This is a genomic window from Ectobacillus sp. OTK, assembly GCF_059698935.1.
The window spans coordinates 4,311,321-4,542,006 of the sequence record NZ_AP048547.1 but is presented as its reverse complement, the minus strand read 5'-3'; the positions used below and the strand labels follow the sequence as shown (position 1 = coordinate 4,542,006).

Annotated in this window: 214 protein-coding genes, 8 pseudogenes and 2 other annotated features (1 of these 224 running past the window's edge); of the genes and pseudogenes, 187 read left to right on the top strand and 35 right to left on the bottom strand. The window is 40.6% G+C overall.

Annotation, left to right across the window (positions count from 1 at the left end; translation table 11 throughout):
• From safA to yajC, 11 genes are all read left to right on the top strand, one after another.
• Positions 1-2,257 carry the 3' portion of a SafA/ExsA family spore coat assembly protein gene (gene safA, locus AC6HZ4_RS22515; RefSeq protein ID WP_497492038.1) on the top strand. The gene continues 53 nt to the left of window position 1, outside the view, so the window shows 2,257 of its 2,310 coding nt (coding positions 54-2,310); the start codon falls outside the window, past its left edge; its stop codon occupies positions 2,255-2,257.
• A 64-nt stretch (positions 2,258-2,321) separates the two neighbouring features.
• Entirely contained in the window at positions 2,322-3,212 is an 891-nt protein-coding gene (locus AC6HZ4_RS22510) for a phosphotransferase (RefSeq protein WP_497492036.1), read from the top strand.
• Positions 3,213-3,249: 37 nt separating this feature from the next.
• The gene (gene nadE, locus AC6HZ4_RS22505; RefSeq protein ID WP_497492035.1) at positions 3,250-3,990 is read left to right on the top strand and encodes an NAD(+) synthase; all 741 of its coding nucleotides are present in this window, start codon (positions 3,250-3,252) and stop codon (positions 3,988-3,990) included.
• Positions 3,991-4,085: 95 nt separating this feature from the next.
• Entirely contained in the window at positions 4,086-5,225 is a 1,140-nt protein-coding gene (locus AC6HZ4_RS22500) for a YhcN/YlaJ family sporulation lipoprotein (RefSeq protein ID WP_497492034.1), read from the top strand.
• Positions 5,226-5,502: 277 nt separating this feature from the next.
• A complete protein-coding gene (locus tag AC6HZ4_RS22495; RefSeq protein ID WP_497492033.1) occupies positions 5,503-6,036 on the top strand; it encodes a BofC C-terminal domain-containing protein in 534 nt (177 codons plus the stop codon).
• A 123-nt stretch (positions 6,037-6,159) separates the two neighbouring features.
• The gene (ruvA, locus tag AC6HZ4_RS22490) at positions 6,160-6,774 is read left to right on the top strand and encodes a Holliday junction branch migration protein RuvA (protein ID WP_497492031.1); all 615 of its coding nucleotides are present in this window, start codon (positions 6,160-6,162) and stop codon (positions 6,772-6,774) included.
• Between the two features lie 5 nt (positions 6,775-6,779).
• Positions 6,780-7,781, top strand: a complete 1,002-nt coding sequence (gene ruvB, locus AC6HZ4_RS22485) for a Holliday junction branch migration DNA helicase RuvB (protein WP_497492029.1) — start codon at positions 6,780-6,782, stop codon at positions 7,779-7,781.
• Entirely contained in the window at positions 7,778-7,978 is a 201-nt protein-coding gene (locus AC6HZ4_RS22480; protein WP_497492028.1) for a DUF2905 domain-containing protein, read from the top strand. The genes ruvB and AC6HZ4_RS22480 overlap by 4 nt, the downstream gene beginning before the upstream one ends.
• Positions 7,979-7,992: 14 nt before the next feature.
• Entirely contained in the window at positions 7,993-9,018 is a 1,026-nt protein-coding gene (gene queA, locus AC6HZ4_RS22475; RefSeq protein ID WP_497492027.1) for a tRNA preQ1(34) S-adenosylmethionine ribosyltransferase-isomerase QueA, read from the top strand.
• 98 nt (positions 9,019-9,116) lie between these two features.
• Positions 9,117-10,253 (top strand): tRNA guanosine(34) transglycosylase Tgt, encoded by a 1,137-nt coding sequence (gene tgt, locus AC6HZ4_RS22470; RefSeq protein WP_497492025.1) that lies wholly within the window; start codon positions 9,117-9,119, stop codon positions 10,251-10,253.
• A gap of 35 nt (positions 10,254-10,288) precedes the next feature.
• Entirely contained in the window at positions 10,289-10,561 is a 273-nt protein-coding gene (gene yajC / locus AC6HZ4_RS22465) for a preprotein translocase subunit YajC (RefSeq protein WP_497492024.1), read from the top strand.
• Between the two features lie 294 nt (positions 10,562-10,855).
• On the opposite strand, the gene AC6HZ4_RS22460 is transcribed toward yajC, so the two are convergent.
• Positions 10,856-11,236, bottom strand: coding sequence for a TIGR04086 family membrane protein (locus AC6HZ4_RS22460; RefSeq protein WP_497492023.1), 381 nt, complete (start codon positions 11,234-11,236; stop codon positions 10,856-10,858).
• A 151-nt stretch (positions 11,237-11,387) separates the two neighbouring features.
• On the opposite strand from AC6HZ4_RS22460, the gene AC6HZ4_RS22455 reads away from it, so the two are divergent.
• A complete protein-coding gene (locus AC6HZ4_RS22455; RefSeq protein ID WP_497492022.1) occupies positions 11,388-12,050 on the top strand; it encodes a DUF421 domain-containing protein in 663 nt (220 codons plus the stop codon).
• Positions 12,051-12,076: 26 nt separating this feature from the next.
• Here the strand turns inward: AC6HZ4_RS22455 and spoVB are convergent, their stop codons facing one another.
• Positions 12,077-13,636 carry a stage V sporulation protein B gene (gene spoVB, locus AC6HZ4_RS22450; protein ID WP_497492021.1) on the bottom strand — a complete coding sequence of 520 codons (1,560 nt, stop codon included), beginning with the start codon at positions 13,634-13,636 and terminating at the stop codon, positions 12,077-12,079.
• Positions 13,637-14,089: 453 nt separating this feature from the next.
• Here spoVB and AC6HZ4_RS22445 point away from each other — a divergent pair, with 453 nt between their 5' ends.
• The 10 genes from AC6HZ4_RS22445 to AC6HZ4_RS22400 all read left to right on the top strand — a co-directional run bounded on the left by AC6HZ4_RS22445 (position 14,090) and on the right by AC6HZ4_RS22400 (position 27,727).
• The gene (locus tag AC6HZ4_RS22445; protein ID WP_497495810.1) at positions 14,090-14,374 is read left to right on the top strand and encodes a post-transcriptional regulator; all 285 of its coding nucleotides are present in this window, start codon (positions 14,090-14,092) and stop codon (positions 14,372-14,374) included.
• A 73-nt stretch (positions 14,375-14,447) separates the two neighbouring features.
• On the top strand, positions 14,448-16,694 hold the full coding sequence (secDF, locus tag AC6HZ4_RS22440; RefSeq protein WP_497492020.1) for a protein translocase subunit SecDF: 2,247 nt from the start codon (positions 14,448-14,450) through the stop codon (positions 16,692-16,694).
• Between the two features lie 304 nt (positions 16,695-16,998).
• On the top strand, positions 16,999-19,359 hold the full coding sequence (gene recJ / locus AC6HZ4_RS22435) for a single-stranded-DNA-specific exonuclease RecJ (protein WP_497492019.1): 2,361 nt from the start codon (positions 16,999-17,001) through the stop codon (positions 19,357-19,359).
• Entirely contained in the window at positions 19,349-19,861 is a 513-nt protein-coding gene (locus AC6HZ4_RS22430; protein ID WP_497492018.1) for an adenine phosphoribosyltransferase, read from the top strand. Before recJ ends, AC6HZ4_RS22430 begins: the two co-directional genes overlap by 11 nt.
• Positions 19,862-20,450: 589 nt before the next feature.
• Positions 20,451-22,646: a RelA/SpoT family protein gene (locus AC6HZ4_RS22425; protein WP_497492017.1), complete on the top strand. Its 2,196-nt coding sequence runs from the start codon at positions 20,451-20,453 to the stop codon at positions 22,644-22,646.
• Between the two features lie 13 nt (positions 22,647-22,659).
• Positions 22,660-23,100, top strand: coding sequence for a D-aminoacyl-tRNA deacylase (dtd, locus tag AC6HZ4_RS22420; protein WP_497492016.1), 441 nt, complete (start codon positions 22,660-22,662; stop codon positions 23,098-23,100).
• Positions 23,101-23,243: 143 nt separating this feature from the next.
• On the top strand, positions 23,244-23,420 hold the full coding sequence (locus AC6HZ4_RS22415; RefSeq protein ID WP_497492015.1) for a hypothetical protein: 177 nt from the start codon (positions 23,244-23,246) through the stop codon (positions 23,418-23,420).
• Positions 23,421-23,489: 69 nt separating this feature from the next.
• Positions 23,490-23,716 (top strand) — a binding site (T-box leader).
• Between the two features lie 51 nt (positions 23,717-23,767).
• Complete coding sequence (gene hisS, locus AC6HZ4_RS22410) at positions 23,768-25,039, top strand: histidine--tRNA ligase (protein ID WP_497492014.1); 1,272 nt, start codon at positions 23,768-23,770, stop codon at positions 25,037-25,039.
• A 12-nt stretch (positions 25,040-25,051) separates the two neighbouring features.
• Positions 25,052-26,818, top strand: coding sequence for an aspartate--tRNA ligase (gene aspS / locus AC6HZ4_RS22405; RefSeq protein ID WP_497492013.1), 1,767 nt, complete (start codon positions 25,052-25,054; stop codon positions 26,816-26,818).
• 141 nt (positions 26,819-26,959) lie between these two features.
• Complete coding sequence (locus AC6HZ4_RS22400; protein WP_497492012.1) at positions 26,960-27,727, top strand: tRNA threonylcarbamoyladenosine dehydratase; 768 nt, start codon at positions 26,960-26,962, stop codon at positions 27,725-27,727.
• Positions 27,728-27,789: 62 nt separating this feature from the next.
• Here AC6HZ4_RS22400 and AC6HZ4_RS22395 read toward each other — a convergent pair whose 3' ends face one another.
• Positions 27,790-28,437, bottom strand: coding sequence for an RsfA family transcriptional regulator (locus tag AC6HZ4_RS22395; RefSeq protein ID WP_497492011.1), 648 nt, complete (start codon positions 28,435-28,437; stop codon positions 27,790-27,792).
• Positions 28,438-28,692: 255 nt separating this feature from the next.
• Here AC6HZ4_RS22395 and AC6HZ4_RS22390 point away from each other — a divergent pair, with 255 nt between their 5' ends.
• The 24 genes from AC6HZ4_RS22390 (at position 28,693) to AC6HZ4_RS22275 (ending at position 52,087) form a co-directional block, all read left to right on the top strand.
• Positions 28,693-29,370: a DUF421 domain-containing protein gene (locus tag AC6HZ4_RS22390; RefSeq protein WP_497492009.1), complete on the top strand. Its 678-nt coding sequence runs from the start codon at positions 28,693-28,695 to the stop codon at positions 29,368-29,370.
• A gap of 151 nt (positions 29,371-29,521) precedes the next feature.
• Positions 29,522-30,778: a replication-associated recombination protein A gene (locus AC6HZ4_RS22385; protein WP_497495809.1), complete on the top strand. Its 1,257-nt coding sequence runs from the start codon at positions 29,522-29,524 to the stop codon at positions 30,776-30,778.
• Between the two features lie 36 nt (positions 30,779-30,814).
• Complete coding sequence (locus AC6HZ4_RS22380) at positions 30,815-31,354, top strand: HD-GYP domain-containing protein (protein WP_497492008.1); 540 nt, start codon at positions 30,815-30,817, stop codon at positions 31,352-31,354.
• A gap of 32 nt (positions 31,355-31,386) precedes the next feature.
• Complete coding sequence (locus tag AC6HZ4_RS22375; RefSeq protein WP_497492007.1) at positions 31,387-31,542, top strand: hypothetical protein; 156 nt, start codon at positions 31,387-31,389, stop codon at positions 31,540-31,542.
• Between the two features lie 255 nt (positions 31,543-31,797).
• Positions 31,798-32,214 carry a cysteine metabolism transcriptional regulator CymR gene (gene cymR, locus AC6HZ4_RS22370; protein WP_497492006.1) on the top strand — a complete coding sequence of 139 codons (417 nt, stop codon included), beginning with the start codon at positions 31,798-31,800 and terminating at the stop codon, positions 32,212-32,214.
• Between the two features lie 34 nt (positions 32,215-32,248).
• Positions 32,249-33,394: a cysteine desulfurase family protein gene (locus AC6HZ4_RS22365; protein ID WP_497492005.1), complete on the top strand. Its 1,146-nt coding sequence runs from the start codon at positions 32,249-32,251 to the stop codon at positions 33,392-33,394.
• An 18-nt stretch (positions 33,395-33,412) separates the two neighbouring features.
• Complete coding sequence (gene mnmA / locus AC6HZ4_RS22360; protein WP_497492003.1) at positions 33,413-34,528, top strand: tRNA 2-thiouridine(34) synthase MnmA; 1,116 nt, start codon at positions 33,413-33,415, stop codon at positions 34,526-34,528.
• Positions 34,529-34,610: 82 nt separating this feature from the next.
• The gene (locus AC6HZ4_RS22355; protein WP_497492001.1) at positions 34,611-35,264 is read left to right on the top strand and encodes a tetratricopeptide repeat protein; all 654 of its coding nucleotides are present in this window, start codon (positions 34,611-34,613) and stop codon (positions 35,262-35,264) included.
• Positions 35,265-35,292: 28 nt separating this feature from the next.
• Positions 35,293-37,602 (top strand): SF1B family DNA helicase RecD2, encoded by a 2,310-nt coding sequence (gene recD2, locus AC6HZ4_RS22350; protein ID WP_497495807.1) that lies wholly within the window; start codon positions 35,293-35,295, stop codon positions 37,600-37,602.
• A gap of 130 nt (positions 37,603-37,732) precedes the next feature.
• Positions 37,733-37,921, top strand: a complete 189-nt coding sequence (locus tag AC6HZ4_RS22345) for a YrzR-like zinc ribbon domain (RefSeq protein ID WP_129731181.1) — start codon at positions 37,733-37,735, stop codon at positions 37,919-37,921.
• Between the two features lie 14 nt (positions 37,922-37,935).
• On the top strand, positions 37,936-38,064 hold the full coding sequence (locus AC6HZ4_RS22340) for a DUF3918 family protein (protein WP_497492000.1): 129 nt from the start codon (positions 37,936-37,938) through the stop codon (positions 38,062-38,064).
• Between the two features lie 158 nt (positions 38,065-38,222).
• Complete coding sequence (locus AC6HZ4_RS22335) at positions 38,223-39,269, top strand: AI-2E family transporter (protein ID WP_497495806.1); 1,047 nt, start codon at positions 38,223-38,225, stop codon at positions 39,267-39,269.
• 42 nt (positions 39,270-39,311) lie between these two features.
• Positions 39,312-39,518: a binding site (T-box leader), on the top strand.
• Positions 39,519-39,566: 48 nt separating this feature from the next.
• Complete coding sequence (gene alaS, locus AC6HZ4_RS22330; RefSeq protein ID WP_497491999.1) at positions 39,567-42,209, top strand: alanine--tRNA ligase; 2,643 nt, start codon at positions 39,567-39,569, stop codon at positions 42,207-42,209.
• Between the two features lie 71 nt (positions 42,210-42,280).
• Entirely contained in the window at positions 42,281-42,547 is a 267-nt protein-coding gene (locus tag AC6HZ4_RS22325) for an IreB family regulatory phosphoprotein (RefSeq protein ID WP_497491997.1), read from the top strand.
• A 2-nt stretch (positions 42,548-42,549) separates the two neighbouring features.
• Positions 42,550-42,966 (top strand): Holliday junction resolvase RuvX, encoded by a 417-nt coding sequence (ruvX, locus tag AC6HZ4_RS22320; RefSeq protein ID WP_497491996.1) that lies wholly within the window; start codon positions 42,550-42,552, stop codon positions 42,964-42,966.
• A gap of 13 nt (positions 42,967-42,979) precedes the next feature.
• Positions 42,980-43,267: a DUF1292 domain-containing protein gene (locus AC6HZ4_RS22315; protein ID WP_497495805.1), complete on the top strand. Its 288-nt coding sequence runs from the start codon at positions 42,980-42,982 to the stop codon at positions 43,265-43,267.
• A 278-nt stretch (positions 43,268-43,545) separates the two neighbouring features.
• Positions 43,546-44,631, top strand: coding sequence for an endolytic transglycosylase MltG (mltG, locus tag AC6HZ4_RS22310; RefSeq protein ID WP_497491995.1), 1,086 nt, complete (start codon positions 43,546-43,548; stop codon positions 44,629-44,631).
• Positions 44,632-44,828: 197 nt separating this feature from the next.
• Positions 44,829-45,470 (top strand): O-methyltransferase, encoded by a 642-nt coding sequence (locus tag AC6HZ4_RS22305; RefSeq protein ID WP_497491993.1) that lies wholly within the window; start codon positions 44,829-44,831, stop codon positions 45,468-45,470.
• Between the two features lie 6 nt (positions 45,471-45,476).
• Entirely contained in the window at positions 45,477-46,406 is a 930-nt protein-coding gene (locus AC6HZ4_RS22300; RefSeq protein WP_497491991.1) for a peptidase U32 family protein, read from the top strand.
• 243 nt (positions 46,407-46,649) lie between these two features.
• Positions 46,650-47,918, top strand: a complete 1,269-nt coding sequence (locus AC6HZ4_RS22295) for a peptidase U32 family protein (protein WP_497491989.1) — start codon at positions 46,650-46,652, stop codon at positions 47,916-47,918.
• Between the two features lie 33 nt (positions 47,919-47,951).
• Positions 47,952-48,590, top strand: a complete 639-nt coding sequence (gene udk, locus AC6HZ4_RS22290; RefSeq protein ID WP_497491988.1) for a uridine kinase — start codon at positions 47,952-47,954, stop codon at positions 48,588-48,590.
• 397 nt (positions 48,591-48,987) lie between these two features.
• On the top strand, positions 48,988-49,464 hold the full coding sequence (gene greA, locus AC6HZ4_RS22285) for a transcription elongation factor GreA (RefSeq protein ID WP_497491987.1): 477 nt from the start codon (positions 48,988-48,990) through the stop codon (positions 49,462-49,464).
• A gap of 84 nt (positions 49,465-49,548) precedes the next feature.
• Positions 49,549-51,330, top strand: a complete 1,782-nt coding sequence (locus AC6HZ4_RS22280) for a peptidoglycan D,D-transpeptidase FtsI family protein (RefSeq protein WP_497491985.1) — start codon at positions 49,549-49,551, stop codon at positions 51,328-51,330.
• 109 nt (positions 51,331-51,439) lie between these two features.
• Positions 51,440-52,087 carry a YrrS family protein gene (locus tag AC6HZ4_RS22275; protein ID WP_497491984.1) on the top strand — a complete coding sequence of 216 codons (648 nt, stop codon included), beginning with the start codon at positions 51,440-51,442 and terminating at the stop codon, positions 52,085-52,087.
• 373 nt (positions 52,088-52,460) lie between these two features.
• Here the strand turns inward: AC6HZ4_RS22275 and AC6HZ4_RS22270 are convergent, their stop codons facing one another.
• The gene (locus tag AC6HZ4_RS22270) at positions 52,461-52,676 is read right to left on the bottom strand and encodes a YrzA family protein (RefSeq protein ID WP_497491983.1); all 216 of its coding nucleotides are present in this window, start codon (positions 52,674-52,676) and stop codon (positions 52,461-52,463) included.
• Between the two features lie 144 nt (positions 52,677-52,820).
• Between AC6HZ4_RS22270 and AC6HZ4_RS22265 the strand changes: the two genes are divergently transcribed.
• The 8 genes from AC6HZ4_RS22265 (at position 52,821) to cheB (ending at position 59,441) form a co-directional block, all read left to right on the top strand.
• The gene (locus AC6HZ4_RS22265; protein WP_497491982.1) at positions 52,821-53,459 is read left to right on the top strand and encodes a class I SAM-dependent DNA methyltransferase; all 639 of its coding nucleotides are present in this window, start codon (positions 52,821-52,823) and stop codon (positions 53,457-53,459) included.
• A 15-nt stretch (positions 53,460-53,474) separates the two neighbouring features.
• The gene (mtnN, locus tag AC6HZ4_RS22260; protein WP_497491980.1) at positions 53,475-54,170 is read left to right on the top strand and encodes a 5'-methylthioadenosine/S-adenosylhomocysteine nucleosidase; all 696 of its coding nucleotides are present in this window, start codon (positions 53,475-53,477) and stop codon (positions 54,168-54,170) included.
• 113 nt (positions 54,171-54,283) lie between these two features.
• Entirely contained in the window at positions 54,284-55,207 is a 924-nt protein-coding gene (locus AC6HZ4_RS22255) for a PLP-dependent cysteine synthase family protein (protein WP_497491978.1), read from the top strand.
• Position 55,208: 1 nt separating this feature from the next.
• Positions 55,209-56,342 carry a bifunctional cystathionine gamma-lyase/homocysteine desulfhydrase gene (locus tag AC6HZ4_RS22250; protein WP_497491977.1) on the top strand — a complete coding sequence of 378 codons (1,134 nt, stop codon included), beginning with the start codon at positions 55,209-55,211 and terminating at the stop codon, positions 56,340-56,342.
• An 88-nt stretch (positions 56,343-56,430) separates the two neighbouring features.
• Positions 56,431-56,667 carry a YrhC family protein gene (locus AC6HZ4_RS22245; protein ID WP_497491976.1) on the top strand — a complete coding sequence of 79 codons (237 nt, stop codon included), beginning with the start codon at positions 56,431-56,433 and terminating at the stop codon, positions 56,665-56,667.
• Between the two features lie 494 nt (positions 56,668-57,161).
• Entirely contained in the window at positions 57,162-57,839 is a 678-nt protein-coding gene (locus AC6HZ4_RS22240) for an RAD55 family ATPase (RefSeq protein ID WP_497491975.1), read from the top strand.
• 26 nt (positions 57,840-57,865) lie between these two features.
• Positions 57,866-58,351 carry a helix-turn-helix domain-containing protein gene (locus AC6HZ4_RS22235; RefSeq protein WP_497491974.1) on the top strand — a complete coding sequence of 162 codons (486 nt, stop codon included), beginning with the start codon at positions 57,866-57,868 and terminating at the stop codon, positions 58,349-58,351.
• Between the two features lie 61 nt (positions 58,352-58,412).
• Positions 58,413-59,441, top strand: a complete 1,029-nt coding sequence (cheB, locus tag AC6HZ4_RS22230; protein WP_497491973.1) for a chemotaxis-specific protein-glutamate methyltransferase CheB — start codon at positions 58,413-58,415, stop codon at positions 59,439-59,441.
• Between the two features lie 487 nt (positions 59,442-59,928).
• Here cheB and AC6HZ4_RS22225 read toward each other — a convergent pair whose 3' ends face one another.
• Positions 59,929-60,507: a class I SAM-dependent methyltransferase gene (locus AC6HZ4_RS22225; RefSeq protein ID WP_497491972.1), complete on the bottom strand. Its 579-nt coding sequence runs from the start codon at positions 60,505-60,507 to the stop codon at positions 59,929-59,931.
• A 278-nt stretch (positions 60,508-60,785) separates the two neighbouring features.
• Between AC6HZ4_RS22225 and AC6HZ4_RS22220 the strand changes: the two genes are divergently transcribed.
• The 6 genes from AC6HZ4_RS22220 to AC6HZ4_RS22195 all read left to right on the top strand — a co-directional run bounded on the left by AC6HZ4_RS22220 (position 60,786) and on the right by AC6HZ4_RS22195 (position 69,023).
• Entirely contained in the window at positions 60,786-61,646 is an 861-nt protein-coding gene (locus AC6HZ4_RS22220) for a metallophosphoesterase (RefSeq protein ID WP_497491970.1), read from the top strand.
• Between the two features lie 421 nt (positions 61,647-62,067).
• Positions 62,068-63,804 (top strand): sensor histidine kinase, encoded by a 1,737-nt coding sequence (locus AC6HZ4_RS22215; protein WP_497491968.1) that lies wholly within the window; start codon positions 62,068-62,070, stop codon positions 63,802-63,804.
• 11 nt (positions 63,805-63,815) lie between these two features.
• Positions 63,816-65,420: a response regulator transcription factor gene (locus AC6HZ4_RS22210; protein WP_497491967.1), complete on the top strand. Its 1,605-nt coding sequence runs from the start codon at positions 63,816-63,818 to the stop codon at positions 65,418-65,420.
• Positions 65,421-65,817: 397 nt separating this feature from the next.
• On the top strand, positions 65,818-66,699 hold the full coding sequence (locus AC6HZ4_RS22205) for a sugar phosphate isomerase/epimerase family protein (protein ID WP_497491965.1): 882 nt from the start codon (positions 65,818-65,820) through the stop codon (positions 66,697-66,699).
• A 20-nt stretch (positions 66,700-66,719) separates the two neighbouring features.
• Positions 66,720-67,841, top strand: coding sequence for a Gfo/Idh/MocA family protein (locus AC6HZ4_RS22200; protein WP_497491964.1), 1,122 nt, complete (start codon positions 66,720-66,722; stop codon positions 67,839-67,841).
• Between the two features lie 72 nt (positions 67,842-67,913).
• On the top strand, positions 67,914-69,023 hold the full coding sequence (locus AC6HZ4_RS22195) for a Gfo/Idh/MocA family protein (RefSeq protein WP_497495804.1): 1,110 nt from the start codon (positions 67,914-67,916) through the stop codon (positions 69,021-69,023).
• A gap of 62 nt (positions 69,024-69,085) precedes the next feature.
• Here the strand turns inward: AC6HZ4_RS22195 and AC6HZ4_RS22190 are convergent, their stop codons facing one another.
• Entirely contained in the window at positions 69,086-70,060 is a 975-nt protein-coding gene (locus tag AC6HZ4_RS22190) for a ring-cleaving dioxygenase (RefSeq protein ID WP_497491962.1), read from the bottom strand.
• A gap of 478 nt (positions 70,061-70,538) precedes the next feature.
• Here AC6HZ4_RS22190 and AC6HZ4_RS22185 point away from each other — a divergent pair, with 478 nt between their 5' ends.
• The 10 genes and pseudogenes from AC6HZ4_RS22185 to AC6HZ4_RS22140 form a co-directional block, all read left to right on the top strand.
• Positions 70,539-71,408, top strand: coding sequence for an ABC transporter permease (locus AC6HZ4_RS22185; RefSeq protein ID WP_497495803.1), 870 nt, complete (start codon positions 70,539-70,541; stop codon positions 71,406-71,408).
• A 16-nt stretch (positions 71,409-71,424) separates the two neighbouring features.
• The gene (locus AC6HZ4_RS22180; RefSeq protein WP_497491961.1) at positions 71,425-72,309 is read left to right on the top strand and encodes a carbohydrate ABC transporter permease; all 885 of its coding nucleotides are present in this window, start codon (positions 71,425-71,427) and stop codon (positions 72,307-72,309) included.
• A 54-nt stretch (positions 72,310-72,363) separates the two neighbouring features.
• Entirely contained in the window at positions 72,364-73,872 is a 1,509-nt protein-coding gene (locus AC6HZ4_RS22175) for an ABC transporter substrate-binding protein (protein ID WP_497491960.1), read from the top strand.
• 77 nt (positions 73,873-73,949) lie between these two features.
• Complete coding sequence (locus AC6HZ4_RS22170; RefSeq protein WP_497491959.1) at positions 73,950-74,600, top strand: YesL family protein; 651 nt, start codon at positions 73,950-73,952, stop codon at positions 74,598-74,600.
• Between the two features lie 229 nt (positions 74,601-74,829).
• A complete protein-coding gene (locus AC6HZ4_RS22165; protein WP_497491958.1) occupies positions 74,830-75,456 on the top strand; it encodes a chromate transporter in 627 nt (208 codons plus the stop codon).
• A gap of 23 nt (positions 75,457-75,479) precedes the next feature.
• Positions 75,480-76,019: a chromate transporter gene (locus AC6HZ4_RS22160; protein ID WP_497491957.1), complete on the top strand. Its 540-nt coding sequence runs from the start codon at positions 75,480-75,482 to the stop codon at positions 76,017-76,019.
• 36 nt (positions 76,020-76,055) lie between these two features.
• A complete protein-coding gene (locus AC6HZ4_RS22155; RefSeq protein ID WP_497491955.1) occupies positions 76,056-77,219 on the top strand; it encodes an ROK family protein in 1,164 nt (387 codons plus the stop codon).
• A gap of 171 nt (positions 77,220-77,390) precedes the next feature.
• Complete coding sequence (locus AC6HZ4_RS22150) at positions 77,391-77,780, top strand: hypothetical protein (protein WP_497491954.1); 390 nt, start codon at positions 77,391-77,393, stop codon at positions 77,778-77,780.
• Between the two features lie 59 nt (positions 77,781-77,839).
• Positions 77,840-79,081: a multidrug effflux MFS transporter gene (locus AC6HZ4_RS22145; RefSeq protein WP_497491953.1), complete on the top strand. Its 1,242-nt coding sequence runs from the start codon at positions 77,840-77,842 to the stop codon at positions 79,079-79,081.
• Positions 79,082-79,151: 70 nt separating this feature from the next.
• Positions 79,152-79,289: pseudogene (locus tag AC6HZ4_RS22140) on the top strand (aldehyde dehydrogenase family protein); the annotation flags it as partial.
• A gap of 196 nt (positions 79,290-79,485) precedes the next feature.
• Here AC6HZ4_RS22140 and AC6HZ4_RS22135 read toward each other — a convergent pair.
• Positions 79,486-79,728 (bottom strand): spore germination protein, encoded by a 243-nt coding sequence (locus AC6HZ4_RS22135; protein WP_497491952.1) that lies wholly within the window; start codon positions 79,726-79,728, stop codon positions 79,486-79,488.
• Positions 79,729-79,761: 33 nt separating this feature from the next.
• Complete coding sequence (locus tag AC6HZ4_RS22130; RefSeq protein ID WP_497491951.1) at positions 79,762-79,995, bottom strand: spore germination protein; 234 nt, start codon at positions 79,993-79,995, stop codon at positions 79,762-79,764.
• A 160-nt stretch (positions 79,996-80,155) separates the two neighbouring features.
• On the opposite strand from AC6HZ4_RS22130, the gene AC6HZ4_RS22125 reads away from it, so the two are divergent.
• The 12 genes from AC6HZ4_RS22125 (at position 80,156) to AC6HZ4_RS22070 (ending at position 91,319) form a co-directional block, all read left to right on the top strand.
• Positions 80,156-80,476: a hypothetical protein gene (locus AC6HZ4_RS22125; RefSeq protein ID WP_497491949.1), complete on the top strand. Its 321-nt coding sequence runs from the start codon at positions 80,156-80,158 to the stop codon at positions 80,474-80,476.
• A complete protein-coding gene (locus AC6HZ4_RS22120; RefSeq protein ID WP_497491947.1) occupies positions 80,439-80,891 on the top strand; it encodes an XdhC family protein in 453 nt (150 codons plus the stop codon). Before AC6HZ4_RS22125 ends, AC6HZ4_RS22120 begins: the two co-directional genes overlap by 38 nt.
• On the top strand, positions 80,827-81,429 hold the full coding sequence (locus AC6HZ4_RS22115; RefSeq protein ID WP_497491946.1) for a nucleotidyltransferase family protein: 603 nt from the start codon (positions 80,827-80,829) through the stop codon (positions 81,427-81,429). Before AC6HZ4_RS22120 ends, AC6HZ4_RS22115 begins: the two co-directional genes overlap by 65 nt.
• 216 nt (positions 81,430-81,645) lie before the next feature.
• A complete protein-coding gene (locus AC6HZ4_RS22110) occupies positions 81,646-81,810 on the top strand; it encodes a hypothetical protein (RefSeq protein ID WP_497491945.1) in 165 nt (54 codons plus the stop codon).
• A gap of 65 nt (positions 81,811-81,875) precedes the next feature.
• A complete protein-coding gene (locus AC6HZ4_RS22105; RefSeq protein ID WP_497491943.1) occupies positions 81,876-83,945 on the top strand; it encodes a bifunctional aldolase/short-chain dehydrogenase in 2,070 nt (689 codons plus the stop codon).
• A gap of 345 nt (positions 83,946-84,290) precedes the next feature.
• Entirely contained in the window at positions 84,291-84,575 is a 285-nt protein-coding gene (locus AC6HZ4_RS22100) for a hypothetical protein (protein ID WP_497491942.1), read from the top strand.
• Between the two features lie 24 nt (positions 84,576-84,599).
• Complete coding sequence (gene yidC / locus AC6HZ4_RS22095) at positions 84,600-85,358, top strand: membrane protein insertase YidC (RefSeq protein WP_497491941.1); 759 nt, start codon at positions 84,600-84,602, stop codon at positions 85,356-85,358.
• Positions 85,359-85,429: 71 nt separating this feature from the next.
• The gene (locus AC6HZ4_RS22090) at positions 85,430-86,398 is read left to right on the top strand and encodes an AraC family transcriptional regulator (RefSeq protein ID WP_497491940.1); all 969 of its coding nucleotides are present in this window, start codon (positions 85,430-85,432) and stop codon (positions 86,396-86,398) included.
• An 89-nt stretch (positions 86,399-86,487) separates the two neighbouring features.
• Positions 86,488-87,336: a GGDEF domain-containing protein gene (locus tag AC6HZ4_RS22085; RefSeq protein ID WP_497491938.1), complete on the top strand. Its 849-nt coding sequence runs from the start codon at positions 86,488-86,490 to the stop codon at positions 87,334-87,336.
• Between the two features lie 143 nt (positions 87,337-87,479).
• Positions 87,480-88,898, top strand: coding sequence for a rhamnulokinase (rhaB, locus tag AC6HZ4_RS22080; RefSeq protein ID WP_497491937.1), 1,419 nt, complete (start codon positions 87,480-87,482; stop codon positions 88,896-88,898).
• 23 nt (positions 88,899-88,921) lie between these two features.
• On the top strand, positions 88,922-90,178 hold the full coding sequence (gene rhaA, locus AC6HZ4_RS22075) for an L-rhamnose isomerase (RefSeq protein WP_497491935.1): 1,257 nt from the start codon (positions 88,922-88,924) through the stop codon (positions 90,176-90,178).
• Between the two features lie 289 nt (positions 90,179-90,467).
• Positions 90,468-91,319, top strand: a complete 852-nt coding sequence (locus AC6HZ4_RS22070; protein ID WP_497491933.1) for an alpha/beta hydrolase — start codon at positions 90,468-90,470, stop codon at positions 91,317-91,319.
• Between the two features lie 152 nt (positions 91,320-91,471).
• On the opposite strand, the gene AC6HZ4_RS22065 is transcribed toward AC6HZ4_RS22070, so the two are convergent.
• Positions 91,472-92,254, bottom strand: coding sequence for a DeoR/GlpR family DNA-binding transcription regulator (locus AC6HZ4_RS22065; protein WP_497491932.1), 783 nt, complete (start codon positions 92,252-92,254; stop codon positions 91,472-91,474).
• A gap of 303 nt (positions 92,255-92,557) precedes the next feature.
• On the opposite strand from AC6HZ4_RS22065, the gene AC6HZ4_RS22060 reads away from it, so the two are divergent.
• The 5 genes from AC6HZ4_RS22060 (at position 92,558) to AC6HZ4_RS22040 (ending at position 98,867) form a co-directional block, all read left to right on the top strand.
• A complete protein-coding gene (locus AC6HZ4_RS22060) occupies positions 92,558-93,871 on the top strand; it encodes an MFS transporter (RefSeq protein WP_497491931.1) in 1,314 nt (437 codons plus the stop codon).
• 26 nt (positions 93,872-93,897) lie between these two features.
• Positions 93,898-94,266 carry a sensory rhodopsin transducer gene (locus tag AC6HZ4_RS22055; protein ID WP_497491930.1) on the top strand — a complete coding sequence of 123 codons (369 nt, stop codon included), beginning with the start codon at positions 93,898-93,900 and terminating at the stop codon, positions 94,264-94,266.
• A gap of 123 nt (positions 94,267-94,389) precedes the next feature.
• The gene (locus AC6HZ4_RS22050; protein ID WP_497491929.1) at positions 94,390-95,439 is read left to right on the top strand and encodes an autoinducer 2 ABC transporter substrate-binding protein; all 1,050 of its coding nucleotides are present in this window, start codon (positions 94,390-94,392) and stop codon (positions 95,437-95,439) included.
• The gene (locus tag AC6HZ4_RS22045) at positions 95,399-97,264 is read left to right on the top strand and encodes a cache domain-containing sensor histidine kinase (RefSeq protein ID WP_497491928.1); all 1,866 of its coding nucleotides are present in this window, start codon (positions 95,399-95,401) and stop codon (positions 97,262-97,264) included. The genes AC6HZ4_RS22050 and AC6HZ4_RS22045 overlap by 41 nt, the downstream gene beginning before the upstream one ends.
• Positions 97,251-98,867, top strand: coding sequence for a response regulator (locus tag AC6HZ4_RS22040; protein ID WP_497491926.1), 1,617 nt, complete (start codon positions 97,251-97,253; stop codon positions 98,865-98,867). The genes AC6HZ4_RS22045 and AC6HZ4_RS22040 overlap by 14 nt, the downstream gene beginning before the upstream one ends.
• A 193-nt stretch (positions 98,868-99,060) precedes the next feature.
• On the opposite strand, the gene AC6HZ4_RS22035 is transcribed toward AC6HZ4_RS22040, so the two are convergent.
• Positions 99,061-99,738, bottom strand: a complete 678-nt coding sequence (locus tag AC6HZ4_RS22035) for a hypothetical protein (protein WP_497491925.1) — start codon at positions 99,736-99,738, stop codon at positions 99,061-99,063.
• Between the two features lie 135 nt (positions 99,739-99,873).
• On the opposite strand from AC6HZ4_RS22035, the gene AC6HZ4_RS22030 reads away from it, so the two are divergent.
• The 4 genes from AC6HZ4_RS22030 (at position 99,874) to AC6HZ4_RS22015 (ending at position 105,516) form a co-directional block, all read left to right on the top strand.
• A complete protein-coding gene (locus AC6HZ4_RS22030) occupies positions 99,874-100,074 on the top strand; it encodes a hypothetical protein (RefSeq protein WP_497491924.1) in 201 nt (66 codons plus the stop codon).
• Positions 100,075-100,469: 395 nt separating this feature from the next.
• The gene (locus AC6HZ4_RS22025; protein WP_497491923.1) at positions 100,470-102,725 is read left to right on the top strand and encodes a glycoside hydrolase family 3 protein; all 2,256 of its coding nucleotides are present in this window, start codon (positions 100,470-100,472) and stop codon (positions 102,723-102,725) included.
• Positions 102,726-102,840: 115 nt separating this feature from the next.
• The gene (locus AC6HZ4_RS22020) at positions 102,841-104,034 is read left to right on the top strand and encodes an MFS transporter (RefSeq protein WP_497491921.1); all 1,194 of its coding nucleotides are present in this window, start codon (positions 102,841-102,843) and stop codon (positions 104,032-104,034) included.
• A gap of 39 nt (positions 104,035-104,073) precedes the next feature.
• The gene (locus AC6HZ4_RS22015) at positions 104,074-105,516 is read left to right on the top strand and encodes an MDR family MFS transporter (protein ID WP_497491919.1); all 1,443 of its coding nucleotides are present in this window, start codon (positions 104,074-104,076) and stop codon (positions 105,514-105,516) included.
• Between the two features lie 371 nt (positions 105,517-105,887).
• Here AC6HZ4_RS22015 and AC6HZ4_RS22010 read toward each other — a convergent pair whose 3' ends face one another.
• Positions 105,888-106,652, bottom strand: coding sequence for a DeoR/GlpR family DNA-binding transcription regulator (locus AC6HZ4_RS22010; protein ID WP_497491917.1), 765 nt, complete (start codon positions 106,650-106,652; stop codon positions 105,888-105,890).
• A gap of 983 nt (positions 106,653-107,635) precedes the next feature.
• Here AC6HZ4_RS22010 and AC6HZ4_RS22005 point away from each other — a divergent pair.
• The 18 genes from AC6HZ4_RS22005 (at position 107,636) to AC6HZ4_RS21920 (ending at position 125,582) form a co-directional block, all read left to right on the top strand.
• Positions 107,636-108,025: a tautomerase family protein gene (locus AC6HZ4_RS22005; RefSeq protein ID WP_497491916.1), complete on the top strand. Its 390-nt coding sequence runs from the start codon at positions 107,636-107,638 to the stop codon at positions 108,023-108,025.
• 119 nt (positions 108,026-108,144) lie between these two features.
• Complete coding sequence (gene iolA / locus AC6HZ4_RS22000; protein WP_497491915.1) at positions 108,145-109,617, top strand: methylmalonate-semialdehyde dehydrogenase; 1,473 nt, start codon at positions 108,145-108,147, stop codon at positions 109,615-109,617.
• 164 nt (positions 109,618-109,781) lie between these two features.
• A complete protein-coding gene (gene iolB / locus AC6HZ4_RS21995; protein ID WP_497491914.1) occupies positions 109,782-110,597 on the top strand; it encodes a 5-deoxy-glucuronate isomerase in 816 nt (271 codons plus the stop codon).
• Positions 110,598-110,624: 27 nt separating this feature from the next.
• Positions 110,625-111,626 carry a 5-dehydro-2-deoxygluconokinase gene (iolC, locus tag AC6HZ4_RS21990; protein WP_497491913.1) on the top strand — a complete coding sequence of 334 codons (1,002 nt, stop codon included), beginning with the start codon at positions 110,625-110,627 and terminating at the stop codon, positions 111,624-111,626.
• Complete coding sequence (iolD, locus tag AC6HZ4_RS21985) at positions 111,626-113,539, top strand: 3D-(3,5/4)-trihydroxycyclohexane-1,2-dione acylhydrolase (decyclizing) (RefSeq protein ID WP_497491912.1); 1,914 nt, start codon at positions 111,626-111,628, stop codon at positions 113,537-113,539. The genes iolC and iolD overlap by 1 nt, the downstream gene beginning before the upstream one ends.
• A gap of 24 nt (positions 113,540-113,563) precedes the next feature.
• Entirely contained in the window at positions 113,564-114,442 is an 879-nt protein-coding gene (locus AC6HZ4_RS21980) for a sugar phosphate isomerase/epimerase family protein (protein ID WP_497491911.1), read from the top strand.
• Positions 114,443-114,490: 48 nt separating this feature from the next.
• Positions 114,491-115,375 (top strand): class II fructose-1,6-bisphosphate aldolase, encoded by an 885-nt coding sequence (fba, locus tag AC6HZ4_RS21975; RefSeq protein ID WP_497491910.1) that lies wholly within the window; start codon positions 114,491-114,493, stop codon positions 115,373-115,375.
• 227 nt (positions 115,376-115,602) lie between these two features.
• Positions 115,603-115,929, top strand: a complete 327-nt coding sequence (locus AC6HZ4_RS21970) for a hypothetical protein (RefSeq protein ID WP_497491909.1) — start codon at positions 115,603-115,605, stop codon at positions 115,927-115,929.
• A 197-nt stretch (positions 115,930-116,126) separates the two neighbouring features.
• Positions 116,127-116,387 (top strand): HPr family phosphocarrier protein, encoded by a 261-nt coding sequence (locus AC6HZ4_RS21965; RefSeq protein WP_497491908.1) that lies wholly within the window; start codon positions 116,127-116,129, stop codon positions 116,385-116,387.
• 68 nt (positions 116,388-116,455) lie between these two features.
• Positions 116,456-117,424 carry a class II fructose-bisphosphatase gene (glpX, locus tag AC6HZ4_RS21960; RefSeq protein WP_497490642.1) on the top strand — a complete coding sequence of 323 codons (969 nt, stop codon included), beginning with the start codon at positions 116,456-116,458 and terminating at the stop codon, positions 117,422-117,424.
• Positions 117,425-117,493: 69 nt separating this feature from the next.
• Complete coding sequence (locus tag AC6HZ4_RS21955; protein WP_497491907.1) at positions 117,494-118,006, top strand: hypothetical protein; 513 nt, start codon at positions 117,494-117,496, stop codon at positions 118,004-118,006.
• A gap of 159 nt (positions 118,007-118,165) precedes the next feature.
• Positions 118,166-119,098 (top strand): aldo/keto reductase, encoded by a 933-nt coding sequence (locus AC6HZ4_RS21950; protein ID WP_497491906.1) that lies wholly within the window; start codon positions 118,166-118,168, stop codon positions 119,096-119,098.
• A 770-nt stretch (positions 119,099-119,868) separates the two neighbouring features.
• Complete coding sequence (locus AC6HZ4_RS21945; protein ID WP_497491905.1) at positions 119,869-120,063, top strand: hypothetical protein; 195 nt, start codon at positions 119,869-119,871, stop codon at positions 120,061-120,063.
• Positions 120,064-120,212: 149 nt separating this feature from the next.
• Positions 120,213-120,407 carry a hypothetical protein gene (locus AC6HZ4_RS21940; protein ID WP_497491904.1) on the top strand — a complete coding sequence of 65 codons (195 nt, stop codon included), beginning with the start codon at positions 120,213-120,215 and terminating at the stop codon, positions 120,405-120,407.
• Positions 120,408-121,303: 896 nt separating this feature from the next.
• Complete coding sequence (locus AC6HZ4_RS21935) at positions 121,304-122,320, top strand: LacI family DNA-binding transcriptional regulator (RefSeq protein ID WP_497491903.1); 1,017 nt, start codon at positions 121,304-121,306, stop codon at positions 122,318-122,320.
• Positions 122,321-122,359: 39 nt separating this feature from the next.
• On the top strand, positions 122,360-123,283 hold the full coding sequence (locus AC6HZ4_RS21930; RefSeq protein WP_497491902.1) for a sugar phosphate isomerase/epimerase family protein: 924 nt from the start codon (positions 122,360-122,362) through the stop codon (positions 123,281-123,283).
• Positions 123,284-123,317: 34 nt separating this feature from the next.
• Complete coding sequence (locus AC6HZ4_RS21925; protein ID WP_497491900.1) at positions 123,318-124,484, top strand: Gfo/Idh/MocA family protein; 1,167 nt, start codon at positions 123,318-123,320, stop codon at positions 124,482-124,484.
• A gap of 222 nt (positions 124,485-124,706) precedes the next feature.
• Positions 124,707-125,582: an AraC family transcriptional regulator gene (locus AC6HZ4_RS21920; RefSeq protein ID WP_497491898.1), complete on the top strand. Its 876-nt coding sequence runs from the start codon at positions 124,707-124,709 to the stop codon at positions 125,580-125,582.
• Between the two features lie 157 nt (positions 125,583-125,739).
• Here the strand turns inward: AC6HZ4_RS21920 and AC6HZ4_RS21915 are convergent, their stop codons facing one another.
• A complete protein-coding gene (locus tag AC6HZ4_RS21915) occupies positions 125,740-126,168 on the bottom strand; it encodes a cell wall hydrolase (RefSeq protein ID WP_497491897.1) in 429 nt (142 codons plus the stop codon).
• A 186-nt stretch (positions 126,169-126,354) separates the two neighbouring features.
• Between AC6HZ4_RS21915 and AC6HZ4_RS21910 the strand changes: the two genes are divergently transcribed.
• The 6 genes from AC6HZ4_RS21910 (at position 126,355) to AC6HZ4_RS21885 (ending at position 130,574) form a co-directional block, all read left to right on the top strand.
• Positions 126,355-126,594 (top strand): spore germination protein, encoded by a 240-nt coding sequence (locus AC6HZ4_RS21910; protein WP_497491896.1) that lies wholly within the window; start codon positions 126,355-126,357, stop codon positions 126,592-126,594.
• Between the two features lie 151 nt (positions 126,595-126,745).
• Positions 126,746-127,195, top strand: a complete 450-nt coding sequence (locus AC6HZ4_RS21905) for a YozF family protein (protein WP_497491895.1) — start codon at positions 126,746-126,748, stop codon at positions 127,193-127,195.
• A 238-nt stretch (positions 127,196-127,433) separates the two neighbouring features.
• Positions 127,434-128,057 (top strand): TetR/AcrR family transcriptional regulator, encoded by a 624-nt coding sequence (locus AC6HZ4_RS21900; protein WP_497491894.1) that lies wholly within the window; start codon positions 127,434-127,436, stop codon positions 128,055-128,057.
• 15 nt (positions 128,058-128,072) lie between these two features.
• On the top strand, positions 128,073-128,957 hold the full coding sequence (locus AC6HZ4_RS21895; protein WP_497491893.1) for an ABC transporter ATP-binding protein: 885 nt from the start codon (positions 128,073-128,075) through the stop codon (positions 128,955-128,957).
• A 4-nt stretch (positions 128,958-128,961) separates the two neighbouring features.
• The gene (locus AC6HZ4_RS21890) at positions 128,962-129,759 is read left to right on the top strand and encodes an ABC transporter permease subunit (RefSeq protein ID WP_497491892.1); all 798 of its coding nucleotides are present in this window, start codon (positions 128,962-128,964) and stop codon (positions 129,757-129,759) included.
• Between the two features lie 17 nt (positions 129,760-129,776).
• Positions 129,777-130,574 carry an ABC transporter permease subunit gene (locus tag AC6HZ4_RS21885; RefSeq protein WP_497491891.1) on the top strand — a complete coding sequence of 266 codons (798 nt, stop codon included), beginning with the start codon at positions 129,777-129,779 and terminating at the stop codon, positions 130,572-130,574.
• 45 nt (positions 130,575-130,619) lie between these two features.
• Here AC6HZ4_RS21885 and AC6HZ4_RS21880 read toward each other — a convergent pair whose 3' ends face one another.
• A complete protein-coding gene (locus AC6HZ4_RS21880) occupies positions 130,620-130,946 on the bottom strand; it encodes an AzlD domain-containing protein (RefSeq protein ID WP_497491890.1) in 327 nt (108 codons plus the stop codon).
• Positions 130,937-131,665, bottom strand: a complete 729-nt coding sequence (locus tag AC6HZ4_RS21875; RefSeq protein ID WP_497491889.1) for an AzlC family ABC transporter permease — start codon at positions 131,663-131,665, stop codon at positions 130,937-130,939. Before AC6HZ4_RS21875 ends, AC6HZ4_RS21880 begins: the two co-directional genes overlap by 10 nt.
• 238 nt (positions 131,666-131,903) lie before the next feature.
• On the opposite strand from AC6HZ4_RS21875, the gene fliB reads away from it, so the two are divergent.
• The 8 genes from fliB to AC6HZ4_RS21835 all read left to right on the top strand — a co-directional run bounded on the left by fliB (position 131,904) and on the right by AC6HZ4_RS21835 (position 141,879).
• Positions 131,904-133,010, top strand: a complete 1,107-nt coding sequence (fliB, locus tag AC6HZ4_RS21870; protein WP_497491888.1) for a flagellin lysine-N-methylase — start codon at positions 131,904-131,906, stop codon at positions 133,008-133,010.
• 220 nt (positions 133,011-133,230) lie between these two features.
• Entirely contained in the window at positions 133,231-134,454 is a 1,224-nt protein-coding gene (locus tag AC6HZ4_RS21865; RefSeq protein ID WP_497491887.1) for a phospholipase D-like domain-containing protein, read from the top strand.
• A gap of 425 nt (positions 134,455-134,879) precedes the next feature.
• Positions 134,880-135,365, top strand: coding sequence for a hypothetical protein (locus AC6HZ4_RS21860; RefSeq protein WP_497491886.1), 486 nt, complete (start codon positions 134,880-134,882; stop codon positions 135,363-135,365).
• A 344-nt stretch (positions 135,366-135,709) separates the two neighbouring features.
• A complete protein-coding gene (gene dcuS, locus AC6HZ4_RS21855; RefSeq protein ID WP_497491884.1) occupies positions 135,710-137,305 on the top strand; it encodes a DcuS/MalK family sensor histidine kinase in 1,596 nt (531 codons plus the stop codon).
• Entirely contained in the window at positions 137,302-138,009 is a 708-nt protein-coding gene (locus tag AC6HZ4_RS21850; RefSeq protein WP_497491883.1) for a response regulator, read from the top strand. The genes dcuS and AC6HZ4_RS21850 overlap by 4 nt, the downstream gene beginning before the upstream one ends.
• A gap of 119 nt (positions 138,010-138,128) precedes the next feature.
• Positions 138,129-139,463 carry a 2-hydroxycarboxylate transporter family protein gene (locus AC6HZ4_RS21845; protein WP_497491882.1) on the top strand — a complete coding sequence of 445 codons (1,335 nt, stop codon included), beginning with the start codon at positions 138,129-138,131 and terminating at the stop codon, positions 139,461-139,463.
• A 261-nt stretch (positions 139,464-139,724) separates the two neighbouring features.
• Positions 139,725-140,918 carry an NAD(P)-dependent malic enzyme gene (locus AC6HZ4_RS21840; protein ID WP_497491881.1) on the top strand — a complete coding sequence of 398 codons (1,194 nt, stop codon included), beginning with the start codon at positions 139,725-139,727 and terminating at the stop codon, positions 140,916-140,918.
• Positions 140,919-141,126: 208 nt separating this feature from the next.
• Positions 141,127-141,879 (top strand): sulfite exporter TauE/SafE family protein, encoded by a 753-nt coding sequence (locus tag AC6HZ4_RS21835; RefSeq protein ID WP_497491880.1) that lies wholly within the window; start codon positions 141,127-141,129, stop codon positions 141,877-141,879.
• A 95-nt stretch (positions 141,880-141,974) separates the two neighbouring features.
• Here the strand turns inward: AC6HZ4_RS21835 and AC6HZ4_RS21830 are convergent, their stop codons facing one another.
• Both AC6HZ4_RS21830 and AC6HZ4_RS21825 read right to left on the bottom strand, forming a co-directional pair.
• A complete protein-coding gene (locus AC6HZ4_RS21830) occupies positions 141,975-142,601 on the bottom strand; it encodes an FMN-dependent NADH-azoreductase (RefSeq protein WP_497491879.1) in 627 nt (208 codons plus the stop codon).
• A 134-nt stretch (positions 142,602-142,735) separates the two neighbouring features.
• Positions 142,736-143,161 carry a MarR family winged helix-turn-helix transcriptional regulator gene (locus tag AC6HZ4_RS21825; protein WP_497491878.1) on the bottom strand — a complete coding sequence of 142 codons (426 nt, stop codon included), beginning with the start codon at positions 143,159-143,161 and terminating at the stop codon, positions 142,736-142,738.
• A gap of 224 nt (positions 143,162-143,385) precedes the next feature.
• On the opposite strand from AC6HZ4_RS21825, the gene AC6HZ4_RS21820 reads away from it, so the two are divergent.
• Together AC6HZ4_RS21820 and AC6HZ4_RS21815 are read left to right on the top strand one after the other, a co-directional pair.
• The gene (locus AC6HZ4_RS21820) at positions 143,386-144,243 is read left to right on the top strand and encodes a manganese catalase family protein (RefSeq protein ID WP_497491877.1); all 858 of its coding nucleotides are present in this window, start codon (positions 143,386-143,388) and stop codon (positions 144,241-144,243) included.
• A 328-nt stretch (positions 144,244-144,571) separates the two neighbouring features.
• Complete coding sequence (locus AC6HZ4_RS21815) at positions 144,572-145,177, top strand: DUF2238 domain-containing protein (protein ID WP_497491876.1); 606 nt, start codon at positions 144,572-144,574, stop codon at positions 145,175-145,177.
• Positions 145,178-145,252: 75 nt separating this feature from the next.
• Here the strand turns inward: AC6HZ4_RS21815 and AC6HZ4_RS21810 are convergent, their stop codons facing one another.
• From AC6HZ4_RS21810 to AC6HZ4_RS21800, 3 genes are all read right to left on the bottom strand, one after another.
• The gene (locus tag AC6HZ4_RS21810; protein WP_497491875.1) at positions 145,253-146,548 is read right to left on the bottom strand and encodes a hemolysin family protein; all 1,296 of its coding nucleotides are present in this window, start codon (positions 146,546-146,548) and stop codon (positions 145,253-145,255) included.
• 234 nt (positions 146,549-146,782) lie between these two features.
• A complete protein-coding gene (locus AC6HZ4_RS21805; protein ID WP_497491873.1) occupies positions 146,783-147,616 on the bottom strand; it encodes an undecaprenyl-diphosphate phosphatase in 834 nt (277 codons plus the stop codon).
• 489 nt (positions 147,617-148,105) lie between these two features.
• Positions 148,106-149,440 (bottom strand): amino acid permease, encoded by a 1,335-nt coding sequence (locus AC6HZ4_RS21800; RefSeq protein WP_497491871.1) that lies wholly within the window; start codon positions 149,438-149,440, stop codon positions 148,106-148,108.
• A 354-nt stretch (positions 149,441-149,794) separates the two neighbouring features.
• Between AC6HZ4_RS21800 and AC6HZ4_RS21795 the strand changes: the two genes are divergently transcribed.
• Both AC6HZ4_RS21795 and AC6HZ4_RS21790 read left to right on the top strand, forming a co-directional pair.
• Positions 149,795-150,457: a YwrJ family protein gene (locus tag AC6HZ4_RS21795; RefSeq protein ID WP_497491869.1), complete on the top strand. Its 663-nt coding sequence runs from the start codon at positions 149,795-149,797 to the stop codon at positions 150,455-150,457.
• Positions 150,458-150,697: 240 nt separating this feature from the next.
• Positions 150,698-152,053: an arsenic transporter gene (locus AC6HZ4_RS21790; RefSeq protein ID WP_497491867.1), complete on the top strand. Its 1,356-nt coding sequence runs from the start codon at positions 150,698-150,700 to the stop codon at positions 152,051-152,053.
• Positions 152,054-153,073: 1,020 nt separating this feature from the next.
• On the opposite strand, the gene AC6HZ4_RS21785 is transcribed toward AC6HZ4_RS21790, so the two are convergent.
• The gene (locus AC6HZ4_RS21785; protein WP_497491865.1) at positions 153,074-153,361 is read right to left on the bottom strand and encodes a hypothetical protein; all 288 of its coding nucleotides are present in this window, start codon (positions 153,359-153,361) and stop codon (positions 153,074-153,076) included.
• 283 nt (positions 153,362-153,644) lie between these two features.
• Between AC6HZ4_RS21785 and AC6HZ4_RS21780 the strand changes: the two genes are divergently transcribed.
• The 11 genes from AC6HZ4_RS21780 (at position 153,645) to AC6HZ4_RS21730 (ending at position 167,616) form a co-directional block, all read left to right on the top strand.
• Entirely contained in the window at positions 153,645-154,745 is a 1,101-nt protein-coding gene (locus AC6HZ4_RS21780) for a CotH kinase family protein (RefSeq protein WP_497491864.1), read from the top strand.
• A 22-nt stretch (positions 154,746-154,767) separates the two neighbouring features.
• Positions 154,768-155,124: an SET domain-containing protein gene (locus tag AC6HZ4_RS21775; RefSeq protein ID WP_497495802.1), complete on the top strand. Its 357-nt coding sequence runs from the start codon at positions 154,768-154,770 to the stop codon at positions 155,122-155,124.
• A gap of 404 nt (positions 155,125-155,528) precedes the next feature.
• Complete coding sequence (locus tag AC6HZ4_RS21770) at positions 155,529-156,128, top strand: dienelactone hydrolase family protein (protein WP_497491863.1); 600 nt, start codon at positions 155,529-155,531, stop codon at positions 156,126-156,128.
• An 867-nt stretch (positions 156,129-156,995) separates the two neighbouring features.
• Positions 156,996-157,886 (top strand): YitT family protein, encoded by an 891-nt coding sequence (locus AC6HZ4_RS21765; RefSeq protein WP_497491862.1) that lies wholly within the window; start codon positions 156,996-156,998, stop codon positions 157,884-157,886.
• A gap of 737 nt (positions 157,887-158,623) precedes the next feature.
• The gene (helD, locus tag AC6HZ4_RS21760) at positions 158,624-160,966 is read left to right on the top strand and encodes an RNA polymerase recycling motor HelD (RefSeq protein ID WP_497491861.1); all 2,343 of its coding nucleotides are present in this window, start codon (positions 158,624-158,626) and stop codon (positions 160,964-160,966) included.
• A 118-nt stretch (positions 160,967-161,084) separates the two neighbouring features.
• Positions 161,085-162,572 carry a DHA2 family efflux MFS transporter permease subunit gene (locus AC6HZ4_RS21755; RefSeq protein WP_497491860.1) on the top strand — a complete coding sequence of 496 codons (1,488 nt, stop codon included), beginning with the start codon at positions 161,085-161,087 and terminating at the stop codon, positions 162,570-162,572.
• Positions 162,573-163,303: 731 nt separating this feature from the next.
• Complete coding sequence (locus tag AC6HZ4_RS21750) at positions 163,304-164,281, top strand: ring-cleaving dioxygenase (protein ID WP_497491859.1); 978 nt, start codon at positions 163,304-163,306, stop codon at positions 164,279-164,281.
• Positions 164,282-164,558: 277 nt separating this feature from the next.
• Positions 164,559-165,431 (top strand): LysR family transcriptional regulator, encoded by an 873-nt coding sequence (locus AC6HZ4_RS21745; protein ID WP_497491858.1) that lies wholly within the window; start codon positions 164,559-164,561, stop codon positions 165,429-165,431.
• Between the two features lie 133 nt (positions 165,432-165,564).
• The gene (locus AC6HZ4_RS21740; RefSeq protein ID WP_497491857.1) at positions 165,565-165,876 is read left to right on the top strand and encodes a hypothetical protein; all 312 of its coding nucleotides are present in this window, start codon (positions 165,565-165,567) and stop codon (positions 165,874-165,876) included.
• An 80-nt stretch (positions 165,877-165,956) separates the two neighbouring features.
• Positions 165,957-166,880, top strand: a complete 924-nt coding sequence (locus tag AC6HZ4_RS21735; protein ID WP_497491856.1) for an AEC family transporter — start codon at positions 165,957-165,959, stop codon at positions 166,878-166,880.
• Between the two features lie 208 nt (positions 166,881-167,088).
• Complete coding sequence (locus AC6HZ4_RS21730) at positions 167,089-167,616, top strand: hypothetical protein (protein ID WP_497491855.1); 528 nt, start codon at positions 167,089-167,091, stop codon at positions 167,614-167,616.
• Positions 167,617-167,772: 156 nt separating this feature from the next.
• Here the strand turns inward: AC6HZ4_RS21730 and AC6HZ4_RS21725 are convergent, their stop codons facing one another.
• Positions 167,773-168,135, bottom strand: a complete 363-nt coding sequence (locus AC6HZ4_RS21725; RefSeq protein WP_497491854.1) for a VOC family protein — start codon at positions 168,133-168,135, stop codon at positions 167,773-167,775.
• Between the two features lie 483 nt (positions 168,136-168,618).
• Here AC6HZ4_RS21725 and AC6HZ4_RS21720 point away from each other — a divergent pair, with 483 nt between their 5' ends.
• The 12 genes and pseudogenes from AC6HZ4_RS21720 to tatC all read left to right on the top strand — a co-directional run bounded on the left by AC6HZ4_RS21720 (position 168,619) and on the right by tatC (position 183,906).
• Entirely contained in the window at positions 168,619-170,241 is a 1,623-nt protein-coding gene (locus AC6HZ4_RS21720) for a copper resistance protein CopC (RefSeq protein WP_497495801.1), read from the top strand.
• A gap of 23 nt (positions 170,242-170,264) precedes the next feature.
• Complete coding sequence (locus AC6HZ4_RS21715; protein WP_497491853.1) at positions 170,265-170,888, top strand: YcnI family copper-binding membrane protein; 624 nt, start codon at positions 170,265-170,267, stop codon at positions 170,886-170,888.
• A gap of 186 nt (positions 170,889-171,074) precedes the next feature.
• Complete coding sequence (locus AC6HZ4_RS21710) at positions 171,075-171,224, top strand: hypothetical protein (protein ID WP_497491852.1); 150 nt, start codon at positions 171,075-171,077, stop codon at positions 171,222-171,224.
• A 144-nt stretch (positions 171,225-171,368) separates the two neighbouring features.
• Positions 171,369-171,497, top strand: a pseudogene (locus AC6HZ4_RS21705) (opine metallophore biosynthesis dehydrogenase); the annotation flags it as partial.
• A gap of 169 nt (positions 171,498-171,666) precedes the next feature.
• Positions 171,667-172,536 (top strand): DMT family transporter, encoded by an 870-nt coding sequence (locus AC6HZ4_RS21700; RefSeq protein WP_497491851.1) that lies wholly within the window; start codon positions 171,667-171,669, stop codon positions 172,534-172,536.
• An 896-nt stretch (positions 172,537-173,432) separates the two neighbouring features.
• The gene (locus AC6HZ4_RS21695) at positions 173,433-174,401 is read left to right on the top strand and encodes an ABC transporter substrate-binding protein (RefSeq protein WP_497491850.1); all 969 of its coding nucleotides are present in this window, start codon (positions 173,433-173,435) and stop codon (positions 174,399-174,401) included.
• A gap of 64 nt (positions 174,402-174,465) precedes the next feature.
• Positions 174,466-176,013 carry a sugar ABC transporter ATP-binding protein gene (locus AC6HZ4_RS21690; protein ID WP_497491848.1) on the top strand — a complete coding sequence of 516 codons (1,548 nt, stop codon included), beginning with the start codon at positions 174,466-174,468 and terminating at the stop codon, positions 176,011-176,013.
• A complete protein-coding gene (locus AC6HZ4_RS21685; protein ID WP_497491847.1) occupies positions 176,010-176,984 on the top strand; it encodes an ABC transporter permease in 975 nt (324 codons plus the stop codon). Before AC6HZ4_RS21690 ends, AC6HZ4_RS21685 begins: the two co-directional genes overlap by 4 nt.
• Before the next feature lie 318 nt (positions 176,985-177,302).
• Positions 177,303-180,890: a GH32 C-terminal domain-containing protein gene (locus AC6HZ4_RS21680; RefSeq protein WP_497495800.1), complete on the top strand. Its 3,588-nt coding sequence runs from the start codon at positions 177,303-177,305 to the stop codon at positions 180,888-180,890.
• 203 nt (positions 180,891-181,093) lie between these two features.
• Complete coding sequence (locus AC6HZ4_RS21675) at positions 181,094-182,317, top strand: NosD domain-containing protein (protein ID WP_497491846.1); 1,224 nt, start codon at positions 181,094-181,096, stop codon at positions 182,315-182,317.
• A 593-nt stretch (positions 182,318-182,910) separates the two neighbouring features.
• Positions 182,911-183,099, top strand: a complete 189-nt coding sequence (tatA, locus tag AC6HZ4_RS21670; RefSeq protein WP_497491845.1) for a twin-arginine translocase TatA/TatE family subunit — start codon at positions 182,911-182,913, stop codon at positions 183,097-183,099.
• 78 nt (positions 183,100-183,177) lie between these two features.
• Entirely contained in the window at positions 183,178-183,906 is a 729-nt protein-coding gene (gene tatC / locus AC6HZ4_RS21665) for a twin-arginine translocase subunit TatC (protein ID WP_497491844.1), read from the top strand.
• A gap of 126 nt (positions 183,907-184,032) precedes the next feature.
• Here tatC and AC6HZ4_RS21660 read toward each other — a convergent pair.
• A pseudogene (locus tag AC6HZ4_RS21660) lies at positions 184,033-184,223 on the bottom strand (IS6 family transposase); the annotation flags it as partial.
• Between the two features lie 102 nt (positions 184,224-184,325).
• Here AC6HZ4_RS21660 and AC6HZ4_RS21655 point away from each other — a divergent pair.
• The 8 genes and pseudogenes from AC6HZ4_RS21655 to AC6HZ4_RS21620 form a co-directional block, all read left to right on the top strand.
• A complete protein-coding gene (locus AC6HZ4_RS21655) occupies positions 184,326-185,324 on the top strand; it encodes a LacI family DNA-binding transcriptional regulator (RefSeq protein WP_497491843.1) in 999 nt (332 codons plus the stop codon).
• Positions 185,325-185,539: 215 nt separating this feature from the next.
• Entirely contained in the window at positions 185,540-186,883 is a 1,344-nt protein-coding gene (locus tag AC6HZ4_RS21650) for a NosD domain-containing protein (protein WP_497491842.1), read from the top strand.
• A gap of 95 nt (positions 186,884-186,978) precedes the next feature.
• Positions 186,979-187,686: an IS6 family transposase gene (locus tag AC6HZ4_RS21645; protein WP_497491841.1), complete on the top strand. Its 708-nt coding sequence runs from the start codon at positions 186,979-186,981 to the stop codon at positions 187,684-187,686.
• Positions 187,687-188,103: 417 nt separating this feature from the next.
• Entirely contained in the window at positions 188,104-188,808 is a 705-nt protein-coding gene (cuyB, locus tag AC6HZ4_RS21640; RefSeq protein ID WP_497491840.1) for a cysteate racemase, read from the top strand.
• Positions 188,809-189,065: 257 nt separating this feature from the next.
• Positions 189,066-189,950: a LysR family transcriptional regulator gene (locus AC6HZ4_RS21635; protein ID WP_497491839.1), complete on the top strand. Its 885-nt coding sequence runs from the start codon at positions 189,066-189,068 to the stop codon at positions 189,948-189,950.
• A 422-nt stretch (positions 189,951-190,372) separates the two neighbouring features.
• Positions 190,373-191,644, top strand: coding sequence for a cation:dicarboxylate symporter family transporter (locus tag AC6HZ4_RS21630; protein WP_497491838.1), 1,272 nt, complete (start codon positions 190,373-190,375; stop codon positions 191,642-191,644).
• A gap of 34 nt (positions 191,645-191,678) precedes the next feature.
• Positions 191,679-193,121 carry an aspartate ammonia-lyase gene (aspA, locus tag AC6HZ4_RS21625; RefSeq protein WP_497495799.1) on the top strand — a complete coding sequence of 481 codons (1,443 nt, stop codon included), beginning with the start codon at positions 191,679-191,681 and terminating at the stop codon, positions 193,119-193,121.
• A gap of 225 nt (positions 193,122-193,346) precedes the next feature.
• Positions 193,347-193,838: pseudogene (locus AC6HZ4_RS21620) on the top strand (NAD-dependent malic enzyme); the annotation flags it as partial.
• Between the two features lie 332 nt (positions 193,839-194,170).
• Here the strand turns inward: AC6HZ4_RS21620 and AC6HZ4_RS21615 are convergent.
• From AC6HZ4_RS21615 to AC6HZ4_RS21605, 3 genes are all read right to left on the bottom strand, one after another.
• Entirely contained in the window at positions 194,171-194,878 is a 708-nt protein-coding gene (locus tag AC6HZ4_RS21615) for an SDR family oxidoreductase (RefSeq protein ID WP_497491837.1), read from the bottom strand.
• A gap of 153 nt (positions 194,879-195,031) precedes the next feature.
• Positions 195,032-196,222 (bottom strand): MFS transporter, encoded by a 1,191-nt coding sequence (locus AC6HZ4_RS21610; protein WP_497491835.1) that lies wholly within the window; start codon positions 196,220-196,222, stop codon positions 195,032-195,034.
• A 271-nt stretch (positions 196,223-196,493) separates the two neighbouring features.
• On the bottom strand, positions 196,494-197,438 hold the full coding sequence (locus tag AC6HZ4_RS21605; RefSeq protein WP_497491834.1) for an alpha/beta hydrolase: 945 nt from the start codon (positions 197,436-197,438) through the stop codon (positions 196,494-196,496).
• A gap of 186 nt (positions 197,439-197,624) precedes the next feature.
• On the opposite strand from AC6HZ4_RS21605, the gene AC6HZ4_RS21600 reads away from it, so the two are divergent.
• The 3 genes from AC6HZ4_RS21600 to AC6HZ4_RS21590 all read left to right on the top strand — a co-directional run bounded on the left by AC6HZ4_RS21600 (position 197,625) and on the right by AC6HZ4_RS21590 (position 199,205).
• A complete protein-coding gene (locus AC6HZ4_RS21600) occupies positions 197,625-198,170 on the top strand; it encodes a TetR-like C-terminal domain-containing protein (protein ID WP_497491833.1) in 546 nt (181 codons plus the stop codon).
• 269 nt (positions 198,171-198,439) lie between these two features.
• Positions 198,440-198,718 (top strand): ArsR/SmtB family transcription factor, encoded by a 279-nt coding sequence (locus tag AC6HZ4_RS21595; RefSeq protein ID WP_497491832.1) that lies wholly within the window; start codon positions 198,440-198,442, stop codon positions 198,716-198,718.
• 103 nt (positions 198,719-198,821) lie between these two features.
• Positions 198,822-199,205 carry a VOC family protein gene (locus AC6HZ4_RS21590; RefSeq protein WP_497491831.1) on the top strand — a complete coding sequence of 128 codons (384 nt, stop codon included), beginning with the start codon at positions 198,822-198,824 and terminating at the stop codon, positions 199,203-199,205.
• A gap of 310 nt (positions 199,206-199,515) precedes the next feature.
• Here the strand turns inward: AC6HZ4_RS21590 and AC6HZ4_RS21585 are convergent.
• Positions 199,516-200,245: pseudogene (locus tag AC6HZ4_RS21585) on the bottom strand (tyrosine-type recombinase/integrase).
• 155 nt (positions 200,246-200,400) lie between these two features.
• Here AC6HZ4_RS21585 and AC6HZ4_RS21580 point away from each other — a divergent pair.
• The 13 genes from AC6HZ4_RS21580 (at position 200,401) to AC6HZ4_RS21520 (ending at position 213,171) form a co-directional block, all read left to right on the top strand.
• Entirely contained in the window at positions 200,401-201,123 is a 723-nt protein-coding gene (locus AC6HZ4_RS21580; RefSeq protein ID WP_497491830.1) for an SDR family NAD(P)-dependent oxidoreductase, read from the top strand.
• A 276-nt stretch (positions 201,124-201,399) separates the two neighbouring features.
• Entirely contained in the window at positions 201,400-202,587 is a 1,188-nt protein-coding gene (locus AC6HZ4_RS21575) for an MFS transporter (RefSeq protein ID WP_497491829.1), read from the top strand.
• Between the two features lie 153 nt (positions 202,588-202,740).
• Positions 202,741-202,887: an SDR family NAD(P)-dependent oxidoreductase gene (locus tag AC6HZ4_RS21570; protein ID WP_497491828.1), complete on the top strand. Its 147-nt coding sequence runs from the start codon at positions 202,741-202,743 to the stop codon at positions 202,885-202,887.
• 193 nt (positions 202,888-203,080) lie between these two features.
• The gene (locus tag AC6HZ4_RS21565) at positions 203,081-203,929 is read left to right on the top strand and encodes an aldo/keto reductase (RefSeq protein ID WP_497491827.1); all 849 of its coding nucleotides are present in this window, start codon (positions 203,081-203,083) and stop codon (positions 203,927-203,929) included.
• A 254-nt stretch (positions 203,930-204,183) separates the two neighbouring features.
• Positions 204,184-205,044, top strand: coding sequence for an MBL fold metallo-hydrolase (locus AC6HZ4_RS21560; protein ID WP_497491826.1), 861 nt, complete (start codon positions 204,184-204,186; stop codon positions 205,042-205,044).
• Between the two features lie 1,064 nt (positions 205,045-206,108).
• Positions 206,109-207,725, top strand: a complete 1,617-nt coding sequence (locus tag AC6HZ4_RS21555) for an FAD-dependent monooxygenase (RefSeq protein ID WP_497491825.1) — start codon at positions 206,109-206,111, stop codon at positions 207,723-207,725.
• Positions 207,726-209,294: 1,569 nt separating this feature from the next.
• Positions 209,295-209,498, top strand: coding sequence for a DUF1657 domain-containing protein (locus AC6HZ4_RS21550; protein WP_497491824.1), 204 nt, complete (start codon positions 209,295-209,297; stop codon positions 209,496-209,498).
• 134 nt (positions 209,499-209,632) lie between these two features.
• On the top strand, positions 209,633-210,094 hold the full coding sequence (locus AC6HZ4_RS21545) for a YhcN/YlaJ family sporulation lipoprotein (protein WP_497491823.1): 462 nt from the start codon (positions 209,633-209,635) through the stop codon (positions 210,092-210,094).
• Positions 210,095-210,226: 132 nt separating this feature from the next.
• Positions 210,227-210,703, top strand: a complete 477-nt coding sequence (gene spoVAC, locus AC6HZ4_RS21540) for a stage V sporulation protein AC (RefSeq protein WP_497491822.1) — start codon at positions 210,227-210,229, stop codon at positions 210,701-210,703.
• Positions 210,704-211,717 carry a stage V sporulation protein AD gene (gene spoVAD / locus AC6HZ4_RS21535; RefSeq protein ID WP_497491821.1) on the top strand — a complete coding sequence of 338 codons (1,014 nt, stop codon included), beginning with the start codon at positions 210,704-210,706 and terminating at the stop codon, positions 211,715-211,717.
• A gap of 1 nt (position 211,718) precedes the next feature.
• A complete protein-coding gene (gene spoVAE / locus AC6HZ4_RS21530) occupies positions 211,719-212,069 on the top strand; it encodes a stage V sporulation protein AE (protein WP_497491820.1) in 351 nt (116 codons plus the stop codon).
• Positions 212,070-212,080: 11 nt separating this feature from the next.
• Positions 212,081-212,287, top strand: a complete 207-nt coding sequence (locus AC6HZ4_RS21525) for a DUF1657 domain-containing protein (protein WP_497491819.1) — start codon at positions 212,081-212,083, stop codon at positions 212,285-212,287.
• A gap of 14 nt (positions 212,288-212,301) precedes the next feature.
• Entirely contained in the window at positions 212,302-213,171 is an 870-nt protein-coding gene (locus AC6HZ4_RS21520) for a DUF421 domain-containing protein (protein ID WP_497491818.1), read from the top strand.
• 171 nt (positions 213,172-213,342) lie between these two features.
• Here AC6HZ4_RS21520 and AC6HZ4_RS21515 read toward each other — a convergent pair.
• Positions 213,343-213,456: pseudogene (locus AC6HZ4_RS21515) on the bottom strand (IS6 family transposase); the annotation flags it as partial.
• A 630-nt stretch (positions 213,457-214,086) separates the two neighbouring features.
• Here AC6HZ4_RS21515 and AC6HZ4_RS21510 point away from each other — a divergent pair.
• Positions 214,087-214,275, top strand: a pseudogene (locus AC6HZ4_RS21510) (hypothetical protein); the annotation flags it as partial.
• Positions 214,276-214,384: 109 nt separating this feature from the next.
• On the opposite strand, the gene AC6HZ4_RS21505 reads toward AC6HZ4_RS21510, so the two are convergent.
• Together AC6HZ4_RS21505 and AC6HZ4_RS21500 are read right to left on the bottom strand one after the other, a co-directional pair.
• Entirely contained in the window at positions 214,385-215,155 is a 771-nt protein-coding gene (locus tag AC6HZ4_RS21505; RefSeq protein WP_497491817.1) for an MBL fold metallo-hydrolase, read from the bottom strand.
• An 82-nt stretch (positions 215,156-215,237) separates the two neighbouring features.
• Entirely contained in the window at positions 215,238-215,675 is a 438-nt protein-coding gene (locus AC6HZ4_RS21500) for a MarR family winged helix-turn-helix transcriptional regulator (RefSeq protein ID WP_497491816.1), read from the bottom strand.
• A 296-nt stretch (positions 215,676-215,971) separates the two neighbouring features.
• On the opposite strand from AC6HZ4_RS21500, the gene AC6HZ4_RS21495 reads away from it, so the two are divergent.
• Positions 215,972-216,469, top strand: coding sequence for a recombinase family protein (locus tag AC6HZ4_RS21495; protein WP_497495798.1), 498 nt, complete (start codon positions 215,972-215,974; stop codon positions 216,467-216,469).
• Positions 216,463-216,846, top strand: coding sequence for an MFS transporter (locus AC6HZ4_RS21490; RefSeq protein ID WP_497491815.1), 384 nt, complete (start codon positions 216,463-216,465; stop codon positions 216,844-216,846). The genes AC6HZ4_RS21495 and AC6HZ4_RS21490 overlap by 7 nt, the downstream gene beginning before the upstream one ends.
• Here AC6HZ4_RS21490 and AC6HZ4_RS21485 read toward each other — a convergent pair.
• Positions 216,803-217,444 carry a YczE/YyaS/YitT family protein gene (locus AC6HZ4_RS21485; protein WP_497491814.1) on the bottom strand — a complete coding sequence of 214 codons (642 nt, stop codon included), beginning with the start codon at positions 217,442-217,444 and terminating at the stop codon, positions 216,803-216,805. The two genes, AC6HZ4_RS21490 and AC6HZ4_RS21485, sit on opposite strands and share 44 nt — an antisense overlap.
• Positions 217,445-217,558: 114 nt before the next feature.
• Between AC6HZ4_RS21485 and AC6HZ4_RS21480 the strand changes: the two genes are divergently transcribed.
• The 3 genes from AC6HZ4_RS21480 to AC6HZ4_RS21470 all read left to right on the top strand — a co-directional run bounded on the left by AC6HZ4_RS21480 (position 217,559) and on the right by AC6HZ4_RS21470 (position 219,423).
• Positions 217,559-218,011, top strand: a complete 453-nt coding sequence (locus AC6HZ4_RS21480; protein ID WP_497491813.1) for a MarR family winged helix-turn-helix transcriptional regulator — start codon at positions 217,559-217,561, stop codon at positions 218,009-218,011.
• A gap of 211 nt (positions 218,012-218,222) precedes the next feature.
• Positions 218,223-218,753, top strand: coding sequence for a spermidine/spermine N(1)-acetyltransferase (gene paiA / locus AC6HZ4_RS21475; protein ID WP_497491812.1), 531 nt, complete (start codon positions 218,223-218,225; stop codon positions 218,751-218,753).
• 55 nt (positions 218,754-218,808) lie between these two features.
• Entirely contained in the window at positions 218,809-219,423 is a 615-nt protein-coding gene (locus tag AC6HZ4_RS21470; RefSeq protein WP_497491811.1) for an FMN-binding negative transcriptional regulator, read from the top strand.
• A gap of 418 nt (positions 219,424-219,841) precedes the next feature.
• Here the strand turns inward: AC6HZ4_RS21470 and AC6HZ4_RS21465 are convergent, their stop codons facing one another.
• Genes AC6HZ4_RS21465 through AC6HZ4_RS21455 form a run of 3 tightly spaced genes read right to left on the bottom strand, consistent with a single transcriptional unit; the run spans position 219,842 to position 221,493 of the window.
• Positions 219,842-221,074, bottom strand: coding sequence for an MFS transporter (locus tag AC6HZ4_RS21465; RefSeq protein ID WP_497495797.1), 1,233 nt, complete (start codon positions 221,072-221,074; stop codon positions 219,842-219,844).
• Complete coding sequence (locus tag AC6HZ4_RS21460; RefSeq protein ID WP_497491810.1) at positions 221,046-221,174, bottom strand: hypothetical protein; 129 nt, start codon at positions 221,172-221,174, stop codon at positions 221,046-221,048. The genes AC6HZ4_RS21465 and AC6HZ4_RS21460 overlap by 29 nt, the downstream gene beginning before the upstream one ends.
• 40 nt (positions 221,175-221,214) lie before the next feature.
• Positions 221,215-221,493 (bottom strand): DUF2325 domain-containing protein, encoded by a 279-nt coding sequence (locus AC6HZ4_RS21455; protein ID WP_497491809.1) that lies wholly within the window; start codon positions 221,491-221,493, stop codon positions 221,215-221,217.
• Positions 221,494-222,002: 509 nt separating this feature from the next.
• Here AC6HZ4_RS21455 and AC6HZ4_RS21450 point away from each other — a divergent pair.
• Positions 222,003-222,190, top strand: a pseudogene (locus AC6HZ4_RS21450) (ArsI/CadI family heavy metal resistance metalloenzyme); the annotation flags it as partial.
• A gap of 297 nt (positions 222,191-222,487) precedes the next feature.
• A complete protein-coding gene (locus AC6HZ4_RS21445) occupies positions 222,488-223,003 on the top strand; it encodes a type 1 glutamine amidotransferase domain-containing protein (protein ID WP_497491808.1) in 516 nt (171 codons plus the stop codon).
• Between the two features lie 102 nt (positions 223,004-223,105).
• Here the strand turns inward: AC6HZ4_RS21445 and AC6HZ4_RS21440 are convergent, their stop codons facing one another.
• Positions 223,106-225,055, bottom strand: a complete 1,950-nt coding sequence (locus AC6HZ4_RS21440) for a hypothetical protein (RefSeq protein WP_497491806.1) — start codon at positions 225,053-225,055, stop codon at positions 223,106-223,108.
• A gap of 408 nt (positions 225,056-225,463) precedes the next feature.
• On the opposite strand from AC6HZ4_RS21440, the gene AC6HZ4_RS21435 reads away from it, so the two are divergent.
• Positions 225,464-225,817, top strand: a complete 354-nt coding sequence (locus AC6HZ4_RS21435) for a winged helix-turn-helix transcriptional regulator (protein ID WP_497491805.1) — start codon at positions 225,464-225,466, stop codon at positions 225,815-225,817.
• A gap of 760 nt (positions 225,818-226,577) precedes the next feature.
• On the opposite strand, the gene AC6HZ4_RS21430 is transcribed toward AC6HZ4_RS21435, so the two are convergent.
• On the bottom strand, positions 226,578-226,940 hold the full coding sequence (locus AC6HZ4_RS21430) for a winged helix-turn-helix transcriptional regulator (RefSeq protein WP_497491804.1): 363 nt from the start codon (positions 226,938-226,940) through the stop codon (positions 226,578-226,580).
• 149 nt (positions 226,941-227,089) lie between these two features.
• Here AC6HZ4_RS21430 and AC6HZ4_RS21425 point away from each other — a divergent pair, with 149 nt between their 5' ends.
• The 4 genes from AC6HZ4_RS21425 to AC6HZ4_RS21410 all read left to right on the top strand — a co-directional run bounded on the left by AC6HZ4_RS21425 (position 227,090) and on the right by AC6HZ4_RS21410 (position 230,431).
• Positions 227,090-228,109, top strand: coding sequence for a zinc-binding alcohol dehydrogenase family protein (locus AC6HZ4_RS21425; protein ID WP_497491803.1), 1,020 nt, complete (start codon positions 227,090-227,092; stop codon positions 228,107-228,109).
• A gap of 81 nt (positions 228,110-228,190) precedes the next feature.
• Positions 228,191-228,481 carry a putative quinol monooxygenase gene (locus AC6HZ4_RS21420; RefSeq protein ID WP_497491802.1) on the top strand — a complete coding sequence of 97 codons (291 nt, stop codon included), beginning with the start codon at positions 228,191-228,193 and terminating at the stop codon, positions 228,479-228,481.
• Positions 228,482-228,656: 175 nt separating this feature from the next.
• The gene (locus AC6HZ4_RS21415) at positions 228,657-229,337 is read left to right on the top strand and encodes an NAD(P)H-dependent oxidoreductase (protein ID WP_497491801.1); all 681 of its coding nucleotides are present in this window, start codon (positions 228,657-228,659) and stop codon (positions 229,335-229,337) included.
• Between the two features lie 116 nt (positions 229,338-229,453).
• Positions 229,454-230,431, top strand: coding sequence for a DMT family transporter (locus AC6HZ4_RS21410; RefSeq protein ID WP_497491800.1), 978 nt, complete (start codon positions 229,454-229,456; stop codon positions 230,429-230,431).
• Positions 230,432-230,686: the final 255 nt, after the last annotated feature.

Below are 230,686 nucleotides of genomic sequence, written 5' to 3'. Positions count from 1 at the left end.
GTATGGAGTAGATTTTAATGCATTAAAAAATGCAAACGCCCAGCTTAGCAATCCAGAATTGATTATGCCGGGCATGAAGATTAAAATACCGTCTGCCAGCGCGGCGGTTAAGAAAAATACTGGGGCAGGATCAGTGTCTCCGAAAGAGTATGTTAAAGAGGTGCAAATGAAGCAGCCTGCTTCAGAAGTTAAGACGCTTTCGATCGAAGAGGAAGAAGAGGTTACACTAGAAGTAGGTCCAGCTACAGAGCAGCCCGCGATGCAGCCAGAGACTATGCAGCAGCAAAAGGAATATCCGTTGCCTACAATGACGCAAAAGGAAATGCCAATCCAAAAAGAAGCGCCAATCCAAAAAGAAGCGCCAATCCAAAAAGAAATGCCAATCCAAAAGGAAATGCCAGTCCAAAAAGAGGCGCCAATCCAAAAAGAAGCGCCGATCCAAAAGGAAATGCCAGTCCAAAAAGAAGCGCCGATCCAAAAGGAAATGCCAGTCCAAAAAGAAGCGCCGATCCAAAAGGAAATGCCAGTCCAAAAAGAAGCGCCGATTCAAAAGGAAATGCCAGTCCAAAAAGAAGCGCCGATTCAAAAGGAAATGCCAATCCAAAAAGAAGCGCCGATTCAAAAGGAAATGCCAATCCAAAAAGAGGCCCTTGTTCAGAAGGAAGCGCCTCTCAAACCAGCGCCGGTTACAAAAGCAGCAGCTCCGCAAAAAGAAGCAACGAAGTTTTCAGTCAATATCTTACCGCAGCCGCCGCAGCCGCCAACAAAGAATTTTCATATTGCCAATGAGTTCAAGGTTGGAGGGGCGGAAAAGAAAGCAGAAAAGCCCATCGTTGTCTCGGGAGCTAACAAGTCCAACGCAGAAGCTGTTTCACCGATAGCAAGTAAGGGAAGCAATAGCTTCCAGTTCACTGCACCTGATGCTGAAAAAGCGAACACGAATATGTTTGTATCCCCAGCTGCAGGAAAAACGAATGTGAATCCTGCTGCTGATAAAGCAAATGTAAATCCAATTCTTCCTGAAGCACCGGCGCCAAGCTTTACAGCACCATCGGCAGAGAAAACAAGTATGAATACATTCGTCTCTCCCGCCGCTGATAAAGGAACCACTGGAGCACCTTCCCAGACTGTAAGTATACCGGGGTTAAGTCCTGTGCAGGCAGAAATACCAAATCTAATCCTTCCTGCTGCGGATAAAAGTGCAGGGAGCTTCCCGAAACTGCCTCTAACGGGTTTTATGCCTCAAATGACAGGTATACCGAATGTTGGTGCAATGACTGCACCGAATCCGGGAGCGGTGTTACCGTCAGCAGATATGCCAAATCCGCCAAATCCAGGAATGATTTCACCACTGGGAGACATGCCAAATCCGCCAAATCCAGGAATGGTGTCGCCACTGGGAGACATGCCAAATCCGTCGAATCCAGGAATGGTATCGCCGCTAGGGGACATGCCGAATACATCGAATCCAGGGATGGTATCGCCGCTAGGAGACATACCGAATATATCGAATCCAGGGATGGTATCGCCGCTAGGAGACATGCCGAACATGATGAATCTGCCAAATGAAGGGATGGTATCACCTTTAGCAATTGCGCCATATGAGAATGCAGTACCAGGCAATATGGCAGCAATGCCGAGCCAGCCATATATGCCGTCATACAATCCGTACTCCGCTCCAGTCGTTTCTCCAGCATATGAAATGAATCCGTACGGAGCAATGCCGATGCCAGCTTATGTTCAGCCGCCGCAATATATGCCATATCCGCCGTATCCGCAATATGTACCATCATATCCGCCGCAGGCACCATATTATGGGGGAATACCGTACCAGCAGCCATATCCGCCTGCGTATCCTGGATATGTACAGGGAGCTTATACGCAGCCTGAATCATCTTCCTTCATGCAGCCGAGTCATCATGCTCCTTACGAATCGTCTTCTTTACAAATGCCAAAGTATGATCCGAATGCATCTGCAATTAGTCCTGCTTACGATAATAATATGCCGCCGGTTATGAATCCTTACGCTCCGCAAGAGGATTGTGGCTGCAGCGAGCCGCAGCCATCCTATCCATACGCGCCGCAGCCTGGCGGGCCGTACGGATCGCCATACTATCCATCTTATCAGCAAGCGCCGTATTATCAGCCAACGCCGTATACACCATACGCGCCGCAGCCTGGCATGCCGTATTATCGTCCTGCACAAACATCGATGTTTGGTACACTGGACATTGATCATGAAGATGAAAAGGAATAGGGACCAAGTGGAAAAAGGCGATGCATTAACAGCTCGCCTTTTTTTCTTCTTAAAGAGGCATCGGATGAACGTACGGTATATTGTACAATTGCGGCCGATTGTTTTTTTTATTCAATGTGAAACAGGAGCTTATATATTAAAAGGGTACGATACGTATGAGAAGGTAAGGAAGCAAATGGTATTTCTGCAGCATCTGCAGCAAACTGGTTTTCAGCTTACCTCTTATATGCAGCCATTCCCGTCTGGATTGCATTACGGCTTTTTTCAAGGGAAATATTGGTTGTTATTTCAGTATATCAGGCATATAGGGATGTTTAGCTTTGATACGGAGCAAAACAGACAGCAAGCTGCAGCGGTGCTTGATGAATATCACCGCTATGCCTCTAGACTGCCGCACTACTTACTGGCATATGTGCCATCTCTTGAATGGACTGCAAAATGGCAGAGGCGCACAGTCAAGTTTCAGCACCATGCATCGTTGATTTCATCTTTCATTGGCAGTGAAATGACAAGCCAACTGATCCGTTGGGCAGAGTTTTCTTTGTGTGGGTTAGCCTCTTTTGATTGGTCTTCGCTGCCGCATGGATTAATTCACGGCGATATTATTGAACATAACTTTGTCAAAGGAGAGCACACCTATATCATTGATTTTGATTGTGTTAGCTTCGGGCCTGTTTTGTATGATTATGTGAAATATTGCTACGGGATTCTTCCTTTTCTCAATTGGTCATTTGCCGCCTTAACTCAGTATGAGGAACTCCGGCCATTTTTTTTAAATCAGGCATTCCTGTTATCTCTTATGTTTCCAGGCGATATCATGAGGGAATGGGATTATTTTTTAGCGCTTCCTTCCTGTTTGCAGGAGAAATTTCACAGAGAGCTTATTTTATTTACGAAAAATAACTATGAATTGCGCTTCGCATTTGTTGAGAAATTATATAATGTGATAACATAGCTACAGGTAACAAGTCTAAGAAAAGGGGTAGCAGGAAATGGAAAACAAAATTGCGAAGCTAGTAGAATGGCTCCAACAAAAAGTAAAGGAGGCAAATGCAAACGGTGCGATTGTCGGCATTAGCGGCGGGATTGATTCCGCAGTTGTGACGCACTTAATTAAACGTGCGTTTCCAGATCAATCACTCGGTTTAATTATGCCTTGCAAAAGCAATCCAAAGGATCAAGAGGATGCATTACGCGTTGTAGAGAGTTCTGGGATTGACCATTATGTAATCAATTTGACAGAGACGCACCAAGCGTTGTTTGGCGAAGTTGAAAAGCAGCTTCAAGCGGCTGGCGAATGGAATGAGGAAAAGGCCCGTCTTGGAGATGGCAATACAAGGGCACGTTTGCGCATGACTACTTTATATGCAGTTGCGAACAATTTCAATTATTTAGTTGTTGGTACAGATAATGCCGCAGAATGGCATACAGGTTATTTCACAAAATACGGCGATGGCGGTGTTGACCTAGTACCGCTTGTGCACTTTACAAAGGGAGAGGTACGCGAAATGGCTCGTATCCTCGGAGTACCGGATGAGGTGATACATAAGGCGCCGACTGCTGGTCTTTGGGAAGGCCAAACGGATGAAAATGAAATGGGTACAACGTACAACATGATTGATAAGTATCTGAAGGGAGAAGAAATCCCTGAGAAGGATCGTGTGATTATTGAAAGAATGCATGCACGTTCTGAGCATAAGCGTCATTTAGCAGCAGCCCCGCCAAAATTCTAAGTTAAATACTTACAGTTTAAAAACCCTCCCTGCTTGTCATGATAAGAATGAGCATTGTATTGATGATGCTCATTCAGCAGAGGGGGGTCTTTGTATTGAACAACAAGTGGAAGCTGCTTACAACATCATTGTTCGTCGTCGGTGCTTTAACTGCTTGTAATACAGATAGAGATACAGCTATGGATAATCGTAATACACATAAAGTATCAACCCGTGAGTATCAGCGGAATGTTGCATACCGCAATAACAAGGTTGACGTTCCAGACGGTACAGCTGATGGGACAGCAATGCGCAGGCATGTAAGAAACCAATTTGCAGGGCTTGGCGATAATAATATTACAAATCATCTTGATAACAATATTACAAATCATCTCAGAAGAACAGGAACAAACGAATCTAATCGTAATAGGGAACGTACAGGTATGACGGGAACAGGCACATATCCTGGTGCGGGCATAACAAATGTTGGGACAACACGTTCAGGTGCTGGTGCTACAGGAACGGGTGCAGGTATGACCGGTACAGGTGCTGGAGTGGGCAGAACTGGCCCGGTTGAAGGCACATATCCTAGTGTTACCAATATTGGCATGACGCCTTCCAATCAGATTTACGGCGGGACAGGAACACGCGATTACAATATGAATCGTGTGACAAACCGTTATAGCAATCCGGATATGGCGGAGTATAATCGCGCTTATGATGCAAACCTCGTCACAAACCGTGGGACAAAAACGGACGATTACGGAAATGTAAAATATTCCAAAGTCAATCAAAAAATGAAACAAATTTGGAATAACGATCCTAACTACAATTATTATGGTTCCCGCAACTATCACGGACATTTAACAAACGATGGGTATCCGGCGCGCAATATAACAATCAGCGATTACAATGTCGATGGGGGAGGCGCAGCAGCGGAAAAGATTCGAAATCGCGTGAAGAATTTACGTGATGTAGACCGCGTTGCAGCTGTCACATATGGAGATGATATTCTTGTTGCGGTTAAGCCGCGTAATGCCGCAGCAATCGGAACATTAGAGAGTGATGTACAACGCGCTGCCCAACCGTATGCGAAGGGGCGTACCGTCCATGTTACAGTAACCAATACAATGTACGACCGTGTTCGTGATATGAGCAACAGAATGAGAAATGGTGCCATGACAAATGAAATGAATCGTGACATGGCTGATTTATTCCGTTCGATTCGCGCGGATTATCGCCGAGCAGTTGATTAATTCGAGCAAAGAGGAAATGGCAGATCTGTCATTTCCTCTTTTTGCTAAGAAAGCATTCCTTTTTGGATATTTTCTAGCTCCCGCAGCCTGCTTCCCGTCCACAGAATAACTTCGTTAAAGCTGTGCGTTTTGTGCACGGGTTATTCTTTTGCAGGAGGCCGTGTCCGCTTTCTTAATAAGAAAAGGAAATAATTATAGAAGGGATAAAACAACTTATTTCGGTAAAACTACAAATGTATTTGCGCTATTCTTGATTCCCTTCAAAGAGGTGATTCGTATGGATATCATAATGAAGGCTGTATTCACAATGATAATCGCCTGTTTCATTATGTTAAATGAGGGAAATGTGGTGGCTGCGCCAATAGAGCCGATTATCCCCAAGCGCCCGGATGCTTCTCATGAAGAGCCGCGCATAACTGTTATTTTGCAGCGTACATATTTAGATGGAGAAGTGAGTGAAGAGGTTTTTACAGAGAAAATGGAGCAGCTGGAACAAGTACTGCGTCAATACAGAGACTGGCAGATTATCGACCGTGATGATGTAGAAATTGTTTTACAAAAGCGTATCAATGATATATCTCCCTTACTAAAAACGAGTGGTTATTTCGGTGTTTCAAAGGAAGGAATATTGCAAATTTTTAGAGGGGCACCAAACAGTGAAAATGTTATTCACTCGTTTTTTCAAATTGATACGAAAAAGCTGAAAACCGATCGCCGCCATCAGCTTGAGAAGGGAATTCGTATTCAGTCAAAGGAACGCTTCGCAGAAGTACTGGAGGAAATGAAAAGCTACTCCAATTCGCAAGACTAGCCAGCCGCTAGTCTCTTTCTTATTTTTACAAACTAAGAGCGCCTCTCCTGTTGCTGTGTTTGTACTTTTTTCGGCAACTTATGATACAATGAAATTCATGACTAAAAAGGGAGAGGTCGTACCTTGTTTGAATATATTACAGGAAGCGTGGAATATACGGGGCCGGAATATGTTGTGATTGATCATAACGGAATCGGGTACCAAATTTTGACGCCCAATCCGTATGCGTTCCGGCCAAGTAAGGAGCCCGTTCGCGTTTATACATATCAGTATGTTCGAGAGGATGTATTGGCTTTATACGGCTTTCAAACGAGGCAGGAGCGTTCCTTGTTTGTGAAGCTGCTGGGTGTTTCTGGTATCGGACCAAAGGGAGGGCTGGCTATTTTGGCAGCCGGTCAAATTGAGCAGGTTGTGCAGGCGATTGAGCAGGAAAATGAGGCATTCCTTGTAAAGTTTCCGGGAGTCGGTAAAAAAACGGCCCGGCAAATGATTCTTGATTTAAAGGGGAAGCTTGGAGAGGTGTTGGCTGATTTTATGCCAGATTTATTCTCTGCTCCGTCCCGTTTTGACGAGGAGGGGAATACTCGCGAGCTGGAGGAGGCATTGGAGGCGCTGAAGGCGCTTGGCTATGCGGAACGCGAAATCAATCGTGTTGTGCCCGATCTGCAAAAAGAGTCTCTTTCAACCGAGCAATATATTAAAAAGGCACTTCGTCTTCTATTAAACGGTAAGAGGTGAGGATCGTGGACGAACGTCTCGTTTCTGGGGAAGCGGTATTTGAGGATACTGAATTGGAATACTCGCTCAGGCCGCAAACGTTAAAGCAATATATCGGTCAGGAAAAAGTAAAGCATAATCTAGAAATTTTCATCGAAGCTGCAAAATTGCGTGAGGAAACACTCGATCATGTTTTGCTGTATGGTCCGCCAGGTTTAGGAAAAACAACTTTAGCAAATATTATAGCGGTGGAGATGGGGGTTCATATACGAACAACATCAGGACCGGCAATTGAGCGTCCGGGTGATCTGGCAGCGGTGCTGACGGCTCTTGAGCCGGGTGACGTTTTGTTTATTGATGAAATTCATCGTTTGCCGCGCGCAGTCGAGGAGGTGCTTTATCCGGCGATGGAGGACTTTTGTCTTGATATCGTGATCGGAAAAGGTCCTTCTGCCCGATCTGTTCGCTTGGATTTGCCTCCATTTACTCTCGTTGGCGCAACTACACGTGCCGGTGCACTCAGCGCACCTCTTCGTGACCGTTTTGGTGTGTTAAGCCGCTTAGAGTATTACGATGTGAATCAGTTGTCTCACATCGTTGAACGAACAGCGGACGTGTTTATGATTGAAATCGAATCATCCGCGGCATATGAAATCGGAAGACGCTCACGCGGAACTCCGCGTATCGCTAACCGCCTGCTTCGCCGCGTGCGGGATTTTGCTCAGGTACGAGGAAATGGCATTATTACCTTTGAGATTACCCAAACAGCGCTAGAGCTGCTCCAGGTTGACAAACTCGGTTTGGATCATATTGATCATAAGCTATTGCTTGGTATTATTGATAAATTTCGGGGCGGTCCGGTGGGCTTAGATACGGTAGCAGCGACAATCGGCGAAGAGGCGCATACAATTGAGGATGTATACGAGCCGTATTTATTACAAATCGGCTTTCTGCAGCGTACGCCGCGCGGACGCATTGCTACTCCTTTGGCGTATGAGCATTTTCAGCGGGAGGCACCGGAGCAATGATGGATTTTTCAAAATTATTTTTGACGCTCGGTGTTTTGTTTATTGTGATCGGCCTTATTTGGAGGTTCATTGGCAAGCTTCCGGGTGATATCTTGATTAAAAAAGGGAATGTTACCTTTTATTTTCCCATTGTGACATCAATTCTAATTAGTGTTTTGCTGTCGCTTATTTTTTATGTAATAGGAAGATTTAAATAGGAATAGGTGGAATTATGGATATTCGTTTATTTGATTTTGAATTGCCGGAGGAGCTTATTGCCCAAACACCGCTAGAGAAACGTGAAAGCTCCCGCCTGATGGTACTGCATCGGCAAAGCGGCGACATTGAGCATAAGCGCTTTGCTGATGTTCTTTCATATTTAAATCCGGGCGATTGTCTTGTACTAAATGAAACAAAAGTAATGCCTGCAAGGCTTTACGGCGTGAAAGAGGACACAGGCGCGCATATTGAAGTGCTGCTTCTAAAGCAGGAGGAGAATGATTGCTGGGAAACGCTTGTCAAGCCGGCAAAACGTGTGAAGGAAGGAACTGTGCTATCGTTTGGCGAGGGCAGACTGAAGGCGACATGCGTTGGCATAGGGGAGCAAGGCGGACGTTTGCTGCAGTTTTCGTATGACGGTATTTTCTATGAAATTTTAGATGAGCTTGGCGAAATGCCGCTTCCTCCTTATATAAAAGAACGCCTAGAGGATCGGGATCGTTACCAAACAGTGTTTGCGCGCGAGGTTGGCTCAGCGGCAGCTCCGACCGCGGGCCTTCATTTCACCGAAGAGCTTTTGCAGCTAATTCGCGACCGCGGTGTGCATATCGCATTTATCACGCTCCATGTCGGACTTGGAACATTTCGTCCGGTAGCAGCTGAGACGATAGAGGAGCATGAGATGCACTCGGAATATTATCATATGTCTGAAGAGACGGCTGCACTTTTAAATCGTGTGAAGCAAGGCGGCGGACGCATTATTACGGTCGGGACGACGTCCACGCGTACGCTTGAAACGATTGCATCTCAATTTGGAGAATTCCGCGCTGCCTCTGGCTGGACGGATATTTTCATTTACCCAGGTTATCAGTTTAAGGCGATCGATGGATTAATTACAAACTTTCATTTGCCGAAATCAACGCTTATTATGCTTGTCAGTGCGTTTGCAGGGAGAGAGCATGTTATTCATGCGTATGAAGAAGCGGTAAAGGAGAGATATCGCTTTTTCAGCTTTGGAGATGCGATGCTTTTGATTTAAAGGGAATTCAGGCAATGTAGTGGTTAAACGATTTTGTTAACCACTATTATGGTAAGGGCTGTTTTTTCTTTTGTATGTGAATAGGAAGGAGCTATTTTATGGCAGTAAAGTATGAACTCATCAAGAAATGTAAGCAAACAGGTGCACGGCTGGGCCGTGTGCATACACCGCACGGCTCATTTGAAACGCCAATTTTTATGCCTGTTGGTACATTAGCTACTGTAAAAACGATGTCGCCTGAAGAGTTGAAGGAAATGCAGGCAGGTATCATTTTGAGCAATACGTATCACCTATGGCTTCGCCCAGGGCATGAAATTGTACGTGAGGCAGGCGGATTGCATAAGTTTATGAACTGGGACCGCGCAATTCTAACGGATTCCGGCGGCTTTCAAGTGTTCAGTTTGAGCGAGTTTCGTAAAATTGAAGAAGAGGGCGTACATTTTCGCAATCACTTAAACGGAGATAAATTGTTTTTGTCTCCAGAAAAAGCGATGCAAATCCAAAATGCACTTGGTGCGGACATTATGATGGCATTTGATGAATGTCCGCCGTATCCAGCTGAATATGAATATATGAAGCGTTCTGTAGAGCGAACAAGCCGTTGGGCAGAACGATGCTTAGCAGCGCATGAGCGTCCGCATGACCAAGCATTGTTTGGTATTGTACAAGGTGGAGAGTACGAGGAGCTGCGCCGCCAAAGCGCGCAGGATTTAATTTCACTCGACTTCCCGGGCTATGCAATTGGAGGATTGTCTGTTGGAGAGCCAAAAGATGTGATGAATCGCGTGCTTGATTTTACAGCGCCGCTTCTTCCGGAAAACAAACCGCGTTACTTAATGGGAGTGGGGTCGCCGGATTCATTAATTGACGGTGCGATTCGCGGCATTGATATGTTCGATTGTGTACTGCCGACACGGATTGCCCGAAACGGAACATGTATGACAAGCGAAGGCCGTCTCGTTATTAAAAATGCAAAGTTTGCAAGAGACTTTGGACCGCTCGATCCAAAATGCGACTGCTATACGTGCCGCAACTATTCACGTGCGTATATTCGTCATTTAATTCGATGCGATGAAACCTTTGGAATTCGTTTAACATCTTATCATAATCTTCATTTTCTGTTAAAATTAATGGAGCAGGTGAGACAAGCCATTCGAGAAGACCGTCTTGGCGATTTCCGTGAAGCGTTCTTTGAGCAATACGGCTTTAACAAACCGAATGCAAAAAATTTCTAAGTCATACATATGAGACTTAAAAGGAGGAACAGGGCATGAATGGTTTAGTAACACAGGTGTTGCCACTCGTATTAATGTTTGCGGTGTTTTATTTCTTGCTAATCCGTCCGCAGCAAAAACGTCAAAAAGCAGTAGCGCAAATGCAAAGCAGCTTGCAAAAGGGTGATCACATTATCACAATCGGCGGGCTGCATGGTATTGTTGACTCTGTTTCAGACACAACACTTGTTCTAATAGGGAGCGATGGATCCCGTTTAACGTTTGACCGCAGTGCGGTACGTGAAGTGAAAAAACAGCAGCAAGCATAAAAGCAGAAAAAACTTGGCATACAGAGTGCCAAGTTTTTTTGTTTACACGTTAGAAAAGGATAAATTTCCAGCTAGAAGCTAATTCGACGTAGTAGGAAATTTAGGAATAAAGTGTAAGTGCCAACTACGCCTCTGTCTTCGCCTAACAGCTCGCCAATCGGCGAGTTTTCTTTAGAAGTATAAGTTTGCGGATGCTGTCTAGCTCCCATGACCTGCTTGCTGTCGGGAAAGATCTCCGCCCGCCCGGCAGCGAACTGTCCCCTTCGCAAGCAAACTGGGTCATGTCCGTGTTCCTCATTCTTTCTTTGCTACGTTTACCCCGAAAATACCCCCGATCATGCTTGCAGCGATGAGACCGAGGTGATACAGCATATTATCATTGGAAAGCCCTTGTGAATGCCCTAGATAGTTGAAGAGAAAAACGAGGACAGAGTAGGCAATCCCTGTTGCTCCCCCGGCAAACCATCCTCTTATTTTTGCCTTTAATCCTGAGACGAAGCCGGCAATAATCATAGAAATAATTGCGAGAATCATAATAACAATTGCTAAATTAGCCTCATCCACCTCCGTCATTTTCAGCAGCATGGCTACAATCATACTTGTGAGCGCAGCTAAAGCAAGAAGTGTTCCTAAACCAAACAGGACAGCTGCTCCTAATCGTTTTGTTGATGACATATGATCCCCTCCTTATAATACAAGCATATTGAGCAATCGGGCGAGATAGACTAGTTTCTATCGATCAAAAAGTGAAAAATATGGGTGATAGTTCTGCAGGCAACGGGAAAGCTAAGCATGGAATATGTGCAGGAGAAGGGGAATTGAGAGTATGGGATGGCATGAGCTAGAGATTGTATGGCGAACAATTATACTGTACGGCGTTATTTTAGTAATCTTCCGTCTGATGGGTAAACGGGAAATTGGTGAACTAAGCGTGCTGGACTTAGTTGTCTTCATTATGCTCGGTGAGATTGCGATCATCGCGATTGAGGATAGGGAGAAACCGCTTGTGGATCAAATTATTCCGATGGTAACCCTGATGCTCATTCAAATTATTCTTGCGTTTGTGTCATTAAAAAGCCAAAAAGCGCGCAGGATGCTTGACGGAGAGCCTGTTATTGTAATTCGAGACGGAAAAGTGGATGAACGGCAAATGCGTAAGCAGCGCTATAATTTTGATGATTTGCTCATTCAGCTTCGCGAAAAAGATATTGGAGATCTGCGCAATATTGAATACGCCATTTTGGAACCATCAGGCCGTTTGTCAGTATTTCAAAAGCAGCCGGATCCAATAAGCAAAAATCAACATCCAACCTTTACCTTTCCGCTTATCTTAGATGGACTTGTTCAGCATGCGTATTTGCAGCAAATGAACAAAACGGAGGTATGGCTTCGGCAAAAGCTGCAGGAGCTTGGTTATACAGATATTACGAAAATTTCGTATTGCAGCTTTCAGGATGGACAGTTTTTTGTGGACTTAATAGATAAATAAAATAGCCTCCATGCGCGGAGGCTATTTTACTTTAGAAAGGACATATTGCGAAGCACTGGAATCCGGCGCAGCTCATCTTTTCGAATTAAACGAAATATCATGAGCAGTACAATATATGCGGCTGTCGTGACAACAATAGAGCACAATGTCTGCATACCAAGCGAGTTGGAAAAGCTCAATCGCTCATTGCAGTAAAACCCGGCAAATCCGGTTAAGAAAATCGCAAACATACCATAGATATAATCCCGTGCGTAGATGGTAAATGTAATACGTTTTAGAACAGTTGCGTAGTGTAGAATCGTTACGGTTGTAAGTCCGGCTACAATTGCTAACGCGAAACCCATAATTTGAAAATCAGGGCGCGAGGCGAGCACAAAGATGACGATGATTTTTACAACTGAGCCGATCAGGCTGTTGATCATTGCTGTTTTTGCCATGTCCAATGCTTGTAAAACAGAAGCAAGCGGTCCTTGAAAGTAGTAAAAGATAAAGCAAGGAGCGAGCACCTTTACAAACACAGCCGCATGGTCGGAATGATACATAAGCGTCATAATGGGAGAAGCAAATACGTACAGAATAACAACTGCCCAGCCGCCTGAGATAAATGACAAGCGGAGCGCTTGCTGCAGCCGATATTCGACGAGCTGGTGCTGTTTTTTTGCCGCCGCCTCGCTAATGGAGGGGACAAGCGATGTAGACAGGGCGTACGTAATAAAGGACGGCAAAAATAAAAGCGGCAGCGCATAGCCGTTTAATTCCCCGTACTGCCTTGTCGCCACTTCTGCGGTGACGCCTGCAATCGCCAAGCTTCGAGCGACAACAATGGGCTCTAAAAAATAGGAAACAGAACCGATGAAGCGGCTTCCAGTTGTCGGGAGGGCAATGGACATAAGTGAGCCAAGTGTATCCTTGCTGTTTTTCACTGTATGGAAAAAGCGAGAACGAACGGCAACGTGTTTTTCATGGTGGAACATAAGAAGCATATACAAAAGAGAAGCTAGCTCGCCAATTACAGCTGAAATCATTGCTCCAGCCGCTGCATATTCTACACCAAGATGCAAGAAGGCGCGTGTACAAACGGCAATTAATGTAATGCGAACAACCTGTTCAATTACTTGTGCAAGCGCACCCGGCTTCATATTCTGTTTTCCTTGGAAATAGCCGCGCAGCACGGAGGATACGGCGATAATTGGTACAACAGGCAAAATGGCCATAAGCGGATAGTAGGTCCGAGAATCAGTCAGAACGGTCCTAGAAAGAATCGGTGCCGCGATCATGAGCGCTGCTGTAATGATGACGCTTAAGGTGAGCGTCACTGCAAGCGATACGGTCAACACCTTTTTAACCTTTTGCTGGTCTCCTATTGCTTCAGCCTCGGCGACGAGCTTGGCAATTGCGATAGGCAGTCCAATCTGCGTGACGGTGATAGCTAAAATAAAAGTTGGAACGGCCATCATATATAGTCCGACGCCTTCTTCTCCTAAGATCCTTGCCATTACAATCCGATTTACGAAGCCGAGCACCCTCGTTATCAGACCAGCAAGAATTAAGATTAATGTTCCGCGTAAAAAGCTTTGCTTCGTCATTTGTTTCCCACCTTCTCAAAAGCCATAGAATGATTTACAATAATTTATATGCACTCGATAGGGTCAAGCATGACAAGGTGTATATGTACAAGCTTTTTTATTGCCTTTTGCACGCTAGAACATAACTGCCTGCATATATGGCGTTGAGTGTCCAAAAAGGAGCTATGAACAGCTGTTAATAGCATAATCAACCATTTCAATCGTGACCTGTAGGTTAGGGGTTTTCCGTTGCTTTCTAGCTCAAATAAGTGCAGAGAAGAGAAGCTTTCTTAGCACGATGGACTCCATTGACCAATCAGGTGAAGACACACCGTCGGGTCCTGCTCTAGCCCGCCGCTTTGTGAGTGATGTGTTACGACTGTTCCCTAGGTTATGGGGACCAACAGGCGCATGACATATCCCTTTGGTTGACATGAGCGAAGGGAACCATATCCGAAAGGAGGACTATTGATGATGACTGATAAGGAATTTGTAATTGATGCTTATCGGAAGGATCTTGGCATTGTGCTGCAAAGTAAGGTGGAGGAATTTCAATTGCTCGGGTATGACCGCGTTACGGAGCAGGAAATATGGGAATGCTTGAAAAGCAAGAAGTGGAAGCGTTTACCTGAAGAGATCAAGCTTCATCAGCTCGTCAATGATGTTTTAACGCTCTCTACAAACGACTACATGACGTATTTGACGATGCAGGCCTATAAGGCGCCGCTTTGGTCGTTTGAGGAGTATGAAAACAAATAACCATTAATTTGACAGGCGTTTAGACTTCTTTCTATAATGGTTTCGTATGAGAATGAGGAGGCAATCGACAGAAATGGCAAAACAAAGCAGAATTGTAGCTTTCTTTTTAATTGTGCTGCTAATTGGCGGCATAATTGGAGCGACAACAAAGAATATTACACAGGGTATTAATCTTGGACTGGATTTGCGGGGCGGCTTTGAAGTTTTATATGAGGTCAAGCCGGCGAAGGAAGGCGAGAAGCTTACACGCAAGACGCTTTTAAGTACAGTAGAGGCGCTTGAGAAGCGTGTTAACGTTCTTGGGGTGAGCGAGCCAAACATCCAAATTGAAGGGAATGACCGCATCCGCGTACAGCTTGCTGGTGTAAAGGACCAAGCGAAGGCGAGATCAATTCTGGCAACGCAAGCAAAGCTGACATTCCGTGACGTAAATGACAAGGTATTGATGGACGGAGCCGATTTGAAGGCAGGCGGTGCGAGCCAAACATTTGATGAGCAAGGAAAGCCGAGCGTAGCCCTTACTCTGAAGGATGCGGACAAGTTTAGAAGTGTAACAGAGCAAGTACTTGCAATGAAGCCGAATAATTTAATGGTCATTTGGCTTGACTTTGAGGAAGGAAAGGATTCCTATAAAGCAGAAGCGGCAAAGGTAAAGCCGAAATACTTATCTGCTGCATCTGTTAATCAAGTATTTAACCAAACGGATGTATCAATCGTCGGAAACTTTACGGCGGATGAAGCAAAGGAGCTTGCAAACCTGTTAAATGCAGGGGCGCTGCCAGTTGAATTGAAGGAATTGTATTCTACGTCTGTTGGGGCAAAATACGGAGAAACTGCGCTGCAAAAAACAATCTTTGCCGGTGCAATTGGGATTGCTCTTATTTTCTTATTTATGATTGTGTATTACCGTCTTCCGGGATTGGTTGCAGTGATTATGCTCACATTGTATACATATATTACGCTCGTTATCTTTCATTGGATGCATGCAGTCTTGACGCTTCCAGGCATTGCAGCCCTTGTGCTCGGTGTTGGTATTGCCGTTGATGCGAACGTTATTACGGATGAACGCTTTAAAGAAGAGTTAAAAATCGGAAAGTCAGTGATGGCTGCGTATCGATCTGGAAATAAGCATTCCTTTCTTACGATTTTGGATGCGCACGTTACAACTTTGCTAGCTGCTATTGTTCTGTTCATATACGGCAATAGTTCGGTAAAAGGCTTTGCAACAAGTTTAATTGTCAGCCTTATCGTCGGCTTCCTTACAAATGTTGGCGGAACGCGTTTATTATTAGGTCTTCTTGTAAAGAGCCGTTTATTTGATAAGAAGGTAGAGTATTTTGGCGTAAAACGACGTGATATCCTCCCTCTTTCGAAAGGTGTAGAGCATGCGCCGACAAGATTTGATCGCGTTGACTTTGTAAAAGTGGGCAATCGCTTTTTGATTTTTTCAATCGCAGCAGTCGTCGTAGGTATTATTGTAGTATCATTGTTCCGTTTAAACCTTAGCATTGACTTTTCAAGTGGAACGCGCATTGATGTAACAAGCAACAAAACAATTGTCGTTTCTGAGCTAAAAAACGATTTGAAAAAGCTGAATATTAAGCCTGAGGATATTGTATTAACAGGAACTGATAATAAAGGGGCAGCTGTGCGAACGCTTGGTGTTCTTTCGAAGGAAGAGATTGCCGGATTGAAGGATGCAATCAAAAGCAAGTATGGAAATGAACCGAATGTAAGTACTGTTTCACCAACAATCGGGAAAGAGCTGGCGCGCAATGCGCTCATCTCCGTACTCATTGCATCGGTCGGTATCATTTTATATGTGAGCCTCCGTTTCCGTTTTACGTATGCGATATCTGCTGTGTTAGCACTCTTACATGATGCTTTTTTCATCATTATGGTGTTCAGCATGCTGCGCTTGGAAGTGGATGTACCGTTTATTGCGGCTGTATTAACAATCGTAGGTTATTCCATTAACGACTCGATCGTAACATTTGACCGAAACCGTCAGCTTTATAAAGAGAAGAAAAAAATCCGATCTGCGAACGATCTAGAGGATATTGTAAATATGAGTATCCGTCAGACGCTTGGTCGTTCGGTCAATACGGTGTTAACGGTTCTTTTACCGGTTATCGCGCTGTTGATTTTCGGAAGCGAATCGCTTCGTAATTTCTCATTAGCCCTGTTAATCGGATTAATTGTAGGAACGTATTCCTCGGTATTCGTTGCTTCGCAAATTTGGCTTCTTCTTGAGAAGAACCGTCTGAAAAAAGGGAAAACAAAACGGGAGCCGGAGCCGACATCAGACTTACTAGTATAACAAGAAAAGCAAAAATGGCTGTTACAGCCATTTCAAAAAGGCGATGTATATCTACAATACGTAGGAAGCATCGTCTTTTTCTTCTTTAAGAAAGCATAAATTCCTTAGCTGGACAGCCATTCAACGCAGTAGGAAATTTTAGGGGTAAAGTGCAGCTACGTCTCTGTCTTCGCCTAATGGCTCGCCAATCGGCGGGTTTTCTTTATTACAACCAGAATCAATCTGCATCAGGAAACGCTGCGTGACATTTCGTTGTCACCTTATAGCGCGTTTAGTATAATGAATGAATTGAGGGGTGATTTCGTTGTTACAACCGAAAACGCGTTGGAAGCACATGAGAGGGAACGAGGAGCTAGCTCAGCAGCTATCGCATACACTGCAGCTATCGCCAATTGTTACCTCTTTATTAGTTCATAGAGGACTTCATACAGAAGAAGAGATTACAAACTTTCTACATAGTGAGCGGCATTCATTTTACGACCCATTCCTGCTCAAAGATATGGATCGGGCTGTAATGAGAATTCACACAGCCATTCAAAACGGGGAGCAAATTCTTGTATATGGCGATTATGATGCTGACGGTGTTAGCAGCACAACAGTTTTAATGCTTGCGCTCCTTGAGTTGGGCGCTGATGTGGAGTTTTATATTCCAAACCGATTTACAGAAGGGTACGGACCAAATGAGGGGGCGTTTCGTTGGGCGCAGCAAGCTGGCTTCTCGTTAATTATTACAGTTGATACGGGTATTTCCGCTGTGAATGAGGCAAAGCTTGCAAAGGAGCTTGGTATAGATTTAATTATTACTGATCACCATGAGCCGCCGCCGGAGATTCCGGATGCGTACGCAATTATTCATCCAAGACTTAAGGGAAGTGCGTATCCGTTCGGGGAATTGGCTGGTGTTGGGGTTGCATTTAAGGTAGCGCATGCCTTGCTTGGGAAGGTGCCTGAGCATTTGCTGGACATTGTGGTGATTGGCACAATTGCCGATCTTGTTCCGCTTCATGATGAAAACCGTTTGCTTGCGATTCGCGGTTTGGAAAAACTGCAGCAAACGAAACGTCCTGGCTTGCTTGCTTTATTTCGGGTGTCCAATGTGCAGCAGCATGCGGCGAATGAAGAAAGCGTTGGGTTCTCAATCGCTCCTCGCATTAATGCAGTCGGCCGGCTAGAGGACGCAGCTCCGGCGGTTCACCTTCTCCTATCAGAGGATATGGAGGAAGCGTTGGAGCTCGCGCAAGAGATTGATAGCTTAAATAAGCTTCGTCAGGATATCGTGCAGGAAATTGCAGCAGAGGCCATTCAGATGGTAGAGGAGCACTATCCTCCTGAAACAAACCGTGTACTTGTTCTAGCAAAAGAAGGATGGAATGTTGGCGTCATCGGTATTGTCGCCTCCCGGCTTGTAGAACGCTTTTACCGGCCGACCATTATTCTTGGCATCGACAGCGTGAAGAAAATTGCAAAAGGATCAGCTCGCAGCATTGAAGGCTTTGATTTGTTCGCCAACTTATCTGATTGCCGTGACATTTTGCCGCACTTTGGCGGACATACAATGGCGGCGGGGATGACGCTCCATATGGATGATGTAGACGAGTTAAGAAAACGGCTCAATGAACTGGCGGCGAAGCAGCTTTCAAAGCAGGATTTGATTCCGATTAAGACTGTTGATGCGGTGTGTCGCCTTGAGGATATTACGTTACCTGCAATAGAGGAGATGCAGCAGCTTGCACCGTTTGGGGTCGGCAATCCGAAGCCGCGTATCCAACTGGAGAATGTAGCGCTTGAGAGCGTGAAACCGATCGGTTCGGACGGTTCTCATTTAAAGGTCATGTTTACAAATGGCCAAACTTGCCTGGATGGTATTGGCTTCGGCTTAGGTGCGTTGGCGGAACAAATTTCGCCTACGGCACGCGTTTCTGTTATTGGAGAGCTGTCTATTAATGAATGGAATAATTTTCGAAAGCCGCAAGTCATGATTCAAGATATTGCGATTACAGAGTGGCAATTATTCGACTGGCGCAGCCTGCGCGGGTTTGAGAAGCAGCTTGCAACGCTGCCTCGCAAGCGTCTTAAAATCGTGTACTTTAATGAAGCGGTCTTGGAAAAGCTGCCGCAGGAATATGCGCGCTATGCTATATATGCTCATGCACCTGACATTCAGTCAGGCATTTTACAAGAGCAATATGTTGTTCTCTTAGATTTACCGTCCTCGCTTGAGCAGCTGCGTGATGTGCTGGCCTGTGGTTTTCCGGCCCGTATTTATGCAGTGCTGCTCAGTGAGGCGGATCATACGTTTAGCACGGTTCCAACCCGCGACCATTTTAAGTGGTTCTACGCTTTTCTGCGGCAAAAGTCTCCATTTTCTCTTGCGCAGCATGGGGAGGAGCTATGCCGCTACAAAGGCTGGTCAAAAGATACAGTAAATTTTATGGCACAGGTGTTTTTTGAGCTGGAATTTGTTAAAATAAAAGATGGTGTCATTTTTCTATCTCATTTGACCGGGAAACGTGACTTAACAGAGTCTAAAACATATCGCAAGAAATTTGAACAATTACAAGTGGAAAAAGAATTGGTGTATTCTGCTTATCAGCAGTTAAAAGAAGTGCTGGAAACGATTCGAAACGGTTCTTTTGTACACAAGGAGGCTTACTATGGATCTTAAGAAGTATATCGCAATCGTCCCTGACTATCCGAAGGAAGGGATTGTGTTTAAGGACATTTCCCCTTTAATGAATGATGGTGAAGCGTACAAGGCAGCAACAGATGCGATTGTTGCATTTGCGAAGGAAAAGGAAATCGACCTAATCGTCGGACCGGAGGCACGCGGCTTTATCATCGGCTGCCCTGTTGCTTATGCCCTTGGAATTGGTTTTGCGCCAGTTCGTAAGGAAGGCAAGCTTCCGCGTGAAGTGGTAAAGGTAGAATACGGAAAAGAATATGGCAAAGACGTATTAACCATTCATAAAGATGCAATTCAGCCTGGGCAGCGCGTTCTCATCACAGATGATTTACTTGCGACAGGCGGAACAATTGAAGCAACGATTAAGCTTGTTGAAGAGCTGGGCGGCGTAGTAGCCGGAATCGCGTTCCTTGTCGAGCTTACGTACTTAGATGGCCGCAATAAACTAGAAGGCTACGACGTATTGGCATTGATGCAATATTAATTGGATAGCGGTTTGTGTCTGCTTCTATAAATAGAGAGAAGGAAATGCGAGGAGAACCGTTACAAAAGTCCTTGCTTGTACCACGCAGTATGAAAGTTCCTTTCGCGAGGTGGCTTAACAGGGGATAGGTTCCCCCTTTTAGGTCACCTCCTTTTTCTATATAAGAAGGTGTAGGAAGGATTTACTATCCTCTTGATTTTCACATGTTTCAACAAGTGAGTTATAATGTTACAATATAGAATAATTCTTTTTAGTAGATTAGAGCTGAGAAGCTTTTCCAAGATATCTGGCTTCTACCCGCAAAATACTTCTTCCTATGCAAAGGAAAAAGCGCCTTCCATGGTGAGGAACACATAGTCTGCTGCGGTGAATAGCCTTCGCTAAAGCCGCGCATGTTGTATGCGGGTTGTTTGTCTGTCAGGATAAGCAGGGCGCTTGCGCTTTTCCTTAGAAACAAGAAAGTATAACTTTTTGGGGCGTTGTCTAGCTTCATCGGCCTGCTTCGCTATGGAGGAAAGACCTTCGCGAGCAAATCAGGCCGATTCCGCTTTTGTTAAAAATAATAATCTATATTTATAAAGGTGATTCCATGGCGAATGAACAAGTGCTAACGGCTGAACAAGTGCTGCACAAGGCTGCTCAATATTTAAGCGGTCAGGATTTGGGAATCGTGGAGCGCGCATATGAGTTTGCTCGGGAAGCTCATCGTGAGCAATATCGTAAATCAGGGGAGCCGTACATTATTCATCCTATTCAGGTGGCAGGCATTCTCGTAGATTTAAGGATGGACCCGGCAACTGTATCTGCAGGCTTTTTGCACGATGTTGTAGAGGATACAAATGTAACATTGGAGGATATGGAACGTGCGTTTACAAAAGAGATTGCGATGCTTGTAGACGGCGTTACCAAGCTCGGTAAAATTAAATATAAGTCACAGGAGGAGCAGCAGGCAGAAAATCACCGCAAAATGTTCGTTGCCATGGCGCAAGATATGCGTGTAATTTTAATTAAACTGGCTGACCGCTTGCATAATATGCGCACGCTGAAGCATTTACCGCAGGAGAAGCAGCAGCGTATCGCTAACGAAACATTAGAGATTTTCGCGCCGCTCGCACACCGCCTTGGGATCAGTACGATTAAATGGGAGCTTGAGGATACATCCCTTCGTTACTTAAACCCACAGCAGTATTACCGGATCGTTAATTTAATGAAGCGCAAGCGAGCTGAACGAGAAGAGTATTTAGGCGAGGTTATGGATGAAATCCGCGAAAAGCTCCGCGATGTTACGATTATCGCGGAAATCTCTGGACGCCCAAAGCATATTTACAGCATCTATCGCAAGATGGTTATGCAGAATAAGCAGTTTAATGAGATTTATGATTTGCTTGCGGTTCGTGTAATTGTAAATAGCATTAAAGATTGCTATGCAGTGCTGGGGATTATTCATACGTGCTGGAAGCCGATGCCCGGAAGGTTTAAGGATTATATTGCGATGCCAAAGGCAAACTTCTATCAATCACTTCATACGACAGTTATCGGGCCGAAGGGTGATCCGCTTGAGGTGCAAATCCGGACAAAGGAAATGCATGAAATAGCGGAATTCGGAATTGCAGCACATTGGGCATACAAGGAAGGAAAAACGCTTCAGGCTGATCATGAGACGCTTGGGAAAAAGCTGTCTTGGTTCCCGCAAATTTTAGAATGGCAAAAGGATGCATCCAATGCTGAGGAGTTTATGGAATCGTTAAAGCTCGACCTTTTCTCGGATATGGTATTCGTATTTACGCCAAAAGGGGATGTGCTTGAATTGCCGCTCGGATCGGTGCCAATCGATTTTGCATATCGTATTCACTCAGAAATCGGTAACAAAACAATTGGCGCGAAGGTAAATGGAAAGATGGTTCCGCTCGATTATAAGCTGAAAACTGGTGATATTATCGAAATTATGACGTCCAAGCACTCGTATGGTCCAAGTCAGGACTGGGTGAAGCTTGCGCAAACGTCACATGCGAAAAATAAAATCCGTCAATTTTTCAAGAAGCAGCGCCGCGATGAGAATGTTGAAAAAGGGAAAGAATTGATTGAAAAGGAGCTCAGAAGCTTCGATTACGATATGAGGGAAGTACTTAGCCCTGAAAATCTAAAGCGGGTTGCCGAAAAATTCAATTTTCCGAACGAAGAAGAAATGTATGCAGCTGTAGGGTATAACGGCATTACTGCAGCACAAATTGTTACGCGTCTAACTGATAAATTCCGTAAGAAGAAGGAAGAGGGGCAGCTTTTGCATGATGCGATGGCTGATGTGAAAACGCAGCCGATGAAGATTAAGCGCCGTGATACAGGTATCAAGGTAAGCGGGGTGGACAATCTTCTTATCCGTTTATCAAAATGCTGTAATCCAGTGCCGGGAGACGATATTATCGGTTATATTACGAAGGGACGCGGTGTGTCGGTTCATCGAGCGGACTGTGTAAATACGCAGACGGATGAGGCGAAGGACCGGCTGCTTGAGGTAGAATGGGAAATCAGTCCGGAGAGGGAGCTCGAATATAATGTTGACCTTGAGATTTCAGGCTTTGACAGAAGAGGGCTTTTAAATGAAGTGCTGCAAGCGGTAAACGAAATGAAAACAAACATCTCCGCTGTCTCAGGACGGAGCGATCGCAATAAAATGGCAATCATTCATATGTCCATTTCCATTCATAACGTAAATCACCTGCAAAAGATTGTGGAGCGTATTAAGCAGGTGCGCGATGTGTATGCAGTGCGAAGATTGATGCATTAAAGGAGTATGTAGCATGAGAGTAGTAGTACAAAGATCAAAGGAAGCTTCCGTAACGGTAGACGGTGAAGTTGTTGGACAAATTCCCTTCGGCTTGATGCTGCTTGTTGGTGTCGCACATGATGATACAGAAGCGGACGGTGCCTATATTGCTGAGAAGATTGCAAATTTGCGTATTTTCGAGGACGAGAGCGGGAAAATGAACGTATCTGTTCGTGACATTGGCGGTCAAATCTTGTCAGTCTCGCAATTTACATTATACGGAGATTGCAAAAAGGGGCGCCGCCCGAATTTTATGGAAGCAGCAAGACCGGAGCATGCGCAGCTTATGTATGAGGCCTTTAACGAGGAGCTTCGTAAGCAAGGCCTGCATGTGGAGACAGGTGTATTCGGCGCTATGATGGACGTGCGTCTTCTCAATGATGGACCGGTTACGCTGATTGTGGAAAGTAAATAGAAGAATTTTCCTTATGCGTGCCGAGACTATCCACTTTCGCCAACAAAATAGGCGGTGCCCATTTTTCCTTATTTAAGGGATAAATTCCCCTTTTTCGTGGGTAAACTGAAAGAAGAAAACCCACGAAAAAGGAGAAAAACAATATGCGCATGAATGAAAGCGGGAGGAACGCGGCAAATAGTGCGAATCAAATGCTGCACATGAATTTCCAGGATTTTGTTTCCAAGGAGCAAAATACAATTTCCATGGAGCTTGCTTCGGAATTTGGTGTCTCCTTACAGGACGTAAAAAAGTTGAAGAAGCATTTGGACCGTCGCTAAGGGTCTTGACAATAGCACACGAGAACACGTATATTTATAAACAAATTGAATTTTTCATAACTACATATGGAAAAACCGATGATGGAGAAAAGTAGATAAGAGTACACATGAACAGAGAGGGAATGCCTTGGCTGGAAGCATTTCTCATGATGACTTATTGAAAGAACACTCCGTAGGTTTCACTCTGAACAGCTGAGGGCTCAGTAGGAGATGAACGTTTGAGGCGTTAACAAAAAGTGGAAGCGTAAAAGCTTCAATTAGGGTGGCACCACGGGTATAAGACTCTCGTCCCTACGTTATGTAGGGATGGGGGTCTTTTTTATTTTGAAAATAGGAGGACTAACAGCATGTCGATTCAAATTCCAAGAGGAACGCAAGACATTCTTCCCGGTATGGTCGAGCTGTGGCAATATATTGAAGCGCAAGCGCGAGAGATTTGCCGCCGTTATAATTATAAAGAAATTCGTACTCCAATTTTTGAGCACACGGAATTATTCCTGCGCGGCGTGGGAGATACGACAGACATCGTTCAAAAGGAAATGTATACATTCACGGACCGAGGCGAGAGAAGCCTGACGCTGCGCCCAGAGGGCACAGCAGCAGTTGTGCGCTCGTACGTGGAGCATAAAATGTATGGCGATGCAGCGCAGCCAACAAAGCTGTTTTATATCGGACCAATGTTCCGCTACGAAAGACCGCAATCAGGCCGTTACCGTCAGTTTGTGCAGTTCGGGATTGAAGCGCTTGGAAGCAATGACCCTGCGATTGATGCAGAGGTGATCGCACTTGCGATGGAGTTTTATAAAGGTTTGGGCTTACAGCATGTAAAGCTTGTGCTCAATTCCCTAGGCGACCAAGAGAGCAGAAAAGCACATCGCGAGGCGTTAGTGAATCACTTTGCGCCGCGCATTCATGAGTTTTGCTCAGATTGTCAGTCTCGTCTAGAAAAGAACCCGCTCCGTATATTAGATTGCAAAAAGGATCGCGGCCATGAATTGATGAGTACGGCGCCGTCCATCACGGAATACTTAAACGAAGGCTCGCAGCAATACTATGAAAAGGTGCAGCAGCTTCTGACAATGATGAATATTCCGTTTGAACAGGACCCGAATCTTGTGCGAGGCTTAGATTACTATCAGCATACAGTATTCGAGATTATGAGCGAGGCAGAGGGCTTCGGCGCCATTACAACATTAAGCGGCGGCGGGCGCTACAATGGTCTTGTTCAGGATATTGGCGGCCCGGAAACACCAGGGATTGGCTTTGCGCTAAGCATTGAGCGTTTGTTGATGGCGCTTGAGGCAGAGGGCATTACGCTGCCTGTTTCGCAAAGCATCGATTGCTATGTGGTGGCGCTTGGGGAACAAGCAAAGGACTATGCAGCAAAGCTTGTGTTTGAACTGCGGAAGGCTGGTGTAACGGCCGAGAAGGATTATCTTGATCGCAAAGTAAAAGCGCAATTTAAGGCAGCTGACCGTGTTCAGGCGAAATATGTGGCGGTGCTTGGCGAAAATGAGCTCGAGCGCAGCGTGATTAACATTAAGGATATGAGCACCGGCGAACAAGAGGAAGCCGCTCTCGATACATTTGTTTCGTATGTAGCAGAAAAGGTATTATAGGAGGAGAATGGGATGTCTGAAAGAACGCATTATTGCGGAGAAGTAACATTACAGGATGTTGGCAAGCAAGTACAGTTAAAGGGCTGGGTACAAAAACGCAGAGACTTCGGTGATTTGATTTTTATCGATTTGCGCGACCGCACGGGAATTGTGCAAATCGTGTTTACACCAGAAAGCTCAAAGGAAGCACTTCTTCTTGCGGATGCGGTGCGTAATGAATATGTTTTAGATGTAAAAGGTCTTGTTGTAGAGCGTGATCCGGAAACAATCAATCCTAATCTAGAGACAGGCAGGATTGAAGTAAAGGTTACAGAGTTAAATGTATTAAATAGCGCAAAAACACCACCGTTTGCCATCTCTGATCAAGTAGATGTAGCGGAGGATGTACGTTTAAAATACCGCTACCTTGACCTGCGCCGTCCGGTTATGTTTGAGACGCTTAAAATGCGTCATCGTGTAACAACAACGATACGTAATTTCCTAGACAAAGAAGGCTTTCTTGATGTAGAAACGCCAATTTTAACGAAAAGCACGCCAGAGGGAGCGCGTGACTATTTAGTGCCAAGCCGTGTGCATCCAGGCGAGTTTTACGCATTGCCGCAATCGCCGCAAATCTTTAAGCAGCTTCTGATGGTAGGCGGCTTTGAACGTTATTATCAAGTGGCACGCTGCTTCCGTGACGAAGATTTGCGTGCGGATCGTCAGCCTGAGTTTACACAGGTCGATATCGAAATGTCCTTCTTAACGCAGGATGAGCTTCTTGGTATGATGGAACAAATGATGACGCTTGTGATGAAAGAGGCGAAGGGCCTTGATATTCAAACGCCATTCCCGCGTATGACATACAACGAGGCAATGGATCGATTTGGCTCAGACAAGCCGGATACACGCTTTGCTTTAGAGTTAACAGATCTATCGGAATTTGCAGCCAACTGCGGATTTAAGGTGTTTTCGGGTGCAGTACAAGGCGGCGGACAAGTAAAAGCATTGAATGCAAAAGGTGCAGCTGATAAATATTCCCGTAAAGATATTGATGCGTTAACAGACTTTGTGAAAATTTACGGTGCAAAGGGTCTTGCATGGCTGAAGGTAGAAGAGAGCGGCTTGGTGGGACCAATAGCAAAATTCTTCAATGAAGAGGAAAGTACGACAATGATTCAATTGCTAGAAGGAGAAGTGGGCGATATATTCTTCTTCGTAGGCGACAAGAAAAGCATCGTAGCTGACAGCTTAGGAGCGCTTCGCTTGAAGTTAGGAAAAGAGCTTGGCTTAATCGATGAAAGTAAATTTAACTTCCTTTGGATCACAGATTGGCCGCTTCTTGAGTTTGATGAGGAGGCAGGACGTTACTTTGCGGCGCACCATCCGTTTACGATGCCGGTACGCGAAGACCTTCCGCTTCTTGACAGCGACCCAGGCAAGGTACGCGCGCAGGCATATGACCTTGTGCTCAATGGTTATGAACTTGGCGGCGGTTCCCTTCGTATTTACGAGCGCGATGTGCAAGAAAAAATGTTCCAAATGCTTGGCTTTACGCAGGAGGAAGCGCAGGAGCAATTTGGCTTCTTGCTTGAAGCATTTGAATACGGCACACCTCCGCACGGCGGAATCGCGTTAGGATTAGACCGCTTAGTCATGCTGCTTGCAGGCCGCACAAACCTTCGTGATACGATTGCATTCCCGAAAACAGCAAGCGCAAGCTGCTTGTTAACAGATGCACCGGGTGAGGTAGCTACAGCGCAATTAAACGAGCTTCATTTACAGTTGAAGCTGAAGTAATAGGCTATGAGAAGAATCCTATGTGGGTATACTAAGCCCACATAGGATTTTTTTGAGGACATATATAGAATTTTTCTATTCAAAGAATTGAAAAATCGGTAGAATACATAAGGAATGATTTTTTCAATAGGAGTGTGTAACATGCTGCATCAATTTTCACGCAACGAGCTTGCCTTCGGAAAAGAAGGGTTAGAGATATTAAAAAATACAACGGTTGGTATATTGGGTATCGGAGGAGTTGGTTCCTTTGCCGCGGAGGCGTTGGCGCGTTCCGGCGTTGGCCGTCTTGTTCTTGTCGATAAAGACGTTGTAGATATTACAAACGTTAATCGTCAGGTGCATGCGCTGTTATCAACAGTTGGACAGCCAAAGGTCGATTTAATGAAGGCGCGAATTGCCGATATCAACCCGGAATGTGAAGTGCATGCGCTGCGTATGTTTTACACAGATGAAACGTACGAACAGTTTTTCTCATACGGTCTTGATTTTGTCATTGATGCATCTGACACGATTTCTTATAAGATTCATCTTATCAAGCAATGCCTGCGCCGGAAAATTCCAATCATCTCAAGCATGGGGGCAGCGAATAAAATGGATCCAACGCGCTTTCAAATTGCGGATATTTCCAAAACGCATACTGACCCAATTGCAAAGGTCGTGCGCACAAGGCTTCGTAAAGAGGGGATTAAAAAGGGCGTGAAGGTTGTGTTCTCGGACGAAAGTCCTATTGTCATTCGAGAAGAGATACGTCAGGAGATTGTGCCGGATGATACGACGAAGATTCGCAAGGCGAAAATGCCGCCTTCCTCAAATGCATTTGTACCGTCTGTTGCTGGTCTCATTACGGCAAGCTATGTTGTACGCGAGAGACTGAAGGGTGTGAAAGTAGAGCGGGTAGGGCAGGAATAGCATAAGAAGAGAAAGGGCTAATCGAAAGACAATTGCGTGACTTTTCGGTTAGCCCTTTTTCTTTATTTTGAAATAATGTCCAAGTTACCGTTTTTATCCATCTTGAAAATAGGCGCCATTCGATCCTCAGGCTCGTCAAACAGTACAAGCTTACGCGCTCGATCCATAATACGGACGAGTGTTTGATAGTCTTCCTGCACCGCATCCTGTTGTTGCATGAGTTTTTGTAGTCGTTTTTCTAATGTTTCATTTTGCTGCTTTAGCTCTTCATTTTGTCGCCGTAATATTTGATTTTCTGCCTGTAGCTTCGTAGTATCAGCAGTTTGCTGCTGATAGCTGCGTAAATACGTAATTACATCGTCCATTGATAGAGAAGTCTGCTTCGATGGCAGTAATTCCTCTGAAAACTCTGCATCAATGACAAGCTGAGGCGTACGCGATGGCTGCGCTGCAACTATGCTTTGCGGTTGATTAGCTAGTGCCCGTTTCATTTCCTTGCGCTGCCGCTTAGCGATTTGCACCGCTTCCTCATAGTTTTGCCGTACTTCTGCGTTCCAACGAAAGCCGCAGGCGGCAGAGGTGCGATTTAACTTATCTCCTACCTCATCAAACGCCTTTAGCTGTGTGCTGCCTTCTCTAATATGCCGAAGCACAGTTTCGGCAAGCAGTAAATCATCTTCTGATGTCCATGCATCTTGACGCGTTTTCATAGTAAAACCTCCACATAACGGATGTTTTTTGATTATGTTTCCCGCACTCTTGTATTTTATACACAGTTTAAAAGAATTCACGTTATCTATAGCACTCCTAGGAGACTTCTATATGTATCAGTTAGGAATCCGACTTGTTCTATAGCAAGGGTACCTGATGTCACTAGATTCGGGAAAGATTTTTAACCCCTTTTTCATAAAATTGGTACATATGTAAAATTCTAATAATACTAACGTGCGATAGGAGGAGGAAACATGATATTTGTACATACGGCTGTGGAATTGCTAGTTGGTTATATTAGTTTATTTATTATTACAAAATTATTAGGGAAGATGACCATTACACAAATTACGTTATTTGACTTTATTTCGGCTCTTGTGTTAGGTGACCTTATTGGAAATGCTCTCTATAACGACGATATTAAAATAATACAAATTATATTTACTATCTTTTTTTGGGGATTTTTAGTATATATAGTGCAGGTTACCACGCAAAAGAGCTTTCGGCTGCGAACATTGTTAGAGGGGAGCCCCGCTATTGTCATTCATGAAGGAAAGATTTGCTACAAGGAGTTAAAGAAGCAACGTTTAGATTTGAGTCAGCTTCAGCATTTGCTGCGTACAAAAGATGCATTTTCCGTGAGTGAGGTGGAGTATGCCATTTTAGAGACAGATGGCTCGCTGAGTATTTTGAAAAAATCAGACTATGCCGCTCCAACAAAAGCTGATCACAAAATGCCCAATCAGCCGCCCTGCTTGCCTATTACTTTCATTAGTGATGGGAGATTATTGAAGGAAAACTTAAAACAAAGCGGTATGGATGAAGCATGGCTGCAACACGAGCTTCATAAAAAAGGGATTCGTAAATATTCAGAGGTGTTACTGGCAGAGTGGAAAAAAAAGAAATCTATATTATATGTTCAAAAATATTAGTGCGTGCAGCTGCTGGTTCTGTTCTATCCCCTTATTCTCTTTTCCTATGATATGATTTGATTAACAGCTTTCATGTATGAATAGCTTTCCAGTACAAAAGTGAAAGGGGATAGAGCATATCGTGTTTCATACTGAACCCTTAGCGTATCGCATGAGACCTAGAACATTAGATGAAATAGTTGGACAAGGTCATATGGTGGGTCCAAATACTGCGTTTTATCGCATGATTCAACAAGGGCATGTCCCTTCCATGTTGTTATACGGCGAGCCGGGCATCGGCAAAACATCGCTAGCATATGCCATTGCGGGTTCCGCCAAGAAACATTTTGTTGCTCTTAATGCAACAACGGCAGGAAAAAAAGATATTGAAGAAATTGTAAGCGAAGCGAAAATGTATGATGGTATGATCCTCTTTCTTGATGAAATCCACCGATTCAATAAAGCCCAGCAAGACTATCTTCTTTCACATGTGGAGAGTGGGCTCGTTACATTGATTGGGGCAACGACTGAGAATCCCTTCCATGACGTAAACCCTGCCATAAGAAGTCGATGTAATCAGATTAAACAGTTAAAGCCTCTCGTCTCTTCTGATATTCTCAAGGTGTTAAAGAGAGCGCTGGAAGATGCGGAACGAGGATTAGGGAGACTGTCTATTGAGATTACAGAAACGCAATTGGAAATAATTGCGAATGGCACAAATGGAGATGTCAGGGCTGCATTAAATATACTAGAGGATGTTGTGTATGGGGCTGAAATAGAAAACGGTACATATCATATCAGTAATGATATGATACGGGAGTTTTTGACTCATAAGGGATTTTCCCATGATAAAGACGGTTCCGCTCATTACAATGTGTTATCTGGTCTTCAAAAATCAATAAGGGGCAGTGATGTAGATGCTGCACTCCATTACTTAGCTCGCCTTATTGAAGCTGGAGATTTAACGAGCATATGCCGAAGGTTGATTGTAATTGCATATGAGGACTGCGGACTGGCATCCGATATGGGACATAAGACGTATCTGGCTTGTGAAGCCAGCAAAGCAGTCGGTTTCCCCGAAGCTCGTATTATCCTTTCAAACATCGTAGTTGAAATGTGCCTGTCAGCGAAGTCGAACTCAAGTTACCTTGCGATAGACAAAGCGTTGGAAGACGTTCGGAAGGGTGCTTATTACGATATTCCAGCCCATTTAAAAGACGCTCATTATGGCGGTGCGAAGACGTTGGGACACGGCACCGGATATGTCTATCCGCATGACCATCCGTTAGGCAGTTTTGGCGGTTGGGTAAATCAACAATACTTGCCAGACGAGCTAAAGAACCGACAATATTATTATCCAAAAGAGGCTGGTAAAGAGAAGACGCTAGGTAACATTTATTTAAAGTTACGAGACATGAAAGAGAAATGAATTGGCTCACTAGCTTAATGCTGGTGGGCTGCTTTTATGCTAACGGGCAACCATGTAAGACGTGTAGCTGAATTTTCTAAACTGTTGGCATTAAAATACGGTTTATCAAAGGAAGAGGCAGAGTTAATAAAAGTTTCATCTTCCTTACATGATATTGGAAAGGTAGGTATTCCCGATTCTATTTTAAATAAACCTGGAAAATTAACAAAAGAAGAATTTGAAATTATGAAAACCCATACAACAATCGGGTATCAAATGTTAAAGCATTCAAACAGAAAGCTATTGGAAACAGCAGCTATAATAGCTTTAACTCATCATGAAAAATATGATGGCAGCGGTTATCCCAAAGGTTTAAAAGGAGAGGAGATCCCTTTATATGGGAGAATTACAGCCATATCTGATGTTTTTGATGCCTTAGGTACTGATAGAGTTTATAAAAAGGCATGGGAAATGGAAAAAATAATTGAATTTCTCAAAAGAGAAAAGGGAAGACATTTTGACCCAACTCTAGTTGAGATTTTTTTGGAGAATTTTCATGACTTTGTAATAATTAGAGAATCTTATAAAGATGTATAAGGTTGGACAGATTGATGGATGACTGTTTTTATATGATACGGAAATTTTTGGCTCATAAGGGATTTTCCCATGGTAAAGGCGGCTACGTCCATTACAATGTGTTATCTGATCTTCAAAAAAGTATAAGAGGCAGCGATGCAGACGGTGTGCTCCATTTAGGCATCTTTGGAGGCTGGGTGAATCAATAATACTTACCGGATGAACTAAAGGGCCGGCAATACTACTATCCAAAAGAAGCAGATAAGGAGAAAACACTTGGTACGATTTACTTAAAACTGCGGGAAATGAAGGAGAAATGAACGGGAATATAAACTGACTTGTAGTTTGCATCATTTTCATATAAGTACTTGAAATGCTTTGTCGTCTTATTTTATGATATAATTTTCCTGACTTGAGATTTTCGATCTTTCTTATATAAATAAGGCTGGAAAGAGGTGAATGATATGAAAATTTCTACAAAGGGTCGTTATGGCTTAACAATTATGATTGAACTGGCAAAGAAGTACGGAGAAGGTCCCATTTCCTTAAAGTCTATTGCACAGACGCATGATTTATCCGAGCATTATCTAGAACAGCTTATTTCTCCGCTGCGTAATGCGCGCCTTGTAAAAAGCACGCGCGGTGCTTATGGCGGCTATGTGCTATCAGATCAACCGTCAAATATTACGGCAGGAGATGTCATTCGCGTGCTGGAAGGACCGATTAGCGTCGTGGAAATGATTGATGAGGAAGCACCTGCGCAGCGTCAGCTATGGACACGTATTCGCGATGCTGTTCAGGAAGTGTTAGATAGTACAACGCTAGAAGACTTAGTACGATACGATCAAGAAAATACAGGCGGCTATATGTTTTATATTTAACAGGGTGTGAAACACTGAGGAAAGGAGGGATGACATGGAGCGTATTTACTTAGATCATGCAGCAACATCGCCGACGCATCCGGAGGTTGTAGAGAGCATGCTTCCCTATATGACAGAAATCTTCGGCAATCCGTCAAGCATCCACTATTATGGACGGCAAAGCCGGCATGCGGTTGATGAAGCTCGTCGCGCTTGTGCAAAAAGCATCGGTGCTCAGCCAAATGAAATTATTTTTACATCAGGCGGAACAGAGGCAGATAACCTTGCCTTGCTTGGTGCAGCGAGAGCGAATCGATCTCGCGGAAATCATATTATTACAACTGCAGTTGAGCATCATGCTGTGCTACATACATGCAAGCAGCTTGAAAGAGAAGGCTTCCGTGTAACATATCTGCCGGTTAACGAGAAGGGGCGCATCAGCATGGATGATATGAGGCAGGCACTCACGGATGAAACGATTCTTGTTACGGTTATGTTTGGCAATAATGAAGTAGGAGCCATTCAGCCGATTCAGGAAATCGGAGAGCTGCTTCGCAGTCATCATGCCTATTTTCATACGGATGCTGTGCAGGCGTATGGTCTTTTATCTATCAATGTAAAAGAGCTCGGCATTGATCTTCTCTCCATTTCCGCTCATAAAATAAATGGGCCAAAGGGAGTCGGCTTTTTATATGCTGGTCAAAATGTCAAGTTTGCACCGCTTGCCTTAGGCGGAGAGCAGGAACGAAAGCGCCGCGCTGGAACAGAGAATGTGCCCGGTATTGTTGGTCTGCACCGTGCTGTATTGCTTGCGGAAGGTGCGCGTGAGCAAAAAGTGCAGCAATATCGTTCATTTAAGGATATAATGATATCTGTCTTTCATGAGGAAGGCATTATATTTGAGGTAAACGGGGGTTTGGAACAAAGCTTGCCGCATGTGCTGAACGTGAGTTTCAAAGGAATGAATGTCGAGCCTTTTCTTGTAAATTTAGATTTAGCGGGCATTGCCGTCTCTAGCGGTTCTGCTTGTACGGCTGGTTCCATTGATCCGTCGCATGTGCTCGTGGCGATGTTTGGCAAACAATCCGATACAATACGTTCATCAATCCGCTTTAGCTTCGGTCTCGGCAACAGTGCTGAGCAGATAGAAAAAGCGGCTTACGAAACAGCGAAAATCGTGAAGCGGTTGGCGCAAATTTAAACAGCGGAGGTGATGAAGATGAACAAATTACCTCACGACACACGCGTTGTCATTGGGATGTCCGGCGGCGTTGATTCTTCGGTTGCAGCTCTGCTTTTAAAGCAGCAGGGCTATGATGTAATCGGCATTTTTATGAAGAACTGGGATGACACGGATGAAAATGGCGTTTGTACGGCAACTGAGGATTACAACGATGTCATTCAAGTATGTAATCAAATCGGGATTCCGTACTATGCGGTCAATTTTGAAAAGCAATATTGGGACAAGGTATTTACGTATTTCTTAGATGAATATCGCGCGGGGCGCACGCCGAACCCGGATGTGATGTGTAATAAGGAAATTAAGTTTAAGGCGTTTTTAGAGCATGCATTAGCGCTTGGAGCTGACTACGTAGCAACAGGCCACTATGCGCGCGTGGAATATCGCGACGGTGAGTATAAAATGCTGCGCGGCGTTGATGAAAACAAGGATCAAACCTATTTCTTAAATCAGCTCGGTCAGGAGCAGCTATCTAAAACGATGTTCCCGCTTGGCGGCTACAACAAGCCAGAGATTCGTAAAATTGCGCAGGAGGCAGGTCTTGCTACCGCAGCAAAAAAGGATAGCACAGGCATTTGCTTTATCGGTGAGCGTAACTTCAAGGAATTTTTAAGCAATTACTTACCAGCGCAGCCAGGTGAGATGCGAACATTAGATGGTCAAGTAAAGGGTAAGCATGATGGTCTGATGTATTATACTATCGGCCAACGTCACGGTCTAGGGATTGGCGGCGATGGCGATCCTTGGTTCGTTGTCGGCAAAAACCTACAGGACAATGTACTGTACGTTGGCCAAGGCTTTCATAACGAGCTGCTGTATGGCGATGAAGTAATCGCAGTCAATATGAGCTGGGTAAGCGATATGCCAAAGCAAAAGGAGTTCAGATGTACAGCGAAGTTCCGCTATCGTCAGGCCGATAATGCGGTTACGGTTCACTTGATGGATGACGGTGTGGTCCGTATCGTGTGCGACGAGCCGATCCGTGCGATTACACCAGGACAAGCCGTGGTGTTTTATGATGGTGAAGAATGCTTAGGCGGCGGCACAATTGATGAAGTGTACCGAAACGGTGAAAAACTTTCGTATTTAGCATAATCGCAGAGACCTCAGCCTTTTCATAGGCTGAGGTTTCTTCTATGATGGAAGAAGAAGAAACTTTTGATAACGAGGTGGCAGGATGACAAAGCTAGAGCAAGGCATTCAATATATGCAAGAGCAAAACTGGGAGGAAGCGGCGAAGCTCTTAACGGAGTACATAGACGAAAATCCAACCGATGGACTTGGATATGTAAACTTTGGGAATTTGCTCGATGTACTTGGTGAACAGGAGCGTGCGGTTTCTTTTTATAAACGGGCTATCGAGCTAGATGACAAACTCGCAGCGGCCTATTATGGACTTGGAAATGTATATTATGAGCAGGAGCAGTATAAACAAGCGAGAGAGATGTTTGACAAAGCAGTACAAAATGGTTTAGAAACAGGCGATGCTTATTTTATGCTCGGCTTTTCATGCGTTCAGCTTGGAAATGATAGGCTGGCTCTTCCATACTTACAGCGGGCCACGGAATTGAATGAAACGGATGCGGAGGCTGTGTTTCAATATGGTTTATGCTTAGCGCGGCTTGAGTATGTGAAGGAAGCCAAGCCGATGTTTGAGAAAGCAGTTGCACTCGACCCGGATCATGCCGATGCGTATTATAATCTCGGTGTTGCATATGTGTTTGAGGAAAATGCTGAAAAAGCACTAGAAATGTTCAAGAAGGCTGTAGAGATTCAGCCGGATCATTTTTTGGCTGGGAACGGTATTAGGCTGATGGAAACAGAAGAGTAAAAAAGGGGGCAGCTCCGTGCAAAACAGTATGGACTTGTTTGAAGAAGAGCAGAAGTATATAAAAGCTCAAACGCTTCATACGATTTTCCATAATGAGGAAAATATGTATTCTATCGTTCGCATGAAAATTCTTGATACGAATGAAGCATACGAGGAAAAAGAGGTCATTGTGACGGGATATTTCCCCCGTATGCATGAGGATGAAGTTTTCACCGTGCAGGGACGCTTTAAGGATCACCCGAGACACGGTCTGCAGTATCAGGTAGAGACGTTTAAAAAGGAGCTGCCGCAGACGAAAACTGGCATTATCCAATATTTATCGAGCGATTTGTTTAAAGGAATCGGTAAGAAAACGGCAGAGCGCATTGTCGATCAGCTCGGGGAGGCGGCCATTTCTAAAATTCTGGATAATGCAGCTGTTTTAGAGGGGATTTTGCCAAAGGAAAAAGCAAATGAAGTATACTACACAATTGTTGAGCACCAAGGACTAGAAAAGGTGATGAGCTTTCTGAGCGGATACGGCTTTGGGACGCGGCTAAGCATTAAAATTTATCAAACGTACCGGGAACAAACACTTGAGGTCATTCGAAACAATCCATATCAGCTCATCGAAGCTGTTGAAGGAATCGGCTTTGGACGCGCAGACGAGATCGGAAGGGCATTCGGCATTCATGGCAATCATCCAGACCGAATTCGTGCGGGCTGCTTGTATACACTTGAACATGTATCCCTGCAGGAGGGGCACGCCTATATGACCGCAGATCAGCTCATTGAACAAACGAAGAAGCTGTTAAATGCCAGGGAGTCAGCAGTTTCTGATGAAGATATACTAGCGTGCCTTGCGAAGCTAAGCGAGGAGGAAAAGGTTGTTGTAGAAGATGGCCGCATTTACCTAGCTTCCTTGTATTATGCAGAAAAAGGACTTGTTACTTCGATTTTTCGTCTGCTTCATCAAGACGAAGAGGTAGAGCAGTTTCCGGAGTCGGAGTTTTTGCTGCAGCTTGGCACGATTGAAGAACGTCTAGATGTACAGTATGCGCCCCGGCAAAAAGAAGCGGTGCAAACAGGTATTCATCATCGTATGATGATTTTGACCGGGGGACCAGGGACGGGGAAAACAACGGTCATAAAAGGAATCGTTGAAATGTATGCAGCACTTCATGGTCTATCGCTGAACGTAAAAGATTATGGAGAAAAAAATCCGTTTCCCATTTTATTAGCTGCACCGACAGGAAGAGCGGCAAAGCGGATGAGCGAATCAACCTCCTTGCCTGCTTCGACGATTCATCGACTGCTCGGCTGGACGCCGGAAGGGACGTTTCAGCGTGATGAACATGACCCTGTGCAGGGGAAGCTCCTCATTATTGACGAGTTTTCCATGGTCGATATTTGGTTAGCTAATCAACTGTTTAAGGCGCTTCCTGCCAATATGCAGGTAATTATCGTTGGGGACGAGGATCAGCTGCCGTCTGTTGGGCCAGGTCAGGTACTCAAGGATTTGCTTGAGGCAGAGCTCATTCCGACTGTGCGCCTAACCGAGATTTATCGGCAAGCAGAAGGATCGTCCGTTATCCAATTAGCCCATAGCATTAAAAAGGGACAAGTTCCGCCTGATGTTGTAAAGGCACAGGGAGACCGCTCCTTTTTGACATGCAGCGGCACACAAATTGTTGAAGTCGTTAAACAAGTATGTGAAAACGCCAAAACGAAAGGTTTCAGCGCCCGTGATGTACAGGTGCTTGCTCCGATGTACCGTGGTCCAGCGGGGATTAATGCCCTCAATGCAGCATTGCAAGAGGTGTTTAATCCAAAGAGCGGGAAAAAGAAGGAAATTGCTTATGGGGATGTTGTATACCGCGTTGGGGATAAGGTACTGCAGCTTGTGAATCAGCCGGAGAGCCAGGTGTTTAACGGCGATATTGGCGAGATTGTTTCCGTCTTTTATGCAAAGGAGAACGTTGAGAAGCAGGATATGGTTGTCATTTCGTTTGACGGCATTGAAGTGACGTATACAAAGCCGGATTTTTCCCAGTTTACGCATGCATATTGCTGTTCGATTCATAAATCGCAAGGCAGTGAATTTCCGATTGTTATCCTTCCTGTTGTAAAGAGTTATTTCCGTATGCTGCGCCGAAATTTAATTTATACGGCGATTACGAGAAGCAAAAAGTTTCTCATCCTATGCGGTGAAGAAGACGCGTTTCGTTCAGGTGTGAACCGTACCGATGATGCATCAAGGCAGACTACGCTTTGTCATAAGCTGAAGGATCGCTTCTTGCCGCAGGGCGAAATGGTGGAGGAAGACGAGGAAAATCTTTCGCCTTATGATTTTATGTAAGGAAATCCATACTATACGTACATATAAAGGTATGTCCTTTATATCCATATAGCTTTTTTAGCGTATAAATTCTGCAGCTTTGGGCATAATGGCGTAATAGAATTCAGGGAACGCAAGGAGAGAAATCGCCATGTTCAAATGTCCAAACTGCAAAGGAAAGGACCTCGGCAAAATCGGGGTAAACCAATTTTATTGCTGGAATTGCTATATTGAACTGTCCGTATCTAAAGGGAAAATCTTCACGCATCAGGTGGAGGAGGACGGATCGTTAAGCTCGTTGGATGACTTGTTCAATGAAGAGGAGCGCACAATTAGTTAAGAGGGGTGAGTAGCTTGAGAATTGGATCATCGCTTATTGCAATTGGCTTAGGGGCGGCAGCCTACAGCTATGCTCGTAGAAACAATATGCTGTCACGGAGAAATATAAACAGAGTACGCAAGATTGTTAAATCCTATGTATAAATGAAGTCCCCGCTGAGCAAGCGGGGTTTTCTCGATACAGAGTCGTTTTGTATCAATGATGTTCTTTACAGTGAGTTATAACCGCTTTCGTGTATAAACGATATTCTTCCTTCGCACAATAAGTAGCAGCGGAGGGATTGCCGTTGAAAAACTTAAAAATGATTTGGATTTATCGTTTGGCGCTGTTATTGCTTCTTTTTTTATGCGTATTTGTTTTTTATAAGATAAAGCCTATATGGCTCCCGATTTTAGATATTCTAAAGTTGGTATTAACACCTTTTTTAATTGCATATTTTATCGCGTATTTGCTGCATCCTCTCATCGAAAAGCTTCATGCGCAAGGGATGCCGCGGACTATTGCTATTTTACTTATTTATGTTTTGTTTTTTGGCGGAATCGGATATGGTGTATATAAAGCTATTCCGATTGCGATTTCCCAACTGCAGGACATGAATCGAAATTTTCCGGAGTTTATGAAAATGTACGAATCATGGACGGATGGCATGCAGAAAAAAATCTCAAGCTTTCCCCAGTTTATTGGAGAGAGACTGAGACATGCAGTTTTGGGAGTAGAAGCAAAGCTGCAAGATTTAGTTAATCGAATGATGAGCACGGCGCGAGGGGTCTTAGACTCACTCTTGATTATTGTCTTGGTTCCGTTTATTGTTTTTTACATATTAAAGGATTACGGCGAGCTATATCATTTGTTTTGGAGGCTCGTACCGATGAAATGGCGCAAAGATGGGCAGCAGCTTGTGAAATCAATCGATGAGTCCCTTGGCAATTATATACGAGGGCAGCTATTTGTCTGCACCGTTTTAGCAGCATTATCTTCGCTGGCGCTTTGGATTGTTGGTTTAAAATATCCGCTTTTGTTAGGGATTATTATCGGAATCACCGACATTATCCCGTACTTTGGTCCTATTTTGGGCGCAGTGCCAACTGTTATTGTGGCGGCTACCATATCTGTGAGTATGGTAATAAAAGCAGTGATTGCGCTGCTTGTGCTGCAGTTTGTGGAAAGCAATATTCTATCCCCGTATATTGTTGGGAAGTCGCTGCGTATGCACCCAGTTGTTATTATGTTGGCGCTTCTTGCGGGAGGAGAAACGGCTGGCCTTGCAGGGCTTCTTTTAGCTGTGCCGGTACTTGCCGTTATTCGGGCAATTGCGATTCATGTAAAGCCGGTGTGGGGGAAGCGTTGACATTGTTTTACGAATTCGCTATACTTTTTCACAAGTGCATAACACAATTCTATGATGGATCGAGTATGCTGCAGACCGTGTATCAGAGAGAAACCCCCGAGGCTGAGAGAGGTTTTACATGAAGGGCAGCTGAACGCTAATCCGGAGAGCAGTTAATTCCTGACGTATTGCCACGTTACGGCAGCTTAAGGTGACGGATGCTTTTGTCCGTAATCAGGGTGGTAACGCGAGTATACTCTCGTCCCTGCAATAGGGGACGGGAGTTTTTTGTTTGTTTTTATAAAGGAGGATGTAGTAATGAAAAAACTGAAAGGTTCAGAAATTCGCCAAATGTATTTGGACTTTTTCCAAGAAAAAGGACACTCCGTTGAGCCGAGTGCATCCTTAGTTCCGCATGATGATCCGTCATTGCTATGGATTAATAGCGGTGTCGCAACACTAAAGAAGTATTTCGATGGACGCGTGATTCCAGAGAATCCGCGTATTACGAACGCGCAAAAATCAATTCGTACAAATGATATTGAAAACGTTGGGAAAACCGCCCGTCACCATACATTTTTTGAAATGCTTGGAAATTTTTCGATCGGTGACTATTTCAAGGAAGAAGCGATTACGTGGGCATGGGAGTTTTTAACGAGCGAGAGATGGATCGGCTTTGATCCAGAGCGTCTTTCCGTTACAATTCATCCAGAGGACGAGGAAGCATTCAAGCTTTGGAATGAAAAAATCGGTATTCCAGCTGAGCGTATTGTACGTTTAGAAGGGAACTTCTGGGATATTGGAGAGGGACCAAGCGGGCCGAATACGGAAATCTTCTATGATCGCGGCGAAGCATATGGCAACGATCCGGAAGACCCGGAATTGTACCCAGGCGGAGAGAACGAACGCTATCTTGAAGTATGGAATCTGGTATTCTCCCAGTTCAATCATAATCCAGACGGTACATATACGCCGCTTCCGAAGAAAAACATTGATACAGGCATGGGCTTAGAGCGGATGGTGTCTGTTGTACAGGATGTACCGACAAACTTTGATACAGATCTGTTTATGCCGATTATTGAGGCAACTGAGGCGATTTCCGGAGAGAAATATCGCGCAGGCGACTTAGAAAAGGACACGGCGTTTAAGGTTATCGCGGACCATATCCGTACTGTAGCCTTTGCTGTTGGAGATGGTGCACTTCCTTCTAACGAAGGCCGCGGCTACGTACTTCGTCGTTTGCTTCGCCGTGCGGTGCGCTATGCAAAGAAATTGAATGTGAACCGTCCATTTATGTATGAGCTTGTACCGACAGTAGCGGAAATCATGCAGGATTTCTATCCGGAAGTAAAAGAGAAAACAGAATTTATCCAACGCGTTATTAAGAACGAGGAAGAACGCTTCCACGAAACACTGCATGAAGGAGAAGCGATTCTTGCTGATGTGATTGCAAAAGCAAAAGCGGCAGGAAGCGATGTGATTGCAGGTGAGGATGCGTTCCGTTTGTACGATACGTATGGCTTCCCAATTGAATTAACAGAGGAGTACGCAGAAGAAGCAGGTATGACAGTTGATCATGATGGCTTCGAGGTAGAGATGGAAAAGCAGCGTGAACGCGCGCGAGCAGCTCGTCAAGATGTGGATTCTATGCAGGTACAAGGCGGCGTATTAGGAGAACTAAAAACACCAAGTCTTTTTGTTGGCTATGGTGATTTTGAGACAAACAGCAGGGTAATTGCTCTCGTTCAAAATGGACAATTTGTCGATGAGGTACAAGCAGGTGAAGAAGCACAGGTTGTTCTAGACATTACTCCGTTTTACGCAGAGAGCGGCGGCCAAATTGCCGACCATGGCTACTTAACAGCTAATGGCGTGAAGGCTTTCGTGAAAGATGTGCAAAAGGCCCCGAATGGCCAACACCTTCACAAGATTGTTGTGGAGGAAGGTACTTTAGCAGCAAATGCACAGGTACAAGCGACGATTGATCAAGCAAATCGCGCGCGCATTATTAAGAATCATACAGCAACGCATTTATTGCACCAGGCGTTAAAGGATGTTCTAGGATTGCATGTTAACCAGGCGGGATCTCTTGTGACGGCAGAGCGTCTTCGTTTTGACTTCTCGCACTTTGGCCAAGTGCAGCCAGAGGAGCTTGAGCAGATTGAGCGTATTGTGAACGAGAAAATTTGGGATAGTATTTCTGTGGAAATTTCTCAGAAGGCGCTCGATGAAGCAAAGGCAATGGGGGCGATGGCGCTCTTTGGCGAGAAATACGGCGATGTGGTCCGCGTTGTTCGCGTTGGAGATTATAGCCTGGAGCTTTGCGGCGGCTGCCATGTTGAAAACACGGCTAGCATCGGTATTTTCAAAATTGTATCCGAGTCCGGCATCGGAGCGGGTACGCGACGGATTGAAGCAGTAACCGGCAAAGCCGCTTATGAGTTAATGAACAATCAAGTAGGGCTCTTAAAGGAAGCTGCCGGTAAGCTAAAAGCAAATCCAAAGGATATTTTAGCGCGCGTGGAAGGATTATTTGCAGAGCTTAAGCAACTGCAAAAGGAAAATGAATCGCTTGCGGCGAAATTAAGCAACATTGAAGCTGGCAACTTAGCAGATCAAGTGCGTGAAATCGAAGGCGTAAAAGTGCTAATTAGCAAAGTCAACGCAACGGATATGAATAATTTGCGAACAATGGTCGATGATTTGAAGAACAAGCTTGGCTCTGCGGTCATTTTGCTTGCTTCTGTCAATGAGGGAAAAGTGAATCTGCTGGCAGGTGTAACGAAGGACTTAGTGCAAAAAGGATATCATGCCGGTCAGCTTGTTAAAGAAGCGGCAACGCGCTGCGGTGGCGGCGGCGGCGGCCGTCCTGACATGGCGCAGGCGGGCGGCAAAAATCCAGAGCAAGTCGATGCAGCTCTATTGGGCGCTGAGGCGTACATCAAATCTGTTTCAAAATAATCGTTCGGTAGTGTACAATGATAGGGAGAAGACAAGCCTTCTCCCTATCTTATCAAAGTGAGGTGCTTGGTATGGACTCGTTCGACAAAACAATGAAGTTTACCTTCCAAGAGGAAACGCAAAGTGTCCAAGTAACAGATGTATTGTTAACCGTTTATGACGCACTTCAAGAAAAGGGATATAATCCGATTAATCAAATCGTTGGTTATTTATTAAGCGGAGATCCTGCATACATACCTCGCCATAAAGATGCTCGGAGCATTATTCGAAAGCTTGAGCGTGATGAGCTAATTGAAGAATTGGTGAAATCTTATTTGAAGCATCATCGTGAGGATTAAGCATGCGCATACTAGGCTTAGATGTTGGAACAAAAACCGTCGGTGTCGCGTTAAGTGACGAGATGGGCTGGACAGCGCAAGGAATCGAAACAATTCGAATTAACGAAGAGCGAAATAAATTTGGATTTGAGCGTGTTCAAGAGTTAGTAAAACAGTATAATGTGGACACAATAGTAGTAGGATTACCAAAAAATATGAACGGTACGATTGGCCCGCGCGGGGAAGCATGCCAGCAATATGCTGAGCAGCTTCGCGAATTGCTTGGTATCGAGGTTATTATGTGGGATGAGCGTCTTTCTACGATGGCGGCAGAGCGTCTCCTCATCTCGGCGGATGTAAGCCGCAAAAAAAGAAAACAGGTAATCGATAAAATGGCAGCAGTTGTTATTTTGCAGGGCTACTTGGACAGCAAACAATAGGAGTGAAAAAATGATGGAAGAAAATCAAATTACAATCGTGGACGAGGATGGCAACGAGATTCTATGTAATATCGAATTTACATTCGACGCACAGGAATTCGGAAACAAGTCATATGTTGTGTTCAGCCTTGTCGGTGAATACGATGAAGACGGAGAGCCAATTTTCGACGCAATGATTTATGAAGAAAAAGAAGGCGAAGAGGGCGGCGGCCAGCTGTTCCCAATTGAATCCGAAGCAGAGTGGGATATGGTTCAAGAAGTGTTTAATACGTTTATGGATGAAGAAGAAGGCGAAGAATAAAAATGAGGGCAGGCTGCATAAGGCGGTCTGCTTTTTTTAGAAAATAGAAAGGCGATATGCTTTTTATATTGCTGAAGAGATTACTTGCTTAAGCAAACAAGAAAAGGATGTCTTAGGGACTGCAGCTGTTGATCCGCGTTTTCTCCCTAATAAGGCCGGTTTTTCCTGCCCCCTATTCTCTCCTCTTTATCACTCTCCTTAGCAAAACATATCGAAATTTGTCAGATGTTTATAGTATAATTGTACAGATTATGAAAGAAAGGAGCCTTCCGTTTATTATGATAGGTTGGAACGAGCAAATGCGGAGAAAGAAGAGACGACGACGTATTGCAGCCGTTATATTACTCATTCTTCTTTTAGGCGGCTTTGGAGCAATTTACGTTGTCTCAGCGCTGCAGCCGTTACAGGAAGCTAGCAAAGAAAAAAAAGAAATCACCATTCCGAAGGGAACATCGACGAGCGGTATTGGACAATTGTTGGAGCAGCAAGGGATTATTAGGAATGGAAACATCTTTCAATATTATGTAAAAGCAAACTATCGAAAAGGGCTGCAGGCAGGTACATATTTATTAAGTCCGTCTATGAGCGTGCGTGAAGTGACGGAGCAATTGATTGCGGGAAAGGTTTATCACCCCGTTCGCTATAAGCTGGTGATCAAAGAGGGAATGCAGCTAACGGAAATTGCTGATAGTATTGCGACAGAGTTCAAGCTTAATAAAGAGGAGGTTCTGCAGCAATTCAATGACAAAGCATTTCTAGAAAATTTTCGAACGAAATATCCAAAGCTGTTAACGGATAAAATGCTGCAAGCGGGCATCCGATACCCTCTTGAGGGCTATTTATTTCCCGCGACCTATTCGTATTATGAAAAGTCGTATACAGTGCAGCAGATTATTGATCCGATGCTGAAAAAAACAAACGCGTTTATCGTACAAAATGAAAAGCTCATGAAGCAACAAGAACTTGATGTGCACCAATTGTTAACATTGGGCTCCTTAATTGAAGAAGAAGCAACTGCGTTTACGGATCGTCAAAAAATAGCGAGTGTATTTTATAATCGGATTCGAGTCAATATGCCGCTGCAAACAGATCCGACAGTGCTGTATGCGTTGGGCAAGCACAAGGACCGGGTATTATATGCGGACTTAAAGGTAGATTCGCCATATAATACGTATGTGGTAAAAGGTCTTCCAATTGGTCCGATTGCCAATGCCGGCGAGCCCTCCCTGCAAGCTGCACTTAAGCCGGCGCAAACAGAATTTTTCTATTTTCTTGCTGCTCCGAGCGGTGAGATATTCTTTTCGAAAACACTTGAGGAACATAATGCGCTAAAGGAGAAATATATTACGCAGCAGCAGTCCTAATATTTCCAAGGAGATGGCAGGTGAAATATTCGCATCTCCCTCTTGTTTATGATAAAATATATCGGGTTCAAAACTGGCGGTATATAGTCTTTGTGAGCCTATAGCGGAAAGTGTCCGCTTTTCTTTATGTCTAGCGTCCGCAGCTAGCAAGACGGATCGTATCCGCTTTTCTTTTATTCCTCTAAGGAGGCTTTAAAATGGAACAAACCGCAATACAACAATATTTGCTCTCCTTTGTGAAGCAAGAGGATGAGCTTCTGGCAAATATGGAGCAGTATGCAAGCGAGCATCATGTGCCGATTATGGACCGCCTTGGTATGGAATTTATGCTGCAAATGCTCCGCTTAATTCAACCGAAGGCTATTTTGGAAATCGGCGCAGCAATTGGTTATTCGGGTATTCGGATGGCAAGTGCTGTTGACGGTGCCCGCGTTGTAACAATTGAACGGGACAGCGAGCGATATGAGAAGGCTGTTTCTTATATACGGAAATCAAGTGTAAGTGAACGCATCTCCCTCTTGTACGGAGATGCGCTTGAAGTATTTGAAGAGGTGCAGCGTCACGGAACGTTTGATGTGATTTTTATCGATGCAGCAAAGGGACAATACCAACGTTTTTTTGAGCTGTATGAGCCTCTTTTGAATGAAAAAGGAGTTATTATTACAGACAATGTGCTGTTCCGCGGTCTCGTTGCGGAGGAAAATATTGAAAATAAGCGTATTCGCAGTTTAGTAAAGAAAATAAAAACCTATAATGAATGGTTAATGACACATCACGCATATGATACAGTTATTTTTCCAATTGGAGATGGAGTAGCGGTTAGTAAAAAGAAGGGGTGAACCATTTTGAAAAAACCTGAATTGTTAGTAACACCAACAAAGGTCGATGATATAGAGAAGCTCGCACAGGCAGGAGCGGATGCGATTGTTGTTGGAGAGCAAAAGTTTGGCCTTCGTCTGGCGGGAGAATTTTCTCGTGAGGAGGTAAGGAAGGCTATCCAGATTGCGCATGCCCACAATATGAAGGTGTATGCAGCAATGAACGCATTGTTTCACAATGAACAGGTAGACGAGCTAACGGATTATGCATCATTTCTGAAGGATGCGGGTGCGGATGCGATTATTTTCGGCGACCCAGCTGTACTTATGGCTGTACGCGAGGCTGCTCCTGATATGAAGCTTCACTGGAATACGGAAACAACAGCGACAAACTGGTTTACATGTAACTATTGGGGCCGAAAAGGGGCTAAGCGGGCAGTGCTTGCACGCGAGCTGAGCATGGATGCTGTTATTGAAATAAAAGAAAAGGCAGAAGTCGAAATCGAGGTACAGGTGCACGGCATGACAGCAATGTTTCAATCCAAGCGTTCCTTAGTTGGAAACTACTTTGAGTACCAAGGGCGCGAAATGGAGATTGAGAAAAAGAAGCATGAACCGAATATGCTGCTGCATGATAAAGAGCGCAACAATAAGTACCCAATTTTTGAAGATGCAAACGGCACACATATTATGAGCCCGAACGATATTTGCATCATTGATGAGCTTGAGGAGCTGATTGATGCAGGCATCGATTCTTTTAAAATTGACGGTGTATTAAAAAGTGCAGAATATATCATTGAAGTAACGAAAAAGTATCGCAAAGCGATTGATTTATGCGTAGAAGACCGTGATGCATATTATGAGGTGAAAGATGAGCTGTATCGCGAAATTGAAGCGATTCAGCCAGCACACCGTCCGCTTGATACAGGATTCTTCTATAAAGAAACAGTATACTAAAAAACTCCAACGGCCTTCTCCGCTGCAAGCAGGCCGATGGAGCTAGATATAGAGCAAAGCGGACAGTCCTCTCTGTCGGGCGGGGCGCTTTTTGCCTAGGTGAGCAGAGGTCTTCCCCCGCAGCAAGCGGGTCATGGGAGCTGGACATCAAGAAAAAGCGGAATGGCCCGTCTTGTTCGTGAAGGAGACAGACGTTTTTGGAAAATCTATCAATTTATAGGGATTAAAAGGGGGTAAACCATTATGGCAATACAAGAGATTTCTCGTGTAATAGATGGAAAACGTGTGGTTGTAAAAAAGCCGGAGCTTTTGGCGCCAGCTGGTAATTTGGAGAAGCTGAAGATTGCCATCCATTATGGAGCGGACGCTGTATTTATCGGCGGACAGGAGTTTGGCCTTCGTTCAAATGCTGATAACTTTACGCTTGAGGAAATGGCAGAGGGCGTAGCGTTTGCGAACAAGTATGGTGCAAAGATATATGTAACGACAAATATTTTTGCGCATAATGAAAATATGGATGGACTTGAAGAGTATTTGCAGGGCATCGAAAAAGCGGGTGTAACCGGTATTATCGTGGCGGATCCGCTCATTATTGAAACGTGCAAGCAGGTTGCGCCATCATTAGAGATTCATTTAAGTACGCAGCAATCTTTATCCAACTGGAGAGCGGCACAATACTGGAAGGAAGAAGGCTTGCATCGTGTCGTATTAGCGCGTGAAACGAGCGCTGAAGAAATTCAGGAAATCAAAGAAAAGGTAGACATCGAGATCGAGACGTTTATTCATGGTGCGATGTGTATTGCCTACTCTGGACGCTGTACGCTGAGCAACCATATGACAGCGCGAGACTCAAACCGCGGCGGCTGCTGTCAATCTTGCCGTTGGGATTATGATTTAATACAAGTACAAGAAACAGAGGTACCGCTATTTGAAGAGGGCGACGCACCGTTTGCGATGAGTCCAAAAGACTTAAATTTAATTACAAGCATTCCAAAATTAATTGAGCTTGGCGTTGACAGCTTAAAGATTGAAGGACGAATGAAATCCATTCACTATGTTGCAACGGTTGTAACTGTATATAGAAAAGTAATTGACGCTTATTGTGCAGATCCAGACCACTTTGAATTTAAGCAGGAATGGATTGAAGAATTGGATAAGTGCGCTAATCGTGACACTGCTTCTGCGTTCTTTGAAGGAGTGCCGGGGTACCAAGAGCAAATGTATGGAAGTCATAGCAAGAAAACGACATACGATTTTGTAGGGATGGTGCTCGATTATAACGAAGAAACAAATATTGCAACAATTCAGCAGCGCAATCATTTTAAACCGGGGCAAACTGTTGAATTTTTCGGTCCGGAAATTGAGAATTTTACACAAGTTGTCGAAAAAATTTGGGATGAGGACGGAAACGAGCTTGATGCAGCGCGTCATCCTCTTCAAATTGTAAAAATACGTGTGGATAAGCCGGTATATCCTTACAACATGATGAGAAAGAATATGCTTCAATCATAGGTAGCATACTTCAACGAAGAAAGAGGTAATACTATGCCGAAGAAAAAACCGATCGTCATCGGTATTGCGGGCGGTTCAGGTTCGGGCAAAACGAGCGTAACCAAATCGATTTTTGACTCTTTTCGCGGTCACTCCATCCTGATGCTAGAGCAGGATTATTACTATAAAGACCAAAGCCATTTGCCGTTTGAGGAACGGCTGCGAACCAACTATGATCATCCGCTCGCATTTGATAATGATTTGCTCATTGAACACATCGAGCATCTGCTGCGATACGAGCCGATTGAAAAGCCTATATATGATTACAAAATGCATACAAGGTCCAATGAGACGGTGTTAGTAGAGCCGAAGGATGTCATTATTCTAGAAGGCATCCTCGTATTAGAGGATAAGCGCCTTCGTGATTTAATGGATATCAAGCTGTTTGTGGACACAGATGCGGATATTCGTGTGTTGCGCCGGATGCAGCGTGACATCCAAGAACGCGGGCGTACGATAGAATCTGTCATTGAGCAGTATGTAAATGTTGTTCGTCCAATGCACAATCAATTTATTGAGCCATCGAAGCGATATGCTGATATTATTGTGCCAGAGGGCGGCCAAAATCACGTTGCGATTGATTTAATGGTTACAAAAATTGCAACCATTCTTGAAGAAAAGGTTATTTTGTAATAGGATAAGAAAACAGGACTCGATTTTGCTTCTGTAGTAAAGTATTCCTCGGCATGGGCGGCGCTTTTTGTCTGTTACGGTGACGGTTATTTTACGGAAGGGAGCAGTCTGAGAGCTGGACATCACCTAAAAAGGTATACATTGTTCTCTTTTAAAAGGACTGTTTTTCAAGCGTTTCTCTTTGTTGCCATACATGTCGTGAATGGTGGCAGCTGAATGTTCGAAGGAGCACTTTCGAAAGTAACGCTAGAAAAAGATGTTCGATGAGAAGGGATTTTTTCCTTCCGTATCGAATACAATGGAGCATGCATCCTCATCTGGTGTCAGATGGGGGCATATTTATATGTAAAACTCCTCTTGGCAGGGGATTGTGCAGACAGAAAAAGGAGTGGAACTGATGGCAATAGAAAAAACATATCCAATGACACAAGCTGGAAAAGAAAAGCTTGAGCAAGAATTAGAATATTTAAAAACGGTAAGACGTAAAGAAGTTGTAGAGCGCATTAAAATTGCCCGCAGCTTCGGAGACTTATCCGAGAACTCTGAATACGATGCTGCGAAGGACGAGCAGGCATTCGTTGAAGGGCGCATTACACAAATAGAAAATATGATCCGCAATGCGGTTATTATTGAAGAAAATATGGAAAACTCCTCAACGGTGACACTCGGAAAATCAGTTACGTTCGTTGAACTTCCAGATGGTGATGAAGAAACGTATACGATCGTCGGAAGCGCGGAAGCAGATCCGTTTGAAGGTAAAATTTCTAACGATTCCCCAATCGCAAGAAATCTGCTTGGTAAGCAGGTTGGGGATGAAGTAATGGTACAAACACCAGGCGGAGACATGCGTGTGAAAATCGTATCCATTAAATAAGAAGCAACGTTTAAAACACATTTGATACAAACATGTATGAAATAAAAAACACCTCGTCTACACTAAGATGAGGTGTTTTTTTGTATGAAATGGAAAAAACGAATCATGGGAATTCTTCTCCTTTTTATATGCGTATTTCTCATTCTCATTGGACGGCTCGCGCAAATTCAGATTGTCTCTACAGAATCATTTTCGGGCAGGCATGTGAACCTGCTGGAAAAAAGCGTAGAACAGCGTACGCATGCACTTGTCCTTGATGATGGACGGGGGCGTTTTTCGGATCGTGATGGAAAGGAGCTTACAGACGATTATCGTCCGAGTTTAATTTTATTTCCATTTTTAAAAAGAATCGATTGGCCTGTTCAAAAGGTAGCACATGTATTGGGTGTGTCAGGGCAGGAGCTGCAGCGGCAAATAGAAGCTGCTAGCAACCCGTTTGTATTTCAAGCAGAAGGGACGGCGGTGCGTCTTACAAAACAACAGATGGAGGACATCAATGCACTCGGGATTCCAGGAGTCGTAGCAGCAAATGCAAGAATCAAAGGAGGGCATCCGCTTGCGGAGCATTTACTTGGATTGACAGGTCAAAATGAAACAGAGCTGAAGAGGAGATATGCGGAGCTGCTGCAGCGGGGAAAGCTGTCTCCTGATACATTAATTGGTATTTCTGGTTTACAGCAAGCATTCGATGAGTTTTTGCTTACTGACGGTGAAGCGAAGCTGTTATATCACGTGGACCGGCAGGGGGAACCGATTTTCGGAAAGCATGTAAAGTATACATATCCAGCTAATCCGTTCTATCCGGTTGTGATTAAGACGACTATTGTGAAGGAGCTGCAGCAAAGGGCGGAAGAGCTTACTGAGCAGCATGGAATTCAAAAGGGCGGTCTTGTGCTGCTGGATGTGAAAACAAGCGAGATTCTTGCGATGGTAAGCAAGCCGTCATTGAGCACAGCCAGTCCTGAAGCATATCAGCAAGGTGCGGTCAACTATATGCTTACTCCACAATTTCCTGGCTCTGTTTTTAAAACGGTAATTGCAGCAGCTGCTATTGATAAAGGAATCCTAGCACCAGGCCGCATGTTTGACTGCAACCGGAACCCATACGGAGAAGGGGTGGCAGAGCGGCCAATGGGGCAGCTTTCCTTTGATGCAAGCTTTGCGCGCAGCTGTAATCGAACGTTTGCCGATTTAGGACAAGAGCTCCTAGAGCAGGATAAGGATGCGATGGAGAACTATGCAAGAATGCTTGGATTAGAGAAAACAGTTGGATGGATGGGAGATGTGTTTCATTTCCAAAGATTTCGCCAGCTTCCCGAGGAGAAGGAAGGGACCATTTGGGGGGATGAAGCAGATAAAACAGTGAGCAAGGCAATCGCACAAACTGCAATTGGTCAAAAGAATGTACGCTTGTCACCGATTGCGGTCGCCAATATGATGGCAACAATTGCTCGAGGAGGCAAGAAGCTTGAGGTCAAGGCTGTTCAGGAGATTCAGTATAAAAATGGTGCGAAGCTGTACCAATTTCCTGAGCATGAGCAAGGTGGAGAGACCTTGCGAGCAGAAACGATTCAAAAGTTGCAGCAGCTGTTGCGTCATGTTGTAAGTGATCCAAATGGAACAGGTGCTATCTATCAATCACTGCCGCTCGCGGTCGCAGGTAAATCAGGAACAGCACAAACAGGTAAGGATAACAGTGTGAATCGATGGTTTGCCGGCTACTTTCCAGCTGATCGTCCGCGCTATGCGCTCGTTGTTATTGATTTAGAAACGAAGTCACCAGCGAATCCAACAAGCGCTGTATTTGCGGACTATGTACGCGCAATTGCCTCATGGGAGAGAAGCGGGAATTTAGAAGCACGGTAATGCAAAAAATAGTTTGAATAGACGTGGAATACAACTTCTTCTTTTCCCCATTGCCTATTTGATGTTACAATAAACGGTATGCGGAAACATGATTGATGGGGGTTGAAGTATGTCACAAATTCCAAACAGCTCACGATTCCAGAAAAAGCAGGAAAAACGCAGAAAAGGCATCCTGTTAAATATTCTTCTCGGGGTCGTTCTGCTCACTGCTGTAATGGTTGCGTATCAGCTTTTTGCGTCTTCGCCTGAACAAGCGGCGACGAAAGAAACGGAGACGAAGCCAGCTGCGCAGAAGGAAAAAGTAAACAATGGTCAACTCGTGGTAAAAGAGGAAGATAAGGAAGATAAGGAAGATAAGGAAGATAAGGAAGATAAGGAGTCGGCGAAGGAAGAGGAAGAGGAAGTATCTGCCCAGCCGACAGAAGATACGAAGGTAACGGTGTCAAATCAGAACGATCCAAGTATACAGGAGGCTTACACCAATCCTTCCTGGCAGCCTATCGGCACATCACAAAGCGGACCGCATACTACGCAATTTGATGATAGCACACAGGATTGGAAGGAAATGATTCAAGCGATTTCCTATGCGATTCAAGTGCCGGCTGATACATTGACCATCTGGCATCTTGGCAACAATGGTCCAAACAAAGCAGTAGGAACAGTGACCGCCAAGGATACGAAGCAAAAATATAAAGTGTATATTGAATGGGTAGACAATCAAGGCTGGAAGCCGACGCTTGTGCAGTTAATGAAATAAGGGAAGGGCGCTTTAGGGCGCCCTTCTTTTTTAAGGCTCTTTTCTAAACAATTGTTGCTGCAGACATAAAAGAACGTGTTTCGATATAAGCAAGAGACTACGCACCTCTTGCAAGCGATCTCTCATTTCTAACTTCCCATCTTTTCCCACAGTGCTGTGTGCGTGCTGCTGGGCAAAAGGCAAAAGCCGCAATATCTGCGAAAACAGCCTTTTTAAAAGATAAGAAAGTATAACTTTTTGGGGACTGTGTCCGCTTTTCTTATCCTCTAAAGGATAAAACTCAAGCAGGGAAGCAATTCGACGTAGTAGGAAATTTTACGTATAAAGTATAAGAGCAACTACGTTTCTCTGTCTTCTCCCGAGGATGCGCCAATCAGCGAGTTTTCTTTAGTTTAAAATGAACAATCGCGCTGTAATGGGGTTTTTTACTGTCTGGGTCAAAACACATTTGATGGGATACGCTGCTCACCTCAAGTAAAAGCGCCTTATTATGGTCAATTTGCTCATTAATTTTCTTTTCTAAGACTGATAAGGATGCAGCCTCAAAAAACTCGATTTTATCTTCGATCATTTCAAAAGAAAATGCCATGCTCCAATCCTCTTTTCTTTATTAATATTTGTTATAAGTGTAGCAAACACTATTCAAGAATTCTATCGCTGCTTCTTTCCTTTAGCAATTTTATGTACCCAGCATATAATGTTGATAAAACCTATAAGTGAAAGAGGAATTAACATGGGTACAGAATTTAACGAGTTGTTTGATGAATGGGCATATACGTATGATGCTTTTGTAGCTGGTGAAAATGAACAGTATAAAGAGGCATTTACTAACTATGATAAAATTTTAAAAGAAGTTGCCCGAAAAGCAGTTGGTACTGTATTGGAATTTGGCGTAGGAACGGGTAATTTAACGAATCAATTGCTGCAGGAAGGTCATATTGTTTACGGTGTGGAGCCCTCTCGTGAAATGAGAAAAATTGCAGAGCGAAAGCTTCTTGGGAAAGCGATAATAATGGAAGGGGATTTTCTGCATTTTGCTGTTCCTGATCAGATTAATACTATTGTTAGCACATACGCTTTTCATCATTTAACAGACGCTGAAAAAATTAAGGCGCTTCAGAAATATAGTGAATTGTTGAAAAAAGGTGATAAAATAGTATTCGCTGATACAATCTTTATAGATCAAGAGGCGTATAATCAGACTGTACAAGCTGCAATCGAGAACGGCTATCATAATTTAGCGCACGATTTGCAGACGGAATATTACACGCTTCTTCCGATCATGAGGACGATGTTTGAAAATAACGGCTTTTCTGTTACATTTACTCGTTACAATCACTATGTGTGGGTGATAGAGGCCGTGAAGAATTAAGAAAGAGGGATATAATTGAGAATTGCTGTAATTGGTGCAATGGAAGAAGAAGTGCGCATTTTGCGCGAAAAGCTTGAACAGGCGAGAACAGAAACGGTCGCTGGCTGTGAGTTTACAATCGGAGCATTGTCAGGCCATGAGGTCATCCTGTTGAAATCCGGGATTGGGAAAGTAAACGCGGCTATGTCAACGACGATTTTATTAGAACGCTACAAACCGGAAAAAGTAATTAATACAGGCTCGGCCGGAGGTTTTCATCATACTTTAAATGTAGGCGACGTTGTTATTTCCACAGAGGTTCGTCATCATGATGTGGACGTTACAGCATTTAACTATGAATATGGCCAAGTGCCGGGCATGCCGGCTGCATTTGAAGCTGATGCTGCGCTTGTGGCGTTAGCAGAGCGATGCATGAAGTCCGGCGATGATATTCAAGTTGTGAAAGGCACAATTGCAACAGGAGATTCTTTTATGAACGATCCGCAGCGTGTGGAGTTCGTTCGCAGCAAGTTCAATGATTTATATGCGGTAGAAATGGAAGCGGCAGCTGTAGCACAGGTATGTTATCAATACAACGTACCATTTGTTATCATTCGGGCGCTTTCTGATATCGCGGGAAAAGAATCCGATATTTCATTTGATCAATTTTTGGATCAAGCGGCTCTTCATTCTACAAATTTTGTTGTAAATATGCTGCAAGAGCTGAAGTAATTTATAAAGAGACAACTGCCGCCGAAACATAAGGAGAAGCAGTTGTCTTTTTGTTTGAAGGGACAAAAAGTACAGCATCCTGAGAAGGTTCACGGGTGAGGGAGGATTTCATCATGAAGGTTTACAGCGGAGTTCATAACCTGATTGGACACACACCGCTTATGGAAATTAAACATTTTGTACTTCCGGAGGGTGTGCGTTTGTTTGCGAAGCTTGAGTTTTTTAATCCGGGCGGAAGTATTAAGGATCGGCTTGGAAAGGAACTAGTGGAGACGGCTTTGCAAAAAGGCTTTGTCCGCCCCGGCGGAACCATTATTGAACCAACGGCGGGGAATACGGGAATAGGCTTGGCTCTAGCTGCCTTACAATATGATTTACGTATTATTCTTTGTGTACCGCAAAAATTCAGCATGGAGAAGCAGGAGTTGATGAGAGCTCTCGGTGCCACTGTGATTAATACGCCAACAGAGCAGGGAATGAAGGGTGCGATTGCGAAGGCGAAGGAGCTGCTGCAGGACATCCCGAACTCCTATTGCCCGCAGCAATTTGCCAATGAGGCAAACCCGTATACCTACTATAAAACGCTTGGGCCAGAACTATGGGAGGACTTGAATGGGCATATTGATATATTTGTGGCAGGAGCTGGTACGGGCGGCACATTTATGGGAACAGCTCGTTACTTAAAGGAACAGAATCCAAAGATAAAAACAGTCATTGTTGAACCGGAAGGCTCCATTTTAAATGGAGGAGCACCAGGCCCTCATGCAACAGAAGGCATCGGCATGGAATTTTTGCCAAGCTTTATGGATCCTTCTTATTTTGATGCAATTCATACAGTTCTTGATATGAACGCATTTCGGCGAGTTAAGGAGCTCGCTAAACAGGAAGGCTTGCTAGTTGGCAGTTCTTCTGGTGCCGCCTTTCATGCAAGCCTGCTGGAAGCACAGGCAGCTCCATCTGGAACGAATATTGTAACTATTTTTCCGGACAGCAGCGAGCGATATTTAAGCAAGGATATTTATAAAGGGTGGGATTAAGGTGAAAGCAAAAACGAAATTAATCCATGGTATTCACGTTGGTGATCCATTAACAGGCGCAGTTACCGTCCCGATTTATCAAACGAGCACGTATCGCCAGGAAGGAGTCGGCAATCATAAGGGGTATGAATATTCCCGTACCGGCAATCCTACCCGAGCGGCGCTTGAGGAAATGATGGCTATCCTGGAAAACGGTCATGCCGGCTTTGCTTTTAGCTCGGGAATGGCAGCCATTACTGCGGTCATGATGCTATTTTCAAGCGGAGACCATATTGTTTTAACAGATGATGTATACGGCGGTACTTACCGCATTATGTCTAAAGTGTTAAACCGCTTTGGTTTAGAGTATACGTTTGTAGATACAACGAAGCTTGAAGAAATACGAGAGGCTATTCGACCGAATACGAAAGCAATTTATATTGAGACCCCTACGAATCCTCTTTTAAAGGTAACAGATATTGCAGGAGCGGCAAAGCTCGCACAGGAGCACGGTCTTTTGACGATCGTCGATAATACATTTATGACCTCCTATTGGCAATCCCCTATTTCATTAGGTGCAGATATTGTTCTGCACAGTGCTACAAAATATCTTGGCGGCCATAGCGATGTTGTAGCTGGTGTTGTGGTAGTAAATACGGAGAAGCTGGCACAGGATATTCATTTCATACAAAATGCAACAGGCGGCGTATTAGGAGCACAGGACAGCTGGCTGCTCATGCGCGGATTGAAAACACTTGGCATACGCATGGAGGAACATGAAGGAAACGCTCAGATGATTGTTGAGTTCCTGCAAAGTCATCCGAAAATTAAGAAAGTGTATTATCCAGGGATTCCAACACATCCAAACTATGAAACGGCAAAGCGGCAGGCAGCTGGCTTTGGCGCGATTGTTTCGTTTGAGGTGGACAGTGAGAACACACTGGAACAGCTTATGAGGAAGCTGAAATATTTTACGCTCGCGGAAAGCCTGGGAGCAGTCGAAAGCTTAATTTCTGTTCCATCCAAAATGACACATGCTTCGATTCCAGCAGAACGACGTGCTGAGCTTGGCATTACGGATACATTAATTCGTATTTCAATCGGCATTGAGGACAGCGAGGATTTAATTGAAGATTTAAATCAAGCGCTCCAGTAATTAATGCTATATTATCTCTCCAATGGTGAAAATTACTTGATTTCTAGATTACTAGGATATGATACAGTAATCATGGAGAGTGATGAGGATGAAGCAGTTGCAAGAAAAGGCTGTCGACTATACAAGGTTTGGTCAGATCCTATTGGCTCTCAGTACCATCTTAATGCTCGGCTTGCTAATTCCGAATGGGGAAAAGCAAATGCTGCAGCTTTATGTGATGATGGCTGCGATTGTTAGCTTTTTAGGAGCAGCGTTTTTCTTTTTCTATCGCGTAAAAAAGCTGCGCGAGCGAATTGAGGAACTAGAGCATGATCAAACAAATTAACATATAAAAACCCCTTCAACCAAAGAAATAGTTGTAAGGGGTTTTTTCGGCTGAATTGTATTGTATAAGTAACCGTTTTCCATTTTTTATGTTGATGTTGAACTATCTTGTCAAAGCTTGTAATGTTTTGGTTCTATATTTTTAAAAATATAGAAGAGCTGCCTTTTCGATTTGTATAAGGATGGAAAGTTTAATTTTCGTATTTTGTCACAATGTAAATGAATATACAACTTTTACCGTGTAGACATGTTGTTTTTTTATTTATTATAATTATTTTGCATATATATATATTTGCATATGTGCATTTTGTTTAGGTTTGCAGTACGTACATGTTTTTTATAAGAGATAAAAAGAAGATGTTTCGTAGTGCAGTCTATTGCTCTATCCGTTAGGCTCTTCCTTTTATAAGGAAAACCTATATAGGGGTAAAGAGTGATTATATTCGCTTTCTTAACAACAGCTCTTCCATAATCTGCAGAAGGAGGTGTGCGGCTATGATCGGAAATTATATATCGACGGGAATAAAGGGACTTGATGTTTTACTAAGCGGTGGGATTCCGCAGTGTTCTTCCGTTATTGTAGAGGGAGCGCCTGGGACGGGCAAGACGACACTTGCAATGCAATATGTGCTGCAGGGAGTGCAGCAAGGGGAGCCTGGTTTATATATTACCTTTGAAGAACTGCCTGAGCAGTTATACAAACGGATGAACGCGTTTGGCTGGAGCTTGAAGCGATGGGAAGAAAAAGGGCTGCTGCGCGTGATTAGTATGGATTTTGAGGTGTTCTGTACAGATATTTTTGAGACAGAAGGTATTCTAGAGCAGATTATTGCACAAACGGGCTGCCGCCGACTAGTGATTGACAGCATTAGTTTATTAAAATATACAAGCGGGAACGAGAAGGAACGGAGGCTTTTCTTGTACACGCTGCGTAACGTGCTGCAAAAGAAGGGAATTACTTCTCTCTTTATTAATGAAGAAACAAACCAACCTTCTGTTGAACATTATGTACTAGACGGTGTGATTCGCCTTTCGTCGTATATCAAAGATGATAGAAGCTGCGAGAGAACGTTAAGAATAGAAAAAATGAGAGGTGCACCTGTTCGTGAAGGTGAGCATCTTTACAAGATTACGGAGAACGGCATTCTTCTTGCTCCTTTTTCCGGTACTTAATACAAAAAATTGAAGGATGGATGAGAATGAACGACCTGCTTCAAAAAGAGGTTGAAAATGAATGCTTGCTTTTTTTTAAAAAAAATCCATTTTCCATTGAAAGTGCAGAAAGCTTGCAAGTGAAGTTAGGAAGAAAAACAGACATACTATCTCCGATTCTAGAGGCGCTTTCAAAAGAGCAGCTTCTTCTTATACGAATGTCGGGAACGAGACATTTCTATGAGCTAAATCGGGACATGCATGATGAGAAGAGGGAGAAGGAGCTTGGACCAGAGCAGCTGAAATTGCAAGAATTTTCTCTTTCCTTAAACAAATTAACAAAGCGCGAAAAAGATATTATTCGCTTGCTTCTGCTTGGAAAGGCGAATCAAGAGGTAGCAGATGCTCTTTTTATTAGCCCAAATACAGTCAAAAATCACATTTCTAATATCTATTTTAAGTTAAAAATAAACGATCGATATGAACTCATTTCTATGCTATATCAATGGCAAACAGAAGGATGTGTTTTATAGTCTGTTTCAAAACCTGCTCCTGCAAGCAAAGCTCTTTTTATTATCGAAAGGGGGAATAGATATGGATAAGCATCGAGTATTAGTCGTAGATGATTCGGCTGTGCTGCGAAAGCAATTAACAGATATAATACAAACCTCTCCCTTATTTCATGTTGTGGGAATTGCCAGAAATGGAATGGATGCCGTTGAGAAAGTAAACCGCCTGAAGCCATCGCTTGTTTTAATGGATATTGATATGCCTGTTATGGATGGGATGTCGGCATTGCAGCAGATTATGAAGCAGATGCCGACTTCTATAATCATGGCCGGAGAGTCTTATGATGAAGGACTCAAGCAACGATGTAAGCAGCTTGGTGCAGCAGGATTTGTTGTGAAATCTTATCTTATTAATCCAAAGCAAGAGGAGCTAATCCCAGGTTTCCATGAATTGCTTCTTCAGGCTGTGACTAGAAAACCTCAACCTGCCGTCTCCCTGCCTGTTAAAACCCAACACCTGAAAAAAAGAAGCTCAGGATTACGTGCTGACCTTGTTGTAATTGGTTGTTCGACAGGCGGACCATCTGCCTTACAGGCCATTCTCCCGTTTTTTACAAAAGACTTTGCTGCTCCTGTAATGGTTATTCAACATATGCCGCCGGGATTTACAAAACCATTGGCAGAGAGATTAAATAACAATTGCGCATTAACAGTAAAGGAAGCGGCAGATGGAGAAAAGCTTGAGGCGGGCCATATTTATATCGCACCTGCTGGCTATCAAACGACTGTTAAGCAACAGGAATATATGAAGGTGTTTTCTGTGGTCCCTTCTACAGGTGAGCATTTATATAAGCCTTCAGTCGATGTGACCTTACAATCACTGGCACCTATATATAAAGATCGTCTCCTTGTGTCTATACTCACGGGAATGGGAGTAGATGGAACAAAAGGATGTAAAGAGGTAAAGCGTTATAATGGTCATGTTTTAACCGAAGCACAAAGTACATGTGTTGTGTATGGCATGCCAAAATCAGTGTTCGAAGCAGGCTATTCGGATGAAGTTGCGGAGCTTCACTCTATGTACAAAGCAATCATGAGATACTTACAATCATAAGCAATGGTTTTCATGTGCCGTAAAGCTTTATATCTAGCTTTCGTCCTGTATCCCAGCCGTTACTGCATAAGTAAAACCATAGTGATAACGCAGCTGAGAAAAGGTGCTACAAATTATACGCTCTAATGTGTAGAGTAAAAAGTGTCTTGGCATTGTCCTTCAACAAAATAAGCGTGAACATGTTTTGCACCTGCGCTTACGAGCAGATTCAAGAGAGGCTGCCATTATGGCTATTTTGAAGCGGCTATCCTTCAAAATAGCCATAATGGTAATGATAAAATGAAAAAGTGTAGTAAAACGAAACTTTTTGTATGTTGATAGAGCGGTAATTAAAATGATAATGGCAGGAGTACCCATGACAAATTGCTGGCAGGCTTGATAAGCGGCCCTATAAATACGGTGATAACAACCAATAATAACAATAATGAATCGTTACGACACTTTTTCCTTTCATATCAATCACTCCCAATTACTTTACTCTAAATAGTTATAAGGAAGCTGAAAAATACAGCTCATTATAAAAAAAACATTTTTTAAATCTTTTTAGAACCTGGCATTGGAAATTTTCCTTCGTAAAGTAATTTAGATACTCTTCTTCTCTTAAAATGTACTCACCTTTATCATTTGATCTCATGAACCAATTACTTATTGGAGACTTTTCAAACAAACAAGGTTCCATAACAACAATTCTACCTTCTGGTTTTAATACACGCTTGAATTCTTTTACATAACCATAAACCTTTTCTGGAGGGATATGGTGCAGTACAGCAACAATTAAAATAAAATCAAAACTATTGTTGTCTGAAGGAAGTTCATTTCCCATAAAAGTTTCAAATCGGTACTGGTTATACAAGCGTTTGGCATATTCAATCCTGTATGAATCTGGATCAATCCCAAAATAATGATCAGGGGAACATAGGGTGCAGTTTGCTCCGGTACCTGACCCAAAATCCAGTACTTTTTTATCCAAAAAATTAAAATGCTGCTGAATATGATTTTGAATATATAATTTTGTAAGCCATTTAGGTCGAATCAACGAGTGATAAATTTTTGGTGATAATTGCAATTCGAAGCACCTGTCCTTTATTATTTATAATGGGTTCCATTCTTTCGAAAGAGCAGTTTTAGGTTAAGAAGGAAGCAACACTTTTATGCCTTTTAATTTGCATTTTAAGTTAATAAAAAAATGGTAATAATAATTAACCTAGTTCGAGTAAACAATATCCCTTTACCTATTTTTCAGTTCATTACCCAATCGTTTCCATTTCCCCTTTTCCTCCATTAATTCCCGCTATAATTCCTCTTCGATTTCTATATAATAAGAAGATGTGAGGAGGAGATGTAATGAAATTATTCTTTTTACTTTTTGTATTTTTAGGTTTTTGGCTCCTTTTCTATAAGGCATACAAAAATACTCATAGAGTGACTTTAAATAAAGTTAATTTATCTAATATAGATTCTGATCAGCCACAAGGGCCTCTGTTAAATATTTTACAAATCTCAGATATGCATTTAGAAAGGATTTCTGTTTCTCCTGAACAGCTTTATAACATGTTAGCCGGAGAGAAAATTGATTTAATTGCTTTAACGGGAGACTTTCTTGATAAAAAGCGCAGTATTCCAAAGCTAATTCCTTATTTAAAAGTTTTTAACAGGCTAAATCCGCGTTATGGTATTTATGCTGTATTTGGTAATCATGATTACAAATTAAAACAAAAGGACTTTGAATTATTAAAAAATACAATGGAACTACATGGATGTAAGACTTTGCAAAATGAGAATGGGACAATTATTGTCGAGGGAAAAACGGTTCATATTATTGGTATTGATGATTTACATTCAAAAAGAAGCAACCTGGAAACATCATACTCAGGTTTAAAGGACGGATACCATTTAGTTTTAACCCACGACCCCAATATCGTTCTACACATGAAGGATTGGTATTTCGATTATCTTTTATCAGGTCATTTCCATGGCGGCCAAATATACTGGCCTAAACCGTATCATCTCGTAAAATTGGGAAAAACGATGATGCAGATGGATATGATTAAAGGGTTGCATTATTATGAAGATAAACCTTTTTATATAAGTGAAGGATTGGGACAAACATCTATTAATATCAGACTAGGCAGTCGTCCGGAAATTACGCTTCATCAACTTTCTTTAAACAAAATGGGAGAGGAAGAGATTCAGGCTGCTGTTTAACGTCAAAGCCAATCCGTTTAATCAATATAAAAAGACTAGTGAAAAAAAGCTGCTGGAGTAATTCCAGCAGCTTTTTTTGGTTAAATTATATAAAAAGATGAATGGGCAAGGTTAGAATTACACCTGTGCATAACCGCTAAACAGCCTGCAGCAACAAAAATATTGCTGCAAATCCCTTTATACCTTTCTTTCGAAAAGATAGAGAATTGTGGTAAAATTTGTATAAATAGTGTGATTTTTTAAGAAAAATGTCTATTTTTAGTAGACAAATAGAAAGATTACTACTATTCTATATTGAAAGCGATTTCTTACTGTTATGGAAATGACTATTCTTGTTTAGACGCGATAGCAGCATAGAATGATTTGTAGTGATGATGAATTAACAGGAGTGTAAAGATAAGAAAGAGGAGATTGTTGCAGCATGAAGCTCTACCGCAAACTTTCAGCTCAGTCATTACAGTTTAAACTTATTTTGGGATTCCTCATTATGATTGTGCCGATTATCTTATTTTTAATGTACAGTAACTTGTATGCAATTGGAGTTGTACGGAATCAAATTTCTCAATCCAATGAGAATATGGTAAACCTGTACATGGGACAAATCGATTCTACTTTAGCGAGAATTGATGAATATCTCTACAATTTTGCTGCAGAGGATACAGATCTGCTTAATTTTGACTTGCCTGAGGAAGGGAACAATCAAGACTATTACTTTTCAAAAATTCAATTGGCGCAAAAGATTTCTACAGATATAGATCGGTACCCCTATATGGGAACGCTCTTTATTTATTCTGCAATCAATCAAGACCTCATTACTGCCCAGCATGATATGGCGCATCTTCCGCAAGATGAAACGGTTCAGCAAGCTCTTGTACAAATGCTTCAAGGTGATGAGGCGAGCAAATATCGAACTGATGAATGGTTTATGTATTCTTTTCATGAAAGGTATTTTTTATGCCGTGTTGTGAAAATCGGTCGTGTATATGTCGGAGCCATCAGAGATGCTCAAACCTTAATGGTGCCTATGAACTTAATTAATCTAGGGAAGAAAGGAAAAGCACTTCTTACAACAGAGAACTTTGAACCGACAGATCATGAGGAGTTTATTCAAGAGAATCATATCAGCCTGCAATATAGGTATAAGGTGTACCAGCTCACAGGAGGCCGAGATAAATACTTAGTTGTTGGAGCCAAGTCGAGTAAAGGGAACTTTAGTTTGGTAGCCGTTATTCCAGATAAGAAAATTTTAGAAAAACTTCCATACTTACAAAGAATTAACTGGGTAATTTTACTTGGGTCCATTGTCATTTTACCGATTCTATATCTATTTTTAAGAAAAGTCATCCTTCTTCCGATTCAGCGGATTGTTTCAGCTATGAGAAGACTCAAGGATGGCAAGCTGGAGACAAGAATACAGTCCTATTCGACATCTCAGGAATTTGAATTAATGAATAGTACATTTAATAGCATGGCAGCGCAAATTCAAGAACTGAAAATCCATGTATACGAGGAGCAGTTAAACAGTCAGAAAGCGGAATTGAAACATTTACAGCTGCAAATTAATCCCCATTTTTTCTTAAATTCTTTAAATATTATTTACAGTCTTGCTCAAGTGAAACAGTATCATCTCATTCAAGAAATGGCCCTCAGTCTTGTACAATATTTTCGTTTTATGTTTCGCAGCAATTCTGATTTCGTTTCCTTACATGAGGAAATTGAACATACGCGTAATTATTTGCGGATTCAGGAAATGCGATTTCCAAACAATCTAACGTATGATATTTCCGTTCCTGATTCATTATTACAATATCTTGTTCCGCCGCTTCTTATTCAAACCTTCGTGGAGAATACGATTAAGCATGCGGTTACGATGGATGAAGCGATTCATATTCATGTTCATATTCAATTAACCAGTGGAGACCCCGGTGCTTTAAGAATTCAAATTCATGATACAGGAAAAGGCTTCTCAGACGAGATACTAGAGCATTTGCAAGAGCATAAAGGAGCTTTGAATGAGCAGGGAGAACATATTGGAATTTGGAACGTACAACGCAGGCTAAAGCTGTTATATGAAAAAAAGGCGAGTATTCTATTTTCAAATGGACATGACGGTGGTGCCGTTGTTACCATATATTTTCCGTTGCATCAACACAATTAAGGGGGATGTATATGTACGAAATGTTAATTGTCGATGATGAAATTTATGCGGCTCAAGCCATTCAGTCTGGAATCGAATGGGACAAGCTTGAGGTTTCCCGTGTTCATGTTGCTTATAATATCCGGCAGGCAAAGGAGATTTACGAAAATCATCCGATTGATTTGATGATTTGCGATATTGAAATGCCGCAGGGAAACGGACTTGAATTGCTAACATGGGTGCGGGAGCATTATCCAACGACGGAATCCATCTTTTTAACATGTCATGCTGATTTTACGTATGCAAAGCAAGCCATTCGGCTAGGAAGTCTGGACTATATGCTAAAACCGGCACGCTTTGAGGATTTGGAAGCGGCTGTGAAAAAGGCAATTGACAAAATTGACAAGGATCGAGAGCTTGTTGCGTATAAAATGAAGTATGAACACTACCTAAAGCTTTGGTCTTTATACGAGCCGCTTTTGATGGAGCGCTTTTGGCTAGACTTACTGCATCACAATATTCCGGCACATCCCGACCAAGTGAAGTATGTGATGCTGCAGAAAAATATTCCTTACACAGATACGATGCAATTTCAGTCTATATTAATTCGTGTACAATGCTGGCACAGGGAGATGAATGCACGTGATGAAAGTATTATGGAATTTGCCCTGCGTGATGTTGCTGACCGCATGCTGTTGAAGGGAAATAAGCTAGGGCAAATGATTCAGCTTCGGAAAGGGCTTCTGCTGGCAATTCTCCCTGTAGAGGATGCATCTACTGCTTGGCAGGAGCAGCTGCGGGAGGATTGCCAGAATTATATTGAGTACTGCTGCCGTCATTTTTACGGAGAGCTCTCTTGTTATCTAGGTGAGCTTGCTCTTATTCATGATATGCCAAATATGCTTGAGTCTTTGCTTACATATGAAAGCAACAATGTTTCCAGTACGAACTGCATATTTTCATTAAGTGAACAAAAGCAGAGCTTACTTACAATTCCATTACCAGATATGAACAGCTGGTCAGAGCTGTTAAAGCAAGGATGCAAACAGAAGCTTCTTGTTGAAATTGAGGAGTATTGGTGCTCGCTAAAGAGCATGGAGGGTGTAAGTGTTGCATGCCTAAGAAAGCTGTATCATGATTTTCTTCAAATGGTTTATTATGTTTTGAAGCTAAAAGGATTGTCTGCCCATCATATTTTCTCTGAAAACCTATCACCGGAAGCAGTAACTCGTTCTGTTTTGTATCTGCAGGCATGGGTTGCAGATATTGTAGAGCGAACAGTAGATTATATGCAGGCTTCAGAGAAAACACAAACTGTTGTCGATAGGGTAAAAGCGTATATTACGCAGCATATCAATCAGGACTTATCCCGTGATGATATCGCAAATCATGTGTTTTTAAACCCTGATTACTTAACGAGGCTCTTTAAAAAGGAAACCGGTCTATCTATTTCTGATTACCTGCTGCAGGAACGGATGAAAATTGCGAAAGAGCTGTTAATGAAAACAGATATGTCGATTAAGGACATTGCGCTTGAAGTAGGGTATTCGAATTTCTCCCATTTCTCTAAAATCTTCAAAAAGGCAACAAATATGAACCCGAAGGATTTTAGGCAGGCTGAACAGAAGCATGCCTAATAAATATGGGTAAACCACTAATTGATAGTGCTTTATGCAGATATATTTATTCTGAAAAGTCTGAAAAGTGTTAGGAAACAGTCGGTTTTGCGGTAGGTAATACTTTGCAATTCCTTTATGATAGTTACAGAAGGGGCTTTCAAATGAAGAAGATACTGCATAGAAGTATTTTTATATTTGAAAGCGGTTTCCTTAAGGGAGCAAATGGGCAGGGTCTAGTTCGTGTACAGTGAAGAAGTATTGATACATACAAATCCCTATTGTTCCATCCACCCCAATGAAACAAGGGAGAGTATGCATTGTTGCAGCATATAAACGAATTGGCCCTCCTGATGCTTGCTGCAGCTTTTGGAAAGGAATGCATCTGCTAAATTTTTCTGAAAGAGGGATAGGGAATATGACAATGTCAGTTGGAATCAACTTATACTCAGTATTTCGTGAACTAAATGAGGATTTCTTTGGAACATTAGAACAGGTAGCAAAAATGGGCTATACAGATGTGGAGCTAATCTCTGCCAATTTTTCTACAGGTGTCCGCTTTAGCGACACATTCACTGTCCCGGTTATTAAAAAAAAGCTGGATGAGCTTGGGCTTCATGCGTTTGCGGCTCATGAAGGTGTAGCGCCAGGCCAGGAGCTAATTGATGGGGATTGGGATAAAATTATTGAAATAAATAAAGAGCTAGGCTGCCGCTCTATTGTATTGCCTTTTTCTTTTATTCAAGGAAGAGAAGATACATTAAAGGCTGCGGAGCAAATGAATGTAATCGGTAAAAAGGTGAAGGATGCCGGGATGGAGTTTTACTACCATAACCACGCGCATGAATTTGCGAGAGTAGGGGATACATCGTTGTTCCATATCCTAGCTGAAAATACAGATCCTGAGTATGTAAAATTCGAGCTTGATTTAGTTTGGGTCATGCGTGGCGGATATGATCCAATCGATATTTTGAATATGCTTGGAAGCCGCTGCGATATGATTCATCAAAAGGATTTAGGAAAGCAGGTACAGCCGGTTAACCTATTTGCTGCTATCTCTGAAGAGGACAAGCATTTGGACAGTCTGCAGGTTCTTCGCAAGTATGTGAAGCCAGAGGATTTTGTAAATCTTGGTACAGGTATTTTTGATTTTGAAACAATGTATCAAAAGATGAAGGACATGGGCCATATTCGCTATGCGATTGTCGAAAATGAAGGCAATCAAGGAGATAAGCTAACAAGCATTGCAAGTGACTTACAGGTTATCTCAAAATACGTAAATCCTATTTTACATACTTGATAGAGAAGGAGTGTTGTAGAATGACTACAGGTAAACTAAAAATTGGAATTATCGGCTGCGGTGGAATTGCTAATCAAAAGCATATGCCTTCTTTGGCAAAGCTTACTGATTTAGGAGAAATGACAGCATTTTGCGATATAGTGGAAGAGCGGGCGCGGAAGGCGGCGCAAGAGTTTGGTACGCCAGATGCACGTGTGTATACAGATTATCAAGAATTGCTGGAGGATAAATCCATTGATGTTGTTCACGTGTTAACGCCAAATCTTCAGCACTCCTTTATCACGGTCGCTGCACTTGAGGCAGGTAAGCACGTGATGTGCGAAAAGCCAATGGCCATTAACTCTGAGGAAGCGAAGAAAATGCTTGAGGCTGCGGAGAGAACGGGTAAGAAACTAACAATCGGCTACCAAAACCGATTCCGCGATGATTCTCAAGTATTGTACCAAGCTTCCCGCGCTGGTGAATTTGGTGAAGTATATTTTGCGAAGGCGCATGCGATTCGCAGACGCGCTGTTCCGACATGGGGTGTGTTCCTTGATGTTGAGCAGCAAGGCGGCGGTCCTTTAATTGATATCGGTACGCATGCACTGGATTTAACGCTTTGGTGCATGGATAACTATAAGCCGCTATCCGTAACAGGCTCTGTATTCCAAAAATTAGCTGATAAGAACGAAGGGAATTTATTTGGTCCATGGAAACCGGAGGAATACAATGTTGAGGACTCTGCGTTCGGATTTATTAAAATGGAAAATGGCGCAACAATTGTATTGGAGTGTTCCTGGGCATTAAATACAACGGATGTTCGTGAAGCAATGACCACGCTTTGCGGAACAGAAGGCGGTGCGGAAATGAAGGCGAATCCGTCCGGCGGCGGCGTGAGTGAGCTGGTATTTAATAGTACAAGATATGGAAAGCTCATTGAAACGAAGCCAGCAACTGGCGGCGGCATTGCATACTTTGATGCAGGTGCAGAGGACCCAGGCGTTAAGGAAGCGCGCCAATGGCTTGAGTGCATTATCAATGACACAGAGCCGTTAGTAAAGCCTGAGCAAGCATATGTTGTAACGCAAATTTTAGAAGCGATTTATGAATCGGCAAAAACCGGGAAAACAATCGAATTTAGTGCACATAGTATTGTTTAAAAAAACGAAAATGATTGGAATGCCCTCCCGGTGTTTCAATCATTTTCTTATGTTTCAAGAGGAGGAGTAATGATGAAACGAGTAAGAGTAGGTGTCATTGGCTGCGGGAATATTAGCAGCGCGTATTTTACGGGAATTCGGAAATTTCCAATTCTGGAGCTTGTTGCGTGTGCAGACTTGGATATGGAGAGGGCAGCAGCTCGCGCTGAGGAATTTCATATTCCAGAGGCTTGTACGGTAGAAGAGCTGTTAGCACATCCGAACATTGATATTATTGTAAACTTAACCGTTCCACAGGCGCATGCTAATGTGTGCATGGCGGCATTAGAAGCGGGTAAGCATGTATATGTGGAAAAGCCGCTTGCTGTTACAAGAGAAGACGGAAAGCGTGTGCTGGGATTGGCAGAGCAGAAGGGTCTGCTAGTCGGCTCTGCTCCTGATACGTTCTTGGGCGGCGGCATGCAGACGTGCCGTAAGCTGATTGATGATGGCTGGATTGGTACACCTATTGCCGCAACTGCTTTTATGATGGGAAAAGGACCGGAATCGTGGCACCCGGATCCAAATTTCTTTTATCAAGAAGGTGCAGGCCCGATGTTTGATATGGGACCGTATTATTTAACTGGATTAGTGAATTTATTAGGTCCAATCCGGCGTGTTACAGGTTCTGCACGTATTTCATTTCCGGAGCGGAAAATTACAAGTAAGCCGCAATATGGGAACATAATTACAGTTAATACGCCAACGCATATTGCCGGAGTCATTGATTTTGTAAGCGGCGCAATCGGGACGCTCATTACAAGCTTTGATATTAAAGGAGGTGCCTCTGCATTCCCTTATATTGAAATTTACGGTACAGAAGGCTCGCTCAAGGTGCCGGATCCAAATACATTTGATGGTCCTGTATATATCAAACGAAACGGAGCTGCTGATTGGAGCGAGGTGCCGTTAACACACGGCTTTACCGAGCAAGGACGCGGACTGGGCGTTGCTGATATGGCATATGCCATTCAAACAGGGCGGAAGCATCGTGCGAACGGACAGCTAGCGTACCATGTGCTCGAAGCGATGCATGGCTTTCATGATGCTTCAAGAGAAGGAAAGCACTATATCATGGAGAGTACATGCGAACGACCGGCTGAGCTGCCGCTGCATTTGCCAAACGATGCGCTTGATTATTAATATAAAGAAGGAAAATGAAGTAAAAAACCCGCTTGATGCATTGCACCAGGCGGGTTTGCTTTTTAGCCTTGCTTCGTATCAAGCGGCTTCAAGCGCGCTTCAATTTCCTTGCGCTGCGGCTCGAAAAACGGCGGCAGAGCAAGTGATTCACCTAAATGCTCCAGCTCTTCATCTGTATCAAAGCCAGGGCCGTCTGTTGCAAGCTCAAATAGAATGCCATTCGGCTCTTTGAAGTAGAGGGAATGGAAGTAGAAGCGGTCCACAAAGCCAGAATTGCCAAATCGTGCTTGCTTGATGCGCTCAATCCAAGCATACAGCTCTTCATCGTTATCAACGCGGAATGCAACGTGATGAACGCCGCCGCGGCCGAGTCGCGCTGGAGGAAGATCTGTTCTCTCTTCTATATGCACCTCAGCTCCTGTTCCGCCTTCTCCTGTTTCAAACACGATAATATCAGGCTGGTTTGGGATGGAGGATGGATATTGTCCAACTTGACGGAATCCCATTAGCTTTGTTAATACAGCAATGGTATGCTCAGCGCGGCGTACTGTTAACTGAACAGGACCTAATCCAAGAATGCCGTACTCGCGGGGAACAGGACTTTTTTCCCACGGAATGCCGCCTGCTACACCTTTGTTTGTTTCGTCTGATACAAGAATGAGACGCTGTTCTTCAAAATCCTTAAAAGCAAGGGTGGAACGGCCTGCCCGTTCTTTAATTTCCTCATGCGCGACACCTGCTTCTTCAAAGCGCTTCTTCCAGTAGGATAATGCTTCATCACTGGCTACGCGAAGAGAAAGCGCTGAGATGCTGTTGACACCTTCATAGTTATGTCCTGCTCTTGGAATCTCGAAAAATGTAAGTTCTGTTCCCGGGTTGCCTTTTTCATCCCCGTAAAATAAATGATAGATAGATGTATCATCTTGATTTACTGTTTTTTTCACTAAGCGCAGACCGAGTGTTTTTGTGTAGAACTCAAAATTTTTCGGTGCAGCGGCTGTAATAGCAGATACGTGGTGAATGCCTTTTAACTCCATGTGGATGCCTCCCAGCTTTATTCTCTAATTGTAATTGTTCTATACCACTTTTTCTAAAATCGTGAAGTTATTAAACTAACTTTATGTAAGTTAATATATATTTATGAAGATATTATGTCAATTTCTATGTGCAATTGTCTCTCGCTTGATAGCAATTAGTATGTAACACTGTAAAAAAAGAAGAGAAAAAAGCTGCGAGGAAAGTCGAAATCAAAGAGAAAAAGCAGTTCTTTTGGGTATATTATTCTGAAAAGTCTGAAAAACGGTAGGAAAAAGTCGTTTTTATGGTAGGTAAGCGATTACATCTCCTGTATGATGAGAATATCAAAAGAAAGCTAAAAACAAAGGGAGGGAGCGAAAAAGCATGGCAGAACTATCAGTGAAAAATCAAGAGATAGAAGCAACTGCAGGATCAGAAGCGAAGACAGGGCTGGCAAGGCGGCTAAGAAAGTTTAAAAGGTACAGAATCCTATTTTTGATGACAATACCGGGTGCCTTGTACTTATTGATTAACAACTATTTGCCGATGTTTGGGTCAGTTATTGCTTTTAAAAATTACAATGCTGCCGATGGTTTTTTCGGAAGTGAATGGGTAGGCTTCAAAAACTTTCAGTACTTGTTTCAGACAAGAGATGCATTGGTTATTACACGAAACACGCTCTTGTATAACTCCGTCTTTATTGTATTGAATACCGTTTTTGCATTGGGTTTAGCTATTTTATTGAATGAAGTGAGAAATAAAATTGCATCGCGCTTTTACCAAAGTGTAATCATTCTTCCACACTTAATTTCAAGCGTTATTGTTGGATTTTTGGTGTTTGCTTTTTTAAGTATTGAAAACGGTTTCTTGAATAAAACTATTTTGCCAATGCTTGGGATGGACCCAATCTCTTGGTATAGTGAAGCGAAATATTGGCCATATATTTTAACCCTTGTGAATCTTTGGAAAAGTGCTGGTTATCTGTGCGTTGTCTATTTAGCAGCCATTATCGGGATTGATAAGGAATACTATGAGGCAGCAGAATTGGATGGTGCAAGTAAGTGGCATCAAATTCGCTACATTACGATTCCAATGATCACACCGATCATTACAGTAATGACACTATTAGCAATTGGCCGTATTTTCTATGCGGACTTTGGTTTGTTCTATCAGGTTCCGCTGAGTGCAGGGGCACTGCAGCCTACAACAGATGTAATCGATACTTATGTATACCGCGCATTGCTGAACACAGGAGATATTGGAATGTCGTCAGCAGCTGGTATGTATCAATCGGTTGTTGGATTCCTTCTCGTTGTTCTCTCAAACTATGTTGTTCGTAGAAAAAGCAAAGAAAATGCTTTATTCTAATTAGGAGGTGTAGCTTATGAACAAACTCAATAAAACACCGTGGATTGCCCATGTCGTCTTAATACTAGCTGTGCTAGCTTGCTTGCTGCCATTTGTTCTGTTGTTTATGTCATCGATTATGGATCAGTCAGTACTTATCAAAGATGGTTACACCTTTTGGCCAAGCGAATTTAGTATGGCTGCATACACGTTTTTAGCGAAGAATATGTCCTTAATCGGAAAAGCCTACGGTATTACAGCGCTTGTAACGGTTATTGGAACGACTCTTGGTCTTGCATTAACAGCCCTAATTGCGTATCCATTATCAAGGAAGGACCTGCCATTTCGAAAGGTTCTTGCATTATTCGTCTTTTTTACAATGCTATTTAATGGCGGATTGGTACCGACGTACATGGTCTATACGCAGGTACTTGAGTTAAAGGATACGATTTGGGCATTAATTTTACCAAACTTTTTAATGAACGCCTTTTATGTATTCTTAATGAGAACGTTCTTTGAAACATCCATTCCATTTTCACTTGTGGAATCTGCGTATATGGATGGCGCAAGCGAGTTTAAAATTTTCTCAAAAATCATTTTGCCTCTTTCCACACCAGTGCTGGCAACAGTTGGTTTATTCCAGGCACTTACGTATTGGAACGATTGGTTTAATAGCTTAATCTACATTAACAATCCAGAGCTTTATAGCATTCAATTTTTGCTGAATAAAATTTTGCTGGATATCCAGTTTTTAAGCTCCAGCAACTTCGGTTCTGGTGCGGCAGCAGAGATTTTATCGAATATCCCGACAGAAACAGTACAAATGGCGATGGCATTCGTCGGAGTTGTACCAATTATGATCGCGTATCCGTTCTTCCAAAAGTATTTTGTAAAGGGACTTACAATTGGGGCTGTTAAGTAAGGTTGCTCTCGGCGATCAGTCGATTAGCTAATATATATAAATGGGGGAAATTACATGAGGAAATTAATGAAAAGCATTAAGTTTACCCTAGCAACAGGGGTTGCCGCGTCAATGATTTTGGCAGGCTGCTCTAACAGTTCATCCAAAACAAGCAGTAACGAATCTGCTGGTAAGTCTGGTGAACCGTATGAAATTCAAATGTTATTCCCAATCGGGGGAACAGAGAAGGGATTAAATGAGGTTCTTGATGAGATGAATAAAATTACAAAGGAAAAAATCAACGCTACTGTGAAGATAAAAACAACGAGCTGGGCAGCTTGGACACAGCAAAGCAATCTGCAGCTTGTCAGCGGTGATAAGATTGATATTATTATGGAACGGGGAGATACACTGGGTACACACGTAACGAAGGGCTTCCTTTTACCTCTTGATGATCTATTAAAGAAAGAGGGTAAAGGCATTACAGACATAATGGACCCAGATTACTTAAAGGCTGCTTCTGTTGACGGAAAGGTGTATGCGCTTCCAAGTATTCGTGATATGGCTTCGGCCTGGGGCTTTGTAATGCGTAAGGATATCGCGGACAAGTACGGTATTGATGCAACGAAGATTAAAACGTTTGATGAAATAGAAGAAGCGTTTAAAAAGGTGAAAGAGGGAGAGCCAAATATGACTCCTGTTTCACCAGAGGTTGGTCAATCCATTATTTGGCGCTATCTGAACACAGTACATGATCCGCTCGGTGATAGCATTGGTATCTTGCCAAATATCGATAATGGTTTAAAGGTTGTGAACTACTATGAAACAGATGAGTACAAGCAGCTAGTAGAGCGGATGAGAAAGTGGTATCAAGCTGGCTATATCACTAAAGATGCAGCAACAAACAAAAAGGTACCGGGAGAACTGATTAAGTCAGGGTCAGTATTTGCATATTCTACTGGTTTGAAGCCAGGCTTTGATACTCAAACAGAGAAACTCACAGGAATGCCGATGGTTTCTGCAGAAATTGCATCGCCAACGATGACAACAACACAAGTATCTGTTATCAACTTCTCGATTCCTAAGAATTCGAAAAATCCAAAAAAGGCAATGGAATTTTTAAACCTGATGTATACAGACCCGCAAATTGTTAACCTATTTGACTGGGGTGTAGAAGGCAAGCATTATGTGAAGCGTTCTGATGGTTTCATTGAGTACCCGCAGGGAACAGACCCGGCAAATCCGCCGTATGGTATCAGCCAAGCTTGGATGTTCGGTAATCAGCTGCTGTCTCATATCTTCGTTGGAGATGATGCAGATCTTTACAAGAAGCTAGATGCATTTAACAAAGGTGCAAAAAAATCTAAAGCCCTCGGCTTTACGTACAATCCAGAGCCTGTCAAAACGGAGCTGGCTGCCATTAACAATGTTATCACACAATACAAGATTGGTTTAGAAACTGGTACGCTTGATCCGGCTGAAAACTTGCCAAAGTTTATTAAAGCATTAAAAGCTGCCGGCATTGACAAAGTCATTGCTGAGAAGCAAAAGCAGCTAGATGCTTGGGTAAAAACACAAAAGTAATGCATTGACAATAATAAGGGTCCTGAGGAAGCTGTTTCCTCAGGATTGTTTGTCATAAATAGGATGGGGGTTGTCTTATGCGGATAGAGGGAACGTTATATCGCATTTGTGTATGGATTTATCAACTTGCGTACTTGAACGTATTATTTCTCATTAGCTGTCTTCCTGTTGTTACGATATTTCCAGCAACTGCTGCCATGTTTGGGATTGTGAGGGAATGGGTGAACAAAAGAGAAGTTCCGATTTTCTCTACGTATCGACGACTATTTAAAGAGAATTTGAAACAAAGCTTTACAGTCGGTATCATCATTACATGTATCAGTGTCATGCTGCTAGGAGATTTATATTTGTTAACAAAACTGAAAACAAACCTTACTCCTTTTATATTAAGCGGTGTAAGCTTTGTTGGTTTTTGCTTCGTTGTTTCTGTTTTGTATGTCTTCCCATTGATGGTAAACAGCCATTATACCTTTAAGGAACTTGTGAAAACGTCTTTTAAGTTCGGACTTTATAAATTTTCATTTACTGCGGCGAATTTGATTGTGCTGGGAGTATGGCTGTATTTCTCGCTAAGATTTTCCTTCTTTCTTGTTTTCTTCTTTTTTAGTATTTCTGCATTTGTTACATATTGGCTTGCAGGGCAGAAGCTGTCGAGCTTAGAGAGGGAACAGCAGCTTGTTCCACAGCGATCGGCATCAGCCCGCTCCCGTATCCGTCTTGTGAAGTAAGACTGGATATAACGCAGTGTGCTGTACGTATCTATGCAGTCAAACAGACCTAAAACAGCAAGGGAAAAGAACCTTGGTTGTGTTTTAGGTCTTGTTTGGTTTATTCGTAGAGCAGCAGTAATAGGTATTTGCTTGTTTCACATAAAATTTTAACAGCACACTTTTATCCGAAATGGAGAAAAGTGTGCTATGATAGTAGTAACGAAGCCGCATACATGGGGGGAATCATATGAAAACGGACTTGAAGCTGTTGTGGGGAATTTTCTTAGTGTTTTTAAAAATTAGTCCTGTTACGTTTGGTGGAGGATATGCAATGATTCCTGCTATTGAAAGGGCGGTTGTTCGGCAAAAGAAATGGTTGAAGGCGGAGGATGTGACGGATGTATTTGCCGTAGCAGGCTCTGTTCCCGGGGCGGTTGCGATTAACGCTGCCACTTTCATTGGATATCGCATTGCCGGAATCGGCGGCGCAATTGTCGCCATGATGGGTGTATTAGTTCCTACCTTTTTAGTTGTTGTTGCAATTAGCCTTTCCTTCTTTTATTTAAAAGATAATCCCAAAATGGCTGCTGCCTTTAAGGGCATTCGACCGGCAATTGTCGCATTGATTACATTCGCCGGGTATAAAATTTGGAAGACGGCTGTTTTTGATAAAACGACATTAACTACAGTGTGTGTAACGGTTTTCTTTTTATTAATCTTACACATTCATCCTGTCTTTGTGATTATATGCGGAGGAGCAGCAGGGGTTGGATTGGTAAAGGTAAAAGAGAAGCTAGGATATGCGACTCGTTTGGATGAGCCGAAGACAGAGGAAGTTCCCGATATTCATTATTTTATGGGCGCAGGTATATAAGAGGGCAGAAAGAGGGGAAGAGTATGCTTTTATGGGGGCTGTTTAAAACGTTCTGTATCATCGGTCTTGTTTCGTTTGGCGGGGGCTATGCGATGATTCCTGTAATTGAAACAGAGGTTTCAAGAAACGGCTGGATGACAACGCAGCAGTTTACGGATGCTGTTGCGATTGCCGGTATGTCTCCTGGCGCCATTGCGACGAACAGTGCGATGGTTGTTGGTTATCAAACAGCTGGTGTGTTGGGAGCGGTCGTTGCTGCTCTTGGCATGATTTTGCCTTCCGTCGTTATTATCCTGCTTGCCGCTGTCTTTTTTAGCAGAGTTCATAAAAATAAAACCGTACAATCGGCATTTTACGGATTACGGCCTGTTGTAGTCGGCATGATTATCTATGCGGCGGTGAAGCTCGCTCTTTCTAATGGGATGGTGAATTCCGTTTCCTATTATTCTATTAGTGCCTTTCTATTGTTTTCGCTTTCTTTATTTGCTTTAATCCGTCTGCGTATGCATCCTGTTTATGTGATTATTCTTGCAGGATTAGTCGGTGTAACCTTATATTCCTAGCTAAATAGGCGAGTGGAGAGGAAGGAGAGGATGCTTATGCTGAAGCATTTTCTGCAAGCAGACTTAAGAAAAGATAAAGAGCTAAAATCGTTGTACCAGCTCATTCATAAAAAAGGCCCTGTTACGAAGGCTTGGCTGCTTGAGCAAACCAAAATGAAGCAAACGACGCTGACGAGAATGATGGATGAGCTTCTTAACAAGCAGTTGATTCGCGAGTGCGGCTTGGCTGAGTCGAGTGGAGGAAGGCCGCCTGTCCTGTACGATATCGATGCAGGCAGCCATTTTATAGTTGGTATTGATATTACCCGGATTCAAACACGAGTTGTGCTGACGGATCTCCGCTTTCAGCAGATAGAGAAAAAATCGTTTGTAATGACGGATGAACATACACCGAAGAGAACGATTTCCGAGATAAAGAGCATCATTTCCGGATTTATGAAGAAATATCAATTTACGATGGATGAACTGCTTGGAATTGGAATCGGCGCGGTCGGACCACTTGACCGGGATACAGGGATTATTTTGCACCCGGAAGCATTTTACGCTCCTGACTGGGCGCATGTATCGATTGTGCAGCAGCTGCAAGAAGCATTTCCTGTTAAGGTGCTGCTTCGAAATGGGGCACATACAGCTATTATTGGGGAATCCTACCATGATCCCTTTGCGGGAGAAGATATTCTGTATTGTATAAGCGGCGAAGGTCTTCGCTGCAGTGTGATGACCAATGGCGAGCTGCTGCAAACGAAAACCGGAGATGTGAGTGCCTATGGCCATATGATTATTGAGGTGAATGGGCGTCCGTGCGCATGCGGGAAAAAAGGATGTATTACCTCTTATATATCGCACAAGGCGATTCGGCAGGAATTGGGTCAGTTATTGAATAGAAGCTCGATTACGACGGAAGAGATGATGAAGATGATCGAGCAAAGACAACCTGCGGCTGTACAAGCGGTTATGAATTCTGCTTATTATTATGGAGTTGGGATTGCAAACATGGTGAATTTACTGCATCCGGACGTTGTAATGCTAAGCGGAGCCCTAATATACAATTATCCAGAATATTATAAAGCTGTTATTGATGCCGCTCTTCAGCATGTGTACCATATGGGGCAGGAGCACGTTACTTTTACCCAAGGTGTGCTAAAGTCGGATGCGGCAGCTATAGGGGCGGCTGTTTTTATTTTTCAGTCGTATTTTTGAATAGTAAAACTTTGGACAAGGGTGTTGGAAAACGCCCTTTTTTCATACATATCAAAGTCTGAACAATGATCCTAAGCGAGAATCGCTAAATATTTTTTGTGCTACAAAAATTGCTTTCTTATTAGAAATGATTTATGATTTTTTGTAGAACAAAAAATATGAGGAGAGCATATGAAGGAGCTGACATTTACATCATTTGAGCAGTATGAGCAATATTTAAAGGAGAAAATAGCGTATAAAGCAAGAAAGCGAGGCTTGCAGGGGAATGCTTTGACTGAATACTTGCAGAAGCATGAGAATGATGCAGCACGTATTTGGAAGGAGCATGATTGTCAGACATGGCTTGAGAAGGACGGCTATGTGACGATTGCTGTGTGGAGGGACGAAAGCGGTCAGCGGAAAATTGGAAGAGGCAGGCCGAAGAAGGCAGAGTGTGAAAAGCTGAAGCACTCGATCCATGTTCGCTTAGATGAGGAAACATATCAAAAGCTAAGCCATTTTTGTAAGGAAAAAAATATGGACATTTCCGAGGCAATCCGGCTTTTGATTCGACGTATGTAATTTGAAAATCTCTTGATTTTTTCTAATTAGCTTTTCGTTCAGGAAAGGAATGATTGTATATGGGGAATTCTTTAGAAGGCTCAATAGATAACACTCTATCAAAATCTAAGCGATTATGGATTGCAGCTATATTAGGAACATTAGCCGCATTTGGTCCGTTGTCCATTGATATGTACTTGCCGGCACTGCCGGATTTGGCGAATGATTTTCACACTAGCCCTTCTTTTGTACAGCTTAGTTTGACCTTTTTCTTACTCGGTCTTTCTTCGGGGCAGCTGCTTGCCGGTCCGCTTAGTGATGTGTATGGACGGAGAAAACCACTTCTCATTGGGCTCATTATTTATTTTGTTGCATCGATCTTATGTGTGTTTAGTCCTTCTATTTGGACGTTAATTTTGCTTCGGTTGATTCAAGGAATGGCTGGGGCTGCCGGAATTGTCATTTCCCGTGCGATTGTACGGGATTTATACTCTGGTTCGGAACTCACGAAGTTTTTTTCATTGCTTTCTCTAGTAAACGGGATTGCTCCTATTTTGGCGCCTGTATTTGGTGCGCAGCTGCTGCGAATCGCACCGTGGCAAGGGGTATTTGTCGTGTTAAGCTTCATCGGCTTCGCTATGTTTTTCGTTGTTATGTTCGGTCTTCCTGAAACGTTGCCAAATGAACGCCGCTTAGCGGGAGGCTTGAAAAATACGCTGCTTACGTTTCGGAATATCCTTCGTGACCGCAGCTTTCTCGGCTATGCACTGTCGCAAGGCCTTGTATTTGCTGCGATGTTTGCCTATATATCAGGCTCACCGTTTGTTGTACAAAACATATATGGGGCATCGGCACAAATGTTCAGCTTGATCTTTGCTATAAATGGGCTGGGAATTATGCTAGCTAGTCAAACAACGGGCAGATTAGCCAGCATAGTAGGTGAGACAAGGCTTCTTGTCACTGGTTTATGCGCGGCCTGGGCTGGAGGGGTTACGCTGCTTATTGTATTGCTGCTTCATGCAAGCTTGTATGTCGTATTAATTCCGTTGTTTTTTGTTGTTTCAAGTGTCGGAATAGTAAATGCGGCGGGATTTTCATTGGCTATGCAAAAGCAAGGCAAGTCGGCAGGCAGCGCATCGGCCCTGCTTGGGGTGATTTCATTGGCATTTGGCGGCATGGTTGCGCCTCTTGTTGGATTGGGAGGCGAGCATTCGGCCGTTCCGATGGGAGCGATTATTGCAGCTTTAGGTACTGGCGCTGTTTTGTCTTATCTATTTTTAGTGAGGAAATCATCTGTAGCACGTGAAAACTCAGTTTCATAATCTCAGAAGCTGAAAAAATATTTTGCCTGTTTTCTATAACAGAACAATGATATTGTAAAAGGAACATTCCCACGATGAACCGAATGTTCCATTCGGTGGTGAGAAGGCCTCTGGATTGGGACGCTATAATGGCGTTTAGGGATTGGAAGAATTTACGACGTTTAAGTGGGTATCTGTACAACACAGCAAGCGAGAGTATCCATTTTGATGGATTTACTGCTAGTGTTTACTTCAGGTCAAAATTCCCTGGACGGATAAACACGATGAAGTGTCTTGCTGGACATTGCTCTACTAACGGATCTGAAATTGAAAAGGAATGGAAAATGCACCCTAATCCACTTGAGTGGATTAGGGTGCATTATGTTTTTCTGGCATTACAACGCGGAATCGGCTTTACTTACCAGCTATGCCTGACCAGATATAGGTGCAGCTGCGTTTGCCACTTGACCTTGATCACTAATATCAGAATCATTAACACCGGTTGCCATCACGCTATTAGCAAAGGACAAATCCCCTAATGTAAAACAAGCACCCATCATTTTGCTGTTGGCAGTGTGGCTGTTGTGAACGGTTGGACCGATATCAATATTACCGTTTTGTGTTACACCGTTAACTTTAATATTAAAGACGTTTATTGCATACGGCATGAAATGAGCCTCCTAATTTTATGAGTTTTGTTGTTACCCAACAATTGGTGATTCTGTATTGGCAGCTTCGGATTGGTCAAAGTAATCTGGATCATTCACACCTAAATCTACTTGTGCATGTACTGGGGATGTATCACCTACTGAGGTGGAATTCCCTAAAAATTTGCTATGGGCAGAGTGGCTATTATGGAAAGCAGGACCGATATTGACGGAGGCGTTACTTGCCATGCTGTTTATTTTTATATTTTGGATATTTATCAGAAGCATAATTTACCCACCTATCCTTCTCCGTTACACTTACCACAGTATATGAAGTTGTTCGAAAAGCGTTAAAGAATTAGGGAGGATTACAGCTGCTGATCCATGTGTCAGTACTAAAGGTTTTAGACAATTAATATGATAAAGTAGCCGCGAAAAGAGGTCTTATATGGACCAATATCGTGTGATTGGAAAAAGTATTACCAGAAAAGAAGTGTTCGATAAGGTGATGAGAAAGACGCAGTATATGGATGATGGGCATGAAACAGGAACGCTGCACGTGAAGCTTTTGACGAGCAGGTATGCTCATGCAACTATCAAGAAGGTGATGATTGAGCTTATATTGAATATAAATGGAGAAAGCCGAAAAGGGATTGTTAGGACAGCAGATACTGAGGAGCGGCTGAGCTCAAACATTTGCCGCGGCCGAAGACGCAAAGCCGCTCGTTCGCTTGGCCAGAGAAACTGGTTTTTTTATTACTGTTTGTGATTGGCGTGAGGGATTATGCACACCGTTAAGGTTTCCCGAGGCAGACTCCTGTATGATTGGATTTCCAAAAGAAGTGATATCTAGATTAGCAATTATTGAACATGATTTTATAGTTATAATGACACATCATTTCAAGCGGGACCAAGAGCTACTCACGCTCCTGCTGCGTCGTCCCTGCCGCTATGTAGGGATTTTAGGGTCAAAGCGGCGTACGGCCCGCTTATTTGGAGAAAGGGAAAAGCCTGCGTGGATTTCTTCCCCGGTCGGTTTATCCATTGGAGTACAGGGGCCGTCGGAAATTGCTGTTAGCATCATAGCAGAACTGATACAAATAGTGAGGATGAAACAAGATGAAAATAGTAGGGATATACCTAGCAGCGGGAAACAGCAGAAGAATGGGACCTGGGATGCATAAGCTCTGCCTTCCCATGCAACAGACATTGCTCGGAAGCCTGGCGCTCGATACTGCGCTTGCTTCACATTTAAACGAAATTGTAGTGGTTACGAATAGCGCATCTTGGCTTTTAGATGGAGTTCATAAGGAAGAGGTACATATTCTTTCCTGTCCGAACGCATCTTTAGGCCAATCCTATTCTTTACGCTGCGGCATCGTGAAAGCAGAAAGCATACAGGCGGATGGGGTTATGGTCATGCTGGCTGATCAGCCGTTTATTACAGCTGCGCTTTTGAATCAAATCATACATGAGTTCCAGCAACAGCCGGATATTCAGTATGTAGCAGCAGCTTATCAAGGTATTCCACGTCCCCCTGTTTTATTTTCCAATCAGCTTTTTTCAGTTTTGAAAAAGCTAAAGGGAGATCAAGGAGCCCGTTTTATTTTTTCTGATCCTTTATTTCGAGGGAAGGTCCTTCCGTATGATGATGCGAAGCTGTTTTATGATGTAGATACATGGGACGATTATCATAAAGTAAATCGTTTCTTTTCAAAATGACTGTACTGCAGAGAAGGAAGGACCTGTAGTAACTTTTCCTTAGCTGCGCATATTGCTGTCGGAAAGGAGTGCAACGTCACTTGCTTTAGGCTGAGTGAAGAAAAAGATGAAGGAAATGATGAGCACTGCCATAAAGAAAACTATGCTAAAGATTGATTCGTTTTATTGACCTATTTTTATGTAAAATGCGCTGTACATATGTGTTTACAGCAGCCTATGAATAAGCAAGCCCCTGCTGATATCCAGCAGGGGCTTTCAATGCTGTCTGTTAGTAGAGGAGCGGGTCAAGGCAGAGATTTGAAAGAGATTAAAACAAACAAGAGAACAAAAATAAACAAAAATAAAAAAACATATTTAAAAATAAAAAGATATGTTATATAATAAATTCAAACATAAACAAACTATTAAAACGAGAAAACAAACATAAACAAAGGTGGTAAAACAAAATGGTAAAAAGTCTATGGCAAGCAGAGCAAGCAGCACAATTGCAGCAAGGTGTAGAAGAATTAGCATACCGCTCCAATTTAATTGGAACAGATCGATCCGTATGTAACTGGGGCGGCGGCAATACATCGATGAAAACGTTTGAGAAGGATTTCCGCGGCCGCGATGTGGAAGTTATGTGGGTAAAAGGAAGCGGTTCCGATTTAGGAACAATGAAGGTTCAAAATTTCACCGGCTTACGTATGGAAGATATTCGTCCATTAATCGAGCGTGATGAAATGCCGGATGAGGAAATGGTAGCATACCTAGCGCACTGCATGATCGACAGCAAGCATCCGCGCGCATCCATCGAAACATTATTACATGCATTCTTACCGTTCAAGCATGTAGACCACACGCATCCAGATGCAATCATCAGCCTTTGCTGCGCAGATAACGGCAGACAGCTGGCTGAAGAAATTTACGGAAATCGTTTCGTTTGGGTACCATACGTACGACCTGGCTTTACATTATCCAAAATGATTGCGGAAGGCGTAAAAAATAATCCAAACGCTGAGCTTGTATTAATGGAAAAGCATGGTCTTGTTACATGGGGCGAAACATCTGAAGAGTGCTATGCAAAAACAATCGCAATTATTAACGAAGCTGAAGAATATATTAATGCTCGCATTGACGAAGAAAAGGTATTTGGCGGTCAAAAATACGAAGCACTTTCCGCTGAGGAGCGCAGAAGCATCCTAGCACAAGTCATGCCTGTAATCCGCGGTGCGGTAAGCGATGAAAAGAAAATGATTTTATCCTATGATGATGCAGAAGATGTACTTCAATTTGTAAACAGCTACAATGCACCTGAGCTTTCCCAAGTTGGAGCAGCTTGCCCGGATCATCTTGTGCATACAAAGCGCACACCGCTTTACATTGACTGGAATCCGCAAGCTGAAGATGTAAACAGCTTAATCGAAAAAGTGAAGGCTGGCGTTGCAAGCTTTAAAGAAGAGTATGCAGCATACTTTGAACGCAATAAAAACGAAGGCGACAAAATGTTTGAAGCAGCGCCTCGCGTAATCCTCATCCCTGGTATCGGTATGGTAAACTCGGGTAAAAACTTAGCGATGTCACATGTAAGCGGCGCATTATACCACCGTGCAATCGCAGTTATGAAGGGCTCTACAGCACTAGGTGAATTTGTATCCTTAAACGAAAATGAATCTTACAATGTAGAGTATTGGCCATTAGAGCTTTACAAATTAACACTTGCTCCAGCTGAAGCTGAATTCTCCCGCAAGATTGCCTTTATCACAGGCGGTGCAGGCGGAATCGGCAGCGCAACAGCACGTCGTCTTGTGTCTGAAGGTGCGCATGTTGTATTAGCTGATTTGAACCTTGAAGGCGCACAAAAAGTTGCGGCTGAAATTAATGAAAAATATGGCGAAGGCCGTGCGATTGGCGTGAAAATGGATGTTACAAGCGAAGAGCAGGTACAAGCAGCATTTGCAGAAGCAGCTCTAGCATACGGCGGTGTAGACATCATTGTAAATAACGCAGGTCTTGCAACATCCAGCCCATTTGATGAAACATCACTTAAGGAATGGAACTTAAACATGAACGTGCTTGGAACAGGCTACTTCTTAGTGGCGCGTGAAGCATTCAAGCAAATGAAGGTACAAGGCGTTGGCGGAAACATGGTATTTGTTGGATCTAAAAACTCTGTGTACGCTGGCAAAAACGCAGCAGCATACAGCTCTGTAAAAGCTCTTGAAACACACTTGGCGCGTTGCATCGCAGCTGAGGGCGGCGAATTTGGAATTCGTGTAAACTCTGTTCTTCCTGATGCGGTTCTACAAGGCTCCGCAATTTGGGGATCCAACTGGCGTCAAGAGCGTGCAGCAGCATACGGCATTGAACCAGATCAATTAGAAGAGCATTACCGTAAACGTACAACATTGCTTGTTAACATTTACCCGCAGGATATCGCAGAATCCATTGCATTCTTCGCATCCTCCAAGGCAGATAAAACAACAGGCTGCATGATTACAGTTGACGGCGGTGTACCAGCTGCGTTTACGCGATAATGATAGATAGTAGCCTCTATTTTCCCCCTTAGATAGAGCTATAGAAGCAAAAAAGGACTAATCCGTAAAGCTGGATTGGTCCTTTTTCTTTGTTATATTAGGGGATTTCGTAAATTCCTTATGTAGAACAATCATTATTAGTCGATATATGGTGTAAAAATCTATTGCAAGGCCGTGAAGGGAATGTAACGATGCATAACGAATACAAAACATAATGAACAAAATCATATATTTCAGTAATCTATTTCATCCAGTTATCACAGCATTTTCCAAGCCTGCTCATCCCAATCAAAAAGGTTGTTGTTCCTCCTTTATGTTATAATGGGTTTAGAAGGATGTGAAACTGTGGAATTTTTTATACCGGATGGCTCTATGTATATAGCGTTTGTCTTGCTGACTACGTTCTTTCTATGTATGGCATCGCAATTCGCTGCAGCCCAGTCCGTACATAAGCAGGTTTCTTTGCGACAAGGAGGCTTGTATGTTGTACAACATATTGATGTTCGTTCTGGTTATAACATCGTGCCGTCTATTTATTCCAGATATAAAATGATTTGCTCTATCTGCAGACAAGAATCTGTTGGAGAGCAAGATGATGAAGGTCCATATCTCCCACTGTTTTTCGCATAACAGAAAAACAGTGGAGGGGAATATATGTCAAAACTTATAAAGATTTTATCGATGACGCTGTTATTTGCAGGTATACTGGCGGGATGCAGCGCAGCCGCATCTTCTTCAGGGCAACATACTGATTTGTGGCACCACTATTTTATTTATCCGATGTCGTTGCTTATTGTTCATATCGCGAAGGCGTGGGTATTCCAAAGCTTTGGCTTTGCCATTATGATTGTAACTGTTGGCGTGCGGATGCTTCTCATGCCTCTCAATATTATGCAGTATAAGAATCAATTGAACATGAAGCGGCTTCAACCACAGCTACAGGAGCTTAAAGAGAAGTACTCATCTAAGCATGCAGAGGAACAGAAGCAATACCAAATGGAAATGATAAAGCTGATGCAAGAGAATAAGGCAAATCCAATGATGGGATGTCTTCCTCTCATCGTCCAGCTTCCGGTTTTCTCAGCTGTTTACTATGCGATTCGACAAACAAAGGAGATCAGCGATTCTTCCTTTTTATGGTTAAACCTCGGGCATCCTGACCCATACTTTGTGCTTCCGCTTCTTGCAGCATGTATGACATATATACAAGCGAAGGTCGTTCAAGCGGATGTTCCAAGGGAACAGATGGCGCAGGTTAGAATGATGCAATTTATGTCACCGGTCATGGTCCTTATGTTTGGCTTTGCTTCCCCATCAGGACTTGTGTTGTATTGGCTGACAGGCAGCATTTTTATGATTGTACAATATACGATTTTGAAAAAGCTGTATCGAAATGAAACGGCTTCAGCTTAAGAGGGGGAGAGAGCATTCTGTCATGGCGGAATGCTCTCTTGTTTATCCGATAAGGGTAGGAGGAAAACTGGATGACCTTTGATTTACTAAATGAGTTAATAGAATTGACAGAGGAGGAACAAGCCATCCTCCAGCAAAAAAAAGAAGTACGAAGAGAGCTGTATACAAGTCAGGCTCATTTTATCATTGAAGGCGACAAGTTTCTCAATAAAGAGAAAATGATTATGGTTCGGAAGCATACACGCTTTGTAGATTTTCCAAAGCATAAGCATGACTATATTGAAATGAATTATGTGTATAATGGCACGCTCAGGCAAAAGGTCGGCGGGAAATCGATTAATTTAAAGCAGGGCGAGCTGCTTATTTTGAATCAGCATATTGAGCATGAAATTGAAGCTTGTGCAAAAGAGGACATTGTTATCAACTTTATCATACGAGCGGAATTTTTTGATTTTATTTTCTCTTACTTAAACTCTGAAAATATTGTGAGCGATTTTTTAATTAACAGCTTATATAACAATACGCAAAATGGACAATTCATGTACTTTAAAGTGGCGGAGGTCACCGAAATTCAAGAGATGCTTCAAAAAATCATTATAGAGATCATGAATCCCTCTTTATTGTCGGAATCCACAATTAAGCTATATATGGGACTTTTCATGATTGAGCTCATCAAGCACTCCGACAAGGTAGAACAAAGGGAAGAGTCCTCCCTGCAGCACTTTTTAGTTGTTGAGTCGTTAAAATATATTGATCAGCACTTTCAGAATGCATCCCTGTATGAATTAGCAGACAAGCTGAACCAGTCTCACTATGGCCTCAGCAAGCACATTAAGAAGGCTACGAATTATACATTTAAAGAGCTGCTGCAGGAAAAGCGCTTGAGTAAAGCAAAGGAACTATTAGAGAGCACTGATCTGCCGATTGCTTCAGTTGTCGAGCAAGTAGGCTATGATAATATTAGTTATTTTTATCGTATTTTTAAGAAGAAATATGGCCGAACACCGAAGGAATGGAGGGATTATGAAGCAAAGGCGTAGCTTGCCTATAGCCGTTTCTGCATAACGAATGAGTGATAGTAAGTAACTAAAGTAAACGAGCGAAAAAACTTCTTAGGAGCGCGATCATCTTGAAATGGAAGCCGTTTTTATTGATTATAGCCGTAATAGCCCTTATTTTCCCTATTTATATAAGAACACATTTTCACTATCCTCCAGAAACGTGGAATCTCCTGCAGATCGGGACTTTAATTATGATTTTGCTGTATCCGAGATGGATTGTACTTGTATGTATGCTTGGAGTGACAGGAGGTATTATTTACGCGTGGGAGCCGATGTTTTCAGGCCCTATCTCTCTTTCGCCATTTAGGATGGTATTGCCTAGTATTATAACAAATGGTCTTCTATTAATGATTGTCATGTACTATCGGATTCAAAGCGATACAGCGATGAAAAAGCTAGAGGAGCTTTCTTTTAGGGATCCGCTCACAAACCTTTGGAACCGGCGTTATTTTGAGCACTATAAGGAAAAAAGCTTTCAAGTTTTACAGAAAAAAACAAAGGAACAGAGCATCATTGTTTGTGATATTGACCATTTTAAAAAGATTAACGATACCTATGGACACTTGCTTGGCGATGATGTTATTAAAGCGGTAGCAGGTCTTTTAAAAGAGCAGAGCAGGACAAGTGATATAGCTGTGCGTCTTGGAGGAGAGGAGTTTTTAATTTTCCTGCCTGATACAGGGGCAGAGGAAGCCTTTCAGATTGCTGAAAGCATCCGGCAATCAGCCCTAGACTGCCGGGTTCAGGACCAGGAAAATACAATCTCATTCACGTTGAGCTTTGGAATCGCAGTATATAACGGACGAGAGAGTGTTCAGCAATTCATCCATAGGGCAGATCAGGCTCTCTATCAGGCTAAGGAATCAGGCAGAAATCGAACATGCCTGCATACAGCAGAAACAGAGCATTCCTTTTAAAATTCCTTGCAGCTCTTATGCTATTTCAACAAGATATGTGCAAATAAGGACAATAAAAAGGCGACTCACGTTATTTTTTTTTGTCCTTATTTCCCTTATCCTATAAACATAAGCAAACGCTTTCAATATAAAGGGTGATAAGAATGACAAAACATTGTTTAGCAGTTGATATCGGCGCATCAAGCGGGCGGCTCATTGCAGGCCATATAGAGGATGGCGTCTTACAACTACAGGAAGTACATCGTTTTGAAAATAAAATCGTGCAAAAAGGCGATCATTTTTGTTGGGAAGTAGATATGTTATTTGCGGAGATTAAAAAAGGCATTCACAAATGCCGTGAGCTTGGTTTAAAGCCGGAGAGCATCGGTATTGATACATGGGCGGTAGATTTTGTACTGCTGGATGAAGAAGGAAAGCCTTTAACAGATGCAGTGGCTTATCGCGATCCAAGAACAGACGGGATGATGGAAGAGGTTTTTAACATTATCTCAAAGGAACGCCTTTATTTAGAAACGGGTATTCAATTTCAAAAGTTTAATACAATTTATCAATTGTATGCTCTTAAACAAAGCAATCCGGAGATTTTAGAAAAAGCAAAAACGTTTTTAATGATTCCAGAGTATTTTAATTACTTATTAACGGGCAAGAAGGCGAACGAGTATACAAATGCTACATCCACGCAGCTCGTGAACGCTTTTACAAAGAAATGGGATAAGCAGCTATTGGAGCAATTGGGCATCAATCCTGATATGTTCCAGGAGATTCAAGCGCCGAAGACCATCTTAGGGAATTTGACAGAAGAGCTTGTAGCTGAATTCGGATTTGATATGAAGGTTGTCTTACCGGCAACGCATGATACAGGGTCAGCGGTTATAGCTGTTCCGGAACTAGAAGATACGATTTACATCAGCTCTGGTACTTGGTCTTTAATCGGTGTGGAAAATCCGTTTCCGATTTGTGTGACGAAGGCTTTAGATTACAATTTCACAAATGAAGGCGGAATTGATTATCGCTATCGCTTCTTAAAGAACATTATGGGTCTTTGGATGATTCAGGAAGTGAGAAGAAATTATAACAATCAATATTCCTTCGCTGAGCTTGTACAGCTGGCACAAGAAGCTGCAGATTTTCATTCTATTGTGAATGTTGATGATGCAAGATTTTTGAAGCCGGATAATATGATTGAAGCAATTCAGAACTATTGCCGGGAAGCAAACCAGCCGGTGCCAAGCACAGCAGGAGAGGTCGCGAAGTGTGTATTTGACAGCCTGGTAGTCAGCTATCAGAACGCTATTTGTGAGATTGAAGAAATCTTTGAAAAAGAGTTTAAAACAATCAATGTCATCGGCGGCGGCTGCCAAAATGAGCTGTTAAATCAAATGATTGCCGATGCGACAAATAAGATGGTATACGCTGGACCTGTTGAGGCAACCGCGATTGGAAATATTGCCGCACAGCTGATGGCGTTAGGTGAAATTGACAGTCTAAATGAAGCAAGAACACTCATTAAGCAGTCATTTGAAGTGAAAACATTTGTGAAAACAGAGGCTTATATAAATTAAGGGTGCAGAAAGGAAATGTGGATATGACAACGAAACAAAGTTATGAATTAGCGAAGCAGCAGTATGAAAAGTGGGGCATCAATGTTGATGAGGTTTTAGAGCAATTAAAGAAGGTACCGATTTCCATCCATTGCTGGCAAGGCGATGATGTAGCGGGATTTGAAGTAAACCAAGGCGAATTATCCGGCGGTATCGATGTAACAGGAAACTATCCAGGTAAAGCGAGAACTCCTGAAGAGCTTAGAAGTGATTTGGAAAAAGCACTTTCTTTAATCCCGGGGAAACACCGCTTGAATTTGCATGCCATTTATGCGGAAACGAACGGAGAGGTTGTAGAGCGTGACCAATTAGAGCCAAAGCACTTTGAAAACTGGGTGAACTGGGCAAAGGAGCAGGGGCTTCACGGCTTAGATTTTAATCCAACATTATTCTCTCATGAGAATGCAGCGGAAGGCCTTACTTTATCCCATCCAAATGAAGAAATTCGCGAGTTTTGGATTCGTCACTGCATCGCGAGCCGCAAAATCGGGGAATATTTTGGTAAAGAGCTAGGAACACCATGCCTTACAAATGTTTGGATTCCAGATGGCTATAAGGATATTCCGAGCGACCGTCTTACTCCAAGACAGCGTTTAAAAGAGTCGTTAGATAAAGTTTTTGCGGCGGAGATTGATGAACAATACAATCTAGACGCGGTGGAAAGCAAACTATTTGGCATTGGCTCCGAATCCTATGTAGTTGGATCACATGAGTTTTACATGGGCTATGCTTTGAAAAACAATAAACTATGCTTGCTTGATACAGGACATTATCATCCAACAGAAACAGTGTCTAACAAAATTTCCTCCATGTTGATGTTCAGTGACAAGGTTGCACTGCACGTTTCTAGACCAGTCCGCTGGGACAGCGACCACGTTGTAATTTTAGACGATGAATTGCGTGAAATTGCGCTTGAAATCGTACGCAACGATGCAGTGGAGAAAGTGATGATCGGCCTTGATTTCTTTGACGCAAGCATTAACCGTGTAGCTGCATGGACAATTGGAACGCGGAATATGATTAAAGCATTGCTATATGCGATGCTGACGCCAAATGCATACTTGAAGCAATTGCAGGAAGAGGGCAATTTCACAGAACGATTGGCGCTTATGGAGGAGTTTAAAACATATCCGTTCGGCGCAATTTGGGATTACTACTGCGAGCAAGCAGGCGTGCCTGTGAAAGAGGCTTGGTTAGAAGAAGTGAAGCAGTACGAGAAAGAAGTGTTAGCGAAACGATAATATCGAAAACGGACTTATCTCAGCGGAGAGGGTCCGTTTTTTGTGCTCGAAGTATGATGAAGTGATTACTTGTCCAGCTAGCAGTCCACACCAAGTATCCATTTTTTAACATAAAAACTTTTGATTTTATAAGTTGGAGGCTCGCATAGCTAACATCCAGTCTAAGCAGTGCTTTTTATTAAAAAAATTTCAGTTGAAGGATTTTTGTTATTCACTAACGTAAGATGTATTAAAAGATAAAACAAGCGGAGCCAGGGTTATGTTTATATAACAAAAGGAGAATTGTAAGATGGAAAGCAAAGGCATAATTTCAGTTGATGGTTTTAAATTATCCTACTGTATTGAAGGCGAAGGTACACCTGTACTTGTAGTGGGCAGTTCAGTCTATTATCCTCAACTCTTTTCACAAGATATAAAAAAAGAATTAAAACTGATTTTTATTGATCATAGAGGATTTGTTCAGCCGCCTCGAGTTTTAGAGCCAGAAGACTATACGTTGGATAAAGTTCTAGATGATATAGAAACGGTGAGACAAACTCTTAATCTAGAGGATTTTATCGTATTGGGGCATTCAGGACATGCTTTTATAGCATTGGAATACGCAAAAAAATATCCCCAATATATTCAGAAAGTCGTTTTGTTAAATTCAGCACCTACAAATAGCCAGGAAAGGCAGCAAGAAAGCTTTGCTTTTTTTCATAGCACTGCAAGTCCAGACAGAAAAAGAAAATTTGAAAAAGACATGGCTCTATTAGCTGGTGATATTGAAAAAGATCCTGAACGACGATTTGTTCATATGTGTATTCGTATGGGAGCGCAAAGTTTTTACGATTATACACTTGATACAGCTTATATGTGGAATGGTGTATACACAAACATGCCAATTATCGATCATTTGTGGGGAGAAGCGTTTGGACAACTTAATCTGATAGAATTGTTGGCCGATTTCAATAAGCCAGTATTTATTGGTTTAGGGAGATATGATTATTTGGTCGCCCCGGTCTCACTTTGGGATCCAATTGATGAAACATATGTAAATGTGAAGAAAGTGGTTTTTGAGCATAGTGGGCATAATCCTATGTTTGAAGAACCTAATTTTTTTGATAAAAGCTTAGTCGAGTGGATCAATAAAGGTAAATAGATTATTTTTAATAAATGAGAGGTTATAGGGATCTAATTACTCATCATGTATACCTTATACACTCCTTATTTACTTATTCAAGACAGAGGACATTTTTGCTGCACACAGCAATGGCAAGGCCTCCCCGCCCTCGTAACAGGCGGGGATGAAAGTTACAGAGAAAAGGCTTCATTTTTAGGCTGTACCGCAGTTAACTCGATTCCTCTTTCCTCCAGCACCTGCTTAGTACTGTTCTCTACGTAAGAATCGGTGATGATATGGTCAATATCGCTTATCTGTGCTGTCTGCACAAAGGTACGGACACCAAATTTGCTGGAGTCGACCATTAAAATCGTTTGCTTCGCGCTGTCTATCATTCGTTTCTTTAGTAGTGCCTGCCATTCATTCGAATCGCTTAAGCCGCTTTCTAAATGAAAGCCTTTGCAGGAAAGAAAGACTTTGTCCACATGATACGCAGCAAGGGAGCGCTCTGCCAAAGGACCGACATAGGATAAGGATTTAGGAAGCAAAATGCCGCCTGTTGAAATAACTTGGATTTTTTCTTTTTTGCTTAGTTCAATTGCTACTTTGATTGAGTTGGTAATGACTGTAAGCGGCATATTAGGAAGTGCCTTCGCTAAATACCATGCTGTTGTGCTTGCATCGAGGATAATACGATTACCGCTTGTGACATGTTTAGCAGCCTCATAGGCAATTGCTTTCTTTTCAGCTATATTTGTAATTTCCCGCTCGGATACATCAGTTTCGGATTCCTCTTGAATGCTGACGGCTCCCCCATGGCTTCGTTTTAGTTTATTTTCCTTCTCTAGCTTCTCTAAATCGCGGCGAATGGTTTCTTCTGTTACGGAGAATAGCTTGCTGAGCTCGCTCACGCGAATGCTTAACCGTTCATTGACGAGTTCAACAATTTTTTGGTGTCTTTCTGCTACAAGCATTGTGAACTTCCTTTCTGTTCTGTAAATAGATGAAATACTTTGTAAATAAAGTTTCAAATTTTTGTTTGTTTTTATTTGTGTTTGTTTATAGTATACCATGTTTTTGTTTGTGAGGTGTGATAATCTTTCAAAAATGTTTCTGAATATATCAGAAGAATCTCCCCCCTACCTGATAACCATCTCCTATAAGCGCTTTCAATTCTTGTATATAGTTAAGGTATCAAGAAATTCATATCAAAATTTCACAGAAAAGTTTGTAACCGCTTCACCTTAATAAGGGACAGAGAGAAAGGAGAGGGAAGAATGGCAAAAGGGTTTGGAAGTAAAAAAACAACTGGTTGGAAGGCTACGGCATCTGTTGCGATGGCTAACTATATTGAAGCTGGTTCTATCGTAGCTGGTGCAGGCGGATTGTCGCTTTGGGTAGAATATTTACATCTCGATGACATTAAAATCGGACTATTGGGTGCGGTGAGTGCCAATGCCTTCGGTGCTGCAATCGGAGCATTGCTTGGAGGCTATCTTTGCGATAAATACGGACGTAAATTTATTTACACGTATGATTTGCTCATTTACATGCTTGGGATGTTAATTACGATTTGCTCGGTAAACTTCCCGATGCTATTAATTGGCTACATTATAACAGGATTAGCAGTCGGTGCTGGGGTTCCTGCTTCTTGGACGTATATTGCTGAAGAAGCTCCGTCTGATAAACGGGCAGCGCATACAGGGATGGCGCAGCTTGCCTGGTCGCTCGGACCTGTGCTTGCATTATTGCTTTCTGTGCTATTAGCACCATTAGGTCTCCTTGGCAGCCGTATTATTTTTGCACACTTATTTGTAATCGCATTCATCACATGGTATATCCGACAAGGCTTATCTGAGTCCTCGATGTGGAAGGAAGAAAAGAAAAAGCAACAGCAAAGCGGTCAAGCCAGCACTAGCTCTTTAAAGGAATTATTCAGCAAAAAGGTAAACAGAAGCGCATTATTTCTTCTGCTTGGCGTGTATCTATTTTGGAATTTAACAGCTGGCGCAATGGGATTCTTTATGCCTTACATTTACGAAACTGTCGGCGGACTTTCCGCAAGCACAGCAAACTTATTACAAGCAGTTCTTTGGACATTTACAGTGATTTGCACTTACGCAGTCTTTATGAAATTGGGAGATAAAAAGAGCCGCCGCGCAATTTATGCTGTATCCGCGATTATGGCAATTCTTGCTTGGGTTTTGCTTGTATATGCAAAAATGACAATGCCGGTTCTACTCGCTTTTGTTTTACTATGGGGCTGTTCTGCAGGCTTTGGGGCACAGGCTTTCTATGGATTATGGGCAAGCGAGTTATTCCCGACAAAATATCGCGCAAGAGCACAAGGTTTCATGTTTTTTGTGGCACGCATAGCCGTAGGATTATGGACTGCTGTTATGCCAACGATTATTTCTAAGCTTGGCTTTGCGGTTGCGGGAGGAATTATGATTGCATTCCTTGTTGTGGCAGCGTTTATCGGAATTGTATATGCTCCTCGCACACAAGGAAAGACCCTGCAGCAAATTGAACGAGAGCGTTATGGAGATGATGCAGCTGCCAGAGTTCAGGCAAGCAGCCGCGCTCTATAATTGATTAATAGTGAGGAGAGAGAGAAATGAAACAGAGAAAAGGCGCTACACATTGGGTTATTCCGGATGGATACATTCCGCCGGTAAGCTCAGGGGAGCTGCTCAGCCACGAATCAATTTGTGTACTCAATTGTAATGAAGAGGATGCAAATCTTATGGTGACGGTTTATTTTGAAGATCGGCCTCCATTAGAGCATATTCCTGTAGTTGTGAAGGGCAAACGAACAAACCATATCCGTACAAGCTCTCTTCAGAAGGATTCCGAGTATATTCCAGTCGGCGTTCCTTATGCGCTTGAAGTAGAAAGCGATATTGCAGTGATTGTGCAATACAGCCGTCTGGATGCAACGCAGCCTGAGCTTGCATTAATGTCAACGATGGCGTATCCGTCATAATATATAGAAAGAATGTCTCCTTACCGCCAAGCTGCATCTATAGCTTGGCGGAGAAGGGGACTTTCTGCCGTTTGATTATACCAGTCAGTAGTTTTGATATAATAGCTTTAAGGAGGGAGCATCGTGCTTTATAAATTACTGACTTGTGTACTTTTGCTGTTTATTGTAAGCGGTTGCGATTTGCGTAATAATCCACCGAAGTACGAGATTATTTATAACGGTGAGGAGAAACAAAGCAAGCAGAATAAACAAAATCAGGACAACTATACCAATGAATATACGATTGCGGTCGTTCCGAAGGTAAGCGGGATTCCGTATTTCAATGCTGTGAAGGATGGCGCATTGGAAGCGGGACAGGATCTTGGCGTGAATGTTCTATATATGGGACCGACCATTGCGGATTGGGAGCATCAAGAAAAAATTGTAGAAGAGCTGGTGCAGAAGAAGGTGAACGCGATTGCGATTTCTGCCAATGACCCAAAAAAGCTGGGTCCTATTTTGCTGGAAGCCCAAAAGAAGGGGATAAGGGTAATTACATGGGATTCGGATACGGATTCGGCATTTCGAGAGCTTTTTATTAATACAGTGGACCCTGAAACGCTTGGCCGGCATTTAGCGGATACGTTGGCAAGGAGTCTGGGGGAGCAAGGAAGCTATGCGATTATGACGGGCTCGCTGGATGCAGCAAATTTAAATGAATGGATGAAATGGACAAAGGTGCAGCAGCAAATGTATTATCCGAACATGAAGCTTGTTGAGGTTGCTGCTACAAATGATGCTCCTGCAGAAGCGTATGAGGTTGCCAAAGGTCTGCTGGAGAAGCACCCAACGCTGGCTGGCATAATCGGACTTTCATCTGTCGGCCCTCCTGCGGCAGCCCAGGCTGTACAGGAGGCTGGAAAGCAAGGAAAGGTTGCGGTAGTGGGACTATCTACCCCAAATTTAATGCGGGCAGATTTAAAGAGTGGAGCAGCGCAGGTTGTGACGCTTTGGAGTCCAAAAAAGCTGGGCTATCTGACTGTACGTTTGGCAAAAGACCTATTGGAAGGGAATATGCCATATGATGGGAAGCATATTCAAAACATCGGTGATATAGAGGTGAAGGGAGACATAGTCATTATGGGACAGCCGATTGATTTTACAAAAGAAAATATTGATCAATATGACTTTTAACGTACAGAATATGAAAAAATTAAAAAATATTAGGCTGACAAATAAGCTCATTATTACGTACATTCTTTTAACGATTATCCCGATGACTGTTTTAGGATATATAGCGTATTCCCAATATACGAAATCGATTGAGGAAGAGGTAGGAAGGTATGTACCTAAGCTGCTCAAGCAGGCCAATCAAAATATTGAAAACGAAATGAATAAGCTGGAGGACTTACCGGACCTGCTGTACAGCTCAAGCGATATTATGACTATACTGAGAGATAGTAGATACCAAAGTCAATCTCAATTGCTGCAGGACCAATTTGTAGTAAAAAACTTTCTTACAAGAACGTACTTGAATAGCAATTCAGAAATATTAGGAGCATTCCTCCTATCCAAAAATCGTTTATTTGTAAGCTCGCGTGTTGCATATAGCGGCTTTCATCTAACTGAAAAGCCGTTTCCTTATGGTGAAGATTTTGATTTAGAAGGAAGCATGCAAATCCTTCCGCCCAATGGAGTCGATTTAACATTTGAAGGGCAGCCTCCTTATTTGCTGCTTATGAAGCAGGTTACGGATTTTGATAATCGAAAAACACTCGGAACGTTATTTTTGGCAGTGAAGGTGACCTTTATTGAGAAAATTTTGCGGGATTTAGATGAACAAAGCAACGCGGTGATGTGGCTGATGAATGAGCACGGGCAAGTGATTTATCATACGGATGCCTCCAAAATCGGTAAGGTACTGGAGGAGACCAATGATTATCCTTTATTAAATGGAAGCTTCCGCACGACGCTGCATGGGAAACGGACGTTGATTAGTGTAAGTGAATCAAAGGCGCGCCATTGGGTTCTCGTTCACCAAATTCCGTTGAAATATTTAACCGAAAAAATAGATACCGTGCGCAATGCAATCATCCTCATTTTTATCATACTTGCCGCAGTGACAGTTTTGATTTCCATTTTTCTTGCTTGGACTGTGACAAGGCCGATTCATACGCTGAGCCGATTAATGAAACAGGTCGAGGGCGGAGACTTTCAGGTGGAAATCCCGATTCATTCACAGGATGAAGTCGGGATGCTGGCACGCAGCTTTCATTCGATGGTGACCAAAATACGGGAATTGATTCAAAAGAATTATCATATAGAGCTGCGGCAAAAGAATGCTGAGCTATATGCTCTGCAATCTCAGATTAATCCTCATTTTATGTACAATACATTGGAAACGATCAGTATGGCGGTAGAAGATGGAGAATCGGAAATGGTCGTAGACATGGTAACGCTGCTTGGAAGAATGCTTCGTTTTTCCCTGAGTAATAAAGACCGGATTGTGCCGATTTCTGAAGAGGTTCTTCATATTAAGGACTACCTCCATATTCAAAAGTTTAGGTTTGAGGAGCGTTTATCCTTTCAAATTCGCGAGGAAGTCGATAGTGCGTCTTATTATACACCGAAATTTGTACTACAGCCTGTTGTTGAAAATGCCATTAAATACGGATTGGAAAAACGAAGAGGCATTTTCATTGAAATTGATGTTCGGCAGGAAGCGAAGGATATTGTACTGATGATTCGCGATAATGGGCCAGGTATCGAAGCTGAAACATTAGAGCGATTGCAAATGCTCCTGCAATCGGATCCAATGGCCGGACGCGATTCAGGGTTCGGTATTATCAATGTTCATGCCAGAGTGGCCATGATGTTTGGAGATCCATATGGACTGCAAATTTATAGCATGGAGGGGCAAGGAACAGAGGTTATCATTCGGATTCCGATGATTGCGCATGAAGAAGCAGTGCAGTTTTTGAACGGGGGAGACAGGAGAGAAGACAATGAACAGCATTAAAACGATTATTGTAGATGATGAGGCGCGCATCCGCAGAGGAATTGAGCGGCTTGTTCGATCCTGCGGAGAGGAATGGGAGATTGTCGGGACATTTGCTGAAGGAAAAGAAGCATATGAAGCAATCGTGCAGGAGAACCGCTCATTTGATTTGTTAATTACGGATGTTCGGATGCCTGAAATGGATGGCTTAACTTTAGTCAAGGAACTTAAAAAGACGCATTCCTTTTCTTCTTTGATTGTGAGCGGATTTGATGATTTTCAATATTTACAAACCGCCCTGCGGGAAGGCGCAATGAACTATATTTTAAAACCAATTGATCGAGAGAAGTTTCGGGAACAAATCGAAGAGGTGAAGGAGAAGATTATTCAGCAGCGGAAAGAACGCTGCGAATGGGAGGAAATGCAGGAAAAGGCGCTGCGGCTAACATATACAAAGCAGGTTCAGCTGTTAAGCGAGGTAACATGGAATCATGATATGGATGTATCCTTATTAAACTGGACACGTGAATTTCCAAAGGGGATGTATCGGCTTGTATATATGAGCACGGATCAAAGGGTACCGAAAACAAAGGATGGGGAATGGGAAGCCTGGAGAGATGCTATTGAAAACATGATAACAGAGCTGTTCACGAGGGAATGGCACAGTGACCATCGAAGCTATTGGTGGTGGAGAGGGACAAAGCTAAGCTTCTGGCTATTGCTGCTCGATGAAGAACAATCGATAAGCTCCTCTGAAACGAAGCGAATTCTGCAGCAGCTCAAGCAATCCATTCAGCGTTTTACTCCTTTTACTGTTTCGATAGCTCTTGGAAATGAATTTGAGGATGTATCTTTTCTGCCAAGTGTTAGAGATCAACTCCTATCCCTATTACAGTTCCGTATGATTCAAGGGGGAAATCAAATTTTTCAATTGGATTCGATTCAAGATATGATAGACGAAGCACCTAGAGGAATTTTAGCTTCTGTTTACAAAAGCACGCATCAAATCCTGCATACGTTAGAACAGGAAGCGGGCGAAGAGACAGAGAAGGTGCTCCAACAGTTTTTCCATGAAATCCAATCCCTATCATCGCCTGCGGCTATCCAAGAAGCTGTACATTATCTATGTATTCGCATCATAAATAGATGGATGGAGCATGAAGGATTTAAGGAAGATCCGCAAGTGTTTACTGAGGCATTACAGCTTACAAGGCATGCTGCGGATTTTACGCAATTAAAGGATGATATAAAGCAGTGGGTGCTTCGCATGAAAAACAAAATGCACACACATCATGATCTGAATCCAATTCAGCAAGCAAAGGAATTTATCCGGGATCATCTAGGCGAGAATATTACGATTAAGAGGATTGCGGATTATGTGTATATGAGTCCTACGTATTTCTGTGAATCCTTCAAAAAGCAAACGGGTGAAACCGTTTTAGATTATGTTATAAGAAACCGGCTGGAGAAGGCGAAGGAATTATTAGAAATGACAGACCTTAAGGTGTATGATATCTCCGCAGAGGTCGGGTATCAGGATACAAAGTATTTTAGCCGCTTGTTCAAAGAGTGGATCGGCCAATCGCCTTCCCAGTATCGGGAGCATTATGCAAATCGGGAATAGTCAGCAGCCCAATCATTTCTTGATTGGGCTGCTGACACTGTTCTACTTTAAGGATGTATAAATTCCCAGTCAGGAGCTAATTCGATGTAGTGGTAAATTTTTGGGAATCAAGTATAAGTGCAACTACGTCCCTGCCTTCGAAATATAAAAAGCGAAAGCTTATGTGATATAAGAAATCTTTGAACGCTACCTTTTATATGAAAATTTCATAGAATTGTCCGCCTTTGTCCCTTACAAAATACTCTCTCTCTACATTTAATAGAGTATACCAGTTGTAAAGAGAGGTGATGAAAACATGAATTATTACTATTATCAAAATGAGTGGCGTTACCGCAATGGAGGAAATGATGTTTCCAGTGAGGGGCTTTACCACAATGGAAGAGGCAATGTTTCCAATGAGGGGCTTTACTGCAATGGAGGAAATGACGTTTCCAGTGAGGGGTTTTTCCGCAATGGAGGAAATGATGTTTCCAGTGAGGGGTTTTTCCGCAATGGAGGAAATGATGTCTCCGGTGAGGGGTTTTTCCGCAATGGAGGAAATGATGTTTCCAGTGAGGGGTTTTTCCGCAATGGAGGAAATGATGTTTCCAATGAGGGGTTTTTCCGCAATGGAGGAAATGACGTCTCCGGTGAGGGGTTTTTCCGCAATGGAGGAAATGATGTTTCCAATGAGGGGTTTTTCCGCAATGGAGGAAATGACGTCTCCGGTGAGGGGTTTTTCCGCAATGGAGGAAATGATGTTTCCAATGAGGGGTTTTTCCGCAATGGAGGAAATGACGTCTCCGGTGAGGGGTTTTTCCGCAATGGAGGAAATGATGTTTCCAATGAGGGGCTTTTCCACAAGGGAAGATGCTATTGCCCTTGCAATCAAACGCCGCCGACCGCATTCTGCTCCTGCAGCTCTTCTAATATTCGCGATATTAGACGGATATCCTCATTCGTCTACTTCGCTGACGCCGATTTAGAATGCGAAGGATTTTACTGCAGCGGGCGTGACAGCGATATCTTGTATGAATGGACGCTAACGCGTCTATCGGGAGACGTTCGTATTGAAGGTCCTTCGAGAAAGCGCGGAGACGGTACAGTCATCGTACTTGGCAGCGGCACGTTTAGACTCACTGTTAGAGTAACCTTCTATTGCAGACTTGCTTTCCCTGATGCTTCCATCAGCTGTGTACGTGATTTGACAAGAGAATTTAGTCAATGATGCAGCTTCTGGTGAGCTATTTAGAGGTTGAGGATGAATTAAGAGTGCTGAAAAGGAAGCTTGTCAAAAATGGCAGGCTTATAGGAAGGTCGTCATAGCCCGGTTGTTACAAATTTAAAAGAGATATTTCATCTAAGCTAAGAAGTGAATGGATTCAAAGTGGTGAGCATTTCCCTTTTGGGTCCGCTCGCTTTTTTGTTATACTTTTTACTAGATATTAATAAGTAAAAGATTTATTTTTAGGAGCTTACCTTTAATAGAAGTCTAGAAAGTGATAGGAAAAAGTCGTTCCTGCGGTAGGCTGTATGGGAGAATGTGCTTTACAATAAAAGAAAGGCGGGTTAATAAGGAAAATAGAGAGTAAAAAGAAAGCGGTTACGGAAAGGGTGGCTGGAATGACAAGCATCAAGCAAGCAGCAGCTATTCGGTACATAAAAAATGAAAATGGCCCGACGCTCGGCTATTGGGCTGAATCAGGCGTCAATATTTTAACAGTAGATGGCTTGCATTTTAAAGACCTTAACAAAGATGGAGAAATCGATCCATATGAGGATTGGCGTTTATCCCCTGAGGAGCGGGCAAAGGATCTTGCTTCTAAGCTCTCCATTGAGGAGATTGCCGGTCTCATGCTTTATAGCAAGCATCAGGCAATCCCAGCAAGCAAGGGATGGTTTCCTAGTACATGCGGCGGCAAGTCTTTTGAAGAAAGCGGTGCAAAACCTTGGGATCTTTCCGATCAGCAAATTGAATTTATAACACAGGATCATTTACGCCATGTTCTCATTACCACGGTAGAGGATGCAAAAACGGCAGCACGGTGGAACAATAACGTGCAGGCTCTTGCCGAAAGCATCGGCTTTGGTATTCCGGCAAATAACAGCTCTGATCCGCGGCACGGTATTGATGCAAGTACAGAATTTAAGGCGGGAGCAGGAGGAGCAATTTCCATGTGGCCGGAGACGCTTGGAATGGCGGCGACATTCAATCCTGAGCTTGTCAAGCGCTTCGGGGAAATTGCGGCGAAGGAATATCGTGCACTCGGTATTACGACAGCTCTTTCTCCGCAAATTGATATTGCGACTGATCCGCGTTGGATGCGCTTTGAAGGAACGTTCGGCGAAGATCCGCAGCTATCTGCTGATATGGCCCGCGCTTATATTGACGGCTTTCAAACATCTGAGGGAGAGAAGGAGATTGGAGAAGGCTGGGGCTATGATAGCGTAAATGCGATGGTGAAGCATTGGCCTGGCGGCGGCTCTGGTGAAGGCGGGCGCGATGCTCACTTTGGATACGGAAAGTATGCGGTATACCCGGGAAATAATTTTGATGGGCACCTTATTCCATTTCTGGAAGGCGCGTTTCAATTAGAGGGTAAAACGAAGCAAGCATCAGCAGTTATGCCGTATTACACGATTTCATACGGGCAAGACCCAGTGAATGGAGAAAATGTTGGAAACTCGTATAGCTCTTATATTATTAAGGACTTGCTTCGTGAGAAATACGGCTATGACGGTGTCGTTTGTACAGATTGGGGCATTACAAATGATGAGCCTCCTGCAGTTGATATGTTTGTAAGCCGTCCATGGGGCGTGGAGGCCGGCTATACAGTTGCTGAGCGGCATTATAAGGCATTGATGGCCGGCGTTGACCAATTTGGGGGCAATAACGAAGCCGGTCCGATTTTAGAGGCATATAAAATTGGCGTTGCCGAGCATGGAGAAGAGTGGATGCGCAAACGCTTTGAACAATCTGCTGTCCGCTTGTTAACGAACATATTCCGCACAGGTTTGTTTGAAAATCCTTATTTGCATGAGGAGGAGAGCAAAGAAACAGTCGGCGCAGCGGAGTATATGGAGGCAGGCTATGAAGCCCAGCTGAAATCGATTGTAATGCTTAAAAACAAAGATAATGTCCTGCCAATCTCAAAAGGAAAAACTGTGTATATTCCAAAACGCTATGTGCCGGAGAGCGTGAACTGGTTTGGGCACAGAACGCCGTCTAAGCTTGATGATCCTGTAAGCCTAGACATTGTGAAGAAGTATTTCAATGTGACGGATAAGCCGGAAGAGGCGGATTTTGCCCTTGTTTTTATCAAAACCCCAGATTCCGGCCCAGGCTACAGCAGAGCTGATGCGGAGATGGGAGGCAATGGCTACGTGCCGATCAATCTCCAGTACGGCCCGTATACGGCGGAGCATGCGCGTGAGCAAAGCATTGCCGGGGATGAGAGAGATGTGCTGAATCGTTCGTACAAAGGCAAGACGGTTACCGCTGCGAATGTTACAGATTTGGAAATGGTGCTGAAAACAAAGGAAGAGATGAATGGAAAGCCGGTCATTGTTTCACTTCATTTGTCGAGGCCAACTATTGTAGCGGAGTTTGAACAAGCGGTGCATGGGATTCTTGTGAATTTTGGCGTACAAGACCAAGCAATTTTTAATATTGTGAGCGGCGCAGCTGAGCCATACGGATTATTGCCTGTGCAAATGCCGGCTAATATGAAGACCGTAGAGGAGCAGTTTGAAGATGTTCCGCACGATATGGAGTGTTATAGAGATACACAAGGAAACGTGTATGATTTTACGTTTGGCTTGAATTGGCGCGGTATCATTCAAGATGAGCGGACTGCGAAATACAGGAAAAGAAAATGACAGAATGAAAGGAGAAGCGTTGTTTGCTTCTCCTTCTGTAATAGGATGATTGACTGAAAGAGCAGGGCAATAACGGGTACTAGTTTGTTTTACCCGACAAAAGGGAGTGCGGGGTTTGGAAACACAAACGAACCGATTATGGACGAAGCAGTTTGTAGTGATTATGATTTGTAATTTACTATTGTTTACGAATTTGCAGATGCTGCTCGCGTCGCTTCCCTTATACACGAAGGAAATGCTTCATGCAAGCGATGTGACAGTCAGCCTTGTAACGAGCTTTCTATCCATGGCCGCCATTACGCTGCGGTTTGTAGCTGCCAGGGGACTGCAAAAAGGGCAGCAGAGCGCCATTTTAATGATTGGTTTATGTATTATGGCAGTCTCATCCGCCGGCTATTATTGGTGCGGCAGTGTATTTTTTCTGTTGCTTCTGCGTATCTTGTACGGTGCGGGATTTGGTTTGACGAGTACAATCTTTCCGACAATGGCCTCTTATACACTTCCTGTAAGCCGGATGGGAGAAGGGATGGGGTATTTCGGTTTTTCCTCCTCCATTGCGATGTCGATTGGCCCGGTTGCCGGCTTATGGCTGCTTTATGAAAAGGGCTTTGGCTCGCTCATTGCCATCTCTTTCTTCATCATATTAACTATTTTTCCGCTTGTATTGCTCATTCGTGTTTCGCCGCCGCAAGCATCAAAGCATTCAGTTAGTAAAGTAAAGCTGTGGGATCGTAAGCTTATACTGCCGGCTTTGCTTCATTTTTGTCTAGCTGTAACATTTGGGGGAATTATCAGCTTTTTGGCGCTGTTTGGAAAAGAAGCGAGTATCGAACATGCAGAGCAATTTTTTCTGTTTCAGTCTCTCGCTATGCTAGTAGCACGGCCTGTTACTGGAAAGGTGTTTGACAAAAAAGGTCCGATGTTTGTACTGATTCCTGGGGCGGCCCTGGTGCTAATTAGCTTGCTTTCATTATCATATGCATCTGGCACTGTGTCCTTGATTCTATCAGCGATTCTATACGGTTTTGGTATGGGGGCTGTTGGTCCGTCGCTGCAGGCTTGGATGCTGCAGCTTGTAGCTCCAGAGCGGCGCGGGGTTGCCAGCAGCATGTTTTTTAATAGCGGTGATTTAGGTGTTGCGTGCGGTGCGATGCTTCTTGGAATTGTAGCCGAAGCTACAAGCTATGCGGTCATGTATCGCATTGCCGCTGGATCGATGGTTGTATTTATTTTCCTATGCTTCATTATGGAGAATGTTAAGGCGAAGCAGCGCAAAAGGAAAACAGGGGAATCTGCTGTTACGATGTAGCGCGTATGTACAGATGAGAGAATATAGGGGGAAGATAAAATGAAGGGAACATATGAAGAGCCGTCTTTAAGCTTTAAGCGGGCGCCTATCGTTGCGCTGCTTCTTACGGGCGGCTTTGTTACTATTTTAAACCAAACGCTGCTAGTTACTGCTTTGCCATCGATTATGCAAGAGTTTCATATATCGGCAAATACGGTGCAGTGGATTACAACCGGATTTATGCTGACCAACGGTGTTATGATTCCTATTACTGCGTTTTTACTGCGAAGATTTACGACGAGGCAGCTGTTTTTTACTGCGATGAGCGTATTTTCAATAGGAGCTCTGATTGCTGGAACAGCACAGATTTTTTCGGTGTTGTTGATTGGAAGAATTGTGCAGGCGTGCGGTGCCGGTATTATGATGCCGCTCATGCAGACGGTGTTCTTAACGATTTTTCCACGGGAAAAGCGGGGTGCAGCGATGGGAATGGTTGGTCTCGTCATTTCGTTCGCACCTGCTATTGGCCCGACATTTGCCGGCTGGTTGGTAGACCAATATTCCTGGCGCACCCTATTTTTTATCGCGCTTCCGATTGCGCTTCTTGATATTGGGTTCGCCTTCTTTTATTTAAAAAATGTGACGGAGCGGGCATTTCCAAAAATTGATGTACTGTCTATCATTTTATCTTCATTTGGCTTTGGCGGTGTGCTCTATGCGTTTAGCAGCGCCGGCGGGAGCGGCTGGTCAAGCTCGGAGGTCGAGTTGTCTCTAATTATTGGAGGAACGACTCTTATTTGTTTTATATGGCGTCAGCTGAAGCTAGAGGAGCCGATGCTTGAATTTCGTGTATTCCAATATGGCATTTTTAAGCTAACAACGATGATTAACGTTATTGCCTTTTCGTCTGCGATTGGGGCGGAAATGCTGCTGCCGATTTATATGCAAAGCACGCGCGGTACCTCAGCGTTTGAATCCGGCCTGCTGCTGCTGCCGGGTGCAGTCGCAATGGGAATCATGTCGCCGATTGCCGGGCGAATATTTGATAAATACGGTGCGAGACCGCTTGCGATAATCGGGATGAGCATTGTTGTGATTACTACAATCCCGCTTTGGCTGTTGTCACCAGACACTTCTTTTCTTTTTATATGTGTAATGTATACAGTGCGGATGGCAGGTGTTTCGATGCTGCTTATGCCTGTAAATACAGCAGGATTGAATGAGCTGCCAATGCATTTGCTGCCGCATGGAACGGCAATGACGAACACGATGCGTCAGGTTGGAGCATCAATTGGCACGGCTCTTCTCGTCACGATTATGACGAATGGTGCAGCGCATGCGGAGGGAAAAACAATGCATGAGGCGCTTATTCATGGGATCAACCTAGCGTTTCTCGTGTGCGAAGCCTTTGCCGTTCTTGGCTTAGGGCTGTCGTTTTATATCAAGCGTATGCAGTCTAAAAAGGAGCATGCTGCAACGGCTGGTGTAAAAGGGACTGGGTGATGAAAGAATCGGGATCTGTCCTGCTTTTAGTATTCTGGGAAACTATGGACATAGTTCGAACATAAAAAGGTTGGGGAGGTACGTCCCTCAATCTAGTATCCCCTTCAAGTAGACAGTGTAAAAAGCCTGCGTAGATTGCGCGGGATGCTGCACTATACTTGAGGGGAATTTTCTATGGCGAAAAAGGGACAAATTCAACAAGGGATGCAGCCTTGTCCAAAAACAGTCCATGCAAAAAATATTTTCGAAAAATATTTTTTGCATCAGAGCCCCTTTCTTTGTATCCGTTTGCAAAAATGTCTGCTTAAAAGTTGTATTTTAAGGATTTTTCTTCAATTCAATAACAAATGTATTTAAGGCCCTTCTATATGTCAATTCAGTTTATCGGAGATTACAAGCTGAATATTATGATTTTTTGCATATTCCTGGTAATTTTCACTTGGGTCAGTATCAGTAACAATATAATCAATCTCATCCAGGCCGCAATAGGTAATCAGGGCAGACTTATCAAATTTATCCTGATCCACCAGTAAATATACTTTTGAACTCCTTTTAACGACCGTTTGCTTTATTTCACTCTCAAGAGGAGATGAATGAGTTACACCATTTGATATGGAGATGCCGGTTGAGGCCATGAAAGCTTTGTTAATATTATACGATTTTAATAAATCCATGTTTTTAAAACTAACAAATGATTTTGTTTCACGGTTCACTACTCCTCCTGTCGAAAGTACATTTAAATTAGGATAAGGAAGAGAATGAATAATAAAATCCAGGTTATTAGTGATGACGGTCACATGCTTTGTCTGTAAGTACTCCACCATTTCTAATGTTGTTGTTCCAGAATCAATATAAATAATATCCCCGTCCTCAACAAAATTCGCTGCCGCTTTGGCAATTGATTCTTTCTGTCCTTGATTACGCGTTTGCCTTTGGTTAAATGATTCAAGCGTGGCATGATTTACAGCTACTCCGCCATAGACTTTTTTGATTTTTCCTCGTTCAACTAACTGCTGAATATCACGTCGAATCGTGTTTTTTGATACACCAAACACCGTAGTAAGCTCATCTAAAGATACTGTTTGGTGCTCAAAAATATACTCCTGTATTTGTTCAATTCGTTTCGTTTTTAACATGTTTCTCCCTCGGTTTACTTTTATTTTTATTTTAACTTAGCTGCTGATAAAAAATATAATCCAGCATTGCAATTCATACGACCATAGGATTAGAACTGTACTTCTAGTGGTAATATAGGTATTGTAATGTATCTTAACAAAAGTTATCCAAAAATTCACCATGTTTTTGTTGTATGGATATTAATTTGAAGTAAAATTGGAGATCATCCAAAAAAGGTAATTATGTAATTTAGTGTTTATAATTTTGACGAAATTTGATAGAAATCTCTTGGTTTAGAAGGGTTTTTCTATTGATAACTCAAGTGGATAGAAAAAAATCTTGGATTTTTTATTGACTGAAAACGTTTTTAACAGTATTATGGAATCAAACATATCCAACATGTTACCGAAACATAACAAGGTTGTCTCGAGAGAGGTGGAAAAACAAGACGATGTAATCGATTGCATCACTTTCTTGATAATCTGGATATGGTTAAGTCTTGGTGATATCTTGATGCTATTTGAAATTAAATGGTATCAAGATATATAAAAACAAGACGATGTAATCGATTGCTTGGTTGCCCAATAATTTGAATGCGATTAAGTCTCTGTAGGATTTGAATCCTATTTGAAATTCATGTTATAAGGGTATAAAAGACAGAACGATGTAATCGATTGCATTAGCCGCCCAACGATCTGAATGTGATTAAGTCCTTGTAGGATCTAAAGCTATTTGAAATTCATATGATAAGGGTATAAAAGGCAGAGTGGTGTAATCGATTGCATCAGTTGTTTAACAATCTGAATGTGATTAAGCCCTTGTGATATCTGAATCCTATTTGAAATTAATGGTATAAAGGTATAAAAAACAAGGTGATGTAATCGATTGCATTGGTGCCCAACGGTCTAAGGTATTTAGACAACCTTATATCTAATATTACATGAATTTTAAATATGACACCACTGGTTTAACGTAACTAAATTAGCTTTGGAGGTTATTTATTATGCCGTTAATTAGATTTGATTTAATAGAAGGGCGAGACGAGGAGGCACTAAGAAATCTATTAGATGCTTCTCACCGGGCGATGGTTAAAGCTTTCGGTGTACCTGAAAGGGATCGTTATCAAATCGTTCACCAGCATCCTGCTCATGAAATGATTATACAAGACACTGGTTTAGGTTTTGAGAGAAGTAAAAACTTAGTAGTGCTAAGTGTAACTAGTAAGCAAAGAACTGATGAGCAAAAGCAGAATTTTTATAAACTTTTGGTTCAAGAGCTTGGGGAAAGTTGTGGAATAGAACCGAATGATATTATGGTTTCCATTGTTACCAATGGGGATGCTGATTGGAGTTTTGGACTAGGAGAAGCCCAGTTTTTAACTGGTAAATTATAACCTTTCTTAAAGTGTTAAAAAGGGATGCGGAATTTGCCGTGTGAAGACCCGAATAGGTTATTAAAGTTTTTTAAATAATCGCTAGAAACAAAAACAAATTTTCTAAGGAGGAAGAAAACATGTTAGAAACAGTAAAAGCAGTAAAGCTAAAAAATTACATTAACGGTGAGTGGGTTGAAAGTAAAACAACAAAGTATGAGGATGTTTACAATCCAGCTACAAAAGAAGTCATTGCCCAAGTTCCAATCTCAACAAAAGAAGATATCGATTATGCAATCGAAGTTGCTGCAAAAGCGTTTGAAAAGTGGCAAAAGGTTGCAGTGCCAAGACGTGCAAGAATCCTATTTAACTATCAACAATTGCTAACAAAGCATAAAGAAGAATTGGCTCACCTCATCACAAAGGAAAATGGAAAAAGCTTGACGGAAGCACTAGGGGAAGTACAGCGCGGAATTGAGAATGTTGAATTTGCTGCTGGAGCACCTTCTCTAATGATGGGAGATTCATTAGCTTCCATTGCTACAGATGTAGAAGCGACAAACTACCGCTACCCAATTGGTGTTGTTGGAGGAATTGCACCATTTAACTTCCCGATGATGGTACCTTGCTGGATGTTCCCAATGGCAATTGCGTTAGGTAATACATTTATTTTAAAGCCATCTGAAAGAACACCGCTTTTAACAGAAAAATTAGTAGAGCTATTTACAGAAGCAGGACTTCCAAAAGGCGTGTTCAACGTTGTTCATGGTGCACACGATGTTGTAAACGGTATCTTAGATCATCCTGAAGTGAAAGCAATTTCCTTTGTTGGCTCTAAGCCGGTTGGCGAATATGTATTTAAACGAGGCAGCGAAAATCTAAAACGTGTTCAGGCGTTAACAGGTGCGAAAAACCATACGATTGTCCTAAATGACGCGGATTTGGATGACACAATCACAAATGTTATTTCCTCTGCATTTGGTTCAGCAGGCGAACGCTGCATGGCATGCTCAGTTGTAACAGTGGAAGAGGGAATTGCTGATGAATTTATAGCGAAGCTGAAAGAGAGAACGGCTAATATTAAAATCGGTAACGGTTTAGATGATGGGGTATTGCTTGGCCCAGTGATTCGAGAAGACAATAAAAAACGTACAATTGGTTATATCGAAAAAGGAATCGAAGAGGGCGCGAAGGTTGTATGTGACGGCCGTGAACGTGCGTTAGATGAAGGCTTTTTCATCGGACCTACTATTTTCGATGATGTTACACCGGATATGACGATCTGGAAAGAAGAAATCTTTGCTCCGGTACTATCCATTATGCGTGTGAAAAACTTAAAAGAAGCAATTCAAATTGCAAATAAATCAGAGTTTGCGAACGGTGCTTGTATCTTTACAACAAATGCTGCATCTATCCGCTACTTCCGTGAAAATATCGATGCAGGTATGTTAGGAGTTAACTTAGGTGTACCAGCTCCTATGGCATTCTTCCCATTCTCTGGATGGAAATCATCCTTCTTCGGAACATTACATGCGAACGGGAAAGATAGCGTAGACTTCTATACACGCAAAAAAGTAGTAACAGCGCGCTATGCAGCACCTAAATTTGAGTAAAAGAGTTTGTTAGATTAATAGATAGTTTATGATTGAAAGTTTGAGCAATCGGTCCATTATATTTGCTAAGTATATGGACCGGTTGCTAATACAAAACTTGTAGAGCAGCCTGTCAAGGGATGCTGTGACGGTTTGTTTCCACCGTGATGATAAGGAGGTATAACATGAGTAAATTGCTCAGAAAGCCAGAAAAGAACGAAGTGTCCCAAGGAGTCACTATTGTTCAAGAGGTAACGACAGAAAATTCCCCATTAGAATATGTTGGGTTTAAAATAGTTGATTTAGCTCCAGGTGCTAAATATTCAGAAGTACTAGGAAAGCAAGAATGCTGCATCGTGGCTGTGACAGGGAAAATTAATGTCACAGATGGCGAGGAAGTGTTTGAAAATTTAGGTACTCGTGAAAGCGTATTCGAAAAAGTACCAACAGACAGTGTGTATGTGTCAAATGATCGACGTTTTGAAGTAGAGGGAGTTAGCCAAGCTCGCGTAGCATTATGTTATTCTCCTTCTCAAAAACAATTGCCTACGAGACTGATTAAAGCTTCAGATAATAGCGTTGAAAATAGAGGAATTCTTAATAATAAACGTCTTGTACACAATATTTTGCCTGATTCAGATCCAACTGCTAATAGCTTACTTGTTGTTGAAGTGTTCACAGAAAGTGGAAACTGGTCAAGCTATCCACCGCATAAACATGATCGTGACAACTTGCCGGAGGAGTCATTTTTAGAGGAATCCTACTATCATGAAATGAACCCGCCGCAAGGTTTTGTATTCCAAAGAGTCTATACGGATGATCGTTCCATTGATGAAACAATGACGGTTGAAAATGGTGATGTTGTTCTTGTGCCAGCAGGATACCACCCAGTTGGGGTACCAGACGGTTATACGTCCTATTATTTAAATGTAATGGCAGGACCAACACGTATTTGGAAATTCTATAACGATCCAGCTCATGAATGGATTCTTAAACGTTAATAAAAATATAAGGAGTTGCTATCGGAGATGAAGTACGAATTCAATACAGAAAGAACATACGATATTATTGCGGTTGGACGTGCATGCATTGATTTGAATGCAGTAGAGTACAATCGTCCGATGGAAGAGACAATGACATTTTCAAAATATGTGGGAGGTTCGCCTGCGAATATCGCAATCGGCAGCTCTAAGCTAGGGTTAAAAGCTGGATTTATCGGTAAAATTTCAGATGACCAGCATGGACGCTTTATCGAGCAATATATGCGCGGGGTTGGAATTGATACATCTAATATGGTAGTAGATAAAGAAGGACACAAAACAGGGTTGGCATTTACAGAGATTAAGAGTCCGGAAGAGTGCAGTATTTTAATGTACCGCCAAGATGTAGCGGATCTGTATTTAGCACCTGAAGAGGTCAATGAAGAGTATATCAAACAATCTAAAGTCCTGCTTGTTTCCGGAACAGCTTTATCCAAAAGCCCGTCTCGCGAAGCAGTGTTAAAAGCAGTCAGCCTAGCGAAAAGAAATAATGTAAAAGTTGTGTTCGAATTGGATTACCGTCCGTACTCTTGGAATTCTCCTGAGGAAACAGCTGTGTATTGTTCACTCGTTGCAGAGCAGGCAGATGTCGTCATTGGTACTCGTGATGAGTATGATGTAATGGAAAGCAAAACAGGCGGAAAGAACGAAGATACAATTAGTTACCTGTTTAATCATTCCCCTGAATTGGTTGTTATTAAGCACGGTGTAGAAGGATCATATGCTTACACAAAATCAGGCGAAACATTCAGAGGCCGAGCATACCAGACGAAGGTATTAAAAACATTTGGTGCAGGTGATTCCTACGCTTCCGCTTTCTTATATGCTTTAATCAGCGGAAAAGATATTGAAACTGCTTTAAAATACGGCAGTGCATCGGCTTCTATTGTTGTAAGCAAGCATAGCTCTTCAGAGGCAATGCCAACAGCGGAAGAAATTGAGCAATTAATTGCTGAAGGATCTTACATTGAGGCAGGGGTGACGAACTAATGGGAACAATTCGGTTAACAACAGCCCAAGCATTAATTAAATTTCTGAATCAGCAATATGTCTCTATTGATGGACAAGAAACCCCTTTCGTTGAAGGGATCTTTAATATCTTCGGTCACGGTAATGTACTAGGGATTGGTCAGGCTCTTGAACAAGATTCCGGTCATTTAAAAGTGATTCAAGGAAAAAACGAACAAGGAATGGCGCACGCAGCGATTGCTTACAGCAAACAAATGCTGCGTAAAAAAATATATGCTGTTACAACTTCAAGCGGACCAGGATCAGCAAACTTGGTAACGGCAGCGGGCACAGCACTAGCTAATAATATTCCTATCTTGTTGCTGCCAGCTGATACGTATGCGACACGTCAGCCTGATCCAGTGTTGCAACAAATAGAGCAAGAACATAGCGTTGCGATTACAACAAATGATGCATTACAGCCAGTATCAAGATATTGGGATCGTATTACCCGCCCCGAGCAATTGATGTCGAGTTTGATTCGGGCATTTGAAGTCATGACAGACCCAGCAAAGGCAGGCCCTGCTACAATTTGTATTTCGCAAGATGTGGAAGGGGAAGCGTTCGATTATGATGAGAAGTTCTTTGAGAAACGTGTGCATTTCATCGATCGTCGCTTACCAAATGACCGTGAATTAAATGGTGCAGCCCAATTAATTAAAGCGAGCAAAAAACCGGTAGTGGTTGTTGGCGGCGGAGCTAAATATTCAGAAGCACGCGAAGCTTTAATCGAATTTTCACAAAGATATAACATCCCGCTAGTAGAAACACAAGCTGGTAAATCAACTGTTGAGTCCTCATTCAGCAACAATTTAGGCGGCTTGGGAATCACGGGAACATTAGCGGCGAATAAAGCAGCACGTCAAGCTGATTTAATTATTGGTATTGGTACAAGGTTTACTGATTTCGCCACTTCTTCTAAAACTATTTTTGATTTTGAAACAACAAAGTTCTTAAATATTAACGTGAGCCGTATGCAAGCCTATAAATTAGATGCATTTCCAGTTGTAGCAGATGCGAAATCAACTTTGGAAGCATTAATTCCAATGCTGGAAGGATACGAAAGCGAGTTTGGTGGTGCGATTGCGGAATTAAAAGAAGAATGGCTAGCTGAGCGTGATCGTTTAAGTAAAGTTGTATTTAATAGAGAAAACTTTGATCCTGAAATTAAAAATCACTTCTCACAAGAAGTATTAAACGAATATGCGGATGTGTTAAATACAGAATTACCGCAAACAACGGCATTGATTGCTATTAATGACACTATCGATCCTGACAGCATCATTATTTGTGCAGCTGGTTCACTTCCAGGAGACTTGCAGCGTTTATGGCATTCAGAGATGCCAAACACATACCATCTCGAATATGGTTACTCATGTATGGGATATGAAGTGTCAGGTACATTAGGTCTGAAGTTGGCTGATCCGGCAAAAGAAGTATACACGATCGTTGGCGATGGCAGCTTCCTCATGCTGCACTCTGAATTTGTTACAGCCATTCAGTACAATAAAAAGATTAATGTGCTTCTGTTTGATAACTCTGGATATGGTTGCATTAACAATCTACAAATGGATTTTGGAAACGGCAGCTACTATTGTGAATTCAGAACAGAGGATAATCAAATTTTAAATATTGATTATGCAAAATTAGCTGAAGCATATGGAGCGAAAGCATATCGTGCGAATACTGTAGAAGAACTAAAAGCGGCCTTAGAAGATGCAAAAAAACAGGATAAATCTACTTTGATCGAAATGAAAGTACTTCCAAAGACAATGACAGACGGCTATGAAGGCAGCTGGTGGAACCTTGGAGTACCTGAAGTGTCTAACCAGGAAGGCGTTCAAAAGGCGTATGAATTAAAGCAAGAAAAATTGAAAAAGGCCAAGCAATATTAATAGGCGAGAAAGGGGAAGTTTAACATGCGTTTAGCATATGATCCGTCACATTATCGTGATAATACAAATTTAAAAGATACTATCGATGCAGTTGCCAGATTAGGGTATGAATATGTAGAGTTATCACCGCGTAAAGATTTCATTTGGTTTTATGAATATCCAAAGGTTGATAAGCAGCTGATAAAGGATTTAAAAAGATATTGTCTAGATGCCGGTGTTAAAATCTCTTCTGTACTTCCTGTGCAACAATGGTCTTCACCCATTGAAGAAGAACGTCAAGCTGCAGTGAGAAATTGGAAACGTTGTATTGAAATCACTTCTGAATTAGGAGTGGATTTAATGAACAGTGAGTTTGCCGGCGACAAAAGCCGTCCGGTTGAAAGTGAAGCTGCTTTTGTTAAATCAATGGAAGAACTCATGCCAATTTTTGAAAGAGAAGGTATTAAACTTAATTTACAATCCCATCCTAACGATTTCATTGAGTTGAATACAGAAGCCATTCGAATGATTCGTGCACTGGATAAAGATTGGATTAAGCTGGTATATTCTGTTGCACATGCTTTCTTTTATGATGATGGTATTGGCGATGTAGAGAAACACTTAGAAGAAGCAGGAGATTTACTTGCCCATGTTCTCATTGCCGATACGCTTAATCATAAAGCAGCATTTGGATTACGATATATTGTGAATCCTCCTAATGCAAACGTAACCATTCACCAGCATTTGAACCCTGGTGAAGGGGAAGTAAACTTTGAAGCATTATACCGGAAATTAAGAGAAATGAAATTTGATGGAATTGTAACAAATTCAGTATTCGCTTACCCTGATAAACCAGAATGGTCCAACGAAGTAACGCTGAAATCCATTAAAGAGGGATTAAATCTTTTTAATATAAGAGTATAACTTTAAGTATAGTTTTGCCGATATCTTTACGAAAGGGGGACGATGCTGGTGACTTTAGTATCTATGAAAGACCTGTTGCATAAGGCTAAGGAAGGCAATTACGCTGTAGGTCAATACAATATAAATAACCTAGAATTCGCACAAGCTTTTTTGCAAGCTGCTGAAGAGGAACAAGCGCCTATCATACTGGCGGCGTCTGATAGACTTGTTGATTATTTGGGAGGATTTAAGACGATTGCTGCAATGGTCAAAAGTCTTGTAGAAGAAATGTCCATTACTGTTCCGGTTGTACTGCATTTGGATCATGGGATGAGTGTGGAACGCTGCAAAAAGGCGATTGATGCTGGGTTTACATCGGTTATGATTGATGGTTCCCATCATTCAATTGATGAGAATATTGCTATGACGAAACAAGTTGTGGACTATGCACGTCCAAGAGGAGTATCTGTGGAAGCGGAAGTTGGAACAGTCGGCGGTATGGAAGATGGGCTAGTGGGCGGAATCAAGTATGCCGATCCTGATGAATGTTTACGAATTGTCAAAGAAGCAGGGATTGACGCGTTGGCAGCTGCTCTAGGTTCGGTTCATGGACCATATCAGGGTGAACCTCAGCTAGGCTTTGATGAGATGAAACAAATTTCTGAATTGACGAATGTACCGCTTGTCCTTCATGGAGGTTCAGGAATCCCTGATTATCAAATCCAGAAGGCAATTGAACTCGGGCATGCCAAAATTAATGTCAATACAGAGAACATACAAGCGTGGGCGCAAGCTATCCGTGAAGTTTTGGCTGCTGACGAGAGGGTGTATGAACCTCGTGCTATTATCACACCAGCTAAAGAGGCAGTCGTAGCTGCAGTTAAAAGTAAAATGAGAGAGTTTAAAACAAGCTATAAAGCAAGAGAAGAGGATTCTGGTGTGAAAATGGTTTGATAAAAAATAGGAACCTATATAACCTGTTAATTTATGAGCTATAATGCCATTTCGAATAGCTTATATAGAGTTCCGCTTCATTTTGGACAGACTTTACCTGTTGGTGAAGTTGTCCTTTTTTTTATCATAGTACCAGTATGGCCAAGATTAGAGGCTCATTGCAAGAGTCATTGATGTTTCCTGCTAGTTATGAAGAATATCAGTAAGCTTAAGAAGGAGGGATTGTAATGAGAATTAGAGGAGAAATTTTCAAACAAAGACCGTATCCAAGGCTTTGGTATAACAATAGTGATTGTATTTCCTTTCTTGAGGTCGAACATGGGGTTCAGATAGGAGAAGATCGAATTAAGGTCATTCCCATTCTAAGTGAAGAAGCAGACGTTCCTTTGATTGTTGGGGAGACAGTCGAGATTGAGGGTGAAATTAAATGGAAGCGAATTATTACTTCTTCAGGTAAACTTAGTTTTTTCCCTACTCCAGTTTTCATGATACAAGACATAAAAAAATTAGTCTCTGTATCAAAACCAGTTGATAGGATTCTGGAATCTGTATAATTTTTTATATAATTTTCTATTTTTAACTCTTGAATAGCTGCGAGAGGCACTGGATTTTTACACTTTGCAGGGACTTTTGAAGTAAGTGCAGGTTTTATAAGGAAATAAATTGGTTATAAGCTGGGTTTGAACATTCAATTATTTAATATCGACTATATAGATACCATATAATCCAGGAAAGAGAGGGTGGATGTTTCATGATGGAAAGAAGAGTTGTCATTCAGCTCCCGCATGGTCTTCAGGCTCGATATGCTAATCAATTTGTACAAAAATCATCTTCCTTTGACAGTGAGATAAACATTATTAAAAATGGGAGAATGGCAGCTGGGAAAGGTATTATAGGAGTGATGGCCTTAGCCATTAGAAAAGGGGAAGAAATTACCCTGCTTGCAAATGGAAGTGATGAACAAGATGCTATTGCAGCCCTAGAAAGTTTTCTTTCTGGTAGGGAGTGCTGAAAATATTACGCCTCTATTAAGTGAATGAGGAGCTTTTCATAATAAGCAGAGAACGGGGATGTTTAATGATGGAAAGAAGTTTATCAATGGAACTTGTCCGTGTCACAGAAGCAGCTGCATTAGCTGCGGCAAGATGGATGGGAAGAGGAAAGAAAGCAGAAGCGGATGAGGCAGCCACACAAAGCATGCGGGATGTATTTGATACGATTCCGATGAAGGGTACGGTTGTGATTGGGGAAGGTGAGATGGATGAGGCTCCTATGTTGTACATCGGAGAAAAGCTAGGGACAGGCTATGGTCCCCGGGTAGATGTAGCTGTCGATCCATTGGAAGGAACCAATATCGTAGCTGCAGGTACATGGAATGCCCTTACCGTTATAGCAGTAGCTGATCATGGCAATCTTTTGCATGCACCTGATATGTATATGGAAAAGATTGCAGTTGGGCCGGAGGCGGTAGGAATGATTGATATCAATGCACCTGTCATTGAAAATCTGCGGGCTGTTGCGAAGGCAAAAAATAAAGAGGTGGAGGATTTAGTTGTTGCGATTTTAAATCGAGAACGCCATGAACAAATGATTCAAGAGATTCGAGAATCTGGCGCAAGAATTAAATTGGTTGAAGATGGAGATGTAGCTGCAGCCATTAATACAGCGTTTGAGGACACAGGCGTCGATATTATGCTTGGTTCAGGAGGAGCTCCTGAAGGGGTATTGGCCGCTGTTGCGTTAAAATGCTTGGGTGGCGAGTTCCAAGGAAAGCTTCTGCCGCAAAATGAAGAAGAGTTGGATCGCTGCAAAAAAATGGGGATCGAGGATGTGAATCAGGTATTAAGGATGGAAGATCTCGTGAGAGGCGACGATGCCATTTTTGCTGCGACCGGTGTAACAGACGGAGAGCTTTTAAAAGGGGTTCAATATAACGGAAACATAGGAACGACACATTCAGTCGTAATGCGTGCGAAATCCGGGACAGTTCGTTTTATTGATGGGAAACATAGTTTGAAAAAGAAGCCAGACTTAGTAATCAAGCCATAAGTAGTTTCATCACTTTAACTTTCAGAATAGATAAAACATAATTGTAATATGAAAGAGAGGAAAAGCAGTATGAATCTATTAGATGCAAAAGTCATTAATACTGTACAGGGGTTAGAAGTCTATTTAGATTTGTCAGAAAGTATTGAAATAAAAGAAATTCGTATTCAAACTATAGGCAGCCCATTTTATGAAGTTCAGTTTGGAATTGAGTATTTTCTTTTAAGGAAAGAAAACTATTATAGTAGCCAAAGAAATTATTTTCGCATTTGCATGAATCATGATTTTAGCTTGATTGCATTAAAAGAGACTGAGACGGAAAGTTTATTTGCAGTGAAAAGCGAAGATGAGAGAGCGGCAACAAAGAAGCTTTTAGGAGAATGGTTGATTCAAACCAATAGTTATAAAGAAGCTATAAGCGAATGTATACAAAAGGTGAAAAAGGAAGATGTTTGCACAGTAGAAGACATTCAAAACAAAACAGAAATGATAAAATTCTTAGGAAAATTACTTGAGTTAACAACGGAAGATATGGAACTAGCTTCTGTAGAAAAACCAGTTCCATTACAAGTAAGTTCGTATTGAAGGATGAATTGAGTACCAGAGAATCCTGTGGTTTTCAATCTACTGTTGAAGAACTCCAAAAACGATAAAAATTCCATAATATGATTTATTGGAATTTTTATCTAAAAATGTAGGATAATGAGTATGATATTTTGATAATGAGAGGGAGAGGAATATAGAATGGTGAAGCAAACACGACTTGGAAAAACAGATTTATATGTAAATCCGATTGGGCTTGGAACAAATGCGGTTGGCGGTCATAATCTTTATCCAAACCTGGACGAAGAAGCAGGAAAAGAGTTAGTTCGAACAGCATTAAATAACGGCATTAATTTTTTAGATACGGCTTTTATATATGGACCAGAACGCTCGGAGGAATTAATCGGTGAAGTATTAAAAGAAAGAGGAAATCGTTCAGAGGCGGTTATTGCTACAAAAGGCGCTCACAAATTTGTTGGAAAAGATGTTGTGTTTGACAACTCACCAGCTTTTTTAAAGAAAGAGGTTGAAGCGAGTTTAAAACGTCTTGGAACAGATTACATAGATTTATACTACATTCATTTTCCGGATGAGGATACACCGAAAGCTGAGGCAGTTGGCGCTTTAAAACAATTGAAGGACGAAGGTAAAATTAGAGCAATTGGCGTTTCCAATTTTACTATTGACCAATTAAAAGAAGCGAATCAAGACGGATATGTTGATGTATATCAAGGCGAATATAATTTACTGCAGCGAGATGCAGAGAAGGAATTGCTGCCATATACAACAGAGCAGAATATCTCGTTTATTCCTTATTTCCCGCTTGCATCCGGATTATTAGCCGGTAAATATAATGAAAATATGGTCTTTAATGACCTGCGTGCAGAATTACCGTATTTCCAAAAAGAAGTATTTGTACAAAATTTACAAAAGGTGGAGCAATTACGCAAAATTGCAGATGCTAAAGGTACAGAAATAGCTCATGTAGTTCTTGCTTGGTATTTAACACGCGATTCCATTGATGCTTTAATTCCAGGGGCAAAGAGAGCGGATCAAGTGTTAAACAATTTAAAAACGTTAGATGTTCAGTTAACAAATGAAGAGATTCAACAAATTGATCGTATTTTTCGATAATAAACAAGAGAGATTTTTATCCTAATAAGACAAGAGATAAGTAGACCGCAAAGCGCTTCTTTAAGAAAGTTTTGCGGTCTATTTGTGTTTCTAATCCTGTGTCATGCCAGCCGATAGATAAATAAAAGTGTTTACTTAGTAAAATGTCTTTGGAATACAAAAAATATGTCCTTATAATACAAATAAAACTATTATATGTTGTCCTATAATTATAACTATAAACGATAATTTTTCGAGTGGTTTTCAACCGTGATGACAACGGTTGTATTATAGAGTTTTTAGCGAATGTCAACTTGGAGGAGGAGTTGATAGTGAAGGTTACGAACCAAGTTTTCACTTAGGATAATATCTTTAAAGTGTAAGGGTGTATCTTCATAATATAAATACATTTAATATGTATTGGCTTATAATTACAAATAACTAATTTCTGGGTTGTCTTTTTAACACGGTCTAACGCAAAATAGAAAGCGGTTTCATTACTGGGTTCTTTACTAAATTTCATTTGTGGAAAAGGAGCCAATAATGAAGTTTGGAAATGCAGAAAAGGAATAGGGAACTAATTAATGGATTGTACTTTTGGGTAGCAATAAATAAAGGAGACTTCCATCAGTTCTAATGTGGAGGAAAAACTATTATGAATATTAACTATCCTATGAGGAATTTTTATTTAGAATAAACATTGGATTTTCACATTGTAAAAATATTCTATAATAAGAGACCTAACGAAACAGGGGAATAGTTTCTTTATTTTAGGACGAGGAGGAATTTTTGTGAATTTGAATGATTTTATATTGGGGAAAGTCTCTTTGAACCAATATGTTCATCGTTTAGTGCAAAATGGAGCATCTTTTCATGTTCATTATTGGGGTGTCATGCCAAAGCATTATGACAATCTACCGCATAAACACTCTCTTTTTGAAGTGTGTTTTGTAATTAAGATAGTAGGACTGGTTGGAGCTGGCTAGGGAAAGTCCATACAAATGCATTTGTAAGCGTTTGTATGGACTTTTGATTTGAATCAGATGAAAAGGAGAAAGTCGTATTGTCTGCTAAGTATATATTGAGGAGACGATAGCCTAACAGGGATTTCGAGATTTTGACATAGATGGTAAAGTTGTCGCTAGAAGATGGGACGTTACCTGGTACAGTAGCACAAAATCCTTATGATATGGGGTATATAAGGATTGAAACTGCATTAAAAGTCATAAAGGGAGAAGATGTTAAAAGAAATATTGATACAGGCGTAGATATTATTAGCAAAGATAATGCGAAGCTGAAATTAGATTTTCTGAGAAAATTGATGGAATAAAGTGTTATTATTAGAAGATGTTTACAAACTAAATCAATATATTTCAGACATGGGATATAGTAAATAAAAAAGAAGACAAACGCATATTATAGGCGGTGTCTTCTTTTTGTTTGAAATAGGGATTTGTCAACAGTCCTATAAGTATCCTCCTTTTATCATAGATGTTACTTGAGTGAACAGATTATCAAAATTCTTTCGGTTTCTATATTAATTTTGCGTTATTTTTCCGCTTTATATTTTTATTTAGGCAACCTAGCATTGATTTGTTGATGAGTAACATTAAATGAAAGAAGAGGCTAAGTATAGATTCTATAAGGCTGCCTATGCTTAGCTTTTTCATTTTACAAAAAGTATGATTATAGATTTAGAAAGTATAAATTTCCAACTGGAAGCAAGCTCGATCCATCTGGAAATTTTAGAAAAAAAGGGCACCTACGCCTCTGTCTTCGTCAATCAGCGAGTTTTCTTTATAAAAAGGCCTTAACTTAGAGGCACTACACAACATGGTATAAACTTATTTTTCGTAGCCAATACGTAATAGAAAAACTAGAAAAAATCGATTTTTTCTTTTTTGTCCTTAAATCATAAAGAAAGGTCGTCATTTTATAAACAAATAGAAAGCGGTTTCTGATACAATGAACTCAAGTCGAAAGCGCTTTCTAATAGAATGTATTTAAATCAAAGTAATGTCTTTATATTAAGAAAGAAAGGGTGCCGTCTGCTGAGCATAATCGGGAAGACGATAGCCTAAGGGGACCGGGATATGAATGATTGCTGGACGGGTATATGTGCTACATTCCAAGAAAGCACCTAAAACGACCGATGAAAAGAAAGGATGGACTGGTTATACATGATACGCTTATTTGGTTCGGTTGGAGGAAGGAGGCACCTAATAAATGAAACTCACAATCTATGATGTTGCAGAAAAAGCGGGGGTTTCAATATCTACTGTGTCAAAGGTTATGAATAATCAGCCGATTGGAAAAAAAACAAAACAAAAGGTTTTAAAAGTAGCACAGGAGCTGAACTATAAGCCAAGTGTCCTTGCATCGGCATTAACGGGTAAGCGAACATCTACAATAGGATTTTTATTACCGGATATATCTAATTCCGTAATTGCAGAAATGGCACGCGCAGTAGAGGATCGTGCAATTGAATACGGATTTAACCTCGTTATTTGCAGTACTGATTTTAAATCCGAGAAAGAAGAGCGCTACGTGTCCTTATTAAGGCAGAAAAGTGTGGATGGATTTATCTTGGCTGGCGGTTTTAGGAACAGAGAGGTAATTTCTGAGTTATTAAGCGAAGCTGTTCCAGTCGTCCTTCTTTCTGAGTATCATCCAGGTTTCTCCATTAACACCGTAACAGTTGATAATTTCATGGGGGGATATGAGATAGCTGCCCATTTGATTTCTCTTGGCCATACAAGAATCGCAGTGATTGCAGAAGACAATTCGAGCAGTCAGGAGCGTATTCGCGGATACAGGCAGGCATTACAAGATCATAATCTTGAGGCTTATGAGGACTTGATTGCTATCAGTGATTCGAGTGTAGAACATGCGCAGCGTTTAGCAGGAGATCTGTTAGATTCTTTACACCCGCCTACTGCAATCATTGCTTGTAATGACATATTAGCAATAGGCACTCTTCTGGGTGCGCGAGAAAAAAATGTAAAGATTCCTGAAAATCTCTCTATTACGGGATTCGACAATACTTTGTTATCTAAGAGCAGCGATCCTCCTTTAACAACAGTCGAAATACCGCTTCGAAGCATGTGTTCGCTAGCTGTAGATTTACTTCTAGAAGAGATAGAGAAAAGAAGCGAAAGAAAGAAGGTAGTTTTAAAGTTACCTAAGTTAATCATTCGAGAATCAACTGGAGTATGTCCGGTGAATGATAGGAATGAAGAATAAAGTTTAAAAACAATATATATAGTTATAGAGGTGTTTAGAGTGGGGATTAAAATTGCAGGAGCACCTTGTTGCTGGGGTGTAGATGATCCGAAAAATCCATATCTTCCGTCATGGGAGCGGGTGTTACAGGAAGCATCACAAGCTGGGTACAAAGGGATTGAGCTAGGACCTTACGGTTATATTCCGATGGATATTGAACGGGTGCAAGCAGAGCTTTCCAAAAACGATCTGACAATCATTGCTGGAACGATTTTTGATGATTTAGTATCAGAATCTAATTTAGAAAGCTTATTGCATCAGGTGGACGATATTTGTTCTTTGATTACTAAACTTCCGCCCTCACCGCAGGAAAAAGGACAACATTTTCCGACTCCTTATCTAGTGCTCATTGACTGGGGACATGAGGAAAGAGATTATGCAGCCGGTCACCCTGATCGGGCAAAACGTTTATCCGAGCAGGATTGGAACAATATGATGGCACACATTCGTGCACTTGCGGAGCGGGCATGGACAAAATATGGCGTACGATCTGTTATTCATCCTCATGCAGGCGGCTACATCGAATTTGAAGATGAAATTAAGAAGCTTTTAGAAGATATTCCATATGAAACTGCAGGGCTTTGTCTCGATACAGGGCATCTCTATTATTCAAAAATGGAACCGATAGAGTGGCTTCGGGACTATGCAGATCGGCTCGATTATATCCACTTTAAGGATATTGATCTAGAAATCTATGAGCAAGTGATGGGAGAGCATATCCGTTTCTTCGATGCTTGTGCTAAGGGCGTAATGTGTCCGATTGGACAGGGGATCATTGACTATCATTCGATTCACAAGCTATTAAAAGAAATTGACTATCATGGCTATATTACGATTGAACAAGAACGTGATCCTAGAAATTCTGATACTAGCTTGCGAGATGTTAGTCAGAGTATAGCTTTTTTAAAGAGTGTTGGCTATTAATCAAAAATACATATAACAAAAGGGGAAATGGCACATGATTTACGGTGAAAAAAATATCGATAAACCTATACGCTGGGCAATGGTAGGCGGTGGACGAGGAAGCCAAATTGGGTATATTCATCGTTCAGCTGCGTTACGTGATCATAATTTTCAATTGGCGGCAGGTGCGTTTGATATTGACCCGGAACGCGGTAAAGACTTTGGAGTCAATTTACATGTGGACCCAGAGCGTTGCTACCCTGATTACAAAACCATGTTTGAAGAAGAGGCGAAACGTGAAGATGGCATTCAAGCTGTTTCGATCGCGACTCCAAATGGTACCCACTATGAAATCTGCAAGGCTGCGTTGCAGGCTGGGTTGCATGTAGTGTGTGAAAAGCCCCTATGCTTTACTACTGAAGAGGCAAAAGAACTAGAGGCTCTTGCGAAAAAGATGAATCGTGTTGTCGGCATCACATACGGTTATTCAGGTCATCAGGCAATTGAGCAGGCGCGTCAGATGATTGCGAATGGGGATTTAGGCGAAATCCGAATTGTAAATATGCAGTTTGCGCACGGTTTCCATTCTGGAGCCGTAGAAGAAAACAATGCGAGTACGAAATGGCGTGTGGATCCAAAAATGGCTGGCCCAAGCTATGTACTGGGTGATCTAGGAACACATCCGCTCTATTTGTCAGAGGTTATGCTGCCAAATATGAAAATCCAAAAACTATTGTGTACGCGCCAAAGCTTTGTAAAAAGCCGTGCGCCGCTAGAAGACAATGCCTATACCATAATGGAATATAATAATGGTGCCATTGGGACTGTGTGGTCTTCTTGCGTAAATGCTGGTTCCATGCATGGGCAAAAGATTCGGGTCATCGGTTCCAAGGCTAGTATTGAATGGTGGGACGAACAGCCTAACCAGCTGCGATATGAAGTACAAGGAAAACCAGTACAGATATTAGAGCGCGGAATGGACTATCTCTATCCTGAAGCATTAGCTGATGACCGCATTGGCGGCGGGCATCCTGAAGGTTTATTTGAAGCATGGTCCAATCTGTATACCCGTTTTGCAAAGGCTATGGATGCAGCAGATCGCGGAGCAACGCTAGAAGATGTTTGGTATCCTGGAATTGAGGCAGGAGTAGAAGGCGTCCGATGGGTTGAGAACTGCGTACGATCTGCAGATAATGGTGCTGTATGGGTTGAATATCAATAACGAATGTGAAGCAGCCTTGTATATCGAGGCTGCCTTTTTCTATAAAAATCTTTTTTCTGAGTATAATGCCGTCTTAGCTTCTTATGTTTAAAAGTAAGGCCTAGTGGAGAAGAGTACGAATGGATGTAAATAGATTGAATATAAAATGATTGTTAATATGTTAGATTGTTGACAGGTATTTTGGTAAACTCTTGATAATATTTTTAGTTTAACTGGAGGAATATGATGAATGTCGGTACAGCCATTTATGCACTGCAAAAAGAAGCCATTTATTTGCCTGGCGATGAGGCCTCTTTTCGTGTCTATTACTGGGGAGCACATCCGAATCACCAAGACAATCCAATCCACAAACATTCATTTATTGAAATATGTTATGTCGTGGACGGTTCAGGTCTTTACTTAGAGGACGGAACGGACTACATACTTCAGAAAGGGACATTTTTTTGTTCGCGTCCTGGTAAACTGCATAGAATCCATAAAGGGCAGAATTTGTTTTTGTTATGGGTTGGATTTGAAATTGATGAGGATGCTTCAACTGAAGAGGCGATCCATTTATTTAGAAAGCTTGCTGAAACATCAGATTTTTATATTCAAGACGCTGCCCAATCACCTGCGGCACTTTTATGGCAAACATTACTGGAGCATGCGAGTCATCCATGTCCAGATGTACTTTTGCGTTCCCTTGGTTATAGTTTGCTGTTTTCGCTGCAGGTATTATTTTGCCGCATGAACATTGTTGATGAGCGTAAACATCTCCACGCCTCTGCTAATAAACTTATTCATCAAGCACAGTTATTTATTAAAGATAACCTAGCCCAACCCCTTTCCTTAACGGATGTAGCCCAATATCTGCACATTTCGCCCCGGCATTTGTCTCGTTTATTTAGTCAGAATTTGGGTGTATCCTTTACATTATTTATACGCAAAGAAAGGGTAAGAGCTGCAGCCGAAATGCTGCGTTCAACGAACCTAGCGATTAAAACAATATCAGAAGCTACCGGTTTTTCCTCTGTCTATTATTTTACGTATGTTTTTTCTGAAGACACAAGTATGACGCCGGGAGAGTATAGAAAGTTAAATCAACTACAGAAAGAATAGAAAATGAAATTGATGAGGCTGTAAAGAAGATCTGCAATCGAGTAAGATAAGGAATGCAATAAAGGGGCTGGTTCATTATATGGGACCACCCTCTTTTCGTTTGAATATCGAAAAAAAGCTGTACAAGAAGAAAAGGTTATCAGGTACAGCTCACTTTTTAAAATGTATTATAAACATTTTCACAGGTCTCGGCCGTTGGTTCATAAAAACAATGTTTTTTGTAACGTCCTACGAGAGGCTGGTTATACCACCGGCTTGGACAAGAGCCCGGAGGTCTAAAATACCATAAACTAAACTTTGCAGGCCAGCGTCTATGCCCATTAATTACTTGTCGAGCTAAGCGTTTTTCATTTTCTCTTGCCCTTTGGTAGAAATAACCGTACTGAACGGCTTCAAATGCATGTTCCTGATACACCATTTGCGGAATGGTACGAAGTCCTTTAAAGTCAGAACAGTTTGCTCGAATTCGGTTGATTCCTACGTTCCCAACAAGCAGCATGCCTATGTTGCCTTCTCCTTCAGCTTCTGCTCTAAGTAATCTTGCTAAGAGCGCAATATGAGCTTCCGTAGCATGAACAACTGCCATAGTCTCACCTCCATTACTTTTGTACCTCTCTTATATGTATTCCTTTTTTAGTTAGTACAATAACTGCCGTAACGGTTCTTGTGAGAAGTAAAGTTTATCAATCAATCTTAATCTTGTTAACTCTTATATTGTACATGCATACATTAATGTACAAGGCTGATTACATTTATTAAGGAGGCTTACTCCATGGCTGGATATATTAGGGTTGGCAAAATTCAAGTTAACGGTGTTACACAAAACGGGAATATCAATGTCAATGAAGGTTCTATTGTTCACAATAGCCATACCGCGAACAGTAAATATGTCGGCATTTGCTTTACGATGGGAGATTGCTCACAAGCGAAGTGTATTATGAATAATTGGATAAAGAGTACGATTTTCAGCGACCAAGGACAAATTGATATTTCTTCTCCAGAACAGCCGTAACATGATATGGAGCTGCCTTTCGTGTATGAGGCGGCTCTTTTTAAAAGAATAAGAGGGGCATTGTCCGGCTTATTGCGCTTATGTCATTTAGGATAGATATTGCCTTACTGGGTATAGTAAGTGTAAAGTTTAACAATCGGAGGAACGGACAATGAAGCATGTTCTATGTTTAGCTTCCTGTATATTCATGTTTATGATAGTTCATTCCCTGCCTGCCCACGCCTTTTCGCCCAAAACTCTTCCTATATCTCAGTCTTCTGATCATTGGAAGGTCACAATTGGAGAGCCGGTTTTGGATGGTATACAGCCTCAGAAAGGCATTGCCGATTTCTATAAAATTAATGTAACAAACATTGGTGAAAGCGTCTATGATGCTACAGTAGAAGTATATCAGGATGATCCTGCTGCCCAAACGAGATATCGATTAGGTACATATGAAATACCAAAGACACAGAGTTTTTTCGAACATCAGAATCTTCCCGTAGCTGTAAAATCTAAAATGGTAGAGGTTGTGGTGACTTGGAGAGAGAAGCCGGCGGTAAACGGGCAGATGGATTCGGCAAAGAAATTTAAGCAAAGCTTTTCATTTCAGCAAGATTAGGTTGCAGAAAAGAATCTCTAGAAGTAAGCATTGCCAGCTGCGGAAAATCATTTGTGTTTGAAAGGGGCCCCTCTTAATTGGAGGGGTTTTTATACTTTTGGGGAGGTATAAATAATCATTCGACATGATGGAAAATAAAGCGAAAAAATATTGACCATATGGGTCAACAGGAATATAATCATATTGACCGGTATGGTCAGTGTTAATGCAACTCCTAAAAGGAAAGTAGGCATCTCTCATGTTTTCGAAGTTTTTTAATCTGGAAAAAGAAAAGCAAGCCCGTATCTTGAATGCGGCTATCAAGGAATTTGCGCAAAAGGGCTATGAAAAGGCCTCGACAAATGAAATAGTAAAGGAAGCCGCCATATCAAAGGGGCTATTATTTCATTATTTTCAAAATAAGAAGCAGCTGTATATATTTTTGTATGACTATTGCATAGATATCTTGACGAAAGAATTTTTTGAAAAGATCGATCTTACTGAAACTGATTTTTTTATGAGGATACGCCAAGCCGTGTTAATTAAAATGGGACTTTTGAATCAATATCCTCATATTTTTCGATTCATTGAAAGCGCCTATATGGAAGATGCAAATGAGGTGAAGGAAGAATTGCATCAAAAGAAAAAAGAACTCACTAAAGTTAATACGAATAAAATCTTTCAAGGGATTGACACATCTCGGTTTCGAGATGATATCGATCTTCAAAAGACCTTAAAAATTATTACTTGGACATTTGAACAATTTGGAGAAGAGGAGCTGCAAAAAGCAAAGCAATCCCCTTCTCATGAAATTGATTATGAACAAAGCTTTATTGCCGCAAATGAATACTTTGATATTTTCGTAAAATGCTTCTATAAATAATGGGGGGCTATACAGATGAATGTGATCGAAATTAAAAATCTAACGAAAACGTATGGCAATGCAAGGGGAATTACCAATGTGAGCTTTGCGGTAGAGGAAGGAGAAATTTTTGGATTTATCGGACCAAATGGAGCAGGAAAGTCCACAACCATCCGAACTTTATTATCACTGATTTATCCAACGAGCGGCAGTGCTACCATTTTTGGTAAGGATTCTGTAAAATATGCTCCTGAAATCAAAAAAGAAATTGGCTATTTGCCTTCTGAGGTCTTTTATTACGACAATATGAAGGTGAAGGATTTGTTAAAGTATTCTGCCAGCTTTTATAAGAAGGATTGCAGCAAACGAATGCGTGAATTAGCTGAGATTATGAATCTGGATTTGAATAAAAAAATTGACGATCTGTCATTTGGAAATAAAAAGAAGGTAGGAATCGTGCAGGGGCTGCTTCATGAGCCGAAGCTAATTATCCTTGATGAGCCAACAAGCGGATTGGATCCGCTCATGCAGCAGAAATTCTTTGATCTATTAAAAGAAGAAAACGAAAAAGGGGCGACAATTCTATTTTCTTCCCATATTCTGAGTGAGGTTCAAAGATTATGTGACCGTGTGGCAATTATTAAAGAAGGCCGGCTTATTGCACTCGAAAAAATAAGTACGCTGCAAGAAAATAACTACAAAAAAGTAAAGCTTGAAACGAAGGTACCGATTGCTGCTCATTTTTTAAATCTTCCAGGTGTAAATAAAATCGAAATTCAAGATCATACAGCAAGCTTTTTATTTAGAGGGAATATTAATGTGATGCTAAAAAAGCTATCTGAATTAGAGCTGACAAACCTTTTGATTGAAGAGCCTGATCTGGAAGAGATTTTTATGCATTATTATGAAAGGGAGAGCTGAGGCTATGAATATGTTTCTGCATGAGCTTAAGGCATATCGGAAATCGACGATTATTTGGACGCTATCATTAGTTGCATTGATTGTCTTCTTTTTATCGATGTTTCCGGCCTTTTCAAGCGACGCGGCAGCCTTCAAAAAAATCCTCGAGGGGTATCCGGAATCCGTTAGAAAGGTATTGGGAATTTCGATTGATAGCATTTCTTCCCTGCTTGGATTTTATTCCTATGTATTTGGGTATGTTCTGCTGTGCGGAGCGATTCAGGCTATGAATATCGGAATCTCCATTATTTCAAAGGAAATGCGTGAAAAAACAGCAGATTTTCTATTAACAAAGCCTGTGACCCGGACGCAAATTGTGACGGCTAAGCTTTTGGCAGCCATTGTCTCCTTGCTTATTACTAATCTGATCTATATCGCTGCCGCAAGTACGGCGGCGTCGATGGTAGCGAAGCAATCGTTTAGCCTTACAGTGTTTATCATGATTTCGCTTACCGCCTTTTTTGTTGAGCTCATGTTTCTTATGCTTGGTATACTGGTTTCGGTCATCACTTTGAGAATCAAATCGGTGCTGCCTCTTTCGCTTAGCATTGTATTTGCCTTTTTTATAATCAGCATGTTTGGCTCTGTGCTTGGCGAAACTGCAATCCGGTATGCGACACCATTTAAATACTATGATACTGCATACATTATGAAGCATTCTGCCTATGAGGCGCCGTTTATGATTGCTGAAATCGTGTTTATTTTGGCAGCTGCTATCGCTAGCTATTTCATCTATTTGAAAAAAGATATCCATGCGGTCTAATGGGGGAGAGGTTTGCAATGAATGTATTTTTGAGAGAAATGAAGGCAACCCGAAAATCCTTAATCATTTGGTGCATCACTATGATTGTGATGGTAGCTGGCGGGATGAGTAAATATGAAGCCATCGCTGCATCCGGTCAATCTATGAACGATATCATCTCACAAATGCCGAGATCTTTACAAACAATTATGGGGATGGGGGCTTTTGATTTATCAAAAGCGATTGGCTATTATGGTCTCTTGTTTTTATATTTAGTTCTGATGGGGGCCATTCATGCTTTAATGCTTGGTACTACGATGATTGTAAAGGAAGAGCGCGATAAGACAGCAGAATTTTTACTGGCAAAGCCGATTTCAAGATATTCAATTATAACCGCAAAGCTGATGGCGGCATTCGTCAATATAGGAGTATTAAATGTGGTTACACTATTTACATCTATTAAGATGGTTAGCTATTACAGCAATGGAGCGACACATGCAAACGATATTGTCATTTTGATGGCGGGGATGTTTTTCCTGCAGCTGGTATTTGTAACGTTAGGGGCAGGGATTGCAGCGGTCAATAAGCATCCAAAGACTGCTGTTTCAGTCGGCACATTCATTCTTTTGGCCATGTTTATTCTATCTATGATGATCGATATCAACAGCAAGCTAGAGGGCTTAAAATATATAACACCCTTTCAATATTATGAAGCAAAGCAAATATTAGTTTCCGGGGAGCTAGATTCGGTGTTTGTCACGTTGTCGGTTATAGAGGCTGCTATCTTATTAACGATTACTTATGTTTCCTTTGCCAAAAGAGATATGAATGTGTAGATGGGAACAGGCCGATTATACCAATCGGCCTGTTCCCAATTCTCCTCAAAAAAGGAAGCGGAGCGCAAACATCGAAGCAATTCCTACAAGAACCGTCCCAAGCAAGCTTTTTGTCCAAATGGCAACAGCAAATGCAGGAAGGGCTGCCCCGATTTTCAGGATATTCTCACTAGGAGAAAACGCCCCCTGTGATAGAAGCAGCTCCTGCGCTAAAAGCGCAGCCATAACAGAGATCGGAACATGCTTGAGCCAACGAATAAGCCAGTTTGGCAGCTGCATTCGGCTCAGTACCATAAGCGGAAGCACACGCGGGAGGAATGTTACAATTGCCGACCCTATAATAATCAGTAAAATTGTCCATCTTACTTCCATTTCTCAATCACCATCCCAACCGTCGATGCAATAATTGTTGCGATAATAATTCCTGCACTGCCGGAAAATAAAAAGCTGGATAAGATTATAATCGCAACCGCACTTAAGGCAACCATCGTATCAACAAAAAGCTTCCGTTGGCTGGTTAATTGCAGGACAAGGAGCCCGATAAACATTGCCGGCAGTGCGAAATCAAGACCAAATGCTTCAGGATTTGGAATCCATTCCCCGAAAATCCCGCCTGCAATATTCGCAATAATCCAGTTCAAGTATGCGGTAAGATTTAAGCCGAGCATCCACATATAGTTGAGCGATATGCGATTCGCAGCAGCGTTCATCGCTACTCCAAAGGTTTCATCTGTTAAAAGCGTACCAATCACCATATTTTTCTGCGGCGAGAGATCTCGAAAATAGGGAGATAATGCGGCGCTCATTAATAAATGGCGAAGGTTAATAAAGAAGATGGTAAAAATAATAGCCGAAGCTGGATTGCTTGCGGCTATCATCCCAGCGGCAATAAATTGCCCGGACCCCGCATAAAGAAGCACGCTCAGCAAGGTTAACTCAGCAATGCTTAATCCCGCTGTTTTCTCGACAACACCGGCAGCGAACCCAATGCTCAAGTATCCGAGCAAGGTTGGTACGCAATCCTTAACGCCTTGCAGAAAGCTTGCCTTTGCGCTTAGATGTTCGTCTGTTTTCATCATGGCGTTTTCCATTTGCGATCCCCCTTATTGTGTGTATTGTGCCAATCAGCTTCCCGCTATTTTTTTATTTCTAATCTTGTAAAATCAAAAAGGAATTATAGCACAGCTAATAAAAAATGAAAATATAGTTTACTATGTTTAATAATTTAGAAGGATGCAAATGATAAAATACAGGCAAGTAAAAGGCTGTTCTGAATGCTGTATAAAATAGCTGCACATATAGGATGGATGAACAAAGTGAGGTAAAGTCATGAAACAAAAAATGCTTGTTCCGTACTATTTAACACAATTTCAATGTATCGGCGGAGCGTGTGAGGATACGTGCTGCGCAGGCTTTCACATTCCGATTGGACAGCAATCGTATGAAAGCTATCAAACAGTAGAAGGGGAGTTTGGCGAGCGGCTGAAGGAGCATGTGAGAATCAATCCAAAGAGCAATTCGCCTGTGAGCTACGCAGTTATTAATGCTGCTGCAGGATGTCCGTTTTTAAATGAGAATAAGCTTTGTTCTGTTCATGCCGAGCTTGGAGAAGGTATGCTCTCTAGCGCGTGCTCGAAATATCCAAGAAGCATGAACATGATTAATAAGCAGCTAGAAAGAGCGGCAACGCTGTCATGCCCGGAGGTAGCCCGTCTTGTGCTGCTTAATCAGGAAGGCTTAGACTTTACACATATCGAGGGGGACATCGACGAGCGGGATCTGGCAAATATCGTGCTTGATACGAATATGCTTCCTATGACCAACTATTTATACGAGCTGCGCGACTATTCCATTTCTGTTATACAGGACAGGCGCTATCCTTTAAATAGACGATTGTTTGTGCTGAAAACCTTTTATAGTAAAATGAACAAGCTTGTTGAAGAGGGGGAGGAAGGGCAAATTCCTCTTCTCATTGCGGAAACACAGCCTGAAAGCTATGCAGGACATGTGGAGCCTCTGATTGGGCTGCAGGATTTAATGGGTGCATTAGCATATTTGCGAAAGGTACATCCGTTTGTACGAAGATATGAAACGGTATATGAGCAGCTATTGGAGGGAAGCAGCAGGGAGACAAGCATCGGTTCTTCGTTTTTAAAGGAGCATGAGTATTTGCTTGAAAATTATTTAGTGAATTATATATTTAAGCACTTATTTCCATTTTCGTACGGAGAAAATGTATTTCATGCATATTTGATGCTGCAGCTTCATTATGATGTAATCTGTCTGCACATTCGCAAGGTAGCCGATTATTTAGGGTATATGAATAAGGAAGAAGCGGTACGCGTTATTCAAAGCTGGGTCAAGGAAGCGGAGCATAATTCGATTTATATGCTCACATTGTTTAAACAGGTGTGCGGGCCTTCTGTCAGAAAATGATAAACAACGAAAGGGACAGCCTCGAAATAGAGTTGTCCTTTTGGTTCTATTTTTATTTTAGGGAATCAAAATAATTTTTACGTATAGATATTCGGGTTTTGTGATGATGAGCTTCCGTCAAATGAAGTGAATAAGCAGAGCTATCCTTAAAAAGTACAGGATAGTTTTCCTATAATAACAAAAGCTAATAAAGGAAAATAGTGTAAGGGGAGATACAGGTGTGAAAAAAGTACGGAAATTCCTCAATATACTTTTGTTTACCTTTGTTGGTCTTTGCATCGTTTCTCTTGTTTGGGATACGGCTGATCGAACTTTGGCAGAGAGAAAGAAGGTATTCCATAAGGAGCCAGTCCAATATCCGATTCGGCAAAGCGATGTGGCCTTGTACACAAATGGAAAAGAGTTTTATGAGCAATTATTAGAAGATATAGCAAACGCAAAGCATTATATACATCTTAGCTTTTTCTCCATTGCTGATGATCAAATCAGTCATCGCTTCGAGAATCTCTTAAAGCAAAAAAGCAAAGAAGGAGTAGAGGTGTACTACGCCGTAGACAGGCTAGGGGGCATTTTATTAAAAGAAAAGGATAAACAATCGTTACTAAAAGAGGGAGTGCATTTCACCTATTACAATAAGCCTGCTTTTCCTTATCTCTTTTCCTCTCTAGAACATCGCAACCATAAGCGGATTTCAGTCATCGATGGAACTATAGGCTATGCAGGCGGATTTAATATTGGGAAAAAGTATTTGGGAGAAAAGGAAAAGCTAGGTCACTGGAGAGATTATCATCTCCGTATTCAAGGAGAAGGAGTGCAGGACCTGGAGCAGCAATTTGAATTGGATTGGATAAAGCATGATGGAGACAAGATATGGAAAAATCATGTCTCGAACGCAAAGGGGAAGACTTCTCTTCGGTTTAAAGCGTACAGCGGAGAGAAGATAGCACATGACTATGCGAATTTCTTTCATCAGGCCCAAAAGTCCATCACAATCCTCTCCCCATATTTTATACCAAATGACAGCATCATTTGGCATGCATTAATCGATGCTAGAAAAAGAGGGGTAGACGTAAAAGTTCTTTGGTCTCCTAAATCGGATGCTCCCCTCACTAAGCAGGCTGCCTATCCTTATATTCGGAAAGCTCTGCAACATGGTATGCGTGTTTATGGGTATACAGATGGGATTCTTCATGGCAAAGTATTCGTTATTGATGAGAAGGTGGCGATGGTAGGAAGCGTAAACCTCGACTCACGTTCCTTACACTTAAATGAAGAGCTGAATTGCTATATACATGACCCTGCTTTTATTAAGCAAGTATTAACAAAAAAGATTAATGCAGATTTTCAACATGCAAAGCGTATTAATTCCTCTTATGTCAGCGACTTGCCCCTGCAGGAAAAGCTAAAGGAGCATTTGGCGAAGCTAGTAGAGTATCATTTGTAAAGAAAACTCGCCGATTGGCGAGCCGTTAGGCGAAGACAGAGGCGTAGTTGCACTTACACTTTTTTTCTAAAATTTCCTGCCACGTCGAATGAGCTTCCAGCTGGAAATTTATACTTTCTTAAAGTGTAAGAAAAGCAGGCCTGCCTTTGCCCACTGTGTGTTCTTCCGCGCACAAGGCATTTTTGTTTTTTTTTGTGGCAATGGAAGCTGGACAGTGCCCCAAAAAGCTATACTTTCCTACCTTGTAAAAGAGGCCCCGATATGCCGGGGCCTCTTACATGTAATATCTATTTATTTTGATTCTGCAGTTAGTAAAACATTCTTAGAAAAGTAACTATTTTCTAAATTATCTTGACGAAATAAGCACAATTTTATTACCATAACTATTGTGACTAAAGTGTGAACTAATTGGAGGGAAATTGTTCGTGACCATTCGGCTGCTTACGATTTGTTTTTATCTTACATTTGTGTATTGGGCATCTTCTCATATTTCTGTAAATAATATGCTATTTTATCCGACACTAGGAGCATTTAGCTACTTTTTTGTCAGCCGAAGCATGAGCAAGGCGGAATCTCTTAAAACGGTTCTTGCCGCTGTAATTGGCGTAACATGCGGCAGCATGCTTCATATGCTAAGCGCGGGTATTGTAACCTTTTTAGTCACCTGCCTTATTGCGATTTCTATGCTGCGTATTTTAAAATTGCACGCTGCTCCAGTTGTAGCGGTTTCATTGATTCCTTTTTTCTCAAAGACTCCTTCGTTATGGGTTCTTCCTGTTTCGGTTCTTTGTTCACTAAGCGGCCTGGTTCTTGTATTATGGAGTGCGCAGCTCGTGGAAGCAAGATGGAATGCTTCAAAAGAAAGATTGTACCCTTCAGCGAGAGGAAAAAGCTTTGGGAAAACTTTGTAGCATAACGGGAATAGAAGGTTTTTATGTGCTCTTGTAAGGTGACCTAATCGAAACGGTCATCTTTTTTTGTACTTAAAAAAATATAAATTTCCAGTTGGAAACTTATTTGGCGCAGCAGGAATTTTAAAGTATAAGTGCAGCTGGGCTTCTTGTCTTCCCCAATCGGCGAGTTTTCTTTATTGAGGATAGTTTACGCATTTTACATTTTTTACGCTGCGTTATATTGTATAGCTATAATGCAGTGTACATAGGGCTGGCTTGCTGGTGCTGCTTTTTTACCGCTTGATAGAGTGAAATGGGGCTGCGTAGCTGTCTTAATTTAGGTATCGAGGGAGAAGAAACGTATGAACAAACAAAAATGGGGCTTGCAGGCGACTATAACAGTGCTTGTTTGCTGTGTTGTAGCGGTTTGCTTGCTTGTAACGGATATACGCATTAGCAAAACGATTGCTGATAGTATCGAGAAAAGCCAGCAGGAGAAAGCGACGAATGTGGCACGTATGGTAGCACATTCAGACATTGTGATAGATGCTTTGGAGAAAGGAAATGGTGATATCCAAGGATTTGCGGAGAAAATACGGGGATTGACGAATGTGCAATTTATTGTCGTAATGGACATGAACAGTATTCGCAAATCGCACCCTGATCCTGCTAAGATTGGAAAGCGCTTCGTTGGCGGTGATGAGGGGGCTGCACTTCAGGGAAAGGAGAATGTGTCTATTTCAAAGGGGACATTAGGCATTTCGCTTCGATCCTTCACACCTATTTTTGGCCATAATGGCAAGCAGCTTGGGGTAGTGGCGGTTGGAATTTCTTTAAACAATGTGCAAAAGGCTGTTAGTCAAGGCCGTGAGGATGCGTACATGGGTACATTATTCGGTGTAGTAGCTGGTCTGCTCGGTGCAATTCTGTTAGCAAGATATATTAAGAGCATTCTATTTGGACTGGAGCCGTCTGAAATTGCGAAGCTGCTGCAGGAGCGGGGAGCGATTTTACAGTCAGTAAGGGAAGGGATTATAGCTGTTGATCAGGAGTCCCGGATTACACTTATTAATAAGGCGGCACTTCGTTTGCTTCAAAAGGCTGGTCTTGCAAAGGAGCCGCTTGACATGAAAATGGAGGAATATTTGCCAAACTCGAAGCTTGGACGAGTATTGGAAACCGGGCAAGAGGAGCTTGACGAAGAGATGGAGTTAAACGGGATTACGCTAGTTGTAAACCGTGTTCCAGTCGTGCTGCATAACAGGATTGTCGGGGCTGTTGCGACGCTTCGTGATAAAACGGAGATGCAGCAGCTTGCTGAACAATTAACAGGTGTACGCTCGTATGCAGAGGCGCTAAGAGCGCAGTCTCATGAGTTTATGAATAAGCTTCATGTTATTTTAGGGATGGCGCATATGGGCTATTATGATCAAATGACGCAGTATATAAGTGAGCTTGTGCATCATCGCAACAATGAGATTGGAGCGATATCAAGGCATATAAAAGATCCTGTGCTGGCTGGATTTTTAATTGGAAAGCTCAGCTATGCGCGTGAAGCAGGTGCTGAGCTAATTATCTCGAGTGAAAGGGAAGTACCGGAACCGCTCCATTCCCGTACATCTCATGAGTTGATTACAATATTAGGAAATTTAATTGAGAATGCCTTAGATGCGGTATCAGCCTCTAGTATTAGGAGAATTGACGTGCATTTTGATTATGGGGATGATATTTTAACCGTTGAGGTACGAGATACAGGAGTTGGCATTGATAAGGAAACACAGCATGTGATGTTTGAAAGAGGAGTTTCCACAAAGGGAGAAGACCGAGGTTTTGGGCTATTTTTAGTAATGCAAAGCTTGGATAGGCTTGGAGGAGAGATTGAGGTTTCCTCAAAGCCATCGCAAGGAACGAGATTTGTTGTGTATATACCATACGATTGCAAGGGTGATACAAAATGATACGAGTATTGATTGTAGAGGACGATCCAATGGTGGCGGAGTTTAATAAGCGTTATTTGGAGCAGGTGGGAGGCTTTCAGCTTGTTTCCATCGCTGCTTCTGTAAATGAAGCATTGCGTGTGCTGGAGGAAAAGGCAGTAGATTTAATGCTAATGGACATTTTTATGCCGGGGAAAACAGGGCTGGAGCTGCTGCGGCATATTCGGGAAACAGGCAGGAAAACGGATGTTATCTTCATTACAGCTGCCTCAGATATGGAACGAATTCAAACAGCGCTGCGGTATGGCGCAGTCGATTATTTAATTAAGCCTTTTGAGTTTGAACGGTTTAATGAAGCGTTATCTGCCTATCGTGAAAAGTTTGCCTTTATGCAAAATCAGCAAGTATTAAGTCAAGCAGAGCTTGATCGGCAAATTCTTCAGAAGGAAGCAAAAGCGATTACGGAAGAGCTGCCCAAGGGATTAACAAAGGGAACACTGCATGTAATTGTAGAAGCTGTGCAAAGCATGGGAAGGTCTCCCTTTTCTGCAGAGGATATTTCTGAACGTACGGGTATTTCAAGGGTATCAGTTAGAAAATATTTAAAATTCTTGAGTGATATACATGCTCTTCAAGTAAAGGTTCATTACGGCACAATTGGCAGGCCTGTTTATCAATATCAGTATTATGAAGAAAATGAGAGCATTCTAAAGCAATTTTTGTAAGCGGCCTATATAGGCCGCTTGCTTATTTTAATTACAAAACTCATGAGAAAAGTTACGAAAACTATGAAAGCGTTTGAAAAAGCGGTAAGCTGTGAATATGAAAAAGGAGGTATACAGGTATGCAATCAGTAAAAAAACTGCAACCGCTTACGTATTCAGAACCAAAAGAAACTATTTTTTCAAGGATTGTCAATATGAAGATAGGTGTGATTCCTTTGCCGCTGTATGTAGTACTGGCAGCTATCATCTATGCGGCATCCGTATATAACCAGCTTCCTGCTGATATGATCGGCGGCTTTGCGATAATTATGATTATGGGAATTTTCTTAGGACATGTCGGAATGAGAATCCCGGTACTTAAGGATATCGGCGGACCGGCGATTTTGGCATTATTTGTTCCATCCATTATGCTATTTTTTAACTGGATAAACCCGGCTTCTATGGCAGCCGTTACGACTTTAATGAAAACGTCTAACTTTTTATATCTTTATATTTCTTGTTTAGTAGCGGGAAGTATACTTGGAATGAACCGTAAAGTACTTGTACAGGGCTTTATGAGAATGTTTGTTCCGCTTGTTGTCGGTACAATTGCTGCTGCTGCTGCCGGCGTGGGGGTTGGACTCCTGTTTGGATATGAAGCAAAGCACACGCTTTTCTTCATCGTTGTTCCGATTATCGGAGGGGGAATTGGCGAAGGGATTTTACCGCTTTCCATTGGTTATTCCGAAATTTTAAATCAGCCAGCTGAGCATTTTGTATCTCAAATGATTCCTGCTGCGGTTATCGGCAATGTTATTGCGATCATTGGGGCCGCTTTAATGAAAAAATTAGGTGAGAAAAAACCAGAACTTACCGGAAATGGTGTATTAGTAAAAACAAATGCAGACAGAGACATCCAGGAGGCAAAAAATATAGACAAGCCTGTTGACTTCTCCTTAATGGGAGCTGGATTGCTTATTGCTTGCAGCTTCTTCGTTTTTGGGAATCTGGCACATAAATTTGTTGGAATCTCTGGAGCAATTATTATGATTTTTACGGCGGCGGCAATTAAGTATGCCAACATTATGCCAGCAAAGATGGAGCAAGGAGCCTATCACTTATATCAATTCGTATCAAAAAATTTGACATGGCCGCTTATGGTTGGATTAGGCTTGCTGTATATTCCGCTTGATAAGGTTGTAAACGTTGTTACACCAGCTTATGTTATTATTTGTGCAGCTGTCGTAGTTGCTATGATTGGCAGCGGATATTTCGTTGGAAAGCTTATGAATATGTATCCTGTTGATGCAGCAATTGTCACTGGCTGCCATAGCGGTTTAGGCGGAACAGGCGATGTAGCGATTTTATCGGCATCGAACAGAATGGAATTAATGCCGTTCGCACAGGTTTCTACTCGACTTGGCGGGGCCGGAACGATTATAATAGCTACTTTGTTAATGAAGCTATTAAGTTAATCACTCATAAAGATAAGCTGTTTTCGAAGATATTGTTGCGCTTTTGCATCTTGCCCAGCAGCACGTATAGAGCATTGTGAGAAGAGGCGGGAAGCCAGAAATGGGAGGTCGGCTGCAAGAGGCGAATAGCCTTTTGCTTGTATCGGAACACAATCTTTCATTCCAGCAGCAACAATTGTTTAGAAAAGAGCCTAAAGATAAGACAACAAGGATAAGACATCAAAGATAACCTTTCGCAGGATCGGAAGAGGAGAGAGTATAATGGGAAAGATAGAAGAACAAGCCCTGCAGCTTCATAAGGATTTAGTTGGGAAGATTGAGATTGTAAGCAAGGTAGAACTAAATTCTGCGTATGATTTAAGCCTTGCTTATACGCCAGGAGTAGCAGAATCATGTAAGGACATTGCAGAAAATAGCGAAGCCGTTTATGAACAAACAGCACGCGGTAATATGGTGGCAGTTGTAACGGATGGAACGGCTGTACTTGGATTAGGCGATATTGGTCCGATGGCTGCGATGCCTGTTATGGAAGGAAAATGCGCTTTATTTAAAAAATTTGCAGGTGTAGATGCGTTTCCGCTTTGTTTGGCAACGAAGGATGTAGATGAAATTGTTAATGTTGTAAAAGCGTTGGAGCCTACGTTTGGCGGCATTAATCTTGAAGATATCGCAGCGCCGCGTTGCTTTGAAATTGAAGAGCGTCTGCGCAAGGAGCTGGGTATCCCTGTATTTCACGATGATCAGCATGGAACGGCAATCGTGGTATTGTCGGCACTTTTAAATGCCCTTCGTGTTGTGAAAAAGGATATTACGGCAATCAAGCTTGTTATTAACGGAGCAGGCTCTGCCGGAATTGCTATTGCAAGGCTGCTATTGAAGGCAGGTGTAAAGCATATTTCACTTGTTAGTCTAGAAGGTATTGTATGCGAAGGGGAAGCATGGATGAATCCAGCGCAGGCGGAAATGACGAAGCTTACAAATAGAGAGAAGGTTCGAGGTACACTAAAGGATATTATTAGCGGTGCGGATGTATTCATCGGTGTTTCCGGTCCTGGCGCATTAACAGGGGAATTGGTGCAAACGATGAATCATGATGCGATTGTACTAGCTATGGCAAATCCAACACCGGAAATTTTTCCTGAGGAGGCGTTAGCAGCCGGGGCAAAGGTAGTGGGAACAGGACGTTCGGATTATCCAAACCAAGTAAACAACGTGCTGGCATTTCCGGGAATTTTCCGCGGCGCACTTGATGTACGTGCAACGGATGTAACAGAGGAAATGAAGCTGGCAGCCGCTTATGCGATTGCAAATATTATTTCTGATGAAGAGCTAAGTCCAACCTATATTATTCCTAACCCGCTTGATGAGCGTGTTGTTCCGGCTGTTGCAAAAGCGGTAGCAAAGGCAGCGATTGCAGCGGGAGTGGCGCATGCTTCCAAGCGTGTACAGCACTAATCTATGATAAAGGAAGCCGTGCGAACGGTTTATAGAAAGAAAAGCCTTGAGGGATTAGAAAAATCACTCAGGGCTTTTTGTCTGCAAATAGTTGAAGGAATATCAGTTTTTGGGAAAATAACAAAAGGTAATACTTATCTAGGTAAGTAATGCAGAAAACAATTTAGCAAGGGATGCTTCATAGGTTCTTGCACAGGGGGGAATACACTTGGCAATTGCATTAACAATGTTTGCGATGGGGATTTTATTAGGATTTGTCGGAGCGGGAGGAGCTGGCTTTATTATTGCGCTCTTAACTGTTCTTTTCGGGGTTCCTATTCATACTGCTTTAGGAACCTCGTTAGCGGCGATGGCCTTTACGACGATGTCGGGAGCTTATAGTCATTTTCGGCAAGGTAATATTTCGCTCAAAACCGGCTTGCTTACTGGCGTATTTGGAGCTGTTGGCTCTTATATTGGCTCTCAAACAGCCGGATGGATTCCGGTGCATTCCTTACATTGGTTAACAGCAGGAATGCTGTTTCTATCTGCTGTCGTTCTTTTGATTCGTTTGTTTATTGTACAAAAAAGGTTTGAAAATCGTAAAACGGAAACCGTACATGTCCCATGGATCCTTCCAAAAGCAGTACTAGTAGGAACCGTATCAGGAATATTAGCCGGCACTTTCGGAATTGGCTCGGCTCCATTTATTCAAATCGGGCTTCTCACTGTGCTGGGCCTCTCGATTAAACAATCCGTAGGAACGACAATGCTAGTCATTTTGCCGATAGCGTTTGCTGGCGGGATTGGCTATTATACTGAAGGATACTTAGACGTTGTCCTGCTGCTTCAGGTATTGATAGGAACGATGACTGGTTCTTATATTGGGGCAAGGTTTACGAATTATGCCCCGCAAGGCCTGCTAAAGAGCGCAATGGTTCTTACACCGATTACTGCGGCAGCAATTATGCTTATTAGCTAAGACATGTGATAATCTGTATCGTAAAAAATAAAAGATATAATAGTTAGCAAAAATCCCCTCAGCTTCAGCGAGGGGATTTCTCATAGTTTTTGAGATTAAAATGCAACTGCAGCATCCGCAGCCTTTTGGATTCCTTCTGCAATAATTTCCGCTGCTTTGTCAGGGAATTGATTGTGGCCTTCGACAATAATAGTTGTGATATCTTGTACGCCCCAGAAGCCTAAAATTGTTTGAACATATTTTACGGACATTTCTACTGCTTGTGCCGGCCCTTCAGAATATACGCCGCCTCTTGCATTTAAAAGTGCAACCTTTTTGTTAGTTAAGAGACCAACCGGGCCTTCTGCTGTATAGCTGAACGTTTTGCCTGCTTGGCTGAGATAATCAAGATAGGTATGCAGTACTGCAGGAACAGTGAAGTTCCAAAGCGGGAATGCAAATACAACCTTGTCAGCTGCTAGGAATTGATTTAAGTATTTGTTTACAAGATCTGTTGCTGCTTGCTCTTCTGCTGTTAGCTCCATGCCTTTAGCAAGTTTAAACATACCATTGATTTTATCTGTATCATAGTACGGCAGGTTCTCTGCGAATAAATCAAGCTCTGCCACTTCGTCCTGTGGATGTGCTTCTTTATAGCTTGCTAGGAATGCCTCGTACAGTTTAACGCTAACAGCTTGTTCTGCTGGGCGGGAGTTTGCTTTTACAAATAATACGTTTGCCATTATCTTTCCTCCTAATTACTTATCAAATATTTTGGTTGTTGTAGCAACTAATATATGAAGCTGCATTTACGGGATTGATTGTATCACGCTTATAGTTGTTACAGCAACTATAATGCTTCAGAATGCGCTGAAGGTTATTTCACATTCGCGCGCATTTTAGTCAAAATTCTTCTTAGCTCCTTTAATTCTTCATCCGTGATTCCATTACAAATGAGATCCTGAAATTCCTCGGCAATGGGAATAACAGAATCGCCAAGCTCTTTTCCTTTTGGGGTGAGGTATACTTCTAACGAGCGGCGATCATGCTGATTTACGGCTCTTCGAATAAACCCCTTTTCCTCTAGATTAGCGACCATACGGGCAATATTTGTTTTGTCTTTATCTAATTTTTCAGCAATTTCATTTTGTGTTAAGCCATCCTGCTCCCAAAGAAGCATCATAATCAGATTTTGTTCAGGAGCAATGTTAAAAGGAGCAAGTCTATCCTTTACACAGTTTGTAAGAGCTAGGTCTGTTTGGTGAATAAAAATACTAATATAATCGCCTAAAGATAATTTCATGTAGATCCCTCGCAGTTCAGTGCTGTACGCATTATATGTAGAAGAATTGATATTGTCAATCATTAGGAAGAGTTACACATGGAACAAATAATGAGATAACGGTATATATAGAATCCCCTTTTCTTTAAGATAAATAAACACCATAAATTTTTGGGAGAATAAATTTGTAAATCGTGTAAATTCTAAACAAGGTAATTTCATTTTACGAAGGCGAGGCATTCTTTATGTATTATTACAAGGAAGAACTTATTAATATAATTAAGCCGGACAAGCCAGATCCGGCAGCTGCTAAAGTATTGCAGGAGACGCTCGGCGGACAGTTTGGAGAAATGCGGACAATGATGCAATACTTTTTTCAAAGCTCTAACTTTAGAGGAAAGAAAAAGGCATATCGCGACTTAATTCGGGGAGTGTTCCTAGAAGAAATCAGTCATGTCGAGCTTGTACAAAGTACAATCAATCAACTGCTGAATGATTCCGGCGCCTCTTCAGAAGTAGGGGCTGGCGGTGTGGACGGTGCGCCGCTTGATGAAGCAATTAAGCATGCGAATCCGCATCACTTTATTGTGGGAGCGCAAAGCTCGCTTCCTGTAGATGCGGCCGGAAATCCATGGAATGGGTCATGGGTATACAATCACGGCAATTTAATTGCTGATCTTATGAATAATCTTATCCTCGAATCTACAGGAGTGCTTCAAAAAACAAGAATTTACGAGATGAGCTCAAACCAAACACTTCGCGAAACACTTGGTTTTCTCATTGTGCGTGACAATGCGCACCAAAACGCATTTGCGAAAGCATTAGAAACATTAGGTGTTGAATGGGCGAAACTCTTACCGGTGCCGAATTATGATATCAATAAGTACCCAGAATGCAGAAAGTATGTAGAAATGGGCTTCCATAATGCACAATTTAACTTTAGATTAGATGAAACAAAAATCGGTGAGATTTTTCAAGGGCAGACTCCAAGCAGAAATGGAGGAATGCTATCTGTAATAGAACCGCCAAAGGGCTTCCCAGTTCCTGAGCTTCCGGAGATGCCGAATGAGCATAGCCCTGGATTGCGGGATATGGATTTTTAGTGGATTTGAGCTTTCAATAGGATATGCAGCCTCTAATTTTAGCTGGAGGCTTTTTTATTTTATCATCTTATACATATGAATAGCTCTCATCCATCCTTAGTATAATAGAAATATATCGGTTGCCGAGCTTCCTATAATTCTCGTAGATGAATAGTATTTTTATTCTTGTCTTATGAAGGAGAGTAATATGTTAACATTTCATCTATTTAGAAGGATGATGTAAAATAGGAGTGCTTTGATACGTTAATCTATGAAAAATTGTTCTCTCATGAAAAGGCAAAACTGTAGTGTATTATCATTGAGGATATGATGTTAAGGAGAAATAACCTTGTCAAAACAAACTTATGTTAGTATATTGCTAGTTGGATTTTTTATTTGTCTTGCACTTTCAGCCATTCGCCCGCATGATTATTTCACATGGTTTTTGGAGGTGCTGCCAGGTATTTTTTTGGTGCTTGTTCTTATAGGGACCTATCGTTCATTTCAGTTTACAAGCATGACGTATACATTTATATGGCTGCATATGCTCATTTTGGTGATTGGTGGACATTATACATATGCAGAAGTACCGTTATTCAACTGGGTACGGGATGAGTGGGGATTAGATCGAAACTATTATGACCGCCTTGGGCATTTTGCACAAGGGTTTGTACCAGCGTTGATGGCAAGAGAAGTACTGTGGAGGCATGTTGGTGTTACGAAGCACGGCTGGCTAGCTGTGCTTGTTGTTTCTGTTTGTTTAGCATTCAGCGCTTCTTATGAATTGCTGGAATTTTTGGTTGCTAGGCTGACCGGGACGGCGGCTGAAGCATTTCTTGGTACACAAGGAGATGTGTGGGATACACAATGGGATATGACACTGGCACTCATTGGGGCTATTACAGCACTGTTTTTTGGCAGCATGCAAGACAAAGCGATGGAGAAACAGAGCTAAGCGAAGTTGTTTTGCTGACTGTTTTACCTTCATAATCAGAAAAAAGCAATTCCCTTTGTGAGGAAATTGCTTTTTTTACATCCGATTAACTTTTACCCTCGTAATTCGTCGATTTTGTACCTTTTCCACTTGAAATTGTATACCGTTATATTCGATGATCGAGACGGCATCCTTATCTGGAATATGTCCGAGCTGACCGATTAAAAATCCGCTTAATGTATCATAATCCTGTGTAGGCAGATTAACTTTGAGTACATCTTCAACCTCATACAGGTTAACTAGACCATTTATTAAAAAGGAGTTTTCCTCGAGCATTTTAATTTCCTGCTGTTCCTCTGGTTCATCGTGCTCATCGAAGATATTGCCGACGATTTCCTCAATTAAATCTTCAATTGTAATAAGACCGTACGTTCCGCCATATTCATCAATGACGATTGCGATATGAACTTTATCCTTCTGCAAGTCTCGAAATGCTTTGTCCGTACTTTTCGATGCCGGAAGGAAGTACGGTGTCCGTAGTACTTCCTTCAGGTTAAATTCCCTCTTGCATAGCTTTTCGATACGTGGAATGATATCTTTTACGTGCAGGATGCCAATAATATTATCTAAGCTATTTTCATATATTGGAAATCTTGTATATTTTTCTGTATTCATGATTGTTAGAATTTCATCTAAGGTAGCCTGTATCGGGATGCCAACGATATTTGTTCTGTGCGTCATTAAATCTGAAACTGTTTTGTTGTTAAACTCAAAGATATTGTTAATCATCATTTTTTCTGTCGGTTGAATTGTACCTTTTTCCTCGCCTACATCAATCATCATACGAATTTCTTCCTCTGTGATTTCTTCTTGCTTCGCATTCGGATCGACCCCAAAGAGGCGAACGATTATGTTTGTGGAGAGCGTTAATAATTTTACAAAGGGAGCCGAGAGCTTAGAGAGTATCGTTAAAGGGATGACGGCAAGCATCGAAATGGATTCCGCTTTTTGCATGGCCAAACGCTTTGGAACCAATTCACCTAACACTAATGTAAAATAGGAGAGAAATACAGTGATGGCGATAACCGATATTGTTTCAAGAATATTTTTGGGGAAAGGTACGCCGATTTGAACAAGAAGAGCAGCTAATTGCTCTGCAAAGCTTCCCGCGGCAAAGGCACTCGCCATAAAACCAGCAAGGGTAATCCCGATTTGAATTGTTGCAAGGAAGCTGCTCGGCTCACTGAGTAAATTGCGAAGCATCTTCGCCTTTTTATCACCAGCTTCTGCCATGTATTTTACTTTATTGTCATTTAAAGAAATAAGTGCAATTTCCGATGCTGCAAAAAAAGCATTGAGGAAAATCAGTAAAACTAATATCGCTATTTCCATAGGTGGCGAATCTCCTCCAAACCATTTTTCTTCATTATATCATTATACAGTAAGGGAAGTATTTGAAAAAAAGGGGATAATTGGATCGTAATAATTGTAAATGATATTTACTTGTGGTTTCCTGTCGATTTTTATTATGTTCTTTCTATAGCTTATTTCGGAATCTTATCCATGTTTAATGGAAAAGGCTTGATCAGAAGCACGCATGCGGTGCTTTTGATCAAGCCCATTCCATTAAAAATAAACAATATAGATGATAACTGCCAAAACAATCCGATATATTGCAAACGGCAGGAGTTTAATTTTGTTGATCAGCTTCAAGAAGAAGCGTATCGAGATTAACGCGAATACAAAGGCACTTAGAAAGCCTGCGATAAAAAACGGCAGTGTGTCGATCGTGAAATATTGCCAGTTTTTCAATAATGATAGAAAGCTTGCACCGCACATAATAGGAACAGCCATGATAAAGGTAAAATCAGCCGCTGCGCGGTGGCTCATTCCAAGCAAGACACCTCCGGAAATCGTTGAACCTGATCGAGAGAATCCAGGCCACAAGGAGAGGCATTGAAAAAGTCCGATTGCGAATGCTTGCTTGTAGGTAATTTGGTCAACACTTTGGACCTTTGGTTCCTTACCACCCAATCGGTCTGCAAGAATCATAAAGATAGCGCCGAGAACTAAACCGATTAAAACAGTAGCAGTTGAAAACAAATATTCATCAATATAGTCTTCAGTTAATACCCCTAAAATGCCAGCGGGAATTAGTCCTACAAGGACCTGTGTGAGCTTAAGGCGCTGCGGCTGGAGAACCGTTGATCCTTTTTGGCGGCGTCCTAATCCCAGCAGGTCAATAAAGCGGTCCTTAAAGACAACTACAACAGCTAATATCGAACCGAGCTGAATAACAACCTTAAACGTATTTGCAACATATTTTGTTAAAAATTGTTCCGATTGCAGCCACATATCGTCAACGATTATCATGTGGCCCGTTGAAGAAACAGGCGCAAATTCCGTTACTCCTTCTACAATCCCTAAAATGATAGCCTTTAAAATCGTAAGAAAATCCATTTTGTTCAACTTCCCCTTAATTCATTAGATTCGTGCTTGTATGAAGCTCGTACATTCTGGCGTCAAATGAAAAGGTACGAGAGTGCATATAATAAAAATGACGAGCGCAGCTATGTAGTACATGGATAGAAGTAATTATGTAAAGTGCCGAGTTATTTGTCATCTTTTACAGCATTCCAATGTTCCTTTTCGTATTGCACCTCATTGTATTGTATCAAATATTGGCAAAAAGCCAATGGAATTCTAGATTTGTATTTTAATTTTTACAATTCTAGATGAACTAGCTCCTTTTTCTTGTATAAATTTAAATGTTTGTCTAGTTAGATTAATAGGATATTTTTGGTAAATGGATATGAAAAAAGTTAAGTAATGTAATCTAAGAAAGCTATAGAATGGGGGCATAGAAAAAGCCGCTTTACACGGCTTTTAAGAACATTATAAAAGAATTTCCCCTCCTTCGGCTTTTGCGGCAGATAGGAGGGGCGCAGCTTACATCTGTCTCTTTCTTCCAAGCAGAACGGATAAGAGAGATAAAAGAACCAGAATACTGATGCATATAATAGAGTTAATGATATTACCCTTGAATAGAAAAAAGACAAAAATAGTAGCTAAGGCTGCTGCCGCGAATAATGTGCTATATGGAAACAGCCATAAGCGAAAATAAGGAGTGCTAGGATATTGCTTACGCAGCTTCAATTGAGCAAGGCAGATGCTTGTCCAAATAAACAAAATCGTAAAGCCCGGAATGGACATTAAGTATGAAAAAACATGCTCCGGCGTAAGGTAAGCAATAAGAGCTCCAATGAATAAAGCAATGCCGCTGACAATAATTCCCCAAATAGGAACACCTCGCTTTGTTACAAAAGAGAATACAGCGGGAGCTTCTTTATTTTGTGCCAGAGAGTATAACACGCGGGACGTAGCGTACATTCCTGAATTTGCAGCAGATAGTAAAGCAGTCAATAATACAAAGTTCATAATATGGGAAGCGCCCTGCAGTCCGGTTGCAGAGAAGACTTGAACGAAAGGGCTGCCTTTTGCCCCGATTTCATCCCAAGGAATAAGTCCGCAAATGACAAGAATAGGTAATGTGTAGAACAAAATCACGCGGAACATGGTTCCTTTGATAACCTTCGGGAGCGTTTGCTCCATATGTTTCATTTCTGTTACGGTCAAGCCGATTAATTCTGAGCCTCCAAAGGAGAAAACTACGATTAAGAGAGCTGCAAAGACACCTTCCCATCCTTTTGGAAGGAATCCGCCGTGATTTGTATAGTTCTCAAAATAGACAGCTTCCTGATTGGGGAAGAGGCCGAATAATAGAGCAGACCCAATGACAATAAATAAAATGAGCGTAATGATTTTGATACCTGCAAGCCAAAACTCTATTTCTCCATACATTTTGACGCTGATTAAATTAACTGACAGAATGAACATCGTACATATTAAACTGAGCAGCCATAATGGAGCGGCTGGGAGCCAGTATTGCAAAAAGCTTGCTGCTGCCAATACCTCGACAATAATAACCAAAATCCAGTTCACCCAGTAGAGCCAACCAATGACAAAGGAGAATCGAGAACCGAAAGCCTTTTGGATCATTCCTTGAATGTTTAAACCGGGATAAGCAATTGCCATTTCTGCTAAAGCAGTCATGACAATTAAAAGCAGAAATCCTGTAAACAAATACGAAACAACAATACCGGGTCCGGCGGCTGAAATTGTATCTGAGCTGCCTTTAAAAATACCTGTTCCAATCATTCCGCCCATGGCGATAAGCTGGACGTGACGCGGCTGCAGTCCGCGTTGTAGGTTTTGTTTTTCCATATAAATCCCACCTTTTGTAGTAATGAAAATCTAGCTATGCAGGTATTGAAATGACAATGAAAAATCCCCGCTGATAACAGCAGGGACGAAAAGACTTTACGGCACCACCTGAAGTATGAATAAAATTCCATATTTTATTGCTTTTTCATATAATTTATTCTGCTATAATATCTGATTTTGATTATAAGGATAGATTTTGAAGGTTGTCAAGGTTTTACATTTCTTCTTTCTAGCGGCGAGATATATAGGTATGGATTTTCGAGCATATCATCTTATGTAAATTTGTTTTCTAAAATGTGCTGTTCATGTATATAATGTATTACAATCCTATGTTCAGCGCGGGGAGGTTTTTTCTTGAGCATTACAGCTTTATGCGGAAAGCAAGTGGATGTAGTCATATCAGGAAACGCCTTTTTTCAAGGAACACTCATTGAGAATGGGAAAGATATTCTTGTATTGTTTAATGGGCAAAGATTTGTATATATCCCTTTATTGCATGTTCATAGGATTAATTTAAGTCCGGTTATAAACGATGATTTCAATGCCCCCAGTGAAGTCTCTTTAACGCAAGATGTGGAATCCATTTCCTACCGTACAATTTTAATAAATGCAAAGGGACTCTTTACTGAAATTTATGTTACAGGAAACATATCCCTGCATGGATATGTTATGGGCGTTCGCAATGACTATTTTGCTTTTTACTCTCCTGTTTACAAAATGATGTTGATTTCCTTGCATCATCTAAAATGGCTGATTCCGTATAATCTAAAAACGCCTCCGTATACTCTTAGTAAGGAAAAGCTTCCGGTTATCCCAGCAACTACCCCATTGCTTCGTTCATTTGAAGAACAAGTAAAGAAGTGGGAAGGGGAGCTTGTAGTTTTTGATATGGGAGAAGACCCGGCGAAGATCGGGTTAGTAAAGAAAGTTAGTGATGCTATTATTGAGCTTGTGGTCGCAGGGGGCGAGACGGTATATTTAAAGCTTTCCCATATTAAGTCTGCTCATGTACCATAACGTACAAAGAGGCCTTACTTATAACAATAAGGCCTCTTTTTTGTTCATTGTTTACATATGGTTGGAGAGTATCTACATGATTTTAAAGATAAAGCATAATGGACAAGTGTACATGTTGAGCTTATTGGGTCTATTGTCTATCTCTATTTTCGTAGAGTTGCATATACATAAGTATAAGGAAAATCGGACAAGCAAATACTAAGTTATTTGCAATTCCAGAAAGGAAGGGATAATACAACAATGGATATTCATATCATAATTTCAGTGCTGGTATTCCTTGTAACCACAACGGTCATATTCTGGAGACCAAAGGGAATGAGCGAAGCGTGGCCGGCTACAATTGGTGCAACGATTATTTTATTAACTGGGGTTGTATCCCGTGATGATATTCTAGATATTCTACAAAAAATTGGCGGCGCCTCGATTACCATTATCGCAACGATTGTTATGGCAGTTATACTAGAAAGCTTCGGCTTTTTCCACTGGTCGGCTGCACGGCTTGCAAGCTTAGCGAAGGGTTCAGGTTACCGTTTATATTGGTACATTCAGTTATTGTGTTTTTTGATGACACTTTTATTTAATAATGATGGCAGTATCTTAATCACTACTCCTATTTTAATTTTACTCCTCAAAAATCTTCAGCTAAAACCACATCAGCAAATTCCATACCTTTTAACCGGAGCATTAATTGCCACAGCTTCAAGTACCCCGATTGGTGTAAGTAATATTGTTAACTTAATTGCATTGAAAATTCTTCACATGACTCTTTACATGCAGACTGCGATGATGTTTGTTCCATCAGCATTAGGCTTACTATTTATGTCCTGGTTAATGTATGTAGTAGTAAAACAGAAACTTCCTAAGCAATTGCCAAATTCAGCATATGACATTGAACAAATGTTTTTTACGAAAAACTTTCATCCATTAAAAGGGCATCTTTTAGTTGAAACGAAACGTCAACGTACAAAATTTATGTTAAAGATTTTACTGTTTGTTTTTCTCATGCGCTGCTCCCTGTTTGTAGCATCTTTTTTCTCGATCCCAATTGAATTTGTCGCAGTGCTTGGCTCACTCATTTTGCTTATCTGGCGATGGTACCACTTACGTACAAATCCTATTGATATATTGAAAAAAACGCCTTGGCATATCTTTATTTTCGCTTTTTCCATGTATGTGCTCATTTATGGTCTGCATAACTCAGGACTAACAAAACTCCTTGTGGAAATATGTGAACCGATTGTACAGCAGGGAGTATTCGAGGCAAGCTTTATCATGGGAGGATTAATCTCTATTTTATCTAACCTGTTTAATAACCATCCAGCTTTGTTGATTGGAACTATTACGTTAACAGAGATGAACCTCGATCTTATCACATTAAAGACTATGTATCTTGCAAGTATTATTGGAAGTGACGTAGGATCATTGTTACTGCCTATCGGGACACTCGCTTCCTTAATATGGATGCATATCTTAAAACAGAATAAAATCAAAGTGAAATGGAAGGATTATTTAAGCGTATCCTTGATTGTAATTCCAATAACAGTAATCGTAATGTTACTCTTGTTATATAACTGGCTGCAAATATTTTTTGTATAATAATAGATTCGGAGTAAATAAAGCATGGAACTATTTTGGATATTAAAAGGATACTGCACTGCCCTTTAAGAGGAGGAATTTTGATTCAGGATTGTTCGCATAAAGTAGACAATTTATAAGCTAAAAAGCTGTCACTTCCTCATATTTTCTGCTTTCTGAGAGTTCGGAAAATGGAGGAAGAACGTTCGTGCATGGAGACTTTGTTTTTACGAACTTCTTGTCTAATCTGCACCCGGATCTCAACACGAGAAAATTACTTGCTTTATAGCAGTTTTGCAGATGTTCTTCTATCCATTTCCTCCTTTTCCTTTAACAAATAAGTGAGTGCAGAAAGGAATTTCCTTTGTGTACACAGGAGACAATATGTTCATATAAAAATATAAAGAATCTTAGATGTTATTTTATTGATTGTCACTACTACAGGTTCAATATTAGCGGTAATTCTGATCCCAAAGTGTATTTCAATACGGGAAATATATCCTATTTCTTTATTAGTCAGTATCCGTTAGATACTTTGGTGCACTTGTATTTGTTATATTACATACCCCTCTTTTTATGTATGAAATTAATATGGAACCAAGGATTTTTTTAATTAATAGATTCGAAGCTGCCTCTTTATACTTAGGAATGTCCTAAAAAGAATAGGAATTAAAGAAAGAATATAAAATGGACCATCAGAGAAATCTTTGATTTTACTGATGGTCCATTTTTTATATGATTTCAAAAGAAGGTATTGTACCCCTTTTGAGTCAGAACTAACTGAGACGATGGAAGGACTTGAATAACATCGCTTATAAAGAAACGATTCTATTCTGATTCTATTCTATGCTAGGATTCAAAGGTTTGGAGCAGCCAAACAAATCATACTTACACACCAGAGCTAACCGGCTTATCATATACACCGCTCCGTGTAAAGTAGATGCTCTAACTGGAAGGAAAGTGTTCAGTTCAATTGAGCAAAATTTGTTTATACGCGATTAGAGGTAATAACCAGTACCCGTGCCGCCAACATCTTTTCTGTTACCTTTTCTTTCCATGCGACTTTCCATGTTTCTTTCCATGCGACTTTCCATGTTTCTTTCCAGGTGATTTTCCAGGCGATTTTCCTGGTTTCTTTCCATGTTTCTTTCCAGGTGATTTTCCAGGTGATTTTCCTGGTTTCTTTCCTGGTTTCTTTCCAGGTGATTTCCCTGGTTTCTTTCCAGATGATTTCCCCGATCCCTTTGCCTCTGGGTCTTGCTTTAAGAACTCATCAAGTCCCAATTTCTTTACTTCCTCAACTAACTCGAGTATTTGAGTTTTCCCCATGTATAGAGCCACCTTTCAATATATCTCATTAAAGTTTAAAGCATTGTATTTTATGTAAATCTATTTTCATTTGTTCCAGGTTCTGCACGTTAGGAAGGGATAAATTTCCAGTACGGGAAGTCATTAGATGTTGTAAAAAATTTTACGTATAAGGCAGAAGTGCCATTACACCTCTGTCTTCACGTAATGGCTCGCTAATCGACGAGTTTTATTTATTGAATTAATTATCAATTGCATCCCCTCCCTCATATGATGATATGGAAAAAGAGGGGGGGATGGTATTATGCAGAATGATGTTATGCAGCAGGATGCTTTATCTACAATTAGTATTTTTATTGAACCCAAGCGCCTTAAAGTACTGAAAAGCAATGTATGGAACGAGGAACCTATTGCTTCTAAACTGGTAATAGACAACATCCCTTACAAAATAGGTATTACTTATCGTGGGGATCACACACGCAAATTCCGCAAAAAATCGTATAGGATTGACTTTGGCAAATACAACGAGACATTTGAAGGGCGTGAACTTCACCTTAATGCTGAGTATCGTGATCCTTCATTAATGCGAAACAAGCTATCCTTTGATTTTTTTCAGGTCATTGGGGGTATTTCACCTGATAGCAAGCATATTTTTGTGGAAATTAACGGAAATCCTATGGGTATTTATTTACAGCTTGAATCAGTCGATGATTTGTTTTTACATAAAAGGCAGCTTCCGTATGGTCCTATCTTTTATGCATCGAATCACCATGCCAATTTTTCTTTATTAACTCCAAAGCATAAGCCGAAATCTTCCCTTCTATCCGGGTATGAGCGGAAATTAGGGAATGATGAGGATAATCTTGACTTAGAAATGTTTATATGTAAAGTGAATACGATTCCACGCAGTGATTTTGGCAAAGAAATTATAAAGTACATGGATGTTAAAAAATATTTGCTGTGGCTATGCGGTGTGATTTGTACGCATAACTATGATGCTTTCACTCACAATTACGCCTTGTATCGAAATGGGGAAACGGGATTGTATGAGATCATTCCTTGGGATTACGATGCAACATGGGGCAGGGACTGTAATGGAGACATTATGGAATATGATTATGTTTCAATTAAAGGCTATAATACCCTTACTGCACGTCTTCTTGATGTAAAGGATATCCGCCAGCAATACCGTCTTCTCCTTGAAGAAATTTTGGAAACTTCGTTTACAGCTGCAGCTTTAGAACCAAGGATTGCAAATCTCCACAAGCAATTGCGACCCTATCTATCTTTAGATCCTTATAAAAAGAAGTCTATCGATATGTTTGATAATGAACCAGATTTGATTCTTCGTTTCATTTCAGATCGCAATAGCTATCTACGAAGTCATCTTAAGGATTTGATATAAAGGAGGTGATACTTTGATTAGTGTGAAAAATACAGAGAAATATGGTCGAGGGATATTTGCAACACGTGCCATCAAGAAGGATGAATTTATTGAGGAAGCACCTGTAATCATTATCCCTAAAACAGAATGGGATCTAATGAGGGAGAGCATTCTTTTAAACTATATTTTCCATTGGGGAGAGAATGAAGCTATTGCTTTAGGGTATGGTTCTTTATACAATCACTCCTACACGCCTAATGCGAGGTATATTACGAATATTGAAAACGGATCGATTGACTTCTATGCCATGGAGGATATTCAGGAGGGAGAAGAAATTACGGTCAACTACAATGGCGATCCTGAGAGTCAATCTCCGTTATGGTTTGAAGTCATTGAGTGAAAGGCGATGTCATGCTCTGGGATCAATTCTCAGAGTATTTATGTTTATTCGCGCTCTTTTAGCCAATTGGTAATACAGCTAAAGAGGGACTTAAGAAAACCTTGTTCAACCTGCTTACTGTAAATGTTACCTCCATACGAGTAAACCTTCCCTTCATTATTAGATGAGTAATCTACCTCCAGTATATCACCTGAAAATTACCATAAACAGTGGTGTCTCATAGGAATGTTTTTATTTATTGTTCTTTACTAACTTTGTCATGTGCTACACTTAAAGTAACGGATGCTTTACTTCAAAAAGGAGTAAGGCTTTTTTATTGAATAACGTGCAGGTAGTTGAAGAAGGAAGGATATAATATTGTATTAAATTACCTAATGGGCGAGTCGGTTCAGGAGAGGTGCAAAATGATTAAATTAGTACACAACAAGTCTGATGCTGTAATCATTGTAATCCACGAAATTTATGGAATTAACCAACATATGAAGAGTTTTTGTGAATTATTATCAGAACAGAATTTTGATGTTATTTGTCCAAATTTATTAGAACGTGATACTCCTTTTGATTATTCTCAAGAGGAAATTGCTTATCATAATTTTATGGAGAACGTGGGTTTCGATAACGCTTTACATAAAATAAAAGATGTATTGTTAGAGGTTAAAAATGAATATAAAAAGATATTTATCGTTGGATTTAGTGTAGGAGCAACAGTTGCTTGGTTATGTAGTAAGGAAGAATCTATCGATGGAATAGTTGGATACTATGGTTCACGTATTAGGAATTATGCAACAATCTCACCTCAATCTCCTGTAATGCTATTCTTTCCGCAAGAAGAACAATCATTTAATGTGGACAATTTAATTTCAACTTTAGATAAAAATGCTGTCAAGATATATAAATTCAACGGTAAACATGGATTTAGTGACTCGTACTCTTCAAAATATAATGTAAAATCAGCACAAAAAGCATTTAGCCAAATGATGAATTTTTTTTCAAAATATGATTGAACCTAAACTGGGGGATAGCTAGATTTCAATTTTTTATCTTTCTAGTACTTTATGCTGAAAACTGCATATAAAACGACAGTAAGCGGCCTTGTTCATCCTTTTAGGAATCACAAGGCCGCTTACATTATTTCTTCATTCATTATGCTGAAATCCTTTCAATGGTTTTATATTAGGAAGATCACCCCATAGCTAGAGAGTTTTTCTAAAAACGACTTCTATGCCCCGGCCTATGTGCTGTACGCCTTCGCCTTACTCGCTCCACTGGAATCACCTTTCCTTCGTTTGACTTATTTTTCCTCCTGTCCGCTGTACTGTTCGCTGCTTAAGTGGTATCACCTTCTTTTCTAAGGTAGTAGGTATTGCTTGTACTTATCATACAAAAAATGTCGGGTTTTGTAAATACTAAAAATTATAAATTTTCTAAAAAATTTGACTAATTTGTGAACTGGTAATGGAAATAAATTTATAATGCTGCTGTATTGGCATAAACATTCTGCTGTCGGAAGGCATTATTTTTTGACGCAGGGCATTCTTGACATATAGAAACTATGTGAAGTGCTAAACGAATTATACATAATTTCATTTCTTTTGCGTACTCCTCTAGTATAGGGCATACGTAAATATAGGGTTTAATCCTCACTATTTAAGTCGGAAAAGTAGGGGAAATCTGTTATAATAAAAAAGATGAGATAATTGTTACAGTTTGATGTATTCTATTGTCAGTGTTATAGTATTACTTTGTCTGTCTGATAAATATTAGATATGTATAGAAGTTGGATAGACATTACATTCATTTGGTTGGAAGCCCTGTAATTTTGCAGAAAGCATTTCATGTATACACAAAAGGAGCGGAAGGGGGAATTCTGCATGGAACTAGCAGAACAGATTAAACAGAAGGTTGAACACAAAAAATTGACGAAAGCCGGTATGGTCAAAAGGGCGCTTTTAATCGCTATAGGAGCTATATTGATGGCGGTGGGGCTTGAAATCTTCTTAATTCCCAATCATGTAATTGATGGGGGCATTACAGGGATTTCGATTATGCTGTCTCACCTAACAGGTGTAAACTTAGGGATGTTTCTTTTCCTGCTGAATCTTCCGTTTTTCTTTCTTGGACGGAAGCAAATTGGGACAACATTCGCTGTTTCTACATTATTTGGGATCATTGTTCTCTCAATTGCTACATCTCTGTTGCATCCAGTGCCGGGACTAACAGAGGATGTATTGCTCGCCACAGTGTTTGGAGGAATTATCCTTGGCACTGGTGTAGGATTGGTTATCCGAAACGGAGGATCATTGGATGGAACAGAAATTATGGCTATTCTGTTCAATAGAAGGCTGCCATTCTCTGTTGGTGAAATTATCATGTTTTTTAATATTTTTATTTTAGGCGCTGCCGGCTTCGTGTTCGGATGGGACCGGGCTATGTACTCCCTTATGGCATACTTCATTGCCTTTAAGACGATCGATGTTGTAATTTTAGGGCTTGATGAATCCAAGTCGGCTTGGATTATTAGCGAACGGCATAAGGAGATTGGGGATGTCATTCTAGCACGCTTGGGCCGCGGTGTTACGTATTTAAATGGCGAGGGTGCTTATACGGGAGAGGATAAGAAGGTGATTTTTGTTGTCATTACCCGTTTGGAGGAATCCAAGCTGAAATCCATTGTGGAGGATATTGATCCATCAGCATTTTTTGCGGTTGCCAACATCTCTGAGGTGCGGGGAGGACGTTTTAAGAAGAAGGATATCCATTAGGACAAAGAGGCGGCATGAAGCCTCTAGGGCTAAACGTATGTTAGCTGGAGAAAATAAAACGAGCTGCACTTGTTAAACATACTATAATTAGAAGAGGATACTATGTCCAATATAGGGCGTATATCCTCTTTTTTCTTACGCGATATACCCCATAAAACTTATAAATTTATACGTTTTTAGTGTTTTAATTAAAAGTGAATAGAATCAGGATTCATATATATTTGTTATTTTAGGTACTTAAACAACAAGTAGAGAAAAATTTGTGAAACACTTCGCTTAAACTAAAGGGTAGCGTTAGTTCAGTAAGAACTAAGTAATTTTAGGATTGAGACCATATTTTCGTTATTCCATTAAAGGGAGCTTTAATGGAGTAACGAAAAAAAGCCCAATTTCTTAATATTAATGCTAAGAAATTGGGCTTTTTAATATTGGAATTTCCTTAACGTGGTAAATCCGTATTTTCCTGACGCTACCACTAAATGATCGTATATTTGGATATTATTTTTTGTAAGTTATTTGTCTTGTAAAATAGGGTTTTTCTTCCTTTAAATTTGCAGCAATTATGATCCATCATAGCGATGGTCGTGTAAATACATTGATAAAAATGAGGAACTATGATAAATTTATATAGATACACCGTGAATTGGTTTTTGATTATAATATACCTATTTTAATTATATATCATAAAACCCTTTTCAGTCAACCCCTATTTTTATTTTTTTAAAGGAGTGTTTGATATGAACGTGGAACTTCGCCAGGAGCAAGAACGAGTAAACAGCGTAATGGAGACAATTACAGAGCAAATCAATAGATTGGAGGGCGAAACTTCCAGGCGTCGGATGGAGATTGTGAATATCCGCAAACACTTTTGGGATGAAGTAAAGGTTAATATTGATACCTTCGACGATTATCTTGAGACGATCATCGGCTTGAGACAAGAGACTCAAGCTCTGTCCGTAAGCCAAAGCACCCATAGACATGCATCTAAGAGATTATCTGCGCTGCGGCGTATGCAAGAGGTGCCCTATTTTGGTAGAATCGATTTCATTGAAGAAGGAACTTCAACTGCGGAACGAATCTATATCGGCATCTCTACGCTCACGGATACAAGCGGAGAAAATTTCCTTATTTACGACTGGAGGGCTCCGGTCTCGAGTATCTACTACGACTACCAGCCTGGTCTCGCCAAGTATGCTGCACCTGGAGGTGTCATCCATGGCGTACTGGAGAAAAAGTGGCAATATCTCATCCGCGGCGGCATTATCCAATCCATGTTCGATACCAGTCTCACTATTGGTGACGAGATTTTACAGCAGGTGCTTGGTAAAGGTACAGACAAACATATGCACAATATAGTAGCCACCATTCAACAGGAGCAAAACCGGATCATCCGGCACGATCGCGGGCGGATGCTCATTGTACACGGCGCTGCTGGCAGCGGTAAAACATCGGCTGCCCTGCAGCGGATTGCTTATTTACTCTATAAATATCGAGATATGCTGAATGCCGATCAAATCATTCTTTTTTCGCCTAATTCGATGTTTAATAGTTACGTTTCCAATGTGTTGCCAGAACTCGGCGAAGAGAATATGCAGCAGGTCACATTTCAGCAATACTTGGACCATCGGCTGAAAAGCGAGTTTCAAGTTGAGAATCCTTACGATCAATTGGAATATGTTTTGACTGCAGTGGATAACCCATTATACGGAATAAGGATTGCGAGTATCCGATTCAAGGCTACCACTCGTTTTTTTGAGGCGATCAAATCATACAGGGAGTCGCTGGAATCATCCGGAATGGTATTCAAAGGGATTATCTTCAGAGGAAAAACAATTGTAACTGCTAAGCAAATCGCGGAAAAGTTTTATAGCAGCGACACCTCGCTTCGCTTTCATAGCAGACTTGAAAAATTGAAGGATTGGCTAATTAAGCAAATAGATGAAGCCGAGAAGCTCGAACGGACTAAGCCATGGGTACAGGAGGAAATCGAACTGCTTAGCAATGAGGATTACCATAAGGCATATACCTACTTAGCGGAAAAACGCGGCTTTAAAGGAGAGTCGATTCATGATTATGAAATCGAGCCTGAAGCGTTAGCCCGCTTGATTGTTCGTCAGAAGTTAAAGCCGTTGCGAAAATGGATCAAGGCGTTTCGTTTCGTCAACATTAAGGGAATATACAAGCAGTTTTTTATCGATCCCGTCCAGATCAAACAGTGGATGGACCGGGAAGCACCCGAGGAGTGGCCGGATATTTGCCTATTGACTGTGAAAATGCTGGACGAAGGTAAACTATTTTACGAAGATGCTACTCCGTTTTTACTGATGAAAGAGCTGATTCAAGGCTTTCAGACGAACAGCTCGATCAAACATGTACTTGTAGACGAGGCGCAAGATTATTCTCCGTTTCAATTCGAGTTTTTGAAACGTTTGTTTCCTTCGGCAAGAATGACCGTGCTCGGTGACTTTAACCAAGCAATATTCGCCCATGCCAGCGAAATGGTCAACTTCCACACGCTTACTGGCTTATTCGGTCCGGATGAAACGGTTGCGATCAACTTGACCCGCAGCTACAGGTCCACAAGACCGATCGTCGAATTTACACGCGGACTCGTACCTGACGGCGAACGGATTACCGCTTTTGAACGCGATGGCGAGAGGCCTATATTGATGCAACTGTCCAATCGCGCTGAATTGCATCGCTCCATAGCTTCCAAAGTTGCAGACTTACGAAAACGGCAGTATAGCACAATAGCGGTTATATGCAAATCTGCAGTGGAAAGCACCGCTGCATACGATTCCTTGAGCGGCATCGAAGAAATTAAGCTCGTGAAGAGTGGATCGACTGAATACGAGCAAGGCGTTGTCGTCATGCCGGCGTATTTGGCCAAAGGTATCGAATTCGACGCGGTTATCATTTATGACGCATCTGCACAAGTATACGGTGATGAGAGCTTGCGCAGATTGTTCTACACCGCCTGTACCCGGGCTATGCATTACTTGCAGCTTTACAGTGTAGGCGAACCGAGCCCTTTTTTGCGCAATGTTCCACCGGAGAGTTTACTTCTGAGCTTGACTTAACACGGAATGCACAGCCACGCCAATTGTTCTGAACTGACGATTATATCGTTGATACTTTCCTAATGTTGATGTAACCATATTTTAATTAGGTATTTTGTAAATCGAAAGGAGAAAGAATTTGAAAAATCAAAATGAAACGACTCAAGACGGAGGGACATTTGGGAGCAGAGGCAACTTTTTGTTGGTCATGATTATGATTCTAGGTGTGTTTGTAGCCATTTTGAATGAAACGCTACTTAACGTAGCATTGCCGAAAATTATGAATGACTTCGGAATCGCGCCGAGTACCGCGCAATGGTTGACAACTGGATATCTACTAGTTATTGGTGTGCTTATACCAGTCACCGCTTATTTAATTCAGCGGTTCACGACAAGAAGCTTGTTCCTTGGAGCTATGGGCTTGTTTACGGTGGGGACATTTGTAGCGGCTATTGCACCAGGGATCGAAGTGCTTTTGGTCGGAAGGCTGCTTCAAGCGGCGGGTACCGGGCTGCTCTTTCCTTTACTAACCAATGTGGTATTCTCCATCGTTCCTATTGAAAAAAGGGGTTCGGCAATGGGGACAATTGGAATTGTCATTACTTTTGCTCCAGCGATTGGACCTACTCTATCAGGGATCATTGTAGAGCATTTCAGTTGGAGGGTTCTCTTTTACGGCGTTCTGCCGATCGCACTGTTTGTTATTATATTTGCATATGTGATGCTCAAAAACGTGACGGAGACGACTAACCCGAAGATTGATCCGATATCGCTTCTACTTTCAACCTTAGGCTTTGGGGGGATTGTGTATGGATTCAGCAGTTCTGGTGAAGGACATGGGGGTTGGTCGAGCAATGAAGTCCTAGTTCCAATTGCAATCGGCGTTGTTTCTTTAGTCCTGTTTACTTGGAGGCAATTGACGATTTCACAACCGTTGCTAGATTTAAGAACATTTAAATACAACATTTTTAGGATGTCGACGCTGATTATGATGATTGTCATGATGGCGATGTTTTCAGCGATGATGTTGTTGCCGATTTTTCTCCAGAATGCGTTAGGTTACAGTCCGTTGGAGGCAGGTTTGATCATGTTGCCAGGCGGTATTGTCATGGGGATAATGTCACCAATTACAGGCCGATTATTTGATAAATTTGGTGCCAAGTGGCTTGCGCTTATCGGATTGGGGTTGATAGCAAATACGCTGTGGCAATTTGCCCTTATCACATTGTCAACACCCTACAGCACGATTATGATTTTCAATACGCTATTAATGTTGGGGATTTCAATGGTCATGATGCCGATCATGACCAATGCTTTGAACGAATTGCCGCCTCCATTATATCCACACGGTACGGCTATTATCAGTACTCTCCAGCAGGTGGCTGGCGCTGTCGGGACAGCATTACTTGTATCAATCATGACCAATAGTTCTACTCGTTTTATGGAAAAAACGGTGATTAAGGAAGATGAGTCTACCTTACAAATTCTAGCGATGATTGCTGGAATGAAAAGCGCGTTCTTACTTGCATTCGGACTAGTAGCCATCGCATGGATAGTTTCATTATTTATAAAACGGTCCGTTCCACACGAAAAGAAATTGAAAATAAAGCAGGGTGCTACGAACTAACAAAGAGTTAACTCATTGTCAGGGTAGGCTGAAGACAGTTATTAACTTCATTGGAAAATTAGCTACAAAGGATAATTATTCTTTGAGCAATCAAAAGTTGTTTTAGCGGCCTTGATTATGGACATTGGGAGAAATTCACAAGTAGTGGCTTGCGTCAGGTATTCCAGAAAAGGGCGCGATTGTTGAGGAGTAATCCTAATAAATAGGCTGTTAACATATTAGTCATGTATAATATGTTAACAGCCTATATTTTTTGTTTTTTTAATTTAAGTCTTGATAATAGGTGATAGTTCGTTTTATTTTATGTTCCATAAGGGCTTGTCTGAGAGTATGTTAAGGATATACAAGGGTCTTGAAGTTTTTGCGCTGAGGCTTCAAAAACAAATATAACCTTAATAAAAGAAGTGCACCTCTTCGTATGGAATGGAGGTAGCAAGCAAATGATTAAAAGAGTAGAGCGGATTGGAATTATGGCCTTTCACATGGATGAATCTATTCAACTTTTTGAACTACCCGCCACCTACTCGCTAACGCTCCTTTCCCGCAAGGGGACTTCCTTCGCTCGAAGGAAGGGTGGGTCTCGCCTATTTTTTGATAAAGCTCTTTTTCATTTTAAATATACATAAGAGTCATTTGAATTTACATCTTCAAGTAAACGATTTATGTTTATATGCAGCAAGAGCCTATTTTGAAAAATAACCGCCATTTATGGTTCAATTGGAGGAGTTTAAATGAACGGACTAAAAGGAATACATCACGTAACAGCCATTACAAGCAGTGCTGAAAAAAACTATGAGTTTTTCACTTATGTTCTAGGAATGCGTTTGGTCAAAAAAACTGTAAATCAAGATGATATCCAAACCTATCATTTATTTTTTGCAGATGACACAGGCAGCCCAGGAACAGACATGACCTTCTTCGATTTCCCTGGCATTCCAAAAGGATTCCACGGTACGAACGAGATCTCCAAAACATCCTTCCGTGTACCCAGTGATGCGGCCTTAGAGTATTGGGTAAAGCGTTTTGACCGTCTAGAAGTAAAGCATACTGGAATCAAAGAGCAATTTGGCAAAAAGACTCTTTCCTTCGTTGATTTCGATGATCAACAATATCAATTGATTTCGGATGAATTCAACAAGGGGGTTGCTTCAGGTACACCATGGCAAAAAGGGCCGATCCCGTTAGAATATGCAATTACTGGATTAGGGCCTATTTTTATTCGTATTGCGGACTTTGATTACTTTAAAGAAATGCTGGAAAAGGTGCTATTATTTAAGGAAATCGCTAAAGAAGGGGCATTCCATTTATTTGAAGTTGATGAGGGCGGGAATGGTGCACAGATTGTTGTAGAACATAACGTTATTCTTCCTCAAGGGCGACAAGGCTTTGGTACGGTTCATCATGCAGCATTCCGTGTTGAAGACCGCGCCGTTTTAGAAGAATGGATTCAACGCATGCAAAGCTTCGGATTCCAAACATCAGGGTATGTAGATCGATACTTTTTTCAGTCGTTGTACGCCAGGGTTGCACCACAAATTTTATTTGAGTTTGCGACGGATGGTCCAGGGTTTATGGGGGATGAGCCTTATGAAACGCTTGGGGAAAAATTATCCTTACCTCCATTCTTAGAACCAAAGCGTGAACAAATTGAGAAGCTAGTTCGCCCGATTGATACAGTAAGAAGTACAAAAGAATTCATTAAGGAATAAATATAATAATATTATTCTTTGGATTTCCAGCCTTTGAAGATGGATTTGTGGAGGGATGTGCTGCAAAGCCTAATGAAGTGCAAGAAATCTTTCAGGTGAATGAAAAGAGTCAACAGGTTGTTGGCTCTTTTTGCTATGTTTAAAGGATCGTTACGGTTTCTTGAAAAAGAAATGGAGCTTTTTGCAGTTCATTCCTTTCTTTTGTATTTATGTGATAATGTTTCTGTATAGAGATTATTATTAACATAGCAATAGCAGTGTCAAGGAGGGAAAGCTAATGGATGAACGAGATTGGCTTATCTTAAAGGTTCTTTATGAAAAAAAGAATATCACGAAAACCGCTCAAAGTTTATATATCTCGCAGCCATCATTAACGAAAAGAATCCAGCAAATGGAGAAAGAGTTTAAGCTAACGATCGTCCAACGAGGAACAAGAGGGGTTCAATTCACACCTCAAGGGGAATATCTAGCTAAGTGTGCCAATGAGATGTTGGAACGTCTGCGTCAGATTAAGGAAACGGCACTTAATATGGATGAAGAGGTTTGTGGAACCCTGCGGTTAGGGGTTTCTAATTATATTACGAGGCACAAGCTGCCACGTCTTTTAAAGCTTTTCTGTGAACAATTCCCAAAGGTGAATTGTAAAGTCACAACAGGATGGAGCCGAGAAGTATTTAACCTTGTGTATAATCAGGATGTTCATATCAGCATTGTACGCGGGGATTACCATTGGGCAGAATCCAAATTGCTTCTCTTTGAGGAAAACATCTGTATCACATCAAAGGAAAAGATTGAACTTGGGGATTTGCCTTCACTGCCAAGAATCGAATATGAAACGGATACTTTACTAAAGGCAATGATTGATAATTGGTGGAGCGGGACATTTTCACAGCCTCCATTAATCGGGATGGAGGTGGACAAGGTCGATACTTGCAAAGAGATGGTTATGAACGGTTTAGGGTATGGAATTCTTCCTAGTGTTGCTGTTGAGGATCATCAAGACCTATATCGAATCGATTTGAAAGACAAAAAAGGGAATCCCCTTGTAAGAAAAACGTGGATGTTTTATCACCAAAAATCACTTGAAATGAAGGTAGTCAAAGAGTTTGTCCAATTTGTTGAAAAATTAGATTTTAAACAAGATATTTAAAGAAAGCGTGGATCAATGCCCACGCTTTTTATATGTTATCATTCCTTTTTTGTATACATATCAATACGTTATTTGTATTTTAACTGAACAGCTATTCGTTCTATGATTAAATTGTTGAGGGGAGGCGGAGCAATTGGATGGAAACTCCAAGCAACTTGTAGCAATTTTAATGAATCATGAGGGAAAAGACTTTGATGCAACATTACAGGATGATATAGAAGGTGCTGTTGGGTTTAGTTTTATGAGCTATGTTAAAGCGGCAAAAATCCACACTGAAGCAGGGCGAATAACAGTCAGTGAACCTGTCACGGGAAAATACTTTTGTTTACCGCTTAGTGGTATCTCGGAGATACATGACGAGAGCTGCGGGACGTATGATGTGGCATTTACAGTAAAATACAACAATGCCTATAACGTTTTTATACAAATATTCGAGCCATTTTGAAGGAGGGGAAAGTTGGTATTTTTATATAAAGACTACCCGTGGATTTAGTCTATATAGTTTTGAAATGGAGTTGATATTTTATGGATGTTTTGCTGCTTATCATATTGAATGTCATTGTACCCATTTTCTCTCTGATAGGGATCGGTGTGTTTCTTCATCGAAAGTTCAAATTGGATATGAATACCTTGTCAAAATTAAACAACTATTTACTGATGCCAGCTGTGAGTTTTGTCAACATATACCAAAGTAAAATTGGGGGAGATACACTTTTACGCATTCTTGGTTTTTTAGTCATACAAAATCTTTGTCTTATGATTTTGAGTACAGGAATATCCAAATTATTTAAGTTTGAGCGGGGGTTATCTGTAACCTTCAAAAACAGTGTGGTACTAAGCAATTCCGGGAATTTCGGACTGCCTGTAAGTCAACTTGTATTTCAACATAATTCCTTAGGTTCGTCTATACAAGTTGTCGTAATGATTTTTCAAAATCTTCTTACATATACATATGGATTGTTTAATTCTGTGGCGGTTAATAACAAAGGATTGAAAGCTATTAAGGTATTCCTGAAGAATCCTGTCTTCTATGCTTTTTTGCTAGGTTTGCTTCTTCGTGCTTTATCTATAAAAATCCCTGTATACTTATGGACTCCTATTGAAAAGACTTCCAATGCTTTTCTAGCTATTGCACTTGTTACACTCGGTGCACAAAGTGCTTTTTTACAAATCAATCGCTTTTCTTTACCTTTGGCTCTGAGCCTCATTGGTCGTCTAATCCTTTCCCCGTTCATTGCAATTATTATTATTTTAACTTTAAAATTGGAAGGTATTACAGCACAGGCATTATTTATAGCAAGCTCTTTTCCGACTTCAAGAAACAGTGCCCTTTTCGCTTTGGAATATGGAAATCACCCTGAGTATGCAGCACAAGCCGTTTTGATGTCTACTTTACTGAGTATAATTACAGTAACCATTGTTGTATATGTATCGAAGATTTTATTTTAATTTAAAGCCTCTATTCTATTTAACCAACGAGTGTTCATATTAAGTAAAGCATGTTGATTTATGGATACTATAGTAATACAAGCAAGAGCAGTCTAGATTCTGCCTACAAAAAGCGGATATGATATGCTATATGGTATGCGGATTTCTATGTATGATAAGTACTTTTTGCTGCATATTTGCTATCACGTATGCATGGAGGAGAAAACAAATGCTGCATATTGTGAATGGAGACTCAGTAGCTGAAAAACTGAAGCAAGGAGCTGTCCAAGGGGACATATCAGCACTCCCGTTCGTGAAGGAAGCGTTCCTATTCCACTTATCAAGATTTCCCTCGCTCTATAACGGGATCGGGAAAGTAGAGCAAGCAACTTTAGAGCTTCTGCATAAAGGACCTGCCTATGCATGGGAACTCTTTCATCAAGCAGGGACACAAGAGCGTTGGTACGGCATGGGAGATTTACAGTATTGGGATATCCTGAACAGAATGTCTCAAGGTTCGTATCCTTTAATAGCAATGGAGAGCACGTCATCATTTCCCTCTTGTAACGACCACATCTCGAAATTTCATAATAGCCGTTTCATCCTGACTGATACAGGACACCGCATCCTTACTGGGGAAGGAGACTGGATAGCTATGAATGGGATTGATCAGTGGCTGGGCGGCTTCCATTTGCAGGGACATAGGATTCCATGGCGTTGGGATGGACAGCGGAAAACGCTCGTTACGGTGGAATGAAAATAGTTTTATGGAGTCTCCGAAATTTATCCCTCCCTGCTCACAGTTTAAATGCTATAGGCTAGTCGTTTCTTAGATATGTATGAAACAAATTTCGGCATGAATACAGGATATAGTAAATAGGGCAGATTCAGTTCCATGAATCTGCCCTATTTACTATTGCTTTAATAAGAACACATTGCCATCTTCATCCTTGAATTGTACAAATGTTCCCCACTGCATTTCTTGCGGCTCACCTAAGAATTCAACACCGTTAGACTTTAATTTTTCATATGCAGCTGATACGTCATCACATTGGAATACGATAGATGCTTTCATCCCTTCTGAACCTTGCATCATAGCTTTCGGATAAATAACCAGGCGGGTTTCAGCATTTTTAGGAGCAACTTCAAGCCAGGTTGCATGGGGCCCCATTGGATGGTTCGCCACTACTTCAAAGCCAACCTTTTCTGTCCAAAACTGTTTTGCTTTCTGTTGATCTTCTACATAGACTGCAACTGTTGCAATTTGTTTAATCATTTGTTAACCTCCTGCTATTCTTATGTAACGAATAAGTAAGCGTTGTAAGTCTTTACCTTATATCACCCCTACCCGAGGCGAACGTTTGTTTTTATTTTATCATAAAGAGAAGGGGATTTTCAATAATAGACAATCCATGCTATCTTTTCAGGACGAAACATAGACTGTCTCTCTTTGTCCGTATTATACAATAATTGCATTTGATATGTTTTGCATTCACGGCTGAACAGCTTTTTCAAACATATGTTTTATGATTGGAAGAAAGCGGGCATGATCGCCATAAAAACATGAGGTATCTAACATTATTCACAAGGTCTTCGCATTTTCCTCACATTTTGGTGCCATAATGATATTGCACAACGAATGAATGGTTAGTTTCAGTATCTCCTAGGAACTAGGGAGAGGAAGGAGAGAGTTGGTGAACAGCATTTGATACATATCAAGAAATCGGGTTTCTGGATCGTGTTTTTCTTTTTATATAGTATGTTGTCTCCTATTTTTACATCTGCACATGCTTATATTACTAAAGCAAACCCTATGGAAAATGAGATTTTGACTAAAGCGCCTTCGATTGTAAGCATTGAATTCGATGAGACGATTCAGTCTTCTAGCTTCGATTCTCTTATTGTGGTGGATGCTTCAGGAAATCGTGTAGATTTAAACAATGCTCATGTCAATAAAGAGAATCCAAGGATAATGGAAGCCAGCTTGAAAGCGGATATACCAAATGGTACCTACTCCATTCAGTGGAAAGTGATTTCAGCAGATGGCCATCCTATTCAAGGGGTGATTCCATTTCATATCGGAACTGCTGAAGAAAGTTCTAATACTTCACAAGCACAAACTGCTGGCTATATACCGGGGGCGGATATGCTTATTGAGCGAGGGCTCTTGTATACGGGTTTTTCTCTTTATATAGGTGTTATATTTTTTAATCTTATTATTCGAAAGTCAGATGATCAGAAGGCTGCTAAAGTTCAATCACGAAGTCAGGCCATCCTTTGGTTATCGCTGCTTGGAATTACAGTCAGCCTGTTGTTTAATCTTCCTTTGCAAACAACACTGAGTGCAGATGTACCGTGGTCGAATGCATTTCATTTCTCGTTGTTGAGGGAAACTCTAGGTCTCCCTGGCTTTGGACAAATATGGGTTATTCAAATGATTCTCGTTACTTTGCTTTCTGCGGCAACCTATACTGCTATTAAACGAGGAAGTCTGTCTTCTTCTAAAGCATGGGGAATCCCGCTGATGCTCATAGTGGGACTGCTTGTAACGAAAGCCTTCACCGGCCATGCTGCTGGCTCCAGGTATAGGGAGATAGCGATTTTCTTGGGTTTTTTCCATTTATTAGCTGCCTCCTTGTGGGTAGGAGGGCTAGCTGGAATTGTTTTTCTCTCACCTGCCGATAATGCCGGTGCAGCAAATCATAAGAGAGACGGGTCACTGTATTGGGATGCAATTCGCCGATTCTCTCCCTGGGCAATGGCAGCTGTTTCAGTTATTTTTGTTACGGGAATGGTCAATAGCACATTCTTTGTTCCAACAATCACTTCTCTTTTTCATACAGGTTACGGACAAACCTTGCTAGCAAAGATTATTCTATTTGTAGGGATGGGTGTACTAGGTATTGTTCATTTGGTGAAGAGCAAAATACGCCGAAGTAAAGGGCTTGGGGCTGCAGCAAGCGTTGAATGGAGCTTAGGGATCATTGTGATGGTGCTCGCAGCGCTTTTAACGAATTTGCCAACCCCTCCGATACCAGCAACAGGACCTTTTCATGAAACAAAGCAGTTGGATAATGGGGATCAGCTCACTTTAAGCATTAGTCCTAATACAGTGGGAATGAATACATTTAATGTTGATTTGAAGGATAGGAATGGACAGCCTGTTACCGACATAGAACAACTTACATTGACTGTTTCTTCGCTAGACATGGAGATGGGAAAAGAGACATTTAGGGTTCCAGCTGTATCAACAGGAAGCTTTCAAACAAAAGGGATGTATTTAAATATGACAGGGCGATGGATTATACAGGTTCATGGACTGACAACGTCTCTGGACAGTTTTGATATAGACTTTCATTTGACGGTAGGGAGTCGACAATAAAGAGGGTAAGGGGATTATGAAATATGAGAAAAATGAAAAGGTTAATAGCAACGTTTATTCCAACAATAGCGGCAATGGTTCTTTTTTCAGTATCTGCAAGTGCTCACGTAACTGTAAAGCCAAATGCCTCTACAACGGGAGCATGGGAAACATATACAGTGAAGGTACCTGTTGAAAAAGATATACCCACAACGAAAGTTACCTTGAAAATTCCTGCCGGATTAGAGTTTGAACAATATCAACCTGTATCTGGATGGACATTTAGTGAACAGAAGGATGCATCTGAAAAAGTAATATCCATTACATGGACAGCAACTGGTGAAGGTATTTTACCTGGACAATTTCAACAGTTCACCTTTGTAGCCAAAAACCCGGCCAGTGGACAGAAAGCCGCTTGGGATGCGTACCAATATTATAAGGATGGCAGTATTGTGGAATGGACAGGAGAAGAAGGAAGCAAAACGGCGCATTCTATTACTGAGATTAGCACAGCTTCTTCAACAGAGAGCCAGGATCATGCAATAAAAGATACAGCAAAAACACAATCAAATCCTGGCAGTACACAAACAACCCCAATGATTCTATCTATTATTGCTCTGTTAGTTTCGATTGCAGCGTTAATTAGTGCATTGCGCCGCAAAAAATAGAACTGTGTAGGAATAAGCATTGTTTCAAAAGCTCAGATCCGAATGTAGGATTTGGGTTTTTCTTGTATATCATAATGTTTCCTGAAGTGATATGAAAAAGGAATTTCCCCGCAGTAATTGGCTGCATGTATAAGAAGCGTATGAAAGCGCATAGTAGTAACGATTACGGATAAAGGAGGGATAGCAATGGGAGGCGCTGGAAAGCAAAATAAAAACCAAAAAATGGCGCAATTGAGCCAGCAAGGTGCACATAACGATGTGGAGTTCGGTGCTGAGCAGGGCAATGCACAGTATCAGAGCCAGAAGAAAAGCGGCAAGCAGATGAATAAGAAGTAAAAAACTTGGCCTCGTGCCAAGTTTTTTTGTAGGAGTTAGGAAAGTTTCTTTTCTTAAGATTGATGGGCATGAGCAGAGATGAAAAACTCATAACGACTTGCTGTTTAAGCTAGTTTTGAATAGTGAAAAAAGAATGATGATAATGGAAAGTATTTCGATTTCTCTTCGGTTCCTTACAGGCAAGTGTATAAAGATCAAAATGGAAAGTGGATTCTTCCGAGAATTCCTTTTGAAGACTATAAAAAAATAAAGCTTATTTATGGTTTAGCCTAAAGAGTAAATATTCCTATGTCGCAAACGTTGAGTTTAATCAATTACTTTGAGAAAAGATGGAAGAAATTTATAAAAGAAAAGGTTGAAGACTCTTTTTATCCAGAAGTTTTCGTTGATACTACACAGAATGACGTAGATGCCATATTTAATGAAATGGGGGGGGAGAAAAATGAAAAACGGTGTTGTTCTTGCGATTTTATCTTCCCTTGTTTTTAGTATTATGAATGCTCTTGTAAAAGCGGTTAGTTTGTCAATCCCTTCAGCAGAAGTCGTGTTTTTTAGGAGTATAATCGGGACTATTATCATCTATTTCATGATGAGGCACAGTAAAGTAGTATTCTCTGCAAAAGGAGTTCCCATGCTTGCAGTACGTGGTGTTCTTGGTGCCCTATATCTGCTTGCCTATTTTTATACGATTTCTAAAATACCGCTTGCTGATGCAAGTATATTGGCTCATTTATCGCCCTTTTTCGTAATTATTCTCTCTGCTGTATTTTTAAAGGAAAGAATGTCCCAAAAAGTGCTTTTTTTACTCCCCTTTGTTATTTTGGGTGCCGTTTTACTTGTTAAGCCATTTCATTATTCTACGTATTCTATATATGCGTTTGTTGGCATTCTTAGTGCTTTATTTGCTGCAGGAGCAGCAACATCTATACGCTATTTAAGTAAAGAGCATTATTCGTACGAGATTGTCTTTTATTTCCTGGCGACAGCTACTCTGGTATCTATTCCGCTTATGTGGAATAACTTCGTGGTACCCACATTACTCGAACTTTTCTATCTTGTCTGTATAGGAGTTATTTCTTTGTTAGGCCAAATATTTTTAACGAAAGCTTTTACCCATGAGAATGTTATTGTTGTAGAAATAACTCGATATATTGGAATTGTTTTTAATACGATGTGGGGATTTTTGTTCTGGGCAGAAGTGCCTGATATGCTAACTATTCTAGGGGGAGCTTGTATTATTACTGCTTGCATATCTTTATCGAGGAAGAAGCAAAGCTCTATTGAGGGGAAAGTAAGATTAGCGAAGCAGTAACCTGATATGAACGAAACTGTCAACAAATACATCCCAAATGTTTTTATTTGTGTTATGATCCATCCGTCGGTGGACAGAGTTATCCTTTTTTCAGCTTACCTACCCCGGATCCTTTCACGCTGTGGTTGTCAAGGATGGTTTTTGCCCTTGACAACCTAACAGCGAGGAAAGGATACAATAATTAAGCTGAAAAATGGTAAGTTAAAGAAATTGGGATTGATGTGTATGTCGTTTGTCCATAGTGTATGATGACTATTTTTAAACCATATAAAGCTGAAATAGCTTTATATGGTTTTTTATTTGTTAAATAAATCATTAATGGAATTAAGTGTGATTTATGGAAAAAAATAATAAAAAATCATTGTAATTTACAAATTCATCAATTATAATCATGAATAATCACATTTGATCTCATATACCAAGGTATACGATGATCAAATGATTAAAAGTAAGCAAAGAATTGGAAACGTTTCCGCTGAGTGTCCAAAAATGAGCAAGAAGAGGCAAGGGGAACTATTAAAAGAAAAAAGGAGAGAAAGGAAAATGAAAAAAGCTATGTACAAAAAGTAAGCAAAGAATTGGAAACGTTTCTACTGAGTGTCCAAAAATGAGCAAGAAGAGGCAAGGGGAACTATTAAAAGAAAAAAGGAGAGAAAGGAAAATGAAAAAAGCTATGTACAAAAAGTAAGCAAAGAATTGGAAACGTTTCTACTGAGCGTCCAAAAATGAGCAAGAAGAGGCAAGGGGACTATTAAAAGAAAAAAGGGGAGAAAGGAAAATGAAAAAAGCTATGTACAAAAAGTAAGCAAAGAATTGGAAACGTTTCCGCCGAGTGTCCAAAAATGAGCAAGAAGAGGCAAGGGGAACTATTAAAAGAAAAAAGGGGAGAAAGAAAAATGAAAAAAGCTATGTACAAAGTGTTGGCACCTTTCATGGTTTTATTGCTGCTTATGATGGCAGCCTGCAGTAACGGAAGCAGTGACAAAACTAGCTCGTCCGCTTCAGACTCAAAGGACAAAAAGATTAAAATAGGTTTAACGGTAGGTACATTAAGTAATCCATTCTTTGTTTCTATGTCAAAAGGGGCTAAAGAGGCTGCTAAGGAACTTGGCGGTGAGGCGATTGTTGTAAGCGCTGACTATGATTTATCGAAGCAAATGGCACAGGTAGAAGATTTTATTACGAAAAAGGTAGATATGATTCTTTTAAATGCAGTAGATTCAAAAGGAATTGCAGCAGCTGTACAACAAGCAAAGGCAGCAGGCATTCCGGTTATCGCAGTTGATGTTGGTGCAGACGGCGGAGTAGATGCAACTGTAGCTTCTGATAATTACTTAGCAGGGAAGCTTGCTGGCGAATATCTTCTAAAGCGTTTACAAAACAAAGGGAATATTGCAATTATTGATGGACCTCCAGTAACTGCTGTAACAGATCGTATTAAAGGGTTTGAGGATGCAATTAAAGGAACAGATGTCAAGGTTGTAGCAAAGCAAAACGGTGAAGGTAACAGAGAAAAAGCGTTAACAGTAATGGAAAATATTTTACAAGCGAATCCATCCGGAAAAATCGATGCGGTATTTGCAATTAATGACCCTGAAGCACTTGGAGTAAAGATTGCTGCTGAGCAAGCTAAACGTGATAAGGAGTTCTTTATTGTGGGAGTTGACGGTGCTCCGGAAGCAGTAGACGCTCTTAAAGAGAACAAAAGCTTTGTGGCAACATCTGCGCAGCATCCTGATGAAATTGTAAAAAAAGCTGTTGAGATTGGCATGAAAATTATTGATGGAGAAAAAGTAGAATCTGAGATTAAGGTACCAGTAGAACTAGTCACACAAGAAACAGTTGGCAGCTATAAAGGTTGGTAGGATCAAAGATTTGTAGGAGTTACCAAGCGTTCGTGCTGCAATAATACATAAAAGGAGGGATACTGTGAAGCATCCTAAGACGACAGCCGGTCCTATGGCAAAAGGCAATTCTATTCTTAAAATGTCGGGTATAAGCAAAGCGTTCCCTGGTGTGAAAGCGCTTGATAACGTACAGCTGGAGCTGTATAAAGGGGAAGTGCATGCGCTTATGGGGGAAAATGGCGCAGGAAAATCCACTTTGATGAAAATTTTATGTGGCGTGTATCAGCCGGATTCCGGAACGATAGAGTATAAGAATCAAAATGTGACATGGAAAGATCCTTTAGAGGCGAAATTGAATGGAATTAGTGTTGTCCATCAGGAATTAAAGTTATCTCCTAACTTAACAATTGCTGAAAACATTTTCATGGGAACCGTTTTGCCGAAAAATAAATTTGGCATGGTGAAATGGGCGGAAGTGTATGAGAAAGCGGCTGTGGTTTTGGAATCTATCGGTTCAACGTTAGATTCCAAAACGCTCGTGTCATCCTTGAGTATTGCAGAGCAGCAGATGGTTGAAATTGCGCGTGCGCTTTCGTTTCAAGCGGAAGTATTAATCATGGATGAACCAACAGCAACGCTTACAGACAAAGAAATTGATAAGCTATTTGTTATTATTGATCAGTTAAAGGCCCAAGGCGTTGCAATCGTATATATTTCGCACAGAATGGATGAGATTTTCAAAATTTCCGACCGCTGCACTGTATTTCGGGATGGTCAGTGGGTGAGCAGTATGCCGATTGAAGAGACGAATCCAGATCATTTAGTGAAATTAATGGTAGGCCGTGAACCGAAGGATATATTCCAACGAAAACCGAATAGCGGTGCAGAGGTAAAAGAGAAGGTCCCTGTTTTGGAGGTTAAGGGACTGTCCGATAATAAAGTGATAGACAAGATCAACTTGCAGGTATATCCCGGGGAAGTAGTAGGACTTGCAGGATTAGTCGGGGCAGGACGAACGGAGCTTGTTCGAACTATCTTTGGATCTGTTGCCAATAAATCAGGCGAGATTTGGATTAACGGGAAACAGGCTGATATTGCTTGTCATCGGGATGCGATAGAGAATGGTATTGCTCTTGTACCAGAAAGCAGAAAAGAACAAGGATTGTTTCTCGATTTGTCTGTTAAAGAGAATATAGCGATGACAATGATGCAAAAGTATACCAATGCCGGAATTTTAAATTGGAAAGAAATTCATCAAGAGGCAGCAGATTATATTCAGAAGTTACGTATTAAAGTTTCATCTCCTGAACAAAAGGTAATCAATTTAAGCGGGGGCAATCAACAAAAGGTTGTGTTGGCGAAATGGCTTCTTATCCAGCCAAAAGTGCTGCTTCTGGATGAGCCGACTCGCGGTGTTGACATAGGGGCCAAAGCTGAGATTTATAAAATTATTGATGAATTGGCGAAGTCGGGAATGGCTATTCTTATGATTTCTTCCGAGCTTCCAGAAATATTGAGTGTAAGTGATCGGGTTCTAGTTATGCATGAAGGAAAAATCAGAGCGAACTTGCCAAGAGCTGAAGTGACGCAGGAAAAAATTATGTATTATGCGACAGGAGAGATAGCATGAAAACAGACATGTCAGTTTTACAGGCTAATCGTACCAAGGGAAAATTGAATATGAAAGAGGTATGGAATCAGTATAGCACGATCGTAATTCTTGTGTTAATGTGCATTGTTCTATCAGTTCTCACCCCTAATTTTCTAGAGGTAAATAATCTTCTGAATGTATTAAAGCAAATCTCTATTATCGCTATTTTAGCAGCAGGAATGACATTTGTTATTTTGACTGGCGGAATTGATTTATCCGTCGGTTCTACAGTCGCATTGTCCGGTGTGATATCTGTTATGCTTTCCCAGCAGGGAGTCAATGCTATCGTTGCCATGGCAGCCGGCGTGGCAATTGGTGTGGCGGCTGGATTTGTGAATGGCTATTTAACGGCTAAAGTAAAACTTCCGGCATTTATTGTAACGTTAGGAAGCTTTACATATATCAGAGGACTTGCTTACGTAATTAGCGGAGGATATCCAATCGTATTGACAGATCCGTTATTTAAGTTTTTTGGTGCGGGGGATATTGTAGGCATTCCTACCCCGATTTTCATTATGGCTTTCATTTATGTTATTACTTTCTTCGTTTTAAAATATACAATGTTTGGACGTCACGTCTATGCTATCGGCGGAAACGAAGAAGCTGCCAGTCTGACTGGGATTAAAGTAGGAGCCACGCTCATTAAGGTATATGTAATCAGCGGTCTTTTATCAGGGCTTGCGGGCGTAGTACTTGCGGGCAGACTGTATTCCGGGCAGCCAACAGCCGGTAATGGTTTCGAGCTTGATGCGATTGCCGCTGTTATTCTCGGCGGAACGAGCTTTACCGGTGGGGTTGGAACCATTCGCGGAACGATTATCGGAGCACTCATTATGGGAGTTCTTAGTAATGGTCTCACTTTGTTAAATGTAAGCTATTATTGGCAGCTTGTCATAAAAGGAGCAGTCATCATTCTTGCCGTTCTTTTAGACCGACTTCGTACTAAATAATCGTAGACTATAAAATGAAAAATGTGGGAAGCCAACTGCTATATAATACAACCACAAACAACAGCACCTTGCTTTTGGAGTAGAATGTAGCAAGCGTTTTTTTGAGGGAAACATTCTAACACATGCTTACGCTAAAAATCTGTACTGCTTGATATCGGCTACTACTGGCAACTCGTTGTGAAAGGTGGAGTCATCATTGCCGCTGTATTACTTGATTGTTTGCGAAACCAATCTGAACAAGCATAAGTCGAGTGATGTAAAAAATTTAAGGGGTGAAACGACTTGAAAAAACCTGTGAAAAAGCTGTTGACGGTAGGGATGGCATCTTTCTTTGCCTTATCATCAGCGGTTCCCGCATTTGCGGAGGACCCGGGATACTACCAAGAAAACTATCGTAACCAATTTCATTTTTCTCCAGAAGCTAACTGGATGAACGATCCAAATGGAATGGTTTATTATGACGGGGAATATCATCTTTTTTACCAGTACTATCCTTATGGAACAACGTGGGGACCGATGCATTGGGGGCATGCCGTCAGTACCGATTTAGTACACTGGGAACATCTTCCTATCGCCTTATCTCCTGATGAAAATGGCGATATTTTCTCAGGAAGTGCGGTCATTGATTGGAACAATACAGCGGGATTTGGTAAAGAAGCGATGGTTGCAATCTTTACCCATTCTGGGGAAAAGGGACAAGTTCAAAGTATTGCGTACAGCAATGATAAAGGAAGGACATGGAAAAAGTATGAGGGTAATCCTGTTATGCCGGATGCACCCATTCCCGACTGGCGTGATCCCAAAGTTTTTTGGCACGATGAGACAAATCAATGGGTGATGTCTCTAGCTGCGAAAGATAGAGTGATGTTCTATACTTCTCCAGATTTGAAAAATTGGAAATATGCAAGCGAGTTTGGTCCTGACGGCGGTATTCAAGCAAACGGACAGTCCGGTGTTTATTCGTATACCTTGTCACCTCAAAAGGGTGGATCTTTTGCGCTAGAAGGGGACATTACTCTTGTTGAAAAGAATGGTCGAGAAGGAGCGGGGGGGCTTGTTTTTCGTTCGAACACAGATGCAACCAGCGCATATATGGCAAAAGTGGATGCAGAAAAAGATCTCGTAACGTTAAGTAAAATCGATCAAGGGAAGGTAACCGATATTGCTTCAAAATCAATTAATCTTGAAACGTCTCAAACCTATCATGTAAAAGTAGAGGCAGAGGCAAGCCAGTTAAAAGTCTTCCTCGATGGTAAGCAAGCTGTTGAAGGAACAGACTCATCCTTTGAAAATGGACAGTTTGGATTAACTGCATGGAATTCTACTGCTACGTTTCGTAATGTGGAATTTATAAACAAAACCAACTTTGTGACGAACTTGTCCGGGTGGAAAACAGTAAATGGTACATGGAGCGATACCAATGATGGAAAACGAGGAAATTCTGACGGCGATGCATTTATTATGAGTGAGGATCAGGGAGATCAATTTAGTTACGAGACAGAAATTACTATTTCAGGTGATAAAGGAGGAAAAGGTTCAGGTGCACTCGTATTCCGCGCAGATGCAAATGCAAAAAACGGATATGTCGCTAACATTGATGCCTCAACTGATACAATCAAGCTAATGAAGCTTGAAAATGGAACCGCCACTGTGATTGCTGAAAAAAATACCAAGATCGATACGGATCAAAAGTATCGACTCAAAGTAAAAGCAGCTGGTGATCAAATCAAAGTATATCTAGACGATAATCTTATTTATGATGTGAATGATGCAACCTTTTCAAGCGGTTTGTTCGGTTTACATGTTGGGAACTCTTCTGCATTGTTCCAAAATGTTAATACAGGCAAATATATTGTGACAGAAGCAAAGGAAATTGAAAACCACGATTTTGAAACAGGAGATTTGACTGGCTGGAAAGCGGTAAGAGGAGATGCGTTTACAAACGATCATGTGACCGACACGACATCATATTGGGGGGGGGCCTTTGATCAACAAGGAAAATACCATTATTGGGGGTTTTCTGACAAGCATAAAGGAGACGATGCGACAGGAGAAATGCATTCTTCTTACTTTAAGCTAAGCGGTTCCGGTGAAATCAATTTATTAATCGGCGGCGGAAATGACATTACTAACCGCTATGTTTCCCTAGTAAGAGCTTCCGATGACAAAGAATTAATTCGCCAAGCAAATACAAAATTTGCTAATGAACAGTATCGCCGTTATGTGTGGGACGCGTCCAAGTATGTAGGAGAAGTAGTGTATATTAAAGTGGTCGATAATGCTACAGGGGGCTGGGGCCATATTAATATTGATGATGTTAACGTATATAATACAGGTAACATGCCTGCACAAGTTGACAATGTAGCACAAGAACAAGAATCTCAGGTTGCAGAACAAAGAGATAACGGAAAGTTAACTGACTGGAATACAGTGACAGGTGACTGGGTAGCGTCTACTTACGGAAGTAACAATGGTATATGGGAGTGCCCTGCATTATTTCAACTTCCGGTGGACGGAAATCCGAACAACAAAAAATGGGTGTTACAAGTAAGTATCAATGATGGTGCACCAGCTGGCGGCTCAGGTATGCAATACTTTGTCGGTGATTTCGATGGAAAAACATTTAAAAGTGAAAACCCGCCTCAGCAGACATTGTGGTCTGACTACGGTGCAGATTTTTATGCAGGGGTAGAATGGAGCGGGATTGAAGGTAAAAACGGGGAGAAGTATTGGCTTGGCTGGATGAGCAACTGGCAGTATGCAAACAATACACCAACTACGACATGGAGAAGTTCTACATCGTTACCTAGGGAATTAGAGTTAACGAAAACGACAGAAGGGCTTCGTTTAAAACAAACACCAATTTCGTTGCAAGGAATTCGCAAGCATCAAGAGAAAACATCGTTTGAGAATAAGACAATTTCCGGAAATAGTAATCTTCTTTCAGGAATTACCGGAGATACTTTTGAAATCATTGCGGAATTTGATGTTTCCGGTACAAAAGCAACGGAGTTTGGACTCCAGGTTCGTAAAGGAAGTACGGAACAAGCTACAATCGGTTATGATGTAAGTAGTCAGAAACTATTTGTTGACCGAACGAATTCCGGAGGCTTTAACTTTGGACAGAATGTAAAAGGAAAGCACACTGCCCCACTGAGTTCAACAGATGGAACGGTAAAAATGCATATTTTCTTAGATCGCTCCTCTGTTGAAGTGTTTGGAAACAATGGTGTAAGCGTTATTACTAATCAACTGTTTCCGCTGCCGTCAAGCAACGGTTTAGAGCTTTATAGTAAGGGCGGAGAAGTCAAATTAAAATCGCTTAATATTTACCCATTGAAGTCCATTTGGGGAAAGAGCCCTGTTCATACAAAAATGTCAGGATGGACAACAGTTAATGGTCTTTGGGCCGATACGATTTCCGGAAAGCAAGGCCAAAGTCAAGGAGATGCGTTTATTCTTTCAAACGAAAAAGGCAGTGATTTTACGTATGAAGCGAAAATTAAAGTACTTGATACTGATTCCCACCCAAGCGATCCATCCAAAGATACAGTTGGAAATTCAATCGGTGCCGGCGCGTTAGTATTCCGCTCTGATGTAGATGCGAAAAATGCCTATGTTGCAAATGTTGATGTTCTCAACAATGTGGTCAAATTAATTAAGTTTGCTGATGGAAGAGGCACGGATCTCGCTGTTTATAATGACAACGGAAATCTAGATTTAAAAGCGAACACAGATTACCATCTGAAAGTGATTACAAAAGGTGAAAGTATTAAAGTTTATCTGGATGACAAGCTTGTCATTGAGGCAGCGGACAATGCATTTAAAGAAGGCTATGCCGGATTAAATGTATGGCACTCTACAACTGTGTTCAATCAGATTAAATACAATTCTAAAAAACAATAATAGCAATGAGGCATCTGTACAGGCTATCGATTCATTTGATAGCCTGTAAGATGAAAAGGATATTGAGGTCCTATGTTTCTAACAAATCATATTTGCACCAGAACCAAAATATGGAGCAACTAATGGTATAAAAATAAGTTTTGAAAATTCACAAGCCCCAACAGGAAAATTATTAATTTTTATCAAATTAATGGGAGGACAATATGGAAACAAATAAATCTATTCAAAAGCCATATTCAAAAGAACGACGGAACTTTGTAGTAGGATTATCTGTTTGGTTATTAACATTTTTAAGCGGTTTTCCTTTTAAGACAAAGGTAAGCGCTTCCAATGAAACGATCTATTACCCAGTAGATTCTGGAGCACAGTTAAATAACCCCAATTTTGACAACGCACCTATTATTAATAATCTTATTAATAATATGCCTCCATCTGGAGGAGTCATTGAATTACCAGCAGGAGAAATGTGGATTCATTCTCCAATTAAAATTAATCGCTCTTATGTGACAATCAGAGGCGTTAATGCAGGTACACGTTCGAATATCGACCCCGAAGAACAAACAGGTCTAACTCATCCAGGTGGAGGAAGTAAACTTGTATTAGGTAATAACTGTCAAACAGCTATCGTTTCTGAAAGACGCGTTGGAGCACCACGAGTATCTTCGATTCAACTGGAAAGCTTTTTGATTCAAGGTCGTGGAACAGATAAAGGTCAAATTGCTGTTAATATCGACCAAGATAATGATGCAGTTCGTATTATTGGTGTTTCAACTATCAACGTAGATACAGGTTTACGATTAAAGGGAGCTGACGCATGCACAGTAAGAGGCTGTTGGATTTCAGAAGTTCGTAATGGACTTCTTTCGGTCGGTGCTTCTCAGCAATTATTAGTAGCCAATAACTACTTTGGAACACAACCGTTAGGAAAAAGTGTATTTTTAGAAAATCCTAACTGGGCAAATATTGTAGGTAACAACATCTATCCTGATGGACATGTATGTTTAGAAGCTATAGGAGCCAATGACTGTACATTTACAGGAAATAATATCCAAAGTTACTACACTGGTGCTGTTATTATTAAAGGAAATGGAAATTTGTTTTCTGGGAAAGTGCAAGCGCTCAGAGATGGTGCAGGTAACTGGAAAAGTGACCCTATTGGGCGTGATGGTCTTTATGGACTGATTCATGTTAATGGAAATGATAATCATATCACAGCGTCAACTATCAATTCTGCTCAACCAGAAAATGACACTCGTATCTTAATTATGGGTGGTAATGGAAACTGGGTGACTAATACCAAGATTTATGGTATTTCTTCGAATCGAAAAGTTGTAGTCAATGGTTCCTGCGTGGATACACGTATTGTTCATTCTGCGTCATCATTAGATGTAGATAAAGCTAGTTCAAATACAACAATCGTTTGGTAATTTATTGCTCTGCTATTAGGTCCAGTACCAGCGTCGGTGCAACCAAGGACAAAGTATCTTTGGAGAATGCCACGCTATAATGGGTAATCAGGCATAAGTTATATGGAAAGTTGCTGATTTTACAGTAACAAAAACGGTCTGTTTAGATACGGTGCCAATTTGCACTATATTTACTACCACAATGCGCCAGAAACGGCGTAACAAAATACTGTCATATAATTACCTTGTAACAATACTTAGTTAAAACCTACTACCTATCGCACTTCCTCATCTGATTCTGCTGCAATTACTTTGTAACAATACTTAGTTAAAACTCTTTGTGATACATTAAAAACCACTTAGATTTTGAAATTTCCATTGCTTACTTTGCCCCTCATCGCAGCAACACTGGAACTGGGCCTAGCAGTACGATCTTAAAATTATGTAGAAATCCGGACCATCGTCCGAGATCTTCAACTATAGTTCAAATTAATCGAGGTTTAAAAAGTCTAGGAAAAAATGTTGACATAAACGATTTTTTGGCCTAAGCCATTCTGAAAATAACGATAAACGTCTAAAAAAGAATTACAAGATTTAATTACTAGGAGGAAAATATGCTGCAAAGTATCGGAATTCCAGGGTTAATACTTATCTTAACAATCGCGCTTATCATTTTCGGCCCTTCTAAATTACCGGAAATCGGAAGAGCATTTGGCTCAACTTTAAGGGAATTTAAAAAGTCTACTAGAGAGATTGTGACAGATGATCTAAATGAAGAGACATCTAGTAAAAAAGAAAAATGAGATAAATAAATTAAGAGGAGATGTAGATCCGTCTTACATCTCTTTTTTTATGGAGTGATTATGTTGGAAGATCGAGACATGCACATAGTTCAACATTTAGAAGAGCTGCGCAAACGTATTATCATTACTTTCCTCGCCTTTCTGCTGTTTTTAGTGATGGTATTTGTATATGTTCAAGATATTTACCATGTGTTAGTCAAAGATTTGCCATTTAAGCTAGCATTGTTAGGACCAAGTGATATCTTAATCGTTTATTTCATGATTGCCAGCGTTGTTGCCATTGCAGCTACTATACCAGTCGGTGCGTACCAAGCATGGCTGTTTGTACGTCCGGCATTAACCTCAAAAGAGCGTAAAGTTACAATCGCTTATATTCCAGCACTATTTATCTTATTTGTATTAGGAATTAGTTTTGGTTACTATATTCTATTACCTCTTGTACTAAATTTTTTAATGTCACTATCAAACGACATGTTTAATACGTTCTTTACAACGGAGAAATATTTTCAATTTTTGCTTCACATGACATTGCCTTTTGGATTTCTGTTTGAACTACCCGTTGTCATTATGTTTTTAACAAGCTTAGGAATTATCAATCCGTACCGTCTGCAAAAAATCCGAAAATATGCCTACTTCATATTAATCGTCGTTTCAATTTTGATTACACCACCAGATTTTCTATCAGATATCCTTGTAAGTATACCTTTATTACTCTTATATGAAGGCAGTGTCAGTTTATCAAAATTCGTATATAAACGACAGCATAGGGCTAAAGAAGGTAATAAAGATGCATACGAATCTATTTAAAAACAAGAAAAAGTACAGATATATTCATTTGAAATTAACTTTAGTATTTGCGAACGAAATTCCCGGTTCTGGTGCAAAAATAATTCGCTAGAATCATAGAACAGCAATATCCTATTAACCTTGAGATTAAGCAGCTAACTTAAATAACTTATGAATGGTTTCAACCTCATTTTGGGCATAGTTCACCCTTTGGTGAAGTTGCCCTTTTTTATCATATGCATAGCTTCGATGCCCCTCAAAATCAAGGTAGCTGTATGAAATGATTTCAATCTTAACATGGAACAAACTCTCTTCTTTATAAAACGGTGATCCTGTTCTTATGTTGAAAATTTGTAAAATTTTAACAAAAAATCATTGAAACGTTTCCAAAAAGGTGATATATTAAAAATGAAAACGCTTTAGTAATGGAGGTAGCAGTAGTGCCAAGTATAAAGGATGTTGCAGGCCTAGCGGGAGTTGGAGTTGGCACTGTTTCACGAGTCATTAACAACCATCCAAATGTAAAACCCGAAACAAAGGAGAAAGTGAATGCGGCTATTAAACAATTAAATTATGTACCGAATGAAGTGGCAAGAAACTTTAAAATGCAAAAATCGAAAATGGTTGCGCTTTTGCTTCCAAGTATATGGCATCCGTTTTTCTCGGAGCTCGCTTATTATATCGAAGACGAGCTTGATAAGGAAGGATTTAAATTGATGCTCTGCAATAGTGGAGGCAGACCTGACAAGGAGTTATATTATTTAGACATGCTTAATCAGAATAAAGTGGCAGGCATCATTGGGATAACCTACAATGATATCGAAGATAATGTAAGTACTGATATTCCTATCATCAGCATTGATCGCCATTTTGGAAAAAAAATCACATGTGTAACCTCTGATAACTATACCGGCGGCCGCATTGCCTTAAAAGAGCTTGTGAAAGCAGGCGCTAAAAAGGCGGCGTATTTAGGAATCAATTCTTCTGCTTATAGTGAGGTTAGACTTCGTAAAACAGGGTTTATCGATGAGGCAGAGGTTCAAGGAATCGAATATATCATCTATGAGGAGCATGATGAGACTTTTAGTGATGATAAATACTTTTGGGATTTCTTCAAAATCAAGGAACATCAAGATGTGGATGGCGTATTTGCCAATACAGATACACTTGCCGCCAAATATATTGCTGCAGCTAAACAACATGGATTACGAATTCCGGAGGATGTAAAAGTAATAGGTTATGATGGAATTCAAGATAATAAGCTGCTTCACCCGATTTTATCAACGATTCGACAACCCGTCGAAGAAATGGCCAAGATGTCTGTAAGACTTCTCTTAAGAAAGATTGAAGGTAAAACGTTAGAGCAAGATATTTATCGAATCCCTGTTACGTACAGAGAAGGGGAAACGACTAACTGTTCAATTTTTTTAAATCTTTAATTGGAAACGTTTCAATATAGGGATACTTGAGCAAGACATTTATCGAATTCTCTGGTTCTGGTGCAAATACGATTTGTTAGAAACATCGAAACTTAATATCCATTTCATCAGAAAAGCTACAGGAAAAGCACGAATTCGTAAGGCTTTACTTCCAGCTATATCAAGGAAAAAGTAGTTTATGAACAAACACACTAAATTGATAGGAGAATTTATTTATGGCTAGTAAAAATTATTACGACGTAACAGAGTGGCCTGTCGGTAATCCGTATGAGGATATTGGTGAGGTAATCAATAGCATTATAGCAGATATTAAAAGTAGGCAAACGGACACTGATGTGAATAAAGGCGGAAAGCCGGGTGCGGTTATCTATATTCCACCGGGAGATTATCATCTTGGCAGTCAAGTAGTTATAGACATCAGTTATCTTAAAATTATGGGTTCTGGACACGGGTTTACATCTTCGAGTATTCGTTTTAATACTTCTGAGAATGAATGGGCGGATTTGCATGAATTGTGGCCGGGAGGAAGTCGCATACTCGTAGATATTCCCCTAGAAGTAAATGACGAGGAATATAAAGGAGCTGCATTTTATGTTGAACGAAGTGGAAATCCCCGAATAAGTTCGGTAGAGTTTTCTGACTTTTGTATTGATGGTTTGCATTTTATTGAAGATGGTTCAGGAGAAACAAATCCGGAAAACACATACACTAACGGGAAAACGGGTATTTATGTTGCAAGTGCTTGTGACTCATTTCGGATTACAGGCATGGGGTTTGTGTATTTAGAGCATGGAATTACTATTTATCATGCAGATGCACTGACTATACATGATAATTTCATAGCTGAATGTGGTAACTGTATAGAACTACGAGGTTGGGGACAGGCTTCAAAAATAACCGATAACTTGATAGGAGCCGGTTTTAAAGGATATTCAATTTACGCTCAAAATTTTGGTGGACTTTTGATTACAGCGAATAATGTTTTTCCACGAGGTGCGAGCAGTATCTATTTTGATGGTGTGACACGTTCCAGTATCACAAATAATAGACTTCATTCATTTTATCCAGGAATGGTGGTATTCAGGGAAAATTGTTCGGAAAACTTGGTTTCTTCAAATCACTTTTTACGTGACCATGAACCTTGGACTCCTTTTGTGGGAATAGACAATGGTTTAGATGATTTGTATGGTCTCCTCTATATCAGTGGCAATAATAATTCTGTAATTGCTAATCACTTTTCTGAAGTAATTAATACTCAGAACATCAAGCCGGTAGGTGCAACACCTGTAATCATACGTATTGTTTCGGGTAATGGAAATTATATTTCTAATAATCATGTTGTTGCCACGGAGGTTCATGCCAAGATAAGTGATTCTTGTTTCTCTGCGCAAGTAGACGCTTTGTTGACTACCGAAGCATCAGAGCCGCTTACCGTAACAACAGTATTGGTAGAAAAAGAATCGCTTCAAAATACGATTCTTGATTCGGGAAGTGATGCACAGGTCGTTATGGACAAGACTGTAAATGCATTCAGAGCCACTCCAACGCCAGAAGCATAAATAAGGTTCTGGTGCAAAAACCTCAAAACAATTGCAATTAATCTCTAAGACTCGGACATACTGATACTATTACTCTTAAAAAGGACGTGATCAGTATGGAAAAGCAAAATTTATTTAAGTGGAAACATTATCAACCCGACATTATTTTGTTAACAGTAAGATGGTACCTGCGATACAACTTGAGCTTTCGTAACATAGTGGAGATAATGGAGGAACGTGGCTTATTCATTGCTCACACAACGATTATGCGCTGGGTACATCAATATGGTCCTGAGCTGGATAAGAGAATCCGTTGTCATCTCAGGCAAACAAATGACTCATGGAGAGTCGATGAGACCTATATCAAGATAAAAGGAGAATGGATGTATCTGTATCGCGCAGTAGATTCCGAAGGAAACACCATTGATTTTTATCTTAGCAAAAATAGAAATGCTAAATCAGCCAAGAGCTTTTTCAAAAAAGCCTTGGCTTCTTCGCATGTATCTTCTCCCCGTGTGATCACAGTTGATAAGAATCCAGCGTACCCTGTAGCGATTCAAGAATTACAAGAAGAAAAAAGCATACCTTCTGGTACACAAATAAGACAACAGAAGTACCTAAATAATATCATTGAGCAAGATCATCGATTTATAAAGAAGCGAGTTCGTTCTATGCTAGGATTGAAATCGTTTCGAACTGCCAAAAAGATATTGAGTGGTATGGAAGCGATGCATATGCTTCAAAAGAAGCAAGTTTTCTTACGGAAGGAGTCTGTCAAAAACCAGAAAGAATTTATACACCAGTTGTTTGGACTTACAGCATAAGGTAGGATTCCGAAAGGAATCTATTCATTTTTTCAAACTTTCATTGTATTTGCACCAGAACCGTAATTTTAATATCGACCTTCGCCGGTTAGATTTTTCAATTTGCTTGCAACCCACCAGTCAGAATCAGATGAAATCTTTTTTGATTGCACGTATCGATAAGCTTTCTACTCGTATACCAGTCATCAACCAGCACATATACCTGCTCATCACTTGTTGGATGGTAAGCTTCGATATCAAAACTCCTTATGCACTAGTTATCAATACATAGTTTCTATTGTTGTATAGATTCTTTCTATAATTCATCCCTTAAAAAGGAACTTATAATTAAGTCAATCATTCGAAATACATTTACAGAAATACTAGGAACTTTATTAAGATTGGGCTTTCAAAATATGTTTAAAAGTGGTGAACAAAATGCAAAAAGTTGTTGGGATTATTGGTGGTATGGGACCTTTGGCGACAGTTGATTTAATGAAGAAAATTATTTCTTATACACCTGCAATGAAGGATCAAGATCATATCCATATCATCGCAGACAACTATTCTCAAATACCTGATCGGACAACGGCTATTTTGGGTAAGGGAATAGATCCAACTCCATACATTGTACAATCAGCGCAGCGACTGCAAAACGCTGGTGCGGAGTTTCTTGTTATTGCGTGTAATACCGCTCATTTTTTCTATGAAGCAGCTAAAAGGTCTGTTAGTATTCCGATCTTGCATATGCCTTTAGAAACGGCTCGTTTTGCGCAAGAAAACAATTTTAAAAAAGTAGGTTTGTTAGCTACGGATGGGACGATTAAGACGAGACTATACCAAAACAGTTGTCAAAATTACAGGATTGATGTCATTGAGCCCGATAAAGAAATGCAAGAAAAAGTGATGGAAGGAATATATGCTATTAAAGGTGGAAATTTAGAAACAGGATGTTTATATCTTTCAACGGTTGCTGATAAATTGAAAGAGAGCGGAGCTGAGGCTATTATAGCAGGTTGCACAGAGGTTCCCCTTGTATTGAAATCATCCGAAAACATTTGTGTTATTGATCCAACAGAAATTGTAGCTAAAATGGTTATTAAAGTAGCTAATGGAACAGAGGAAGAAATAATAAAGGTGTAATTTAGAAGTTGGGAATGCGGCAGAATTGCTGCATTCTCATTTTACACTTTAAGAAAGTATAAATTTCTAGCAGGAAGACCACTCGACGTAGTTGGAAATTTTAGGAACAAAGTATAAGTGCAACTACGCCTCTGTCTTCGCTCAAGGGCGGGGCTCGCCAATCGGCGAGTTTTCTTTATGAATGCTTGATGCATACGATCTATGTGTACATGTTATAGTAAATGATAATAGAGAGCTAAAGTAAGGAGTGTTTAGACATGAATATTGAAAATATTGAAGCTTTTATATATGTTTGTCAACTTGGTAGCTTCAATAAAGCTGCCGAAGCTCTTTATTTAACCCAACCTTCTGTAACAGCACGTATCCAATCACTTGAACGTGAAATTAATATAAAACTTTTCCATCGAAACGGCAATAAGATTTCCTTAACTGAAAAAGGAGAGTACTTTTTCCCACATGCACAAAAAATTTTACAGTCTTATCAGGAAGCAAAGTATGGGTTGCAACAAGTAGCAATCCCATATGACTTGGTAATTGGGAGTGCTTTATCAATATCTAATAATATTCTTCCCGGAATTTTACCTGGTTTCAAATCTGAATTTAAGGATGTTAGAATAAAAATTGTAACGGGTCATTCGCAAGACATCTTACAGAAGGTTATTAATAAAGAAGTTGACTTTGGCATCGTACGAACAGAAACACATCCTCAAGTAGAATCCATTCGTCTTTATAATGACCCTATTGGCCTTTTTGTACCTCGAAATCATATATTTTTAAAAGAAGAAAAAGTAACAATAAAACATGTAAGTAAACAACCCCTTATCTTTTTTGATTATGGGTCAATGGATTGGCTCATGATTCATCGGCTATTTTCAAGTAATGATGTAAATCCAACTATATCTTTAGAAGTAGATAATATGGAAACAGCGAAAAACTTAGTGATACAAGGGATGGGCATTAGTTTCTTGCCTGAACATTGTGTCAAACAAGAATTAGAAAATGGAGAATTGATCCGAGTGGAAATGGCACCTCCAGTGAAAATTAATATTAGTATTGATTTTATCTATTTAAAAGGCAGACCAAAATCTGTTTTTATTGATTTCCTAAAAGATAAGATGTGTACACAAAAACAAACCGATTGATATATCAATCGGTTTGTTTTTGTTCTGGGGTTGATAGGTATGTGAATTCTATAGATATCTTCTATTTGGATATAGTTTTCTTCTATAACTCAACTCGTTACAAAGAATTTATAATTAACACTAATAAGGGGTGAATTCTGAAAATTTTATAATTTGGGTCACTAAAAATCATATTGAGGGGATTAGCCTTAGGACAATTATAAAAAAGTTTTAATAAGGTAAGTTATTTGGAAGTTCATCCATTATTTTGAGCAATTATCACTTCTAAAAGGAGGAGATATAAACAAAGTTTTTCTTACCATGATGACAGTCGGATCATTCAATGTATGAAAGGGCAAGGACTCATCATTCTTCAATTATTATCTATAAGAATAGAGGAGTGTATAGTAAACCAAAAACGAAAAAATGAAAGGGGTTTCAACATGAAAAAATTTGGATTGGGAACACAAATTTTTATCGGACTCGCATTAGGTATTTTAGCGGGAGCTGTTTTCTATGGTAATGAAACAGCGATGGCTGTTCTTCAGCCAATTGGTGACATTTTCATTCGGTTAATCAAGATGATTGTTATACCGATTGTTGTAGCAGCTCTTGTAGTATCGATAGCGGGCGTAGGTGATATAAAAAAGCTAGGACAGCTAGGTGGAAAAACACTTCTTTATTTTGAAATTGTTACCACAATTGCAATTGCTGTTGGCCTGCTAGCTGCAAATATATTCCAACCAGGCACCGGCATCGAAATGAGTAATCTTGAAAAAAGTGATATATCTAAGTATGAAGCAACCACTAAGACAGCTGAAAGTGCGGGTTTTACAGATAAAATTGTTCATCTTGTACCAAGTAACATCTTTCAATCATTGGCAGAAGGAGACTTGTTAGCAATCATCTTTTTCTCCGTTTTATTCGGTGTAGGAGTTGCAACGATCGGAGAAAAAGGAAAGCCAATCTTAAATTTCTTTGATGGTGTGTTAGAAGCGATGTTTTGGATGACAAATTTTGTGATGAGATTTGCCCCATTGGGTGTATTTGCATTAATCGGTGTCAGTGTGGCGAAATTTGGAGTCGCGTCATTGATTCCTCTAGGAAAGTTAGTAATTGCAGTATATGCAACCATGTTCTTCTTTGTATTTGTTGTATTAGGCATTATTGCGAAAATGGCAGATACCAGTGTACTTATCCTTATTAAAGTTTTGAAAGATGAATTGATGTTAGCGTTTACAACGACAAGTTCTGAATCTGTATTGCCGAGATTGATGGATAAAATGGAAAAACTCGGTTGTCCAAAAGCGATTACCTCTTTTGTTATTCCGACCGGTTATACGTTCAACCTTGACGGCTCAACCATTTATCAGGCAATTGCTTCACTTTTCGTTGCACAAATGTATGGGATTCATTTATCCATATCGGAGCAAATTACACTCCTACTTGTGCTCATGTTGACATCCAAGGGAATGGCTGGAGTATCCGGAGCCTCTTTTGTAGTAGTGTTAACGACACTTGGGTCGATGGGACTTCCTCTCGAAGGTATGGCGTTCATCGCTGGTATTGATCGTATTTTAGATATGCTTCGGACAGCTGTTAACGTAGTAGGTAACGCATTGGCTGCAATTGTCATGTCAAAATGGGAAGGCCAATATGATAAAGAACAAGCAGATCGTTATACAGCTTCCCTCAAACAATCTAAAGTAGCGTAAATCAAACTAGCATATAAAAGGGGAGAAAAATATGATGATAGATTTAGAAGTAAAGAAAGAACCAAACGTACGAATTGAAAAAGATTTTTTAGGAGAAAAAGAGGTGCCGGTGGATGCTTATTATGGCATTCAAACATTGCGCGCTGTTGAAAACTTTCCTATCACAGGGTATATCATTCATGAAGAGCTCATTAAGGCTTTAGCCATTGTCAAGAAAGCGGCTGCTCTTGCTAATATGGAAACAGAGCGTCTGTATGAAGGGACAGGCAAGGCGATTGTGCAGGCTGCTCAAGAAATCATAGACGGCAAATGGCACGATCATTTCATTGTTGATCCAATTCAAGGCGGGGCAGGAACATCGATGAACATGAATGCGAATGAGGTTATTGCTAACCGCGCGCTTGAATTGATCGGAAAAGAAAGAGGAGAATACTTCCATATCAGTCCAAACAGTCATGTGAACATGTCACAGTCTACAAATGATGCTTTTCCGACTGCGATTCATATTGCAACATTAAATATGTTAGAGAAATTATTGGACACAATAGAATATATGCAAGGCGTATTTGAACAAAAAGCAAAGGAATTTGACCATGTCATCAAAATGGGCCGCACGCACCTGCAGGACGCTGTACCAATTCGTTTGGGTCAAGAGTTTGAAGCATATTCTCGTGTGCTTGCCCGTGATATAAAGCGCATCAAACAATCCCGCCAGCATTTATATGAGGTAAATATGGGCGCAACGGCAGTGGGAACTGGTTTGAATGCAGATCCACGTTACATTGAAAGCGTAGTGAGACATTTAAGGCAAATCAGTGGCTTACCACTTACAGGAGCTGAACATCTTGTCGATGCGACTCAAAATACTGATGCTTATACAGAAGTCTCTGCTGCACTAAAAGTTTGCATGATGAACATGTCCAAAATTGCAAACGATTTACGTCTAATGGCATCCGGACCTCGTGCAGGAGTTGCAGAAATTACACTACCAGCTCGTCAGCCCGGTTCATCAATCATGCCTGGGAAAGTTAACCCGGTCATGCCTGAGATGATTAATCAGGTGGCCTTTCAGGTAATAGGCAATGATCATACCATTTGCTTAGCCTCTGAAGCAGGACAGCTTGAATTAAACGTTATGGAACCTGTGCTTGTCTTTAACTTGCTTCAATCCATCGGTATTATGAATAACTCGTTTCGGGCATTTACAGATTATTGTCTCCTAGGTATTGAAGCAAACGAAGAACGCTTAAAAGAATACGTAGAAAAAAGCGTAGGTATTATTACGGCTGTTAACCCGCATATTGGATATGAAGTAGCGGCTCGGATCGCACGGGAAGCTATTTTAAAAGGTAAATCAGTACGTGAATTATGCTTGCAATATGATGTATTAACAGATGAAGAACTTGATCTTATATTAAATCCTTATGAAATGACAAACCCTGGAATTTCAGGGGCAGCTCTATTTGACAGAGAATAAATAGGTTTTTATAAGCTCGATGGTTAATATATTTTTTCCATATGTTTGTAAGAATGCTCAAAGTTTATATGAGTGCTGTTCTAATAGAGAGGTTTAACACCCAAAAAGCCAATTGGTTTCAGAGAGGCCTTGGCTTTTTGGTTTTTCCATAAGTCATGCCATAGTAGACTTTACGCATTAGAACTGACATAAAGAGAAGTCTTGATTATAGTCTCAAATTTCGTTGTCCTACGTTCACATGAAGGAGGGAAAATTCACATAAAAAGCAAAATACCTATTGAATCTCTAGCAGACTTGAGACGAGTGTATACACCCGGAGTTGCGAACGTTTGCCGTGTAATAGAAGCAGAACCGGAAAAAGCAAGAATCTATACTAGTATCGGCAATACAGTGGCCATTGTCACAGATGGGACTGCGATACTTGGTCTTGGAGACATTGGCCAGGTTGCGGGAATGCCGGTAATGGAGGGGAAATCAGCCCTCTTCGACCAATTATCCGATATTAATGGAGTCCCTATTCTTTTGAATACGAAAGATCCAGATCAAATCGTACAAACAGTGAAAAATATTTCCTTAGGATTTAGCGGGATTCTTTTGGAGGACATCGCTTCCCCGCATTGCTTTGAAGTAGAGGAACGCTTGAAGAAGGAGTTAGACATTCCTGTTATGCACGACGATCAACATGGAACAGCCGTTGTAACTTCCAGGACAAGCATAGTAGTAAGAACATATTTAACATCGCACTCACTAAACAACAAGTTGACAATCATTTTGCTTAAACATCAATAAGCACAGCGGGAAGCGGGGCCCGGACGGTTGTTGTCCGCTCCGTTTTTTCGTCGATGAGCAGCGGCCGTCGCAGACCAGACGGCGCCGCATGCTGGCTTCCGGATTACGCGATTGATAGAAGAGAGACGGCCGGGGCCGGTCACATCCGAAGGCTTAGCGTATATTTTCGTTAAAATGTTGGCGGGACCCCTTATAGAAAAAGCCAATCTTCCTATTTTATCCTTTTTTCTGTAATTAATTTTAAACAATAAGCTGTAATGCTACCAATCGATTCGTTTTCCATCTCTAAAGAATTCCCCATTAGGTCCTTCAGGTCCAACAGTTGCTAACCAAAGGATAGACTCAGCTGCTTGTTTTGGCGTTTTTGGAGCAGATGGTCCACCCATATCTGAGCTTACCCATCCCGGATCGACCGCGTTTATTTTGATATCACCTTTGATTTCTGCAGCTACCAATCGTGTCAATCCATTTAGGGCAAGCTTAGACAACTTATATGCGCCTACTCCTGGATAAGACATTTCGTCCAACGCCCCATATTCCGAGGAAACATTAATAATTCTTCCGTAACCTTGTTTTTCCATGAGGGGAATAAAGGAACGGATGACATGGTAAGCGCCAAAGAAATTCGTTGCCATCGTTCTCTCCAGAATGGAAGGGTCCATAGATACTAACTTTTTATTCTGATCCAAATACACGCCAGCATTATTAATCAAAACGTCTACTCTTCCATAACGCTCATTAACTGTAATCGCAGCTTGACGGATGCTTTCTTGATTATCTACATCCATCACCACAAACGAAACGTCCAGATTTGACTCATTAAGTTTTTGAGTAGCTTCATAACCCATCTCTGGATCCCGACTTGTCAAAATGACCTTAAAACCTTTCTGAGCTAATTGTTTGACTAGCTCATATCCAATTCCTCGATTACCACCAGTCACAAGAGCAACTTGTTCTTCATGTGCCATTTAAACTCTCCATTTCTCATCTACTGATAACCTGGGCTAGGGCAGTTAGCATTTTTAGATTATTTCGTTCTTTGATTCAGTTACACCTAGAAATCCTAAAAGCCAATAGGACAGGAATGATAAATCAATAATGATTAGCAAACCCTAAAAAAGTTAAATTGATTTCTTATCTAAAAGGTTGTTTTGTACACTACTACTACCCATGTAGTTTCTCATTAAAATAAATACCAAACTCAATATTAACGATAAAACCCCAACTAATACGACGTACTCGGTACCCATTTCTGATATAAATAACCCGCCTACAGCCGCACCCAATGTTGTTCCTACATTACAGGATGATATAAATAATCCATTGGCAAAATCAGGCGCTTCGGGAGCTGAAGACACAATCAAATATTGATTAATATTTGCCATTATTCCTCCAGCCAATATGCCCCAAATTAAAGTTGTAATTGCCATAGGTACGGTAAACTGTCCTGTGAAGAATAAAATGATGTAAACAGCCCCCAATAACAAAGGAAAAGATACTACAGATTTGGTGGCACTATGAGTAAGTAACTTTCCTGCGACAATGTTTCCAATAATATTGGCTCCACCGAAGATGAATAACGTTAAACTTATGGTATTCGGAGACATATTCGTTACTGTTTTCAGATATTCAGCAAGATAACTATAAACCCCAAATACGGCTGAGTTTAATAAAATGACAGTCACGATGGAAAGCCATATAATGGGTTTTCTTAATACGGAAAATTGTGTACCATAAGAAAGTCTTTCTTCAACAGGCATAGATGGTACAAAAATCAATGTTGCAATGAACATAATAGCATTCACAATAGCAAAGAATGCCATCGCCATTTCATACGAAACGGCATTATCAATAAAACTTGCGATCGGTACGCCGGCTACCATACCAGCAGATACTCCTATAAATACTTTAGCAACTGCTTTTGGAGCTTCTTCTTTACTTACTGAGGAAGCAGCTACTGTAAATGTCAAAGAACAATAAATAGGATGAAAAAAGGCCAATATTACACGAATAACTAATGTAATGGTAAAGCTAGATGTAAATAGGGAGACTATGTTCCCCAACACGAAAACACCAAGTACAAGTAACATAACCTTCTTTCGATCTATACCCGAAAACAATAACGGCATAATAGGACCAGATATTGCAACACCAAGGGCAAAAAAACTCACCAGCCATCCTGCTTTTGGTATGCTGACATGAAAGTGATCAGCAATGGATGGCAATAACCCAATAACCCCCATTTCGGTATTTAAGATGCCGAAAACTCCTATGGTCAATATGAAAATCAACAAATTATCTCGTTTAGTCAAAAAAACAACTCCTATCTTCAATCAAATGCCCCCAAAAAGCAATGGGGGCATTTGATTAAAATTTCGTTCCGAAGAATTCAAAGTTAACTTCGTCTGAAAGCTTTTGCATCCTCATAAGTGAGAGAAGTCGAAAAGCCACGATAGGCATTGATCTGCTTTTGAAGCTCTGCGACTTTCTGTTCTGCGCTAGCGATGGCATCTGAACCACCGATCCAGCGAAACGGTGGTTCCTCCTGATTTGCGATGGTGATTAGAGCCTTTGAAGCAATTGTTACTTCAAATTCTCGGTAAAGAATGCTTCCAACTTGTCGAATGGAATCAAATCCGTCTTGTCATACAGATCAACATGTCCTGCATTTGGAACGCTGTACAGCTCTTTTGGTTCTGCCGCCAATTCGTAAGCATCTTCACTAAAGTATCGTGAGTGAGCGTGCTCGCCCATGATGAACAAAATTGGTCGCGGCGAAATCGATTTAATGTGCGTAAGCAGAGGGAAGTTCATAAATGACATGCTGCTTGTCACGGTAAATTGAGTAATTGAGTTTGGGTGGTACCCACGAGGCGTAGAATAGAACTCGCCAAACTCGCGACCGATAGGGTCTGTATTATCATCAAATCCAATAGGTGCTCCTCGATCGGTCAGCGCTGGCGGGTTGCCCTCAAACTCCGCGTAGCGTTGCTCAGCAACTGCATCGAGTATTCTGATGCGATCTTCTTCGGTGAACGAGTCCTTAAAGCCATTGCGTGCCGCACGGGATATATCGTACATGCTGACCGTGGCGACTGCCTTAATGCGTCTATCAACCTGCGCTGCACTGATCGCAAAACCACCGCTACCACACATACCGATTACACCAATTTGATTCTTATCTACAAATGGACGCGTACCTACATAATCAACGGCTGCACTGAAATCCTCTACGAATAGGTCAGGCGAAGAAAGGTGCCGTGGCTCTCCGCTACTGTATCCGTTGAATGACGGGTCAAATGCAAGAGCCACAAAACCACGCTCTGCCATGTTTTGAGCATAAATACCCGAACCCTGCTCTTTAACACCACCATAGGGCGCACCTATAATAACGGCTGCGTGTTTCTTTGACTCATCAAAGTCTTTTGGCAAGTAGAGATCTGCCGCAATTTTGATGCCAAACCTATTATTGTATGAAACTGATTTCCTTGTTACCTTATCGCTTAACTCGAAAATATAGTTTGACATATTCAATAACACCCTTTCATGTTTAATAAAAACTACGATTGATGTATTCTCGACATCTGTTTATAATTTATAAAATAAATATAAGCGAAACAAGACATGAAACTCGTTGATTTAACCGGATTTGTTGTTTACACAACAAATCGATAAAAATTGTCGATTATCTCAAGAAAGCAGGGTGTTAAAACAATGGCAAAAGTGGATAGAAGAATTGTTAGAACGCAAGAAGCAATAAAAAAAGCATTTCTTGAATTGATGTCAGAAAAAAATTTCGATAGCATTACCATTCAGGATATTTCTGACAGGGCAAATATTAACCGTGCAACTGTTTATCTTCATTACTTGGATAAATTTGATCTATTGGATAAGATCATAGAAGAACATATCAGTAACATGGTTAACCTTTGTGAGTCGGAAGCTGAAATGGATTGGATTGAATCGACTGTACATTGCATGGAATATCTTGAAAGTAATTATTTGTTTTTTTCGACGATGTTGGCGAGTGAAGGAGCACGATATTTTCGCAGCCGGTTTGTTCAACATAATATTGAAGAGTTCAAAAAAGACGTGGATATAACGAAAGGCAAAAATCTCGGTCAAAACGAAGATGTAGTTGTCGAATTTGTTGCAAATGCTTACGTAGGTGTAGTGGAATGGTGGCTAAAAAATGGCATGCCTTATCCACCGAAGGAAATGGCAGAAAAAGTGGGAGATTTATTAGAAAGGATTATATAGATTTATCGCATAAAAAATCTCTCTTGTTTATTAAGGAATGAGGAGGATAATGTGTCCTTCCTCTTCAATAAAAATGTTGTATGTGAAGGGTTGCACTTAAAGTAACTGGCAGGATAGTTGAATAAGAAAAGTGTTAAAAATTTATTTTTCTATAAGGTTCAAACTACTATTATGTGACTTTAACGGTTGCATGATACGGTTCCTTTATCACGAAACCATACAGTTGCTTATACTTGACATGCAACCGTAGAGTTGCTTATAATCGATATATGAATTGGGACAAAGACGCTATATTCAAAGCACTTGGTGACTCGACTCGACGACTAATATTAGACGAACTTTCCGAACGTAACGAGCAGACGTTGTATGAACTTACGGTACGTCTCATTACGAAGCACAACCTTTCCATTACGCGACAGGCGATAGCTAAACATCTTTCTGTACTGGAAGATGCAGGGCTCGTAAAATCAAAACGAAAGGGAAAATATCGAGTAGTGGTATTTAACAACGAACCACTTAAAAATTTGCTGAAAGGATGGATCGAGTAATTTTATTAAAAAGACTTCTTACGAGTGTATGAGTTTTTCTGCATGGAGCCAGATTGTTAGCAGAGCACTATACGTTGCAAATATCAAGGGAGGCAAAAACATTATGAAAATTATTGTTACCAGTTTATTCGTTCAAGATCAAGACAAGGCATTGGAGTTTTATACAAATACGCTAGGCTTTGTAAAAAAGCATGACGTTCCCATGGGAAAATTTAGGTGGATAACGCTTGTTTCTCCAGATGATCAAGACGGTACAGAACTTTTGCTCGAACCGAATGACCATCCGGCCGCCAAAGAGTATCAAAAGAAGATATTTGCCGAAGGCATCCCAGCAACAATGTTTGGCGTTGCAGATGTTCACAAAGAGTACAAACGATTAATGCAACAAGGCGTGAAGTTTACTATGGAGCCGACAAAAATGGGCGAATTCACAATAGCTGTCTTCGATGATACATGCGGCAACCTCATTCAGATCATACAGAAGTAACTTTATGTCGAAATAGAAGTGACCTAGTTCTAAATGACTTTATTGTTATGTTTTAAGTTCGATGAAGTGTTTTTTATAAAAATTAAACAACTTTATGTTAACCCTGTCCTATTTAAGGACGGGTTTATACATGTTTAAGCTTTAAAAATAAATAACATTGTTGTCACTCTACTAAAGAAGTGTAACACTGTGAATAAGTTCACTTAAACAAACGGGTAGCAAAAGTGAAAAAAGCAACCAATCTCGATGTACTTGTACTGCACCCCAAGAGTTAGAGCTGAATTCTGTCTTTTGGGGTGCTTTTCTATGGCTAGAAATACTTTCTATAAAATTCCTGTCGGATGCTTCCGCTTAATTGTGCATAAATCCGGGTAGTTTCACTTTTTTCGTGACCTAATAAGCTTTGAATAACATCGAGAGGTGCTCCATTATTCAATAAATGGGTCGCATAGCTGTGCCTCAGTTGGTGAGGATGAATGTCTTTGTTAATACCAGCACGGTTGGAAATCCGCTTAATTATGTATCGCATCGTGGCAATGCTCATTCGATGAGGATCGCGTTCCGTGACAAAGATAGCAGGATCCCTGTCTATACGACTATCCAGGTATCGTTTTAACCAAATTTCGCAGCGAATATTAAAATAGACCTCCCGTTCCTTATCGCCTTTACCTCTTATAACAGCAGGCTTCCCGTAAATGTTCAATTTCCATTTCGGTCAAAAATTTAGGAATTCGTTTCCCAGTTTTAGGTTCTTTTATTTTAGCTGCTGGGTTTGTGGGAATATGCCCTTCTTCATGAGACCATCGAAATAATGATTTCATAAAACGAATTCGATGAGCCAAACTTGCAGGCTTGAGACTTTCACTTGATTTTGCTAAATAAGCTTTTAATTGATCCGTAGTGATCGTATCAAGTTGAACATCATTAAAAAAGCGTATAAGTAAGCCGGACTGTAGTTTATATGCTTTTAATGTTTGCGGTGAAAAGCCTTCAATACGTTTATCAGATTCATACGTTTCCCATGCTTGAGATAATAACAAGTTCATCTCTCCCCAAAAATTCTTTTTTCAGGAATTATTGACCTGTTTCTCGAAATTGAAACGGCGGTTCTTATTAAGCTAAATGGCAGGTTAATTTAAGTGAAAACATTCAAAATGTTAATTCCTTATTAAATTGAAAAAGAAGAATAAACATAGTGTTCATTCCAGTTTTAGTTTTTCTTTTGCCTAAATATATTCAACAATTTCATACTGACCCAACAGATTGCGAGGCTGCCGTCAAGTTGGCTGTTGACCGATTTGGACGCATTGATGTGTTGGTCAACAACGCAGGTAACTTCTATGGTGGCTTCTTCGAGGAATTTACCCCACAGCAGTTAGAACGTCAAATAACAACCAATCTCATTGGTCCGATGAACGTCACCCGTGCTGTGTTACCTATGATGCGCAAGGCTCGTTCTGGTCACATTATTTCGATCTCTTCACTTGCGGGATTGGTCGGATTTGAGTTCAATGCCGCTTACGCTGCTTCGAAATTCGGTCTTGAGGGTTGGATGGAGTCGTTACATTACGATGTTGCTCCATTCGGCATCAAAACGACCATTGTCGAACCAGGCTTCTTCCGTACCGAACTTTTGGAGCCAGAATCAACATTCTTTGCTGAACTATCAATCGATGACTACGCCGAACGTAATGTACAATTCAAAACTTTCTTTAAAGAAAAGAATCGAAAACAGGAAGGTGATCCCGTCAAACTTGCAAAAGCTCTAATCACCATCGCAAGTCAAGAGGAACCACCGTCTCGCTGGATCGCTGGTACAGATGCCATCGCTGGTGCAGAGCAGAAGGTTACAGAACTTCAAGAACAGATTAACGCCTATCGTGACCTTTCGACTTCCCTCGATTACGAGGAGGCATAAGCTGTCAGATGTACTAACGTAAAATAACAAATTGCCCATTTAAACGCTTTTGGACTTAAGGGGGGAATTACAATGGAAAGACCCTATATTGTCTGCCACACGTTAACTTCATTTTAAAAGAAGTCGAAAAACTGGATGATGGTAGGCTGTGGTTGAAGTATGTAACTAAACATGGTTAACCAGCGACGTAGCCCTGTAAAAAGCAGTCGTAACAGGGCTATTTTTTCTCTTCTTTTATATAATTAACGCTTGAAATAGGAGTTAGGGGGTACTTTTTTGACTAGAAAAAACAATTTGCTTATTTTTATATTAACTATCGGTGTTTTCGGCATCTTAAATACCGAAATGGGGGTTATTGGGTTATTGCCTTCCATTGCTGATCACTTTCATGTCAGCATACCAAAAGCAGGATTGACGGTTAGTTTTTTTGCTCTTGCTATTGCTATATCTGGACCAATGATGCCGTTATTGTTTTCCGGAATCAACCGTAAGAAGGTCATGTTACTTGTATTAGGAGTTTTCGTTTTGGGAAACATTGTATCCATATTTATATCTAACTTTACCATTCTATTAATTGCTCGTATTATTCTAGGCTTTTTTCATCCAATTTATTGTTCTATGGCATTTACAGTAGCTGCTTCCTCAGTAAGTAAAGAAGAAGCTCCAAAAGCTGTTTCTAAAGTATTTATAGGAGTATCTGCTGGTATGGTAGCCGGCGTACCGATCGCAAGTTTTATTGATAATGCCGTTTCATATGAAATGGCGATGGCATTCTTTGCTATTGTGAATGCTATTATGTTCATTGCAACATTGATTTTTGTACCATCTATGCCTGTTGAAGAAAGACTTTCTTACGGTACACAACTTTCCGTATTAAAAAAACCTATTATATGGGTTTCTACCGTGACTGTTATTTTATTAAATTCATCTGTATTTGGGGTTTATAGTTATCTTGCTGATTATCTGGAAAATGTTATAAATATGTCTCCAAATACCATAAGTTTAACATTATTCATCTTCGGTGGAGCCAACATAATTGGAAACATTGTCACAGGAAAGCTGCTTACGAGTAGTGCCACCAAATCTGTAGTATTTTTTCCTTTATTATTGGGTGTTGTTTACATCATTTTATTCTTCACAGGACATTTTGCCGTACCTATGGCAATTACAACTTTCATTTGGGGAATCTTTGCTGGAGGAATAATGGCAAATATTAATCAATATTTGATTGTGTCTTCAGCTCCCGAAGCGCCTGATTTTGCCAATGGATTATTTATATCAGCCTGTAACGCAGGAACAACATTGGGTGCAGCTGTAGGCGGGTTATTTATATCAGAAATGGGTACTAGGTACGTCGTATTAGTTGGGGTTTTATCGTTACTATTGAGTTTGGTGTTTATTTTAATGAGAAACTACATGGGTAGTAGTGTACAAAACAACCTTTTAGATAAGAAATCAATTTAACTTTTTTAGGGTTTGCTAATCATTATTGGTGTATCATTCCTGTCCTATTTGCTTTTAGGATTTCTAGGTGTAACTGAATCAAAGAACGGAACAATCTAAAAATGCTAACTGCCCTAGCCCAGGTTATCAGTAGATGAGAAATGGAGAGTTTAAATGGCACATGAAGAACAAGTTGCTCTTGTGACCGGTGGTAATCGAGGAATTGGATATGAATTGGTCAAGCAATTGACTTTGAAAGGTTTTAAGGTCATTTTAGAAGTCCGGGATCCAGAGAGGGGTCATGAAGCAGCACAATTATAAGGGAATGGTTTGTTAATTCTTAAGCATGGATTGAACTTAGTCAAATGAATTGACATAAACAATGGAGATTTCAGCGATCAGTAAAAATTATTTCTGGGCTCTGATACATTTTTATGAATGATAAAAGAGCCATATTTTAATTGGAAATCATCTCGAAATCAGCTATAAAATTTTCAGGTGAGGAGTGAAAAAATTGAATAAAGTAAAAATTGCAGGAAGGAAAGTTTTTCCCATAGGCTTAGGCACTTGGAATATGGGAGACAAAGCATATAAATTTGAACAAGAAGTAGAAGCAATAAGAGTTGGTCTTGATAACGGCGTTCAAGTTATTGATACTGCTGAAATGTATGGTGATGGAAATACAGAGAGATTAGTTGCACATGCTATTAAGCCTTATAATCGTGAAGAATTATTTCTCATTTCAAAAGTTCTCCCTTCAAATGCCTCAAAAAAGCAATTACCGATTAGTTTAGAAAATAGCTTAAAAAGATTAAATACAGATTATTTAGATCTATACTTACTCCATTGGAAAGGGAATATTCCTATTGAAGAAACTATTGAAGCCTTGGAGAAAGTAAAAAGTCAGGGGAAAATTAAGTCATGGGGTGTTTCTAATTTAGATGTTGGTGACTTAGAAAAAATAATGAAATTACCTGATGGAATAAAATGTGCAACAAATCAAGTACGTTATAATTTGGGAGATCGAGGGATTGAATTCGATTTAGTACCTATGATGAACAAACTTGAAATGCCATTAATCGCCTATGCCCCAGTTGCTAGGGGCGATAGCTTTGGTACTAATCTAACTAAACAAAAAGTTTTAAAGGAAATTGCTGAAAAACATCATTCAAATAGTTTTCAAATTTTATTAGCATGGTGTATTCGAAATGGTCAAACAATTGCCATACCACAATCTAGTAATGCCGCTCATGTGATAGATAATGTGAAAGCAGTTGAGATTCAATTAACACAACAAGATTTGGAGCTAATAGACTCAATCTATCCAAAACCTAGCAAGAAACAGCCACTTGCTTTATGGTAAGAAGAGAATGTAGAAATTACTAAGCTAGAAAATAGTTGGTTCGTATTAAAAAAATTATGCCCTTCTTGTGATGAAAATGTATTTGAGACGAAAATTCATGGTCCTAACAATAAGCAAAAGTTTAATTTGCCAACGAAACAACTTGGATAATGGATGTGAGCTATTGATGTAAGTATCCATCATGTGATGCTACATTTGGGCTTTTCTATGCGATGGTATATGAATATAACTATTTTCAGACGGAGGCGTGCAAAATGAATCAAGGGAAACGACTGAATACCAATGAACCAGGAAATTTTTATGTTACTTCAGCGTGCATCAACTGCGATCAATGCCGTCAAATTGCACCTCATACTTTTTCTGAAGTTGCGAATTTATCAGCTGTGACAAATCAACCGAATGAATACCATGAAGTTATTAAAGCCTTTTATGCTCTTATTTCCTGTCCTACAGGCGCAATTGGAAGTGAACAAAAGGACGGACTCTCCACAGCTATACAGGACTTTCCTTTGCCTATTATCGACAACATTTTTTATTGTGGATTTACTTCTCGACATTCTTGGGGGGCGAGTAGTTATTTGATTCTCCATCCAGAAGGGAACTGGCTAATTGATTCTCCACGCTGGTCACCTCAGTTGGTTAAACGGATCGAGGAAATGGGGGGAATTAAATATATCTTCTTGACTCATCAGGATGATGTTGCCGATGCGAACAAATACGCTAAAAGATTTCAAGCCGAGCGATTTATTCATGCCTTAGAAAAAGAGTCTCAACCTGATGCCGAACATGTGATACAAGGTACGGATTCAATACAATGGCATGCAGATTATAAGTTTATAATGGTTCCTGGTCACACGAGAGGACATATGGTTTTGCTTTATCGCAATAAATATCTGTTTTCAGGTGATCATTTAGCCTGGGATAATGAACTAAATGGTTTATCCGCACATAGGGATGTCTGCTGGTTTTCATGGAAAGCACAAACCGAATCTATGGAGAGGTTAGCTAAGGAAAAGTTTGAATGGATACTCCCTGGGCATGGGAACCGTGTTTTCCTTTCTCAGTTAGAAATGAAAAACGCCATGGTGAAGTTGATAGAAGAAATGAAATCTTAAAATATCCTTTACACCATTTTAATTGGTTAAAGGATGGAATGCCTAAAGCGCCACATGTAATGGCAGAAGAACTGGGGATTTTGTTAGGGAGAATTGTATAGGTTACTTATTAACAAATTGTGAAAGATTTTACTTAAGCTAACGGGAGCGTTTATTTAACAACATGATGCGGCTCTATATGTTTTTTAATTAGTGAGCGATCATATACCTATTTAAGAATAGGACGCTATTGTTTAAGATCAAAGGTAGAAAACGATCAAACTTTTTTATAAAACCGAAACTTAACTATGCTAGAGGGGAATTCATTTTGATCAATCTTTTTTTCAAAATGGATTCTTCTTATTTACCATAAAATACGGGTTTGTGAGGAGTTTTTGATCAAACTTTATTTCAAAGCAACAATAAAAGCTTTCTTAAGCCTCCGACAGAAATATCCATCGGTATAATTCGGGTTCCAGAAAGAAACAAAAGATAGATTGTGTTTCCTGCTTAGCGTAAGGAGGTAAGGATTTTAACTTTTAGAAAATGTATTAGTGGACAATACCCGTATTTTAGGACAAATAAAAACACCCCTCGGGGCCGTTGCAAACAGAGGGGTGCGTTACAAAACAAGAAGGAGAAATGAACAAACTTGCAAGCAAGGGAGTCCTTGTCCATTTCCCTGTCATTATATTTTTGTTATTGTTCTAGAATGAGAGAAACACAGTATTGGCGCGGATACCCGAGAGAATCCACTTCCGATAATGAATGGTTATGCTAACTACAAGTGTATGGAATATTCATTGCTACGTATGGAAGAATTACATGGTTGATGCTTAGTTGCATCTGGATTAGTTTTTTTTAGAATATCCGTTAGTTTATATGTCCCAATAATGTTGAGTATATAAGTATCTTTTATCAAAAATTACAGTCGAAAAAATCGTTCCTTTTTTGGGGCGCACTCTATCTATATGATAAAACATGATGCGGAAAAAGTCTATAATTTCATTGATTTTTATATTATAGTTTGATTACTGAATTCAGTAAGATCCATGGATAAATATAATATTGAAAGGAAAATGTATATGAAACACAAGCGTGTCCCAGTTTTAATTGTTGGGGGAGGACTTACTGGACTCACCTCTGCCCTTTTTCTTGCACGTCATAACATTGATTATTTACTCGTTGAAAAGCATGCTGGCACAGCTATTCATCCAAAAGCCGGAGGAATTACTTTTCGTACGATGGAATTATTTCGACAATTAGGATTAGAGAAAGCCATCCGTACTGCTAGTGAGCCGTTAGATAATATTCGCGGACGAATTGCTGTAGAAACAATCAAAAACATAGACCCAACAGAATTAAAACAGGGAGAGAGTACTCAGAGGGAAATCGACAAAAAAATAGTTGAAATGATTGAAAAGATTAGCCCTTCAAAAGCAGCTTCTTGTTATCAAATGGATTTAGAACCTATCCTTCTTCAAGCTGCTGAACAAGGGAAGGGGCATATCCGCTTTAATACTGAACTTATAGAGTATCAACAAGACGATTTAGGGATAACAGCCACTATAATGGATCGAGAGACAGGAACGAAAGAAATTATTCGAAGTGATTATTTAGTTGCGGCAGATGGTGCTAAAAGCACAATTCGTAAACATACGAAAATTCCAACTACAGGAAGAGGAGTCATAGGAGGCCATTATATCAATATCTATTTCCAGGCGGACTTAAGCACTTTTCTGCAAGGTAGCCAGTTTGGTTTTTATCAAATCCTGAATCCGGAAGTATTTGGTGCACTTATTACAGTGAATAATCGGGATCAATGGATTTATCATGTCGCTTATGATCCTTCGAAGGGAGATCATCCTGAAGATTTTTCTGAAGAAAGATGCTGTGAGATTGTTAAAAAAGCTATAGGAGTACCGAATCTTAATATTGTTATATTGAGTATTTTGCCTTGGGCAGCTGTAGAAAGGACAGCCACTAGTTTTCAAGATAATCGAGTCTTTCTAGTTGGTGATGCAGCTCATCTCATGCCACCTACAGGAGGATTCGGTTCGAATGCAGGTATTCAAGATGCTCATAATTTAGCTTGGAAATTGGCAGCTGTGATACACAAACAAGCTCATCCAAGATTGCTCCAAACTTATCATGATGAAAGACATCATGTTGTAGAAGTAACAACGAAATATGCCAGTGATTTGTTATTTAGTGCAATAAATAAAGGTATAAGCAGCCTCAATAATATGGATCATCTTGCAGTTACTGTAGGGTATAAATATAGCTCGACAGCCATTATTGAGGAAGCCCCCACTACAACACATAGAATGGATCGATTAGAACTAAACGGAAGACCAGGTACACGTGCTCCACATATGTGGTTGAAGTATCAAGATAAGTGTATATCCACCTTAGATTTAATAGGTGAAAATTTTGTCTTATTTACGGGGGAAGATAATAGCCTTTGGCGCACTGCTGCTCAGAATGTATCTTCTCACTTAGGTATCCCTATTAATGTTTATAGTATCGGTTCACAAGGAGATTGTGTTGAGTGTGAGGATAGCTGGGAAGCATTGTACGATGTTACGCCTCAAGGAGCTGTATTGATAAGACCAGATGGTTTTGTAGCATGGCGTACAAAAGAGGGAGAATCAAATCCTAGTCTGATTCTTAAACAGGTCATGACTAGCATACTATGGTAAATCTGTTTAAGCTAACACTAATGCGTCTGATTTAAAGTTGATTAAAAAGAGGAGAAATATTCTCCTCTTTTTATTTTTTTGGTACTCTCCTTGCTTTTGAGCAGAGACTGGGAGAGTGGGGATAAGGAACTTCCTATAATGTGGGATTATGTAAACATGAAATCCCTTCAGATTGCTGAAGGGATTTTCTATTTTTTTGGTGTCATAACTTATGAGTTTTAGCACTCCTCTTGCTTTTGGTCTGTCGGCTTAGCGAAGAACAAACCACGATCCGAAAAAAATTGTGCAAGGACAACTAAGAAGGGGAGTACCCGCAAAGCTGTTACCACCCGCAATAAGGAATATCAAGTTAATTTCAAAAACGTATCGCTACTTTTAGGAAAGTAGCCTTTTTTATTTCATCGGTGTAACAAAAACGTTCGTTTTAGTTACTGATTGAGCGTTCTGTTGTTTTAATGAAAGAAGCATAAGTTAATTGAATAAGAATTAAAAGATACCGAACCAAATAATTCTTGTAAAAAACTTTCAACTTCCGCTTTCTGTTTTTTCTAAAAGTTTACATTCGAAACAGACCATGTTCTCAATGGGATGAGAACATGGCAAGATGGATGAAAGGTTATGGCAACAGCCTTCTATTTCTAATATCCGTTAATATTACTCCTTTATGTAAATTATTTAGTTTTGAAAATAAAAAAGCTAGATAAAGAATACTTTACTCCTGACTGTACCAACAATGGGACTAGCTATGAAGTTAGATAAATGTATTGACTCTCGATAATGCGAGATTATGTTAGTGTAGTGCTTTTCTAAAATGAAAAACTAAAAGCACTCATCTATTGTTAAAAGGTTTGTAAATTGTATCATTTCAAGCACTTAGAAGAAGTTTTTATCTTTAAACCTCTATTTACTTTGTTTCTCACAGCTGTAATATCCCCAGCTCTTCATTGTGCATAAGTCTGAATAAACTCATCTAGCGGTACCCCCATGCTGTAAGAGTGCCAAGAAATACTGCCCTTCTCCACACCTACAAGGAAGTATTTTATTTGTCATTGTACATAAACGTTCAACTATTACACATACTGCAATGGGAGGGCTCCTTGGTCTAAAACACTAACATATTCCTTGTAGATATTCTAAAACTACAAAATCAGTTTGTGTTTGGTGCTTACGAATTAATTTGTAGTATATACCATACAATAAAACAGCACGCTGTGAAGCATGCATACTCAGATGCACTTTGAAAAATCACCCCTCCCAGCCTGGGTGGTTTTTCTTGTGCTTCTTTTCCTGTTGAATGTTAATGAGACCGAACTGCACGATAGTCACCCATAGTTTCTCTCTAATAAATTAATCAAAATTTAAACGTATTCCAGTTTTGTTGTGTAAATCTTTTCTTAAAAGCCGAATATAGATTTAGATAGGCAAGCTTAAAAGCATTACCAACTTTGGTACATAGGTAATGTTTGGATTTTTGTTATCAAATGCAATAACCAAAAATTGGATATATATTTTGATAACAAGGCAGGCATTCTATATTTCGAAGTATATTTATTTAGGAGGTATTCATGTATGACCGTCATCAATAATCTTAAACAAACTGTTGCTGGATTAAAAAGTGCTCAAGCGAGCTTAGAAGGATTTGCTCTTGCCACTGACAACCAACAAGCAAAACAATTGTATCAAAATGCAGCTCAGCAAACACAAACTATTATTGATTCTTTAAACCCTCGCATTCAGGAGATTCAACAAGAAGAACCTCAGTATAAACAATAAAATACAATGATTACGAACTCTTGAGCCTAAGCAGGATTATCGCTGGCCGCTTGTAATTGAAAAGGATGATTTTATATCGTCCTTTTCTCTTTTAATCAATATATATAAATGAAAAGTATTGGGGTGATAGAATAATGAAAGGAGTAATTGTAACAAAGTTTTTTTTCTCTGTCCTCTTGTTCGCTATCGTTGTCGGATGTGACAATGAACAAAATAAAAAAACAGCTAAAAATGAACCTCCATTAACAACAGTTAGCACGAATTCTTTCAATCAGCGTCCCGCTCAAAATGCCGAAAAGCAAATTGTTTCTCTAGAAGAAGTAACAGCTGCAAAAGCTGTCAATTCGGATAAAGAGCTTTATATTGCTGCAACACCGCAGCATCATGAACGATTTCAATTAAATCGCTTAAAAAAGAAAATGAAACAAAAAATGAATGACTCTTACCCAAATTTAAAAAGCTATATAAGTGTTGATAAAAAGATCTTCATGGAAATTGAGCAGTTGAAAAATGACATTCAGAACGGGAAAGCAGATAAGAAAACAATCGAGAAAAAACTAAAAAAAATAAAATCAGACATGAATTCTGATACTTGATGTTTCGAGAACAAGAAAAGCAAGACCTACTTGGTTCGGGACAGAATCCAAGGTTTCCAATCTGGTGAAGCTAGAGAAATTTAAGCATAGCATTTCACACTTTTTTATCCTTAATAAAAAGGAAGGTTTCATATGTCCAAAAAAAAGAAAAATGTAACACCTGCCCAGCAGGAATATCAGACATTTGCCAGTGAACGTGAAATCAAACGGCCAGTTTTAAAAAATTGCATCAAGGCATTTTTTGTTGGCGGATTGATTTGTTTAATTGGCCAGCTCATCTCTACTATGTATATTACTTATTTTGACTTTACGGAAAGATCAGCAGGAAATCCTACTGTAGCTACGATGATTTTTATCTCGATGCTCCTTACAGGATTTGGGGTTTATGATCGATTGGCTCAATTTGGAGGTGCCGGCACGGCTGTTCCGGTTACAGGATTTGGAAATTCAGTTATCTCCGCCTGTATTGAACACCGCACAGAAGGATTCGTTCTCGGGGTAGGAGGAAATATGTTCAAGCTGGCTGGTTCGGTTATTCTATTCGGTGTTTTCGCCGCCTTTGTTATTGCTATCATCAAGACAATTTGGGTGCAATGGGGAGGTTTTTAAATGTTACAAGGACATCGAACATGGATATTTGAAAACAAGCCCGTAATTATATCAACAGGGGTAGTTGGAGGACCTTTTGAAGCAAATGGAAACGTTCCAGAGGATTTTGATCTTCTTCATGAGGATTTATGGATGGGAGAAGACTCCTATGAAAAGGCTCATCGGGTTCTTTTGGAAGAAGCTTGCAAAAGAGCGACAGAGAAAGCGAAGCTGCGCACAAACGATGTTCAATTCATACTAGCAGGAGATCTAATCAACCAAATCACTCCCTCAAGCTTTGCCTCCCGTACACTTGGAGTTCCTTATTTGGGATTGTTCGGAGCATGTTCCACATCAATGGAGGGACTTGCTTTGGGTGCATTTATCGTGAACGGAAAAGGGGCCAAATACTTGCTAACGGGGGCATCAAGTCATAATACCGCTGTAGAAAAACAATTCCGATATCCTACGGAATATGGAGGTCAAAAGCCTCCTACCGCACAGTGGACAGTAACAGGGGCAGGAGTTGCTCTGCTGAGCAATCAAGGAGAAGGTCCTTATGTTACCTCCGCAACAATAGGAAGAGTTGTAGATATGGGGTTAACCGATCCATTTAATATGGGAGGGGCTATGGCTCCTGCTGCGGTCGATACAATAGAGGCTCATTTTAGAGAGCGTCAAATTGACCCTTCCTACTATGACCTAATTGTAACAGGGGATCTCGGGCGAATTGGTCGAGAGATTGCCCTTGACTTATTGCATAAACACGGATTGTCTATACGTAGCGAGCAATTTCAAGATTGCGGATTAATCATTTACAAGGAAGATCAGCCAATTTTAGCTGGCGCTAGCGGTCCTGGCTGTTCTGCAACCATTGTTTATGGTCATTTGCTAAATCGAATGAAGAAAGGAGAATTTAGCAAAATTCTTGTAATAGCAACAGGTGCTTTGCTATCTCCCATATCCTTTCAGCAAAAAGAAACCATTCCTTGTATTGCTCACGCCGTGTCCATTGAATTTGGAGGTGTACAATAAAGTGATCTTTTTTTGGGCTTTTGTAATCGGCGGAATCATATGCGTAATCGGTCAAATTATGTTCGATGTAGGTAAGCTTACACCAGCTCATACGATGTCTACACTGGTTGTGATTGGAGCTATATTGGATGGGGTAAATCTTTATGAACCGCTCATTGACTTTGCTGGGGCTGGTGCAACTGTTCCTATCACAAGCTTTGGAAATGCTCTTGTTCACGGAGCAATGGAAGAAGCGGGAAAACACGGATTGGTCGGTGTTATAACAGGTATGTTCAAAGTAACAAGTGCGGGAGTATCAGCGGCTATCATCTTTGGTTTTATTGGAGCGCTATTATTTAAACCAAAAGGATAGGAGGTGTTTATATGACTATAGCTTCAAGTGTGAAATCTTGTCTCGCAAGTTTGAAAGGTGCACAGGCAAGCTTAAGCACCTTTGCTCAAAATGCCACCGATGAAGAGGCTAAACGGGTTTTTCATGAGTGCATGCTGGAAATGGATGATATGATCACGGATATTCAAAAAAGAATCGGTGTGCTAGAACGCGAAGAACCTCAATATAAAGGATTTTAAGAGAGGTGAAATAAATGTCTGATTTTCCAACATGGCTGCTTGTAATCGTACGTTCCTTCAGCTTCTTAGTTATATTGTTTTTATTAACAAAATGGCTAGGAAAAAGACAAATATCTCAGCTTTCATTCTTCGAATACGTAGTAGGCATTACGATTGGGAGTATTGCCGCTGAAGTATCGACAGGACTCGAACGAGATTATTTACAAGGTCTCTATAGCATGCTGGTTTGGGCTGTAGTACCTTTTACCGCTGGCCTTCTTGCTTTAAAAAGCAAAAAGATACGAGATTTTGTTGATGGAAAAGCCACTATCTTTATAAAGGATGGAAAAGTTCTTGAAGATAATTTAAAGAAAGAAAAGTATACAATCGATGAACTGTTGGAACTGCTTCGGAAAAAAGATGTGTTTAATATAGCTGATGTAGAATTTGCAATATTAGAAGATTCTGGAGATTTAAGCGTCTTGCTAAAGAAGGAACATCGACCGCTTATTCCAAAAGATATTGGACTAAAAGTAGCATCGGACAAAGAAACGCAAACAGTAATTATGGATGGAAAAATATTGGATGGGCCTCTTTCGGCGAGTGGTCATAACCGAGGTTGGCTCCAAACAGAATTGGAAAAAATCGGAGTCACTCTAGATAATGTGTTTATTGGACAAGTTGATTCCTATGGACAACTAACGGTTGATCTATATGATGATAAAATTCAAGTGCCTTCTCCCCAAGAAAAACCCTTATTATTAGCTTCTTTGAAAAAATGTCAAGCTGATCTTGAACTATTCGCTCTAGAAACAGGATCGGTTACAGCTCGAAATATGTACACAAAGAATGCTGCACGTATGCAGGGGATTTTAGATAAGGTAACCTATCTTCTAAAGGAATAAGGAAGACATACAGATCCCTTCTTATCGGCTAATAGGGTTCTGATGCAAATATGATTTTTTAGAAACATGGAACTTCAATTTTTCATCTGTGAGTTATGATACTATTCCAAATCATTTGGTATGAATTCAATCTTGCTTTGGACAGAATTCACCCCTTGTTGAAGTTTTCCTTTTTAATCTCAGCATAGGATGGACTCTAAAACGACGGTCTTGCTCTACTATGTTATTCAATTGCTTCTGTTGTCTAAGTTGCGTATCGTCAGGTATGCTTTCCTCTTTTTTAACAGTTCAATTATTATAAGGTCCGACCAACATTTCGCGAAAAAACATATGCTAAAACAACAAGCCTTGATATATAAGGCTCCTTCCGCAGTTGTGGCGAAAACGTTCGTTATTGCTCCAAAATATCTTTAACGTAAGAAAATTGCGATTTCAGCCTCCGGAAAATGTATTAGTGTATAATATATGCATTTTGGCGTCGAGATCCCTTATAGAATTAAGTCGTCATGATGGTACGACTCTTGAAACCGTAACCAAAAAGATAGAAGACACCACTAAGATTTATGTCATTAACAAGAATGCTTCATTTCAACAAGAGGTAAAGCATTTTTCTTTTTGAACTAAAGGATGCTAATGTTAAATCAATTAAATGAATTTACTTCCGCCTTCGAAAATTATGTAAACAAACAATGCCCTCCAGATCAACTTAGCTGGAGGGCTTATGGTAGGTTCCTAAATACATTGGCTCCCAATAAATAATTTTATGTCAACCGTAGCCCCAATCGGACATTTTTCGTATCTTAGCATATAATGTCCGTGTTTTACCGTCAGAGCCCCATATTGATAAAGTACTATCAAAACAATAGATCATTTGTAAGGTTACCTTTTAGTTAATAGTTCCGCAACTAATACAATAGCTTGGTTCTGATTGATACACTTATGATTCAAGAGGTCCTATTGGAAAACAATAAACAATTGCTTCAGAAATTAGAGCCAGGAGACTATCGGGCATTGACTCCTTTAATATATAGCCATGTTAATCCTTATAGAATATTTCAATTAAACATGAATCAAAGACTACCATTAAGAAACATCATCGCTTAAAAAACAATAATGTAATGAATCAAATTACTATCCAATATTAAAAAAATTAGCAGCGGAGTTTGAAATGAAGATTGCTCTCCCTTCAAATCCCGCCGACATAACTCTTTTTTTAATTCTTCTGTTTGGAAAAATATGTATTGATGTATTCTAGGGTATCATTGTGGTATCTATTTGTGATCTCATCGATCCGTTTGTGAACATTACCTTCAAACTTGCCACCGTGATAGCAGAAGACAGTTTCGATTGGGAAAGTTTTAAATTTCTGTAATGAGTCAATCGCGGTCTCCAAATCAGGAGTAACTCCGGGATCAGGAACCGGTCCTTGCAGTTCTCCGTTCACCACTGCCATTGCATCCCCAGTAATCAGGGTTTTACTAGGTTCGTGGTAGAGGCTCACGTGACCAGGTGTGTGCCCAGGAGTATGAATGACGACTAAACCACCAGCGATAGGGAGATGATCACTATCTTTTATTACATGTGTGACGTTTGCTGATGGTTTGGACAAATAGAAGGCTTCAAGAAGGTTACGGCGGTTCTCTGGCAGCATTTGTATGAATGTTTCGGGCCTTTTGATAAGCTGCTGGTGACCATTGATATAAGGTTTGTCTATTTCATGTGCGTAGACATTGACCGAATGTTTTTCTATGAACTGTGGTAGACTGCCTATGTGATCAATATCCTGGTGGGTGAGGATGATATCTGACAGGTTTGATGCCGGCAGTCCTAGTTCTTCAAATTGTTTCAGGATTTCTTCGTACTGACCAGGCATGCCAGTGTCAACAAGGACATACGAATTGGAGTTTTCATTGTAGAGTACAGTCGGATGATACATCCATTTTTCTTCAAATGGTAAGTTAAGCATGTGAATTGTTTTTGTCATTTTATGATCAAAGCTATTTGCTTTGATCCACCTCCTCTTTTATGATCTGTCTATTTGACAGGGGGAAGTTCAACTTAATTTCTCATTCGTCTCCTTTTATTTCATCCAGTGCATTCATAGTCATCTTTTTTATCTTTTGGACCAAGTCATCCGCTTCTGCTGTTGTTAAGCCGAATGAAATCGTTTGAGTCCAATAATTCAGTTTGGTTTTAATAAAATTGCGCATCTCTAATCCTTTAGCGGTTAATGTAACCAAATACGCTCTGCTGTCATTTGGATCTCGGGTTCTTTTTACATAACCGAGCTTTTCAAGTCGTCCAATTGCACGCGCTGTAGCAGCTTTGTTAATAAATAGATTGGTGGACAGCCGCTCTTGGGAAATACCATCTTTTTCATACAGATTAACCAAAAAGATGTATTCAGATGAATTAATATCGTAATCTTTTAACTCTCTGTTCAGGTAAATTTGAAATTGACGATGTAGCACGGAAATCCATCTAGCAATGCTTTCTTTTTCCATAAGTATCCTTCTATTCATATAGTATACTAGTTGACCATATGGAAAATTATACCATCAATTAGGTTGAGTAATCAACTAAAACTGAATTATATCGTTAAAAGCAGAAATCATTTTCGTATCCTAATCGTCGAGAAGCGTGTTCAATAAGTTAGGAGTTTCTATACACATCTTCATACGCCTCATCTACGTAGCCTCGTGAGCTGTAAAAACCCATCAAATATTCTATGTTCAGTTATATGCCTCATCGTTAAGTTTTGATACGATAGTTCATAATTATTTGGATAGGAGATAACATGATGAATGTGGGTTATACTCGGGTTTCAACAGGGCTTCAAAATTTAGATCTTCAAATGGATGCTCTCACAAAACATGGATGTGTAGAAATTTTCACGGACAAAGTCAGCGGGGCAAAAGAAAAACGAATCGGACTCGAAGAAGCACTCCGATTCATTCGAGAAGGAGATACCCTTGTTGTTAGGAGAGTAGATCGACTAGGAAGAAACATGCAACATTTAATTCAGCTCGTAAATGAGTTGAATGATAAAGGAATTAGTTTTCATAGTTTACAAGAGAACATCACCATGGATCGCTACAATGCAACTGGACAACTTATGTTTCATTTGTTTGCAGCTTTTGCTGAATTTGAAAGGAACTTGATTCAAGAGAGGTCAGCGGCAGGAAGAGTTGCTGCTAGAGCAAGAGGAAGGTTAGGAGGAAGACCTGAAAAGTTTGGGAAGAAAGTCCCTATTGGGGAAAACAGAGTGAATGGATTGGTCGAAAACATGTCATGTTAATTGGATTAGGAAGCTGTTCGGCGCTATACATGCTATTTGCCTTTATATTGAGAGTTGGGGCTTATCATATCATGTACCAGCTACCAGCTCTTTTATTATTCATACTATTATTGCTGACTCGTATAGCTTCGGGTATATTCTTTTCAACCGTTCCGGTTGCGGCACAAGCTTACATAGCAGACACAACCCATGGAAAAGAAAGAACTTCTGCACTTACATTCGTTTGGATGGGGAGTGGACTAGGATCTATTATTGGCCCCTCATTGGGGATCATTTCAGGATACGGATTAATGATCCCTCTTTATGTTGGAGCAGTTTTACCTTTAGTAGGTCTTATTCTAGTCTGGATACTACTTCCTTATTTGGTGATGTACTAGAGTGTGTTAATATGCGATCTAATACTTTTCCAGTAAATGGTATAAAGTAATTAAGTATTAGCCCCCCTAAACAAACGGTTAATAAAGTTCCAACGCCAATTGGTCCATTTAAAATCATTGCCATTATCAAGAATACGAGGTAAATGAATGTTCTCGAAAAAAATATATTTGTTCTAGTTAATTCTTGTATGATTACTGTTAATCGGTCAACTGGAATCGGTGCAAAATTTGTATGTAAATATGTTGCAGTTCCTAATCCTATAACAACTAAACCGATTCCAAAACAAACAACTTTGCTGTACCATAGTTCAGGTGTTATCAAATTGTGCAATAAAAAAAGCCACATATCAATCCCAATACCCGTTATAAATGCTGTTAACAACCCCAAAACTTCTGGTCTTTGTCTTTTTAAAAACGAATTACAACATATCAATATTAAAGCTATTATTATTTCCCAACTTCCCACAGTAAGCCCCACATTTATGGACAGTCCTACCAAAAGTGCATCAAAAGGTGAAGTTCCAAGGTCTGATTGTATAGTGAAAGAAATACCAAGGGTTAATATTAAAATTCCTAATACATAAAAAACATATTTCACTTTACTCGACCTCCTTATCATTATTTTTTGTTGCAAATGCAACAAAGTTAGGTTAAATTTAATATATTCTATTTTTATTGCATTTGCAATAAAATATGTGCTAAGGAGTTAATTATGAAGGAAATTCTTCGTGAAATTGGAATGATAGCAAGGGCATTAGATTCTATAAGTAATATAGAATTTAAAGAATATGACCTTACAAAAGGGCAGTATTTGTACCTTGTGCGAATATATGAGAATCCGGGAATCATTCAAGAAAGGTTAGCGGAAATGATAAAGGTTGACCGCACAACAGCAGCCCGTGCAATAAAAAAACTTGAGATGCAAGGTTTTATTGAAAAGAAATTTGATGATGATAACCAAAAAAATAAAAAACTATTTCCAACTGAAAAAGGGGAAGAAGTCTATCCTTTTTTAAGGAGGGAAGGGGAATATTCCAATAAGGTTGCATTAGCTGGATTTTCACCAGAAGAAACAGAAACAATCTTTAATCTTCTACAAAGAGTTAGGAAAAATATTGAGATTGATTGGGAATTCGTAAAAAAGGGAAACAAGAGAGAATATTGAAAAAGCCTAAAAAATAAAAATTTTTAACTTCCGCTTTGGTGGCATTATGTAACCTCCCATGTATAGGATATACATTGTTCCTTGTTCATTTATATCGGTAAAATCATTATAGGAACATTAGTGCTAATTATTTCTGAGCAAGGTCAATATGTTTGCTATAAAAAATTTATCCTATGGAGAAATTTCATAAATATTAAGGAGACGTATCAGTATGACTATCGATATGAAAAAATGCACGCTTGAAGATTTACAAACACTTCAAAAAATAAGCTATGAAACATTTAACGAGACATTTAAACATCAGAATTCACCCGAAAATATGAAAGCTTATTTGGAAAGGGCATTTAATCTAAAACAGTTAGAAATAGAATTATCTAATCCCTCTTCAACTTTCTTTTTTATGTATGTTAATGGTGAAGTTGCAGGATATCTGAAGCTTAACGTCAATGAAGCCCAATCGGAAAAAATGGGTGACGAATCACTTGAAGTTGAGAGGATTTATGTAAGAAACAAATTTCAAAAACAGGGATTTGGAAAATATCTAATCAATAAAGCGATTGAAATTGCAATAGAACAGAATAAAAAGAACATCTGGCTGGGAGTTTGGGAAAGAAATGAGAACGCAATTGCTTTTTATAAAAAAATTGGTTTTCTTCAAACTGGAGCCCACTCTTTTTACATGGGAGATGAAAAACAGACAGATTTTATTATGACTAAAGGATTGGAGTCAACTGGAGAATAAACTCCTTGTACGTACTTCCTGTAGAATGTACTTTTTAAAAAGGGGAGAGATACATATGTATATACCTAAGCATTTCAAAATGACAGACATAGAGCAAATGTACGCTGTAATGGAAGAAAACAGCTTTGCTACGGTCTTTTCTACGCATAATGGTAAACCGTTTGCCACCCATATTCCGCTTGTTCTAGATAAAGCAAACCAATGTTTACGTGGACACTTTGCTCGCCCTAACCCACACTGGCGAGACATTGAAGGTCAAGAGATTCTTGTGATTTTTCAAGGTCCACATTGTTATATTTCTCCCTCTTGGTACGAAAGCAATGAAGCTGTTCCAACGTGGAACTATGTATCAGTGCATGTATATGGTACATTAGAGTTCATTGAAGATGCTATGCAAATTCAGCATGACTTAAACAGCTTGGTCAGTAAGTACGAAAAAGCCGACAGTCCTTACCGTTTGGAAGAGGTCGATGATGACTATATGAACGGGCTTAAAAGAGGGATAGTCAATTTTAAGATTCATATCAATACCATTGAAGGGAAAGCGAAGTTAAGTCAGAATCATTCTATTCAGCGCCAAGAATTGGTCATAAAGCAACTCGAACAAAGTTTGGACGAGAATGATAAAAAGATTGCTCGTCTCATGAAAAAGAATCTTCCAACAAAATAACTTCCGCTTTCGAGTTTTATGTCAACCAATAGTCCCAAAGGACTGTTTTTTGTTTCTCAGCAGATAAAATCCGCATTTTTCCGTCAGGCCCCCATAGCCATCAAGCTAACGAAATAAATTACCCCCAAAACGAGTAAACTGAGCAACTTACTCGTTTTAGGGGTTTCTTTGTTTAACGTGATGAGTATGTGTCGGAACCTGACAATACGAATAAACATAAATTTTGATACTGTTTTTTCTGATAAGACCATCATTTATGCTGATGATTTTGTTCTTTTAGCTAACACTTTATTAGTTGGAGAAGCTAGAGCCAATGGATATTTCACTATCAAGAGCACTGCAACTGTTCTCAAAGGAATTACGGTTGTTACCTATCACCTTAAATCTTTCATTGCTTGACTGCTGACAGCCTGTCCCTTTATTTACTAGAGAGATAGCCATTATGTGTTTGAGCTATCCTGTTTTTTGGCATCATAACGAAATAAAGAATTAACTGGGTAACAGCAGTAATCACCAGTAACCAAGCGATTAGATGATACTCCATTCCATTAGCATACATCATAAGAAGGAGAACTGGTAGAATACGACCAAGATTTAAGAAGATTTGACGAGTGATAATTAACTCTGTCTTTAATTTTTTTCCGCCATTGGGGAGTCCCGATATTAAGCAGTACATATGGCTTGTATACGAATTTCTAATTTGTGGATCAAAAAAAGCATTTCCGATCATAAAGATCAAAACAGTGATAATACTTATTTTATACAATAGCAGGGCGAGTGTCGTTACGGTCAAACCAATAGCCGCAAAAAGGACATACAAATGATAGTGCTCTTTTTTCCCAAAGCGGCCCAACAACTGGTTGGATACAATACTCACCGCTCCGAACAACACGGTTAGTAAGCCAATAATGCTTTCTTTATGTACAATATGATAAAGGAGAATTGGCGGCAGTAATAGGGTGACACCTTCTCTTATCCCCATAATAAACCATCCTAAAAAGTGGTTTTTCCACATTGTTTTCTTTAAATCCCTTTTAAAAATAAAAGAAAGCAGGAAGGTTTGAGAACGGAATGTTTCTTTTTTTATAAAGAAGCTTCCCGCGATAGTTAAAATGAAAAGTCCAAAAGAGCTGGAAAAAACAACGATATAACCAGTTAAACCCGGAAACCAATCAATTATATACCCTGACATAAGCGGTCCCAAGATACCAGCCAAAGCAATAGCACCATTGTCCCAGCCAAAGTATCTTAAACGGTTTTCATTCGTCGTAACATCATAAGCCAAGACCAACATAGTGATCCAATAAAAGCCTTGTGCCAATCCATTGAGCATCCCCAAAAAAACAGGAAAGGAGGCTACTTTTTCTTGAAACATGATAACGGCAAGAAAAAAGAATGCCATGATGAAAATACCTAAACGAAATGGGAACAAACAATCTTTTCGTTTGGACATCCATCCTCCGATAATAAAGCCGACAACAACAAAGATGAACAGTGAAATATAGTATAAGCCGTTAATTATCCAGCTCTCCGTTAATCTCCATAAATAAATTGATAAAAAAAGCCCTGACAGGGAGGTAGAGAACGCAAAACCGAAATTCAGCCAGATCAATAATTTACTTTCACGTGAAAGCCTGCTGTTTTCTTCCATGGTCGTGATCAAATGCTTCACCATCTTTTCCTGTAATTATATTCTTTTTTCTCTCTGTGTTTCCTGACATACTTGTAAAAATCATAATAAATTTCTTCATACTTTGACCCCTCGCTAAGAATGAATGATTAAAACGTTTATCAAGCTGTAGGAAGTACTTGATGAATAGAGGACCATGAACGTTTCGCGTAACAAATAGGAATATCTTGTTCTTTTGCTCTTTGCTTAATAACAGTCGATAGATTATGATTAATATAATCCGTAAGTATAAGAATAAAATCGATATGTTCTGGAATTTTCCATTTGACCGTTTGCACCTTTCGACCGCTTAAATGAACTACCTCTTTATAACCAATATCCCATAATTTTTTTGGAATATTTCCTAAATGATCAGCACCGATAATTAATAGTGAACACATTTGCTTTTTCCTCCATTTCTATGTATCCATACCGTTCCAGTCCTTCACCTTCACCGCAACATGGACATAATTCAAAACAAATCATATTTTTATCCACATAACCGCAATCATGACAAATCACGATATACATTGAGCAATCGTTGGGAAGTATTTTGATCACACCTATCTACTGAGAACAATTATCAATCTTATTCTAATTGATAACGATTATCAAAATCAACTAAATTTTAATTTTTTCTGAAATCTTTGACTTAGAAAGTATTAAAAAAGAGGTTCTAATCGTTTAAGATTTGCTATCCAACTATGTGTCTGATGTCATCTTGTTTTACTATCGAACGAATAAATAGTAAAGCATGGGATGCAGAAGGAAACAGCTTGGATGAGGCTAAGGTAAAAGTATATACCCAGGGGAACAGCTAGGATGTGAAGGAAGGGAATTAATGAACAGTAATACTCAATAATACATACTCTTCTGCTTTTTTTTATCAATTTTTTGATCTTACAGTTTTAAAATGGAAAAAGAAGGTTTCCTTGCACGCAAAGAGATGAATACGACTTGCTGCTATGCTGTGCAGGATAAATTTGGGGCAACAGACCCAGACGGAAAGGAGCGGAGTTTTTCCATACAAAAGCAGACGCTGATGTGTATGCTAAGCAAGTAGATACGTGTTGTGTTAGTACGCCGCCAGTTGTCTAAATGACTTGTTTGCTGAATTTTAAAAGGAATGTCTTGATTGGAGCTCCTCTTGTTTATTGAAATGGAATAAGCAGTTTTCGAACGGCACAGACGTTGAAGAATTAAAACATTTGTTAACACAGGCGAATAATTGAAACAAACATAAGAGCCAATTTTACTTGAAAGTCACATTCCAAAAGCTCCTTATGTATAAAGAGTGATACTACCCAACATAAATGTGCGTACTTTTTCCTTTCCCATTTAGCAGATAAACTCTATTTGTAAGGTCACTTCAATAATGTAAAGAGGAGAGAAAGAATGAAAAAGGTAGCCGTATTAGTTGGGGAAATGTACCACCAAGAGGAATTACAGGTTCCGGCAACAGCTATTAAAGAAGCTGGGAATAATATTACTCTAATAGGTAAAGAACCTAATGTTACCCTAAATGGTGTTTATGGAGGCACTATTCAAACTGAAGCGGGGATCGATCAAGTAAACCCGGATGATTTTGATGCTTTACTTATTCCTGGCGGTTTTTCACCGGATATCCTGCGAGCTGATGATAGATTTGTATCATTTGTAAAAAGAATAGCTTATACCCATAAACCTATATTTGCGATCTGCCATGGTCCACAGCTTCTTATTAATGCTGAAATCCTTCAAGGAACGACCATTACAGGTTATAAGTCTCTTCAAGTAGACTTACGAAATGCAGGTGCTACAGTTTTTGATGAACCTGTAGTGGTGTGGAACAACCTGCTTGTCACAAGCAGAACACCAGATGATTTGCCGCAATTTACTGAGGCTATTCTAGAAGTATTGAACAAACACTAATAGTCGTGTTAAATCTCTTTCTTAATGTTATAAAAACATTACTAAATGAAAAGGGGATGTTTCCATCAGTAAACGTCCCCTTTTCATTTTTTGGACTTATTTTTAAACCATTAATAATTTTGGTGCTGCTTTTTTATTTACATTTTGGATCGATAATAGTTGTTCAGCCAATTTTTCATAATCATGCTTGTCAATGGAAGTTTGAAGGAAAGCGAGATATTTACTCCATTGATCTTGGTCAAATTCACGAGCAGCCAAGCTATTTGTTTTGCCTGCAATTAACCGTTGAGCCCAAGTAACCAGTGGATGTGAACTATCAATAGGTAATGCAGCGATATGTGCTAAATCATAAATAGTTTCTTCCAATTGAGCTGCCTGATTGTCTCTTAACTGTGTAAAGAGCAATTCGCGCTTTTGGTTATCTTCAGGAGTGATACTCCTTTCGAAGTACATCCGATCCAATCTGCTCAAGAGGATAGCTGCTCGCCCTTCAATATCTTTCATTGCTTGTTCTCTAATTTCCAGTATTGTAGAGATATTCTCTTCTTTAAATGGACCATGGTAGCCGGTTTCCTTATCCATATAACGAAGGATTTGAGCGCCGCCCAATCCTATACCATCTACCCCTGTGTAAAGAACTTGAGGTAAGTGATGAAACCTGAACCCAGCTGAGAAATAAGTGAGCAATCCTGCTTCATGTGCTTTGTGAACCAGCGTTAAAGCCTCAGAAAAGGTAAGTTGTTCAATGATACATTTACTTGGATAGGAATTGGCTGTACCATCCCACGTTACTTTATCAAATCCCCCCTCTTTTACTAATTCAATACCCAGCATTCCAATTTCAAAACGCTCCGTCACTAATTTTGGTTGACCGTTATTATTTTTCAATGTTTGCTTACGGTCATCTAATATAGGCGTATTAATGTTAAAGGCAGCGGAAAGCGCTTGAGTATGCCGATCTCTTCGGACATTTCCTGACATATACTTCATAAACTCAATAGCTTCACTTGCTGTCATGCGCTCTATCGCTAATTTACATTCGGTCAGCCCGTCCATAAAAATAGCAGAGCATGCCGCGGCTAACGTATGAACAGTTTTTAAAACAGACGGTTTAAAATCACTTTCAAATATAGGTCTACCGACGTAAGAGGAAGAAGGTGCATGGCTGCCAACATTCAGCTTTACTTTTCCAATAATATTAAAATTAGGAATCCGGTAAGGCTCAACGGCCTCCCGATCTTGGTCGCTGCCCCTTTCAAGATGTTCAATATGAACAATAACACCCTCAAGATATCGGTCGGATCTTAGCGTACCATATAAATGGCCAATACCTGGGTCGGTAATAGAAGCGTAGGTCTGAATATCGCGGAAACCTGAGTTCCCCCAAGGGATGATTGGTGCTTCGAATCGCTGCCCTTTAGCTAATAATTCATATGCCAAGCGGATGGCCAAACGCTCTTCGCAAGTTGGAAAACGGTCTTGATTCCTTAATTCGGCGCTAAGATGACTAATAAGGCATAAATACTCGGAATTAGATAATTCTTTAGCACCATTAGTATCTAGATTCTCATCTTGTTTCAGCTGTACCAGTAAATAAAGGGTATTTTCCTTAACAATTAATTCGCTGGTGTTTTGGCCACTTTCTTTCCAACCATCTAGGAAGGTGTTGAGTACACGAGCAATATGGTAAAAATAATTCAGTAATTGCTTTATATCCTGATCTAGCTCTAATAATTTACTAAGTTCAGGCAGAATAAGAATTTGAAAATCCTCTAAATCTGGGAATTCTTGAACCAATCCCTCAAGATTACTGCTGATTTTTTTGTACAGTTCATTTAAAGTATAGAATTCTTCCATTTCATAAGGGACATTTTTTCTATAATCATCATCTGAAGGAGATAATTCTTTTGTCTTTTTTATCCTAAGTTCTTCAATAGAATCTAATAGATCAGACAAAATTGCGCGCCTAAAAAGCCCATCATTAATCCTTAAATAGCCCTCTTTCACTGAAAGATTTGATACATTTTTATGGTTAACAAATAATTGAGTCATATGAACCTCCTATTAAGTTCTGATTAATTAGAGTTTTTGAAGCAGATGTAAATATCTTGCAAAAAAATTTACGAAAGTTTAAAATGAAACCATAGAAAGTTTAGCAATCATTTCCTTTAATCGTTATCTCCTGATGCGGCCAAACATGCAGGAGATAACGATATCTCCACCAATTGGAACCCAATACTATTCATGTCGCAGACAATCATTCATCCCTCCTTCTAATCATGATTTTCCCCTCAAACTAAATTCCTGAAATGTTTAATTTTACCTGAAGAGGAAGTACAATCCTATTATAGGTTCGTTGGAATTTTTCAAAAAGTAGGCACATTCTACTCTGATAATTACAACGGTTATAGCTAGTTACGCCTAGGTAACTATCTATTCATCATTTTCAGGAGGGATTATATGTGTGAAGAACAGCATGGTAGAATATCTTTTGAGGAGAAAATGTCTGAATGTCCTATTAAAAGTGTTTTAGATGTGATTGGAGGAAAATGGAACTACCAAGTTCTATTAAGTTTGAGTGATGGCTGTAAAAGGTTCTGTGAATTGTTAAAGTGTCTGAATGGTATAAGCCCTAAGACTTTATCCAGTTGTTTAAAGGAATTAGAAAAAAGATATATTGTTAAGAAGACAGTTTATCCGGTTATCCCGTTACATGTCGAATATGAATTGACTCAAAAAGGAAATGAATTACAAAATATTTTTAAAGAAATGAAAATATGGGGAGAGAAATGGAATAGAGAAATAAAAGGGTAACGTAAAATTAAAGAATCTCCCAATAGCTATAATAAAAACGGTCTAGTCTACTTTATAGGTCGTTTTTATCGCATATAAGGAAGAAAAGATAGATGCAAAGAGGAAGGAAAAATGTATATAACTGATTAACAGTTCCATCTTCATGTGTCTGATAAGCCCCTATATCCTTTTCTATACCGGCCATTTACGGACTGCAAACTCGCGCTGCCATCACGATTCTAGGAACCGTGATGGCAAAGACCGGAAGAGTGATGCACCAGACGGCTTCTTCTTGTAAGTAAGAGTCGCTTTCGTCACTTTCGTCACTTTTTCAACAAGTGCAGGTACAGTACGAAGGCAGATTTGTAATGATGGTGCTGGACACTGCCTGCCTCCATGAAGCAAATCGTTTCAAGTCTTTTTTACGGGAATATAGAGAACGGTTTTTATTCAGTTTATTTTCCGCCCTATTCATCAAATGTAAATCTAATCGAACGACTATTTTCAATGTGTTTCACTCGACAAAAGTATTCATTAAGGAAACGGTGCAAGCATCTCTGACAGAGACCGCACAAACACCTCAAATTGTGCTCGGCAAGTTTAAGCTGAACGAAGCTTTATGTCAAGAAAGTTATTTATATATTAGCGTATATGATTGTAAATGGCGCATATGACTACAAGGAAAGTGCTTATTCACCATTCCCTTTTTATAAAATCTCTCTATTTTCTATGAATATAAGGACTCTCCAAAGATTGTTTCTTTTATTTACGATTGTATTACTTAATCTCTTACCCTCAACCCTTCCTCTTTAACTAGTGATTTATAGTTTTCTCCCCAATCTCTCATTAATAAAATGATAGGTTCTAAAGTTCTTCCGAATTCTGTTAGTGAATATTCAACTTTTGGTGGAACTTCTGGATATATCGTTCGATAGATGACGCCATCATTTTCAAGCTCCCTCAATTGGAGTGTTAACATTCGTTGTGTAATTCCAGGTATTAATCTCTTTAACTCATTAAAGCGCTTTGTTTCCTCGACCAGATAAAATAAAATGACCCCTTTCCATTTTCCGCCGATGACATCAAGAGTAGCTTCCACTGGACAGCCTTCAGGACAGCCATATCCGCTTTTTCTGTTTCTCATGTTTAAATACACCTCACTGATAAAATCATTGCTCAATATATAAATAACATAAATGGTACTATAACACAAAATTGTGCCTTCTTACCAATTGGGTAATTGCTCTCTATAATAAAAATTGCATTCGAAATTACTTTTAGGAGGCGCTAAAGATGAAAGCTGTAGGATTGTACAATTATTTGCCAATTGAACATGAGGAGAGTCTAGTAGAGGTGAACCTTGAGAAGCCAGTACCTACTCATAAGGACTTACTTGTCAAAATTAAAGCTATCTCTATAAATCCCGTTGATGTTAAGGTTCGAGCACCTAAAAATAAAAAAGAAGAAACGCCCAAGATCCTTGGATGGGATGCTTGTGGAGTGGTAGAGGAGACAGGTCCAGATTGTACCTTATTTAAGCCTGGGGACGAGGTTTATTATGCAGGAAGTATTACAAGACCTGGCACATATAGTGAATACCATTTAGTGGACGAGAGAATCGTTGCGAAAAAACCAAAATCATTAAATTTTGCTGAAGCAGCTGCACTGCCATTAACAGCTATTACAGCGTGGGAAGGCCTGTTTGATCGCCTGGGGATTAATTTAAATAACAAAAAGGAAAATGAAAACAAAAAAATTCTCATTATTGGAGGCGCTGGAGGAGTTGGTTCCATTGCTATTCAATTAGCCAAATTAGCTGGCCTTACGATTGTTGCCACTGCTTCCCGAGAGGAAAGTAAAAGCTGGGTAAAAGGGCTTGGGGCTGATTATGTCATCAGTCATCATCAACCATTCTTAGGGCAAATTCAAGAATATGGTTTCAGTGAAGTAGATTATATCTTCTGTCTTAACAACACAGATTTACATTGGTTAAGTATGGCCGAGGTCATTGTACCACAAGGGAAAATTTGCTCTATTGTCGAGAATAGTGAACCGCTTGACCTTAATGTGTTAAAAAGTAAAAGTGTTACATTTGTATGGGAATTTATGTTTACTCGTTCCATGTATCAAACACTAGATATGGAAAAGCAGCATGAGCTTTTAACAAAATTAAGCCAACTGATCGACGAAGGCAAAGTTCAGACAACATTAAAAGAAAAGCTCTCTCCGATCAATGCTGCTACCCTGCGTAAAGCCCATGCTTTAGTCGAAACAGGAAAAATGATTGGAAAGGTTGTTTTAGAGAACTTTTAATTATCTTTAAAATTCATATGTTTATTTTTAGGTAAACAGTAGGGGTATTAGCTAATTTTAAAAGAAAAGGGCGATAAATCAATGGTAGTTATTAATGCTCTAATGAAAGTTGATTCTCAATATCTTGAAGAGTTTATAGAAAAGGTAGATACTTTGGTAAAAGCATCCCAATCTGAAGAAGGGAATATTAGCTATTCTTTATATCGAGATGTTAAACAACCGAATGTATTTGTCATGGTAGAAAAATGGAAAGGGCAAGAAGACATTGATTTACATGTTCAAAGCCCTCACTTTACTCAATTTATTGATTATGCACAAAAGGTTCTGCTTGAACCACTACGTGCAGAACGGTATTACCCAATGGGAAACTAACCAATCTGTATATTAGTTAGTCTAATCTATCAATAAAGATTCTTTGTCCATAACACTCCTAGCAGATGATATTAAAAGATTGACAAAAAGGATTTAGTGTCGGTACTTTGTTGCTTTATAAAAGGATACCAAGGAATTAAAGGCATATATACTCAGTTGAAAAGGTAGGATATACATGACATATGTAACAAAAATAACAAAAGAACAAATTCTAGAAGCATACCATTTTAGACATGCTTGCAAAGAATTTGATCGTGATAAAAAAATTAAAAAAGAAGATTTTGAACTTATATTAGAAACGGGCAGACTATCTCCAAGTTCATTTGGGTTTGAGCCATGGAAATTTATTGTATTACAAAATCAAGAAATTAGAGAAAAACTAAAATCTGTATCCTGGGGAGCACAGAAGCAGTTAGATACTTCCAGTCATTTTGTCATTATTTTAGCAAGAACAAAAGAGGATATGATCTATAACTCTGACTATATTCTTAACTTTATGAAAAATATACAGAAACTTCCGGAAGAAGTAGTGATTGGAAAAGGAAATGCTTATAAAACATTCCAAGAATCAGATTTTAAATTATTAGACAATGAGCGAATCTTATTTGAGTGGTCTTGCAGGCAAACATATATTGCGTTAGGGAATATGATGACTGCAGCTGCCCAAATTGGTATCGATTCTTGTCCAATTGAAGGATTCGACAAAAACAAGGTTGAACAAATATTGAAAGAAGAAGGTATTATTACAGGAGATAATTTTGGTATCGCTTGTATGGTTGCATTTGGATATCGAGTAAATGACCCTCGTGAAAAAACACGACAAGCTATGAATAAGATTGTTGAGTGGATTGATTAAGTCACCACAAATAAATTATCGTCATTCTTTAATTTCTAAACCACTTCTAAATTTTAATTTAGGAGTGGTTTTTTGCAGGATAATTATACATTACCATGTTTCAGGAGGAAGTTGCTTTGAATCAAAATCAGATCATCAAAGGTACCATCCTATGTCTAATTACCGTCCTCTCATGGGGAGGACAATTCCCGATTGCTGGAAGTGCATTAAAACGAATAGACCCATTTTCTTTTACTGCTATGCGTTATACCGCAGTTATGGTGATTTTTGTAATTCTCCTTGCTTTGATTGAAGGAATTCACACTTTAAGATTTGAAGGGAAAGCTGGTTCTTTATGGATTTATGGTACAATCGGTTTTGCCGGATACAATTTTTTGATGTTTTGGGGACAAAAAATGGCTGGAAGTTCCGGTGCTATTTTAGCATCTATTATATTAGGTTTGATGCCGTTAATTAGTATTCTGATAATCTGGGTGTTTAAGAAGAACAGACCCCACAATTTTACACTAGGCTGTATGTTAGTCGGGTTGATTGGTACTTTACTAGTTGTTACAAAAGGTGATATTGAAGTATTTATTTCTGCTGGAAGTAATCTGATTCCGTTGTGCTGGATGCTACTCGGGGTCATTTGTTGGATTGTGTATACCTTGGGAGCTAGTCAGTTTACTGGATGGACTCCCCTTCGCTATACGACGCTGAGTTGTGTGCTTGGTACTATTTCAACAGTTATTATAGTCGTTGTCTCTACTATGATGGGGTACCTGGCAACCCCCTCATTCACTTTGGTTATGGATATTGGATGGGAATTAGGGTATATGATTGTATTTGCTGGCGTCTTAGCTGTATTTTGTTGGAATGCAGGAAATAAAGCTCTTACACCCAGTAACGGTGTTCTCTTTATAAATATTGTTCCTGTTACTACCTTTACGATTTCCATATTACAAGGATATAAGCTAACAACAGTAGAACTTATAGGTGCGCTAATTACAATTGGTTCCCTCATCATGAACAATCTGTATCAGAGAAAAATCACCAAAAAATCTATAGCAAAAGTAGAGCATTGTACTGCCAGACATGAAGTTGTAAAGAACTGATATTCTTTTCTGTGCAATAAAAACATAGGGCCATTCATTTTTTTGAGACACCACCACCGCCGGTAACTCCTCCTTCTATGATTCCACCAAAGCCAGGAACTATGCCGCCAGGAGTGTATGGTTATGTTCCACCTGTTTCTATTGGAAGCTGTATGTATAAGATGTCGTATATTTGGCCGGCGGGTGAGGGACAGGGTTTTTGGTTTTGGCCGTATTATGTAGATCAAAATTTAGCAGCAGGATATATATGGAATC

What these genes read in the sequence shown, in the direction of transcription:
- AC6HZ4_RS22170 (WP_497491959.1), top strand. Translation starts at nt 73,950, where the DNA reads ATGCGGATAGAGGGAACGTTATATCGCATTTGTGTATGGATTTATCAA.
- AC6HZ4_RS21725 (WP_497491854.1), bottom strand. Translation starts at nt 168,135, where the DNA reads ATGATTAAACAAATTGCAACAGTTGCAGTCTATGTAGAAGATCAACAG.
- AC6HZ4_RS21840 (WP_497491881.1), top strand. Translation starts at nt 139,725, where the DNA reads ATGGGAAAGATAGAAGAACAAGCCCTGCAGCTTCATAAGGATTTAGTT.
- ruvX (WP_497491996.1), top strand. Translation starts at nt 42,550, where the DNA reads ATGCGCATACTAGGCTTAGATGTTGGAACAAAAACCGTCGGTGTCGCG.
- aspS (WP_497492013.1), top strand. Translation starts at nt 25,052, where the DNA reads ATGTCTGAAAGAACGCATTATTGCGGAGAAGTAACATTACAGGATGTT.
- AC6HZ4_RS21635 (WP_497491839.1), top strand. Translation starts at nt 189,066, where the DNA reads ATGAATATTGAAAATATTGAAGCTTTTATATATGTTTGTCAACTTGGT.
- AC6HZ4_RS21895 (WP_497491893.1), top strand. Translation starts at nt 128,073, where the DNA reads ATGAATGTGATCGAAATTAAAAATCTAACGAAAACGTATGGCAATGCA.
- mltG (WP_497491995.1), top strand. Translation starts at nt 43,546, where the DNA reads ATGATAGGTTGGAACGAGCAAATGCGGAGAAAGAAGAGACGACGACGT.
- AC6HZ4_RS21445 (WP_497491808.1), top strand. Translation starts at nt 222,488, where the DNA reads ATGAAAAAGGTAGCCGTATTAGTTGGGGAAATGTACCACCAAGAGGAA.
- AC6HZ4_RS22060 (WP_497491931.1), top strand. Translation starts at nt 92,558, where the DNA reads ATGGCAAAAGGGTTTGGAAGTAAAAAAACAACTGGTTGGAAGGCTACG.
- AC6HZ4_RS21925 (WP_497491900.1), top strand. Translation starts at nt 123,318, where the DNA reads ATGATTTACGGTGAAAAAAATATCGATAAACCTATACGCTGGGCAATG.
- AC6HZ4_RS21430 (WP_497491804.1), bottom strand. Translation starts at nt 226,940, where the DNA reads ATGAGAAACAGAAAAAGCGGATATGGCTGTCCTGAAGGCTGTCCAGTG.
- AC6HZ4_RS21470 (WP_497491811.1), top strand. Translation starts at nt 218,809, where the DNA reads ATGTATATACCTAAGCATTTCAAAATGACAGACATAGAGCAAATGTAC.
- AC6HZ4_RS21880 (WP_497491890.1), bottom strand. Translation starts at nt 130,946, where the DNA reads ATGGAAGTAAGATGGACAATTTTACTGATTATTATAGGGTCGGCAATT.
- AC6HZ4_RS22365 (WP_497492005.1), top strand. Translation starts at nt 32,249, where the DNA reads ATGGAGCGTATTTACTTAGATCATGCAGCAACATCGCCGACGCATCCG.
- cuyB (WP_497491840.1), top strand. Translation starts at nt 188,104, where the DNA reads ATGCAAAAAGTTGTTGGGATTATTGGTGGTATGGGACCTTTGGCGACA.
- AC6HZ4_RS22480 (WP_497492028.1), top strand. Translation starts at nt 7,778, where the DNA reads ATGATGGATTTTTCAAAATTATTTTTGACGCTCGGTGTTTTGTTTATT.
- AC6HZ4_RS21890 (WP_497491892.1), top strand. Translation starts at nt 128,962, where the DNA reads ATGAATATGTTTCTGCATGAGCTTAAGGCATATCGGAAATCGACGATT.
- AC6HZ4_RS21780 (WP_497491864.1), top strand. Translation starts at nt 153,645, where the DNA reads ATGCAGAATGATGTTATGCAGCAGGATGCTTTATCTACAATTAGTATT.
- AC6HZ4_RS21955 (WP_497491907.1), top strand. Translation starts at nt 117,494, where the DNA reads ATGAATCTATTAGATGCAAAAGTCATTAATACTGTACAGGGGTTAGAA.
- iolA (WP_497491915.1), top strand. Translation starts at nt 108,145, where the DNA reads ATGTTAGAAACAGTAAAAGCAGTAAAGCTAAAAAATTACATTAACGGT.
- AC6HZ4_RS22065 (WP_497491932.1), bottom strand. Translation starts at nt 92,254, where the DNA reads ATGCTTGTAGCAGAAAGACACCAAAAAATTGTTGAACTCGTCAATGAA.
- AC6HZ4_RS21830 (WP_497491879.1), bottom strand. Translation starts at nt 142,601, where the DNA reads ATGGCAAACGTATTATTTGTAAAAGCAAACTCCCGCCCAGCAGAACAA.
- AC6HZ4_RS22380 (WP_497492008.1), top strand. Translation starts at nt 30,815, where the DNA reads ATGCTAACGGGCAACCATGTAAGACGTGTAGCTGAATTTTCTAAACTG.
- AC6HZ4_RS21715 (WP_497491853.1), top strand. Translation starts at nt 170,265, where the DNA reads ATGAGAAAAATGAAAAGGTTAATAGCAACGTTTATTCCAACAATAGCG.
- AC6HZ4_RS22245 (WP_497491976.1), top strand. Translation starts at nt 56,431, where the DNA reads ATGAAGCAGTTGCAAGAAAAGGCTGTCGACTATACAAGGTTTGGTCAG.
- AC6HZ4_RS22190 (WP_497491962.1), bottom strand. Translation starts at nt 70,060, where the DNA reads ATGGAGTTAAAAGGCATTCACCACGTATCTGCTATTACAGCCGCTGCA.
- AC6HZ4_RS22185 (WP_497495803.1), top strand. Translation starts at nt 70,539, where the DNA reads ATGACAATACCGGGTGCCTTGTACTTATTGATTAACAACTATTTGCCG.
- AC6HZ4_RS22165 (WP_497491958.1), top strand. Translation starts at nt 74,830, where the DNA reads ATGAAAACGGACTTGAAGCTGTTGTGGGGAATTTTCTTAGTGTTTTTA.
- AC6HZ4_RS22235 (WP_497491974.1), top strand. Translation starts at nt 57,866, where the DNA reads ATGAACGACCTGCTTCAAAAAGAGGTTGAAAATGAATGCTTGCTTTTT.
- AC6HZ4_RS22220 (WP_497491970.1), top strand. Translation starts at nt 60,786, where the DNA reads ATGAAATTATTCTTTTTACTTTTTGTATTTTTAGGTTTTTGGCTCCTT.
- AC6HZ4_RS21600 (WP_497491833.1), top strand. Translation starts at nt 197,625, where the DNA reads ATGGCAAAAGTGGATAGAAGAATTGTTAGAACGCAAGAAGCAATAAAA.
- AC6HZ4_RS22110 (WP_497491945.1), top strand. Translation starts at nt 81,646, where the DNA reads ATGAATAAGCAAGCCCCTGCTGATATCCAGCAGGGGCTTTCAATGCTG.
- AC6HZ4_RS21480 (WP_497491813.1), top strand. Translation starts at nt 217,559, where the DNA reads ATGAAGGAAATTCTTCGTGAAATTGGAATGATAGCAAGGGCATTAGAT.
- greA (WP_497491987.1), top strand. Translation starts at nt 48,988, where the DNA reads ATGGCAATAGAAAAAACATATCCAATGACACAAGCTGGAAAAGAAAAG.
- AC6HZ4_RS22415 (WP_497492015.1), top strand. Translation starts at nt 23,244, where the DNA reads ATGCGCATGAATGAAAGCGGGAGGAACGCGGCAAATAGTGCGAATCAA.
- AC6HZ4_RS22015 (WP_497491919.1), top strand. Translation starts at nt 104,074, where the DNA reads ATGAAGGGAACATATGAAGAGCCGTCTTTAAGCTTTAAGCGGGCGCCT.
- AC6HZ4_RS21435 (WP_497491805.1), top strand. Translation starts at nt 225,464, where the DNA reads ATGTGTGAAGAACAGCATGGTAGAATATCTTTTGAGGAGAAAATGTCT.
- spoVAD (WP_497491821.1), top strand. Translation starts at nt 210,704, where the DNA reads ATGTTACAAGGACATCGAACATGGATATTTGAAAACAAGCCCGTAATT.
- AC6HZ4_RS22040 (WP_497491926.1), top strand. Translation starts at nt 97,251, where the DNA reads ATGAACAGCATTAAAACGATTATTGTAGATGATGAGGCGCGCATCCGC.
- AC6HZ4_RS22160 (WP_497491957.1), top strand. Translation starts at nt 75,480, where the DNA reads ATGCTTTTATGGGGGCTGTTTAAAACGTTCTGTATCATCGGTCTTGTT.
- AC6HZ4_RS22155 (WP_497491955.1), top strand. Translation starts at nt 76,056, where the DNA reads ATGCTGAAGCATTTTCTGCAAGCAGACTTAAGAAAAGATAAAGAGCTA.
- AC6HZ4_RS22325 (WP_497491997.1), top strand. Translation starts at nt 42,281, where the DNA reads ATGGACTCGTTCGACAAAACAATGAAGTTTACCTTCCAAGAGGAAACG.
- AC6HZ4_RS21700 (WP_497491851.1), top strand. Translation starts at nt 171,667, where the DNA reads ATGAAAAACGGTGTTGTTCTTGCGATTTTATCTTCCCTTGTTTTTAGT.
- AC6HZ4_RS21545 (WP_497491823.1), top strand. Translation starts at nt 209,633, where the DNA reads ATGAAAGGAGTAATTGTAACAAAGTTTTTTTTCTCTGTCCTCTTGTTC.
- hisS (WP_497492014.1), top strand. Translation starts at nt 23,768, where the DNA reads ATGTCGATTCAAATTCCAAGAGGAACGCAAGACATTCTTCCCGGTATG.
- AC6HZ4_RS21970 (WP_497491909.1), top strand. Translation starts at nt 115,603, where the DNA reads ATGAGAATTAGAGGAGAAATTTTCAAACAAAGACCGTATCCAAGGCTT.
- AC6HZ4_RS21745 (WP_497491858.1), top strand. Translation starts at nt 164,559, where the DNA reads ATGGATGAACGAGATTGGCTTATCTTAAAGGTTCTTTATGAAAAAAAG.
- AC6HZ4_RS21805 (WP_497491873.1), bottom strand. Translation starts at nt 147,616, where the DNA reads ATGGATTTTCTTACGATTTTAAAGGCTATCATTTTAGGGATTGTAGAA.
- AC6HZ4_RS21685 (WP_497491847.1), top strand. Translation starts at nt 176,010, where the DNA reads ATGAAAACAGACATGTCAGTTTTACAGGCTAATCGTACCAAGGGAAAA.
- AC6HZ4_RS22195 (WP_497495804.1), top strand. Translation starts at nt 67,914, where the DNA reads ATGAAACGAGTAAGAGTAGGTGTCATTGGCTGCGGGAATATTAGCAGC.
- cymR (WP_497492006.1), top strand. Translation starts at nt 31,798, where the DNA reads ATGAAAATTTCTACAAAGGGTCGTTATGGCTTAACAATTATGATTGAA.
- AC6HZ4_RS22400 (WP_497492012.1), top strand. Translation starts at nt 26,960, where the DNA reads ATGCTGCATCAATTTTCACGCAACGAGCTTGCCTTCGGAAAAGAAGGG.
- dtd (WP_497492016.1), top strand. Translation starts at nt 22,660, where the DNA reads ATGAGAGTAGTAGTACAAAGATCAAAGGAAGCTTCCGTAACGGTAGAC.
- AC6HZ4_RS22215 (WP_497491968.1), top strand. Translation starts at nt 62,068, where the DNA reads ATGAAGCTCTACCGCAAACTTTCAGCTCAGTCATTACAGTTTAAACTT.
- glpX (WP_497490642.1), top strand. Translation starts at nt 116,456, where the DNA reads ATGGAAAGAAGTTTATCAATGGAACTTGTCCGTGTCACAGAAGCAGCT.
- rhaA (WP_497491935.1), top strand. Translation starts at nt 88,922, where the DNA reads ATGACAACGAAACAAAGTTATGAATTAGCGAAGCAGCAGTATGAAAAG.
- paiA (WP_497491812.1), top strand. Translation starts at nt 218,223, where the DNA reads ATGACTATCGATATGAAAAAATGCACGCTTGAAGATTTACAAACACTT.
- AC6HZ4_RS21735 (WP_497491856.1), top strand. Translation starts at nt 165,957, where the DNA reads ATGGATGTTTTGCTGCTTATCATATTGAATGTCATTGTACCCATTTTC.
- AC6HZ4_RS22345 (WP_129731181.1), top strand. Translation starts at nt 37,733, where the DNA reads ATGTTCAAATGTCCAAACTGCAAAGGAAAGGACCTCGGCAAAATCGGG.
- AC6HZ4_RS21615 (WP_497491837.1), bottom strand. Translation starts at nt 194,878, where the DNA reads ATGGCACATGAAGAACAAGTTGCTCTTGTGACTGGTGGTAATCGAGGA.
- iolC (WP_497491913.1), top strand. Translation starts at nt 110,625, where the DNA reads ATGAAGTACGAATTCAATACAGAAAGAACATACGATATTATTGCGGTT.
- AC6HZ4_RS22305 (WP_497491993.1), top strand. Translation starts at nt 44,829, where the DNA reads ATGGAACAAACCGCAATACAACAATATTTGCTCTCCTTTGTGAAGCAA.
- AC6HZ4_RS22335 (WP_497495806.1), top strand. Translation starts at nt 38,223, where the DNA reads ATGATTTGGATTTATCGTTTGGCGCTGTTATTGCTTCTTTTTTTATGC.
- AC6HZ4_RS21505 (WP_497491817.1), bottom strand. Translation starts at nt 215,155, where the DNA reads ATGACAAAAACAATTCACATGCTTAACTTACCATTTGAAGAAAAATGG.
- iolB (WP_497491914.1), top strand. Translation starts at nt 109,782, where the DNA reads ATGAGTAAATTGCTCAGAAAGCCAGAAAAGAACGAAGTGTCCCAAGGA.
- AC6HZ4_RS22445 (WP_497495810.1), top strand. Translation starts at nt 14,090, where the DNA reads ATGACTGATAAGGAATTTGTAATTGATGCTTATCGGAAGGATCTTGGC.
- AC6HZ4_RS22025 (WP_497491923.1), top strand. Translation starts at nt 100,470, where the DNA reads ATGACAAGCATCAAGCAAGCAGCAGCTATTCGGTACATAAAAAATGAA.
- AC6HZ4_RS21560 (WP_497491826.1), top strand. Translation starts at nt 204,184, where the DNA reads ATGAATCAAGGGAAACGACTGAATACCAATGAACCAGGAAATTTTTAT.
- AC6HZ4_RS22375 (WP_497492007.1), top strand. Translation starts at nt 31,387, where the DNA reads ATGATACGGAAATTTTTGGCTCATAAGGGATTTTCCCATGGTAAAGGC.
- AC6HZ4_RS22455 (WP_497492022.1), top strand. Translation starts at nt 11,388, where the DNA reads ATGGGATGGCATGAGCTAGAGATTGTATGGCGAACAATTATACTGTAC.
- AC6HZ4_RS21590 (WP_497491831.1), top strand. Translation starts at nt 198,822, where the DNA reads ATGAAAATTATTGTTACCAGTTTATTCGTTCAAGATCAAGACAAGGCA.
- AC6HZ4_RS22135 (WP_497491952.1), bottom strand. Translation starts at nt 79,728, where the DNA reads ATGCCGTATGCAATAAACGTCTTTAATATTAAAGTTAACGGTGTAACA.
- AC6HZ4_RS22265 (WP_497491982.1), top strand. Translation starts at nt 52,821, where the DNA reads ATGGGTACAGAATTTAACGAGTTGTTTGATGAATGGGCATATACGTAT.
- AC6HZ4_RS21845 (WP_497491882.1), top strand. Translation starts at nt 138,129, where the DNA reads ATGCAATCAGTAAAAAAACTGCAACCGCTTACGTATTCAGAACCAAAA.
- AC6HZ4_RS21910 (WP_497491896.1), top strand. Translation starts at nt 126,355, where the DNA reads ATGGCTGGATATATTAGGGTTGGCAAAATTCAAGTTAACGGTGTTACA.
- tatC (WP_497491844.1), top strand. Translation starts at nt 183,178, where the DNA reads ATGCACATAGTTCAACATTTAGAAGAGCTGCGCAAACGTATTATCATT.
- secDF (WP_497492020.1), top strand. Translation starts at nt 14,448, where the DNA reads ATGGCAAAACAAAGCAGAATTGTAGCTTTCTTTTTAATTGTGCTGCTA.
- recD2 (WP_497495807.1), top strand. Translation starts at nt 35,293, where the DNA reads ATGGACTTGTTTGAAGAAGAGCAGAAGTATATAAAAGCTCAAACGCTT.
- AC6HZ4_RS21465 (WP_497495797.1), bottom strand. Translation starts at nt 221,074, where the DNA reads ATGGAAGAAAACAGCAGGCTTTCACGTGAAAGTAAATTATTGATCTGG.
- mnmA (WP_497492003.1), top strand. Translation starts at nt 33,413, where the DNA reads ATGAACAAATTACCTCACGACACACGCGTTGTCATTGGGATGTCCGGC.
- AC6HZ4_RS21920 (WP_497491898.1), top strand. Translation starts at nt 124,707, where the DNA reads ATGATGAATGTCGGTACAGCCATTTATGCACTGCAAAAAGAAGCCATT.
- AC6HZ4_RS21965 (WP_497491908.1), top strand. Translation starts at nt 116,127, where the DNA reads ATGATGGAAAGAAGAGTTGTCATTCAGCTCCCGCATGGTCTTCAGGCT.
- AC6HZ4_RS21495 (WP_497495798.1), top strand. Translation starts at nt 215,972, where the DNA reads ATGAATGTGGGTTATACTCGGGTTTCAACAGGGCTTCAAAATTTAGAT.
- AC6HZ4_RS21825 (WP_497491878.1), bottom strand. Translation starts at nt 143,161, where the DNA reads ATGAAATTATCTTTAGGCGATTATATTAGTATTTTTATTCACCAAACA.
- AC6HZ4_RS21710 (WP_497491852.1), top strand. Translation starts at nt 171,075, where the DNA reads ATGGGAGGCGCTGGAAAGCAAAATAAAAACCAAAAAATGGCGCAATTG.
- AC6HZ4_RS21415 (WP_497491801.1), top strand. Translation starts at nt 228,657, where the DNA reads ATGACATATGTAACAAAAATAACAAAAGAACAAATTCTAGAAGCATAC.
- yidC (WP_497491941.1), top strand. Translation starts at nt 84,600, where the DNA reads ATGTCAAAACTTATAAAGATTTTATCGATGACGCTGTTATTTGCAGGT.
- AC6HZ4_RS22510 (WP_497492036.1), top strand. Translation starts at nt 2,322, where the DNA reads ATGAACGTACGGTATATTGTACAATTGCGGCCGATTGTTTTTTTTATT.
- dcuS (WP_497491884.1), top strand. Translation starts at nt 135,710, where the DNA reads ATGAACAAACAAAAATGGGGCTTGCAGGCGACTATAACAGTGCTTGTT.
- cheB (WP_497491973.1), top strand. Translation starts at nt 58,413, where the DNA reads ATGGATAAGCATCGAGTATTAGTCGTAGATGATTCGGCTGTGCTGCGA.
- AC6HZ4_RS21695 (WP_497491850.1), top strand. Translation starts at nt 173,433, where the DNA reads ATGAAAAAAGCTATGTACAAAGTGTTGGCACCTTTCATGGTTTTATTG.
- AC6HZ4_RS21500 (WP_497491816.1), bottom strand. Translation starts at nt 215,675, where the DNA reads ATGGAAAAAGAAAGCATTGCTAGATGGATTTCCGTGCTACATCGTCAA.
- AC6HZ4_RS21490 (WP_497491815.1), top strand. Translation starts at nt 216,463, where the DNA reads ATGTTAATTGGATTAGGAAGCTGTTCGGCGCTATACATGCTATTTGCC.
- AC6HZ4_RS21915 (WP_497491897.1), bottom strand. Translation starts at nt 126,168, where the DNA reads ATGGCAGTTGTTCATGCTACGGAAGCTCATATTGCGCTCTTAGCAAGA.
- AC6HZ4_RS22070 (WP_497491933.1), top strand. Translation starts at nt 90,468, where the DNA reads ATGGAAAGCAAAGGCATAATTTCAGTTGATGGTTTTAAATTATCCTAC.
- AC6HZ4_RS22055 (WP_497491930.1), top strand. Translation starts at nt 93,898, where the DNA reads ATGAAACAGAGAAAAGGCGCTACACATTGGGTTATTCCGGATGGATAC.
- AC6HZ4_RS21850 (WP_497491883.1), top strand. Translation starts at nt 137,302, where the DNA reads ATGATACGAGTATTGATTGTAGAGGACGATCCAATGGTGGCGGAGTTT.
- nadE (WP_497492035.1), top strand. Translation starts at nt 3,250, where the DNA reads ATGGAAAACAAAATTGCGAAGCTAGTAGAATGGCTCCAACAAAAAGTA.
- rhaB (WP_497491937.1), top strand. Translation starts at nt 87,480, where the DNA reads ATGACAAAACATTGTTTAGCAGTTGATATCGGCGCATCAAGCGGGCGG.
- AC6HZ4_RS22315 (WP_497495805.1), top strand. Translation starts at nt 42,980, where the DNA reads ATGGAAGAAAATCAAATTACAATCGTGGACGAGGATGGCAACGAGATT.
- AC6HZ4_RS21650 (WP_497491842.1), top strand. Translation starts at nt 185,540, where the DNA reads ATGGCTAGTAAAAATTATTACGACGTAACAGAGTGGCCTGTCGGTAAT.
- AC6HZ4_RS22115 (WP_497491946.1), top strand. Translation starts at nt 80,827, where the DNA reads ATGAAAATAGTAGGGATATACCTAGCAGCGGGAAACAGCAGAAGAATG.
- AC6HZ4_RS22280 (WP_497491985.1), top strand. Translation starts at nt 49,549, where the DNA reads ATGAAATGGAAAAAACGAATCATGGGAATTCTTCTCCTTTTTATATGC.
- fliB (WP_497491888.1), top strand. Translation starts at nt 131,904, where the DNA reads ATGAAACAAAAAATGCTTGTTCCGTACTATTTAACACAATTTCAATGT.
- AC6HZ4_RS22395 (WP_497492011.1), bottom strand. Translation starts at nt 28,437, where the DNA reads ATGAAAACGCGTCAAGATGCATGGACATCAGAAGATGATTTACTGCTT.
- AC6HZ4_RS21460 (WP_497491810.1), bottom strand. Translation starts at nt 221,174, where the DNA reads ATGAAGAAATTTATTATGATTTTTACAAGTATGTCAGGAAACACAGAG.
- AC6HZ4_RS22105 (WP_497491943.1), top strand. Translation starts at nt 81,876, where the DNA reads ATGGTAAAAAGTCTATGGCAAGCAGAGCAAGCAGCACAATTGCAGCAA.
- AC6HZ4_RS21675 (WP_497491846.1), top strand. Translation starts at nt 181,094, where the DNA reads ATGGAAACAAATAAATCTATTCAAAAGCCATATTCAAAAGAACGACGG.
- AC6HZ4_RS22125 (WP_497491949.1), top strand. Translation starts at nt 80,156, where the DNA reads ATGGACCAATATCGTGTGATTGGAAAAAGTATTACCAGAAAAGAAGTG.
- AC6HZ4_RS22205 (WP_497491965.1), top strand. Translation starts at nt 65,818, where the DNA reads ATGACAATGTCAGTTGGAATCAACTTATACTCAGTATTTCGTGAACTA.
- AC6HZ4_RS21680 (WP_497495800.1), top strand. Translation starts at nt 177,303, where the DNA reads ATGGCATCTTTCTTTGCCTTATCATCAGCGGTTCCCGCATTTGCGGAG.
- AC6HZ4_RS21885 (WP_497491891.1), top strand. Translation starts at nt 129,777, where the DNA reads ATGAATGTATTTTTGAGAGAAATGAAGGCAACCCGAAAATCCTTAATC.
- AC6HZ4_RS21720 (WP_497495801.1), top strand. Translation starts at nt 168,619, where the DNA reads ATGTTGTCTCCTATTTTTACATCTGCACATGCTTATATTACTAAAGCA.
- helD (WP_497491861.1), top strand. Translation starts at nt 158,624, where the DNA reads ATGAACGTGGAACTTCGCCAGGAGCAAGAACGAGTAAACAGCGTAATG.
- AC6HZ4_RS21810 (WP_497491875.1), bottom strand. Translation starts at nt 146,548, where the DNA reads ATGGAAATAGCGATATTAGTTTTACTGATTTTCCTCAATGCTTTTTTT.
- AC6HZ4_RS22240 (WP_497491975.1), top strand. Translation starts at nt 57,162, where the DNA reads ATGATCGGAAATTATATATCGACGGGAATAAAGGGACTTGATGTTTTA.
- AC6HZ4_RS21645 (WP_497491841.1), top strand. Translation starts at nt 186,979, where the DNA reads ATGGAAAAGCAAAATTTATTTAAGTGGAAACATTATCAACCCGACATT.
- tgt (WP_497492025.1), top strand. Translation starts at nt 9,117, where the DNA reads ATGGCAGTAAAGTATGAACTCATCAAGAAATGTAAGCAAACAGGTGCA.
- AC6HZ4_RS21595 (WP_497491832.1), top strand. Translation starts at nt 198,440, where the DNA reads ATGAATTGGGACAAAGACGCTATATTCAAAGCACTTGGTGACTCGACT.
- AC6HZ4_RS21875 (WP_497491889.1), bottom strand. Translation starts at nt 131,665, where the DNA reads ATGGAAAACGCCATGATGAAAACAGACGAACATCTAAGCGCAAAGGCA.
- AC6HZ4_RS22255 (WP_497491978.1), top strand. Translation starts at nt 54,284, where the DNA reads ATGAAGGTTTACAGCGGAGTTCATAACCTGATTGGACACACACCGCTT.
- aspA (WP_497495799.1), top strand. Translation starts at nt 191,679, where the DNA reads ATGATAGATTTAGAAGTAAAGAAAGAACCAAACGTACGAATTGAAAAA.
- AC6HZ4_RS21570 (WP_497491828.1), top strand. Translation starts at nt 202,741, where the DNA reads ATGGCACATGAAGAACAAGTTGCTCTTGTGACCGGTGGTAATCGAGGA.
- AC6HZ4_RS21820 (WP_497491877.1), top strand. Translation starts at nt 143,386, where the DNA reads ATGTATTATTACAAGGAAGAACTTATTAATATAATTAAGCCGGACAAG.
- AC6HZ4_RS22200 (WP_497491964.1), top strand. Translation starts at nt 66,720, where the DNA reads ATGACTACAGGTAAACTAAAAATTGGAATTATCGGCTGCGGTGGAATT.
- AC6HZ4_RS21630 (WP_497491838.1), top strand. Translation starts at nt 190,373, where the DNA reads ATGAAAAAATTTGGATTGGGAACACAAATTTTTATCGGACTCGCATTA.
- AC6HZ4_RS22495 (WP_497492033.1), top strand. Translation starts at nt 5,503, where the DNA reads ATGGATATCATAATGAAGGCTGTATTCACAATGATAATCGCCTGTTTC.
- AC6HZ4_RS21980 (WP_497491911.1), top strand. Translation starts at nt 113,564, where the DNA reads ATGCGTTTAGCATATGATCCGTCACATTATCGTGATAATACAAATTTA.
- AC6HZ4_RS21750 (WP_497491859.1), top strand. Translation starts at nt 163,304, where the DNA reads ATGAACGGACTAAAAGGAATACATCACGTAACAGCCATTACAAGCAGT.
- AC6HZ4_RS22390 (WP_497492009.1), top strand. Translation starts at nt 28,693, where the DNA reads ATGATATTTGTACATACGGCTGTGGAATTGCTAGTTGGTTATATTAGT.
- AC6HZ4_RS22150 (WP_497491954.1), top strand. Translation starts at nt 77,391, where the DNA reads ATGAAGGAGCTGACATTTACATCATTTGAGCAGTATGAGCAATATTTA.
- yajC (WP_497492024.1), top strand. Translation starts at nt 10,289, where the DNA reads ATGAATGGTTTAGTAACACAGGTGTTGCCACTCGTATTAATGTTTGCG.
- AC6HZ4_RS21525 (WP_497491819.1), top strand. Translation starts at nt 212,081, where the DNA reads ATGACTATAGCTTCAAGTGTGAAATCTTGTCTCGCAAGTTTGAAAGGT.
- AC6HZ4_RS22385 (WP_497495809.1), top strand. Translation starts at nt 29,522, where the DNA reads ATGAGACCTAGAACATTAGATGAAATAGTTGGACAAGGTCATATGGTG.
- AC6HZ4_RS22355 (WP_497492001.1), top strand. Translation starts at nt 34,611, where the DNA reads ATGACAAAGCTAGAGCAAGGCATTCAATATATGCAAGAGCAAAACTGG.
- AC6HZ4_RS22295 (WP_497491989.1), top strand. Translation starts at nt 46,650, where the DNA reads ATGGCAATACAAGAGATTTCTCGTGTAATAGATGGAAAACGTGTGGTT.
- AC6HZ4_RS21950 (WP_497491906.1), top strand. Translation starts at nt 118,166, where the DNA reads ATGGTGAAGCAAACACGACTTGGAAAAACAGATTTATATGTAAATCCG.
- AC6HZ4_RS22175 (WP_497491960.1), top strand. Translation starts at nt 72,364, where the DNA reads ATGAGGAAATTAATGAAAAGCATTAAGTTTACCCTAGCAACAGGGGTT.
- alaS (WP_497491999.1), top strand. Translation starts at nt 39,567, where the DNA reads ATGAAAAAACTGAAAGGTTCAGAAATTCGCCAAATGTATTTGGACTTT.
- udk (WP_497491988.1), top strand. Translation starts at nt 47,952, where the DNA reads ATGCCGAAGAAAAAACCGATCGTCATCGGTATTGCGGGCGGTTCAGGT.
- AC6HZ4_RS22090 (WP_497491940.1), top strand. Translation starts at nt 85,430, where the DNA reads ATGACCTTTGATTTACTAAATGAGTTAATAGAATTGACAGAGGAGGAA.
- tatA (WP_497491845.1), top strand. Translation starts at nt 182,911, where the DNA reads ATGCTGCAAAGTATCGGAATTCCAGGGTTAATACTTATCTTAACAATC.
- AC6HZ4_RS22005 (WP_497491916.1), top strand. Translation starts at nt 107,636, where the DNA reads ATGCCGTTAATTAGATTTGATTTAATAGAAGGGCGAGACGAGGAGGCA.
- AC6HZ4_RS22130 (WP_497491951.1), bottom strand. Translation starts at nt 79,995, where the DNA reads ATGCTTCTGATAAATATCCAAAATATAAAAATAAACAGCATGGCAAGT.
- AC6HZ4_RS21785 (WP_497491865.1), bottom strand. Translation starts at nt 153,361, where the DNA reads ATGGGGAAAACTCAAATACTCGAGTTAGTTGAGGAAGTAAAGAAATTG.
- AC6HZ4_RS21420 (WP_497491802.1), top strand. Translation starts at nt 228,191, where the DNA reads ATGGTAGTTATTAATGCTCTAATGAAAGTTGATTCTCAATATCTTGAA.
- iolD (WP_497491912.1), top strand. Translation starts at nt 111,626, where the DNA reads ATGGGAACAATTCGGTTAACAACAGCCCAAGCATTAATTAAATTTCTG.
- AC6HZ4_RS22010 (WP_497491917.1), bottom strand. Translation starts at nt 106,652, where the DNA reads ATGTTAAAAACGAAACGAATTGAACAAATACAGGAGTATATTTTTGAG.
- spoVAC (WP_497491822.1), top strand. Translation starts at nt 210,227, where the DNA reads ATGTCCAAAAAAAAGAAAAATGTAACACCTGCCCAGCAGGAATATCAG.
- AC6HZ4_RS21555 (WP_497491825.1), top strand. Translation starts at nt 206,109, where the DNA reads ATGAAACACAAGCGTGTCCCAGTTTTAATTGTTGGGGGAGGACTTACT.
- AC6HZ4_RS22270 (WP_497491983.1), bottom strand. Translation starts at nt 52,676, where the DNA reads ATGGCATTTTCTTTTGAAATGATCGAAGATAAAATCGAGTTTTTTGAG.
- AC6HZ4_RS21425 (WP_497491803.1), top strand. Translation starts at nt 227,090, where the DNA reads ATGAAAGCTGTAGGATTGTACAATTATTTGCCAATTGAACATGAGGAG.
- AC6HZ4_RS21800 (WP_497491871.1), bottom strand. Translation starts at nt 149,440, where the DNA reads ATGGAAAAACAAAACCTACAACGCGGACTGCAGCCGCGTCACGTCCAG.
- AC6HZ4_RS21935 (WP_497491903.1), top strand. Translation starts at nt 121,304, where the DNA reads ATGAAACTCACAATCTATGATGTTGCAGAAAAAGCGGGGGTTTCAATA.
- AC6HZ4_RS21765 (WP_497491862.1), top strand. Translation starts at nt 156,996, where the DNA reads ATGGAACTAGCAGAACAGATTAAACAGAAGGTTGAACACAAAAAATTG.
- queA (WP_497492027.1), top strand. Translation starts at nt 7,993, where the DNA reads ATGGATATTCGTTTATTTGATTTTGAATTGCCGGAGGAGCTTATTGCC.
- AC6HZ4_RS21455 (WP_497491809.1), bottom strand. Translation starts at nt 221,493, where the DNA reads ATGTGTTCACTATTAATTATCGGTGCTGATCATTTAGGAAATATTCCA.
- AC6HZ4_RS22180 (WP_497491961.1), top strand. Translation starts at nt 71,425, where the DNA reads ATGAACAAACTCAATAAAACACCGTGGATTGCCCATGTCGTCTTAATA.
- AC6HZ4_RS22210 (WP_497491967.1), top strand. Translation starts at nt 63,816, where the DNA reads ATGTACGAAATGTTAATTGTCGATGATGAAATTTATGCGGCTCAAGCC.
- AC6HZ4_RS21770 (WP_497491863.1), top strand. Translation starts at nt 155,529, where the DNA reads ATGATTAAATTAGTACACAACAAGTCTGATGCTGTAATCATTGTAATC.
- AC6HZ4_RS22460 (WP_497492023.1), bottom strand. Translation starts at nt 11,236, where the DNA reads ATGTCATCAACAAAACGATTAGGAGCAGCTGTCCTGTTTGGTTTAGGA.
- AC6HZ4_RS22425 (WP_497492017.1), top strand. Translation starts at nt 20,451, where the DNA reads ATGGCGAATGAACAAGTGCTAACGGCTGAACAAGTGCTGCACAAGGCT.
- AC6HZ4_RS21730 (WP_497491855.1), top strand. Translation starts at nt 167,089, where the DNA reads ATGCTGCATATTGTGAATGGAGACTCAGTAGCTGAAAAACTGAAGCAA.
- spoVB (WP_497492021.1), bottom strand. Translation starts at nt 13,636, where the DNA reads ATGACGAAGCAAAGCTTTTTACGCGGAACATTAATCTTAATTCTTGCT.
- AC6HZ4_RS21440 (WP_497491806.1), bottom strand. Translation starts at nt 225,055, where the DNA reads ATGACTCAATTATTTGTTAACCATAAAAATGTATCAAATCTTTCAGTG.
- AC6HZ4_RS22145 (WP_497491953.1), top strand. Translation starts at nt 77,840, where the DNA reads ATGGGGAATTCTTTAGAAGGCTCAATAGATAACACTCTATCAAAATCT.
- AC6HZ4_RS21790 (WP_497491867.1), top strand. Translation starts at nt 150,698, where the DNA reads ATGGATATTCATATCATAATTTCAGTGCTGGTATTCCTTGTAACCACA.
- AC6HZ4_RS21905 (WP_497491895.1), top strand. Translation starts at nt 126,746, where the DNA reads ATGAAGCATGTTCTATGTTTAGCTTCCTGTATATTCATGTTTATGATA.
- AC6HZ4_RS21900 (WP_497491894.1), top strand. Translation starts at nt 127,434, where the DNA reads ATGTTTTCGAAGTTTTTTAATCTGGAAAAAGAAAAGCAAGCCCGTATC.
- AC6HZ4_RS21605 (WP_497491834.1), bottom strand. Translation starts at nt 197,438, where the DNA reads ATGTCAAACTATATTTTCGAGTTAAGCGATAAGGTAACAAGGAAATCA.
- AC6HZ4_RS21520 (WP_497491818.1), top strand. Translation starts at nt 212,302, where the DNA reads ATGTCTGATTTTCCAACATGGCTGCTTGTAATCGTACGTTCCTTCAGC.
- AC6HZ4_RS22430 (WP_497492018.1), top strand. Translation starts at nt 19,349, where the DNA reads ATGGATCTTAAGAAGTATATCGCAATCGTCCCTGACTATCCGAAGGAA.
- AC6HZ4_RS21550 (WP_497491824.1), top strand. Translation starts at nt 209,295, where the DNA reads ATGACCGTCATCAATAATCTTAAACAAACTGTTGCTGGATTAAAAAGT.
- AC6HZ4_RS22275 (WP_497491984.1), top strand. Translation starts at nt 51,440, where the DNA reads ATGTCACAAATTCCAAACAGCTCACGATTCCAGAAAAAGCAGGAAAAA.